The following is a 225,313-nucleotide window of genomic DNA, read 5'->3' on the forward strand; positions in this document are numbered from 1 at the left end:
GTACGGGCTCAGAGGTTACTCGTTCTGCCGTTATTACCGAGGCATCTACACATCGAAAAATGACGCTCAAACATAGTACATTAAGACCTGTCTTGGCGATTCTTGATCCTGAACTAACATTAAGTCTTCCGCCTTCTGTTACGGCTGCGACTGGCATTGATGCCCTCGTTCATGCGATTGAAGGTTATACCTGTAAAGTCACAAATCCTATTTCACAAGCGCTTGGGGCTCAAGCAATGAGAACGATTGTTTCGGCATTGCCTATCGTTTTCCGCGATGGTAAAAATGAAGCGGCTCGTCAAGATATGCTGGAAGGAAGTCTCTTAGCTGGCTTGTGTTTCGGATCTGCAGATGTTGCCTCGGTACACTGCTTAGCAGAAGCGCTTGGAGGGCTTTATGATACCCCCCATGGAGTTGCTAACGCAGTGTTTTTACCATACGTATTACGTTTTAATTCTATGGAGAATAAGCAGCTGCATGCTACATTAGCAAGGTATATGAATTTTGCCAAAGATTCAGATTCAGATGAAATAGCTGTTGAAAAATTAATTCAAGGAATTATAGAATTAACAGAATCATTAAATATTCCTAAATTAAAAAAGCTAGAGGGTGTAAAGAAAGAAGACTTTCCGAGCATTGTAAAGTTGGCTATGCAAAACAACTCAACGCCAAGTAACGTCCGCTTAATTACCGAGGCTGATTATATGCAAATTCTTGAACAAGCTTACTTTGACCGTGTAGATAAAAAACGGCATTCTGAAGTAGAGAGCTTGAATTAAAGAATGAAAATTAAAAACCGGCCTCAATTGTCAGACAGTGTCTAACGATTTGGGGCCAGTTTTTAAGTAGTATCTATTTTTAATAAGAAGATACGTAATACCAGTTCTTATGTACTTTTTCTATTTGTTTAAAATCTCCGTCAAAATCGCTTTTTGAAGGTTTATGATCATTTGGGTCATAAACAAATCCTGAGAAATTGTCTAGCATCCCGCGGTACGTAAAGAAAAGAATTGATGTCGACTCTCCTTTTGTTTCTACTTCAATGTCGCCTCCGCCTTTAGACAATTGAGTATACTCTTTTGGCAATTGAATAAGTGATGGACTATCGGGTACGTTAGGTTTAATCACGCCATTTTCTATTTTAGCCGCAACTTCTTCTCTTTTATTCTGATGGATTATAAAGTTCAAATCCAAGTTGACTTGAGTAAAGGGAAAGAAGAACCATAATATAATAGTAATGAACTGAATAACAACCGGCTGCCACTTTCTATTTTTAAAAAGATGAATCAATGCCCATACAGTTATGATGATAAAGAAGGCATAGACAAATAACCAAACAGGCAACATTAAAAATTCCGTTATTATATCAACGAGATCCCACTGGAATAACGATACTAGAATAACTAACAAACTACTAATTAACGATAAAACCAACAATCGACTACGTTTCACACATTTTCCTCTTTCTGAAATTATTCTTTTCTATAATATATATGAAAATCCTTCTGTATCATAATGTCCGTTTTCGTTAGAAGCAAAAGCAGACCTTAATTAAATTTTCTTTCTGTTAAAAACCTTATTTATAAGTAGCAAAGTATGATAAAAAGTATTAGATGCAAGAATACCCAGTGCAAAAAAATAAAATAACAATTGGTAATCTAACTGAATTCCTTCAAACAGAAAGTAAAATGCTAAAGCAGGAACTAATCCTGCTAACGAGTACATTAAGAGTTTAGACAAGTACATTTTTCTTGTCTGCCTGTTATGTGCTAGCATATCAATTAGATAGAAACAAATAAGTCCAACAACTATATAAACGGGTAAAGTATACATAAATGTAAATACGAATGTATCTGTAAAGCTGAAGTAATAAATATTAGGTTCTTTTTCACTTTCAGGTGTTAAGCTGATTATCCCATAGACAGCACTAAAAATAGCAGTAGATAAAAGGGATGTAACAACTAGTTTTATAAAGCGACTCAAGGCAGTTCTCCTTTAATAGTATATTCAGTTGAGTTTTTTATTTTTCGGGTCTTCTTGTTTCCTTAAATTGAACTATGTTATCAGCGACTAATCTTTTGGGTAAACCCATGTCTCTAAAAAGGATTATATGATCGTTCTAATGGAAAGGTTTCTTTATGAGTCCCTTTAGAATCCTTCCATTCTATTTGAACTTTATAAGTCTCATTCCTTTGTGGACGGTCACCTAAAGACATGAAGTCAAAGGGTTGCTGAAAAATTATATCGTTATGAGGAGAATAGTCCACTTTTTTACCGTTCTCTATAATATTAAACCTATGTAATGTAATATCATCTTCAGATAAGCACTTTAGAGTTCCTTCCCAATATGTATCAGAACGTGTATATTCGGCTTTCCACACTTTACTTGGTGATTGACCAGTAAGGTGTGGTTGACTACTGAAAAAATAGTAAAGATACATTGCAGCAAAGATAATTAAAGTGGTGATAATAGCCCAGCGGTATGGGTGTAATTTGCGTATCAAATAGTTCATACATACAATTCTCCTTTAATTAATAAACTGTACTGCGAACAGCAATAGGGTCAAAAATTTATTTTTCAAAAAGAAGTCACAAATAATAATATAGCACTACAAAAAAAGAAAATATACGAAAATTAGTAGATGTATAGTAACGTATGGTTTTAAGTAGCTATCCTAGTTAACGTATTAGGAATTCCTTTGAAATTGAAAGTATAAATACATTTATTTCTTATTATGGTAAAATCAAAGGGATAATGTATAGGAGGAATTGCATTGATTAAAAATTTGCCTTTGTTAATTTCCATATTAATAATTGGAGTTAATATGTCTACAGTAAGTATGAACGGACATTTACCTGCGTTTTTTGAATGGGCGTTACCAATTTTGAGTATTATTTTAAATGTTACTGCAGTTATAGGATTATCTTTACACGTCTTTGTATATAAACCTATGAAAAAAGCAGAAGATAATCTAAATGGAACTATTAAGTAAATGGAGATAAGTACTATTTTCAGAATGATTTTAGGAGCTGTAATAGGCTTGACGATTTTACTAACGTTGGGAGTATCTAAAGAGAACTATATATTCATAATCCCAATCTTCATAGCGTTGTCTTCAATACCTAAAAAGAAAGGCGAAAGAATACCATAATCAAAAAGGATCTTAGTTTACCAGATCCTTTTATTTGTTTATTCATTTAAAGTGTCTTTAGAAATGAAAGATAAAGGCCGATACAACCAAGTAAGCTAATGAGAATAAACTCAACAGAAAAACAAAAGATGCAAAAAGTAAAACCTTTGACTTTTTATTGATTGTTGTACCGTTTTTGAATAAGGTAGAGAACCCTAATAACAAACCTCCTAAAATCGATACTAACCCAAAAAATTGGTGAACCGTACTTGCCGTCCACATCCCTACAACAAGGACTATTAAAGCAAAAAATGGATTAAAAATCATATTTACAGCCATATGAATCTATCCCTTTCCAATAAGCTTTTCTTATCTTTTACAACTCAAATAACTCCTCTGGATTATTTCACAATAAAAACGATCCGAAAGTAAATTGCTAATGTCAAATAAATCGGTGGATTAGCTTTACCCAGCCCAAGTAGGAGATTCCTAAAATAAAAGCCCAAAGAAATGCTACACGAATATTTCTAGGTATAGAAATCCATAGCTTTAACATGTTCCAAAGTAAGTGATCTTTATTCGATTTTTTCATAGTTCGTCGATCCTTTCTTAACTAAGGCGTTCTAAACCATTCTTGCTTACGTAATAGACTAAGTTTCTTTTTAGCAGCCATTGTTTCCTTGGGAGGGAAAAACGGTAGTGTTCCTCCAATAAATCTTCTATCAACAAAATCACCTCTTATACAGTTAAAGGTAATTATATCATTAGTTACCATAAGTGGAGTTCTTTTTTTATTAACTATCATATGAATTCCTTAAAATGTAGTATGTACAGCAACGACATAATAAAATTCTTGTTTTTTCACACATTGTTTACGTATATACCTTACTAGAAGGGGATTCTTTCTATCTAAAATTGTATGACAACCTTTCAATTAATATGCTATAGTTATTTATAGACCTAATCTTTCTTAAACTTTTGCAATGCTTAAAATTCGAAAAAGCCATCTCACTTTTTAATATCAAAAGAATGAGGTGGCTTTTTATTTTATTTTATGATGTAGTTTATTCCTCTTCAGGAATCTTAATTAAAATAGTGATAGCAACTGTTGTCAGAAATATAACCCCTAAAATGATCAATAGATTTGTACTCATATGTCCCATCTGCCCTTCTGCTATAATCCCTATAATTTCATTGTAACAAAGGAAATGAGTTAATAGAATAAAAAAATGAAAGCGTTTTATTTTTTGTTTTTATCCATGATCTCTTTTGAAAAGATATATACTTTAGTTCCATATATTATTAATAGAAGAAACTCATCAAAAAGAAGCCCTTGCTACAATTAGCAAGGGCTTTCAAAATTACGAGAATCACATTTAATAAATATTTTTCCTTGTTCTAAGCAGTAAGCTTTGAATCATTATTATCTTTAGATGCTTGATTGTTGTTTCTTAAAAGAAATGCACCAAATAGAGTAAAGACAGTCACGATAACTCCCATGATTAAGTATGTGTGACGAAAGCCAATGGAATCGTATAGGTTTCCTACAATAGGGGAGAGTATAACCGCTCCTAGTTGCATTGCGAATTGGTATCCAACTAAATATAAGATGGAAGAGAATTTCGTATCAAAATGTGTAGCCAGATATTTAAATACAGAAACGATGATAATGGCAAACTCTGGTGCGTTAAGAAGCTTGATAAAGGAAATGCTGTATGGATCGGATACTAGCCCTGAACCTACTACGCGTAAAATCATAATGATTCCCGCTAAAATTAAACCGCCTTTAGGACCTACTTTGCGCACAATGAATGGAGCAACTAATAACATCCCGGATTCTAAAAAGACTTGACCTGCATTCAAGTAACCAAAGATTTGATTTCCTAATTGTTCTGTTGGGAACAGGGAGGCATAATATACAGGAAATTGCTGGTCAAAAACATTATAAATGCAGCCAGTCCCGAGCATAAAAATCATAAAAATCCAGAAGTCTTTTCGTTTAAATAAGCTACCTAAATCTTGAATAGAAAGGGACTTTGCTTTCTTTTCTTCAATAGTGGATACTTCTACTTTTGTAAGGAAAATAACAAGTAATAAGATAACGCCTGATCCCGATGCAATCCAAAAGTTGATATCAGGGTTAATATTAAGCATTCGTCCTCCAATAGCAGCAGCAACGGCAGCTCCTATTGATCCCCAAAGTCTTGCACGACCGAATTCAAACGCATACTTTCTGCCAACTTTTTCGATATATGACTCGATGACTGAGATTCCAGCTAAAAAGGTGATGGCAAGATAAGCTCCGCCTGTCAGAGCTCCTACCCAAAAATTCCAGTTTAAAAGAGGTTGATAGATGAAAATTAGAAACGGTCCAGATAAAATAACTAAAATTGAAATGAAGTATAATAAATTCTTTCGTAACCCCAATTTATCAGAGATATATCCATAAAGAGGTTGAAAAAGCATAGTAAAGACAGCGTTTACAGAAAAAACAATACCTGTTTGCGCTCCGGAAAGGTTAAGGCTTTGTCCCAACCAGATAGCAAAAAAAGTAAAAATAGAGGCAATAGATAAGAAGAATAAGAAAAAGAAACTGCTTAGTTTCCAATAAAGTTTATTGTTTTCCATATTTAAATCCCCTTTGCTGTTTATGTATCTAAATATTATTTAGAAAGCGTTTTCGATTGATTGTATTATATATGGTACCGATTTCATATGTCAACAAGAAAATAATTAACAAAAATACCTTCCAGAAAAGGTTTGTTTAAGTGTAATGTGTTTTTTTAATATGGTACTGGTTTCTTACATATAAAATAAGCAATTTGATATGTACTGATTTATTAATCATGAAACATTTTATATAAAAAGGGCTGTTTCAAAGACCTATAGGGATTCTACTGTATTCTTATTGAACAGATGGTATAGAGTTGCAAACGAATTCATTCATTGCATTTTGACTCTTTTTTAACGTAAAATAAGTATGAAACTGATTTCAGTTAGTGATGGAGTGATAAACACATGCCTACAATATACGACGTAGCCAAATTATCGGGGTTATCAAAAACAACGGTTTCCCGTGTTATAAACAATCATTCGTATGTTTCAGAAGAGAAAAAAAATCGTGTGCTAAAAGCAATGAAAGAGCTTAATTATACGCCAAATCCTTCGGCAAGAAAGTTAAGAGGACAGGTAACGACTACAATTGGTGTTATTGTACCAAAGATTATAAATCCATTTTTCTCTTATTTAGTCGATTCAATTGAACAAGTTGCTTATAAAAAGGGCTATCATGTATTAATCTTTCAAAGTAATGAAGATAAAGAGAAAGAATTAGCATTTTTAAATTTACTGAAAACAAAGCAAGTTGACGGAATTATTATGACGTCCATTGAAAATGACTGGAGTCTCATAGAGCCGTTTACTGAGTATGGTCCTATTTTGTTGTGCAACGAATATGTAAACAACGCAAATGTTCCAATCGTTCGATTAAATCAATATAAGGGTGCGTATATAGGCGTAAAGCATTTACTTGAAAAGGGACACCGGAAAATCGGGTACTGTACAGGTGGATTGTTCGCTGAGGAAGGTAAGGACAAGGACCGTAACCAAGGTTATCAAAAAGCACTTCAAGAGGCAGGAATTCAGCCGGATCCAAAATGGATTTTTGTTAATCAACATAGTATTGAAGACGGAAAACAAGTAGTTAAAAAAATCCTGTCAATGGAGGATCGCCCAACGGCTATATTTACAGGAAGTGATGAAATTGCTGGAGGAATGATGATCGAAGCCAAAGAGTCTGGTCTAAGTATACCTAATGATTTGGCGATTATTGGCTTTGATGACCAACCTCTTGCACAAATGTTAGATCCAAAGCTAACAACTATACGACAACCGATTGATCAAATGGGGATTAAAGCGATGGAAATCCTGATCGATATGCTGAATGATTCTGAATCGAAAGTAGAAACGTTTGAACTCCCAATCGAGCTAGTTGTTCGAAGCTCAACGTGATAGGAGATAACAGATGAAGGTGAGAGCTAAATCTATTAGTTCTCACCTTTTTTGAAAAATTTTCAGAAAAATAATTGAAACCGTTCCCATAATATAATACAATAAATTTACCTTAAAGCAGAAGACAGTTCCTCTACATTCAGCTATTTATCGCATACTAGAACAAAGAGTTTGAGGTAAGTATAGAAGCGTGAGGTAAAAAGGGTTATATCAGATTTTTTAATAACATAAATTTTTTTAACCACATATGGTATCGATACCATAAAAAACAAAAGAATATATACATCATTTTAATATAAATACATAGGAGCTGATAAGAAATGGTTCAACTAAGCGAAAGAAAGAATCCAGAAAGCGCTGTAACGATGAATAAACAGTGGTGGAAAGAAGCAGTTGTATATCAAATTTATCCGAAAAGTTTTTACGATTCGAATGGTGACGGAATTGGCGACTTAAAAGGAGTTATTCAAAAATTAGATTACTTAAAAGAGTTAGGTATCGACGTTATTTGGCTAAGTCCAGTTTATCAATCTCCAATGGATGATAACGGATATGACATCTCTGATTATCAAGCCATTGCAGAAGAATTTGGCTCTATGGAAGATATGGATCTACTGATTGATGAAGCCAAAAAAAGAAATATAAAGATTATTATGGACCTAGTCGTTAACCATACTTCGGATGAACATGAGTGGTTCCTAGCATCAAAAAGTGATGTAAATCATCGGAAAAGAGATTGGTATATTTGGAAAGATGGAAAAGATGACGGAAACCCTCCTAATAATTGGGAATCTATTTTTGGCGGTTCATGTTGGGAGTATGATGAACAAACAGAACAGTATTATCTTCATGCATTTTCTAAAAAGCAGCCTGATCTTAATTGGGAAAACCCTGATCTTCGAAATGCCGTCTATAAAATGGTCACATGGTGGTTAGAAAAAGGAATTAGCGGCTTTCGAGTAGATGCCATTACATTTATAAAAAAACGACAGGACTTTGCTAATTCGGATGGTGAAATGAATGTAATTGAAACAAATCAAGAAGGCATTCATGAATTTTTAAGTGAACTAAGTAAACAAGCTTTTGCTTCACATGATATCTTAACTGTGGCGGAAGCTCCGGGAGTATCACACAAAGAACTGCCTATTTACGCGGGAGAAGAAGGACATTTTAGTATGCTTTTTGAATTCGATCATGTCGATTTAGACGTAGGAAAAAAAGAAAATGGTATGAACCGCATAAGTGGAATCTGCTTGATTTTAAAAAAGCTATTTCTGATAGTCAAACATTCTATAACAATACGGGGTGGGGAGCGCTTTATTTAGAAAACCATGACCAGCCTCGTTCTTTAAATAAATTTATTAAACCAGAAGATATAGGACCTACGTCAGCAAAAATGTTAGCTACGGTCTATTTTTTACTAAAAGGCACACCATTCATCTATCAAGGACAAGAAATCGGAATGACAAATGTAGAGTATCCGTCGATTGAGCATTACAATGACTTAGCTTCAATTGATCAATATCACTCTGCGCTGAAAGAAGGATTCTCAAAAGAAGAAGCATTAGCAGCAATTTGGAGACGCAGCCGTGATAATTCCCGAACACCTATGCAGTGGAATCATTCTCAATATGCAGGGTTTAGCCAAGGCACACCGTGGCTAGAGATAAATGCTAATTACTCTTCTATTAACGTTGAGAATGCTTTAAAAGATGATAATTCTTTATTTTATTTCTATAAAAATTTAATTAAATTAAGAAAAAGCAGTCCATATTCAGAGGTTATTGCTTTTGGTAAATACGAAGATTTGTTTGAAGATAGTCTACAAATCATGGCTTACGCAAGGGAGTTTAATAATAAAAAAATAGCGGTAATCGCTAACTTTGGTCATAAAGAAGTAGCTTTAAACTTAGATTTTACTATGAAAGAAGTTATTTTATCGAACTACGATCATTTGGAATTACACCCAAATCAACTAAAATTGCGACCTTACGAATCCATTGTTTGTGAGATTGATTCATCGTTTTAATCTCTTTTTATCACACGTAACTCATTCACGTAGAGAAAGGCAGGGAGAAATCGGTTGAAAACATTAAAAAATCAACATCAAGAAAAAATCTCAAAGGCAATGAAGAGTGTGTTAAACGAGCAGGAGGCTGTTAATCAGAATTATTGGCGATTACAATACCATGTGTCTACACCGGCATATTGGATGAATGACCCAAACGGATTTTGCTTTTACAAAGGTGAGTATCATTTATTCTATCAGCATCATCCATACTCTCTCGAGTGGGGGCCAATGTTTTGGGGGCATATAAAAAGTAGAGATCTCACTCATTGGGAACATCTCCCTATTGCTCTTGCTCCGAGTGAAGAATATGACCAAGATGGATGCTTTTCAGGAAGTGCAGTTGAAAAAGATGGAAAGCTTTATGCCATGTATACAGGGAATGTGTGGACGGGAGCTAACTATGATACGGATTTACGACAAGTTCAGTGTCTTGCTGTAAGCGAAGACGGCGTTCATTTTAATAAAGCAGCTCAAAACCCAGTTATTGGTTCAGTGCCTGAAGGGAATATTCACCCTGATCATTTTAGAGATCCAAAAGTATGGAAGAAAGATGACTATTATTATTGTGTTCTTGGGTCACGCACGAAGGATCATGAGGGCCAAGTTCTTTTGTATCGTTCAAGAGATCTAATGGATTGGGAGTTTATAAATATAATGGCCAAAAGCCAAGGGAATCTTGGTTTTATGTGGGAATGTCCAGATCTTTTTAGTCTCGGCGGACAGGACGTGCTTGTCATGTCGCCTCAAGGAGTAAAACCAGAAGGGGATCTCTATCATAACTTACATCAAGCTGGATATGTAAAAGGGAAATTAGACTATCAAACGGGGCTGCTTCAACATGAAGATTTTCAACTTTTAGACTACGGGTTTGACTTTTATGCTCCTCAAACAACAGAAGATGAACACGGCAGACGAATTATGATAGCGTGGATGGCTATGTGGGAAAGCTGCATGCCTTAACAAAAATACAATTGGACAGGAGCAATGACTATTCCGCGTGAGCTTTCTATTAAACAAGGGAACATAATTAGTAAACCAATTCCAGAGCTTAAGCAGCTTCGTCAACATCACGTGCAGTATAAAAATATTATCGTTAGTGGAGAACAAGAACTTGCAGGTATTTCAGGTGATTGTTACGAACTTGAAGTGAAAATTAACGCAAAAGCCGCTTCAAAATTCGGAGTGAAATTGCGAACAGATAACGAAACTCACCAAGAAACGCTTTTAACCTATGATAGATTAGAAAGTTTGTTTATCTTTAATCGCGATAACTCAGGTGAAGGTGATGGAGGAGTAAGAAAAGCACCTGTTGGATTAAATGATAACCACCTGCATCTTCATCTCTTTGTCGATAAATCGTCCATTGAAGTTTTTATTAATGAAGGCGAGAAAGTGATGACGAGCAGAATCTATCCTGTAGAAAATGCAAAAGGTATTTGTTTCTTTGCTGATCAAGAAATTGAATTGATTACCTTAAGCAAATGGAACTTAAGTAAGGGCGTTTCCCCGCTGATGTTTAAAGGGTAATTAGATTCACTTGAAGAACAGGCTTCCTAGAGAGGTGCTGTTCTTTTTTATAGAGTCAAAACTCCCATTCGTTTTCAGAGTTTATTAAATGTTTATACTCATTAAGAACAGGTAAATCAGTAGTAAACGATGCTTTCAAGGAGGAACACTGTTATGCCTTACAATTCATTAAAAGAATTGCCTGATGGAGTAAAAGATAACCTTCCTCATCATGCTCAGGAAATTTATAAAGAAGCATTTAACTCAGCGAGTGACGAATACAAAGAAGAAGCTACGGCGCATAAAGTTGCGTGGAATGCAGTAAAAACAAAGTACAAAAAGGATAGTAATGACAACTGGGTGAAAAAATAGTGAGAGAAGAGCTTAAAAGTAGTTTAGTGGAAGGAAGATCCGAACGATAAACTGTTCGGATTTTTTTATTATGAGGGTGAATGTAGGTGCTTGTAGCCGTTAATTGGATAGCAAGGCGAAAGACTCCTGCGGGCTCACTTGCCGCCTGCGAAAAGCGAAGCCTTGCATGGAAATTAACAGCGGTGGAACAAGCAATTTCTACTCCGTTTATATCATTACTTATTCTTTTTCAGCTACGGTAAAGTATTGAACGCTGCTTTTAACGAGTACTAAGTCATTTGCTAAGTCCAATACTTTACTTTTATCTTCAAATCTATATTGTATGTAGTTCTTTGCACGAATAAGTGATTTAGTTTCAACTATATGACTGATTTCACCATTGATTAAATGAAACGTTACTTCAAACTTTTTCATAAGAAAACACCTCCATAATATCAATTTTTACTATTACCTCATTTCTAATACCATTTCTTTTGAACGTTTTTACAAAAGGTTTCACGCAATCCATCTCTAACAATGGAATGTTTTAACCCTACCCAATTTTTGATATTGACAGATTGGCAATACTTTGTAAGACTTAATATACATGATGTTCATTAGTTTACGTTGTGTATAAAATGTATGTTAACGATACAGGATAGTTTAAATAGTCCATCGTATGTCTTAATAAAAGTGATACAAGGAGATCAACTATGACTAAAAAAACAAAAGTAGATCCTAGGATAAAAAGAACAAATAAATATTTAAGAGACGCTTTAGTCGAACTTCTTAAGGAGAAAGATGTCACGTCCATTACGATTCAAGAAATTACGGAAAAAGCGGAGTTAACGCGAGGAACATTTTATTTACGCTATCAAGATAAGCAAGACTTTCTTGTTCAGATTATGAATGAAGTTCTAGAAGAGCTAATAGAGCAGGTAAAGCCTAAACAAAATAACGAGGCTTCCTCAGAAGTGGAAGAAAAAGATGAGTCTGTTTCTTTTTTAAAGCTTTTTGAATTCATCTACGAACACGCTGATTATTTTAAAGTCATGCTAAGTGACCGAGGGTTGCCTCAATTCAGAAGTCATATGACGGAAATTGTAAAGAAAAGAGTGTACGGAGAGCTAATCTCTTCAATTGGAGAAGCAGAGGATGGACTGGAAATTCCTAAAGATATCCTGATTAGCTATATCACATCAGCTCATATAGGTGTCATTTGTTCTTGGTTAGAAAGCGATATGAAATTTAGCCCTGCATTTATGGCTGATAAATTAACCCGTTTAACCCTTCTAGGGCCAATTCGAGTGGCAGGTTTAGAAAATAAAATAAAGCTTCCTTACTGAAGCTTTATTTTTTAGTTTGTTCAAATAAAGATATTTTACAATCATGAAAGGCAGAAAGGAATTGTAGTATGAAAATAGAAAAACACTGGAGGATTTCCTTACTGGCAGTTTTAGCTATTGGTCCTGGTTTAATGTTAAACACGTCATTAAATTCTATACGTGAAATTCTCCAACAAACGTTTAACAATCAATCTTATATTTCGATAACACCGGTTTTAATAGGGGTTATAAGCTTTGCATTTTGTATTCCGTTTGGACCTATCCTGCGACACAAGTTAGGGGAGAGAAGGAATTATGTTCTTTCAATGTGTTTGTTTCTTGTAGGAGCTATCGTAAGTATTGCTTCTAACAGCTTCTTAGGAATGGGAATTGGTCGTTTTTTACAAGGGACAGGAACGGGTTTAGCACTTATGATGATGATTCCAATGCTGGTTCTTTCTTTTCCGATTCAGAAACGGAACTTGGCATTACTGATTCTTATTGGCGGATTTTATGGCTCTAGCGTTGTGGGTATTTTTCTCGGAATGTTAGTGAAAAGCTACGGACACTGGAGATGGTTATTTTATATAGCGGCCGTACTTTCCTTACTGGGAATAGGTTTTAGCTACAAATTTTTAACAAATGATCATGCCAAGCAACAGCAAAAACATCATGAACCATTTGACATCATCGGTGTAGCGTTAATGTTTATGGTTACTGCATTTATTACGTTTACATTACTTAATCTCCAAAAATCAGGATGGGCATCTACTTATGTATGGATAGGCATAGTAGGAAGCATCATTTTTTTATGTTTTTTATTTATAGCAGAATGGCATATTAAAAATCCTTTAATTCCCTTTCGATTAGTGGCTTCTCGAAAACCAGCTCTCGCTATCTTAATCGCTGTTATAGGAAATATTAGTATGAGTCTCACTCTTTTATCTCTACAAGGATTGCTTAAAAGTGGATCTGGTTTTGATAAAGGAGAGATGTCACTGATCTATATCGGGCTTTTTGTGGGGATAGTAATTGCGGCCATATTAAGTGCCGTATTATATGATAAAGTCGGGCCGGGCGTATTAGGTATTATAGGAGCCGTCATTATTATGGGAGTAAACATACAGTGGATGTATGTGGACGGTCATGCTTCAGCTTTTCTCTTTGTTAGTAACTTCGCTGCTTTAATCGCAGGAGTAGGGTTCACGGTCGCTGCAGGTCTTATGGGTGCTGCTTTAGGCGGACCACTACCAAGTTTAGTCCCTCGAATGGTCACGGTTCAATTTATAAGAGTTACAGTATCTGCAGTCATTCCTGTAATCAGCAGTATTGTTTTTGCAAAGGTGTATAAAAATCACCTTGCGACGGTAAGCGCAGAGAGCCAGGTTGCTAGTAAAGAAAATTTCACTCAGTCTCTACATGTAAAATCTGAAATCATTACGTATCATACGTTTTCTACGTTTTCGTGTGTATTAAGCATTGTAGTATTCATTCTCTCGTTTTTGATGTTCCTAACAGGTAAGGGCCACAAGCTGGCTCATAAGCCGCATGATAAAGAAAAAAATAAAGAAAAGCTGAGTACAGAAGAGGTTCACAGTAAAAAAACTACTCCCGTTTTTGAGCGTTCGCCTAAAGAGATTGTTTCGAATGGAGTCATTGGTGACAGCGAGTATAGAGAAGCTTTGAAAAAGTTTGGTCAGCCTAAACTTTCTCCAGATAAAATGCTGCATATGAGAGATCAAGAATATAGAAAAGCTCTCAAAAGGATGAAGGATATAGGACAATAAGTTAAACTGAAGAAATTTGAATGAAGAAGAGAAAGAGCAAGCTCACATGTAAAAGAGTTTGCTCTTTTAATTTTTGCATATACTTCTTTTCTACTACCATATATATGTTATAATGGTAAAATTTAATAGGTTGAAAGGGAGGGAGTTTATTGCTATATCAACCGAAATGGAGCAAAGCAAAGAAACGTTTAATGAGTTTTATGTGCGAATCTTTACATTCAAGAGTAGATTTTCAAGTAATTAATTATCGAAAAGCACATGACCAGTTAGGTAGGGCTGTTATAACTGTTGATAAAGTAGAAATGTTAAATATGTGCACGATTACTGCTGAAAAAGAAGAATATTATAGAGAAAGAGATATTCGTATTCAGTTAGACGATTTTACTTATGATAATGTTTTTAATAATCGAGCAATCCAAGAACAAGCTCAAGAACAATTAAAAACGGAAGGCATTTATGCACAATATGATTTCTTTTCTGCTTTGGAGGAATATTTTAATTCACCAATTGAATTATCTTTAAAGTCGAATGATATGTTAATAAAAATATTGTGTATGCTTGACCGTCGTGTAGGAAAAAGAACTTTACGTAAAATGAAAGAATCCATTTTAGAAGAAAACACATTCGTTCAGGATTTTTATAAATTACGTTGTGAAGCAGAGAATATACATAGTAGCCAATGAACATAAACAGAACTTCTATTACATTCAAAAATGACTATATACGTCATTGCTAATGAAATAACAGAAACAAATTTTAATTGTCACAGGGCACTAAGTTAGGTATATAGATATCATTATTTAGTATATTTTAGATAGAAACAGTACTTATAGATGTGTTACAATATTCCTGGTATGCAAAGTGGAAATTCATTTTTCCTTTGTGCAGGGGAATGGTATAAATAAGTACCTTTCCTCTTTTCATTTTTTAGTTCTATCTTGCTTATTGAAAAAGCATATACATAAATGGGAAACAGTTTACATACGTAATTTAGAAATGAAATGGAGAGAGAGGTATCTGTGGAAAGAAACGAATTTAGAAGACAAAAAGCAATCCGGTCAAAAGAGAAGAGAAGGAAAAAGCTTAATCAGCACAATGTCTTAAACTTATTACTAATCTTTATATCGGTATGTATTGTTTGTCTGCTAATCAACTTATCATTGAGATAGAAAAAATTCACCAAAAAGAGTACGTAAAAGAGAGGAAGACAATTTAATATGAGTAATCAACAAACAGCAGCCGAAGGCTCTAACATCAAAGTGCTGCCGATTATTACGTCGTTTCTTATTGCCGGGTTTATCGGTTTATTTAGTGAAACAGCGCTAAATATGGCGTTAAAAGAGCTAATTTCAGGCTTTGGTATTCACGAAACAACGGCACAATGGCTAACAACAGGGTATCTATTAACGTTAGGAATTTTGGTACCTATTTCAGGTTTTATTCTTCAACGATTTACGACCAGACAGCTTTTTATAGCATCGCTAATTTGCTCCATCATTGGAACATTTATTGCAGCTATTGCACCAACGTTTGGGGTACTGATGATTGCCCGTGTCGTGCAAGCCGTGGGAACTGCTTTACTTTTACCGCTTATGTTTAACACAATTCTTGTTATTATTCCACCGCATAAGCGTGGAAAGTCAATGGGAATCATCGGCCTCGTTATTATGTTTGCGCCAGCTGTTGGACCAACTGTATCAGGCTTAATCTTAAAAACATTAACGTGGCACTGGATTTTCTGGATTTCACTTCCGTTATTAGTGGTTGCCTTGGTGTTTGGAGCTTTCTTTATGCAGAACGTTACGACACCAACAAAGCCAAAAATCGATATGATTTCTGTTGTTCTTTCAACAATAGGTTTTGGAGGAATTGTATTTGGATTTAGCAGCGCTGGAGAAGGCGGGGGCTGGGGAAGTCTACAGGTTATTCTAACTCTTGTCATTGGAACGATCGCGTTAGTTGCATTCTCTATTCGTCAAACGAAGATGAAAGAGCCAATGTTAGACCTTAAAGCCTTTAAGTATCCAATGTTTACAATTGGTCTTTTATTAATTCTAGTCTGCATGATGGTACTGCTGTCTGCGATGATGATTTTACCTCTGTACTTACAAACATCATTAGCTTTATCAACCTTTGCTGCTGGCCTAATGCTTCTGCCAGGAGGAGTGATTAACGGAATTCTTTCACCGGTTATGGGCGGATTATTTGACCGCTTTGGTCCAAAATGGCTAGTTATTCCTGGTCTTGTGATTGTAGCCGGCACCATGTATGGTTTTTCAACCGTAACGCTGGAAACGTCAACAGGGTTTATCGTTGGATTACACATTGCGCTTATGATCGCCATTTCGATGATTATGATGCCAGCTCAAACAAATGGATTAAACCAGCTTCCGCCTGAGCTGTACCCGCATGGAACAGCGATTATGAACACTTTACAACAGGTTTCTGGCGCAATCGGAACAGCTGTTGGAATCTCGATTCTGTCATCAGGTTCAAGAAGCTTCCTTGAGACGGTATCAGATAAAATGGATCCTTTAAACCAAGTTCTTGCCTTTACCAACGGTGTTCAACATGCGTTCGTATTTGCGATTATTGTTTCCATTGTTGGATTGGTTATCTCGTTCTTTATCAAGAGAGTTAATGTTGAACAAAAAGCACATTAATAAAAAAACACAGACCATTGTATGGTCTGTGTTTTTTTAGGTTTGGGGAAGGTTTTAAGTTAGAAAGATAAAAGCTATGGTAGAAACTCTTTTTTTATCGAGCAGTATCTTAGGTGATTTTATCTTTTTCTTTTAGATCGAAAACTTATGATAGAGGCTATTACTAAGAAAATAACAGCAGCAACAATAATTTTTATGTAAGAAATCTCTAAAGCCCAAGGACCATATTTATGGGAGTTCAAATGGTACATAGACCACCATTCTCCACCTTGGCCTTTAGAAAAAGAGAAGATGATCCATAGAAGGAACAAGAACAGGAACCATACAAAAAAGATAATAATATTAGCGATTTTTTTATTTATTGGTTAACCCTCCACCTTATAATTTATAGGTAATGTGCTTCTCTCTTATTATAGTAACAGTAATCAGAAAAACGTAAAAGTTTTTATTGAAAGAGGCTGAGTAATCCAATTGATGTTCGCTTTGTGTAGTACTAAAATTAAACGTAGTAAGTCAAAAACATATTTCTACATAGAAGTAAAAACATAGAAGGGAGGAGGAATAAATGAGTGATCTTGAGTTCTCTGAACGGACCTATACGATCTCTAACTTCAAACAAAATGGGTATGAAAAACTTGTTCTATCTAAACCACTTGATGAAAATGAAGCTGAAGTCCCAGTTACAAGGCGATGGTTTTGGAGTACGGATATAGGAGAATGGGAAGAAGTTGAAATTACGATAGAGGGAAATAGTGAAAAGCCATATGAGGAATTTGTTGAAATGGCGGATTGTATATTGAAACAATTACATATCTATCTTAAAAGGTCATTCGAGTATTTAAAGCAGTTCATTTCTGCACAAAAATTTAGTGTCTATTATCTGTCCGCTGTAAGTTTTGGGCAGCTTTTAAATTTTGACGGACATATTCTTGCAGGATGTTCTTTAGCTTTTGTTTACGGCGATTATCCCAATGTATTTCAATATAAAGTAAAGTTCAACAGAAGCGGATGGCCTATTGGTTTTGAAGGTGGACCGCTATAAAAAGATAAAAGCAGAGAATTAACATATCAGTTTGTGACTATATATTTAGGGCGAATTTTTCAACAGCAGTTAAAGAGGGGAATGTATATTAAATGAGTGAATTCAATGAAAAAAAGACATTTGAAAAAGGATTCTCAGAAGACGTAATTGACATAGCAGCGGTTACAGGTTCAGTAGGGATTGGTGCTGGAATGTCCAGTGAAGAGACGTTATGGACAGCATCAATTGATTTAATCGCATGGAAAAGTTTAGATGAAAATGAAGCTGTCAAAAAAGAAGAGATACAGCTTAGATGGCTAGTGGACGAGGAAGAAGTGGAAAAAGCAATGAATCTACTGCAAAGTAATACCGTTGTAAAGCTACAAGTACGTACGGGAACGGATTCAATGATGCTCGTTAACATTCTGGAACCAGAGTATGAAGACGGAGAGTTAGAAACGATAGTAAAAGAATCAGTAAAGCCGGTTTATTATCATGATGAGATATTTGGCAAGTTTACACTTGAAAAGGGTATTAAAGTTTTTGAAAGAAACATTGCTTGGGAGAATGAACAGTGCGAGCTGTATTTCGACTGGCATGAAGATGAAAGTATGATGAAATCTGCGCTGAAGACAGCACACACACTTTTTGGGGAGCAGGATAAATGGAGCCGGAAAATTAGAATGTATGCCGCAGCGGAACTGGTCGATTTAGCAAACGATTGGCTACAGGAAGAGGATGAAATAGAGGAAATTACAGAAGAAATGTTTATGGATTTTATGAGTTTAGACACTATATCCGTTTATCCAGAAGGTGATTTTGATTTTTATTTTTCTGATGGAGATATGTTTGCAGGACATAGTATCGTTGTAGAAGGAAATATAAATGGGACTTTTACTAGGGCTCAAATTGCAGGATAAATAGAGTGGTTGAATGATAGTTTAAAAACAATTATGTAGTGTAAGAGAAGGCTTTTATCCTTCTCTTTTTTATTTAATTTTGTGGATGAGTTAAAATGGATTATTAATATTATTGAAATTTACATTTAAATTTTTAATTTATTAGTTAAAATTATTTAATTTTATTGTTTTTAATATTAAATAATTGTTGTATAATCAAATTAACTAAAAGAAGGAGATTTGATTATGGCTTATAAAGTACTTACAAATTGTCCTGTCTGCAGTGAAACGTTAAAAATTACAAAGCTACAGTGCAGCCATTGTCACACGACGATTGAAAATGAGTTTGAATTATCTAAGCTGGCATCTTTATCGAGTGATCAGCTTCATTTTGTAGAAGTGTTTCTAACGTGCAGAGGAAATATCAAAGAAGTTGAGAAAGAACTGGGCGTTTCATATCCAACGGTTCGAGGCAAGCTGACTGACATCATTTCATCTCTTGGGTATGTAGAAAAGAAGAAAAACGAAGTAGACGAGAAAAAAGTTGTGTCTATGTTAGAAAATGGTGAAATTACAGCAGAAGAAGCCATCAAGCTCTTAAAAGAAGAATAGGGGGGATTTTTGTGAAAGAGGAAATTACAAAAGTGTTAACAATGGTTCAAGAAGGAAAAATTGATGCAGAAAAGGGATCAGAACTGATTCAAGTGTTAAAAGAAAAAGAAGAAACAAGCAATAAGCTTTTGAAGAAACCGAATACGTATTTAGATAAAACGTTAAAAGTTCGAGTTGTTTCAACTGAAAATGATAATGTGAGGGTTAATTTGCCAATAAAGCTTGTCAAGCTGGTATTAATGGCTGGACACAGCATCGCAGCAAGTATTCCTCAATCAGAAAAATATGTAAAAGATATAGATATAAACCTGATTGTTGAAGCAATTGAAAACGAGTTAGATGGCCAGATTGTTGATATTAAATCGGCGAACGGAGATACCGTTTCAGTCATCATTGAGTAACGGTGCGCTTATGATTCATGTAAAAGTGAAAACCAAAGAAGCTCGGTTTAGTATCCCAATTCCATATGCTCTTTTAAACGTTGCTATTAGTGTTGCTTTTTCGAAATTTATCCAGAAGCATATAGATAAATGGACAAAAGAACATTTTAAAAGAAAAGAGCTGAACTTTACTTTTCCGCTAATAGATAAAAGTGTGCTAAAGCCTATCGTCAAGGAACTAAAGAAACATAAGGGAATGGTACTAGTAGATGTTAAAGCTACTGATGGTACGGAAGTTAGAGTGAAACTATAATTTAGTGTAAAGTGCAGTTGGCTTTAAAGAACTAAAATAAAAATGGTTCCGAGTGTCTGAGCTTATTTAATAAAAGGTCTTAAATATTTGAAAGTAGAAAAACACTTCGGTTAGTTATACACACAAGTACTATCTAACAGTTGGGTATTCTCTATGTGTCCAAATAGAAGGAGCAAACTCTGGCGATACGGGATTGCTTCTTTTATTTATGTATACGCTTCTGTTTATAGGTCTTGAAATAAGTTTTGATACAAAAAAGGGCCTCAATTTAGCTCAGAATCATTAAGTATAGTTGCGTTTCAAAAACCACTTCACTTTTAGTAAGAACAACAAAGTTCAGCCGTTATATTTTCCACCCCCGTGCTCATATCCACATAAAATCATGAATATGTTTTTAATAAGTCGTTAAGCCTTTTAACTAGCCATAAAAAAATATAAAAATTTATATTGACAGTGGAACCATATGATTTTATAATTATCCTTAATTCAAGATATTTTAATTCGAGATTTTAAGATGATGAAAAAATAGGAGGAATAAAAAATGGTGAGTATTGGTTTGTTGTTAATACGTTTGGTCATTGGATTATCTTTTATGGCTCATGGAACTCAGAAGTTATTTGGATGGTTTGGCGGCCACGGCTTAAAAGGAACGGGCGGATGGTTTGAATCCATCGGAATGAAGCCAGGCGTTAGAATGGCGTTAATGGCTGGTTTATCTGAGCTAGTAGGCGGGGCTTTATTTGCTGCAGGACTTCTTACGCCGCTTGGAGCACTTTTGATTGCCGGAACAATGATCATGGCGATTGTGAAAGTACACGGTCCAAATGGATACTGGGCAACACAAAACGGATATGAATATAATCTTACGCTTTTAGTTGTAGCAATCGGTGTAGCTATTGCTGGACCAGGTTATTATGCACTCGATACGTTTATTTTCTAAAAGAGAAAATGGGTTGGAATAAGAGTGGTGCTTTTATTTTTTGACAAATATCTCGAATTCGAGATATTTGCGATAAATAGTTTTAATTTTAAAAGGGATAACGAAATATATGACGAAAAATGTATCGAAGGAGATGGTAGTAATGAGTAAAAAAACAGCGGGTATTCATCATATCACGGCGATTGTAGGTCATCCTCAGGAAAATGTTGATTTTTACGCGGGTGTATTAGGATTACGCTTGGTCAAACAAACGGTAAACTTTGATGATCCAGGAACGTATCACCTTTACTTTGGGAATGAAGGCGGAAAACCTGGAACGATTATCACATTCTTTCCGTGGGCAAATGCACGACAAGGAAAAATAGGTGACGGGCAAGTTGGGGTCACTTCGTATGTGGTTCCAAAAGGTGCGATGAGCTTTTGGGAACAGCGATTAGCTAAGTTTGGAGTTCCAGCTACAAAGATGGAGCGATTTGGAGAGCAGTATTTAGAGTTTGACGATCCTCATGGTTTGCATCTAGAGATTGTGGAAAGAGAAGAAGGTGAAAAGAATACGTGGCAAGCTGGTGAAATTAATTCAGATGTTGCTATTAAAGGATTCGGAGGCGCTACGTTATTATCGGTTCGACCTGATGAAACAGCTCAATTATTAGAAAACGTAATGGGTCTACAAAAAGTAGGGCAAGAAGGAGATTTTATACGTTTTCAATCATCAGCTGACATCGGCAATATCATCGATTTAAAATTAACAACCATTGGACGCGGGCAAATGGGCGTTGGAACGGTTCACCATATTGCATGGCGAGCAAAAGATGATGAAGATCAGTTAGAATGGCAGAAATACGTAGCCGATAGCGGATACGGAGTGACGGCTGTTCGAGATCGAAATTACTTTAATGCGATTTACTTTAAAGAACACGGAGAAATTCTATTTGAAATTGCAACAGACCCTCCAGGCTTTGCACATGATGAGTCACTTGAAACAATGGGAGAAAAGCTCATGCTGCCTGAACAGTACGAAACCCATCGAGATCAAATTGAAAGAGCTTTGATTCCTTTTGAAGTGAGAGAATTAGACTGAATTTTACTGAAATAATTCCTTTAGTAATGGTAAAACGCTAGTTTAACCCTAAATTAGGTACAAAGAAGGAATTAATTTATCTATATATAAAACTAATATCTATATTTGAAACACCGTGGTAATATGAAATTAATTCCAAGTGAGGAGGTGAATAGATGACAAAAACCATTGGTCTTATTTGTGGAAGTTTACGAAAGAATTCGTATAACCGAATGATTGCTGAGTCATTGACTACATTAGATGACTCAGCTCAATATCGCTGGATTGAAATAAGCAGCCTGCCTTTTTTTAATGAAGACTTAGAAGTTGACGGATCACCAGAATCTGTCGCATCCTTTAGAGCTGCGATTCAAGATGTTGACGGTGTTATCATTGTAAGTCCAGAGTACAATTCCGGAATTACAGGAGTATTAAAAAATGCTTTGGACTGGGCATCAAGGCCTCGGACTTCTTCTGTTTTAAACAGAAAACCAGTTGGTCTCATTGGCGCAACTCCAGGAGGCTTCGGTACGGCTTTTGCTCAAAAGCAAACCAGAGAAGTACTGGAAGCGATGCAAGTTCATGTTTTACCATTTCAAAAAATGCTGATTTCGCAAGTTCATGAAAAAGTTGATGCTCAACAAAAGGTCCTAACTGATGAGTCAACGAAACGCTATCTTCAGCGCTACTTACAGCAGTTCATTCATTGGATTGATCAAGCGCCTGTTCCTGTTCTAGATTAAGAAAGAGAACACACCTCACGAACCTTCACCTCAGAAATAACTTTTCTTTCTATACATGTTTTACTCAACAGATTATAAATGAAATCCAAAAAACCGTTCAAATGATAGACCGCTTGTAAGGAATGGAAAAGGTACGTGTCCTTACTTGCCTTAATTTAAGGAGGATGATAAAATGTCTGATCTTTACTCTCGCCTTTCAAAAGATGATGCTGCCGTGCTTTTAGTTGACCACCAAACGGGCCTTATTTCCGGCCTTGTACGTGATTATGGTGTTGATGAATTTAAAAACAACGTATTGGCTCTTGGTGATACGGCTAAATTCTTTGATTTACCGGTTATTTTAACAACTAGCTTTGAAAATGGACCCAACGGCCCGCTAATGGGGGAACTCGTGGATTTGTTTCCTGACGCCCCAAAAATAGCTCGTCCTGGACAAATTAACGCGTGGGACAATGAAGACTTTGTTAAAGCCATTAAAGCGACTGGGAAAAAACAGCTGATTATCGCGGGTGTAGTGACAGACGTCTGCGTCGCTTTTCCTGCGCTTTCTGCCATTAAAGCAGGCTACGAAGTGTTTGTTGTGACAGATGCTTCAGGGACTTTTAATAAGCAAGTAGCGGATGCAGCATTAACACGTATGGCTCATGGCGGCGCTCAGCTTATGAACTGGTTTAGCGTAGCGTGCGAGCTGCAGCGTGACTGGCGCAACGACGTTGAAGGTTTTGGCAATTTAATTTCTAGTCATCTTCCTGGTTATCAAAACTTGATGGGCAGCTATAGAGGAGCTCAGCGCGATTTCAGCAAGCAGAGTGTCTAACGTAGCGGAGCTTAAGTTTGGCATCGGTCGTTTTCTTTACATATAAAACACGAAAGTAGAATGGCATCTATGGATCATTTATGTGACGGAGAAAATGTAACAACATAAAAGTAATTGTTAGATAGGTGAGCCGACTGATGAACCGTTGGCTCACCTATCTTTTACTAAGCTGCCTTTCATGAAGTATGCGTCTCTTATATATAAAATAAAGTACATTCACGACAGCCTGGTAAATGATAGGAAGGGATGCGGAGTAGTGGAAGAAAAAAAAGTTACGTGGCTGGAGCTTTTTTATGATTTGTTATTTGTGGCAGCCGTTGCTACTGCTACGCATGTTTTGCTTCACGTTGAACAAGGGTATATTCATGGAGAGTATTTGTTAAAGTTTGTACTAATCTTTATTCCTATATGGTGGGCGTGGACCGGACAAACGATGTTTATCAATCGGTTTGGACAAGATTTTTTGCATCAGCGCATCTTTATGATTCTTCAAATGCTGTTTGTTCTTATTATGATCTCAAGCTTGTCCGTAGATTTTGATCAATATTACGTCTCTTTTTTGATTGGCTATATTGGGCTAAGAGCGTTAACCTCGATTCAATACCTTATTGTTCAAAAATTTGAACGAGATGAACGAAAAAAAGTTGCTGTATTTTTAGGTACATGCTTTGGAATTGGGATCTTTATCTCGCTTCTTTCGCTTCTTTTTGATTCATGGATTCGCTACGCCGTGTTGTATACAGGGATTGCAGTTGATATGATTTTACCTGTTTTAGGGCATAATAGACTGGCAAAATTACCGACCAACACCGCTCATTTATTAGAGCGTTTTGCTTTGTTAACATTAATCCTGTTCGGAGAATCCGTTGTCAGCATTCTTGCTGTGATACAGCCACAAGAAGGGGACTGGAATACCATTTTATTTTCGGTTATTTCATTTGTCCTGATTATTGCTATGTGGTGGCAGTACTTTGAGAATGTAGAAAAGAAAGTAAACAAGTCTATTCAAAGAGCCGGACAAACGATTATTTACGGACACTTACTTATCCTCATGTCTCTAAGCATGATTGCAGCATCGATTAAGCTCATGTTTTTACATGAAGTTCAGTACACATTCAGCTTATATTTTGTATTCGGATCCGTGCTGCTTTATTTCATGGCAACCACTCTTGTGTTTCACCAATATAGATTTGAACAACATCGTTTGAAAGTGTATCACTTGGGAATGTTTTTAGGGATTTTAGCGCTGTTTTTTATTATTAACTTAATACTGATTGTTCCCAGCACTGTTATTATAGGAGAATTAGCGATCTTTTTTATGATCTACGCTAGGTTTACGACCACTTAACCAAATAAAGAACGACTATATAATGGAGGTAGCGAAATGGCAAAAATTACGGTAGGAACAGAAAATGAAGCACCTATTGAACTATACTATGAGGATCACGGGACAGGAAAGCCGGTTGTCTTAATTCACGGCTGGCCACTAAGCGGACGTTCTTGGGAATATCAAGTTCCGGCTCTTATTGAGGCTGGACACAGAGTCATCACGTATGACCGCCGAGGATTCGGCAAGTCTTCTCAGCCATGGGACGGCTACGATTATGATACATTCGCTGCTGATTTACATCAGCTGCTAGAACATTTGGATTTAAAAAATGTGACACTTGTTGGATTTTCAATGGGTGGCGGAGAAGTAGCCCGTTATGTAGGAACGTACGGCACGGATAGAGTAGAAAAAGCCGTATTTGCAGGAGCCGTACCACCATTTCTTTACAAGTCAGAGGATCATCCTGAAGGAGCATTAGATGACGCAGGCATTCAAGAATTTGAAAACGGCGTAAAAAATGATCGTTTAGCTTTTCTTGATGATTTTACAAAAACATTTTTTGGAGCTGAAGACGGAAAGGGCTTAGTCAGCGAACCATTTCGACTGTACAACCGGGATATTGCAGCAGCTGCATCGCCCAAAGGAACATTAGACTGTATAGCTGCTTTCAGCAAAACGGATTTCAGAGACGATTTAGCTAAGTTTACAATACCGACTCTTATTATTCACGGTGATGCAGACGAGATCGTTCCATTTGAATATAGCGGAAAGCGAACGCATGAAGCCATTTCTGGTTCCAAATTAGCCTTAATAAAAGGCGGTCCACACGGCTTAAATGCAACGCATGCACATGAATTTAACGAAGCGCTGCTGTCGTTTTTAAGAGACTGAATGTAAGTGATGGTTTTGTAGGGTGACATATCTGATTCTTAATCATCAGATTACAAGTGACATCCATAAATAGCTATAATAACTTTTGCTTTATTCTTTTCTACTTACTATCACTAGAAAAATTGGTAAAAATAAAGAGGCTGGGGCAAAAGGATTTTAGCCCAAATGAAAAACGAACCATTGATCAACATGTTTGATTCTTGGTTCGTTTTTTTGTGATGGTGAATATAATTTCATCGGTTTCATTCCTTCTAGCAGTTGATTGAAGGGCAAGGCGAAGACTCCTGCGGGCTCAGCGGCCGCCCGCGGAAAGCGAAGTCTTGCATGGAAATCAACTGCGGTGTCACAGGCAGTCCAGCTCATGTATCCTAGTTGCTCACCTTTGAATTGAATTTGTTTCGTTATGTCTCAACCTCTTTATTTGATAAATTTTTTCTTATTTCTTTAACTAGAACAAAATTTATTCCTGATAAAAGCGTAATGCCAAATAGGATATAAAATCATTTTCTTGCTATACAGTATGTAAATTTAGTAAATTTAATGTATTAAGATAAAATAATTTACTATGGTATGGTGATGGAATGACGACAATAAAGGATATCGCACGTGAAGCACATGTATCTATTGCGACTGTATCGAGAATATTGAACAATGATCAAACATTGTCAGTAACTGAGGATACAAGGAAACGGGTAATAGAAGTAGCTAATTTATTAAATTATAAGCCACCAAGAAAAAGGGCTAACAAAAATGAAAAAAATAAAAGAGATGACGTATATAATATCGCACTAATCTCAACGGTTTCTAAAGAAGATGAAATAACGGATCCTTATTACTTATCTATGCGTTCGGGAGTGGAAATAGCTTGTGGACAGCTGCCTTTTCATATTGCGTCTGTTCTGAGAGTTAATAAAAATGACCCTCTTCCGGATTTAAATGGTCTAGGGGAGCTAGATGGAATAATAGTAATCGGAGCAGTTGATTCAAAAGAGTTAAAAGAGTTGTATCATGGGAACTCTTCCGTTGTTTTTGTTGATTATTTACCGGATGAAGGTGACTATGACGCTGTTTTACCTGATTTTAAGCTTGCTACTGAAAAGGTTCTACATTATCTTTTTGAACTGAACCATACTAATATTGGATACATTGGTGGTAGACATACGATCAAAAGGTTAAGTGAATTTGAATATACGGAAATTGATGATCAGCGAAAAGTTACATACGAGAAGGTAATGAAAGAAAAAGGTTTATATAGAAGTGAAAATGTATTAATTGGGGAATGGGGACCCAATGGAGGATATCAGTTAATGAAAAAGTTTATAGAGAAAGGTTCCTTGCCAAGTGCCATGTTGATTGCGAGTGATCCAATGGCCATAGGAGCAATGCGTGCACTAAACGAAGCTAACATAAAAGTACCACAAGACCTTTCTATTATAAGTTTTGATGATATTGAAGCAGCTGCATACTTGAATCCTCCACTTTCAACGGTGAAAATTCATACCGATGAGATGGGAAAAATGGCGGTGAAACTTTTATATGATCGGCTAAAAGGGCGAAGCATACCGATAAAAGCTGTACTAGCAGCAGATTTTATCTTAAGAGATAGTTGTCAGCCCAAGTAATAGTTGATAGTCTTTTTACAATAAACAGATGAAAAAGTCGGTTTCTTATTACAAATAAGAATCGGCTTTTTCATCTGTTTAGCTAGATAATGTATTTTTTGTAATATATTTTGTATTTTGCATTACTCAAATTCTTTTATTCTATATCTATTTCTAAATCTTTATAATAATATCTCATATCTCTATTATTAATTTCTCTTATAACTCTGCAAGGGTTTCCAACGGCTACTACATTAGCAGGTATACTTGTGGTAACCACGCTACCAGCACCTATAACAGTATTTTCTCCAATCCGTACACCTGGAAGTACCACAGATTGTGCTCCTATCCAGACATTATCTTCTATATAGATTGGAACATTATATTGGGCTTTTTTCCGCCTTAAGTTTGGATGTATAGGATGTGTTCCAGCAGAAATTGTAACATTGGGACCAAACATAACATTGTCACCAACGAAGATGTTACAGTCGTCAACAAGAGTCAAATTAAAATTCGCGTACACACTGTTACCAAAATGAACATTTTTCCCTCCCCAATTTGCATGAAGAGGAGGTTCTATATAACAATCTTCTCCTATTTCAGAAAACAACTGTTTTAATATATTGCTTCTTACAGCATGCTCACTTGGACGTGAGTGATTAAAAATATACAATAGCTCCAAATAGTTTATTTGCTCTGATATCAAGGAATCGTCGTTGCAATAATAAAGTTTTTGGTTATGGATTCTTTCTTTAATTTCTTTAGATTTCATATTCTGATCCTTTCCATATGCAAGTAGGATTTAATTATGCACTATCTTTTTGAACCTTTTGTAAAGAAGTTTCATGAACATTCAGTGATTTATGACCTGATAGAGTGAAGAAAGAAATGACTGTAAAAACAAGTGCAATCGTTCCTAATAAAAGGTAAGCGCTTTTAAATCCGACTGTATCATACATATTTCCTACAATAGTTGATAAGAATATAGCACCTACTTGTTTTGAAAATTGAAATCCAATTAAATAAATAGTAGCTGACATCCTCATGTCAAAATTAGCTGAGATATATTTAAAAATAGCTACTAATAAAATTGGAACTTCTAATGCATGCATTAACTTCAATAAACTTATGGCCACAGGTCCGTCAGCTAATCCTGAACCTATGATTCTTATAGACATAATACAACCAGCGTATAACAAAGCATTCTTTGCTCCGATTTTTTTAATAATAAAAGGTGCCAATAACATTACAATTGCTTCCATAAATATCTGTACAGTGTAAAGGTTTCCAAAAACCTCTGTTCCTTTTTCTGGTGTTGCAAAGAAATGAGTAAAGAATACAGAAAACTGTTGATCGTACACATCATAAATACATCCTACACCCATAACGTACAAGACAAGAAACCAAAACTTTTTATCTCGAAAGATAGATAATGTACTAACCTTGGGATTAGATGATGTAGAAACATTTCTAGTTGTATGAGAATCAGTTACATCCATTTTTACAAAATAGAACACAAGAGCTAAAAGAACAGCAGTTATTGAGCTAACCCAAAAAACAGCATTGGGATTTGAATTAAACAATTGTCCAGTCAAAAAGGTACCTGTGGCAGCTCCCAAACAACCAAACATTCTTACTCTACCATATTCAAATGAACTGCTATGGCTCACTTTTTCTATATATGCTTCAATGGCCCCAACGCCTCCATTAAATACAGCTCCTAAGTAAACGCCTCCAATTAATGAACCAACTATCACATTTGTCTGTAATAAAGGTTGATATACAAATATAAAAAACGGTGCAATGAACACTAATAGCACAATAAATATCCATATTAAGTTCTTTTTTAACCCCAATTTGTCTGAGACAATGCCGAAGAATGGCTGGTAACAAATAGCTGCAATTGACATAGCTGAAAAAACGATGCCAGTTTTTGTTGAATTTAATCCCACTACCTCGGTTAACCAAAGTGATAGAAAAGGTAAACAGGCTGCCCAAATAAAAAAGTATAAATAGAAAAATGATCCAAATACCCAAAAGTGCTTATTCAATTTTCTCATTTTAATTACCTCCATCATATTTCAGAAGAAAACTACTATTACTTCAATCTGTTAATTTCATTTTAGTATTCATTCAAAGCATCGTTGTTCCCGCTTTCATTAGATTTAATAGAAGATGGATTGCCTATAAGAATTAAGCAATCTGCTGATATTAAACGCTTGCCTCTAATTAAAAACCCATCTTTTTAGGAAAAATATCTTTTTGAATTGGATTAATTTCATCTGATCACCACTTTCTAGAAGTAAATCTACATTTGTTTATTTTTACTTAATTTTAGTAAAACTCGATAAATGAAATATATCAAAAAAAACGTTTACAATCAATAATATTTTTAAAATTTACATAACTCTATTTTAATCATAAAATTTAATGCTATATATAAGGTTTTAAATTCATAGAATCCCTGCCTCCATATATAGCAACTTATAGCTAACTATTTCTTAGGAGCCTAGGAGAATAAAAAAGATATGTTTTCCAGTTCTTATCTGCATTATAGGGCATGTTCTCCGCTTACAACATTCTCAAGTGAAACAATTTATAATATACAAAACTTGTTGCATGTAAGTGTTCTTCTTGATATATTACATATATAATTTTAGTAAAAAAGATAAAATTTAAGTTAAATTTTATCTTTTTTATAATTGATTTTCATAGTTAATACCAGCTCATACAACAATGGGAATGTTCTAAAATCTAGATATAAAATGCTTATTTAAAGAATTATCTGATGGGAGGAATAAAAATGGAGCTAGATTTACTTAAACAATTTACAAGAATTTTTAATACATCGATTGAACAAAATAGAATGTTTTTTGCACCGGGGCGTGTCAATTTAATTGGTGAGCATACAGATTATAATGGAGGACATGTCTTTCCTTGTGCTTTAAATATCGGGACCTATGCAATTGTACGAAAACGAGATGACAAAATGGTAAGAATGTATTCAATGAATTTTGAAGATCGTGGTGTGATTGAATTCTCATTAGAGAATCTTGAATATGAAGACTCTCATGAGTGGTCTAATTATCCTAAAGGAATTATTTATACGTTTAAAAAACACGGTTACAGAATAGAGAAGGGTTTTGATGTATTATTTTACGGAAATATCCCAAATGGAGCAGGTTTATCTTCTTCTGCTTCTATTGAATTAGTAACTTCTGTATTACTAAAAGGGTTGTTTAATCTAAACATTGATATGATCAACATGGTAAAAATGAGTCAACAAGCAGAAAATGAGTTTATTGGCGTAAACTGCGGTATTATGGATCAGTTTGCTATTGGTATGGGAAAGGATGACCATGCCATTTTATTAAACTGTCAAACATTAGACTATATGTACAGTCCACTTGAGCTCCAAGGGACCTCTTTAATTATTGCAAATACAAATAAACGTAGAGGCCTGGCAGACTCTAAATATAATGAGCGTCGTACAGAGTGTGAAAGAGCATTAAAACAATTGAAATTGAAGCTTTCCATTAAATCATTAGGAGATTTAACTCCAGAGCAATTTGAACAGCATAAATACCTTATCCAAGATGAAGGTGATCGTAAGCGAGCTAAACATGCTGTATATGAAAACTCTCGTACAAAAGAGGCAGTTATTAAATTGCAGCAGGGCGATATTAGTGGATTTGGTAAATTAATGAGAGAGTCTCATGAGTCCTTACAAAATGACTACGAAGTGACTGGAAAAGAATTAGATACATTGGTAAAAGCAGCGTGGTTGCAAGAAGGTGTAATTGGTTCGCGTATGACTGGGGCAGGCTTCGGAGGTTGTACAGTTAATATCGTAAAAAAGAATAAAGTTGATATATTTATTGAACAAGTAGGCCGTAATTATACAGCAGAAACAGGTCTAATAGCAGACTTTTATGTTGTACAAGTTGGTGGAGGAGCAAAAGAACTAGTTTGCGAAACAGTATAAAGTAGAGGGAGGAAAACGTCATGGCTATTTTAGTTTGTGGGGGAGCAGGATACATTGGAAGTCATACAGTTTCTGAACTTCTGGACAAAGGGGAAGAAGTAATTGTAGTTGACAATTTACAAACAGGGCATCCTCAAGCAGTGTTAGGAGGGGCAAAATTCTATGTTGGTGACTTGCGTGATAGCCCATTTTTAGATGATATCTTTACAATGCATAATATTGAAGCGGTTATTCATTTTGCTGCTGATTCACTTGTAAGTAAAAGTGTTGAGGATCCTTTGATGTATTATGATAACAACGTATATGGGGCTCTTTGTTTACTTCGTGTAATGATTAAACATGGTGTGAAAAAAATTGTGTTTTCTTCAACTGCTGCTACATATGGCGAAGCAAAAAGCTTTCCTATTTTAGAAGACGCTCCTACAGACCCAACAAATCCATATGGAGAAACTAAATTGGCAATTGAAAAAATGTTGAGATGGTCTGAACAAGCTTATGGCATGAGATATGTAGTGTTGCGTTATTTCAACGTAGCGGGTGCTCATATGGACAGGAAATTAGGAGAAGACCATACCCCTGAAACTCACCTTATTCCAATTGTTTTACAAGTTGCATTAGGGAAAAGAGAAAAAATTAGTATCTTTGGAGATGACTATCAAACCCATGATGGCACGTGTGTACGTGACTATATACACGTAACAGATTTAGCTGACGCTCATGTTTTAGCAATTAATAAATTACGTCGCGGTCATAGAAGTTCTACCTACAACTTAGGAAATGGCAACGGATTTACTGTAAAAGAAGTCATTGACGCTGCACGTAATGTAACGGGGAAATTAATTCCAGTAGAAGTGGCGCCAAGACGTGTAGGAGATCCTGCCAAACTCGTTGCTTCTTCAGAAAAAGCAATAAATGAGTTAGGATGGCAGCCTCGCTATACATCTCTTGAAGAGATAATTGAAAGTGCATGGAATTGGTTCCAAATGCATCCGAGTGGTTACAGTAAATGATACAGCGTGATGACTAGGTAAAAGCCAGTCAACATTCAATTTCTATTCTTTTTTAATAAAGGAGCAGTAAGTATGGCAATCAGTATTTTTGAGCAAATTGAACGATTGATCCAATATGGTTTAGATAAAAAACTAATAACTAGTTGGGATGTAGATGTAGTTCGCAACAAACTATTAGAGGTATTGCAACTTGATGATTGTGAAAGGCTAGAGATAGTAGAGGAAGTAGCTGATACTCCTACGGAAATATTAGAAAAAATAGTAGATTGGGCAGCAGAAAAAGGGCGCCTGAAAAATAATACGGTGACTTATCGAGAATTGTTAGATACAAGGCTAATGGCTAGCTTTGTACCACTTCCCTCCGAGATAAACCGCTGTTTCTTTGAACGCTATGAAAGAGAAGGAGCACAAGCGTCGACAAAAGCTTTCTATCAGTTTTCAAAGGATGTTAACTATATTCGGACAGATCGTATTGCAAAAAATGAACAGTGGTTGGTCTCTACAGAGTATGGAGACTTAGAGATAACTATTAATCTATCTAAACCTGAAAAAGATCCTGAAGCTATTATTGCTGCAAAGAACATCAGGCAAACTTCTTACCCAAAATGTTTGCTGTGCAAGGAAAATGCGGGATATTCAGGACGTGTAAATTACTCAGCAAGGCAAAACCATCGAATTATTCCAGTAGAGTTAAACAAAGAACAATGGTTTTTACAATTCTCACCTTATGTTTATTATCATCAGCACGCAATTGTTTTCTCAGGTGACCACCGTCCTATGAAAATATCAAGAAAAACAATTGAACGCCTTTTAGAGTTTGTTCATCAATTCCCGCATTATTTTCTTGGTTCGAATGCAGATTTACCAATTGTAGGGGGATCCATTTTAGCACATGATCATTTCCAAGGCGGTCATCATGATTTTCCTATGGCAAAGGCGGAAATCGAAAAAGAGTTTGTGTTTAGAGATTATCCAAACATAAGAGTAGGTATTGTTAAATGGCCTATGTCTGTTATTCGCTTGCAAGGAAAAGAGCAGGCCGAGCTTACAAATTTGGCAGATTATATTTTACGAACTTGGAAGATATATAGCGACGTTAACGTTGAGATTTTGGCATTTACAGATAAAGTTCCCCATAATACCATTACACCAATTGTAAGGAGAAGAGGAGAATTATTTGAAGTGGACCTTGTCCTCCGTAACAATCGAATAACTCATGAACATCCAATGGGTATTTTCCATCCTCATGAGGAAGTACATCATATCAAAAAAGAGAATATTGGTTTAATTGAAGTAATGGGTCTTGCTGTATTACCAGGCCGTTTAAAAGAGGAAATGAACTTATTAGCACAAAGCCTTTTATCAAGGGAATTTGAAAAAGAAATTATAAGACAAAAAAAGATTTCTAAGCATTTAGAATGGGCAAAAGAGATAAAAGAGAAATATGCAGAACTCTCAAGTGAAAATGTACATGAAATTTTAAGAAAAGAAATAGGCATTGTTTTTAAGGAAATTCTTGAACATGCGGGCGTATTTAAACGTGACAGCCAAGGTCAGCAAGCGTTTAAAGAGTTCATGAATCATCTTTCAAATAAAAGTATGATAGAGAAAATCTAGACTGAAAATAACTAAATCGATAAAGTATTAGTATAACTAGACTTTATCGATTTAGTTATTTTTAATGTGGAGTTGCGTATTAGAAGGTGTTTTCATAATAGGATTTTATAAGTATTTGGCGATAAAATTAATTTTTTTACTTAATTTAATTTAATTTTAGTAAAAAATATAATTAAATTAAATATCATAAAGTGAATTTGAACTTTATTTACTATATGAAATTTATAAAGCTGTTGGTATTAAAAGGCTTTTATTATTTGCTTTAAACTATAATAATGAGGAATATCATTCAAAATCATTTTTAACTAAAATTATCTTGATTGTAAGCGTTATTCTTGCTATATTATAAATATGATTTTAGTAATTTTAACTAAAATAAAAATATATTTTACTAAAAAGATAGGTGTGGAATTGAAATGACAAAGATAAAGGACGTTGCACGCGAAGCGAATGTATCTATTGCTACAGTCTCGCGAATATTAAGTAGTGACCATACTTTATCGGTTTCAGAAGATACAAGAAAACGGGTATGGCAAACTGCAGATTTCCTAAATTATAAGCCGCGAAAAAAGAAGAGTGCAAAAAAGCTTAAAACGAATCAGGATAATGCATACAGCATTGGTATTATTTCAGCTCTTGCTCAGGAAGATGAAGTGCATGATCCTTACTTTCTTTCAATTCGTCTCGGATTAGAAATTGCTTGTGAACAGATTCCTTTAAATATTAAAAATATATTCCGATTGGAAAAGGGGATATCGTTAGAGGAACTACATAATTTAGATGGTCTAATCGTTATTGGAGGAGTAGATTTAAAGTCATTAAGAGACATCTATTACGAAAATGAAAATGTGGTACTTGTAAATCATTTACCACGTGAAGGAAATTACGATGTAGTCGCCTCAGACTTGGAAAGAGCTATCGAAGTAGTACTCAATCATTTAACCAAACTAAATCATTATAATATTGGCTATCTAGGAGGCCTAGATAATATTAAAAGCGTAGATAGTGGGAGAGTTATTAAAGAAATAGAAGATGCGCGGAAGGTTTCCTATGAAAAGTTAATGAGACAAAAGGGCTTATATAATCCTGAAAATGTATTTATAGGAGAGTGGGGGCCAAGTAGTGGATATGAATTAATGAAGCAAGCTATAGAAAAAGGAAATTTACCAAGTGCCATGATTATTGCAAGTGACCCAATGGCTATAGGTGCGTTGAGAGCTCTCTATGAGGAAGGTATTAATGTTCCAGAAGATATCTCACTTATTAGTTTTGACGATATTGAAGCAGCAGAATTTCTAAACCCACCTCTTTCTACTGTGAAAATTCATGCAGAGGAAATGGGTAAAATGGCAGCTAAGCTTTTATGGGATCGATTAAATGGAAGAAATATATCTACTAGAGTAGTTCTTGATACAGAATTGATTATAAGAAAAAGCTGCCAAGCTAAGTAACAAAATAGCATGTATAAAGAAGGAGGTGATCAAGTATAGCGGTGAGTTAATAGAATTACATAGTCCTTTTAAAAATTACTACCAGAAATATTCAAAATATTAAGTGATAATTATTAGGTAAGCGTTTACTGAAATTATATAGAGAATTAAAAGAGAAAAAGAAATATGAAAAAAACCTTAGCGCTATTAATGACTAGTGCCTTAGCAGTTTCCGGACTTGCAGGATGTGGTAATGAAGGAGCAAGATGAATATGTAATGAAACAGAAAACCAATTGGCCCGTTACCATTTTAGTTGCCGTAGGATCATGATTTATCATTCTGCCATTATACATTGCCATCTCTATTGCGCTTAAAACACCAGAAGAGTTAGCGAAATCTGTTTTTTCTCTTCCAATAGGCTTTCATATTAAAAACTTTGCGAAAGCAATTGAAGCAACGAACTTTTTTGCTGCTCTTAAGAATAGTACTTTAATTACGGTTACCACGGTTGTATTTACAATCTTGACAAACTCATTGGTTGCATACGCTATTGCGCGAAACATGCATCGCAAATTTTTTAAAGTGCTATATTACTATTTTGTCAGTGCTATGTTTATCCCTTTTCCCATTATCATGCTTCCTCTTGTTAAACAGACATCGGCACTTGGAATGGATAATCCAGGCGGCTTGATCTTTTTATATATCGTATACGGAGCCGCGTTAAATATTTTTATTTACGTAGGATATATTCGTTCTATTCCAATGGAGCTTGAAGAAGCAGCTATTATGGATGGATGCAGCACGTGGGGAGTCTTTTGGAAAGTGATTTTTCCGTTATTAACACCCATTAACGCAACCGTTGGGATTTTGACTTGTTTATGGGCATGGAATGACTTTATGCTGCCGCTCATTATTTTAAATGATCCAGCAGATGCGACGCTGCCATTAGTACAATATATTTTCCAATCTGAGTTCGGAACAGACTTTAATTTAGCTTTCTCTTCTTACTTGTTTGCATTATCACCAATGATTATTGTCTACATCTTTGCACAAAGATGGATTATTGGCGGGGTAGTAAAAGGAGCCATTAAATAAGATATTTATACGCAGAAATATAATGAAGTAGGGGTTGAATACATTTATGGGAATTCAGTTTGATAAAGAGAATAGATTATTTCATTTACAGGGTAAAGATACAAGTTACGTGCTGCAAGTTATAGGAGATGGTTACCTATCCCACTTATATTGGGGGAGAAAAGTAAGAGAATATCATCATTCAAATCAACTGCAGTTTATGGATAGGGGATTTTCAGGTAATCCCTATCCTTCAACAGACCGAACATTTTCATTAGATACATTACCACAAGAGTATCCAGGCTATGGAACTACCGATTTCCGAACACCTGCTTATCAAATACAGCTGGATAATGGTACCACAGTAACCGATTTACGTTACAAGCATCATCGTATTTTGAAAGGGAAACAAGGTCTTGAAGGGCTGCCTTCTACGTATGTAGAAAGCGAAAATGAAGCAGAAACGTTAGAAATAACTTTAGAAGATTCGGTGTCTTACATAAAGGTAGTAGTAGCTTACACTGTTTATGAACAACGTAATGTTATTACACGAACGGCACGTATTGTTAATGAAGGCTCTAGTTCCATTAAGTTACTACGAGCATTAAGTGCAAATGTGGATTTTCGTGATGCGGATTTTGATTTTCTTCACTTATCCGGTGCTCACGTAAGAGAACGATATATAGATAGACATGCCCTTCGTACAGGTATGCAGTCTATTGAAAGTCGTAGGGGAGCAAGCAGTCATCAACAAAATCCCTTTATTGCTCTGTTAAGAAAAAATGCCACAGAAGATACAGGAGAAGTCTTTGCTTTTAATTTGGTCTATAGTGGGAATTTTGTAGCCCAGGCTGAAGTAGATCAATTCAAAAATACACGTGTGTCTTTAGGAATTAACCCTTTTGATTTTAGCTGGATGCTTGAAGCGGGTGAGGCTTTTCAATGTCCAGAAGTAGTGATGGTTTATTCCCATCAAGGCCTAGGAGATATGTCTAGAACTTTTCATGATCTGTATCGTACCCGCCTTTGCCGAGGTGAGTTCCGTGATAAAGAAAGACCTATTCTTGTGAATAACTGGGAAGCGACCTACTTTGACTTTGATGCAGAAAAAATTGAGGAAATTTCCACAGTCGGTAAAGAGTTAGGAATTGAACTTTTCGTGTTAGATGACGGATGGTTTGGAAAACGTGATGATGATAAAACATCGTTAGGAGACTGGTTCGTGGATCAAGCAAAACTTCCAAATGGCCTAGGGGATTTAGCAAATCGTATTCAAAAGATGGATATGCAGTTTGGGCTATGGTTCGAACCGGAGATGATTTCCGTTGATAGTGATCTTTACAGAAAACATCCAGACTGGTGTCTTCATGTACCAAATTACAGTCGATCAGAAAGTCGAAATCAATTAGTATTAGATTTCTCTAGAAAAGATGTTTGTGATGCCTTAATTAAAATGGTTTCAGATGTATTAGCGAGTGCACCGATTACGTATGTGAAATGGGATATGAATCGTCATATGACAGAAATTGGTTCTGCCTTGCTGCCGGCTGACCAGCAAAGGGAAACAGCACATCGCTATATGCTTGGTTTATATAGAGTAATGGATAAAATCACATCTTCTTTTCCACATATCTTATTCGAAAGTTGTTCAGGCGGTGGAGGTCGATTTGATCCAGGTATGCTTTATTACATGCCACAGACGTGGACAAGTGATAATACAGATGCAATCTCAAGATTGAAAATTCAGTATGGAACTAGTCTCGTCTACCCAATTAGTACGATGGGCGCACACGTATCCGATGTTCCAAATCATCAGGTTCATCGATATACTTCGCTTGATATGCGGGGGGATGTGGCTATGTCTGGAAACTTAGGATATGAGCTCGATTTAACAAAACTAACTGAGAAAGAGAAAGAAATTGTGAAACAACAAGTGAGTAAATATCAAGAGATTAGACAATTAATCCAATTTGGTGATTTCTATCGTTTACTCAGTCCATTTGAAGGAAACGAAACAGCATGGTCATTTGTGAATAAAGATAAAACTGAAGCAATGGTTTTTTATTTCCGCGTACTGGCAGAAGCAAATGCCCCGTTTGAAAGTTTTAAAGTAAAAGGACTGGATTCGTCCAAAAAGTATAGAGTGGTAGAAACAAACAGTGTATATGGTGGGGATGAACTTGAATATATTGGTTTGAGTATTCCTGCAGAGCTACAGGGAGATTTTCAAAGCGTGGCTTACCATCTAAAAGCACTTTAATTTACACTAGTAGTATGGATATATAGGGTAGTAACCCTTATTTTAATGACACCGATGACACTACATATTGCTATGTTTGTCATCGGTGCTTTTTGTAAAATTAATAATTTGTTCGTTTTATAGTATTTTAAGAAGAAAAGAGAAGGGATGTATTTAGAATGCATGTTGAAACTCAGTTTAGTATCCCGTTACTTTCTTAAGGGATAATCATTCTGATGGGGAAATGGGAAGGGAAAATAAAAGGGTATAGTCAATCAGGTCGTTATATAGGTACTTATCAAGCTACTATTGAAAAACAGAATCATTTTCTTTATAAAATGACATTATCTTTTGATGGCAATATTTATACAAAAAGTAATCAAGAAACAAAGCATTACTTAAAGGAAGAGCTGGTATATAGCTCTAGTTTAAAAGTTCTTAAAAGAAGATTTAGAGGTGCTATACTTCTAAAGATTAAATCAAAAGTCATATGGAAAAAGAAATTGATCAGTTAGTAAGGCTTTACAATCATTGATATTTAAAACCATACATAATAAAGATAAAGTTCAGGTTATTGCCTCATTTAATACATCCTTATTTTTGACGACTTTTTTCTATTTTGCCTATAATCATTCTTGTTTAAGATGATTATATTGCCGTAAACTACAATACAATTACTTTGTCAAACCCCAGCACCGGGTTTGATGTGGCCTTTTTACTATTAGAGAAATTAACTTCTTTAGAAAATGTTCAACAGGTAAAAAACTTAATGGGATTTAACTAATCAACAAATATTGTTTTTAGCGAAGAAACGAAAATGAATCGTTTTTAAACAGTAAAAGGAAATGAGTACTTTATTTTTTGATGTTGAAATAGAAAAAGAGTTAGACTTCTCGCTAAGAGTCTAACTCTTTTTATTTCCCTAAATTGTATAATAATATTTATCTTTTGTATAAGTTTACTTTACCTTTATCAAAGTTTGTTGTATTATATAGTTGTAGTCAAAAAAAGGAAGGTGATTACATTGAAAGAAAAAAATGGTGACTACGTTGAAAATAAAGTGTATGAACACCGAGTTTTAAACAGGATGTCTCAAAAAGAATTGGCTGACGCAGTTGGAGTATCTAAACAAACGATATATGTGATGGAGAAGAATAATTATTCGCCTTCTCTTGTTTTAGCTTTTCGAATAGCTGATTTCTTTAACGTAGATGTTAACGATATTTTTAGTTATGTGAAAGGAAGGGATTAAAATGATAACTGACAAAATAGAAAATGCCATTTTTACTCCTTTGAGAACCTGGACAGAACAATCAAATAGTAACTGGAATATGCTTATTTGCATTGGATTTATATCGCTTATAGTAGGAGCAGTTTTAATATATGTTTTTCAAAAGAAAATGGGCATGAGTGTGTCTGACGAAAGAACAAGTCAAATCGGTTTAAAAAGTGCCCTCGTTGTACTGTGTGGAGTTATTTTGTGCGACTTGATTTTTCCAAAAGAATATATGTGGCAAATTTTCTTCTTATTTAAATATTCCATTGCATTCATTGCTTCAGGTATATATCTTGCTGTTCGATATAAAAGGGATTTTTTAAACTAGAGAATGACGCAGATTTACCAGCAGTAAAAAAGCCATAGAAGGCTATACATTTCTTTGGCTTTAGTGTTTTAACTATAATTTTCTTACAACAACCTTATTAACTTCATGACAATCCTACTCTTACCTACTCTTATTTTTATGGTCGTCTTTAAACGAATAAGATTGATACATTCCTATAGACCAACCATTATTCATTTCCTTTCTTCAGTGCTCAACATTTCAGACATTCAATTATAGTAGACCATTGGTTACGTTTTATAAAATAAAATAGATGATGATCAATAACTAAATCATAGTTACAATTAAAATTATAGTTAACTATATTCTCTGCACAGACAATTGTGGCTTTATAGGAAAATATAGTTTTTATCGGAAAAATATACTATAATTCATAGTAAAACAAATTCTATATAAAATTTCTCGTAAAAGCTGCCTTATCTGACAAACCGAGGCGGCTTTTATGTTTTTTATTTAAAAGGAGTATGACTATGAGCAAGTATGATGAAATAGATTTTGAAAAGGTTGCGCTTCACATGCAGAAGCAAGTGGAAACAGACCCAAACAACGCACAGCTAAGAAATGAGCTAGCGATCGTTTTTATGGAAATAAATCAGTATGAAGAGGCTTTCTTTCAACTGCAAGCTGCTGCTGAACTAAAACCTTCTGTTCAAACTCTTTATAATTTAGGCTATTTTTATTTTGTGGAAGGAAAACCAATTGTAGAGGATATGGAATCAAGAAGTGTTGAAGAAGATGTGGAAGAAATGTCTTATACATGGGAAATCGCAGATAAAGAAGCATTTGATATCGTAGAAGATATATTGAAGTACAAACCAAGACATTCTTTTCCCTATAATGTAATGGGTGAAATGTACATTAAAAAAGAAAAGTATGAAGAAGCGATTGGTATATTAGAAGAAGCCATCACTTTAACTCCTTCACTAGAAAATCTAAATAATCTTGGGTTATGCTACTACAAAAAAGGAAGGTTATCTGAAGCAGCGGAATGTTTTCGTAAAGCGCACTTACTGCGATCTTCTAACAACGATAGTTTGTTTCCATTCCTTAGCTATGGAATTTGTCTAGCGCATTTAGGAAGGAAATCAGAAGCAAAAGAAGCGACAAAAGAACTGCTGACGCTGAGTAGAAAAGAAGGAGAAGATTTAGAAGCTGATATAGCAGAGATCTATTATATTCTGGAGGATTATGAAGAGGTTGTTAATATCTACTGCAAGTTAGATTGGGAATTTTATTCAGAAGAGTTCTTTCCGACTTATTTTCATTCGTTATGGAAGCTTTCAAAAACAAAACAAATTGAAGAACTTGCTTCTAAGACTATCCAAAGAAAAGAAAAAGAAATGCAAGAAGTTCTTCAAGATCCAGATGAGGAAGAAGAGTTTAAAGTAGAATACAAAGAAGTGACAAAAGAAGAGATTGCTTTCATTAAAAATACGGTTAAAGAAGTGTATTGGGGAAAAGCGCCTATTGTAAAGTATGAACCTACATTGGAAACTCGCTGTTATTTATATGGCTGCTTTAGACATACAGATGTGAATCCTAGCTATTTTTCTATATAAAATGCTACAACTCTTTTAAGATGAATACACAAAATTTGTTGCAAACTTTGTAGAATGTTAGATAATCGTTTCAAAAGGGAAATGAGTTTTTTAAAAAACGGGATAGTAAGATGAAGGATGGAAGGAGGAGGGGGTATAATGAAACAAAGCACTGTTACATCTATCATTTGTACGCTGTGCGTGCTAAGTACAGTTATTATATCTTTTATTACATACATGGGTATTGGTAATTCATTTTCATTTGGATTTATAGTAGTATACGTTATATTTATTATCATCATATTGTTTTATTGGACGATTCTGTTAATTAGGAACATCAAAAAAGTAAAATGGTTTGAACTAAGAAAGCGACTATTGAAGTTTGTTGGGCTGTTCATTTCCTTTAGTGCTGCTATCTATATCTTTACCTATATGTTTCGATCATCCCAAATCGATATGTATGATCTTAGTATACCTTTTGCTATGGCTCTTAGCTTAACTTTTTTTGATTTATTCTCCTTTAAAGAAAGCTGACAGATGGTTGTAAATGCTTCGTATCGGAAATCTAATAGTATTATGTTTATCTTTATCCTACTAATCAAGAACTTACTACTTCTTTTAGAGGACTAGATTAAACCCAGTATAGCAACAGAAAGGTTGGGGTGATGGAAATAAGAGCATAAAAAAAGCTATTTCAATCGTATTGGCATCGGAGTGAAATAGCTTTTTCTACTTTACATTCAAGAGTTTGTTAGTTCATGTGAACATCCTTACATGTGAAGTGCATCACAAACTATTTTTGTTGTGAAGATAGAAAAATTTGTATGACAAATTTTATTGCTTTGATAGAGAGTGAATAGGTTATTTAGGGTAAGTCGTAGGCAGAGACTGTTTTGAACCAGGTGAGCATCTGAATAAAAGATTCGCTTTTCATACAAGAACTACTCTTTAAGAAGGGACTAAAATATTGGTAGATCAACGATGTATAAACGAGAAAAATGGAAAGGTTGCGTATCAAAAGCTCGTTTTTTAATGTGTCTTAGAAAGAAACCTTATATAAACTCTGTATATCCTACACACAAAAAAGTAAATGTTTTGTAAAAGATGTTTGACATAATGAAAATTTTACCATATACTATAAATGTAAAATATTTTTTACATTTCAGAGGTAGGTTGATAAGTATGAATAATCGAATCAAAGAACTTAGGAAATCTAAAAAGCTTTCTCAAGAGGATTTGGCTAAAGCTTGTGAAGTATCCAGGCAGACAATTAATGCTATCGAGAATAACAAATATGATCCAAGTTTAGCTTTGGCTTTTCAACTGGCAGAAAATTTAGAAGTAAGTGTAGATGAATTATTTTTATATCAGAATAGGAGGAATTTATAATGAAAAATATGCAAAAAAATTATATCTTGGGTATTGTTGTTTTGCTAAGTTTCGCCTTTTTTCTAATTACAATGTATATTACAGATTTTAAAAATGGATATACCATAGGGGTAACCGGGGTTATAGGAATAGTTATAGTTTTAACTAGTGTGTTTCAATTTGCTACCTGGGGATTCGATAGAAAAGTTCAAAAAGATGAAATGGGTAAGAAAGTTGCCACTATAAGTGCGAAAACAAGTTATCATATCCTAACAATAGCTCTATTTATTCTTTGGATAGTAGATAGAATCATTTTTGTTAGAAAAAATGATTTCGGCAATATATCTTTATTCGCAGCTATATGTCTTTCATTAGTTATCTTTCCAATTGTTCAATTTTTTTCAGCAAGGCGATACAAATAAAGATTATCTAATATACGTTGCAAATAGTTCAAAAAAGCACTAACCATTGAAATTAGCTAGTGCTTTTTTATTGTTATATAAAGATTGGAATTGAAATTTCAGTAGAAATAACAGAAATTACCATATACAATAATTATTGTAATTACTTGTTAAAGAGTTATTTTTTAGATGATATGGGGTGCTAGCTATGATTAAGATGGTTAAACAAAGTGATGCTGAAATGTCGTATTGGGAAGTTTGGCAAGATGGCAAAATGCTTATTATTCATTACGGTGCCATTGGAAATACTGGTGAGACTGAGGAAAAGAAACTATCACTATCTCAAAAGGCAGAAAAGGTGATGAATGAATTAGCAGAAGAAAAAGCTGATCAAGGCTACGATTATTTAGATGAAGATGAGCTATTTGAACTTGTTATTCAGTATAGTTATGAAGAAGACCAAATGAAAGAAACTCTTAAAAAGCGACATCAGGTTGAGGATTTAATGAATGAATGTTTAGGCTGGACAGGCAATGGTTCTTGTGATGGTGGAGATATAGGCAGTGGTACAGCTAATATTCTCAACTACGTGATAGATGTCGAAAAGGCAACGAAAACAATTATAGAAGAACTAAAGGACAACAATTTGCTTGAAGGGGTAAAAATAGCTTATTTAAATCCTGAAGACGAGGAATATATTGCCTTGTATCCAGAAGGAGACTCTTTGGATCTAATGTAAAAGGGAGCACTGAGAATTCTCAATGCTCTCTTTTCTTTTATCCACTAATTGTAGTGCTAATCATAAGAGAATAGTGAATTGAATGAACAAAATTAAAAGTTACATTATAGAAAATCCTCCGTTATATCCGGGACTATCATTCTTTATGATATTTGGAGGTCAATTCATTATCGGGTACACAACATAGAACGTCTTCTATCTGTTTCACTTCACACTCAGAATTTTGGGCTTGCTCATGATAATTGTAATTCTATTGGTGAAAAAGAGAAAAAAAGTAAATAAAAAGAGCATCAGATAATCAGGTGCTCTTGTATAATATGTTTCTATAAGCCAAATCGTATAGTTTTAGGAAAGAATAGGAGTACAAAAATAGCATGAAATGGACAAAAGTAAAGAAGAATATGGAGAATTTAATCTGTGATAAGTTAAAGGAAAGATTAAGTATTCATTTGACTAAATATAACGTTTTTCTTGGAGAACAGACACGTATTTGGATTACTCTAGATAAGAAGGAGATTTTTAATGCTTCTTCAGCAGAATATTTAATGGAACATGATAAACTCTGGGAGGAAGTGAAGAGAAAAACAAGCAAACCCTTTCCAGAGTGTTTATATGAATGTTTCCCAGAATTCATTGGCAAGGTAGATGATATGGACTACACTGCAAGTATTCTAGAACATAGAGGCGTTTTTAACGCTGAACATGTTTATGACGCTTTTATCCAGTATCCTCAGCTGACCATTGATCGAGCATTAAATTCTGAGAATATTATTCTTCAAGCTCTTGCATTAGTAGATAGAAGGTTAGGCAAGAGGACATTGGAAGCTTTAACATATGATTCTAATGTGCACCCCTTAATCATCCAATTTTATGAACTAAGATGCGAGGTTGATAACATCGCGCCGTTCAAATATACGCCCAGTTAATAAAAAAGGAGGCTACACTGTGAAGCCCACCAATTTTTTCATTAAAGATATCCAAGACTTTCAATCCACGAATAAAAATTTAAAAAGTATCTTTAATACGAATAAGGAATTGCCTGACAAAGTATTTAACCAAAGGTGTGATTATTACTTATTTGAAGAGTTCTATTGGGTTATGTGTGATGATTTTTGGCCTACCGTACAATATTTAACAAAAATCTTTAATGAAAAAGAAGTTACAGTTGCGGTTTTAGATCCACATCCCACAGATTATTTTTATAAAGAGTTTGGCTATTTTAATTACTTGAAGCTTCCTACTTCTTTATCAAGTGAAGAGTATAGTAATGCCTTAGAAATTGGGCCGGAGGATTACCCTGCGGATGCTCCTTACTATAATTCAGAGAAAGTGGTATGGTTTTCTTCTTCTAAGCAGTGGGCGATATGGGGAGAGCGGAGCTTAGATATATGTGTCATAGGTTTTAATGAATCTGTTTTGTTAGACCATTTAATGACATCACCATCTAAATGGTCGTATTTAAATGAAGATGTTGAAGATTTAATTGGCTTAAATTTTAGAAATATGAAGCTTCCTCAAGACTTTAAAGACAGCTTATCAAAAAACTATGCTCATGATAGAGATAGTGGATGAGTATTATATTAATCTGTAAAAGGGACAAAGCTCTCTATAACTACAAAAAATCCTTTGCTTTGGAAGCAAAGGATTTTTTATGAATAAATTCATTACATTAAACGAGACATCTCTTGAAAACTGGTCATTTGGGCAAGGACTAGCACAAATGGTAAATCAAAAGGAGGGAAATAGCTATGAATAACCGTGTTAAATCCAAGCTACTGAACAAGATGAGAGATCTCGCTCCGGATTTTGTGAAATATGGAGAACATATCTTATTTGGAGAAGTGTGGAGAGATCCGACTTTGACATCAAAAGAAAGAAGTTTGAGCACACTTTCTGCTTTAATTAGTATTGGCAACACCGAACAAATGCCTTTTCATCTGCAGCTGGCAAAAAAGAATGGAATGACTGAAAAAGAAATTATTGCACTAATAACTCATATGGCTTTTTACGTGGGATGCCCAAAAGCAGCTGCAGTATTAAACATAGTAGCGAAGCAATAATAGAGGTAAAACAGATAAATATTATTGCTTTTTAGTTTATTTTTAATAGAAAAAGCTCCCTGTGGTGAGGGAGCTTTTAAATATGTTACTTCATCCATTGAAAATCTTTTAAAGGCCAATAAGCTAATTTTGCTTTTCCTACGATTTTGTCTACGGAGATTGTTCCTACTTGAGGTGATCTGCTATCTAAGCTATACATTCTATTATCTCCCATGACAAACAATTGACCTTCTGGAACTGTTTTTCTGCCTGTAAAATCCTCAAGTTTAAAATCCTCAGTTAACGGACCTGTTACTATTTCTTTTTTGTATTGATCCAAATAAGGCTCTTCATATTTTTTTCCGTTTATATATAGCGTGTCATTGCGATATTCTATATGATCACCCGGTAAACCAATTACTCTTTTAATATAGTCTTTTTCCTTTGTGGCATGAAAAACGATAATATCAAATCTTTTTATATTATCTGGGTTATTTTTACCCATTTCATTAAGAATAATATGTTCACTATCTTTTAAAGTCGGCATCATCGATTCACCGTCTACTACTATAGGAGTGAAGATGTACTCTCTCACCACAAAAGCCAGAATACAAGCAATAACTATGGATTTGATCCACGAAAAAATCTCTTTTTGTTTCAATTTAAAACTCCTCTACAACTACATGTTTAAGAGTATAACACAATATATAGAAATAAACCTTTAATTTAACAATTAAAGGTTTACTTAGATGATTTTTTAACAAGTTCAATAAACTTCATTGCATGATTTTGATCCTGCTTTATGATCTTTACTTTTTGGGGATCTAAAAGAATCTTTTTTATTTGGTTATCTTTCCAAATGATAGTGTTATAAGATGGAATCTTATATAAATCTCTAAACCACTCCTCGAAGGAAGAAAGACGTACAGCAAAGATGCTCGCAAAGGCTATTAAAGTTGTACTAGGGGAAACAGCTGATTAATAATTAATTAGATAAAAAGAAAGCCTTGTTTTATTTTGCAAAAGGCTTTCTTTTTGCAATACAAAGTCTTTTAATCTGCTAAATGCGTTTGCGCAGCAACAGATACAAAAGGGGACCGAACGAGCCAATTATTAGCGTGACTAGTGCCCATGGCCAAAAAGAACGGTTTGTCTTTTTGGCATCATGCCACATCCATACAAGCACTAGAATTAGTGCTATCAATAAATCAAAGAATATTTGCATAGAAGCATAGTTGTTAAATGCCTGAGAAAAAATACCAAGAAAGCCATAATGATATACGGCCAAACCTGTTAAAACAGAAAAAGATACTAATACTAAAATAAGTAATGCTTTTGGTATTCGATTATTTCTAGAAAATGTGTTACTGTCCATTGATTTGTCGTTTTTACTTACCAATTCAATCATCCTCCTTTCTTAAAATGTAGCACTCATTACATTTTTTATCAACAAAAAAATGAATGGGAATAATGCAAAGCAACTAAGTTTCCTTCATAATTGTATCTATACGACAGAAAAAGACAGTAAGGAGCTTTATATGAAAAAAGGTGAAAAGAAAAAACAAGAAATTATAGAAAAAACGGCTGACTATATTTTATCAAATGGTCTGCAGGCCTCCAGCTTGCGAAATCTTGCGAAAGCAGCAGAAACAAGCGATAGAATGTTACTTCATTATTTTAATGACAAAGAGGAATTATTTACGGTTGTGCTATCCTTTATTTCTCAGAAGCTTATTTACATGCTGCATAATACAGAAATGGAAAAACATTCATTTCAGACGCTAGTTCCCCATTTGTATAACATGATGAGAGATCCTGAAGTTCGTCCATACATTAAGCTGTGGCTTGAATTAGTTGCGGTTGCATCAAAAGAGGGGGATCCCTTTTATTCTGTAGCAAAGGAAATCTGTGACAGCTTTTATCAGTTTTACATGGATATCATTCAAGTGGGAGAAGGAGAGGATAAAGAACAAATAGCGGCACTGGCTCTTGTGACAATTGAAGGAATTGCTCTTTTAGATACAATAGGTGATGATGTTCGTATTACAAAAGCGATTGCGGCAATTAATAAGGGTTGATCTGCAATAAGCGGAAAATAGAACCCTCTCTATTTTTTGAGTGATAGGTTAGGAACATCAAACTCTAAAAGCAAGCGAGTAAGATAGATGTAACTACTTCTCCTAGAGAACTGTACAGAAGGCCATAGCAGTAGAAATGGTGGGGGTTCTCAAAATAAGAGCATAAAAAAAGCTATTTCAATCGTATTGGCATCGGAGTGAAATAGCTTTTTCTACTTTACATTCAAGAGTTTGTTAGTTCATGTGAACATCCTTACATGTGAAGTGTATCACAAACTATTTTTGTTGTGAAGATGAAAAACGAAATTTGTATGACAAATTTTATTGCGTTGAGAGATTTTGAATGGGTTATTTAGCGTGGCCCTTACGCAGAGGCTATTTTAGAACAGCTGAGCATCTTAATAAAAATTGACGTCACCTCTCAATACCTCAAAAAAACCTGCTTCTTTTAAAGGAACCTTTCAATTTCTATAGACAAACAAACACTAGTTTATCAGGTATATTGTTAAGAGAAGTTTTAAGTGGTAAGTTTGTGTTCACTATATTTGGTATAATAAACATTTTTGGATGGCTACTCATGTACAGGAAATATAGATAACAGTAGCTCTGCCGATAAACAACCTTTTTAAAGAAAGCCATCTTATCGATAAAAATGATAAAAAGGAGGGACTCCAATGAAATTTGACGTACCTGAATTAGTTGAAGCAAAACGTCAAATTGATTCAACTTTACATAAACTCAGACAGACAGTAAAAACGTTTGAAGCTAAAGAAAATGCCGATAGATATAAATCTCAAATAACCTTAGCTAAAAGAAGGATACAAGCATTCGAACTTTCAGTAGCTCTTATTGAAAGGGAGATAAACGAACTTTCTAAAAGCTAGATGCCAGCTTTTAGAATATGAATTACAAAACGTTGGAAAACGTTATATTGCAGTAAAAGCATTTTAATTTATCTTCAATTGTCGCTTAGAGTGGAATATCAGAAAGAAAGAAACCTTAAAAATACTAGGGTTTCTTTTTTTTGTAATTAGTACTCTGCGTAAGCCAGTATATCTTTTGGATTTTGGCTAAACCTGTTTCCAAAGCAGGCAGCCTTCGCACTTCTCAAAACGTATCTACGCTCTCTTTATTGCACTAAAAATAATTCATTCATTTAAAAATAAGGGTTGAAGGTGACGCGACGTAATCTAATATAGTTGAACTATGACATATCAAGAAGGAGAGTAACGAAAATAAACAATCCTTTTTAGAAATGTATTCGGAACGTTATTAGAATGAAAGTAAAGGATGGGGGCATGGGAAGTGGAGAATAAAAAACGAATTCGCTCTTTAGATATATTAAGAGGACTAGCGATTCTGGGAACATTAGGAACAAATATTTGGCTGTTTGCCTATCTGGGAGATATAAATTATATATTTACTTTTAACCATAATCAATGGTGGTTATCAGGAGATGACTTTTTAAGAATCCTTTTTCTGTCCTTAATTAACGGAAAATTACTTGGCCTCTTAGCCATTATGTTTGGTGTTGGTTTAGAACTGAAATATCAGCAATCAAAACGGTTAAATCGGACGTGGCCAGGAAGATACATATGGCTGTCTTTGATTTTATTAATGGAAGGGCTTTTGCACTTTATTTTTGTCTTAGAGTACGATATTTTAATGTCTTATGCAGTAACAGCAATTATTGTTTCATTTATCGTAAAAATGCGGAAGACGATGATACGAATAACAATGATTAGTGCAGCAGCGATTCATCTTTTCTTTATATTACTTGTGTTCTTAGGTGTGCTAACTAACTCAATAGGAGATGAGCTAGTTGCTGTGCCAAAAGAAGTGATGAACCTTTATCAACATGAATCATGGATGAATCAAATTCAGTATCGACTTTTTCATTTTTGGGAGCTGCGCACAGAAGCAATTTTCGTCATTCCATTTAATATATGTATGTTTTTAATTGGTGTTTTACTAGTGAGAATAGGGGCTTTTGACAATAATTCCAAGGGTATTAATATCAGAAAGAGGATGATGAAGGCAGGACTTTTAGTTGGGCTACCTCTAAACCTATTATTATTTGTTCCTGGAGGATACTTTGATTTTCCAGTAAGGTACGTATTTGCCCCTATTTTATCGATTGGATACATGGGAGCTATTAGTTTTCTAATTGAAAAATTTCAGACCTTTTCATTATGGAGCGTTTTAGAGAAAGTAGGTAAGATGTCTTTAAGTTGCTACGTGTTACAGAATGTTTTAAGCTCCATTTTATTTTATGGATGGGGCCTTGGATTGGGTGGACACCCTCGTTCATTCTTCGTCATTTTTGTTTGGGTATTAATCTGTTTGTTTCAAATGTTAGTTGCTGTTTTGTGGCTCCGTTATTTTAAAATGGGTCCTATGGAATCAGCGCGTAAACGCTTAGCCAGTTTAGCTATAAGAAAAAATATAAAGAAAGATCTTAAAATGTAAGTCAGCTTCTTTTTGATGAATATCAAACATGTTATAAGAAGCAAAACTTTCACATAGAATGTTATGTTAAAGTGATATTAGGTATTGGAAATTTTAACTAATTAATAATCCGTAGAGGAGAATTAAAGAAAATGGCTACCTTTTTCTTAATACTTATTGGCTTCTTTATTATCATTTCAAATGTCGTTGGATTTATCTCCTACAAAAAAAAGAAAAGTTTATACGCTGCTGCTTTTACAATATTGATACTGGCGGCTTTATTCGGGGCAGTAGGCGGTATATTAGCACTGTTGATCATTAGAGACGCTTTTTCCATATTTTATGGTTTACAAGTTGGATACTATTTACTTATAAATAGCGCAATTGTTCTGTTACTGGCAGTTATAGTCACAGTTATAAAACAATATAACGATAAATAAAAATTTGCCTAGTAAGACTCATACTTCGTAAGTTTGTATTTACCATAATCTCAGTTATCCGTACAAAAAAGCCTTTAGATTCATAAATCTAAAGGCTTCAAATATGATTAACACTTTATTAGTTATATCATATAAAACGCTAGTTTACATAAAGTTTCTTTCTAAAAGACAAGAAAAAAAGGAGCCCTTAATACCCAAGGGCTCCTTTGATTTTCCAATTTATCGTTTATACACCGCTGTTTTAGCAAACCTTTTAGCTTACTAAAAAGACAAACAAGTACATAAATAGGAAGCTATTTATATGTAAACTCTTTTTAGAACTATGTAACAAGAAAATTAAGAAAAACGTAAGATTTAAGTAAGAGAAAAGAAAATTTCATTTTATACAATAACCATATAAATTGAAAAGGAGAAGATAAATGACATACATATTGAAAACTACCCAACTTACAAAGGCGTTTAAAGGGAGACAGGTTGTTTCTGAAGTTAATATGCACGTGAAGAAAGGAGAAATTTATGGCTTCTTAGGTCCGAATGGTGCTGGTAAAACGACGATTATGAAAATGCTCACAAACTTAATCAAGCCAACGAGTGGTGAAATAGAGATTTTTGGAGAGAAATTAACGAACACATCATTTGAAGTATTAAAGCGGATGGGAACTATTATTGAATATCCAATTTTTTATGAGCAGCTCACTGCTAGAGAAAATTTATCTTTACATTGCGAGTATATGGGTTATTACGATAACAAAGCTATTGATCACGCTCTAGAGCTTGTTAAATTACATAATATTGAAGGCAAAAAAGTGAAGGATTTTTCATTGGGAATGAAACAAAGGTTAGGGATAGCTAGAGCTATTTCTACAAAGCCAGAGCTTCTGGTTTTAGATGAACCAATTAATGGACTCGATCCTATTGGTATAAAGGAATTGAGAGACCTTTTTAAAATACTCTGTAAAGATTATGGAATTACCTTATTAATATCTAGTCATATTTTAGCTGAAATGGAACAGATGTCAGATACAATCGGAATTATTCAAAATGGCAAATTAATAAAAGAAGTTTCTATGAAAAGTATCAACGGAAAACAAACTGAGTATATAGAAGTACAGGTTCAAAATACAAAAAAAGCTTTGTATATTTTGGAACAAAATTTAGGAATAAAAAACTTTAGAGTTATTGGTGAAGCGGCAATACGTATATATGAAACAACATTAACTCAGCAAGAGATTTCTAAAGCATTCGTTATGAATGATGTTGGTATAGAAAGTATCAACAAAAAGAACAGTTCACTAGAAGAGTACTTTTTAAGTTCAATGAATAGTGAAGAAATTCACATTTAATCACGTATATCATCTTAACTTCCAATTCCTTATCACATCATTTAAAGAGCACTAAATTGAAACGTCTTAAATTCCATTGGGGGGAGCTTTTGAAAATGTTAAAACTAATGAAATTAGAATACAAAAAACATCGATTATCAAGGTATATAAAAAATGTAGTCATTTGCATTTTAGCTATCTTTTTTATAGCTGCACTTATGGGGTGGGGATCAAGAAATGAAATTGAACCTATGTATCCAGATTATGCGGACTTTATGTCGTTAGCTAATATTTTTATTAGAATTGTATTTATTTGTTTCTCTAGTGTCATTTTGTCTCGGCTAATAATTGATGAATATAAAAATAAAACAATTCAGCTGTTATTCACTTATCCATTAAAAAGAAAAAAGTTAATGCAAGCGAAACTGCTTATTGTTTTCGTATTCTGCTTTGTCAGTATTATTATTGCTACTTTTATTATCGATTTATTAATTTTTTGGATCAACCCGCACGTATATCTGGTTGAAAAACCTGTAAAGGTGAATGACATTATTTCTACAGTACCTTCAACTCTTATTGGTGCGCTTATGATGGCTGGCGTGAGTTTCATTCCTTTATTTTTTGGTATGAGGAAGAAATCAGTTGCTACTACAATAACTTCGTCTCTAGTAATTGGATTCTTAATTAATGCAACAATTTCCACTGGAGGAGAGACGGTAAGTTTATATGAAATTGTGGCAATTCCTGGCGTACTTTGTCTTCTTGGACTTCTAATAGGTTACTTGGCAATAAGAAAGGTAGACAGTGTTGACATAGCATAATACATAATTTCTAAGAGTAAAAATAGGAGGAAAAGAGATGAACAGGATTGTATCAACTTCTGTAGCTTTAGTTTTAATTTGTGGGTTCACTTTCAAAGTCAATATTGCCGAAGCAAAAAGCTTTGAGAAAAATAAGTCTTACAATATCGAGAGTGTTAATGTTTTAAAAGTGGATAGTGAATCTTGGGATATAAGGTTGAAGAAAAGTCATTCAAATGAAGTGATTGTATCAGCTAAAGGGAAGAAGAAAGAAAAACAACGTGTCACTTTTAAGCAAGATGGAAAAACACTAATAATCAAGCAAAAGGATCAAAAGAAAAGTGGCTTTTTAGGAGGCTTTACTTTTGGAAAGAAAGGTACAGTTTCTATTGCAATTCCAAGTTCAAAAATAAACAAAATTGACTTAAATAATAAATATGGTGATATCCAATTGAGTGAAATTTCTACTAATAATCTTATAGTTCACAACAACTCTGGTGATAAAAAAATAAAAGGCCTTTCAGCTAATAAAGCAATGTTTGTATCCGAGGATGGAACGTTAAGTATGGAAGATAGTACTTTTGAAAATTTAAACATTTCCTCTACAAGTGGCGATAACTATATGGAAAATGTAAATGGTTCAAAGATTAAGGTTACTTCTAAAGATGGAGAGGTTTCAATTAAGGATATAAAAGAAGGAAAATCCTTAGCTGTAGAAAGTGACTCTGGCGACATCGGCGTTTCTTATAAAAAAGCGCCAACTTCTCTATCCGTGGCTGCTAAAAGTTATTCCTCCGATGTAAAACTTAAACTAGATAGACTTAAGAAAAACACAGATACTGAAAAGCTTCAAAGAGGAAAAATTGGACAGGGATCCAATAAGTTAAATTTATTAAGTAACAACGGTGTTATTAATGTAACAAATTAATCATTATAATATGTTTGATAAGAATACTTGAACTAAACTAATAATCAATTACTTATTGAAAATGCTATCTTCCTCGACATTAAGATAGCATTTTTTGATGAATATCTTAAAAAACTATAGGTAAAGAATTTATATCGTTTATTTACTACTAACTTTTTTTAACACTATATTAATTAGTTATAACATTTTGTATAAAAAGGATTATAATGTAATTAATTGTTATTTTTTATGATAATAGAATAGTAAGCATACTAAAAGGTTTTAGGAGTGGAAAGTATTGAGTCACAAGATACTAATTGTAGAAGACGATCCGTTTATAAGTGAGATGGTTAAAGAGGGGTTAGTAAAAGAAGGATATGAAGTCACCGCTGTTTTTGATGGCGAGGAAGCTTTAGAAATACTTAATGTACAAACATATGACGTTATTTTACTTGATCTTATGCTGCCCAAAGTGGATGGCATGGAATGTTTAAAAATAATTCGTTCTAAAAGTATGGTTCCTATTCTTATTATGTCTGCAAAAGATGAAGACGTAGACAAAGCACTTGGACTAGGTTTTGGTGCTGATGAATATATTGCTAAACCGTTCTCTATGATTGAATTATTAGCGAGAATTAAAGCGATTATAAGAAGAGAATTACATTATATGCACTCATCGCAGTTAAAAAAAGAAAGTCAAAGCAAGGTCATAAAAATAGGAGATATAAGTATTGATATGGACAGCTTTTCTGTGAAGAAACTAGATAAGGATATTAGCCTCACAGCAAAAGAATTTAACATCCTAAAAGTATTTATTTCCAACCCTACTCATGTATACACGAAGTCACAACTGTATAAAGCCGTATGGGAAGATGAATATCATGGAGATGAAAACGTAATTAATGTTCACATTAGAAGACTTCGAGAAAAAATTGAAGACAATCCCTCTCATCCAACGTACATAAAGACTTTATGGGGAATAGGTTATAAATTGGGGGATTTATAAAAATGGTTTACCTGGTCGTCATCTTATTGGCCTGTTCTATTTGTATAAACCTATTTCTGATTCATAGGCGATTAAAACATAAAGCAGAAGTGAGATACATAGAAAGCAAGCTCAAAGCTATTATTGATGAAGAAACAAGTGAAAGACTATTATTATATACAGACAATAATCAGATAAAGTCTTTATTGAAACAAATAAACCGTCTTTTAGAACACAATCAAAAGACAGTGGCAGATTACCATAACGTAGAACGTTCAATAAGAAAAATGCTATCAAATATTTCTCACGATTTAAAAACCCCTCTAACAGTTATTTTAGGTTATATTGAAATTATAAATAATGATAAAAGTCTAAGTACAGAAAAAATGATGAGTTTGTTAAAAACCGTTAATTTAAAAACCTTAGAGGTGCTAGAGTTAATAAATCGTTTTTTCGAACTTGTAAAGCTTGAATCCGGAGACAAAAAATTAAGCTTTTCGAGAATTGATATATGCGAAATTAGCCGGAAAATAATATTGGATTACTACGAAATTTTAATCAATAAAGAATTTGAAGTAGCTATTGAAATACCAGAAGAATCACTCTTTGTTAGAGGAGATGAAAGTGCAATTGAAAGGGTTCTTAATAATTTAATTTCTAATGCAATTCAGTATGGTTCTGATGGTAAAATGATAGGTTTAAAGCTTAGAACAGATAAAGATAATATCTATATAGAAATATCAGATAGAGGAAAAGGAATAGATGAAGTACATAAAGAACGAGTTTTTGAGCGAATGTATACGCTAGAAGACTCAAGGAACAGTCGCTATCAAGGAAGTGGATTAGGGTTAACTATTACGAAGAGATTGATTGAACAAATGGGTGGAAGCATCTCTTTAGAAAGTATTCCGTTTAAACATACTACTTTTACAGTATGTTTAAAACGTATTAATTTTTAAAATTAGTAATACGTTGTTTTAGGTATTGCAAGAAAAACACCTATTTTTCTACCTTTTACTAACAGTAGTCAAAGAATAATAAGTAGAAAAGAATTAGTAGAGAGTTGAAGGTGCATGTATGAAAAAGGTTTTAGCAACTTCTGCTGTATTATTGCTAGCATTAGCAGCTTGCAGTAGTAATTAAACTAAGTAAATAAGAGCGGACCTTCATTTACAGGGGCTCTTATTTTTGGGGCTGTCAAAGTCAACAATATAAGTAGGTTTTATTTATAGATGATTGTTATAATACGAATAGTGCAGGGGCGATTACAAGCCTAATACAGAGATAAAATCGGAGGTAGCAAAATGGGGAAAAGTGGAATGTTTAAAGATTTTAATTTTAAATTAGTGGTTATTGAAGCTTTATTAGATCAAGAGCCATTATTTCTAAAAGAATTAACCGATTTAAAAGATAAGTATACCAATAATTTTGAATGGTATTCTGGTGCTGGCCCAATTGTTGAAATCAAAGATTATTTAGAAGAGTTAACTCTGGAAAAGAGTGATTTGGAAAAGGTTGAATGCCTTTGCTTTGATGGAGGTAATGAAATTTATCATATCCTAAAGCCAGATTGGGATGGCGAAGACAGTTTGTTTGATGTATTATCTGTTGAAGGATTTCAGAACTTAACGAATTTAAAAACAGTGGACTATATTTCAATGTTTGATCCACAAGTATTAGAACCATTTAAGCAAGCTGGAATTGAGATTGAGGATTAATGAGAAGGATGTTATTGTGCTAAAGGAAGCAATCCGTCTTTATGAAGAATAACGTTTCCTCATTATTGCCATCTAGAAAAATCAATAAGCAATTCTCCTATACTCCGTTTACAAAAACAGAAAACCCAACCTTTAGAGCTCACAGGTTGGGTTTTCTATTTTTAGTTTGTATACGCCACATATGTTTAGTAAATATGGTACCTCTTTGCAATACAAACTAAAAAAACGTTATTGGCTTTGAATTTGAAGTTGAATTCTTGTAATTGAATTCTCTATTCCATCCGCCATTACCTCATCAATCACGTATTCCTCATATGCATACTCCCCTATTTTTAACCCTTTTTCTCTAACGAATTGAATAATTCGATCGTAAGCATGTTCGGTTTCGGCACCTTTTTGATACCCAACAACATATAGTCCCTGGGGACGTGTATGACAATGAATTTTTTCTATCTCTTCTGGGATTTTGATATACAAATGTTCGTAATTGTAAAACTCTTTTTTTTGGATTTGGTCTCTCGCAAGCATTGCTCCAATTGGATATCCTCGGTCTAATTTATGAAGTTGAGTATAATGAATGAGCTCCGGAATAACTGTAGTATATTTTTGTTCGGCTTCTTCTAAAATATTTTCACTAATCATAAAGGTTTCTTCATCTAAATATTGCAATGAAATAGAAGAAAAATCAGTTTTTAAAGCATGTTCTGCTAACTGTAAACGCGTTTGAATAATTGCTTGTAAATGATTAAGGCTCTTAATTTTTTCTTCAATTTCAAGAGATTTTTCCTTTAAAAGAGTAATCATATTTATTGGTTTTTTATCTTTTAAAAGAACTTTTATCTCTTTTAATGGAACACCGAATTCTTTAAATAAGGCAATCACTTGAAAGACTTCAAATTGTTCATACGAATAGTACCTATATCCATTCTCTCTTTTTATTTGAGGTGAAAGTAACCCTATCTCGTCATAATGAAATAGAGTTTGCTTTTTTACACGACAGAGATTCGCGAATTCACCAGTACTAAAGTACTTTTCCAACTCTTCACTCATAAAATCCTCCTTGACTATACGGTAACCATATACTTTATGATGTTCATTGTACTGGAAAGGGGATATAAACAGCAATGACGAGTCCTTTATTTCATTAAAGTAAGTGAAAAGGCAAATTGATGATGAATTTGAAGATAAAGCAATGAATAGAATTAAAGTTTGTCTAATTAGAGAAAAGAAAGAGTAGATAAGATGCAAATGATAAAAAAGAAAAAATCCTCCGTAGGTCAACTCCTTCAAGGTATATGGTCAAAAAATCGCAAAGGAATTAGCCTTACCTATATGCTCACTCTTGTTGAAAATGTTTGCGATCTTCTTTACGCTGCAACAATTGGTTTTGCAATCGATGGGTTGCTTAAAGGGAATCCGGCTAGCCTTATACCACTTGCTCTACTATGGATCCTTCACCTAGGGGTTGGCTTGTTCAGGCACGTTTACGATACCAAAGTATTCGTTGGAATTTATTCTAATGTTGCTGCAGAAATGGTGGAGCGCCAGCGTGCTGATGGAGTAAAAGGAACTCGAATTGTAGGACGTGTCTCATTGTCTCGAGAGGTAGTAGATTTCTTTCAGATGGAGCTGCCGGCAGTTGTAACAACGGTTATTCGATTTTTAGGCGCTATTATCATGTTATTTCTTTATGACCGGTTTATTGGGTTCTTAAGTTTATTGGCACTAATTCCAATACTAATCATAAACCATTGGTTCGGTCGACGTTCTTATCGTTTGAATCACGCACTTAACAACCGGATTGAAGAAGAGGCAGATATAGTCGTTCATCGTCCACTTACCATTGTTCAAAAACATTTTGCACGATTACGTTTGTGGCGTGTTGCTATTTCTAACGCTGAGGCTAAAACATGGGGGATGATGGAGATTGTCGTCATTCTCTTAACCCTAGCTACACTATTTAGACTTACAGGTGTTCAGGGTACTACGCCTGGTGCTATTTATGCAGTTCTAGCTTATATTTGGATGTTTCAAGAGGCAGTAGTTGGTCTTCCTGAAATTGTGCAAAATATTTCGCGTGTACTTGATATTGGTGAACGCGTTGCTGAAGACGTTAACAGCTAAAACCACAAAAGCTTAGCCAACCATTATTGTTATGTTATCCCTTAAATTATTGTTGTTGTCTTTTCAGAGAAATAAGCCCGTAAATATAGGTTAGGAGGATTTTTAATGAAAAAGATTGAAACTGATCGATTACTATTGAGAAACTTTTCTAAAGCAGACTCTCAAGCTCTTTTGGAATACTTGGCTAATCCAAGGGTAAACTGCTTTCTTGAAGACAAAGTTCACACAATAGAGGAAGCCGCTTTAAAAGCTCAAAAAAGAAAAAAAGATGACTCTTTTGTTGCAGTCTGCTTAAAAGGCAGTGATGATCTAATAGGAGAGATATTCTACTTAAAAGAAGATCCAGATACTTATTCCATTGGTTGGCACTTTAATGCTCAATATGAGGGAAAAGGGTACGCAAGCGAGAGTGTGAAGGAGTTCCTAAGGTATCTGTTTACTCAATTGGATGCAAGAAGAATCTATGCATACGTTGAGGAGGATAACTATAAATCACAAAAACTATGTGAAAAATTAGGAATGCGTAAAGAAGGACGTTTTGTTGAGTTTATTTCGTTTACTAAATACGAAGATGGAACACCTAAGTATGAAAATACTCTTCAGTATGCATTATTAAAAAAAGAATGGATAAAAAATATTTCTTTTAATGAACCTGAGGAAAAAGTATCTCCTTAATTGATCTAGATAAACAGAATCAGTATTAAATTTATTGATATTTAGTAATCTAAGATATAGGAAATTCGTGGGAAAGATATGTATTTGTCGTTATCTAATGTAAACATTAAAACCTTTATAATAAAAAACCCCAGATATTTTGATTATCTGGGGTTTTAAGGAGGGTAGACAAAAGCTGTTTTTAATCATCTTTTTTATCTATTTTTACGTATACAAAAATAAAAAAGAAAATTATTGTAATCCACCTTGTATATAATTAGGAACCTATATTGAGCTCATTAACTGAAAAAAGTATTCGGACTTCTGAGTTTTATTTAAGCTATACCATGAATCTAATGTATTTGATGCAAATACATCTAATTTTTTTAATACGTCCCTCGCGAATTCTAGAGGTGCTACTCCTGAAGCAGTAATCATGTTATTATCGGATACTACAGGTCCAACCTCATACAACTTCTCCCCTTTATAATTAGGACAGACCATTTTTGTATATTCTAAGTTATTAAGCGTATGCTTTCTAGAATCTAAGTATCCACTATTTGCAAGGGCATCAGTAGCACCACAAATTGCAGCTACAATAGTACCAAGCTCTAAAACTTCCCCAACTTTTTTCAATATAGGTTGATGAATCTCCTCACTCCATGTATTTCCTCCCGGTAGAATTAAAAGATCTTTATCCAAAAGAGTGCACTCATCAAGAGAAATATCTGGCTGTATACTCAGCCCCCCCATTGTTTTAATAATTTCTTTATTAACTCCTACCGTCATTACTTTTAAAGGGGCTAAACCTTGTCTGAAATATCTTCCTGAATTTAGTTCAGCAATTAAATATCCATACTCCCAATCTGACATTGTATTAAATACATAAATATAAACTTTTTTTGTTTGCATATTAAGCCTCCCGAACTGATGTTCTCTATATTATACCATTTTAAAGGTATATATCTATAAAAAATGTTAAAATATTCAGAAAAAACAAGGAGATTGAGAATCATTTGAAAGAAAACAAAATAGAAAAAGTCGTAATAGCGTAATAGTAGGATTAACAACTCCACATTATGTATCAAATTTTACTCGAGTGAGTGATAATTTAGGATTTGAAACGTATCTCGTATCAGATGCCACAGCTGCATTTGCAGTAAAAGGAGCAGATCATGCATATTATCCACCTGAACAAATACATACTGTGTCATTAGCAACTTTAGATAATGAGTTTGCCAAAGTTTTAACAACTGAAGAATTGATCAAAAAGTTAAATTTGACTGAAGCAATACAATCATATTAATAAAAAAGGTATTGTACTAACAGAAGTAACTCATTTTGATAAAAAATGATTTTTCTATAATAAACAGCACAAAAAATTTTGAAAATCTTTTTAAAAATAGTTGAAATGCCCGGTACTAAGTATTACAATCTACATATACTAAGTATTACTTAATAGCTTAATTTTAAAAGTTATTAAGTAAAAATTGGTTTGGTACTAAGTAATACAGAATATAAGTCAGACGATATAGAGGAGGTTCTGAAGATCGAAAATTTAACTGAAATGCTGAAGGGTTCGCTGGAAGGCTGTGTGTTAGAAATTATCAGCCGCCATGAAACCTATGGCTATGAGATTACACGCCGTCTGAACGAGCTTGGATTTATCGAGGTCGTAGAAGGGACGGTCTACACTATTCTCGTACGATTGGAAAAGAAAAAACTTGTGAATATAGAAAAAAAACCATCGGATATGGGCCCACCCCGCAAATTTTACTCGCTTAATGAGGCGGGCTACAAGGAGCTTGAGTTGTTTTGGAAAAGGTGGGATTTTGTATCATCAAAAATCAACGTCTTGAAGTCAAACTAGCTTCATAGGATAGTTTTAAAGCAGCTTATGAAGCTTTATAAAAAGGAGGAAAAATGACATGTTGGAAATATTCAAAAAAATGATTGGTGATAAAAAAGAGTATAAAATGATGATGGCACGGGTTGAAGCCTTGCCAGAAGACTATCAGTTTGTATTTAAAAAAATTCAAAACTACATGTGGAATTTCTCATCGGGCAACGGAATGGATATGCTACACATGCAGTATGAATTAATTGATTTATTCGAAGCAGGTGCTGCAGAAGGTAGACAGGTGCTCGAAATTACTGGAGACGATGTGGCTTCCTTTGCTGACGAATTAGTGGCAAATGCTAAAACTTATATGGTTAAGTATCGTGAAGATTTGAATCAGAGTATTAAGGAACGATTAGGAAAAAATAAATTTAATCAATAACATCGACTGAATAGCTAGTTGCTTTTGCTATTCAGTCATTTTTTAAACTCAGTACTAAGTGATACAGAATATCGGTCAGACTAAATAGTGAGATATCAAAAACCTAGCTCTACGAGATGCTCAGCTTAGTTATAGCATGACAGTTCTAGCAAGAAAGCTTGTGGAGCTTTTTAAAAGGAGGAAAAACGTATGAGAAATACAGCGATTTTTGTAAAAGAGTTAAAAAAGTCCTTTAAAGACAAAGAAGTTTTAAAAGGGGTGAATGTTGAGGTGCAGCGCGGTGAAATTTTTGCACTGCTGGGCTCAAATGGGGCAGGTAAGACGACGACAGTTAATATTCTTTCAACGTTGATGAAGGCTGATAGCGGCGAAGTGAGTATTTGCGGATTTGACGTCCAACGTCAACCGGCTGACGTCCGCCAAAACATCAGCCTAACGGGGCAGTTCGCAGCGTTAGACGGCATGCTTACTGGGAAGGAAAACCTGATAATGATCGCCAAATTGCGAGGGGTATCTAATCCTGATGAAGTAGCTGACAATCTTCTTGGAAGATTCAGCTTGACCGATGCAGCTAATCGCCGGGCGGATCAATATTCCGGTGGAATGAAGCGCCGACTTGATATAGCTATGAGTCTGATTGGGGGGCCAGCCGTTATTTTTCTCGACGAACCGACGACCGGACTTGATCCGGAAGCCCGGATTGAAGTCTGGAACACCATCAAAGAGCTTGCTGGCGGTGGTACAACCATCTTGCTCACGACTCAGTACCTAGAGGAAGCTGAACAACTGGCAGACCGTATAGCCATCCTACATGGCGGAAAAATCATCAAAACCGGTACCCTTACTGAACTTAAAGAGATGTTCCCCCCAGCAAAAGTGGAATACATTGAGAAACAGCCAACATTGGAGGGAATCTTCCTCGCAATCATCGGTAAAAAGGAGGAAATGTAAATGAAAAACAATACAGGTGTATTACTAGGACGTTTGATGCGCACTATTATGCGCAGCCCGGATACGATTATTACGGTGGCGATTACGCCGATTATGATGATGCTACTGTTTGTCTACGTATTTGGTGGCGCTATAAATACAGGAACAGCCAATTACGTCAATTATTTATTACCGGGAATCCTGCTGATGGCTATCGCATCCGGCGTCGCTTACACTTCCGTGCGGCTATTTAATGATGTAAAAAGTGGACTGATGGGCCGTTTCATCACCATGCCCATTAAACGTTCTTCGGTATTATGGGCTCACGTGTTGACATCTTTTGTTTCCAATGCGCTTACTATCGTGATAGTTATCTTCGTCGCGCTCTTGATGGGTTTCCGTTCCAGCGCTGATATCCTAGATTGGTTCGCGGTAGCCGGGATACTCGGGCTGTTTACGCTAGCCCTGACATGGTTGGCCATTATTCCAGGACTGACAGCGAAATCTATGGAAGGAGCCACAGGCTACTCGTACCCACTAATCTTCCTACCTTTTATTAGTTCCGCCTTTGTTCCCACTGAAACGATGCCTAAAGCTGTTCGTGCATTCGCCGAAAACCAGCCCGTGACTTCAATCGTGAATACGATTCGTGCACTCTTGTATGAAGGATCTGTTGGCAACGATATCTGGAGTGCCCTTGCCTGGTGCCTAGGTATCATGGTCATTGCTTATTTCTTCGCTAGTAAAGAATTTAAACGCAAATTAGGGTGAATTTTATAGACTGAGCAAGCTACCCAAGGTATATGGAATCATCGGAATTTTAATGTAAAGTATTGATAGCATAAAACAGGGATTACTTCTAGTTGTCGTAATGTGAATTATCGGTAGAAATAAAGAAGACCTGGAACAAGGTCTTCGTTTATTCATCATCTTCCCATTCATTTTGTTGTTTTTTCTTAACCGGTACACATAGTTCATGGGTATAAGACCACATACAAAAATAATGCCTCCAAATATGTAATTTTAATATGCTGCAAATTTAAAAAGGTAAGCCTTTCATCAACTATCTTTTTCATTCAAAATAACTCGTCCAATGTTTCTTCAATGACGTAGCAAATTTGCAAGCAAAGCTTTAACGACGGGTTATATTTGCCTTTTTCTATGAGGCTAACAGTCTGTCTTGTAATACCAACCTTATCTACAAGTTGCTGCTGAGTTAATCAGTTTCTGTCATAAGTATTTTTGTTTAATTTGTAAAAATATTTTGAATTAATGATCTGTCTATGATAGTATTTAAATCAGTAAATCATATATAAAATTCAAAATCACATATGTGATTTAGAGAGGGTTTCTTCATGTCAGTAAAATCAGCAGAACGTGTATTAAGGGTATTTGAATTGATTGCTCAACATCCCGAGGGGTTAACAGTAAAAGAAGTTAGCGATTTACTTTCGCTTCCGCAAAGCAGTACGTTTAATCTTGTGGGAACACTTCATAATGAAGGGTATTTGAATCAGGACTCATTAAAAAGGTATAAGCTAGGGCCAAAGCTAATTCAAATTGGAACAGCGGCTATGGAATCATTGGATATTTCTTCTGAGGGAAAACCATATTTAAAGAAGCTGATGGAGGATGTTCAGGAAACGGTGTTTATGGCTTTGTTGTCAGATGGAGAGTTGGTCTATGTTGTTAAGATTGATAATAATCGCTCTATTAGAACAACAGCTCAGCCTGGTAACCGAAAGCCGCTCTATTGTACCGGATTAGGAAAAACCTTTTTAGCTTTTCTTCCTAAAGATCAGCGAGAACAGCTGCTTGAACATACGGAGCTGCTGCCTATTACGGATTATACGATTACAAATAAAAAAGTTCTTAATGACAATCTAGACTCTTTTATTCAAATGGGCTATGCAATTGATGATGAAGAAAATGAAGAAGGCTTATTTTGCCTTGCTGCACCTGTATTTGGAGCAAAGGGAAGTATTCAAGCTGCTATTAGCGTAGCTGGACCTAAGGAAAGAATGCTGAAGCATAAGGACTTTATAGTAGAAAGGCTGCTTCAAACAGCGACTAATATATCTTTTATTGCTGGATATGAAGAGGCAAAGAGATAAGTGAAAAGAGGGGTAAAATGGATGTGATAAGCATGGGGGAAACAATGATTCTGTTTACCCCACACTCGAATGGAAAGATGCGATATGCTAAAGATTTTTCTTCGAAAATTGCAGGGGCAGAAAGCAATACGTTAATCGCCCTGTCAAAACTCGGTTATCAAACGGGATGGGTTAGCCGGTTAGGAAAAGATGAGCTAGGAGAGCGGATTCTTTCAAGTATTAAAGGAGAAGGAATAGATGTAAGACATGTGATATTTGATGATCATGCTCCTACGGGTCTTTTTTTAAAGCAAAAAACAAATGAAATGAACAGTAAAGTCTTTTATTACAGGAAAGAATCAGCAGCAAGCTTTATGAATCCGCATGATATGAATGAAGAGTACATCTCTTCTGCCAAATACTTATACGTGACAGGGATTACACCTGCGCTAAGCGATTCCTGCCACGAAGCTGTTTTTCAAGCGATGAAAGCAGCTAAAAAAAATGGTGTAAAAATAGTGTTTGATCCGAATTTACGCAAGACGCTTTGGGATGAAGAAACTGCGCGTCAAACACTCATTAAAATGGCTACATATGCAGATATTATTTTACCAGGAGTGAATGAAGGCCAGTTTTTATTTGAGAAGGATAATCCTGAAGACATTGCAGTAGCTTTTCATCAATTAGGTGCAGAGTTAGTCGTTATTAAGCTAGGTGAGGAAGGAGCTTATTATTCGACTGAAAATGAATCCGCTTACGTAGAAGGCTTTAAAGTTGCTAGAGTAATAGATCCAGTAGGAGCTGGCGATGGGTTCGCCGCTGGGATACTATCAGGATTAATAGATAAATCTTCTTTAAAAGAAACGGTTAGAAGAGGGTGTGCTATAGGAGCTATGGTTGTAACCGTAGAGGGTGATATTGAAGGCTTGCCTGATAAGAAAGAGCTTTACGAATTTATGAATGCGATTACAAAAGAAGACGTTATACGATAAAAGAAAGGGGCTTACCCATGACGGATAGTTTATCACATTTATTAGAGCATAAAATCGTTGCGATTATTAGAGGAGCCAAACCGAAGGACGTAGTGAAAATTGCCTCTGCGCTTAATGACGGCGGTGTAAAAAATATAGAAATTACTCTAAATTCGCCTGACGCACTTTCAGCCATTAAAGAGGTTTCTACAGAGCTGGGTGATCAAGTGCTAGTAGGAGCAGGTACAGTGCTTGATCCTGAAACAGCACGTTCAGCTATTTTAGCAGGAGCAAAGTTTATCCTTTCTCCAACTGTTAATATTGAAACTATTAAACTAACAAAAAGATACGGTGCGGTGAGTATTCCAGGTGCTTTTTCACCTACTGAAATTTTAACGGCATATGAAAATGGCGGAGATATTATAAAAGTATTTCCTGCTAGGCTGGGTGCTAGCTATATTAAAGATATTCGGGGGCCGCTTCCCCATATTCCACTTCTTCCAACAGGAGGAGTTAGCTTAGACAATATTCAAGAATTTGAAGAAGCAGGTGCTGTAGGGTTTGGTATTGGGAGTTCTTTAGTAGATACAAATCGTGAAATTACTCATGCATACCTGCAGGAATTAACACAAAAGGCTAAAGCATACGTAGCCGCAGTGAATGGTATAACGAAAGGGGAAAAAGTACATGAAAATTACTAATTATGAATTGTTCCAAGTGCCGCCACGCTGGTTATTTTTAAAAATAGAAACAGACGAAGGAATTGTTGGATGGGGAGAACCAGTTATTGAAGGAAGAGCCTCTACCGTTAAAGCTGCAGTAGATGAGCTGATGGAGTATCTTATTGGCAAAGATCCATTAAATATTGAAGATCATTGGAACGTTATGTACCGAGGCGGCTTCTATCGAGGCGGACCTATTTTAATGAGTGCCATATCAGGAATTGATCAAGCATTGTGGGACATAAAAGGAAAATATTATGATGCTCCTGTACATCAACTGTTAGGCGGAAAAGCAAGAGAATCTATTAAAGTATATTCTTGGATTGGAGGAGACCGCCCTTCAGATGTAGGCGAAGCAGCAAGAGAAGTTGTTTCAAAAGGGTTTACAGCAGTAAAAATGAATGGGACAGAAGAGCTTCAATACGTAGATTCATATGAAAAAATTGATCAAGTAGTGGAACGTATTGCTGCTGTTAGAGAAGCAGTGGGACCTTATGTAGGAATAGGTATTGATTTTCACGGACGAGTACATAAGCCAATGGCAAAAATTTTAGCTAAAGAACTAGAGGTCTATCGTCCAATGTTTATCGAGGAGCCGGTTTTGCCGGAAAACAATGAGGCATTAAGAGAAATTGCCAACCATGTATCCATTCCTATTGCGACGGGAGAAAGAATGTTTTCAAAATGGGAGTTTAAAAAGCTCTTAACGGACGGATACGTTGATATTATTCAGCCTGATTTATCACATGCAGGAGGAATTACAGAATGTAAGAAAATTATTTCAATGGCTGAAGCCTTTGATGTAGCAGCTGCGCCTCATTGCCCGTTAGGACCTATTGCATTAGCCGCTTGTCTTCAAGTAGATGCAACGTGCCACAACGCATTTATTCAAGAACAAAGCTTAGGCATTCACTATAACCAAGGCAGTGATTTACTAGATTATATTGTTGATAATCACGTATTTAAATATGAAGAAGGATTCGTAAAGATTCCAGATGGACCTGGCTTAGGTATTGAGATTAATGAAGACCATGTTAGAAAAATGGCTGATATTGGTCATAATTGGCGTAATCCAGTATGGCGTCATAAAGACGGTTCTGTAGCGGAATGGTAAAGGGGAAACCATTTTAGTACGGGAGATCTGATTGACAAATGACCGTCAGTCAGATCTTCTTTTTAAACTAGTCATATACAGGGGGATAAGGGAATGAAGGGGTATAGCGAAAAGCCGACTCGCGTTAGATTTCGTGTTTTAGCATTTATTTTCGTAAGCGTTGTCATCAACTATATGGATCGAAGTAATATTTCTGTAGCCGCCACGGCCATGTCCAAGGATTTAAAGCTATCATCAGTAGAACTGGGCCTTATATTTTCAGCCTTTGGATGGGCTTATGCTGCTTTGCAAATACCAGGAGGGGTAATGGCTGACCGTTTTGGTGCTCGTGTTACGTATGCCGTTAGCTTAATCACCTGGTCTATTGTTACATTATTACAAGGATTTACCAAGGGATTTGTGAGTCTTTTTGGTCTGCGTCTAGCGACAGGAGCGTTCGAAGCACCGGCTTTTCCGACCAATAATAAAGTAGTTACCAGCTGGTTTCCAAATCAGGAAAGAGCATCAGCAATTGCTTTTTATACTTCAGGACAGTTTGCAGGGCTAGCATTTTTAACACCTACATTGGTGACCATTCAGCACTTTTTAGGGTGGAGAGGTCTGTTTATTACTACAGGGGTTATCGGTATAGCATGGGGCATTATATGGTACATCTTTTATCGTGATCCTTCTCAGCATAGCAAAGTAAATAAAGCAGAGTTACAGCATATCGAAGAAGGTGGAGGCTTAGTTAAAGCTGCGGATACGAAAGGAGAAAGAGCAAAGTTCGAATGGGGAAATCTTAAAGAAGCCTTTTCTCACAGAAAGCTATGGGGCATCTACTTAGGACAGTTTGCCGTCAACTCTACTTTATGGTTCTTCCTTACCTGGTTTCCAACGTACCTTGTGGAATACAGAGGGTTAGATTTCTTAAAATCAGGATTCTTAGCATCAGCTCCGTTTTTAGCAGCGTTTGTAGGAGTATTACTATCTGGTTTTGTATCTGACGCCTTAGTGAAAAAAGGAGTATCACTAGGTATTGCAAGAAAAACACCTATTATCGTAGGACTGCTTTTATCAACTTCAATCATTGGAGCCAATTATGTAAATAGCACATCTCTCATTATCATGTTTATGGCTATTGCGTTTTTTGGAAATGGCCTGGCTTCTATTACATGGGTCTTTGTCTCAACGCTAGCGCCTAAACACTTAGTCGGTTTAACAGGCGGAGTTTTTAACTTTATCGGCGGTCTAGCTTCTATTATTGTTCCGATTGTTATTGGTTTCTTAGCTAAAGGAGGAAACTTTGCTCCAGCGCTAGTATTCATAGCGGCATTGGCCCTTTTAGGAGCACTTTCGTACATCTTCCTTGTAGGAAAAGTGGAAAGAATTAAAGTGGTTAAAGATGAAAAATTGAATCGAGATATTGTGTAAGGCCGTTTGTAGTTTTATAGGAATCATACATCTGAAATTATTTGTGACGAGATGAAAAGTGAATTCGTAAAAGGTTTATTAAAGAAAGAGCATAAATTTTGTTGGGGACCAACGGATTTATGCTCTTTTTTTACCTATAAAAGAGGATTTCAGACCGTACAAGAATAAGATTATTAGGTTAGGTAGTAGTGATGTTCATAAATACAAAAAGCGTGATAAAATACACAAAGTTTCTACCTTTTATTAACAGTAGTTACAGGTTGATAAGTAAGAAATGATTAGTAGAGAGTTGAAGGTGCATGTATGAAAAAGGTGTTAGCAACTTCTGCTGTATTATTGCTAGCATTAGTAGCTTGCAGTAGTAATTAAACTAAGTAAATAAGAGCAGAAACATAATATTTCCTGCTATAATTCTTAAGAATGCGTAGCTATTCCAACATTTGAGCAAACTATCCAAGACACCGCGAGGTATCTATCTAATATCCTAATCCGCGGGGCAAAAGAAACTATTAAGGATGAGATAGTTTCTTTTGTTTTTTTAATACATTATCAACTTAAATAGACCTTATTTAGTTAACATAAAACGGCTTATCGGAAATTACATGCAAAACAACCTTCCATAAGGGGTTTTTGTTATTTTCACTAATACTATTTTGAAGCTAAATTTTCTCTATCTACAGCCTCTGGTGGAATTTCCATCCATCCATTTTCCATCATAATATTTGATGCATCCTTAACAAAATTTGCTATATTCATTAAAGATCTCCCATAAAGTAACGCTAAATCATGTCTGCCATTTACAGCTAGTGAATTCCCAAATGCTCTTATTTTCATGGAAAACATATCGACCTTATGAAACAGCATTAGTTTATCCGAAAAAGGTGCGAAAGTTGAAGTTGTGACTAAATGGTCAATAAATTCTGGAGCAGGTAAGTTCTCACGATGAAGTTTTTCTATGTAATGTTCAACTGCTTTATGGGTAAGGTCTTTTCCTTTTACAAATATGTCTCTAACTTTTTGGCTTTTGGCAACTTGACTAAAAGCCATGATTAAAGCTTTGCTTGTTACGTTATTTTCAATATTATCGTATAAATGAGCAATTTCTAACGCGTGTAGAGGACGAACATCTCCAACAAAACCACTCAAATAATCAGTACTGGCAATTTTTACTTGTTCTGGAGCTGGAATAATGGGTGGGGCAATAATAAGGCTTTTATCCATTAAAATGGTTTTAATTTCTTCCATTAATTCCATGGTCGAGTTCATACAGTAAGTTAAGAAATTGCGTACATCTTCTCTATATATTAAAGGTATAGCGATACTATAAATGCTAAGTCCTGCTTTTCCTGCATACTTTAAATAATATACATAAAATTCATCTTCAAATAATCTTGGAGCACCTAGATTAACGTCTTCCTCTGTAAAGCCATGTGGAATAGGTATATTTTCTTTGATAAATATCTCTTTGACGCTACTTTGAAATTCTTCAGTTAGTCTTTTCGCATGTTCTACTAGCTTTTTTATGTCTTGATCTTCAACATGTTGTAGAAAATAATTTAAAATACAATTACACATGCTATTACCCATATAGGTTGCCCAGAGTTTTCCCATTTCTGGAGCCGTCAATTTTCTATCAGGATTTGATTTTTTTAAGCCTATCTTAATTGGTTTAATTGTTCCCATTTATAGTCTCCTTTTCTTAGGCTTGCTTTTTATATTGTTTTTATTCTTCATACCCTGTAAACATTACAAGTCCCTTCAGAACTTTTTTAAGATATATATGGATTGTCAGGAACAGTTTAGGTTGGTAATGTTAAACTGCTCCTATTTTATTTTTATAGAGTGGGCAAGTTCAATGCCGTATCGATATTATTTAAATCTAAAGTGATTTGTTCATTTGTATCCCAAACATGATACCATCCTTTTTCTACCATATATGCAGAAATTTGTTCATGCATATCAAGAGCTTCTACTAAATGGTGAGTGAGCATTTCTTTAATTTCAGGTGTTCCTGCCTCCGTAACTGCCATGGCGTAATTTCTAACTCCACTTTTAGCTGCAATCAATAAATCCATTGCAACCACTTGATCCGATAGGGCATTCATGCCAGTTAAATTTTCAATAATTGGATTCATGTGTATTCATCTCCTATTTTACTGCTTAGCGTTGGAAAGGATAGAAGCATATTCTTGTAATTGTCTCGTAGATACATCTATGTCTTGCTGCATAATATCTTTTAATTGCTGATCTGTAACTAATCCTCTCATCGTTTTGGACTTAGTCAAGCAATTGGTCTTAAATGCAGCCATTTCATGGACCTCAAGAACTTCATGTAAAGCGTAATTCATTTTTTCTACCTCCTTCCTCAAGGTTTTAACAAGACTTTTATACAATTATCCATTTTGGTGTCAAAAATCTCATAGCCACGCTTTGCTTCACTAAGTGGAAGTACATGACTCACGACATCTCCTGGATCAATTTTTCCGGTCGAAACTAATTCAAACATATATGGCATATAGTGGATTACAGGTGCTTGTCCAGAGCGAATATTGACGTTTCGGTTCATAATATCTCCCATTGGGAATCCATTATATTTGCCACCGTAAACGCCTGTAACTTGGATTGTCCCGCCTTTACGTACTACTTGTGAAGCCATGATAAACGCACTAAATGCTCCGCCCTGCAGTTTCATTCCACTCGCCAGGAACTCCATATCAGTCATTTTACCGTCCATACCAACTGCATCAATGACAACATCAGCGCCGCCCTTCGTCATTTCTTTCAAATGCATTCCTGCATTTTCAAAATGTGCGAAATTTACAATTTCAACTTTGTTGGTACGTTTGGCGTGTTGCAAGCGATAATCTACATAATCTACGGCAATGACACGCTTTGCTCCTTTTAGCCAACAGAATTTTTGAGCAAAAAGGCCAACCGGACCACAGCCAAGAACAATAACTGTGTCTCCACCCTTTACGCCTGCATTGTCAACACTCCAATAACCAGTAGTCATTGCATCGGCAATAACTGCTAACTTTTCATCTGGTTCTTCACAAGTCTCTGGAATTTTGAAATGAGTAAAGTTAGCAAACGGTACTCTTAAATATTCAGCTTGCCCACCTGGATAGCCACCCGTCGTACCAGAATATCCGAAATAGGCACCCATATCACCATTATCATTGGAATTATCACATTGGCTTTCCAAATGGTTTTTACAGTAAAGGCATTCACCGCATGCTATATTAAAAGGAATAATAACACGATCTCCCTTTTTTACTTTCGTCACATCTGGACCAACTTCTTCGACGATTCCCATTGGTTCATGGCCAATCACATAGTTTTCTTGCAGGTTAGGAATCATGCCATGAATTAAATGTAAATCAGACCCACATATAGCCGTACTGGTTACTTTAATAATCATGTCATCTCGTTTTTCAATCTTTGGATCTGGAACTTCTTTGACTACAACATTTTTAATACCTTGATACGTTACTGCCTTCATGATAGATATCCTCCAGTGTTAGTGTTCATCAGGTGTTCGGTCAAACAGACCTTTTCTATTGGTCTCAACAGGAAATAAATTCATTTTGCCAATCATCAATGTATTGTTGGCAGAAAGTTGGTCTAGTTGATATTGTTCACTTAATTCGTATGGATGGAACCATTTCTTACTAATCATTAGTTCTGTAATTTCTTGGTGCATGGCAATCCCTTGCATTAACTGTTCTCGTAAGAGGGTTCTAACATCAGGTGATGCGGACTCCGTTAATGCGACTGCGATATTGCGAACACCTTCCTTGGCACGAAGAAGAAAGTCCATCGCAAATGTGGTATCTGCGAGCTCTGGTACGTGTAGCGAGTTTATAGGATCTAAATAGTCATGATTCACTGAATTTACCTCCTTTTCAATTGATTATTGGTGTTGGCCGGTTTTGAGGAACAGGGGCTTCAAAAGGTGCACGTTGATAAACTGCCTGTAATTCTCCCAGCGCTTGTATCGATTGTTCAACATCTTTTTTCATTAATGCTCTCAAATCATCATCAAATACAAGTCCTTGCATTAGTTTTGATTTCGCTAAGCAAAGAGTTTTAAAATTAATAACTTCATGTAGATCCAATGACTCATGGTCGGCTAATTTTTGAATATCCATTTCTGATTACCCTCCTTTTTACGTAAATACAATGTTATTGTTCCGAATATAGGAGGAAACATTCTATAATGTTTTTATAGGTGAATTATATTAAGTAGTTATAATGTACATATAATCCGGAAAATTAATTGGCAATAGCTGGGGCTAAACGCTTTGGTGGTCTTTTTTTTGTTAGCTAACTGATAGGTTAGTCGAACAAGAACTCTTTTAATTACATCAAACTTTTTGATTTAAATATGGCATGAAAGAAGGTTAGGCTAAAAAGTATCAAGGGAAATAGTGGGAGGTAAAAAGTGCTGGACTTGAAGTTCATGCTTTAAATCCTAATGCCGTAAAAACAATGAAAGAAGTAGGAATCAATATCTCAAACCAAACATCTGATGTAATCAATCCTGAAATTCTTAATAATCTGTTTTAGTTGTGACACTATGCGGACACGCAGTAGAGCATTGATCTGTAACTTTTCTACATGTGAAACGAGTTTACTGGGGCTTTGGCGATCCGTCAAAAGCAGAAGGAACAGATGAAGAAAAATGCATTTATAATTGGAAGTCTTTATATAAAGCTCCATAGAAGGATTAACGACATAAATATCTTTCCCTTTAGTAATGTCAAAAAGACGACTCTCTGTTTTGATCTCTTCCTTCTTTAATAAAGGTGTGGCAGCCCCATGGGTAAGTATTGTTAGACTAATCAATATAGTGAAGCTTATAATAAGAAAAGTATAATTTGTAAAGCGATTACAATAATTATTACAAATGAATAATTGGTTTCAAATTAATCTTTAAGCACCGTAAAGAACATAAAGTAAGGGATTCATCATATAGAATCCATATTATATTTTTTTAACTAACTAGGGGCGAAACGAATGAAGGATTCCAGATATATTGCACAACCAGGCTTTACTGATACCGGGATGGTTTTTAAGTTTGTACAAAAAAGTAACGAGTTTATTCATACTTTTGCCGAGGGAGAATTACTGTATAGGTTGGGGGTTAATCGAGAGGATATCGTCGGAAAGGCGCTTCATGATTTGTATTGGGATGATATTGACACTGCCAATTTACTAAACAGTTATTACAAAAAAGCGTGGGCAGGACAGTACATTGAATATGAAGGTGAATTTAGAGGTACTTATTATGTAATTTATTTAAGACCTTTATTTCATAAGGATAAAGTAGCTGAAGTAGTCGGAACTTGTGTGGACATTACTAACAAAAAGATTATGGAAGAGGAAATTCTTCAAAAAGAACAAGAACAAAAATTAATGAATTCCTATGCATTCCAGCGTAGTTTGATTGATTGGTTAGATAGTGGGATTGCAGTAACAGATTGGAATAAAAAAATAAGGCTCTTAAATAGGAAATTTTACGAAATTTTCCAGTTGAAGGGTGAAATTGATTGCCATATTGGGATGCACGCTTCCGATTTACATTACCTTTTTGATAAAGAAATTAATAAAATTAAGCTGGAAAATAAAGAAAAACGAACGAGAACTACAAAAGAGATTAAAATAGATACAGGTATGACACTACGCTACAATTGTTTTCCTTTAAATGAGGAAAATGATTTTGTAGGCTACTTATGGGAGTTTGAGGATATCACAGAACAAAAAAAAATGGAAAGAGTTATTATTCAGGCAAAAGAAGAGGCTGAAAAAGTGAACATGGCCAAATCAAGTTTTTTGTCTAAGATGAGTCATGAACTGCGTACGCCGCTGAATGGAATTCTGGGTTTTGCTCAATTATTGGAGATGGATGAATTTTTAAATGAACAACAGCGTGATTTTGTACAGGAGATTTTAAGTGGAGGAAGCCATTTATTAAGTTTAATTAATGATATTTTAGACGTGTCAAGAATAGAAACAGGAAATTTAAAGATTTCTGTAGAGGAAGTTCATCTTCTAACTGTCATCAAGGAATGTATCAATATTGTACAACCATTGGCTAAGAAGAAGAATATCAGTATTTATAGCCAACTGGATCAATGGGAAGATATGATCGTTCTTGCTGATCCTCTACGTCTTAAACAAATATTGCTGAACCTACTCGATAATGCTATTAAATACAATCAAGAAAATGGAAAAGTCATCGTTTTCTGTCGTTTACAAGAGAATAAGCAGTACATTCATATCGTAGATACAGGTGTGGGTTTTTCTGCAGAGGAATATACTAAAGTGTTTGTTCCATTTTATCGAATTGAAAGTGCAAAAGAAGAAGGTACAGGCATTGGGTTATCTTTAGTTAAACAGCTGGTGCATCTAATGGGAGGGGAGATTAATGTAACAAGCAATAAAGGAACAGGAAGTGAGTTTTGTTTTAGCCTTCCTCTTCCAAATGATTCAAAGACTGTCATACAATGGGGTGAACAAACTGAATTTCCTCCACCAAATAATAGGAAGGAAGATAACTATCGTTTGCTATATATTGAAGATAACGAATCCAACTTGCACTTAGTAAGTAACATCATTAAATCGCAGCCTTCCTATACGCTCTTATCAGCTCGTACAGGAAAAGAAGGAATAGAAATTGTAGCAAACGAAAAAATAGATTTGGTTCTTCTTGATATTAACCTCCCAGATATTAATGGATATGAAGTATTTGAAATTTTAAAAGCAGGCAAAGAAACGAAAGATATTGCTGTCATCGCTGTAAGTGCAAATGCAGTGCCAAAGGATATTCAATATACATTGGATAAAGGATTTGATAACTATTTAACAAAGCCCATTCATGTACAAGAGTTTTTGACAATCCTAAGTGAAACGCTAAACAATACAATTAATCAAAATATTCCAGATCATAAAATTTTAAGTACAGGACCACATGGCGAGGAAGCTGCCTCAGCAAAAACACTGCGGTTATCTTTGAAAGAGCTAAAAAAAATTAAGAAAAAGAAATATAAGGCTGCTATTGCTATGCATTATACTGGAAGTGATTGGTCAAGGTCCCAATTGGAAGGAATGCAAACTACTTTTGAGAAAATGGGCATTGAGGTAGTAGCCGTGACAAATGCAGAATTTAAATGGAAAAAGCAAGTAGCCGACATTGAAAGCATTTTAGCCAAAAAACCGGATATCCTGGTGAGCATTCCAGTTGATCCAGAATTGACTGCAAGTGTATATCAAAAAGCAGCCCAAACTGGTGTAAAGCTGGTGTTTATGGACAATACACCGAATGGTTTGCAGCATGGGAAAGATTATGTAAGTATTGTTTCTGCTGACAATTATGGAAATGGCATTGAATCGGCTAATATCATGGCTGAGAAATTAGATAGAAAAGGTAAGGTCGGGATTATTTATCATGATGCTGATTTTTTTGCAACCAAACAAAGAACGGAAGCATTTGAAAAAACGATAAAGGAAAGGTACCCTGATATTCAAATTGTCGATCGTAGGGGAATTACTGATTCGAATGATGGAGAAAAAGTGGCATCCGGTATGATTGCTGAACATCAGGATTTAAATGGTATTTTTGTTGTATGGGATGTCCCGGCTGAAGGAGCTTTGAGGGCAACTCGTACTGCAAAAAAAAGCAATTTAGTCATTACGACAATGGATTTGGGTATGAACGTCGCCTTGGAAATTGCACAGGATGGACCTATTAAAGGACTAGGTGCCCAGCTACCATACCAGCAAGGAGTCGCCGAAGCGATTCTAGCAGGGTATGCCCTACTTGGAAAACAAGCGCCACCCTATGTAGCCGTTCCGTCTCTAAAAGTAATGAAAGAAAATGTAATTGATGCTTGGCAGCTCGTTTATAATGAAGATGCTCCAGATATTATTCAAAGTGTTGCGAAATCAAGAAACGCTAGGGAAAAGGGGGAACAACAAGATGAAAGTATTGATCGCAGACGATGATGTTACCTCAAGAAAATTGTTAAGGTACTTTATTGGGAGTTTATCCAAATATAAAATTGTTGGAGAGGCCGCCAACGGTGAAGAATTGATACACTATGTTACGAAAGAAAAACCGGATCTTGCTTTAGTCGATATCGGAATGCCCTTATTGAATGGGATGGAAGCAGTTAAAGCATGTAAAGAACTTTTCCCGGCTTTACAAGTTATTTTTATTACTGGTCATGATAATTATGCACTTGAGGCATTTAACGTAAAGGCAGTAGACTATATTTTAAAGCCAATTGATAGAAATCGTTTATATGGTGCTTTAGAGAGAGCCTCCCAAGTGTCTATTTCACTAGTCGATAAAGAACATTCATCTAAAAAGGATTTAATGATTAAACAGCAGAAAAATATAATTTTTATTCCATTAGAAGAAATTATCTTTATTGAAAGACTTGATCGGAAATCTGTCATTCATACTAAAAATGGTAAATTCGAGACAAATGAAGCTTTAACTAGCTTAGAAGGTGCCGTTGATTCTAGGTTTATGATATCTCATAGATCTTATATTATAAATGTGGAACTTTTAACAAGAATCGAAGCAACGGGTCAAATGTATAAAGCCTATTTTAAAGATTATAAGGAAACTGCAAGGATTTCCAAGCATAAAGTAGACAATCTGCAAAGGTACAAATTATTATAAAACAGGGAGCTCAGCAATAAGTGCTGAGTTTTTTTAATTTGTTGTTTTTTTGTTTATATGGATAAAAACGACGCTTAAAAGGATTTTTAAAGAGTTTGAACCTCAGAAAATGTTGTCTGAATCCAATTAGACAATATTTTTGTATGCGATTACAATTCTGTTATAGAGAAGAACAAGAAAAGAGAGTCGTAAAATGGTGCGAATAATAGATGTAGCAAAAAAAGCAAATGTTTCAACTGCTACAGTGTCAAGAGTGCTAAGTAAACCTAACACTGTAACGGGAGAAACGACTGAGAAAGTATTACAAGTAATTAAAGAATTAAACTATCAGCCAAATGCATTAGCTCGCCAGTTAAGAACATTAGAAACCAAAACCATTCTAGTCATTGTACCTGATATAACAAATCCTTTTTTTTCTAAGGTATTAAGAGGAATTGAGTCTGTAGCCGTCATAAAAGGATATCAAGTTCTGCTTGGGGATACGGGCAATGATTTGGAAAGAGAAAATGGGTATTTAAATATACTTCTCCAAAAAAAAGCTGATGGAATGGTTTTACTAACGGCGAGAATGGAATCGAAGAACATTGAGGAAATGGCTCTCAAATATCCTGTAGTTTTGGCATGTGAATATATAGAAGGTTCAGCCATCCCCACCGTTTCTATTAATAATATCAGCGGGGCTCAAAAAGCAACAGAATATTTGGTTAAGTTAGGACATAAAAGGATAGGATTTATATCAGGTCCCCTAGGTGGAGTGATAGGCCAGGATCGATTAAAAGGATTTTATCAGACAATGACACGATACAACCTGACAGTTGAGTCTATTTTAGTGCAGGAGGGTGATTTTTCTTATGAAAGCGGTTTTAATATAATGAATCAATTTTTGGGTCTTAATCATCCTCCAACAGCCGTGTTTGCAGCAAATGATGAGATGGCATTTGGAGCTATAAATGCTATTTCTTCAAAAGGATTAAGTGTTCCACATGATATTTCCGTAGTAGGATTTGATGATATAAAATTTTCATCTATTTTCAAACCGGCTCTTACAACCATCTCACAGCCAGCTTTTGAGATGGGCACGATGGCAATGAAATTACTTATAAAGTTGATGAATAAGGAAGAAATTGAAAGACATCAATATTTAATGGAAGATCAGCTTATCATACGTGATTCGTGCTCAACACATCTTTCATAAGGGAATAAGAGTTCTTTTGAAAATGTGTCTGATGATTTAAATCTTCTTGTTTTTTAAAATTAAGATGTAATCGATTACAAATGGTTGGAAAAAGAATTGCTTAATATCTGATTAAAAAGGGATTTTTAGTTTGGGTTTTTGATAAGTACAATCAATTACAAGTACAGGTAGTAAACACAGCTTCTTCTTATAATAAATTAAAAAATATAGTCTTTTTCTAGAATGCTTTGTAATCGATTACATGTATTTTGATTCAATTATTTCTTATCTAAATTAATTTAGGGAGGTGATGAAATCCCAGTATTAATACACCATGTACTCATAAGGAATCTTTAAAGATAGGAGAGAAACCATGAAACTAGGATATCAGACAAATACGTGGGGCGGGGTAGTAGGGCATCCTGCCGGAGTCACTTCGATAAAAGACCTTTATTACCTTGCAAATGGATCAACAGAAGAAGCTTTAAAGGATATTGCAGAAGTTGGATATAAAGGATTTGAAATGTTTGACGGAAATCTAATGGAATTTAAAGATAGAAAAGAAGAATTTAGAGCATTGCTGAACCGTTACTCTTTAGACTTTATTGGAGTTTACACTGGAGGGAATTTTATTTTTCCAGATATTTTGGAAGAAGAATTATTAAAAATTGAAGAGGTTGCAGCTCTTGCTTCTGAACTAGGAGCGAAGCATCTAGTAATTGGCGGAGGAGCTATCCGTGCGAATGGTATTTTAGAAAGCGATTACACTGATTTAGGCAATGCTCTTAATCGAGTAGTAGTAATTGCAGAGAAATATAATCTTATTCCAAGTTATCACCCGCATTTAGGAACAAACGTAGAGGCCCCAGACCAGCTGGACAAATTAATGGCACTAACAACGATTAATTTATGTCCGGATACAGCGCATATCGAAGCAGGTGGAGGGAATCCGGTAGAAGTAATTAAAAAATATGCAGATCGCATTAAATATATTCATTTCAAAGATTATTATAATGGAGAATTTCTTCCTTTAGGAGAAGGACATCAAAAGTTTGATCAAATGATCCAAGTTCTGGATGAAATTGGATATGATGAATGGCTTACAGTAGAATTAGATAGCTATAATGATCCGAAAAAAGGAGCAGAAATCAGTTTTAACTTCTTATTAAGTTTTGAAACGGCAAATAAGTCTTAAGGTCAAGAAGAAAGTAGCAGAGATAATATATTAGAAACTTGAAGTCTAATTTACCATAACGATATAGAAAATGTTATTTAAAAGATAGTAGATCAGAATAAATAGACTACTTTCATAGGAGGAGAATAAAAATGAAAAAGTTAAACGTAGGTATGATTGGCGGAGGATTTATGGGGAAGGCGCATGCACTCGCTTACGCAGGTATGCCAATGTTTTTTTGGCCGGCACCAGCAGTTCCTCAACGACACACAGTCGTTGATGTGACCGAAGAGTTAGCAAAAGATGCAGCGGAACGTTTAGGATTTGAAAACTATTCATCTGATTGGAGAAAGGTAGTAGAAGATCCTGAAATTGATATTATTGATATTGTAACACCAAATGACTCTCATGCAGAAATTGCCATTGCAGCTGCCAAAGCAGGTAAACATATCATTTCAGAAAAACCGTTAGCACGAACTGCAGCAGAAGCAAAAACAATGCTTGACGCAGTAAAAGAAGCAGGTGTTAAGCATATGGTCGCATTTAACTATCGCAGAACACCAGCCGTTGCTCTAGCAAAAAAATACATTGAGGAAGGAAAAATCGGAAAGATTTTAAACTTCCGAGGCACGTACCTGCAAGACTGGTCTGCGGATCCTAACTCGCCTTTATCATGGCGTTTCCAAAAAGAACGAGCTGGTTCAGGTGCATTAGGTGATATCGGAACACATGTGATTGACTATGCGAGATATCTTGTGGGTGACATTTCAGAGGTAATGGCTGTTGCAAAGACATGGATTGGTGAAAGACCGATTCAAAGTGGTGCTGTAGATAAACTAGGAACTGTAAAAGCAGAAGCTGATGTACCAAAAGGTAAAGTTGATGTAGACGATGAGTTTTCAACTTTAATTAAATTTGATAACGGCGCAGTAGGAAGCATTGAAGCGACCCGTAATGCCTGGGGTCGCAACAACTTCTTAACATTTGAAATTCACGGAGAGAAAGGTTCATTATACTTTAACTATGAACGCCGTGATGAGCTTCAAGTATGTTTCTCCGATGATCCAAGTGATAGCCGCGGATTCAGAACGGTTTATACAGGACCTGCACATCCATATGGAGAAGGTCTATGGCCAATCCCGGCATTAGGAATTGGGTACGGGGAAACAAAAATTATTGAAACATATGATTTCCTCAAATCAATCGCTGAAAATACAAGCGTATCACCAGATTTTGAAGACGGTTATCAAATCGCTGTTATTTCAGATGCTATCCTTGAATCAGCTGAAAAAGGTGTGTGGGTTAATCTTACAGAAAATTTAGTGAAAGCTTAAATAATAGTTTAGTAGAGGCTAGTCCTAGTAGACTAGCCTTTATTAGAAATAGAGTTGTTGATTTGTGATTCGGATCAATAGAGGCAAGTCAGCAAGCGGCTATAAAGGTTTTAATTCTCTTTTTAGCTACTACGTAAGTAAAAGAAATTATGGAAAATACAGTTTATTAAGGTGGAGAAAGAAATGGAAAAAATAAAAGTTGGAGTTATTGGGACAGGGTTTATTGGACCTACTCATATTGAGGCTATCAGAAGACTCGGTTTTGTAGAAGTAGTTGGATTAGCAGAACATGGGCAGGAAGTAGCAGAACAAAAAGCGGTTGAACTTGGAATTCCGAAAGCTTATGGGGATTATCGTGACATGTTAAAAGACAGCGAGATTCAAGTTGTTCATAACTGTACACCTAATCACCTTCACTTTCAAATTAATAAAGAAATTATTCAAGCAGGCAAACATGTGTTATCGGAGAAACCATTAGCTATGTCTAGTGAAGAATCAGCCGAGCTATTGAAATTAGCTAAAGAGCACCAGGTCGTACATGGCGTAAACTTTAACTATCGCCAATTTCCGATTGTAAAACAATTAGAAACGATGATCAGAAACGGTGAGTTAGGGAAAGTCAACTTAGTGCACGGAAGTTATTTACAAGACTGGTTATTGTTCGAAACAGACTTTAATTGGCGCTTAGCTCCTGAAGTCGGAGGGAAATCACGAGCGGTAGCGGATATCGGTTCTCATTGGTGTGATACAGTTCAATATGTAACAGGTAAAAAAATCGTCGAAGTTTTTGCTGATTTAGCAACTGTTATACCAGTAAGAAAAAAATCTACTTCTCAAGGATCTACTTTCGGGGGACAAAAAGGACAAGAAGAAGCATATGAAGATGTTCCGATTAACACAGAAGACTATGCATCTGTTCTTGTACGTTTTGAAGACGGGGTAAAAGGCTTATTTACTGTGTCTCAAGTAAGTGCAGGGCGAAAAAATAGGCTAAGCTTCGAAATCGCTTGCAGTCAAAATTCTGCTTTTTGGAATCAAGAAGAACCAGAAAAGCTGTGGATTGGCTATCGAGATCAACCAAATCAAACTCTTCTTGCAGATCCTACTTTATTTAATCCGGAAGCAAAATCGTCCATTCATCATCCTGGGGGCCATAATGAAGGCTGGCCAGATGCATTAAAAAATGGATTGTTGAATTTCTATACCTTTATTCGAGAAGGTAAAAATCCTTTAAGTGATAAAGCCACTTTCGCGACATTTGAAGATGGACATATGTCCATGTGCATTACCGACGCCATTTTAGCAAGTCATGAACAACAAAAATGGATGAAGGTGAAGGTAAAGCAGGAGGTCCGTGCATGAAATTAGGGGTGTTTACAGTTCTTTATCAAAACTTGCCTTTTGAAGAGATGCTGGACAAACTATGTGAAATGGGTGTAGAGGCCGTTGAATTGGGCACAGGCAATTATCCAGGAAACAGTCATTGTAATCCGGATGAATTACTAGAGAACTCAGAGAAATTAAAAACATTTCAAGCTGCCCTTACAAGTAGAGGACTTACAATAAGTGGTCTAAGTTGTCATGGCAATTTACTGCATCCAAATAAGATGGTTGCCAAAAAGGCTCATGACGTGTGGAGAAAAACAGTTTTATTAGCTGAACGTTTAGAAGTGCCGGTGATTAACGGATTTTCTGGGTGCCCAGGTGACCACCCAGGTGCCAAAAATCCGAACTGGGTAACCTGCTCTTGGCCGCCGGAATATACAGAAATCCTAGATTGGCAATGGAATGAAGTAGTCATTCCTTATTGGAAAGAGGAAGTGAAATTTGCAGAGTCACACGGTATCCATCAAATTGCACTTGAAATGCACCCGGGTTTTGTTGTGTATAACCCTGAAACTCTCTTGAAATTAAGAGAGCATGCTGGGCCAAGTATTGGAGCTAATTTTGATCCAAGCCATTTGATTTGGCAAGGAATTAATCCAGTAGAAGCCATTAAAAAACTTGGTCGAGAAGAGGCTATTTTTCATTTTCATGCAAAAGATACGTATTTGGATCAGGCAAATATTAGTGTTAATGGGGTATTAGATACAAAACATTACAGTGATACTTTGAATCGTTCGTGGACATTTAGATCCGTAGGATATGGGCAAAACGAAAAAGTATGGAAAAATATGGTGAGTGCGCTTCGTGCGGTAGGATATGACTATGTGATATCCATTGAACATGAAGATATACTAGCTTCGTTAGATGAAGGATTAAGTAAGGCCGTCTCTTTATTAAAAGGCGCACAATTTAAAGAACAATTAACTGAAATGTGGTGGGCGTAACAGTATATTTTCTATATAATTAATGATAAATACCCAGTTGGGTATTTATCATTAACCATTGAAGAGAACCATCTAATGAGTAAATGTGACTATCAGCATTGTTAAATATATAATTTTGAGGTGATTAAAATGAATGCGATTTCAAAAAGAGAGCAAAACACCAAAGGTCTTCCATCAGCTATGATTTGGGGCTATATCGCAACTCTAATTTTTATGGTAGGAGATGGTCTCGAACATGGTTGGCTTTCACCGTATCTTATTGAACATGGCTTAACCGTTCAACAATCTTCTACTCTCTTTGCAGCATACGGAGCTATATTAGCAATCGCCTCCTACTTTTCGGGTGTCCTTACAGAAGCATGGGGACCAAGAAAGGTTATGATAGCAGGCTTGGTTATCTGGTTAGTAGGTCAAATTCTTTTTATTGAATATGGTCTAAAACCCCATAATTATGCAGTTATGTTACCGACTTATGCTATTCGAGGATTTGGTTATCCTTTATTTTGCTATTCGTTTTTAGTTTGGGTTACGTATCGCAGTCCTGAACGTATTTTAGCTACGGCAATAGGGCTATTTTGGGCAGCATGGAGTGGCGGTCTTTATGTTGTTGGAAGTTATTTTCCAGCTTATATGATTCCGAAAATCGGATATATCGGATTAATGTGGAGTGCGGTCGTATGGGTGTTAATCGGTGGGTTAATTGGAGTTGTTGTTGTAAAAGGCCAAGTACATGAGCGTGAGGGTAACGGCAAGGAAAAATTGAAAAGTTTACTCAGTGGACTAACTATTTGTATTGAAAAGCCAAAAATCGCAATAGGCGGAGTTGTTCGTATAATAAACTCCACCGGCGTAGGTGCTCTTCCAATCTTTTTCCCTCTATACTTGTCCTCTGAATATGGATACAGTACAGAAGAATGGTTACAAGTATGGGGAACTATGTGGGTGGCCAATATCTCTTTTAACTTAGTCATTCCTTATATCAGTGACAAATGGTTAGGTTGGCGAAAGACAATTATGTGGATTGGCAGTGTCGGTTGCGGTGTAATGACTCTGGTTATGCTTTATACTCCTCAAATGTTCGGGCATAATTTCTGGGCATTAACTGTGGTAGGCATAATTTTTGGAATCGTTCTATGTGGTTATGTACCACTCTCTGCTCTAGTAAGTTCATTAGCACCCGAAAAGAAAGGCTCAGCTATGGCTATTGTAAGTTTTGGGGCTGGAATGTCTTACTTTATTGCACCTGCAATTGTAGGAACATTCATTGGTAGCATGGGTGTACACGGAGTCATGTGGATATTTGCTGGTTTGTATTTTGTTAGTGCTATTTTGATGATATTTATGAAATTACCAGGTGAAGAAAAACAAAACAAGAGCAGTTATTCACCTGAGAAACAAGTCGGTTGAAAGTAAGGACAATCAATATGGCATACAGGCTTTTATACTGTTTTAACCAAGTACTTAAGTGAGTAGATGTCATATAGCAAATATAATAAAAAAGTCCATGAAATTCAAATAATTTCATGGATTTTTTTATTTTCCTAATGGACAAGTTAACAGGTGAATTCTTTAGAGATGTTAGCAATGCATGAGTTATTTTATACTCCCATTTAAAGAATCTCTGCCTAAAGTGTATGAATCAAATGAGATAATTGCAGAAATAAAGTATCCATTGTATTAAGGTTGTTCATATGCAAAATTAATAAATAACTCTTCTTTCTTAGCGCTGCTGCTCTAATTCTTAGTCAGCGATCTCCTCCACATTTAATAAAGCAATTACCTATTTGCTCTTGTAGAGTAAAGCTCATTTTTTTGACGTGTTTCTTCTATTGATGATAAAGAAAGAATAAATAAACTCTAAGATTGTAGCTAAAGATAGAATAGGCACAGTAACCTTAATTATAATACCAAGACTACTTGCTGTATCAACTGATAAAAGAAACAATCGAATTGTAACTACATACAAAATTATCGAAGTGACTAAAGAAACGATTGATACCTTTAACGCATTAAAAAAAATTCTCCATACAACTGACCGTTTTTGTTTCTTATTAACAGAAAATCAGTAGGATATTTAAGTTAATGTAGAGAGGAAATTGCGAATAATTGAAACAAATAGGCAGATTTAATGATTCTTCAAATGTTCCTATATTTTTTTGCCTCTTGTTGCTGATTAACAAGCACTATCTAAGATAAATCGTACTCATTATTAAAAATACGTCTTATAACAGACATTGTAAATCTAACCAATAATAAGGAAAAGGAGAGAGAATAAAAAGTAGTTCTCCAATTCCATCCATTTTTATATTTAATAAGGCGTGTATTTTTTTCTAACCATAGCTCAGCAATAGTCATAGGTATACTGAAATACAGAACTTTTAAAAGGCACTGAATGATGCGGGAATCCTTAGTTAGTTGATTATAAAAGACACAAGTAATTGGGAAAAGGATGTAATCAAACAACACGCTTGTTTTAACTTGTCTTGGAAATCGGGTGGGATATTGAACATAGCCTCTTTTTACAATCAGATTATCGACCAATGATGCATAGTAACTTTTTATAAAGAAAACAAGGAGCCATTCCTTTGCAAGTGGTTTTTTTATTAAATATATAAAAGAACTAATACCAAAGAGATAAAGGAATTTTATAAGGTTTATTTCAAATTTTCGACCCAATGTTTAGCACCTCCACAAAGATAGTTTATCTTTAATGCAGAAGGTTATACTAAGGAAATTCCATAATTAGATTAGTAAACAGTGAATAAGCAAGGTTCTATTTTGATATAAAATTGTTTCCTGGTTATGAACATTTTCACTTAAACTAACGGGTAGCAAATGCTTAATATGTACAATCGCTTTCTCACTTATTTGAAATAGAAACGGTCACCGTGACTCTAGACAAGCTGGCGAGAAGGTTTGCTCTTTAGTCTTCTTGACGGATTGGCTGATACCCGTGCTGGAGCTGGACATTCTATAAAATATAAAAGAATAATCATAGGGACAGCTCTACTTTTTCAAAGAGGAAAGGATCCGCCCCTGTGATTAAAAACTTATTTTCTTTTAAGAAGCCAGTCTTGAAAATCGGTGGCAATTATTCTTTCACCTGTGATTCCCTCTGCAGCAGCTGAGGATCGACTAAAAAACGCGGGTTTACTGTCCTCATCCCAATTCCCGCATTATTGACGAGAACATCGAGTTTCCCCCATTCTCTTTTCACCCATTCGACCGCGTTATTGACGGATTGTTCTGATCGAACATCTAAAGGAATTCCAACAGCAGGATAACCCTCGCGCTTTAATTTCTCTACTGCTTGATCCAATTTAGTTCCACCTCTAGAAGCTAACGCCACCTTGAAGCAAAGCCTCCGCCATGGAAAATCCTAGGCCGCTTGAAGCACCTGTTACGAGTGCATGGATATTTCTTAACTCTTTTGTATTCATTGGCATTTTCCCTCCGAAATGTTATTAAACCACTGACTGATACAGTATTCTAGGTAATCATCACTTTATACGAAATTTCTTTAAAAAGTAAAGCTATGATAAAAGAGTAGGGGACTTAAATTGCTAAAGAGGCGGTTTAGCTTAAATACATTTCTTCATAAAGTTAAAAAAGAAAATTTTCCTAATTTCTTATTTATAACAGCTTACCGTTGATACGGGAACATTGAACTTCAGTAACTGCTAATTGAATTCTACTTCATCTGGAGACCTTTAAATTAAAATGTTTCCTTTCTTCTGAGAGACTTATTAAATTTCGAAAACAATCAATTCAATCTTCTTTTCGTATAGAAAACCTTATTAAGAAACATGCATTAGAAAAAATATAGATCATATATATGAGATATCCCGTTTGAATGTTTGAGGAGGGTATTATGAAACCTATGTTACCTAGTGAAAAATATTTCGGTAATTTAGAACTAGTTTATGCATTTTATGGGGCTATGCCTACAGGTGTTACTGTTTCAGAAACCGGTCGTATTTTCATTTGCTTTCCGAAATGGGGAGACGATGTTAAATTTACAGTGGCGGAAATTGTTCAAGATAAATTGCAGTCTTATCCCAATTTACAAACCAATTTGGTTAACTCCGAAAATATCACAATGACTTTCATCAGTGTCCAAAGTGTAGTCGCTGATGGAAGGGGAACGCTTTGGATATTAGATACAGCAGCACCCAATTTTTCTGAACCTATTAAAGGGGGAGCGAAATTAGTCGCTGTTGATTTAGAAACCAATACAATAAGAAAAGTATATACCTTTACAGAAGATGTTGTTCTACCTACAACTTATCTGAATGATGTCCGTTTTGATTTTCGTGTTGGAAAAGCAGGTTATGCCTATATAACAGATTCTTCTTCAAAAGGACCAGGAGCTATCATTGTCGTAGATTTATCAAATGGAAACGCGTTTAGACGGTTAAATGGAGCAAAATCAACTTCACCCGATCCCTATTTTTTACCGAAGGTAGAAGGTGAAATTTTGATGAATAGAAACATAGATGGCTCAACTTCCCCATTTAGATTGGCTTCTGATGGAATAGCGATTTCTCCCGATGGCAAAGTTTTATTTTTTTGTCCACTAACCAGTCGTCATCTTTTCTCGATCCCAACAGAAGTTCTAAGGGACCGAACTATACCAGATAAAGATTTAATTTATCATGCGGAGTATTGGGGAGAAAAAGGTGCGTCTGATGGAATGATCACCGATGCAAAGGGAACTGTTTATGCTGGAGATTACGAAAACAACAGTATTCGTAAGATATTTCCAAATGGCACAATGGAAACTATCGCACATGATCCGAGAATTTTGTGGCCGGATACTTTTTCAATCGGTCCGGATCAATATTTGTATGTCATTGTGAACCAACTACATCGACAGCCTAGATTTCATTATGGAAAAGACTTACGAGAGAAACCTTATAGTTTACTTCGTATCAAAATTGATGAATTTCCTGCTCCAACCTTTTCATCATAAAAATAGTCAATTAATTGTTTTTATTATATAGTGTAAAACAAACACGAGTAAGCAAGAAGTATTAGCTTTATTTACTTCTGCCAAATAACATCAAAATGGTTTAATAGAAACAGTTTATTTGGTTAGTGTTAAACTGTTCCAGGAAATGTTTTATAATATCGGTAAATTCAATGCAGTATTAATATTATTTAAATCCAAACGCATCTGTTCGTTTGGATCTCAAGCAGGGTAATCCTTATACGCTTATTTAATAACATGAATGTCGCATACATATCTAGTTAACATAATACCTCTTTAGTTAATGAAGTTGCTCGACTGAAGAATGCAAAATCCTTAAAGAGAAATTCTTTATGAAACAATTTACTAAAGTAGAATAAGAAGTCTTTGCTCCTGCTATTGATAGTCATTCCATTTCAGAAATACAAAGCCTTCTTCATAAAGAAGAAAGCACCATTAAAAATTAAAGAAAAAGTATCTTAAAGAAATTGAATACGGAATCTATGACAGACGCTGTTCACCAATTTCAAAATCTACATCAAGAACCTTCACAGAAGATAATACGCATTTCATAACCATATAAGTGCCTTTAAGCCTGCTTTTCTTTTTAGTCTAATAATTCCTTTTCCTTAAACACTTTTCTCAGAGCTTCATTCACTAATTCTGATTTATAACTTTTTGGGACTCGATCAATAATACTTAAAACATCATCATCAAAATAAAAACCTCGATACACTCGTTTTGAACGGTCTTTTGGACTTTGCAACAGCAAATCAATTGCATCTACTGTACTAGCTTTTTCAAAGCGGTCATTACTACTTTCACTTTCATTTAAAAAGCTAGCCACTAGCTGCTACTTCATTAGTGGCTAGCTTTTGTTTTGCTGGCATTTTATTGTTTTTAGAAATAAGCGTATTAAAATTAACATCCAAAGGTTCTGATTCTTCTCCAACGTAGCGATAAATACTTTCCTTACTGTCCCATTCATAGCCTAATTTCTTAATCTTTGATTGAATGGTACGAGTACTTACATCATACTGATCAGCTAATTCTTTAATGGGTAATAACAAATAATTTTTAGGGGAGACTATTTATGACGCTGTGAAGCTTCTGTTTGGAAATCCTCATTACTTGTTGAGTTAACAACATGCTTCGTTAAAAAGCTACTGACCCCTGTTCAGTAGCTTTTACTTTTTAATTAAAATAAAACAGCTTATAGGCAGTGATAAAAAAGAAGTCTCCATGGAGACTTCTTTTCAATATTTATTAATTTTTTATTTCCAGACTGATTTAAATGTTAGAATTAAATAAGATCCTCTATTTTTGCATTCTTTTTAAATTCTAAAATGGCTTCTACTGCCTTTTTGTACCCTCCGGAATCCCTTAAGGATTTTCCGATTTCTAAGCTCTTTTCCTTGAATGAAGAGTCCGATAGCACTTGTTCTGTTTTGTTTCGTAATGTAGTGGCGTCTAGTTCTTGACGATTAAGTTGTAGACCAGCTCCTAATTCTTCAATCCGATTAGCTACTATTAGTTGATCGCCCACAACAGGCATAACCACAAGTGGAACACCAAAATAAAGTCCTTCACTCGTACTATTCATTCCACCATGAGTAATAAAAACATCTGCTTGTTCTAGTATTTCTAACTGAGGTACATAATTACGTATAATGAAATTAGATGGAATATCTTTAAATTGGCTAATGTCCGTCTGTTTTCCTACCGATAATATAACTGTAGCTTGTATTTCTTGGAATGCTTCAAAACAGGTAGTATATAACTCAGGTTGCTGATTAAATATCGTTCCCATTGAAATAAAGATGAGCTTATTACCAGGAATACTTTTTAAAGAAAGAGTTTCTACATCTTTTCGCGGCGCAATAGAAGGACCAACAAAAATAAAAGAGTTGTCAAACTTTTCAGCACGAGGTTGGTATGATCTTGATGTATATACAAGAGTAATATCCCCAGGGCAAGACATCAGCTTTTGATTATCGTTAATTAGTATGTCGTATTGTTGTTTCCATTTTTTTAATATCTCTTCAAGTTCTTGATATGTTGGAGATTTCTTATCCATTTCTCCTCGACTTTTCATCACGTTCGAAAAGACCTCTTCATCAATAGCGAACGTTGTACAAGAAGATATTTTAGGTATCTTTAATATATCGGCAATCATCCATCCTGCGGCGAAATTATTATCATAAATAACATAATCATACTTTTCATCTCTTATGTCCTCTAGAACACTTTCTATGACTGTATCCGCAGACCGTACCATATATAATAGCATTTCAAGAGGGTCCATTCTTTTTGCCATTTTTTTTACTAGATCTGCATCGCGTGTGAAATTTTTATAGGGACGAAATGCAGCTCCTGTTTTCTCAATTTTATTTCTATATTCTTCTATACAGTAATAGACAACCTCTTCACCTTTTTTTAGTAGTTCTTCCACTAATGGAATGGTAGGATTGACGTGACCTTCTCCAGGATAATTAAGGAATAAAACTTTTCCCATCTTAATTCCTCCTTTTACAAGATAATTAAGCAACATGGTGGTAAACAACGTATGCCTATCAGAGAATATTACCCAGGAGAAAAACCATATAAAATGGTTTATGTAGAAGATCCATTTGGAAATATTTTTGAAATTTATACGCATAGCTATGAGTTAACTTATTCACAAGGCGCTTACTAATAAATAATCTCTTTCCACCAGCAAAATCTTTTGCTGGTGTTTTTTATTATATGGTAGCGCCATGTTACAAAACAATAAAAAAGAGAGTTTATTAATATTTCTAAATTTAATGATCCAATGGTTTTTGACACTGCGAAACAGAAGTAAAAAGAAAAGGCCGTAAAAGTATACTGACTCCAAACTTGATGATAATAGAAAGAAGAGTGCATAATGAAATATGCATGTTTTTTTCTAAACTATAAGCAGCCGTATGAAATATATTAAAAACTATATTCGTAAAAAAGAAGGGGACTGTTCTATGAAAGCTGTACAAGTAACAGGGTATGGAGACGTAAGTAAATTAAGCCTAGTAGAAATTCCTATACCTGAACCGAAAGAAAATGAAGTTCTTATAAAAGTGAAGGCCTGTGCTATTAACAATACAGAAATTTGGATGAGAGAGGGTGCTTACGGTACTGACTCAAAATCTGGATGGCGACCGGAAGGAGTCCAGTTTCCACGTACACCAGGATCTGATATCACGGGAAAAGTAGTAAAAGCAGGAAAGTTAGTAGAGGAGTCTATAGTGGGAAAAGACGTTGTGTTATTCCCTTTTATATCTAGCGGAGAAGAAGGGTACGAACATATTGCTGATGATATGTCCTTTATAGGTTCAGAATACGATGGTGGTTATGCTGAATATGTGGTTTGGCCTGCTGAACTTTGCTTTGACATGCCCCTATCAAGCTATTCAGAAAGTGCTGTTTTTTCGGTGAGTGGGTTAACTGCTTGGCACATGGTCAACCAAATTCAAGCTCAACCAGGTGAGACAGTGATAGTAACTGGAGCAAATGGTGGTGTGGGATCATTAAATGTACAGATTGCCTCTAAAGTCTTTGGTGCTAAAGTTATTGCAATCACGGGGGACTTAGAGAATCAAGAAAGAATTAAGGAATTGGGAGCCACACACGTATTATCATATAAATCTGATGCTCTTTCAGAAGACATTTTGGAACTGAACGGAGGTCCGGTCGATTCCGTTCTAGATGTTGTAGGAGATGCTTTGTTTTCCATATCTCTTCAAGTTTTAAAAAATGGAGGGAAATTTTGCATTTCAGGTTCTGCTGGTGGTCAGCATACAAATTTTGATTTTAGAACATTGTATCTAAAACATATTACAATGTATGGATCTGTGTTGGGAACGAGAGCAGAGTTTAAAGATATGCTTAAGGCCATTTCTGAGGGGGAAATTAAACCGGTTATCGATAAAATTTTCCCTTTAGACAAAGCAAAAGAAGCCCAAGTGTATTTTAAAAATAAAGGGAAGTTAGGGAAGATTTTATTACTTCCCGAAGAATAACCTTGTATCACAAAGGGTTCTTTCAACGAGCATGAAAGAACCCTTTTAACATTATTTTTGGTTTTTGTTTGCTTGAGCGTTTTGACGTTTAACGTGTTGTACGTCAGTCTCGCTAGCAAATTCCGTACCGTATTTGCCAGAAGATGCTTGAGCATTCTTTTGCTTCACGTGTTGTACATCTGTTCCTGAAGCTGTCTTGTTAGAGTATTTGTTTTCCATTACTATCACCTCCACAAGAATTAATATATCCAAGTGGAGAGACAGTATCCTTAGAAGTACCTGGTAAGAAAAAATTGAAAATTCCAGGAAGTATTGGGTATATCACTATGAGGCAACATGTACAAGAAAACATCGTCAATAGTTTGTTCAAATTTTTACCGATTATATATTATAATTCTTAGGCAGCATGCTCTTAAGATAATTCGTTGTGTAATTTTAGAATAGATGTACACCTTAAAATAGAGAGGTGTATAAAATCATGAAAAAGAATAGACTATTTTTAATACTGTTAGTTATCACTTGTTGGTCCAGCTTTTCATTTATGAAAGGCAAAGATTTTAAACGTTTTCTTCCAGCGTCCATTGCTATTTGTATGGTAACTAAATACCTTAATTCTTATGCTAAGAGAAAGAATTTTTGGTCTTTTAAACAAAGTATACATCCGAAAATTCCTGGTGAAGATGTGTGGACATGGGGGCCCTTTTTTACTGTATCCATGTGGGTGCTTAAATCCACATACCGTAAACTGCCTCTGTATATAGCTGTAAACTTTATGATTCATACTACATTTACATTTGTAGTTGTACCTAAATTAAAAAAGGGCAGCATCTTTAAGCTTAAGAAAATTAATCCTTTTCAGTATGTAACCATTTTGACTGTTAGACAACTCCTGTTATATGGTTTTCAACATATGAGTGAGTTTATAATGTCGAAGAAACTAGAGGTAAAGCCGGATAATGGGGAGCATTAATAGGAGCATTCCTTTATTAGGTTATTTGGTAAGTGATAAAAGTATCTGGCTACAAGACACGACAAACACCTTCTAAATAGCTGATTGTTTCTTCAGCTGTCTCTACTTGAAAGTAGAGACAGCTTTTTTAAACCTCTCATCGCTTTTTTCTCGGCTACGTATATGAAAGACGAAGAAGACATTGATTTTGTTCCCAAAGATGTTGAATTTTTAGGTGGAGAAGATTTAAGTGCAGTATTAGTCCACGGATATGCTAATGGTAAAGAGAAGAAAAAAGAGGTGTCTGTCACAGTAGATTACGGTGATGATTACCGAGTAACAGGGTACGGATACAATTAAAGAAAACCTATGCAGAGAACTCTGTACACCTTAATTGAAGACTTACATGCAAATAAACAAGTATACCTTAGATAGTATGTATAACAAAAACGAGATGCAAACGATTATGCATCCCGTCATGTGAAGAAGGAAAAATCAGCTTTTAATGCAGCATATGATCTTTAAGGAACACCTCATTTACGTAATTCCATTGCCTAATGAAACAGTCACTTGAAAAAGTATATTCTCTTTAACAAACACCTCATTTAAGCATTGAACTAAAAAAATATACAATGTGAACGAAATCGTTCTTGGTCTGGGACAAACACCTCATTTGTACAGTGATAAATGAATATTATTGTCTACCCATTATATATATTCTTACTACGTTCATGACTACCATCCCCTTATGAATCAAACATACATCGATTTACAATAAGGTTTTCTGAAATAGGCCTGCTGTAGACACCTCATCCCAAATGTAAGAAGCTTTGTAATGATTAGTTGTAATCAATAACTTGTTTTCCTTCTTCCCTAATTAGAATATCCCAATAGCCTCTTTATAATTCAGTAAAGTTAACAGGTGTTTTTTGGATTACATATATCCTTTATTTATAAGAAAGGTTAAATAGTGAATTATCATGAATAGCTATAATAAATGGAGATATATACATATTCAATATGCTCGAGCATTTATAAGCTATGCTACATATGCCTACCATAAGTCTTGGTAGGGGAAAGATGAATAGGTAGAACTTGTTGAAGGGGATATTTTTCTTGTTTGCTATCAATCCTACTATGTGTTACACTACAGATAACTTATTTTTGTTCGGTATATTGAGAAAAGAAAAAACCCTAAGTAGAAGTTTTTATCTTGAAATAGTATGTTTGGGCAAGATTAGTAATACATTTGTGGAGTATTCCACAGCAGGAGGCAACATTATGACACAAGGTACAGTAAAATGGTTTAATGCAGACAAAGGTTTCGGTTTCATCGAAGTTGAAGGCGGAGAAGATGTATTCGTTCATTTCAGTGCTATTCAAGGTGAAGGTTTCAAATCATTAGAAGAAGGTCAAAAAGTTACTTTTGATATCGAGCAAGGTCAACGCGGAGCACAAGCTGCTAACGTTCACAAAGCATAATTAAAAGTGATAAAAAAAGACTCCTATGAAGGGGTCTTTTTTTTATGGTGTCATAATTAGCATACTATTGGTTCAATAGAAAACCCAGGCTTTAAAAAAGCCTGGGTTTTAGACAAGACGATTGATACAAGGTTAACTAGTTATAGCATACAATAGAAATAGAAAGCAAAGATGAACCAAGCTTTTTTTATGGATAGATAGTGTTTAATCTTTTAGAAAGCATAGGTTTATATTATTTTTTATGCGGATTACGGGGGATTTTATCAATAAGCCGTTTTTTAGCTTCCATCTGACTTTTACACAAAGGACATTTCTGATGCCTATCGTAAGAGAAGTCTTTCCTCATCCAGCCTTTACACTCTTCTACTGTACATTCCCAAATTTCTGTTTCCTCTTGAATCGGAGGTTCTTGATTTCTTTTACTATAATGCATATTAATCACTACTCCTCTCCTTAGAAGTATACCTTATAAAGAGAGCATAAATACTTTACATCTTTTATTTCGTTCATATTTCACTGGCATCGATTTCATATTTGAAAATAAGAGTGAAGTGAGAAGAAGCAGGGAAAGTTCCCTGCTTCTTTTTTTATATTGTGAGTTAAAAATATTCCAATCGTAATATGATGTTGTTAAGAGGGGGAATGAATGTGAGTAATTTAGCACAGGAAGACAGAGAAAAAGAAAAAAAGAAAAAAAGAAAAGAAAAATGATGCTTATTGTTTTGACATTTGTGCTCATTATTGTAGCTAAAAAAGGCAGTCAAATAGAAGGCTGCCTTTTAAACAAAATTGAACAACTAGAATTACGTCTTATCATCACATATGATGAATTTCATTTGAAATATATCATATTCTGTAGTCCTTCAGTTTTTTAATTCCTCCCTTATAGATAACTTTAAAGACTCACATTGTAAAATCTACTTACTTAATTTTGTTTATTGCTAACAAGAGTGACATGCGGAGTTTTACCTTTTGATTTCCTAGATGAAAGATAAACGCCAGCAAAGATAATAAGTAGTCCAACGATTACGTTTGGAGTAATTGTTTCTCCAAGTAGTAAATAACCCCATACCATGGCCGAGGCAGGGATCAGGTAAGTAACCGTCGCTGCTAATTCAGGGCCACCATTTTTATTGATATAAAAATAGATTAACTGACCCAATCCTGAGCCAAAACAGCCAAGACCCACAATTGCCAGCAGCGGAAGTGGATGAATCAACAGATCTGATTTGAATGGTTCAGTAAACAACATTCCAATTAAACCGATGATAGCACCTGTTAGTAAGGTGAAGGTTGTTATAGTTAATACGCTCACCCCAGACAAAAACCGCTTTGTTAACTGCCCAGCAAGCCCATAGCAGATACAAGCAACAAGCATTGTTCCAATTCCAACAAACCCTTTCCCGAAAATCTGACCAAATTGAAAATCCATAAGGACGAGTATCCCCAAAAACCCGATAAGAATACCAATCCACTGACGTCCGGTAAGTCGATAAGAAAAAAGAATAAATCCGATAAGACCTGTCCAGATTGGAGTGGTCGCATTTAGAATAGAGGCGGTTGTACTGTTTATCTCAGTTTCGCTTAAGGAAATTAATCCCCACGCCAAACCACAGTTAAATATACCAACAACAATCAACGCCTTCCAGGGTAGTTTCTCTTTAACTTTTCTACGCTTCCACCATAGAAACGGGAGCAAGATGATTGCACCTGCTAGACAACGAAAAAATACAATTCCCCATATACCAGCTGAGGGAAGCAGCCACTTCATAAATACAAAGGATAAACCCCAAATGAAACTAAGCCCAATTAAGGCTCCATACAATCGAAACATAATACACCTCCTTACTTCACTTATTATGGCAAATTTTGTTGATTATTTCACTCCGAAATTTTGCTTTGTAGAACATTTTCTCATGTTTTTTTCGTTATCTCGATATCTTTCTCTAGGTATATAAAATATTTCTTTTTTTATAAAATAATAAATTTGACGTTATTCATAGGAATAATTCGGGAAAAGTTTAGAGTTTTTATTGAAAAGGGAACGTTTGTTCTTGTATAATATAGAGAACGAATGTTCTTTTTGATAGGTTCTTTGGATTGATTATGAGTAGCTACCAAACAGAGTCATTATATGTAACGATATTAAGGTATTCCGTGCTTTATTTTTTTCTATTAAATGCAAACGTTGAAGAAGAGGAGAAAATGAGATTGTTGGAGGATAGTGTAATCAGCGTAAAAGAAGCCCATGCGCTTGCCAAAACGATTAATTAAATTTGGCTTTCCCTTTAAGAACACCCCACTATACCATCACCTTAAAAGGAAAAAATAACCAATATATAAATTATATAAAATTAATTTTCTAAGGAGAAATAACATTGAACTCTACACTCAATAATTCAGAAGATATAAAAAGGGAAGAAGGACAAAAGCAGCTGCTTGAAAAAAGTCTTCAAGCTCATAGAAATAAAAAATGGATAATCAACTTTACTTGTACTATATCTTTTCTTTTAGCAGTATTATGTTTTTGCTTCCAAGTGCCAGACGCTATAATTATTACTGTTATCTTACTGCTCATCTGTGTAACTTTCCAAACTGCACATAAAATGTTAGATAGAAAAATAGAGCTGCGCTTGAAACGTATAAAACAGGATCATAGAAAGATCATATTCAAGATAAAATAAATCCTAACTTCCTGCCTATAATTCGCCTTACATTTGATTGGTACATTGCATACTCTGTTAGAAACGAAAGTTTTACTGTAATAGATGAATATGAAATGTATACAGGAAGCGCTTTTGCAGTTTATTTAAAGTCCAGATATCTAGATTTTATCGAAATTGGTACCATAGCTGACGATATACACCCTGGACCGTTTAAACACTATGGAATACATGCTTTAAACCATATAATTGATGTGGTTTCAACTGAACCTCCAAGTATTTCAGTAATACAAAGAGATCACGAACCAAAGTGAAAAAATGAGGTTAATATGTAGCACATTAACTATATTAAGAGGGTAGCAATGCTTAAGGGATCAAGAGGTGTTATAAGGCAAGAATAGCTTTGCTATAACATTTTGAAATATTTAAGATATTTAGACGCGATTTCGAGGGACGAAATACAAACCACGTATTATTAATTGAAGAGAGTTATAAACATAAGGGGTAAAAACAATGGAATTTTATGAGGCGTTAACCTATGTAAATGAGAACTTTTATAAACCCAATCACTTCGCTATAAAAGCTATTCGAGAAGAAGCTCAGAATTCAGATTATGGCGCTGGTATCTTTCAGTTAAATTCAAAATCTGTACGATTTAGGGTGGCGAAAACTACCCCTAACAAGGTAGGGCAGTTTGTATCCTTTTGGGAAAAAGATGCGACTCATAAAAACCAGGCCTTTTCGGATGAAAAAGCTACCGATCTATTAGTTATTAATACCTTTACTAGTACAAATAGATTTGGACAGTTCATTTTTTCAAAAGAAATTCTTTTAAAACAAAAAATCCTTAAAACGGCTACCACAAAAGGTAAGATGGCTATTAGAGTGTATCCGATATGGGATAAACCAACTAGCAAACAAGCGATGGAAACACAGAAATGGCAATTAGAATATTTTGTTGAGACAAATGATGCGAACAATTTCCCCCTTCAAAAATTATTAAAGCTATACTTCGAGAGTCGCAACGATTGAAGCTTTACATACAAATAAACAAGTCTAACTTACGTACTATAAGAGAGGCCAATACATAACAGAGACAGGATTCATTCAGTTTTTTGATTCCTTAGGTGAACCGTTTGTTTTTATTAATGACGCGTTTGGTTTAAAGAACAAAATGAGATTAAGTGAGCTAATTGATGTTTAATTCGTGTAAAGTTAAAGTATAAAGAATGATTGTAATGTAAGAAATGTTTTTTTGAAAGAGGGATTGTATGGAACAGATAGGTTATGTATCTTTATGGGTCGGTAAGTTTTCAACTAGCGAAGAGCTAGAAAAATATCTGTTGATTGCTTATACGGAAGATGGAGATGCTATACCCTCACAATTTGAAAAGGACTTTAAAGTTGATTACTTTGACGAAGATTTTAGCGAAGCTCATTATGCAAATCAGGACATGTGTAAGCTTTTGCACCTATTGGAAGGCTGTTCGTATGATGATGTAGTAATTCCTAACTTTGTTGAAAAATATGGAGAAGATTTGCCTGATGATTTCAACAGTATGATTTTAATTTATGATTTTCAGCACAATAAAAAGAGTGATAACGAAATTAATGGTGTTAAATATTTAGGAAGTATTAGGTATGAATAGTTATGATCAAGGCGGTATTCATGTCTATTTTGCTTTACATATAAAAACAGAAAGCTTTGATTCTGCCATTAAAGTATTAAATGATGCTAGTATCGATCATAAAGTTATAGAAGAGATTAATATTAATATGCAAAAAGAGAAGCGGTTGTATTTTAAGGATACTGAAGATAACGTTGTAGAATTCTACACGTTGGATATGAGGGAAGATTAATAAAGAGCGAATCAAACATTGATTTGCTCTTTATTATAAATGGCTGCTAAGAATACGCTTTATGTAAAGTGGAAAAATTCTTCACTGTACCTATATAAAAACAATGATAGCCAAGAAGTCACAAAAAAGGTTACAGGAAAAACTGTAACCTCAATATTAAATTTCTACTCTTCTAAAAGTGTCGCCAAGGAAGTTATTCAATTCAATAAACTGTTTTTCGATAGGTGTAAATTCATAATTTAGCCGGGAAATGAGATAAAAGTCAGTGTACCGATAAGGTGGTGGAACTTCTAAAAAATTATGGATGTTATAACGGTTTGCGATACGCTTAGAGACTAAGGAAATTCCCATGCCCATTAATGCAAATTGTACTAATGTTTCTGGATCGCCGACTTCGATCATGTCACCTTGTTCAATATGTAAGCTGGCATAAATAGTATGTAATATTGTCATGTACAAGCACTTATCTGAAAGTACCAGTATATTTTTTTGCCTTACATAGTCATCAAATGTCGTGTGTTGATCAATATCGCTACCAATGACAACCATTTCTTCTACGCCTACTTTTTTATATTTTATCTTTTGGTTGTTTAATGATCCAATTGTATAAGCTACATCAATTTGTCCAAGTAGAATTTGATTTTCGATATATTCGGTTGAACCCGTTTTTAATGTTACTGCTAGATCTGGATAGGTGTTGTAAAGTTTGTTTAAAGCGCCTGAGAATTGAGTGCCCCCAACTGATATCATGGTGCCAATACGGAGTTTTTCATCTTGTTTCTTCATCTTATTTTCAGTTTCTTCCCAAAGAAGCAATATTTTTTTAAATTGGTGATACAACTTTTCTCCTTGCTTGGTTAATTTAACGCCCTTCGAGTTTCTAATAAACAGTTCTTGATTATAATAGCTTTCTATTTTCTTTATTTTGGCGGTCATATTAGATTGAAGATGGTTCAGTTTTATTGCAGCCGCAGATATATTTCTTAATTCGGCCACTGAAACAAAAGCTTTCATATTTTCAATATCCATTCATATTCACCCTCCATCAAAAAAAGTGATATAGCCATCATATTTTAACATTTAAAATGATGATTCATTTTAATTATACTTGATTAAAAGGTAATATTTTCTACAAAATGATGGAGGAATGTCTAATGAAGGAGAAATTAATAAAAGTAGGAATTATAGGGGGATCTTTAAATAATCAATGGGCGAGCAAAACACATATTCCAGTACTTAAAGAAAGTCCTTTTTATCGAATAACCGCAATTGGAACATCAAAAGCAGAAACCGCCAAGGAAAGTGCGAGGGTACTTGATGCTCCCCATAGCTTTACAGACTATAAGAGATTAGCGCAATCCAAAGGTGTTGATTTAGTAGTAGTTAGTGTAAAAGTTCCCTTTCATTACGAAGCTTCAATTGCTGCTATAGAGGAAAAGAAACACATTTATTGCGAGTGGCCTTTAGGTGTAGATACTAAGCAAGCAATTAAACTGGCAAAGTTAGCGGATGAGGCAAACATTCACCATGCGATTGGGTTACAAGCAAGACAATCTCCCGAGGTGAATTATGTAAAGCAGGCTATTAACCAAGGGGAAATTGGAAGAATTATCTCCTGCACCATGCAGGTAGCGACACAAGGAAAGGGTGGAATAACAGATGAAGCAAACAGCTATATCTTAAAAAGAGAAAACGGAGCCAACCTTCTTACAATCAACGGTGGACACTCGCTTGATGTTCTGTGCTACATCTTAGGTGATTTTAAAGAGTTATCGTCGATAATGAATACGTATTATACAGAAGCTCTCATACAAGGAACAGAAGTTACGGTGCCAAAGGATGCAGCGGACCAAATCTTAATACAGGGAACACTCGACGGTGATATTTCGGCTTCTGTTCATATTCAAGGAGGAGTTTATCCTGCTTTTCAATTAGAGGTTAGAGGAGAAAAAGGTGTTTTTCGCTTAACCCAGAATTCTTCATCCGGTCACGTACAATTTGGTAATCTCAAATTAGAGAAGGTTAAGCATCCTACTTATTTATTAAGTACGGAAAGTGTGTATGTTGAAGAGCTAAACGTATCTTCAGCAAAAGATAATCATCCAAAAGATTACGTTGAAAAGGCTTATCAGGTGTTAGCAAAAGATATATTTGAACACAAAAGTCAAATTCCAAACTTCCATGATGCTGTTAAACTTCATCAACTATTAGATGCGGTTCGAACATCTGCAGAGACTGGTGAAAGGGAAACGTTTGATAAGTAAACGAAAGCCTATTCTTTATAAAGTTAAAATGTTTATAATTTTAATAACTATCAAGTCAATTGAAGAAGGGCATTTCCTACATTTGAAGAATAGTAACACCATTAAATGAATTGACGGCTGACTATATCATTGCTAGAGCCACAGATTAAAAAATTGAATAGGAGTGTTCCTTGATGACAAACAGTAAAATGAATCCTAAGGTTGATGAATTTTTAACTAAAGCTAAAAAGTGGAAAGAAGAATATGAGACGCTGAGAAAGATTGTTCTTGACTGTGAGTTGACCGAAGATTATAAATGGATGAACCCTTGTTACACGTTTGAGAAAAAAACATTGTTTTAATACATGGTTTTAAAGAATACTGTGCGTTGCTGTTTCCTAAAGGCTCTCTGTTACAAGATTCTCATGGTATTCTAATCCAACAAACGGAGAATGTACAAGGGGCGCGACAAATTCGGTTTACCAATGTGCAAGAAATAGTTGAAAAGGAAGCCATCTTAAAAGCTTATATTTATGAGGCCATCGAGGTGGAAAAAGCCGGATTAAAAGTCAAAGTTAAAAAGCCTGAAGAACTCATTATTCCTGAAGAGCTACAGCACAAATTTGATGAAATACCTGCTTTAGAAACTGCTTTTACTACATTGACTCCAGGACGGCAAAGAGCATATATTCTTCATTTTTCTGCGGCCAAACAATCTAAAACTCGAGAATCAAGGGTTGAAAAATGCATTCCAAACATTCTTAATGGGAAAGGATTAAATGATTAGTACATTTTATTTAAAACATGGCCAATTTTGAATCGAAAATTAAATAAGTTTAAGTGAACTGATTGATGTTCCACTTGTGTAAAAGCAGAGTAGATTTTTAAAAAATTTTACTTTAGGAGAAGATGCTATGGAAGTTTTTGCAGAATATTTAGCGCGTATAGATAGTCCTGACCACCGTGACCGAACAGAGGAAGTTTTGGCTTGGATTGCTAATACTTTTCCGAATTTGGAGCCACAAATCAAATGGAATACGCCAATGTTTACTGATCATGGAACATTCATCATCGGCTTTGCCTCAGCGAAACATCATTTGAGCGTTTCACCTGAAGAAAAAGGCATTGCGCACTTTAATCATGACATTGCTCAGGCTGGATATAGCGCTACCAAAGGTCTGTTTCGAATTCTATGGACTGAGCCAGTAAACTATGAATTACTTAAGAAAATAATTGAGTTTAATATCTTAGATAAGAAAGACTGTTCAACTTTTTGGCGTAAATAAAAAGCAGATTATGAACGGAGAAGAAGGAGGGTACAGAACGGTGGACTTTGAAATGGTTATGAAAGAACTTGAAGCGCTTGGCACAGAACGAATTAAAAAGACTTACATAAACAATGGTGCACACGATCCACTTTTTGGAGTGGCAACAGGAAAATTGAAGCCGATTGCAAAGAAAATCAAGAAAAATCAGGCTTTGGCTGAGCAGCTTTATGCGTCTGGAAATTACGATGCTATGTATTTTGCTGGTATCATTGCAGACCCAACAGAGATGACTGCGGAGGATTTTGAGCGTTGGATCGATAAAGCGTATTTTTACATGCTATCTGATTATGTAGTTGCAGTCACTTTGTCAGAAACCGATTTTGCGCAAGCTGTTGCTGATAAATGGGTGGCAAGCGATGAAGAATTGAAAATGTCGGCAGGTTGGAGTTGCTACTGCTGGCTTTTGGGTAATCGTCCTGACGATGAATTTAGCACAAGCAAGATTGCCGATATGCTTAATCAAGTGAAAAATACGATTCACGATTCTCCAGATCGAACGAAATCGGCTATGAATAATTTTATCTATACAGTCGGTGTTTCATATTTGCCACTTCATGAAAAGGCCCTTGAAACTGCAAAGACAGTAGGTCCAGTCGAAGTTAAGAAGGATAAGAAAAAAAGTAGTATTCTTCTTGCTTCCGAAAACATTCAAAAGGATATAGATAGAGGACGGATTGGTTTCAAACGCAAACATGTGAGGTGTTAGCATAATTTGTAATGGAACTGCACTATCTAAAACGAGACTGATAAGTATTTAATGATAATGAGTTTACTATACGTATGATGTTTTGTTCCTTCATAAACCATCCATTGAAGAAGTGGCAGGGGATAAAAGCTAAAAAAATTCTTGAGAAAAGGAGAGGTTAAAAATGAAAACCCAAAAAGGAAATCTAAGAATCTGTCATAAAGGACACAAATATTATAAAAGCAGTAGTTGTCCGACCTGCCCAACTTGTGAGCAAGAACGCAAACCTGAAGATGGATTTCTTTCCATGCTATCAGCACCAGCAAGACGAGCATTGGAAAACAACGGGATAACTTCTTTGCAGCAGCTATCAACATTTAGTGAAAAAGAGATATTACAATTTCATGGTATGGGTCCGGCTTCTTTACCTAAACTTAAAGCAGCTTTGCAGGCCAATGGGTTAGCCTTTAAAAATTAAATATTAAGGATAGTTAAAACAAGAAATAGATTGGGATAAAGTGTACAAATACGCTGAATTTCTGGATATGGAAGAATCTTAAGAGATAAATAGGGGGAAAAAGAAGGGTTGGAGATTTAGATAATGAATAACAAACTAGATAAAGCATTAGCGTTACGAAAGAATGGAAATCACAAAGAATCTAACGAATTGCTAAGTGAATTGGTTAAGGAATTTCCAGACAATGCTTTATATAACTATCAATGTGCTTGGAGCTTCGACCTATTAGGGGAAGAAGAAAAGGCAGTGCCCTTTTACGAAAATGCCATAAAGATAGGATTATCTTCTAAGGATATGGAAGGGGCAATAGTGGGATTGGGCAGCACGTATAGAGCCTTGGGGGAGTATGAAAAATCAAAAGAGACATTTTTAAAAGGAATGGAATCATTCCCAGATAATCATGTAATTAAAGTGTTTTATTCCATGACCTTATACAATTTAAAAGAACATAGCAAAGCGATGGAACTGATACTGAAATGCTTACTAAATACAACAAATGACAATGAAATACTAAGTTATAAAAAAGCCTTACATTTCTACTCAGATAAACTGGATCAGACTTGGAAGTAGCTTGTAAAATTCACTGCATATAAGTTCTTTTCCTGAAACGAGGAGAGGACTTTTTTGTAACAATATTGGCAGGCTTCCTATGATAAAATGACTTTTAAAATGATAGACTGTGAAGAAATACATTTAAACTATAGGAGGCTTTGTTGAACAAGAAAGCCCTTACATATTATATATGTCTAATATGTAAGGAGCCCTATACGAATTACATTTGAAATAGGAGATTCCTGCTTTGGATCTTGCGCTTCTTTCTTTGTTGAAGCACTTATGTTTGTACAACCCTATCCTTACTAAACTCTTCTTCAATTAGCTTATCCATGAGAAAATGATAAAAAACGTGATAATTTGTTTTAGTTAATTTGTCCAGTTCCTGGTGAGTGATGATATTATGTTGGATTAGTAAACCTATAGCAGCTGATATACAATTTACTTTTAAATCTTCTTCCCCTAACATATAAATCACCTTCCCTTATTTACTAAGTAACCCATTCTATATAATAGGCATACTTAAGACACGGACTGATATAAGCTCTTTTCTCAAATTATTGCTCTCGTGCTGATAGAAAATGATCATAAAATATTCTCAACACTTTTTGATGCATACTGTTATCTTTATATACTTTGCTTTTTTTTCCTGCAAAAAAAACAAAATGATTTCAAATTTCCCTTATTATGGAATGTTTTGTTTATTTTTGATAGTTAGGGAAGCTTCTGAACGCTCAGTATGTATCTCAATGTCAACACCAAGAGCTTATGAACGCCGTCCAAGGAAAGTGAATAATGGACTTTATTTTAATTGGTTCTTATTATTTATCTTATGTAAATGCGGTTTTCCTGTAAGTAAAAAAGGCAACTTTAACTATGTCATAAACTACCCTGTAGGTAATTATTAAATTATATAGGGAAATTTACAGCTCAATAAAATACTGTTATTACAAATTAGTGAGGTATAAATATGAAAGAAACCAATAGTAAAAATTTAAAATCGGAAATTATAAAAAAGCACGAGGTATTATTTGCAAAGAGATTGGAACTTGAGAGTGAAGCAAGCCGTTTGATGTTAGAAATTAATTTATTGGATGCACAGAATACTCTTGATAAAGTAAGTCAGTTAAACCAAAAAATAGATGATATAACCTCTGAAATGGAATATTTGAAACAAGCCCTTGAAGCCATTAATTAAGCTATATATCAGAGTGTAACTAATTCTATAAGTATAACCACGAGCAAATTTTAAAAACGTGATCAACATGGAAGAGAAAGAAGGTATTTCGATGAAATCTATCTTATTAATTGGACAATCAAATATGGCAGGCAGAGGGTTTATTGAGGATGTACCGCCGATTTATAATGAGCATATACATATGTTACGAAACGGTAGATGGCAAACGATGGCAGAACCACTTAATTTTGATCGTCACATATCTGGCGTTGGGCCGGCACCTTCTTTTGCTCAAGCTTGGACAGAGGATCATCCGGGCGAGTCCATTGGGTTAATACCATGTGCCGAGGGAGGAAGCTCAATTGATGAGTGGACAATTGACGGACTATTAACCAGACACGCGATTTCTGAAGCAAAATTCGCAATGGAAACAAGTGAGTTAGTGGGAATTCTATGGCATCAAGGAGAAAGCGACAGTTACGGAGAACGTTATAAGACGTATGGAGATAAATTGCTCTCATTATTTAAACACTTGAGAGAAGAATTGAATGCACCAGATATCCCGATTGTTATCGGTGAGTTGGGACATTACCTTGGAGAAGTCGGATTTGGAAAAAGCGCTGTAGAATATAAACAAATAAATCAGATATTATCTAAAGTTGCCCATGCTGAAAAAAATTGTTATTTTGTAACATCAAAAGGCTTAACAGCAAATCCAGATGGCATTCATATTGATGCCGTCTCTCAAAGAAAGTTTGGATTAAGATACTATGAGGCTTTTTCAAAACAAAAGCATGTTTTAGATGTTTTGGACGTTGAGAATGAATGGATTGAAAAGGACGCAAAGCGTGAACTAACTAAAAATGAACGTATATTTGTTGAAAGTATGAAGCTTGCCTTGGGACAAGTAAGTTTTGAGGAGTTTTCTATTAATATCTCTACTATTAATGAAAGTAAGTAAAGCAGAATTAAAAGGTTGAGACAGATTACAGAATAAATCCAACAGAAAGCTTGCAGTATTGCTAAAAAGGAGAAAAGCAATGAAAAAAGCTCTCATTTTTTGTGCAGCTCTTATACTCCTAGTCGTAGGCGCAGGAATGTACATGAACCATTCTAAAGAAAAACAAATGGGGCAAAAACAAAATGATCAAATGTTCCATAAGGCGGAGCAGGCAGCCGTTACATATTTTAAAGAAAAAAGACATAAAGACCTGGTGGTGGAAAAAGCAGATTTTGCGGACCATGGTTTTGATTATATAGAGGTAACGGGGAAGGTGTAAGAAGATAACTCTAAGCAATACGTAGTAAACGTCAGCTACAATGATAACTACCGCGTTACTTCTATTGTAGATATGGATTAAAAACAGATAGAAAATGCTAAAAAAGCACTCACCACAAGTGAGTGCTTTCTCATTAAATAAACAATCCAACCATAATACCTGTTAAAATCGATCCCATTGTTGCCACTAACAGCATCTTCAAGCCAAACTTCGCAACGCGTGAAGCTTGTTCGCCGTTGATTGCTTGGATCGTACCAAGAACGATACCAATTGAGCTGAAGTTTGCAAATGAGATTAAGTAAGCTGATACGATACCGACTGTTTTTTCAGAAAGGTGAGGCATCATTTTTTGGAAGTCAAGCATGGCAACGAATTCGTTTGCTACTACTTTTGTTCCCATTACGCCACCGGCTCTCATCAGTTCGTCTGCCGGGATACCCATGATAAAGGCAATTGGGTAGAAGATATAGCCTAAAATGTCTTGAACCGTTAATCCGATGACACCGTTTAATACGTAGTTCACTAATGCTAAAAGACCAACGTACGTTACAAGCATAGCTGCTACGATTAACGCAACGCGTCCGCCGTCTAGGGCTCCGTCACCGATTGCTTCAAACAGCGTGCCTTGTTTAGCAGGCGCTTTGATATCGACTTCGTTTTCATCTTCTACTTTTACAGGTGCAACGATAGAAGAAACGATTAAACCAGAGAATACGTTTAGCGGAAGGGCAATTAATACGTATTCCGCCGGAATCATCTGCATGTATGCGCCTAGAATCGAACAAGAAACGGATACTAAAGACGTTGTTGTAACGATAAATAAACGGTTTGGTGTTAAACCTCCGATGTGGTTTTTCACCGCAATTAGCGCCGTTGTATCACCAAAAATCATTGCGTTCACGGCTGTGAAGCTTTCAATTTGGGGAAGTCCGGTAATTTTTGAAACAAGTCCTCCGATATATTTGATCCCAAAGGGTAAAATACGAGAGTAGTTTAAAATACTTAATAATGCTGAAACGAATACAATCATAACTAACGTTTGGATAAAGAAAATGCCTTTTCCTGCAAGATCTCCAAACACGAACGAAATTCCGTCGTTACCAAATGATAAGATCTTTGTAAATACACTTGTGATAAAGTCAAGCACCTTGCGACCAATCGATGTATTCATCATAAAAGCAGAGATCGCAAGCTGGATGACAAGCATAACTGCGATGCCTTTATAGTTGATAAGTTTCCTGTCGTTTGACATGAGGAATGCAACTGCTAAGATAATTACAATCCCGATAATTCCCATTAAAATTGACATTTACTTTTCTCCTTACATGTATTCTATATTTATAAAAGAGGGACGTGCATAGAAATGACTATGTAAATCGGCCTCTATTTTATACAAAAACGGAACTTCTACGCCAATTTTGTTAAAAATGGGCAAAATTTTTTAGGCCATTATAAAAAATGACGTAATTGTAAAATAATATTTACTATGTGCTAATATGTAAAAAAACATGCAGAACTGACATAATAACTTATATTTCGACAGCCTCTACTATCTTAAATCATTTTGAACAAAAGAAAAAGGGGAAATGAAGATATTTTTAATATAATTGTGAAATATTTTTAAAAATTTATGATACTTCCGGTTCTTGGAATTACAGCATGAGAAGTAAAAAAGAGACAAAATCACTTATCATATGCTGTTTAAGAGAAATTTTTCCTTTTTAATGGTAGAATATTCATGAATAATGACAAAGTAAAAGTACAAAGGAGTTAACAATGAATAGTATTCAAACCTTTTTTTCAAAGCATCCAAAATGGTCGTACACTGGAAATTTTGTTGTAACACTAGCGTGCGTAGCGGTCTTTCCATCTTTATTTATGCCGACCGTTTCAGGAGTGCTGCTTGGATTTGTCGCAGCTACCGCTATTAATTATGCATTAGGACTTAAGTGGAAGCCGCTGAGAGAGCTAACAAGTAAATAAAATGCTCTATAAATGTGGTAAACTAGTAAAAATGATAAAAGAGGTGTAAACATAATGACAACACCCGAGAGAAAGCTGATTCATTTAGCAACCGGCATGCCTGAACAAATGGCATACGGCTCTGACAAAGAAATGCGGACAGGTATCTGCAAAAAGCAAGTAGACGAAACGTTTTTAGCAAAAGAAGGGTTTCAAGGCGACGGCGTAGCGGACTTAAGGTATCACGGCGGACCCGATCGTGCGGTGTGCGTGTATCCGTATGAGCACTACAAAAAATGGAACGAAGAGTTTGATACGGAGCTGCCAATGTCTGCGTTTGGAGAAAATCTTGTCTTAGCGGGCATGATTGAAAAAGACGTATGCATTGGAGACGTTTATCAAGTGGGAGACGCCGTTATTCAAGTGACGCAAGGGCGAAACCCATGTGATACGATTACAAAGAGAACGGGCGTTAAAGGGATTTTAAAACGAATGATTGAGACAAGCTATACCGGCTATCTTTGCCGCGTGCTGAAAGAAGGTAAGATTACGAAAGACGCGGAAGTGAAGTTAATTCAAGCTCATCCAGACCAAGTATCCGTGTGGTTTACGCTTGATTTATATTTCCATCATTCAAAAGATGTAGAAGGGATGCAGCGGGCTTTAGAAGTTTCTGAGCTTGCGGAAGACTGGAAAAATAAATTTCAAACGCGGATTGAAAAGGCGCTTTCTGTTGCTCAGCGATAAAAAGTAAATGCCCTCCAATCGTTAGAACGTATCTAACGATTGGAGGGCATTTTTTTCTTAGAAGCGTCCGTATCCTAAGAAATGATCTTGATAGTAAGAAACATCTAGGTCAGCTACAGCTACACCGTGTGAACCAGCATGAATCATTTGGCCGTTTCCGATGTAGATTCCCATGTGAGATGGGCCGCTTGTGTATGTGTTTTGGAAGAATACTAGATCGCCTGGTTGTGGAGACGAAATTTTTGTCGCCATGTTCCAGTAGTTAGCTACGCTTGTACGTGAAATGCTGTGACCGCTATGGTTGAACACGTATGCTATAAAGCCTGAGCAGTCAAATCCGCTTGGTGTGTTTCCTGCCCATTGGTAAGGTGATCCTACTAAACTACGTGCAACATTTACTGTGCTTCCAGAAGCCGTGCTTGTTGTTGGAGCAGGTGCTGGTGTGCTTGTTTCTTTTGCTGCAGATGTAGATGCAGATGCTGTAGAAGTAGAAGGAGTTGATGTGCTTACACCTTTTACTTGGCTTGTTGTACTTGGTTTACCTGATGCAATTGTTACATAGCTTGAGCTTTTTGAAATCCATTTGTTTGGTGCAATTTCAACTAAGCCGTTTGCTTCTTTTAAAATAGCAAACTCTTGACCTTGTGTTGCCGTTCCAACAACTGGAGATGAAAAGCTAGCTCCTTGACGAATATTTAACGCACTCACGTTTACGATGACTTTTTGATTAGTAGTAGTAGTTGCTTGTTGTTGAGGTACGCTTGGCGTTACCTTTTCTTGTACGGGTGCTGGTGCAGCGCCTCCGTCATTTGCACTTGCTGAAGTTGTGCTAAATGTTAGGGCAGCGGGAACAAGTAATGCTGCTAACCCCATATTCATAACTGTACGATTTGCTTTCTTTAGCATGTTCTTTCTCCCTTTCCATAACTTGTTTTATTCACAACTGTGAGTCTATCAATCCTGACAGGAAAAGTAAACATCTAATTCCAAATTACGACATTTTGTAACATAGTTTTAATATTAAAGGGCGATATAAGTAGAATTGTCACCTTCTCTGTAATAATTCTGACAATTTATCTAGGTAGAAATGTTTAGGAGATTCATAGATTTATTAGAAAATATGTAAGCTAAATGAAAAAGGGGAGCAGGAACCCAGCAGCTAAATGGCTTCAAGGCTTTTAGGATGTATAAAAGCTATAGGTAAAAAGTGATATCGCCATTAGCGATACACTTTATTTTTTTCTAAATGAGCACATAGAGAAGAAAGATACGCTGTCATAAAAGAAACTCAGTTACTATAACTGCTATACATAAATTACATCAAAAGCATCCAGTTGAAGCGAGTAAAAAAGAAGCGTAGTATACAAGGAGGAATGAACGCGTGAATCATTTACATTCATATATGTAGGAGTGGTTGTTGTATGAAACAGTCATCATCTTTTATTAATGGAATTTTTTTAGCTGCTCTTGTACTGATTTGGGGATTAACGTGGCCGATGTCGAAGCTGGCGCTTGGCTATTCATCGCCTATTTTGTTATCTGGACTGCGGTCATTAAGTGCGGGAATCATCTTATTAGCAGTCGCACTGCCAAGAGCTAAACAGCTTCACTGGAAGCAGAACTGGCGTAAATATATGGTGTCAGGTCTATTTAATTCAATCTTATTCTACGGTCTGCAAACGATTGGACTTATGTTTATGCCAGCAGGGGTCTTCAGCGTGATTGTCTACTTGCAGCCGGTGCTCATCGGCATCATTGCATGGATGTGGATTGGAGAAAGCATGAACGCTGTGAAGATAGGTGGCTTGCTTCTTGGTTTTGTAGGTGTAGCTACCATCAGCATGGGAGAACTATCTGCTAATGCTTCAGCCGTTGGAATTATTCTTGCTGTGCTTACGGCACTGAGCTGGGCGATTGGAACTGTCTATATCAAACGTATTAGCGACAGTGTAGATGGCATTTGGCTTATTACCATTCAAAGTCTTGTCGGCGGAGTGGTTATGACAGCGACCGGCAGCGGAGTGGAAGGGTGGTCTCATATGGTATGGAATTCATCATTTATGCTGCTGCTTTTATTTTTAGCACTGTTTTCTGTTGCCGTTGCGTGGCTCATTTATTTTTATTTGATCAGTAAAGGAGAGGCCAGCAAAGTAGCGTCCTTTAATTTTCTTGTTCCCATTATTTCAATTGTCATTGGCACGCTCTTTTTAGACGAACCGTTTACGTCGTCACTTCTTGTAGGGCTGGTGCTTATTATTATCAGTATTTATTTAGTGAATAAAAAAGCGAAGAATCAAAAGTTAAAGCCCTCTGATGGAGGAGACCAGGCAGCGTGAAGCTATCCATAAAAAAACCGTATTCGCAACTCGAATACGGTTTTTCTTCTATTCAGCAACTTCTGTTTCATTTGCTTTTAGCTTTTCATAAAATACGCCAAGCGAAGTCGTTACATACGGAACAAGCCATAATAACCCGATGCCAAGCGTAATCAAGCTTAAAATTCCCCAGCCGATAAAGCTTAAAACGAGTAAAAAGTAGGTCCACTTGTAGCCGTTCATTAACCGTCTGCTTTCAGTAATAGACTGGTTCACCGAATAATCTGGGTTATCGCGGAATACGTAGTAAGCCTGTGAATAGGCAAGACTTTTGATGATGCCAGGAATGATTAATAAAATACTCCATAGCACGGTATAAATAATCGTTAGCAAGTAAAGTCCGAGGGTTCTAAAGTATAATCCCGCAGATGAAAATGAATCAAACACGTTTCCTACACGTACACTTTCTCCTCGCACCAGACGCAATAGTACCCAGTAGTAAGAGAAAAAGAGCGGTACGAGCAGCAGGGATACAATATTAGCTAAGGTAGACTGTGAGTATTCGGTTTCAGACCCGCTTGGAAATCCGTTAACAAGAAAGTCAATAAGTCCTGGAATACCGGCAGCAATTAGATACGTAACGAACGTAAGCAGTACGGCGAATCCCCAGCGGTTTTTCAGCGCTGTGAGTGCACCTTGCTTCACTTCTTTTATTCTCATAACTTGATGTCCCCCTCTAGGTGAGTTTATACAGAGAATTCAACCTGTACATTAGTCAATATATTAGCGATTTTTAAATATATGAATGCTTGCACTAATAAGTTGGATAAAGTTTTTTAGAGACTTGAAATTTATGGAAAGTCCTTTAAAATGGAAGTATAAGGATATTTTAAGTCGGAAGGAGGGACGGAAATGGCGCTTGTGTATTTGCTGATTCTGGCAGTCGTTTATATCTTTCTGGATCTTGCCATGCGAAAGAAGCTGAATACAAAGATGAAAAAAAGCTATTGGAGAAGCTTTAAGGGAAGGCGTCCGCTGTTTATCACACTTGAAATGGTGATGCTTGCTGCGTTTTTAGTGCTGATCTTTGTTATACCTCCAGCCTATACCTCCGTTTTTATGTTTCTTTTCTTTTTTCTCCTGTACGTAATTCGAGGATTTGAAGAATGGAAGTTTGAAAGAAAACAAAAAGAGCACTATCACTCGTGGTTTGGTGCAACTTTTTTCCTGTTTGGGACGTTTATATTACTGATGACAGATATGTAAAACAAAATTGTGAAACGACGAAATGAACCGCGGTTGATTTCCGTGCAAGACTTCGCTTTCCGCGGGCGGCCGGTGAGCCTCCTCGTCGCGAACGCTCCTGCGGGGTCTCACTTGTTCCGTTTTTCCCGCAGGAGTCTTCGTCCTGCCCTCCAATCAACCATTAGAAGCACCTACATATATGAAACAAACCTACTTGCACCATATCCATAAAAAAATCCGAACGAATTGGATTCTCCATCAGGAATCAAGTTCGTTCGAATTTTTCTTCAATTAAATAAACTACTTATATACAAGCCTCTTTTTTTACGTAAAGTATTGAACAACTGTGCCCTTATCTCTCTCTACGTTAACACTCGCATACGCGCCGTTAATAAGCGTGAGCTGAGGAGGGAGGTGGCCGCAGTCGATGTCATAGACAACGGGAATATGTAAGTCGGAGGCAAGATCATGATACACATCTTCAGCAGTGTAGAAATCAACGGGCTCATTAGCGCTGCTTCTACCGAATAAAATGCCCGAGCAGTTATCAAACCAGCCCGCTAGCTTAAGCTGAAGAAGCGAACGGCGAAGGTCTACAGTCGTCAGTTCACAGTTGTCAAAATACCAAATGACCGGTTCTGAAGGAATATGTTTTTCTCGAAAAGCTTTGACGTCTCCAAAAGAAGTGCCGGCTAAGTGTCTGATTACGTCTATACATCCCCCGAGCAGGCGCCCTTCGATATGAACGTCGCTTGACTCTGTATGTTTCCAAGCCGTTTGTTCCGTTAAATGAAACACGCATGGTGACGGGTTATCGTGCTGCCATTCTGTTTGATAGGAATCAGAAGAAACTTGAGCTACGCTTTCGCCTTCTTTGGTCGTCAGCACCTGTTGCCACATCGCAGTCGTTGGATCCCAGTATTCTCCGCGTAAATCCACAAAGTTGGTTCCATGAGCCGTTGCAATCCCGGTATTAAGTGTAATAGCCAGCAAAAGAACGCTGGTGTCAGAATAGCCAAGCACCCATTTTGTTTTCCATTTTGTAAAGTCAAGATGTTCAAGTATTTCAATGAGTAGCTCGCCTCCCCAAGGCGGGATAAGGATATCAATGTTTTCATCAGTAATCATGGCTTGAAGCTCATTTGCACGTTTTTTAGGAGAAGCAGATTTTGCTTTGTGCTGCGTCCACACGGTTTCTCCGGGTATAACAGAAAAGCCTTTTTCTTTCATTCGTTCACACGATAAAGAAAACATGGAGTGAAGAGCTTGAGGTACACCAGAAGACGGTGCGGTTACGCCGATAGTTGGGTTGGATGTCAGAAAAGGATAGGTAATCATAGCGGCCTCCTTCAAAGGTTTTAGCTTATTTTACCAGCGAGAGAAATACTGAACAAGCTTATTTTTAATTTAATGTAGGAAGATTGATAGGTTTTGTAAAAAGAATCCGTATTAATAGATGTAAAAGCAAGGAGAAAGGAGCAATGTCATGGAAGATGACTGGATTGTTGTGTGTATAACACGGAAAAAAGAAAAAGGATTAGAGCTGTTAATCGATCAGTACGGAGGGTTAATTACGGCCATTGTACGTAAGCATCTAGGCACGCTGAAAGGTTATGAAGAAGAGTGTGTAAACGACGTATTGTTAGCCGTGTGGCATCATATTCACCGCTTTGATTCGGAAAAAAATACGTTTAAAAACTGGATTGCGGCTGTTGCTAAGTACAAAGCCATTGACTATCAGCGCAAATACATAAAAACGCAGCACGAAGCGCTTGGCGAAGCGGAGTTCGGTGAAACATCAGGAGTTCATAACGTTCAAAGGGACGACGTGGAAGAACTTTTAGGTCACTTAAGTGAAGGAGACCGCGAGCTGTTTAAAGCGTATTACTTACAGGAAATTGAGCTGAAGCAAATTGCGAAAAAACAAGAGACCACCATCAGCAATTTATACAACCGGCTGTCGCGCGGACGAAAAAAGTTAAAAGCTATTTTTAAATAAGAAATAAGGAGGGACAAAGATGAAAAATGAGTACGACTTTTTAAATGGATCTTCTATAGACTTTGATGAATATGAAGAAATCCAGCTAACGGCAAGCGAGAAAAAACGAATGAAAAAGCGCTTAAAACGTGAAATAAAGCCGGCGCGGAAAAAAGCGCGTCCGCTGATTGCCGCTGCGGTGCTGCTGCTTGCTGTAACGCCTGTGATGATGCAAAACGAAACGGTATGGGCATCGGCTGTGCGAATCAGTCAGCAGCTTGGTCAGCAAATCGAGCTGCTTATGAACAAGCCTGAAGGCAGTTTGAGCAGCTATAAAAAAGCGGTAAATGAAACGGCAACGGACCAAGGTATTGAAGTAAAAGTAAATGAACTAATGCTTGATGACGGACAGGTGCTGCTTGGGCTGACGATTAGCGCAGATGAATTTAGAAGAACCGCACTAGGACTTAACCGAGACGCGCCAATTCGACCGGGAGAGCTGCGCGTGAAAATTGGCAATATGTCGTTTTTTGATTCCGCTTCAAGCATTAGAGAGGAACCAATCAAAAACAAAGACGGAAGCTGGGACTATCTGTACGCTTTAAAACTAACGCAAGCGGACACGGACGGAGACGGGGAAATTGATGTTGAAGGCTACAGCGTGCTAGATCACATTGATCCAAGCAAAAACTATCAAATCAGCGCGCAGTTCACAAGCCTTGAATTTGAAAAGAATCCTGGTCAGACGAAAAGCGGGAACTACCGGGATTCGTACGGAGAAATTAAAGGGAATTGGACCATACACACTAGCGTAAATGGCTCGAAAATCATCGCTGATACTAAAGTGTATCCGTTAAACAAGGAAATTCCGATTAACGAAAAGGGAATAGAAGGCGTATTGTCTATTAAAGAAGTTCGCGTATCGCCTGTTTCGATTAAAATGCACTATACGTTTACATCATCAAACGGAAGCATCCGAGGCGGAACGGACATTGGTGTAAAAATAAAAGACCAAAATGGAAGAGATCTTTCTGAAAGCGGCAGTGGAGGAGGAACAGACACAGTGCTAGAGAGGGACGATGAGTACAGAAACGACAAAGGAGTGGTTATGCTTCGATTTGTTCCGTATGTAAGTGATTACGAAAACGACAGTTCAAAAGATTTAACCTCGGACGCCTTTAATTTGAAGGTAAACAACAACTAACCAAAATAAAAACCAGAGACCTGCTTAGCGGGCATCTGGTTTTTTATTAAATATCCATTTTATTTAACAAGCGAAGAAACGTTTGTAATTCTTCATCCGTAAAATGACTAAGCTTTTCACCGTATTCTTTAGTGAGCACTTTTTCCATTTCTTCTGCAAACGCTTTTCCTTTATCCGTAATCGATAAGTAGACAACGCGGCGGTCTTTTTGACTGCGTACGCGCGTGACAAATTCTCTTTCCATGAGACGGTCGCTGACGCACGTCATGCTGCTGTTTGAGATGTGCATATGCTCGGCAATCTCAGAAACGATATGATTGCCTTCTTTATACAGCAGGCGAAGCGCTAAAAATTCATTTAAAGGAATATATGATTTTAAAGTGGGGATAACCGATAGCTGCATTTTTTTCGTTTGGTTTCGCATCGTGGAAACCACATTTTGGATAAGTTGATCTCGTGTATTCATAGAGGTTGCATGCTCCTTTTTCCGTTCAAACAATTCTTTTTCTTTTCTATTGTACCATATTGTACATAAAGAGAAGCGGCAGGTTTTTTAGAGGGAAAAAGAGAAGTAGTAGGTATCTGTTGCGATAGAAAGGGGCTTGAGTGATGGGAAAGGTAATTGAATTTAAAACGACGCTGCTTCCTTTTGATGGAGCAAAAAAGCTTGTGAACGCAAATAATTCGGAAAGTGACTTACTATACAAAGAATATTATGACCTTGGAGACGGCAAGCAGCTGTGCACACTTGTGTTTGAACGCTATTTTTTCCGCACCGGCGGCAGAGGATCACTAACCATTATTCTAGAAAATGTGTCGGGTCCAAACAAAGTTAAGTGTATTCCTTCAGGAAGCGCAGAAGGAGTATTAAATATTGACTGGGGAGCAAGCAAAGATTTTGTACGATGGGTCGAAAACGCACTGTCTGCTTATACCCTAGAAGAACCGCAAAGATAAAGGTAAAGCTGGAGAAGGCAATACGCTTCTTCAGCTTTTTTGTGAAGGAAATGACGATTAGAGAAATGAAAAGATGTAAAAGCTACTGTAGAAATAAGAACTTTATGTGGACAATAAGCAATTTTTCTCTTTTTACCGGATAAATGAGTATAATATGAAATTGCAGGAAGACTTCACATTTACATAACAAAGGAGAACAACATAATGAAAAAACTCAGCATCGTATTATTCGTTTTAATGATAGCTATAGTAGGCTGTTCAAAGGCAAATGATTCACGTTCAAAAGAAGTAAAAGGAACGATTGAAGTACCGGAATCCATTCAAGCAAATGAACAAGTCAAGCTTAAAGTCCTTGTGACGCAAGGACATAAAAAAGTAGAAAACGCGGACGACGTACAGTTCCAAGTTGAAAAAGAAGGCTACATCAATCAAGAAATGACAAAAGCACCGCACGAAGGAAAAGGCGTCTACAGCACGGACTATACGTTTAAAGAAGACGGCGAATACATGATTACCGCTCATGTTACGGTAGACGGTGACATGAAAATGTTTACGAAAAAAGTAGAGATAGGTAAGTCTAAAGAGTAGTACCTTATATAGCCATTTAAAAAGAGAATGCCTTGTGCATTCTTTTTTTTTTCATAAGAACACTTTAATCTACGTAGTTCGACAGCTCAATCAAATTGTAATCAGGATCTCTTATGTAAACAGAAACAATAGGCCCTACAGCACCTGTACGTTTGACCGGCCCTTCTTCAATGTTTACATTATGTTTTTGTAAATGATGGATTATGCTTTCGATCTTTTCCTCCGTAATAAAACATAAATCAGCGGAGCCCGGAAGAGGGTGATTTGCTTTTGGTTCAAATTCATGGCCCGCTTGATGTAGGTTTATTTTTTGATCACCAAAACGAAGCGCTACTCTTCCTTCTCCGAATGTCTCTTTCTGCATGCCTAAGATAACCGTATAAAAGTGAATGGTTCTTTCAACGTCTTTTACCGTTAGTACAAAATGGTCTAGTTTTTTAATCATTTCGTTTCCTCCTAACAAGGTACACTTTTTTCCTCTGACGGTAGGGTAAGTACTGGGTGAGATCTGAGAGGTTTTTCTATAAATAAGTATATCATTTGTAAAGTGAAGAATAGTCAGAGACAACTTTATATTCATTTCCAGTTCAAAAGAGCGTTTTATAAATAGCCTGTTTTAAAATATTATGGTTTTACACAATTAAAGGTTTGTGGAATTTTATGTTAATATTGGATGAAGAGTAGCATTTATTTTAATAACTTATTCGGGAAAGTTTGTTGGTTAAATATGTTAAAAAATTTAAATACATATAAGGATGGAGATGCTCGTATGTCTATGGGGATACTTTCTTTAATCACTTTTGTGATTTGGTTCGTAGCCATTCAAGAGTTTTTAAAACCTGAAAAGAATCAGAGTAACCGAAAAATAATGATGTTAACATCTGCAGGCTCCTTGCTGACGTTAGTTTTGACCATTTCACTTTTTCAAACGCTATAAAAATACCTTAAAAAGCGGTTTTTCGTCTGCTACAAGAAGCGTAATACATGCGGCCCTGAGTTCTTCCGTGGTTGTATGATTTGGTTTTCGGAAAATGATGGGGAAGGGGAGAGTAGAGATTGTGAAGAGGAACTACACATTACTGTTTTATTTTCTGTTTGTATTGTCAATGATAGGCGGCCTAGCGTTAAGAGATACGTTTTCCTATTCAATGATGGTTGGAGGCGGAATAGGGCTCACCTTTCTTTTTTGCTCCGCTTATTCTGCAGAAAAAAAGAAAAAGAAGCATGTGAACTGATGGTTCGCATGCTTCTTTTTTTATGTTTTTTTGTACGACTATCTTATTTATAAATGGTGGACGGAATTTTAAACGTATGAATGCCGTTAGAATACGGGCCGTACTCATACTCACCAAATATAATAGCAATGCCGCTACTTGTATAGTAAAACTGATCGTCTTTTAAATTTACAGACTTAAATTCATTAACCCAGAACTGAGCACCTTTTTTATTACGCGCAATCATTTCATTCCGGATATAGTTATTAACCTTGTTTAACTTAGTGTTGGTGTTAATAATATCTTTTAAGCTAATTTGTCGAGCTTTTAACAAATCGTAATTGTAAGTATCAATCCAAGCGTTGCCGTGAACGCCGCCAGCGTACGCATCATTTACTCTTCGTGTGAGCTTTTTCCATTTCTCTTTGCTTCTCGTGCCACTTCTTATAACCGGTAAGGTGTTCATCCAGAAGTTGGTCATAGTGAAACCAAGTGTGTGATTCAACCTTTGATGTGAAGTCAGTTAAGTTTTCCCAGTTATTTATTAATTCAACGGCAGGTTCTACATATTTGTCATTTTTCGCTGCTATTTTTATTAAATTTGTACAAACATCCCTTGTCCAATTTTTTCTATCATATTTATCAGGAGATTCCTCATCAGGAATTCCCATTAAATCAAAAGCGTGATCAATCATCTCTAACATTTCATTATCAAACACTTCAATAGCTTTTGACATTACCGGTTCATTTAAGAAAATACGTATAAACGATTTTTGTTTTTTATAGTAATTTGACAGCGTTCTAATTATATTTTCAATATCCTCGTATGTTCCATAATGCACTCCCTTCCTGTTCTTTGTTTATTAACCGATAAAAGTCAGAGTCTGAAGGTTGCTTTTCTGTTTCTCCTCGCTCATAGGCAAATGTCGATTTGCAAAACTCTTTCTGCTCTTCTGATAATTTACGCCAAATATAATTTTCATAAATGTGGTGCATATATGTGCTATCTACACCTCTACCTGAAAGCAACGTATCGACTATTCTGTTACAAATATCTTGCTTAACTCTTGACGAGAAAAATTCCATACACAATCCCGCTTCCACTAAATTACGAATATTAGCACGCCCCTTTGAATGTGGATTAAATAGTTTACTTTCTTTTTGAGATTTGTTGATAGCGTCAGAAATTGTATTACACTCTTCATTACACTCAAGGTTATAATGTTGAATCCTTTGATAACCCTCTATATCGCCCCTGAACACCAATATTTCGTCATAACGTACTCCTAAAATCCTAGCGAGCACTATTAAATCTTTTTTATCAGGAAGTGACTTTCCACAGTAATAATTAGAAATAGTTTTCGCATCTCTTCCTAATATTTTTGCTAATTGTGATTGAGAAAGACCTTGGCTCTGTACCAAAAATTTTATTCTTCGACCAGTTTCCTCAACAACTATCTCATCAAGTTCTGAAAAATCTTTAACGTGTTCTGCTGACATTCTAAATCCCTCCAAAACGACTAAGTTACTTGTATTATAGGTTTATTAAGCGAATATATGAAGTGGAAAGATTCTTTCTATAATGACTATAAATCCCGCCTTTGCTATTAAAAAACACAGTATTTTACCCTAGACTAAAAAAGTTTCCTGTGGTAAACTTTCGGTATCATGACACGTACAAACTGAAAATTTCAAATAAATGATGCTGACATGTTCATTTTTCTGCACCAGCAGAATACCCTATTAAAAATCAACGAGCATATTTTTTTACTCTAAAAGTTGGTCTAACGAAAAAAATATAACCATAGGTAAAAAAAAAGAAGGGATGAAAAATAGATGGCTAGTGTAAATAATTATCCATTGTCTACATTTACGACAGGTGAAACAGTACAGTTAGAGCGAATTGAAATCGAAGGTGCCTTAAAGCGCCGCTTGTTAGATTTAGGATTTATTCCAGGAGCCATCATTAAAGTGCTTCAAAAAAGCCCGTTGGGAGATCCTGTTGCTTATCAAGTCAGTCATACAACGATTGGTCTGAGAAAAGAAGAAAGCTCAAAAATTTATGTGAAAAAAGTAGGTGACGACGTTGAGTGAGTATCGCATTGCATTAGCAGGAAATCCGAACACGGGAAAAAGTACGTTATTTAACGGGTTAACCGGTCTTAAGCAGCACACGGGAAACTGGACGGGAAAAACTGTAGCCAAAGCAGAAGGGACGTTTGAACATCACCAGCAGCTCTACACAATCGTCGATCTGCCTGGAACGTATTCACTTTATTCAAATTCGGCAGACGAAGAAGTAGCGCGCGATTATATTTTATTTGAAAGACCTGACGTGACGGTTGTTGTGGTCGATGCAACGGCGATGGAACGAAATCTTAATCTAGCTCTGCAGGTAATGGAAATGACGGAAAACGTCGTGATTTGCGTGAACTTAATGGATGAAGCAAAGAAAAAAGGAATTGTGATTAACGAAAAAAAGCTCGCTGAATCGTTAGGGGTACCGGTTGTGCCTATATCAGCTCGCAATAAAAAAGGCATTACGAATTTGCTGGATGCGATTGAAGGAGTCGTGCGCGGGGAAGTAAAGCTTACTCCTTACCAGGTGCAGTATACAAAAGAAATTGAAGCGTCACTAAAGGAGCTAGAACCTCAAGTTGCTTCTATTGTAGGAAATCAATTTCCTCTCCGCTGGATTGCTTTACGGGTTCTTGATGGAGACACGTCGTTTTTAGAAACGATTCAGCAGCATCAGCAGCAAGATATCAGCCACACAGAAAGGAGGAACAGCGCATATGGGAAATCCGTTAACTCCTGAAAACTCATTAGCGATGGAACAGCTAACGCGCTATGCGCAGCAGGCAAAAGAAAAAGATCATCGTTCAAATATGGTGGCAAGCATTTATCAGTCGTCACAGCAAATATGTAAAAAAGCCGTTGTATACGAAGACCGCTCAAAGCTTCAGCGCACGGAGAAATTGGATAAAGTCTTCACTTCGCCAATCTGGGGATTTCCGATTATGCTTGGTATTTTATCGGTGATTTTTTACATCACCATAGCAGGGGCAAACGTTCCTTCTGGATTAATTGCAGAAGGGTTCGGCTGGGCGGAAGGATATTTAACAGCTTTCTTTCAAGCGATGCATGCACCAGAATGGCTGCACGGAATTTTTGTATTAGGACTGTTTCGCGGTACGGGTTGGGTCATTAGCGTCATGCTGCCTCCAATGGCTATCTTTTTTCCGGTGTTTGCCCTTTTAGAAAACTACGGCTATTTGCCTCGCGTCGCGTTTAATATGGATCGTTTGTTCAAACGAGCAGGCGCACACGGCAAGCAGTCGCTGACGATGGCAATGGGATTTGGATGTAACGCCGCAGCGATTATGTCGACTCGTATTATTGAATCGCCGCGTGAACGTATGATGGCGATTTTAACGAATAACTTTGTTCCGTGTAACGGCAGATGGCCTACGCTGATTTTGTTAGCTTCTTTATTTATGGCAACAGGCTTTACAGGGAGTGCTAAAACTTTCGTAACGGCGCTTGTTGTAGTCGGAACGGTGTTATTTGGGATTGTTGTGACGCTGTTCGTATCATGGGCACTGTCTAAAACGGCGCTGCGTGGAGTACCAACACACTATACGCTAGAGCTCCCGCCTTACCGTAAGCCAAAATTTGTAGATACAATTGTGCGTGCGACGCTGGATAAATCGCTGTTTGTGTTAAAACGCGCGATTATTGTTGCAGCACCCGCAGCGGTATTAACGTGGGTATTGGCTAATATCTATATTGGCGATACGAGTATTTTAATGCACTTCGTTCAGTTTCTTGATCCGTTTGCCAAGACGCTAGGACTAGACGGGTATATATTAGCTGCTTTTATTATTGGCTTGCCGGCTAATGAAATTGTTGTACCAGTTTTACTGATGGCGTATTTATCAACGGGTTCATTAATTGAAATCGAAGATGCGACTCGACTCAAGCAAATTTTCCTTGATCACCACTGGACGTGGCTAACGGCTCTTAACATGATGCTGTTTTCGCTTCTGCATTTTCCGTGCGGAACAACGCTTGTGAACATTTATAAAGAAACCAAAAATGTTAAGTGGACGTTTCTTGCTTTTGCGATTCCAACAGTGATTGCGATTGGGGTTACGTTTGCGGTTGCTCAAGTGGTAAAAGCGTTTAACCTTATTTAAATATGAAATAAACGTGCAGGGCTTTGCGAAAAGTCCTGTATTTTTTATGAGTAGTCAATGAGATAAAGAGTATGATAGGGTGAACTTGATTGCTATTTGTTAGGTTAAATGGTAATTTGTATGATATAGATTTGCTTAATGCGCAAAAGAGATTAATAGAAAAAAGCGCCAATGAAATGCTAAAAGGAGGCTGACGGTGGGGATATTTTTTAATAAAATAGATTCAAACAAGAGGAGTAAGTATCAAACAAGGCTGTATTCTTGCTTCACTGTTCTCATCATAATCAATGTGATTAACAGCTGGTTTCTCGAGTGGCTGTGGCTTTATATCACCACAAGTAGCGTTCTTGTTATACTAGTGGTATTCCTGCTCAAAACACCTAAACGTGATTTAGAGAAAGAGTGGAAGCAGCTAGAAATAGAGAAAGACGAGGCTTTTGAAAACAGAGTCAATTTGATGATGATGAATGGCCGAAGTGACGTTCAGGCTATTAAATACATACGAAAAGAAAAAAATCTTGGTTTGCTTCATGCGAAGCAGTATCTTGACCGTATTAAAGAATCCAAGGAATAATAAAAACGACTTCTGGCAAGCAGAGGTCGTTTTTTAATAGGCAGTTTACTTTTTCTCGCCAACCGTTACTTTTTTCGTAAACATTTTCATGTCGCCTTTTATCGTCACATGAGCGGTAATCGTATATTCGCCGTCGTCTTTAAACGTATAGTCGGTGCTGTATGCGCCGTTATCCTGATGTTTTGCATCGATCATTTCTTGATTAATGTAGCCTTCTTTTTCAACTTGAATTTGTACGGCATCTGCATTTTTTATCTTTTTGTCTCCTTGTGTAACGAGCACGTTAATAGCTGTTTTTTCGTTTGCTTTAATGGTTTGAGGCACTTCAATTGTTCCTTTAACTTCCTGTGACTTTTGCTCATTTCCTTTCGAACAGCCGACCACGGCAATGACTAAAATGAGCAGCAGCATACTGAGCTTTTTCATAAATATCTCCTTTTTATCTTACTTTCTACTAGTAAATAAATTTCTCCATAAAACTTTATCACTTAAGTTATAAAATAAAATCATCCCAATGAGTGATTTTTATGAGTGTGACGGCAAGAAAATTGAACATTTTGTTACAAAAAATAGGTTACTATCGCAACGCGGCTTTACAGCATTGTGTCTTGACCTTAGGATTAAACATAATAAGCTAGTAAAAGGAGAGAAGGATATGCTTATACTTTATGATGAGCTGTACGGAAAATTTGAAATAGACGGCGTTCTTTTAGAACTCATTCAAAGTGATCCCGTACAGCGTTTAAAAGGAATTTACCAAGGCGGAGCGAGCCGGTTTGTAAATGAAAAATGGAATACTACTCGATATGATCATTCCGTTGGTGCGATGATGCTTGTACATAGGCTAGGAGGCTCTTTGGAAGAGCAAATAGCGGCTTTATTACATGACGTTTCCCATACGGCATTTTCTCATGTGATTGACTACGTTCTTGAACAAAAAGAAGAAAATTATCATGAAATGATTTACGAACAAATTGTGACCGGGTCGTCTATTCCTTCTATTTTAACGAGCGCCGGTTTAAACTGGCGAGATATCTTACTTGATGAAAGCCAGTGGACGTTGCTTGAACAGAACGCTCCGCGCTTATGCGCTGACCGCGTGGATTATACGCTGAGGGATTTGTACGTATGCGGCGAGATTACTTTACAAGAAGTGCATGTGTTTTTGGATCAGCTTGTCGGATTTAATGGACAAATGGCGTGCAGTAATTTATCAGCGGCAGAGTGGTTTGTGGATGCTTACTACAAAGAAGTCATTGGCTTTTTTATGCATCCGCTCAATATGTTTGGAAACTATCAGCTGACGGAAATTATCAAGCTTGCTTTGCAAAAAGATATAGTGTCTATGGAAGATTTTTTAAAGCAGGATGACGATGTGATTCGGTTGCTGAAAAACGCTGGAGATAGCAGCATTGAAGGGATGTTATCTGCTCTTTTTAACAGCAAAGCAGAAACAGGAACGGCGTCTTGTTATGATGTTTACCAAACGACAAAAATGCGCTGGGTTGATCCTCTTGTTATTGGTTCAGAGGGGGCGGCTCCTGTATCTCAGTTATCATTTACCGCTAAAAGAGCAATAGAGCAAGCGAAACAAAGGATAGAAAAAGGAGTATATATCATCGTTCAGGCTCCGTTATAAAATGAATCGTTACATAAAAAAGGGGATGCAATAATGTGCATCCCCTTATCTTATAAGAAGTTTTATAGACCTCTAAAGAAGCTTTCTCTTAACGAACTTCATCAGGCTTTGCAGTTAGTTCTTTAATCGTTTCTCCTTCAACTAACACCGGCTGATAGTAAGTTTCGTTTGGCAAATCTTTTTTGCCCTGCAGCTTTTTAATGATCCAATCAGCCGCGTCGTGTCCCATTTGTTCCTGCGGATGGGTTAACGTTGTTAAATTAATCGTTGCATTTTTAGCAATGTACGAATTATCTTGACCAATAATTGACAACTTGTCCGGAATGGAAATGCCAAGCTGTCTGCATACATTTACAACTTCTAATCCGACTTCATCGTTATAGCAGACAAGAGCGGTCATTTCGTCTTGATTTTCAGTGAGAAACTCTTTTAAATTAGCGTACAAATCGAGCTTTGTTTCGGTGTTAAAAGACAAAATATGCTCAGGCTGAAAGCGTAGTTTTGCATCACCGAGCGCTTTTATGTAGCCTTTCATTCGGTATTTTCCCTGCAGGTCATCCATTTTTGCAATAAGTCCAATTTGTGTATGTCCTTTTGAAATTAATTCATTTGTGGCAAGGTAGCTTGACTGAACGTCATCTAAACAAAAAAACGGAACCTCTAATTCTTCGTAGTAGGCGTTAATCATCGTAAATGGAACGTCTTGTTCTTTGAATGATAAATAATACGAGATGTTTGGATTGTACAAATTACTTTTTGTAGGCTCAACAATTAAGCCGTCTACTCCGTAGGAAAGCATCATTTCCAGCGCTTTTTTTTCTTGTTCTACATCATTATTCGTGCTCGCCAGCAGCAGCGAATAATTATCTTTATTTAACCTGCTTTCAATTCCACGAATAATAGAAGGGAAAATATAGTCGGAAATATACGTGGTAATAACGCCGATCGTTTTGTTGGCAGAAGCCCCGCTAGATTTTGATTGATACTGATTGCTTACATAGGTGCCAGATCCTTTTTCACTTCTTAAAAATCCTTCATTCGACAGCTCTAAAATGGCTTTTCGAACCGTATGTCTGCTGACACCGTACGTTTCTTGCATGACCGATTCAGTCGGGATTTGCTCTCCAATGCTGTAATCGCCTGAAAGAATTTTGCTTTTTATATCTTCAATAATCACCTGATATTTTGGCTTCATGTTTTCACTTCTTTCGTAGTTGTATACATTCAACTTTTTTTATGTGTAAAATTTGTATGGACATATTTTATCATGAACGTGAATAAATGAAAAGATTTCCGTAATTTTTAATCAAAAGGAAAATGATTTAAGGGTTGAATACCGATTTTTTAAAAGTTTAAGAAGAGAATAGTAGGGTGTTTTGAGCATTTGTGTGCATATATAATTTTATTATTGACAAATGTACGTACAAATAAATATACTTAAGTTGTTAACAAATTCAAACAGCGTTACATAAAACGGAAAGCGCTTCCTTACTGCTATAGGTATCTTTATAGCTATCAGAAAGGAGATTAAACGTGAAAACAACTCAAGAAAGCATAAAACAAGCAATTGCTAAAGGAAAAACGTCCCTTGGAATTGAACTTGGATCTACTCGTATTAAAGCGGTGCTGATCAATGAAAACTTTGAAACGATAGCATCAGGCAGTTATGAATGGGAAAATCTCTTAGAAGACGGTTTTTGGACGTACAACTTACTCGATATTATTACAGGTCTGCAAAGTGCTTACCGTGAAATGAAGCAAGAAGTGGAACGAAGCTACGGGATCACCATTCGAACAGTTGGCTCTATCGGTGTTTCAGCTATGATGCACGGATATATGGCGTTTGATAAAACGGGTGAGCTGCTTGTTCCGTTTCGAACGTGGCGTAATGCAACAACAAGCGAAGCAGCAAAAGAATTAACTGAACATTTTAACTTTAATATTCCTGAACGATGGAGCATTGCGCATCTGTATCAGGCAATCATCAATCAAGAAAAACACCTGCCGCGCATCCATTACATAACAACGTTAGCCGGCTATATTCACTGGCTGCTGACGGGCACTAAGGCGCTTGGCATTGGAGATGCTTCGGGGATGTTTCCAATTGATGAACGCACGCAAAATTACAGTGAAGATATGATGAAGAAGTTTAATGAGCTTATTTCTTACAAAGGATATCCGTGGCAACTATCAGATATTCTGCCTGCAGTTCATACTTCAGGCGAGCAAGCAGGCATGTTAACAGCGATAGGAGCTAGTATTTTAGATCAATCAAAAAATTTGCAGCCGGGCATTCCGTTTTGTCCTCCAGAAGGAGATGCAGGAACGGGAATGGTGGCGACAAACAGCGTAAGAAAACGTACGGGAAATGTTTCAGTAGGAACGTCCGTTTTTGCGATGATTGTACTAGATAAAAAGCTTTCAAAAGTCTATCCGGAAATTGATTTGGTTACCACGCCAAACGGCAGTCCAGTTGCCATGGTTCATGCGAATAACTGCTCAAGCGACTTAAACGCTTGGCTCGGATTGTTTCGTGAATTTTCGGAGGCGATGGGGCAAAAAGTAGAGTCGGATAAATTATTCCAAGTGATGTTAAATAAAGCGTTAGATGCTGATCCTGATGGAGGGGGCTTGCTTAGCTACGGCTATTTCTCAGGTGAAAATATTACCGGAGTAGAAAGTGGACGTCCGCTATTTGTCCGGTCAGCAAAAAGCAATTTTAATCTAGCAAACTTTATGCGAACGCATCTTTTTACAGCTTTTGGCGCTCTAAAAATAGGAATGGATCTTTTAGTCAAAGAAGAAAACGTAAAGATTCATAGTATTTTAGCGCACGGAGGATTATTTAAAACGCCGGTAGTGGGTCAAAAAATGATGGCAGCGGCAATTAATACCCCGGTTTCCGTCATGGACACAGCAGGAGAAGGCGGCGCGTGGGGCATGGCTATTCTTTCTTCTTATATGCTCAATAAAAGTGAGAATGAAAGTTTAGAAGATTTCTTGGATAATAAAGTCTTTAAAGAAGTGACCGCACAGGAAATCTACCCTGACGAACTCGATGTAAAAGGGTTTGAAGCATTTATTAAAAGATATAAAAAAGGGCTAGTAATTGAAAAAGCAGCTGCCGAGCATCACAGCGAAGAACGGGAGGAGTTACTGTGCTAGATAAATTAAAAGAAGAAGTATTTCAAGCAAACCTCGATTTGCCAAAACACGGACTGGTCAAGTACACGTGGGGAAATGTAAGTGCAGTTGACCGAGATAGCGGTTTGTTTGTGATTAAACCAAGCGGTGTTACGTATGAAAAAATGACGGCACAAGACATGGTAGTCGTCGATTTAGATGGCCGCGTGGTAGAAGGTGAGCTTAATCCGTCCTCTGATACGCTGACGCACGCCGTATTGTATAAGCACTACCCACAAATTGGCGGTATTGCTCATACGCATTCAACGTGGGCGACCATTTGGGCTCAAGCAGGGCTCGATGTGCAGGCAATGGGAACGACTCATGCCGATACCTTTTATGGTTCCGTACCGTGCGCGCGCTTTTTGACAGAAAAAGAAGTAAATGACGGATATGAAGTGGAAACGGGCAAGGTGATTATTGAAACGTTTGAAAAGCGCGGTTTAGATGTGCTAGCAGTTCCTGGAATTTTACTTCAAGGGCACGGGCCGTTTACGTGGGGAAAAGATGCCAAAACGGCGGTAATGAACAGCGTCGTATTAGACGAAGTATCCAAAATGAATTTCTTTACCCAAAAATTAAACGGGCTGGCTGAAGAGCTGCCTCAGCGTATATTAGACAAACATTATTTACGAAAACACGGACAAAACGCGTATTACGGGCAAGGGAATTAAAAGACTTACATATAGAAAAGGGGATTATCATGTTAAAAACAACTCAAAAAGAATTTTGGTTTATTGTTGGTTCACAGCATCTTTACGGAAAAGAAGCGCTAGCAGAAGTAAAAGCACACGCGCAAAGTATGACTGATACTTTAAATGAAAGCGGTATCTTACCTTATCCGCTTGTGCTGCAAGATTTAGCTGTGAGTGCTGATACGATTACAAGCATGATGAAAGAAGTGAATTACCGAGATGAAGTTGCCGGTGTAATCACGTGGATGCATACGTTCTCGCCTGCAAAAATGTGGATTCGCGGTACCAAGTTACTGCAAAAACCGCTGCTTCATTTGGCAACACAATTTAACGAAAGTATTCCTTGGGAAACAATTGATATGGATTTTATGAACTTGAATCAGTCCGCTCACGGTGATCGTGAATACGGCTTTATCAACGCGCGTTTGAACAAGCAAAATAAAATTGTAGTAGGCTACTGGGAGCGCCCCGACGTACAGCAGCAAATTGCACAGTGGATGGACGTAGCCGCTGCTTATAACGAAAGCTTCAACATTAAAGTCGCGCGTTTCGGTGACAATATGCGCAACGTCGGCGTAACGGAAGGAGACAAAATCGAAGCGCAAATTCAATTTGGATGGACGGTTGACTACTTTGGAATCGGTGACCTTGTTCAATATGTAGATGCCGTTACGGAAGAAGAAATCAATGATTTATTTGCTGAATATGCCGACGCGTATGAATTTGTTTACGGCGATTATTCTGCAGAAGACTGGGAATCTAGCGTAAAAGTACAGGCAAGCTATGAAATTGCGATTAAACGTTTTCTAGACGAAGGCGGCTACAGCGCTTTTACGACTAACTTTGAAGATCTATACGGCATGAAGCAGCTTCCTGGTCTAGCGGTACAGCGCTTGATGGCACAGGGATACGGCTTTGCTGGTGAAGGAGACTGGAAAACAGCGGCGCTTGACCGCTTGCTCAAAGTGATGAGCCATAATCAGTCAACGGGCTTTATGGAAGACTACACGTATGAATTGGCTCCCGGACGTGAGTCAGTGCTTCAATCACACATGCTTGAAGTAGACCCGACGCTAGCAGTAAACAAGCCAAAACTAATCGTTTCTCCGCTAGGTATCGGTAACCGCGAAGATCCGGCCCGCTTAGTGTTTGACGGTAAACAAGGAGAAGGCGTAGTCGTTTCTATGGCTGACTTCGGCACGCATTACAAGCTGTTAATTAACGAAGTATCGGCATTTGAGCCGGAAGTTCCAGCCCCAAACCTTCCGGTAGCACGCGTGCTTTGGAACATTAAGCCGAACTTTCAAGACGGCGTTAAAGCGTGGATTGAAAACGGAGGAGGCCATCATACGGTTCTTTCATTAAATTTAACTACGGATCAAATTGTGAGCTATGCAAAGCTTGTGAATTTAGAGTACGTCATTATTAAGTAAGCATCATTACTTCCAAGGGAGCGCTGCTTCCTTGGAAGTGAAAATATAGCGTCAGTAAAAGAACGCCGTGTTTAGAAATAAATGAAAGCGTTTTAAATAAGTGTGGCAGGAAGAAAAACTAAGACAATACAAAGGGGATATAATCATGAGTAAAGTATCAAGTAAGTTTATCTTCTTCTTCGGCTCATTTGCCGGTATTTTATTCGGTTATGATATTGGGATTATTGCTGGTGCAGAAGGTCATATCCGTGAAGCGTTTCATTTAAGTCCGCTGTGGCTGGGGATTGTGGTTTCATCGCTAATGGGCGGAGCCATTATCGGTTCTATTTTAAGCGGATTATTAGGTGATAAGTTTGGACGAAGAAAGTTAATTTTAATTTCCTCTATCATTTTTCTGTTAGGCTCCATCGGTTCAGCGATTGCACCAGAGGAAATTACGTTAACGATTGCGCGCGTCTTTTTAGGTACAGCAGTGGGAACGGCTTCTTCTTTAGTTCCTGCCTATATGTCAGAAATCGCACCTGCTCATATTCGCGGGAAGCTTTCAGGTTTAAATCAGCTAATGATTGTAATTGGGTTATTGTTAAGCTATATCGTAGCCTTTATTTTTGAGCCGGTTCCAAACAGCTGGCGATTAATGCTTGGAAGCGCCGGTATTTTTGCGATCGTTTTATGCATCGGTATGATCAAGCTTCCGGAGTCACCTCGCTACTTAATTAAAAACGGAATGGCAGATAAAGCGCGTGAAGTACTGCGCACGCTTCGTTCCTCAGCAGCTGAAGTCGAAGCTGAAGTATCTGAAATTCAAAGCGTAGCTGTGCATGAACAATCAGGCATTAAACAGCTGTTTCAGAAAAAGTTTCGTTTAGCTTTAATTATCGGTGTCGGAATGGCAACTTTTCAGCAGATTCAAGGCTCCAACTCAATTGTTTATTATGCAACAAGCATTGCCCGTCAAGTTGGTTTAGCGCCGCAGGTAGCTGCTGGTTTTACGGTTATTGTTGGGGTAATTTTTGTGGTGACAACACTTATTTTTCTACAGTTTGTTGATAAATTCAACCGCCGTACCATTCTTACGGTTGGCGGAGCGGGAATGGCTCTTTCCTTTTTTACACCGGCTATTCTTGGAGCAGTAGGCGTTAATGAATCCGTTGTTAACTGGGTTACGTTAATTGCACTTTGCTGCTTTATCCTGTGCTATGCGTTTTCTTGGGCGCCGCTTACGTGGATCATTGTAGGAGAAATTTTCCCGCTTTCTGTGCGCGGAATCGGTGCTGGTATTTCATCTGCCTTTAACTGGACAGGATCGCTTGCAGTAGGGCTTGTGTTTCCTATTTTAGCCGATCAGTTTAGCTTAGGCGTAATCTTTTCAACATTTGGGATCATTTGTGTTCTCGGATTATTCTTCATACGCTTTGTAGTTGTTGAAACAAAAGGACGTAGCCTAGAGCAAATTGAAACGGACATGGCAGCTCGCTCTGAAAGAAATTCTTTAAGTCCAGTTGAGCGTAATAAATACGTCTAATTGTTGTTTAAATGTAAGAGGCTGCGATAAAAGTATGTTAGCCGAAGTGAAAAACGAACCACTAATCAAACACTTTGATTAGTGGTTCGTTTTTTATGGTGAACGCAGGTTTCAGCTGTTTCATTTCTTCTAGCAGTTGATTGGAGAGCAAGGCGAAGACTCCTGCGGGAAAAGCGGAACAGGTGAGACCCCGCAGGCGCACAAGCGACGAGGAGGCTCATCGGCCGCCCGCGGAAAGCGAAGCCTTGCACGGAAATCAACTGCGGTGTCACAAGCGGTTCAGCTCATGTATTCCTTTGTTCATTTTTGGATTATGCTCCAGCTCGTATTAATAGATACTGAGATTCTAGCTTTTATGTTGTCCTATCCGTGCTTAACAAAATGAAAGAATAGATAGGCTATGAAAACTAATTTAAATGTGCGTTCTTCTTACAAGAAGATAGTGACCTTCATCAGCAAATTCTCATATAAATAAGTAAGCTTGTTTACTTTTAACTAAATTTATTTAGTAATAGGGGGATTAACTAGTTGATGAATTTGACGCTTCATGAACGTTCTGAAAAGTTATTAAAGCAAAGAATTAAACAATTAAATCCGAGAGATCCATTCAACTTTGTTTTTATGGGCGACAGCAGAGGTGACGGACCAAACGATAATTGTTACACGATGAGCGGTGAATTTGAGCTTGTGTTAAAAAAGGCGGTGGAATTGAATCCGCTGTTCATTATTCATGGGGGAGACACCGTGTATACAGGAGAAAAGAGGTATTTGGAGCACTTTGTTAAAGTTGTCGAAAAAATAGCACCAAACATTCCCGTGTTTGTATGCGTAGGGAATCATGATGAATTAAACCTTGAAGAAAGCAACCTCGAAAACTTCAGAGCCACTATCGGAAAAGTGCACTGGGTCATTGATATTCCTGTCTTTAACTTCCGGTGCATCGCATTAAATAATATCATCAGTCCCAAGAATAAAATATATGGATTTACAGATAGAGAGCTGAATTATTTAGAGCAGCAGCTAGAGGATGCTCCTCGTAATACCGTTGTAGCCATGCATGCGCAGCCAAATATTGGCCGGTGGTCAGACCTGGGAGGTTTTCCTGTAACGACTCCTCAGAGTCAAGAATTTTTTGATTTAATTCAAGAACATCGCGTGAAAAAAGTGTTAGTCAGCCACGTGCATGCGTATGACGAGCAGTTTATTAGAAAAAACAGAAACGGGTCGTTTACGCTTGGAAGAGGTACTGATTTTGTATTATCAGGAGGCGCGGGTGCTCCCCTTGATTTTGAACCGCCTTTAATTTTAAATAATTATAATTTTACGGAGTTTTTTGTTAGCCGGTACGACATTTTAGGACCTCTTCTTTGGAAGGATTTTGGACGACCTCGAAGAAGTTGTTTGTAAAAACAAGAAAGTAGAAAGCTAGGTTCAAAAAAAAGAGGCTGGGAAAAAAGGGTTTTAGGCGAAATGAAAAATGAACCACTAATCAAGCATCTTGATTAGTGGTTCATTTTTTTATTAGGGTAAACGTAGATTTCATGTGTATAGGTCTTTCTAGCAGGTGATTGGAGCACAAGACGAAGACTCCTGCGGGAAAAGCGGAACACGTGAGACCCCACAGGAGCTTATGCGACGAGGAGGCTCAGTGACCGCCCGCGGAAAGCGAAGTCTTGTACGGAAATCAACTGCGGTGTCACAAGCGATTCAGCTCATGTATCCCATTTGCCTTTAGATTGGATTCACTTGGTTATGTCTCAACCTCTTTTGGAAAACCGTACGAAACCTTGTAGCAGAAGGCCCAGTCAAGCGTTATAATAGATAGTGAATGATGATATATTCTCTATATTTGTCATATATTTGTATTACATATGTAATTGAAGAAAAATATTCACTTGATATACTGTTTAATGACTTAACTTTATCTTAACATTCACAGTGAAATGCGTGTTTATAGAGGCTTAAAACATACACAGCAAATGGAGGAGCTATCATGGCAAACGAAAAGATGCAAGAAGGACTCAATCGTTTTATTAAGGAAGATTTAAATGACCTTTTAGGTAGACTGTTCCCCCTAATGGACCGAGAATGTGCGGAAGAAAAGAGAATGCTTATCGAAACGGCGGTAGAGTACATCTATTCTTCAGGGTATCATCAAGGAGCAAAAGACTTGATCGAAACACATCGAAAAGATGATTACAAATTATTAAGGCAAAAATTAGCGTCAACGCCTCCTGAAAACTAATTTTTTTGAAATTTCTTTTGACAACATAAATGTAAGGTGTTAAGATGACTCTACATTCAAAATATTATAAACAATTAAAACTCTTATTGAGAGAGGCGGAGGGACTGGCCCTGTGAAGCCCGGCAACCATTTAACAATCTTGTTAAAAAGGTGCTACATCCTGCAAAGCGTACAGCTTTGAAAAATAAGAGAGGATTTCATAGATACTATGCCTCTCTATTCATGATAGAGAGGCTTTTTATTTTATGTGAATATGTTTTGAATGAACAATTTCATAGAAATGCATCAGGTGCTGTGTAACGAATGTACGCAGCTTAAAAGGGAAGACCGGTGAAAAGCCGGCGCGGTCCCGCCACTGTAATGGAGAGCAACTTATTAACCACTGTTTCATGTTGAAATGGGAAGGGATAGGAAGCGATGAACCTAAGTCAGGAGACCTGCCTGTTGTATGCACTTAAGCTCTACGGGATATAGAGAGGAGTGAGGAATACGTGTTGAGAAAAACAGGCTATCTCAACTTTAGTTAAGTATGCGTATCATCTCTCTTTTCATTTCGAAAAGGGAGATTTTTTAGTTTAGCGATAAAAAAATATATAGGGAGTGGAAAAAATGAGCAGTGTAAAAAGTTCAAATGTAGGTTATCCAAGAATTGGTGAAAAACGAGAATGGAAAAAAGCGCTTGAGCAGTTTTGGGCAGGAAAGCTAGAGAAAGATATCTTTCTTCAGGAAATTGAAGCTCTTCGTCTTGGGCATCTGAAAAAACAGCGTGACGCAGGAATTGAATTAATTCCAGTCGGCGATTTTAGCTTATACGATCACGTGTTAGATACAGCCGCTATGTTTGGTTTGGTGCCAAAGCGCTTTGAATATAGCGGAGGCCCGGTATCCCTTGAAACGTATTTTGACATCGCCCGAGGAACAAAAGGTGCGGTAGCCTCTACGATGACAAAATGGTTTAACACAAATTATCACTACATTGTACCCGAGCTTGAGGAATGTACGCCAGCACTTGTAGAAAATCGCCCGCTTCAATTTTACAAAGAAGCAAAACAAAAGCTGAATATCAAAGGCAAACCCGTTATTTTAGGTCCAGTAACATTTGTGAAGCTGTCAAAAGGATATAAAAAAAGTGAGTTTAAAAAAGTAGTTGAACAATTTGTTCCTCTTTATGCAACAATCTTAGCGGAGCTGCAGGCAGAAGGCGTGGAGTGGGTACAAATAGATGAGCCGGTTTTAGCTACAACGCTATCAAAAGAAGACCTGGCACTGTATAAAGAAGTCTATGAAGCTTTGAAAAAAGCGGCACCGAATGTAAAAGTCATTTTGCAGACGTATTTTGACAGCGTAGATTACTATAAAGAAGTAGTTGCTCTTCCTGTTCACGGAATTGGATTGGATTTTGTACATGACCGAGGCGAAAATCTCACGGCGCTTAATAAATATGGGTTTCCAACTGATAAAGTGCTGGCAGCAGGAGTGATTGACGGACGAAACATTTGGCGTGAAAACTTGGACGAACAGCTTTTAACAATCAGTGAAATTGAAGAAGCCGTATCAAAAGACCGTTTGATTCTGCAGCCTTCATCAAGTTTATTACATGTTCCTGTCACGGTGAAAAGCGAAAAAACCATTGAGCCAATTCTAAAAAACGCGCTGTCTTTTGCAGATGAAAAGCTAAAGGAAATCACGCTTTTAACAAAAGCGGTGCAGCAAGGAAAAGAAGCAATAGAAAAAGAAATAAGTGAAAGTAAACAGGCGATTCAAGCATTAAATGGATCATCTTTTCGAAACCATCAAGACGTGCAAAAAGAGCTGAAGCAGCTGCACAGCTATAAAGCACAGCGCCAAGCGTCGTTTGACGTACGTCAACGCGTTCAGCAAGAAGCGTTTCAACTGCCGCTTCTTCCAACGACAACAATTGGAAGCTTTCCGCAAACAAAAGAAGTGCGAAAAGAGCGTCTGAAGTGGCGTAAAGGAGAGTTAAGCGATGAAGCATATGAAGCGTACATTAACGCTGAAATCAAAAAATGGATTGAAATTCAAGAAGACATCGGCTTAGATGTCCTTGTGCACGGAGAGTTTGAGCGCACGGACATGGTTGAATACTTCGGTGAAAAATTAGGAGGTTTTCAGTTTACGAAGTTTGGCTGGGTGCAATCATACGGTTCTCGCTGCGTGAAGCCGCCGCTTATTTACGGAGATGTCTCGTACGAGCAGGCGATGACGATCAAAGAAACGGTCTACGCACAGTCTCTAACCAATAAGCCTGTTAAAGGAATGCTGACGGGGCCGATTACGATTTTAAACTGGTCATTTGTGCGTGATGATATCCCGCGCTACGACGTGGCAAATCAAATTGCGCTTGCTCTTAGAAAAGAAGTGGAAGCACTTGAAAGTCAGGGCATCTCAATGATTCAAGTAGATGAACCGGCGCTGCGTGAAGGACTGCCGTTAAAACGAGAAAACTGGGAAAGCTACTTGAACGCCGCGGTGTACGCGTTCAAATTAGCCACAGTATCGGTGCAAAACGAGACGCAAATTCACACGCATATGTGCTATTCGGAATTCGAAGAGATTATTGATGCGATCAAAGCGCTTGATGCCGACGTGATTTCCATTGAAACGTCCAAAAGCCATGGTGAATTAATTTATGCGTTTGAAAAACATACGTATAACCAGGGAATTGGACTTGGCGTATATGATATCCACAGCCCGCGCGTACCGAAGCTTGAAGAGCTGACACGAAACATTGACCGCGCTCTAAAAGTGCTTGATCCTGCATTGTTTTGGATTAATCCCGACTGCGGTCTTAAAACAAGAGGAATCAGCGAGACGGTGGAAGCTTTAAAAGTGATGGTTGAGTCTGCAAAACAAACAAGAAAAAATTTATTACAAAACGCTTAATAACAAGAAAGTAAAGGCCAAGCAGTGTAAACGCTACATTGCTTGGTCTTATGGGTTTTTTAAAGGCCAAAAATATCCATTGACACTTCCCTTAGATTTTTGTATCTTTTTAAAGGTGTTTTTAAAATCAGGGAGGTACAACATGAGTAACAACAGCACGCAGCACGTTAAAATTGTAACAGCTGATCCATCAGCGCTAGGCCTATTCGGACTTGCCATGGTGACACTTGTTGCATCGTTTCAAAAGCTTGGGGTAACCGATGGTGTTTCATTGGTATTGCCATGGGCGATTTTTTTAGGCGGAATAGGGCAGCTAATCGCGTCTATGCAAGATTTCAAACATAATAATACCTTCGGCGCAACGGCTTTTGGTGCCTTCGGTTTATTTTGGCTAGGTGTAGCTATGACATGGCTTATTCAGCTTGGAGCATTTGGAGAAGCGCTCGCAAAAGAAGCGGATCCGAAGCAGCTAGCATTTGCTTTTGTCGGCTACTTAATTTTCAGCGTTTTTATGACGATTGGAGCAATGGGCACTCATAAAGTATTATTTATTATTTTTGTGTTAATTGATTTTTTATTTATTGGATTATCGCTAAGTACATTTGGTGTGGCATATGAATACACGCACTTACTAGCAGCAGTCTCAGAGCTATTAATTGCTCTGTTTTCATTCTATGGATCTGCAGCGGCTGTATTAAATACTCACTACGGTCGAGTTGTGCTTCCAGTGGGCAAGCCATTTGGTGCATTTATTAAATAATCAAGACGTTCATTAAACAGCGAAGTAGGGTTGAATTCTGTATGATGCAGAGGTCAATCCTTTTTTGTTTGTGCGTTTTTATATATAGTAGAAAGAGAGAAAGAGAATAGTAGCTTTTAATGAAAGGAAACGTTTCAATGATTATAAGACAAGTGGATGAAAAAGATTTAAACCAATTAATTACGTTAGAAAACAAAGGGTTTACACCTGATGAAGCTGCCTCAAAAGATGCATTTATCACGCGGATCAAAACCATTACTGATACGTTTATCATCGCTGAAGAAAATGACGAAATAATTGGATATGTGAACGGACCCGTCATTTCAGCTCCGTTTATTACGGATGATTTGTTTGAAAAAACGATTTCGAACCCTGAAACAGGTGGTCATCAAAGTATTTTAGGTATCGTTGTAAACCCCAAGCATCATCATAAAGGAATTGCCAGTATGCTGCTAAAAGAGTTTGAAAAACAAGCGCGGAACAAACAGCGCGTAACGGTGACTTTAACATGTAAAGAAGAATTGATTCCGTTTTATGAAAAAAACGGATATGTGAATCAAGGAGTTGCGCAGTCCCAGCATGCAGGCGTGCAGTGGTTTAATATGAGTAAGGAGCTTTAATTTTTACGAAAAATAAAATGATATAAAAAAAGCACAAGTTCTCTTTTAATGAATTTGTGCTTTTTTTACTCTTTATTATGTATAATTATTGTAAATATGTAAAAGTGAGGGTGTTTACATGAATAAGTACGGCGTGCTTTCTTTTATACTAGTAATCATCAGCTTTTCATTTTTTATGGTAAGAAGAGGTCCCGGTGTGAATATGTATGTCGATATTGCAGTGCTGGGGATTCTTTCGCTGGTGGGCATTGTTTTTGCGTCTGTGTCGAAAAAATGGTATTCAATTATTGGCGGAGTTGTTTTAAACTTTTGGATGCTTTCATTAGCAGTGTTTTTGTTCGTTGTAGGCATTATAGAAAAGTAAGAAGTGAGGGGTTTTTAACTAATTTTAATAAATGTATAACAATAAGGGGAAAATGGACAGGACAAAAGTATTTTAGTTGAAGGAAGATCCGAACGATGAATTGAGATTCTTAATGAAGAATCAAATTTGTTCGGGTTTTTTTATTGTGATGGTGAACATGTGCTTAATCTATTTCGTTGCTTCTAGCGGTTGATTGGAGGGCAAGGCGAAGACTCCTGCGGGAAAAGCGGACTAGGTGAGACCCCGCAGGAGCGTAAGCGACGAGGAGGCTCAGCAGCCGCCTGCGGAAAGCAACCGCGGGATTCATCCTCAATCATTTATCCCGTTTGCTCGTCTTTAGATTGAATTAATTTTGTTATATCTCAATCTCTTTTTTAGGTAGGTAAGAGACATTAATTTGTCAAACATATTTGACAGTAACAAGGAAGATAATATAAGATATGGATGTAAAAAGTTTTTTACATTTTAGAGATGAGTGATGAATGGTGGAAAACCGAATTAAAGAACTGCGTAAAGTTAAGCGGATGTCTCAAGATGAACTGGCGAAAGTATGCGGCGTATCTAGACAAACGATTAATGCAATTGAAAACAATAAGTATGATCCAAGCTTAGCGCTGGCTTTCCAGCTGGCCCAAGAACTGGGAGCAACAGTAGATGAGCTGTTTTTATTTCATAAATCATAAGTTAGTAAAAAAAGGTAATGTGAAGCAACGATCTTCCTAGTAGGCGTGTTGACGATTCTGACCTATAAGCGAACAATACATAAGTAGGTAGAAGATTAATACTATTTCTATTGCTTCATATAAAAAATTCACCAAGAGATGGCGGTGAAATGAATGAAAAATCGAGCTGCACGAGTAGCTCTTACAAGTACGGGCATGTTACTGTTGATGATAACGTTAATACTTCCTGTTCCGGGATTAATCTATAGTTTACTTGTAGGAAGCAGCATTGTACTAAAAGGATGCGGAACAGGAGGAATAAAAAGGTGTATCACCTGAATGCAGAGTGATGCGGAAAAGGAGGTTCCTTTTGAAAAAAAGAACGATTATTATAGCTGCACTTTTATTTATCATCGTATTTTATTTTACATATACCGGGAAAGCCTATCAGTTAAAAGACGTCATAAAAGTAGATGAAGCAAACGTTACGCGTATTGAAATAGATACGGACGAAGGAAAACGTGTAGTAGATGATAAAAAAGAGATAAAGCAAATCGTACATTCTTTGGCAAAAATAGAAGTGAAAAAAAGCAAGGAGCTGGACCCAAAGTTTGACCAGGCGTACTGGGTAAAAATCGTCGAAAGCGGAAAAGATGCGTACGGCTTAACGATTTACGATAATGACTACATAAAAGCGTTTAACTTTGAAGATAAAAAACAAGCGACGTATACGATTGTTAAAGATCAAAAAGTAGATGTCAAAAAGCTGTTTTCAACTAAATAAAAAACCTACTAAAAAAGACAGCCTGCGCTGTCTTTTTTTATAAAAATAATAGATTGAAAATTTTGACTATTTTAAGTGGAATTAATCCTTGCCTATATAATTAATAAATGATTGAATTAGGTCAATATCAGGGTTAACTAACAGTGCTGGAAGAAGGCCAAATGTTAATAATACAAGGACGTTTGATCCAATAAAGATGCGAAGTGCTTTTTTGATTTTCATGATATTTCCTCCCTTTTTTATATTTTCGTATAAAAAGAGAAAAAAATCAATAGAAATGTGACGAAATTGTGAACTTTTTGTCTGATAGTCCCTGATAGATTATAAAAATTCCCTCTCTATACTAGATAAAGAGGGGATATAGTAGACCATAAAATATGTAGAAACATTAAAAGTACATGCGCAGATTCCCGATAAATTGGTAGAGAAAATAGCATGAAAAGCCAATTAAGATACATCCAGCTGCAATAGAAACCCATTTGATATAAAGCTGATTCAGCACTTTTCTAGTTCCAGAGACAATTGTCATTAAGCCCAGATCATGAATTAAAATTCCCGTTAATATTCCGGCAGCAATCACTAGGAAATGAAACGAGTGAGAGGCTTGAAGCGAATTTGTCAGCACCGTCCCAAACACGCTCAGCCAAAAAATGAGATTGCTCGGAGAAATCGCAACAAAGATTCCGTTCACATAAGAAGAGGCAAACGACTTTTTTACGTGTTCTCCAGGAGCCGTTATATCATGATCCGCGTGTCTAATGCTGTCATAGCCAATATAAAGTAAAAAAAGTGCCCCTACAAGCCACATAACAAGCTGGATAAAAGGAGCAGACAAAAAAGAAGCCAGTCCAGAGTAAAGAAGCACAATTAGCAACAAATCAACCGTCATGCCTCCAAGTCCCACAACCCAGCCGTGAAGAAAACCATTTTTTAAACCTTGCTTCGTCATTTCAATCGTTACCGTACCAACGGGAAGGGCAATCGAAAGACCGAGCAGCACATTTGTTAAAAATAACGTCACCAAAAACAAAACCTCTTTCAATCTCGTATCTACTATCGTTTTCCGTTTAAGTGGTCTTTCATTATATAAAAATATGTAATAAAATTCAATATTATGAATAAAAAAACATACAGTGAAGATAAGAGGAGGAAAAAAGTAAATGAAGTTAATTTGTGAATCGTTAAAAAAAGAAGACTACACGCAAGAACTTCCTGAAGTGAATTTTACACATTCTTTGATTCAACAAAAGGTACGTGAACTCAAAAGCGGTTCGCCTTATTCTCCAATAGCGTACATAAAAAAAGCGTATGAGTTTGTGAGAGATGAAGTTTCTCATTCATGGGATATTCAAAGCAGAATCATCACGAAAACGGCTTCAGAGGCTTTAAAAGAAAAGGAAGGAATTTGTTACAGCAAATCTAATCTACTAGCCGCTTTGCTGCGTGCAGAAGGGATTCCGACAGGCTTTTGTTATCAAAGATTAATCCTTGGGGATACGATAGACACAGGCTACTGTATTCATGCGTTAAATGCTGTCTACATCAAAAGTGAAGAGAAATGGATTCGATTAGACGCGAGAGGAAATAAAGAAGGAGTGCAAGCCGACTTTTCGCTAAAAAAAGAAAAACTGGCTTTTCCAGTAAATCCTACACAGGGTGAAGTAGACTATGCGACTATTTATACAAAACCTCGCAAAGAAACAATGGACGTGTTGTCTCAGCACGAAGACTGCTTGGATATGTATTTGCACTACTTGCCTACCGAGCTATAAAAAGCGGCTGGGATAAACGTATTTTAGTTGAAGGAAGATCCGAACGACGAATGGAGAACCTTAATAGAGAATGAAATTCGTTCGGATTTTTTATTGATAGTTTCATGTATGTGGCTGCTTCTAGCTGGTGATTGGAGGGCAAGACGAAGACTCCTGCGGGGAAAGCGGAACAGGTGAGACCCCACAGGAGCGTAAGCTACGAGGAGGCTCACCGGCCGCCCGCGGAAAGCGAAGTCTTGCACGGAAATCAACAGCGGTGTAACAAGCGGTTCAGCTCATCTCTCCATTTTATTCGTCTTTAACTGAAAAATTAGTATGCCATCTCTTCACCATTTTAAACGCTTTCCTGCATAGTGGCTGACGGTCTTTTAAACGCAGCAACAAACCACACAATATTTGTAATCAGTAAGCCTAAGCAAGAAATCATGACTCCTATGATGGAAGCTAAGTTTCCTGAGAAATCTTCCAGTCCAAATAAAAACAGAGCCGGCATTAGTAATAGAGTACTAGCAGCGATTAAAAGTCCAATGCTGCAAAAAGCAGCCATCACAAATTTTAAGAAATGCATTCCTAGCAGATAAAATGCTAAAGGCAATAGATATAAAAATAGAATCATGCCAAGAGATAACCACATCCCAACTGAGCCGAACGTATTAACGTTGGGGCCTGAATCTGCTAAAGGAGAAAGCGAAGCAAGAACTATGATAGAGCAGAAAAATAGGGCGGAAAGCAAAGTGGTGATCGCCACACTATTTTTTGCTGTAGAATTACGCACTGTTTGTTAACCTCCTTTCCAAATTAAAAGTATATGGATTAATTTTACAATATAAAAGTCTGGAAATCACCAATTTTTTACAAAAATGTTCGATAAGCTGGATAATAATGAAGAGAAGATGGGCTGAGATAATACACGTGAACATATTTTTTGTGTAGGCCTGGATAGTGTGTTTCGTGCCAGTATTGCGTCAGTATTGTTTGAATAGGGTGCGAATGAGGGGCCTCTCCGTAATGTCCGTAGTAGATACCGCTGCCTGAATAAGGAGAATACATAAAATCACCTGCCTGCTTAAATGAATGTGTTACACGGTATGTTTTTACGTTGGTTAACGTTCTTCTACAATGCAAAAAGGGCACAATTAGGTCATTGGCTATATGAATGCTCCATTACAGTAAAAAAGACCTCTAAAGGCACGAGGTCATAAGCTAAGCATCTGTATGTTCTTCACTGAGATTTCTTTGAAAATCCAAAAAACGAGTTCCTTGAAACGTCAGTATTCCTTCGTCTCCTTCTGCAAGCTTGCCGTACTGGCTGCCTGAAACAGTAAATTCAGAGCGGTCGGTGCTTTCAAATTGAAAGGTTACGTTAGTAAGTTGTAGACGTATGAGAGTGGTGATGTTCGTGAGCGTGACTGTTGTGGTGCTGGACGTTTGTCCGTTTGCCCGTAATTTTTGCTTTTACAGATAGACGGGGAGACTGCTCATTTTTGCTCCACGTGCTGATTCCTTTAAAAATAGAAAATAAGAAAATACCAATAACAATAAAAAAAAATAGCATAACAAACGTAGGCATTCCGTTAAATAACGCATCGTCTGGAAAAAAAGCGCCTCCGCTTAGGTCAGCATCACCTTCAAAAACAATGTCATCTCCGGACGGGTCATCTTCAAATATCATTTCATCTTCAAACATTCGTATTCCCCCTTACTATAAATACGGTTCCTGAATGGAAAAAGTTTCATCTTTATAGTAGTCTTATGATAGGATAGCTAGTTACTATTCATACATATGAGTGAACAAGGAAAAGGAGAGATCAACATGGGGAAATACAAAGTTGTTATGTCTGGAAAGACGTGGCCAAACGCTTACGAAAAGCTAGCGGAACACTGCGATATTCAAATGTGGGAAGGAGAAGGGAAGATTCCACAAGAAACGCTGCGCGACTGGCTTCGTGATGCTGACGGCTTTTTTAATATCGGCCACATTACAGTGGATGAAGAGCTGTTAGAAGCAGCACCGAATCTGCGCGTTATTTCTCAATCAGGCGTCGGGTATGACAGTGTAGATGTCGAAGCGTGTACCAAAAAAGGGGTGCCGTTTAGCAATACGCCAGGAGTGCTAGTAGAAGCAACGGCAGACTTAACGTTTGGTCTCTTATTGTCAGCAGCTCGCCGCATTCATGAAGGCTATGAAAAAGTGAAACAAGGAAACTGGGAAACGGTATTTGGCGTTGATTTATTTGGAAAAACGCTTGGTATTGTTGGAATGGGCGATATCGGAAGCGCTGTTGCCAGACGAGCAAAGGCATCGGGGATGAACATCGTTTACCACAACCGAAGCCGCAAGCATGAAGCAGAAAAAGAGCTTGATGCCGTATATCTTTCGTTTGAAGAACTGCTTCACACAGCTGACTGTATCGTATGCTTAGTACCGCTTTCAGATCAAAGCAAAGGCATGTTTGGAGAAGCGGAATTTAAAGCAATGAAAAGCAGCGCGTATTTTGTGAACGCAGCGCGCGGGGGATTAGTGGATACGGAAGCACTGTACGAAGCGCTGAAACATGAAGAAATTGCGTATGCCGCACTGGACGTAACAGATCCAGAGCCGCTTCCGGCAGATCACAAGCTGCTGCAGCTTTCAAATGTGCTAGTAACGCCGCATATTGGAAGCGCTACGTACGAAACGCGCAATCGAATGGCAGATCTAGCCGTACAGAACCTGCTTTTAGGCCTTGAGAAAAAGCCTTTAGTGACGTGTGTAAACGAAGAAGTGAATTACAAGTAAGAAGAGATTTTTTGTTAAAAGCATTACAGCTTATTTTTTCAATTATTACCGTTGGACTGGCTCTTTATATGATGCTCACCCACAATGACCAGTTCCTTTCGCTTTTAAATATACTTCTAGGCTTAACGATGCTAGTTTTAGGAGCAATTGAGTGGCAAAAAAGAAAGAAAACCAGCGCGTGGCTGCTGTTTTTCGTTGCGCTATTCAGCTGGTTTGTCGGTCTTTATCGCATGACCATTTAAAAACGCTTGGCATACGCCAAGCGTTTTTTTAATGTGCTTTTAGCTGCGTTTCTAACACGTTTTCAATAACGGAAGCTACTCCGTTTTCATCGTTTGTTAATGTAACGTCATCAGCTAGTGCTTTAATTTCTGCATGCGCATTTGCCATAGCGATTCCTTTTCCAGCTCTTTGCAGCATCGATACGTCGTTAAAGCTGTCTCCAATGGCAATGGTATCGTGAAGAGAAGCGCCAACCTCTTTTACAACGTAGTTTAATGCGTTTCCTTTTGAGGCGTCTTTGTGTTCAAGTTCAAAGTTATGATCAGCGGAAGAGACAAGGGTCATGTCGTGCTGCTTGCTAAAGTGATCCCAGCCTTTTTTTCGTTTTTCATCATCAAATGAAAAAGCCAATACGTTATAAAGCTCAGCGTTTGTATTTAAAATATCTTCATACGATGCAACAAAGGCAAATCCCGTTTGGCTGTACTGCTTAGCCGCCGCGTGATGAAGTCTTTCTTCGTCCACGTTTTTATTGGCGCTTTTTACTCGGTCAATTTCAATGGCCAGCAGCTCACGGCCTGAGTTTGGCGTATAAATGGCATGTTCAGCAAACACTTCATAATAAAATTCGTTTGCATCCAGCCACTGAAGCGCTTCTTTTACGTGATGGGCATCAATTGGAACAGAATGTCTGAGCTGTCCGTCCGGGTCATGAATAGTCGCTCCGTTTGCGGCAATCACCCAAAGGTTGGAAAGCTCAGCTTTTTTTAAAATTTCCTGCACGTCGAAATAAGCGCGCCCCGTAGCAACCACGACTTCAACTCCGTGTTTTTGCGCTTTTTTAATTGCTTCTGCATTAATTGTGCTAATTTCACTGCTGCTATTTAAAAGAGTTCCATCTAAGTCTGTAAAAATCATCTTCATAAACTATCTCTCCCTTTGACTATTATTACTTGTTTTTGCGTGTTTTATCTTGTTTATCCTACAATAAACGAAAAAACACTGATAATCAAGCGTTTTTACATTGTTTTTACAAAAGAAACAAGTATAATAAAGTAAAAAGCAGAAAGAAAACAGGTGAACAAGCAATGTTAAAACAAGAAAGACGCAAACAAATTATGAATTTGCTTGAAAAAGAAGGGCGCATTGTAGCTACGACGCTTAGCCAAACGCTGAACGTTTCAGAAGATACAATCCGCAGAGACCTGCGGGAAATGGATGCGCTCGGTTTGCTGCAGCGCGTACACGGAGGAGCGCTTCCGCGTTCCACGTCTGCGGTTGATTACAAAGAGCGTAAACGTGAATTGATGGATGTTAAGCATTCACTTGCCGTTGCGGCGCTTCCGTTAATTAAAGACGGGCAGGTGCTCTTGATGGACGGAAGTACAACAAATATTCAGCTTGTCAAAGCTTTTCCAAAGAATTTAAACGTTACGGTTATTACAAACAGTCCGTTAATTACCGTTGCACTAGCGGAACATGACTTTGTAGAAGTTGTTTCTCTTGGAGGAACGTTTCGAAAAGAATCGATGGTCACGGTAGGACAAAGCGTGGTTGATACGCTTAAGCAAATTCGAGCGGATCTTTGTTTTTTAGGCGTATACGCAATCGATCCTAAAATCGGTATGAGCATTCCTTTGCTTGAAGAAATGCACATCAAAAGTCAAATGATAAAAAGCGCGAGTGAAGTAGCGGCTATTGTAACAGCTAAAAAACTCAATACGTCTTCAACGTACACGTTCAGCTCAGCCAACTCACTAGATTGGCTCATTACAGAAGAACATGTGAACGAAACCGTGTTAAATGCTTATCGCGAAATCGGCATTGAAGTGATCACAAATAAATAGTAGTTTTGGTAAGGAAGTATATGGTAATGTAGAGTGAAAAGGAGCTTGAGCGATGAGCGAACAAATAGATGTTACGCAGGAATTAGCGAAGCTTCAGCAAAGAGTCGAACACCTAGAGAAAAGAGTGAAAGAAGCAGAGTCTAATCAAGGCCCTTTATGGTTTCTATGGGAAGCTATACGATCGATTTTAATTGGACTATTTATTGTAGGACCTGTGGTCGCCATTATTTTTGGCGTGTTAGCGGCACTATCCGGAAAATAAAAGACCCGTTTCTTTATCGAAACGGGTCTTTTATTATTATTTTTCTGAATCAGAGCGAAACTTTGTGCTGACAAAAATGATAATGGCTAATAGAATCACAATTGGCAGCCAAATAATTTCAAATTTATAAGCAGGCTCTGCAAGTGCGGCGATAACAGCGCCAAAGCAGTAAAGCACAAGAGACAGCGCGCGAAGAATCGCATCGGTGTTAAACGTTTTGCGGTAGCGAGAGCTGCGAAAACGTGCCGTTACGTCTTCAAAGAAGTTAGCAAGCGTCCCTGTTAATACAGTTGTAGAAATTCCGGCTACGCCAAGCTTTCGAGCAGCCGTTGTTTGAAGACCCATTGCTGAGCTTAATAAGAAAATAAATAAGTAAGTTAAGTGTAAAGAAGAAGAAAACGAAGATAAAAGTGCAAAAACAAGTAAAATCAATCCTTCTATTCCAAGGGCAATCGTTACGGCTTTAGGCCAAAACGTTTTTTCTTTGTTTCCAACTAGGATTGCAGCTCCTACAACTCCTACAATAAAACCTCCTAAAGCTGTGAGGGAATGAAAAACAGTTGTTTCAAGCGAGTTTCCGATTGCTAACCCAAGCAGCACGATGTTTCCCGTCATATTTGCAGTAAAGATATGGCCAAGGCTTAAGTAGCCAATTACATCGACGATACCTGCTGTTACGCAAAGAACGAGCAAAATAATGTTTCGATAAGTAGAATTCGTCACGGTAAGTCATCCTTTCTTTTTATACCAACTAAACAGTTTACCGTGAAGAAAAAAATCTGTCCAGAGAGTTGTCCTACAAATTTTCAAGCGTGTCCCACCCAAAAGCCACTTCAGATAGAGATGTACCATCAATGATAACGTCGGCGCGATCGATTCTTTTTCCGCCAAGCGCTTCATAAAATTGACAGGCGCTGTTTTGTTCAAAAGCCCATGTGAGCATCGTATGTATATCACGGTCTACAAGCTCTTGCGCTATTTTATGCATAAGCGCTTTGCCAATTCCTTTTCGCTGATGCTCTGTGAGTAAATACATGGCATACAGTTCTCCGGTATAGGAAGGATGCTTGTTGGTTCTTTCTTTACCATAAGAAGCAAAGCCTACGATTTGACCGTTTTCTTCTGCAACGAAAACAGAATTTGATTCCAGCTGCTTTTTCCAGATGGCTTTTCGTTTTTCAGCGTTCAACGAATGTAAAAAAGAATCCGGAACAAGTCCTTTATAAGTCGATTTCCAGCTTTCTACGTGTACGTGGGCAATGCCCGCTTCATCACCAATTCTCCCTTGACGTATCATCTGCTCACCTCGTTTTTTTCTATATTTTAACATAAATTTAAAGGTGATATCCCCGTTTTTCCGTTTTCTTTGTATATATATAGTAGCTATTTTACATAACAAAGGAGATGACGTAATGAGTAAATTATTATTAAAAGACCAGCCGTTACTTGTACTGCCGGCGCTTGCAGTCAAAGTAGGAGTGAACGGAGCGCTGTTTCTTCAGCAGCTTCACTACTGGCTTGAAAAAAGCGTAAACGTCCAGGACGGATATACGTGGGTATACAATACCAATCAGCAGTGGCTGCAGCAGTTTCCATTTTGGTCGCTTTCAACGATTCAACGCATCATTTCAAAGCTTGAAAAAGAAGGGTTAATTATAAAAGGAAAATACAACCGCTCTAAATTTAATAATACGGTTTGGTATAGAATTGATTATGAGCAATTAGAAAAGCTTATGCCAAGCGATGAATTTGAAGAGCTCGAAGATGTCAATTTGACAGAAAGGGCTAGTCAAATTGAAGCAGCGGAGCCAGTCACAGTGACGGCGTCATTAACAGAGACTACAGCAGAAAATACAAATCAAATAAAAAGAGAAGAAGATGCGGATGACGCTTACGTCCAAAGGTTGGAAGCTGCTTTTATCGCTAGAAGAAACCGAGGGATGTATCCTTCAGCCAGTGATTTAAAGCATATGTACGAAGTCGCAAAAAGCGAAATACCACTAGAAACGGCGCTATCAGGACTGCATGAAGCATTCGATCACTACGTGCCTAAATACAGTGGTGATACGATTCGAGCGTTTGCCTATATCAAACAGCATCTTTTTCATAAGCATTATGTAACATCACAGCGTACGCTAGCGAGTCAACAGACTGAAAAGCCGATTTCCTACGTCAATAAAAAGCGTGTCGTTCGCAGAGAATTGACGCCGGATTGGCTAAGAGAAAATGAAGAGGCAGCGCCTTTAGCTTCAGCTTTTAAAGACGATGCTCACTTTGAAAAAGAAAAGAAAAAGCTGGCAGAAAGTCTTCGCGAGCTGGAGCAAGAATTAAAAAATAATTGAAAATACCACTGGACTTTTATAAGATAAAAGATAGTAAACCTTTTGAATGCGAAAGGTTTACTTGGTAAAAGAAAAGCGGCTTTTAAAGAAGGTGCGCCATAAACGTGATAAAATTTTTGTTTTTGCTGTTCATGCCTACAATCTTTGTTTTTTTCGGTTTGTGGCTTATCCAAAATGTGTTGGTAACATTTGTTTGCTTTTACGGCTGGATGTTTATGATTTTATATGCGAATAATAAAATTAACTTTAAGGTAGCGCTTACAAAGAAATCTCTGTATGTGGGAACACTCAGCGGAATTCTATGTGCCGCTGCGATAATTGGAAGCAGCCTGCTTTTTTCTGGTAAAATCTTTCATGTGAAAGATATGCAAGCGGTTTTGCAAATATGGGGATTTAGCGGGTGGAAAGTTATCGTTTTATCCGTCGTTTTAATTTTTATTAATCCTGTTTTAGAAGAAATGTATTGGCGGGTGTATATACAAAATAAAGTGAAAAAGCATGTTTCTGTACTTGCTTCAAGCGCTGTTACATCAAGCTTTTATACGCTTTATCACGTATTGATTATCCTTCCTGTTTTCGTATTTCCGTTTAATATGATCTCGGTAATAGGCGTCTTTTCAGCAGGTATGATGTGGGCGTATATAAGAGAGCGATATGGTATCAAAGGGGCCATCATCAGTCATGCGCTAGCGGATGCGGCGATTATGATTGTATACGGATTATATGTAAGATAGTGGTATTATATCAAAAAACCATGAATCGTTATTCATTTATAACTTGTTTTCATGGTATAATAACAATAATAGTAAAATTTTATCAACACATTTGAATTGAAATAATGTATACTTGTAATACAAAGATTGAAGCGTTTACATAAATCGGAATACACATAGTTAATCTGGGTCCGATGAACACTAAAAAAAGAGAGAGAGATAATTACTTGGAGGAGGAATAGAAGTATGTTTGTACCTATTGAGCGTAAAAAAGTATCTAGTCAAGTGCTTGATCAATTAAAGAAGATGATTAAAGAGAAAACGTTCCCGCCAGAGTCTCGTTTACCGTCGGAACATGAACTGTCAAAAATGTTTGGAGTGAGCCGCGCACCGATTCGTGAAGCGCTAAGCGTTCTTTCTGCCAGTGGATTGATTGAATCAAGACAAGGCGGAGGAAGCTACGTAAAGCGTGTAAACTTAGTGGGCATGCTTGATCCAATGACGTTTGAAATGGTTGAAGCAGATCAGGTTCTTGAATTAATTGAAATGCGTATTATCATTGAGTCGCAGGCAGCAAGCTTAGCCGCGATGCGCCGCACAGATGAAGAACTGATTGAAATTAAAGAATCGTTAGAAGCATTTAAAAAGACGGTTCATAACAGTGAAGAAATTGGACATGAAGCAGACTATCGTTTTCACCATGATATCGTGAAAGCAGCTCATAATTCATTCCTTCTTCATGCCGTAGAAGATTTAGGGCATTTATATCGAAAAGCGCTTGCTTATTCGTTAAATAAAAGCCAAAAAGAAAATCGCAAGCAAACGGATGCTGACCATGAACGCATTTTTGAAGCGATTAAAAATGGAGAGCCAGAAGAAGCAGCAGAAGCGGTTCGTGATCATTTAGAGCACGTTCGCCAAAAAGTAATGGTATCTCAATAATAAAAAAACGACAGCCCGAGTGGCTGTCGTTTTTTATTAATCAGACCATTCATGTGAGGAAATAGCACACGATGAAAACGAAAATTTATGCTTAAGCCGGTGCAAATGTGCCGGCTTTTTTGTGTGTGAAAGGAGAAAATATCTAATTATACTCTTTAATAATCAGAAAATACAGTATTGTTAATAATTTTACGACGTGGTATTTTATTAACAAATGTTACTTTTATTTACATATTAATGTTAGTAAATCTAACATTTATAGAAAGAGGAGGGATAAGATGCTTTCATCAAGCGTCGGGTATTTGATTTTACTGATTTTTGGAGGAGGATTTACAGCCGTCACAATCATGATGCAGCGCCGTCAAGGAAAGGAAATGACGGCTGAGCAGTTTAGTACAGCCGGAAGAAATGTAGGCGTTGGGCTGGCGAGTGCATCCATTATCGCCGCGTGGACATGGGCCGCTACGTTAATGATGTCTTCATCCACAGGCTATCAGTACGGAATTAGCGGACCGTATTGGTACGCAGCGGGAGCAAGCATTCAAATTTTGCTGTTTGCCATTGTAGCGATTAACCTGAAGAAAAAAGCACCGAACGCTCATACGTTTTTAGAATTTATTGCACAGCGTTTCGACGTGAAAAATCATCGTTTAATGCTTGGCTTTGCTCTTATGACAAATATTATTGTGACCGCCATGGTTATTTTAGGAGGAGCCATTGCTTTAAACTCTCTTACTGGGATGAATATTTTTGTTGCCGCTTTTTTAATTCCTCTTACGTTTACCATCTACACCATGATTGGCGGTTTAAAAGCCTCATTTGTTGCTGATTATTTTAACACTGTTTTTATTTTCATTATTTTATTTATTTTTGCTGCTGCCGTCTATTATAAGTTCGGCGTAACAAGCGTGTACGAAGGGCTGAAAAATCTGCCTTCGTCACAGCATATGCTTACGATGGCATCGGTGCCGGGCCTTTTGTTTGGGATGATTAATATTATCGGGAACTTCGGTACGGTCTTTGTGGATCAAGCTTACTGGCAGCGTGCCATCGCAAGTAAAAACAGCGCTGCTTCAAAAGCGTATATTTACGGCGGAATTGCCTGGTTTTCGATTCCCTTTGCCGTTGCCACTTTCCTTGGCGTAAGTGCCGCTGGTCTTGGAATTGCGGTTGATTCACCAGATTCCATTGCACCCGTTATGGCGTCATACGTGCTTGGAAATCTAGGTTCTATTTTGTTTTTAACGATGCTGTTTATGGCAGTAATGTCGACAGGAGCGGCTGAATTAACGGCGATCACGAATATTATCGTAACGGACATTTACCTGCGTTCTATCAACCCGAAAGCAAGCAGTAAAAAAATCTTAAGCACGTCGCGAAAAGTGACGCTTGGCTTTGGGCTGGCGATGGGCGTGTTTTCCATTTTACTGTTTTACTTAGGAATTAGCCTTGGGTTTGTGTATATGGCCATGGGTATTTTCGTCAGCGGAGCCGTTATTCCCGTCACGCTTGGACTGATGTGGAAAAAAGCGACGAACACAGGTGCATTTTACGGCGCGCTGTTAGGAATGATCGGAGGCGTTATCGCATGGAACACATCTGCTTACGTGATTAATGGTCACATTAATGTGGAAGCCCTTGGCGGACTGTATCCAATGCTTATTGGAAATTCTACCGTTTTTATCATCAGTGGGGTCATATCAATTGGACACGGCTTGCTTGCTAAAAAAGAATTTGACTTTGATGAACTAAAAGACAAATTCAAAAGCTTTGATGAACATGGAGATGAACCATTAAGGGAGGAAGTGGCGTATGGATCCACAACAACAGTTAAATAAAGACGCAAAGCTATGTACGCGCTGGGCGCTGGGACTTACATTCTTATTTGTCCTCTTGTTTCCAGGCGTGATGTTTTTAACGGGCTATCAATATACGCTTTCCTTTTTTAAAGGTTGGACGTATCTGGCGTTTGGCTGGCTGATTATCGCAGGGATTTGTATTATTGTCGGGCCTGTGGTGGAGTTCGTGAGGGAGAAGAAGGATAGTGCTTTAAAATAATAGATTTCATCAAAGAACAGCTTTTCTTTTGCAGAAAAGCTGTTCTTTCATTGATTGCTTATATTGGTCTAGAATTCCTCTCCAACTTACACACCCACCGGTAATACTGCACCACCATCCAAAACAGCAGCGGATTTAGCAGAAGCGAATACCACCACGTCCACCATCCGTAGTGAAAATAACCCCAAGGAGCAGGGAGAAGAGCCACTACTTCATAAAGTAAAACAGCAACCGACCAAAATAAAATATAGGCGGCTTTTTTTGTGAGTTTCCCAGCAAGGGGATAGTAGGTAAGAAAAAGCATGTTTACAGGCGGAATGAGAACGGTATAAGCAAAAATACCTTGCCAGTCCGTCTCTTGTGTAAAATACCAGTAGCCGTGAAATTTGAAATTAATAAAGACGTCAAAGATGTGCTGAGCAGCAATGGTGAACATCCAAATGTGTACAATTTGATTTGCTGTGAAGCGCTTGTTTGTTTTAAAAGCAAGAACGTTAAATACTAAAATAGAAAGAATTAATCCAATCATATTGGTTCTCCTTTTGGCTTCTTGACTATATTGTATAATTTTAGGAGATTAAATCCAATAGAGAAATGGACATATTACGAATTTTCTGCGGTCTTTTTCACAGTGACGGACTGTACTTTTTTTCGATTTCTCAAAAATGCGATCACTAGTAAAAAAGCAGGAATGACAATTTGAAACGGAAGGTGTAAAGTGAACGGAATGATGTTTAACCCTTCATATATATGTTCGAAATAGTTTTGAGCAAGAGACAATGAATAAAACAAAATGACCAAGCCGATTGGAAATACAAGCGGTGACGGGTTTTTAAGCTCAAACACGTGAGAAAGACCTAGCACGGTGGCGTAGAAAAACAGACCGATTTTAAAGAAGCCGCCAGTAATTAAAGCCACCATGAAAAATACATCAAGCCGCTCTAAAAACCCTGCAAATTGAATGCTTTGAACGGTGCTTAAAAGTGGAAAAGCAGACCTCGACGTTAAGGTAACGCCCAGCACACCTATATTCACAATCATTGTGATCATAAGATTAATACCGTTTAACGTGATTGCGCTGAATACAATCAGAGCGGTTTTTTTCACATTTTTTGTATACGGGAAAATCATGGAAAATACAATCACTTCACCAAAAGGAAAATAAAGCGTTTGGCTGTAGGCAACTTTCAGTACCGGCACAATGCCGTTTTCAAGCATGGGCTTTAGGTTTGAAAAATCAAGAAGGCCAGAAACAAAGATAAGAATAAAGCCAGCGACGGCGAGTATATAAATGAAGAAAAACAGCAGTTCTGCCGAACGTGCCATTACTTCAATTCCTTTATGAATCGTATAGGTAATTCCGAGCATCAGTAAAGCATTCACCATAAAAAGCGGCGTATCGGGATAGACGAAAGTGAGAAGCATCGCACCGAAATCGCGCAGCACCCGCGCGGCTCCATTCGCAAAATATAATACATAAAGAAAAGCAAGTATGCGTCCCGGCACTTTTCCAATAATTTTTTCGATATACTCCGTCAGCGCTAAATGCGGATAATAGCGGTACAAGCGATAATACATAAAAATGAGTGCGTAGCTGCTGATCATACCAACTAAAATAGCAATCCAAGCATCTTGCTTAGCGTCCATAGCTAAGCCGACTAAAAAGGCACTGCCAATCTCAAAGAGCGTAATTAACACAAACAGCTGCCATCCGCTGATTCGAGCTTTTTCCACTATCCATCCGCCTCCTTTTCTACAGCTAGTATGCGCTTTTTAACGTGGAGCATATGCATCATGTAAGTAAAGAGTTGGAAAGAAAATAGGGATATTTTGTTAAAAAATAAGTATGCTAGCCGAAGATATAAGAGAAAAGTGCGTAAAAGGAGAGAGCGTATTGGATTTATTTGAAGTTATACTCAGTATCCATATTGGACTCGGAATGATTTGTTTGCTTTCAGGAGCGGTGTCCATGCTAGCGGCTAAGAAAAAAGGAGGGCATACCAAATGGGGAGAAGTGTACCACGGTGTTTACGCAGCCCTAGCCGCTACAGCTATCATGTTAGCGATTTGGAAATGGAATGAAATTGCCTATTTATTTTATATTGCGGTGTTTTCATACGGATTAGCGGTATACGGGTACTTAGCACGCAAGCAAAAATGGAAGAGCTGGCTTCAGCATCATATTCGCGGGATGCTGGGGTCTTATATCGGAGCGGTTACCGCGCTGCTTGTGAATATTGGAGACAGTATTCCGCTGTTAAATATGCTTCCGCCTCTTTTTTATTGGTTTTTGCCGACGATTATTGGCAGTCCGCTTATTTACTTAGTCGGAAGACGCTATCGAAAAAATCCTTCCGTTTCTAAAAAAATATCATACTAACGAAAAAAGCCTTTTCTCTATAAAAGGCTTTTTTCTATGGCGAACATTTGTGCTATGATAGAGAAGCAAGGAGGATACAGCATGAAAGAAAATCATCAGTTTACCATACATACAGATAAAGAAAAGCTTGATATAGATGTCATCTACTCGTACCTTCATCATGAATCGTACTGGGCAAAAGGAATTCCGCTTCACCTTGTTCAAACGTCTATTGAACACTCCGTTTGTTTTGGCGTCTATGATGAGTGCGATAAACAAGTAGGGTTTGGACGGATTATTTCAGATTTTGCGACGTTTGCTTACTTGGCGGATGTGTTTATTCTTCCGCACGCGCGAGGCAACGGCCTTGGAAAAGCATTGGTACAAGAAATGATTCGCTATCAGCCGATTCAACACGTACGAAAAATTTTACTAGCGACAAAAGATGCTCACGGTTTGTACAGTCAGTACGGATTCAAAGAAGTCAAAAACAAACAGCTGTTTATGCAAATTTTTAAAAAAGGCATGTACGAGCGGGCGCTTTATTCAAAAGAAAATAAAATACTGCCTGGAAAAGAGGGATAGGTATGGCTGAAGAGTTACGTAAAAGCGTATTTAATGAAGAGTTGATTACGCACTTAAGCGATACTTTTTCACGTGAAATGAGCTCATTTGATCAAAAAGCGTTTCATGAGCTGGTTTTTCAACAGGACTGGGAAAACTTAGCGCTGAAAGAGCGCATGAGAAGAATTACGCTTTCCATGCATGAAGTGCTGCCGGCGGATTATGAAGAAGCACTTCATATTTTATATAAAGCGGCTCCAACGGTAGGAGGGCTTCAAGGCACGGTTTTTCCAGATTACGTTGAACTTTACGGATTAAACGATTGGGAAGCTTCCATAAAAGCACTCGCGTTTTTTACGCCGTTTTCCACATCAGAATTTGCGGTGCGTCCATTTTTAATTCAAGATCAAAAACGAATGCTCCAGCAAATGATTGAGTGGGCAGGAGATGAAAACCATCATATTCGCAGATTAGCAAGCGAAGGGAGCCGACCTAGACTTCCGTGGGGACAATCAGTACCTGCGTTAAAGCAGGATCCAAAACAAACGCTGCCGATTTTAGAGCAGTTAAAACGCGATGAATCGCTCTATGTCCGCAAAAGCGTAGCCAATCATTTAAACGATATTTCGTACATAGAAAAAGATTGGATGCTTGATGTGATGAAAAGCTGGTACGGAAAAGACGCTAAAACCGACTGGATTGTTAAACACGCGTGCCGTTCACTGCTGAAAAAAGGCGATTCTGAAGCTCTGTCTCTTTTTGGCTATGGAGATGACCCAGGCGTAATTGTCACAGGTCTTGGCTTACATCCACATACGATTACAATCGGTGATAGCATTGACTTTTCATTTGAGCTATCCGTGGAAAAACCCATGCCGCTTCGCATAGAGTATGGAATTCATTACGTAAAAGCAAAAGGAAACCGCACTCAAAAAGTGTTTATGCTAAAAAATGTTCAAGCAAAAGCAGGCCAAACGCTTACCGTCACAAAAAAGCATGGATTTAAAGATTTAAGTACAAGAAAACATTACAGCGGTACGCATACGCTTTCTGTTATTGTAAACGGAGTGGTAAAAGCAGAAGCGGACTTTGTGATAGAGTAACTCTTTCCTGATGGAGAGAGTTTTTATTGAAGAGTTTAACTATATGAAAAAAGGAAAGGTCGATGTGCACTACGATCTGGGTGCGACTGTTAAAAACAAAGAAATGCCTCTCGCTCCTTCCGATCAGAAATTAAAAAACCTCCAAAAAGTTGCGAGGCATGGAAAGCTCGTCATTACAAGAAATAACAAAGAAATTGGTCGATATGATTTAGAGACGTTAGAATCTGTAAAGAAATGATCAATAGCTGCATGGAGTATGTGCAGCTAAATTACGGACAGTGGGGGCTCAATGAAGGGCTAAAGTTTATAGCAGTTCATACATAAAAGAGAGGCTGGACCAAATGTATTTTAGCCGAAGGGAAAAATGAACCATTGATCAACATGTTTGATTAGGGGTTCGTTGTTTTGTTAGGGTGAACGTATATTTCATGTGTTTCATTCTTTCTAGCAGTTGATTGGAGGGTAAGGTGAAGACTCCTGCGGGAAAAGCGGGACAGGTGAGACCCCGCAGGAGCGCAAGCGACGAGGAGGCTCATCGGCCGCCCGCGGAAAGCGAAGCCTTGCACGGAAATCAACTGCAGTTGAACAAGAAGTCCGAATTGTTAATCCAGATTATTTGTCTTCAGATTGAATTGATTCTGCTATGTCTCAATCCTTTTTTATATAAATGCACTCATTTGATACATTAAAAATAGTCAAAAAGGTTCAGCTCCCTTATCTTGAAGTTATTTCCTTAAACGGTATAATTATTTATGTAACATTTTAAATATTTTAAAAATTTAAAATGTCTAATCAAGGGGATGGGGAGGAGTAAATGAATGAAAAAAACTGTAAAACGAACGGCCGTGCCGGCGATTTTGTCAATTGGATTATTGCTGTCGCCGCTTGCGGTACAAGCTGAGGTGCCTTATTACGGAAAAGACTACAGTCAGCCGGAAAAAATTAGAGCGCTTTATCCGGAAATAAAGGTGAATGAAGAAACGCCGGCATTTCTGAAAGGGCAAGACGCATTTACGACTCAAGAAGAAATGATGAGCTATGTTCAAACGCTTGCTCATAAAAGTCCGTACGTAAAGCTGAAGATTATCGGTAAATCACAGCAAGGGCGAGACATTCCAGCTCTATATTTTTCAAAGGAAAAGAAGTTTGCTGATGGAAAGACATCTAAAAAGCCAACGATTTGGCTTCAAAGTCAAATTCATGGTAATGAACCGGCAAGCGGTGAATCCGTACTCGCCGTTGCAACGCGTTTGACACAAGACTTTGGAAAAGATGTGTTAAATAAAGTCAACATTGTCATTGTGCCGCGCATTAATCCTGACGGATCTTATGCATTTAAACGTCAGCTAGCAAATAATTTAGACGGAAACCGCGACTACATAAAGCTTGAAAGCCCAGAAGTACAGAGCGTACGAGCTGAATTTAACCGTTTTTCACCAGAAGTCGTCATCGACGCTCATGAATATACGCCTTACAGCAGCGGATTTAAAAATATCGGTAAAGAAGGCGTGTGGAAGTATCACGACATTTTACTGCAGTCCGGTCGAAACTTAAATATTCCGCAGAACATTCGCGACGTGTCGGATGAGCTGTTTGTGAACAGTACGCTTACAGCCATTGAAAACCAAGGCTATTCAGGAGAAGTATACTATACGTCTCAAGTGAATAAACAAGGGCAGCTGGAAGTAGAAGAAGGCTCAGTTGAACCGCGAATCGGCCGAAACTCACTAGGCTTGTATCCATCGTTTTCATTTTTAGTCGAAAGCAGAGGAATCGGCATTGGTCGAGAAGATTTTCCGCGGCGAGTGAGTGCGCAAATTGCTACACAAGAAAAGCTGATTACACAAACAGCCAATCACGCCAAACAAATTAAAGCGCTGATTGCCAAAGAAAAAGCGGCGCTTGTCAAAAAAGGAAAAAATGCAAATGATCATGATCCAATTGTGGTGAACAGTGAAAATAAAAAAATACCAAACTCTACGTTAGAAATGGTCGATGTAGAAAGCGCGTCTGTTAAAGAAATTCCTGTGACGTACTACAGTGCAAAGAAAGCAACACCGACGCTTGTCCGCGAACGTCCGACTGCTTACCTTTTAAAACCGGGACATGAAGAGTTAGCAGAAAAACTGAAGGGACAAGGCGTAAAAGGCTTCAAGTTAACGAAAGAAACGGCTCTTTCAGTAGAAGCGTATAATGTCAGCAGCCGCATTGAAAATGAAGTCTACGAAAATAAACCAAATGTGGACGTGCAAACAATCGTCAAGTCAAAAACGGTGACGTTCCCAAAAGAAAGCTACGTCTTTTTAACGTCTCAGCCGCAAAACAATTTATTGTCTCTATCGCTTGAGCCAGAATCTGTGGACAGCTTCACAACGTTTGGTTATTTGCCTTCAGAAGTAGGACAAGAACTTGATGTTTACCGGTTTACGCGTTCCATTGAAAAATCGCCTTTGCAAAAAGAATCCCGTAAATAATGAAAAAGCGTGGAGCTTGGCTTCACGCTTTTTCATTATGATCACGTGACTGCTGTCGTTTTTTTCTTCTTCTAGAAAAGAAATAAATAAAAAAGCCGGCTAATACAAGAAGTGTAATAAGAAGAATACTAGTAGGAAAGTAAAGAGAGCCTATCTGAATGCCCAAGTAGTTTAACATTATCATAACTTCCTTTCTTGATAAAAAATGGTTTATTTTACTAAATACCCTTATAAGCTAATAGAAAACGTTTCAGCTGTTTTAGTAGGGAATGAATTGACTCTGTGCGCCAACAACCACGACATGACCTTGTCTCATCTCTTCTATATACCGGTTTGCCTCCCTGTTAGATAAGCCGAGTGAAGCCATCTTTGAAAGAAGCTCATCTTCTCTTGAAAGAAGCATATTGACCGCCGTTTCAAAAATACCTTGCTCTGCCATTCTGTACTTTTTTGTATGTGTTGCCTCCGTTAAATGCTGAGCCCATTCTTTATCGTAGGCCAGCAGATAAATCTCTTTGCTTGTAAATCCTTTCTTTAAAAAAGAACGGATGACGCAGACTGCCTCCTCTTGGTTTTCTGCTACTTGAATGTGTTTCATACACGAACCAAACCTCCTGATAAAAGATATTTCCGAAATACATCTTCTACTCATCATGTAGCCTTTGTTTCCAACTTTAAACTTGTTTTCTATGAATTTTCTCAGATAGTAAAAGAGAATAGAAACATCATAAATTTTCAAAAAAAGATGTTTGAACTTCAAAACAGAAGGCTAAACCTAGACTATACTAAAAAGTTCCATCAAAAATAGGAGGAGATTAAAATGAATTTACAAGATCAACAAACACAAGGCCAGCCCGAGCAAACGCAAGACCGCCAGCCGGGTATCGAAAGTGAGATGAATCCTCTCCCTATTTATGAGGATGACAATTACATTGGTACAGGAAAATTAAAAGGAAAAGTAGCGCTGGTTACCGGAGGAGACAGCGGAATTGGACGAGCTGTATCCATTGCTTATGCGAAAGAAGGAGCGGACGTAGCGATCGTTTACTTAAACGAACATAGCGACGCCGAGGAAACAAAAGCCCGCATTGAAGAAGAAGGTGTAAGATGCTTGCTGATTGCAGGAGACGTAGGAGACGAATCATTCTGTAACGAAGCGGTAGAAAAAACGGTGAGTGAGCTTGGAAAGCTTGATATCCTTGTGAACAATGCAGGAGAGCAGCATCCAAAAGAAAGCATTAAAGAAATTACGAGTGAACAGCTTGAACGAACGTTCAAAACGAACTTTTATTCATACTTTTATTTTACGAAAAAAGCGCTTGATTATTTAGGAAAAGGCAGTGCCATCATTAATACAACGTCCATTAATCCTTACCGCGGGAATCCTCAGCTGATCGATTATACGGCGACAAAAGGTGCAATCAACGGCTTTACGCGCAGTATGGCGCAAGCGCTTGTCAAAGATGGTATTCGCGTGAACGGCGTAGCGCCGGGACCAATCTGGACACCGCTTATTCCGTCTACTTTCTCAGGCGATAAAGTAGGAGAATTCGGTACAGATACACCAATGGGCAGACCTGGACATCCTGTGGAGCACGTGGGCTGTTATGTGCTGCTAGCTTCAAATGATTCATCTTATATGACGGGTCAAACGCTTCATGTCAACGGCGGAGATTTCATGAACACATAATTGCTTCACCTATTATAAAGGAGGAGAAAACGATGGGAGAGCGCCAGAAAAGATCTATTTCAAATACACCAAAAAAACGAGATGAAACGGAGCAGCGTGTAACAGATCAAGACGAAACGTTGTTTGAACGTTTTAAAGAAGAAGAAACAGTGGATCCTATGCCAATGGAAGATATAAGACTTGAACAAAAAGAAGAGAAAAATAAAACGAAAACAAAAGATGAATCGGGTTCTGAAAACATTCATCATCGAAAATAAAAAACAGCCTTCTCGGGCTGTTTTTTTATCTGTGTTTCTATATTAATGAGCATTAGAAGCAATGACAATTTTTGAATCATCTTCTAATGCCTGAGCAAGATTCGATTTAATTCGTATATGGTCAAAACTTAAACCAAGCTGCATCGCAGTAGTAGCTAATTCAGGACGAATGCCCGATAAAATCGATTTAACGCCAATTAAATCAAGCGCATTTATCAGCTGAAACAGCTCGTGCGCGACCATTGTATCAATCATCACCACGCCTGACAAATCAATATACAAATGAGAGATTTGCTTCTCGGCACACTGTTTTAACGTGCTTTCTAGGATCATTTTGGCTCTTGCCGTATCAATATCGCCGACTAATGGTAAAAGAGCCACGTCTTTTTTAATCACAATAACAGGTGAACTTAATTCATGAATCATTTCCTGCTGAGAGCGAAGGCGGTTTGAGGCATATTCCTGCGCTTCTGTGATGAATTTCAAAATAATAATATCAAATACCCGTACTACTTTTTCATTCCACATATCGATATGCTGCTGAGTGATGTCATCATGAAGTTCTGCAAATCGGCGAATATACTCGCAGTATTGTTTGCGGACGTTCATAAATTCTTTAATAATACTTTGAATGGGGGTTCTGAGATGCTGTTGGTCTTTGGCAACTTTATTTAGCCACGTGTTAAAAGATTCAAAAAAGCTTTTTTCATCTTCTATAAAGACGTTGCTAATATATAAATGAAATTCATAGTTTTGCGCTTTTAAGCGTTGAATGACGTCAGGGTCATTAGAGGTATATACGCCTTCAGAAGATGTTTTATCCAAAGATTCATACCATTCTTCCGTCATAGTTGGTGCGCTTTCTAGCAGATAAGAACGTAAAGCGATATCTTTCTTCACTGTTATTCTCCTCTCAAACTGATAAAACATGCGCAGGTGCGCAACGTATTTATTATAGCATCTTTTTTATAAAGATGGATATGAAATGTATGTTTATTTTGCGTGTGAGGTTTTAAGTGATTGTATATAGGGAAAAATTTTAATAAAAGGGGAAAGAGGGAAAGTATGAATACCGTGACGAGCGATCAGTGGAAATGGTATCAGTTTGATTTAGAAGAAGCCGATGGAATAGCTGATATAATCAAAGACTATCAGTATCCAAGAGATGAATGGTTTTGCCATCAGCTTCAAAAGAAAAACTCTAATCATATTCAAGTAGATGTAATAGGAGAAAGTGAGCTCATTTATGGTTCACTCATTTATCATAAGAAGTCATTTGATCAAAGGGATTACGATTCGTTTCATTTTTATATTACCGAGGAGTTTATTATAACCGCGGGACTGGATTTGAAAATCCTCGAACAAACCAACCATGAACGAATGATTGAACGCATGAAGCAGTCTGCTAATACGGCGGAAAGTTTTTTTATTCTTTTAGGTGAAATTATGAAAAAGCACTTAAATGGGTTTGATCAGTTTGAAAGTCATTTCAGAGAGCTTCTGTGGGAAGTGCGCCATAATAATAACATCGACGTGTTAGATGACATTCATAAAGCGCGCTATGACCTGCTTATATGGACAAATTTAATCAGTTCTGTTCGAGAAGTTACCATGGGAATCGAAGAAGCGTTTCATAAAAAAATTAACCAAACGATTCAATATCAGCGGATGTGTAAAAAAATAGAAATTGGCCTCACGCTAATTGAACAATATCAAAAAGAATTTGACGCGTTAATTAAATTAGAAGAAGTTGTGTCTACTCACAGAGGAAATGAGATTATGAAAGCTTTAACGCTGCTGACAGCCATCAGTACGCCTTTAACGGCTTTTGGAGCCCTTTGGGGAATGAACTTTAAAGGGATGCCGGAGCTTGATTTGAAGTTTGGCTATATCTATGCACTCATTTTAATTGTGCTTTCGACCATTGCCATTTATCTCTATTTACGAATGAAAGGGTGGACGGGCGATCTCTTAAAAGGAAGAAAAAAGAACTCATTTTTTAAATAAGCTTTAATAAAAGAGGTTGAGACATAACTAAATGAATCCAACCTAAAGACGAACAAATGAGATACATGAGCTGGACTGCTAGAAGGAACAAAACAGATCAAACTATATTCACCATCACAAAAAAACGAACCACTCATCAAATATATTAATGAGTGGTTCGTTTTTCACTTGGGCTAAATCTCAGCCTCTTTGTTGTTTGTTATCCTCGCCTCCACGTCGTAGGCTCACCTGAACGAAGGCATCTTGGGAATAAATCGTTTTCTTTTAGCTTTACTTGATTGCCATTTTCGTCGGTATAGCGCCCAGTTTGCGGAACCACTTCTCCGGTTGAAAAGGCGTCATCTACGGGCTTCCACGTCGTTGATTCACGTGTGTGCGGGCAAGGTGTAAAAAGATCATCTTTTTGAAAGAGTTTAATTTCACCTTCCGCACAAATGTAAGCGCCCGATTCTGGTACAGCTTCACTCGTTCGATAAATGTTCTGTACGGTCTTCACACGCATCCAACCTTTCTTTTTGATTAGTTGTATTTTAATGTTCCTGTCGTGGCGTCCATGTACGTGCGGTCTTCTATAATATCCGAGTCGTCTAGCTTTCTAAAAGGAGCGCAGTAGCAGACAACACCCGTCTCGATTTCAATTTCTTGAAATCCGTATGCACGGCAAAGGTATTCGCCGACCTCGCTTGGAGCTGGATGCGTATCAAGCTCATCTAACGCTTCATTAAACATCTCTAAAAATTCTTTTTTTGAAAATTTTTTCTCATGATGCAGTGTTACTGGATCTCCAGAATCTGTTCCTTGTGCTAACGCGTAAAAATACATCGCCCTCACTCCTTACATATATATAGTCGTGCTTTTGCTGAAATGTAGAAACATTGATTGTTAGTAAGTAAATTCCCTTAAATAAACAAAATAAACGCATCTGGAAGAAAACGGTTTCTTTATGATTATAATCTTAGAGAGAATTCAGTGCTATCAGCGTTTGATAGCAAGCAGCCACAGGGTGATAATCGGCTTTAGGAGCCGGGCTTTTTTTCGAGTTATAGCGTTCGTTTTGTTGATTTAACAGCTGATACCAGCCTCCATATGTGTGATCGATAAAGTGTTTCTGACAGTAAGAGAACAGGGCGTCGTATGCTTTCCAATATCCGCTGTCTCCGGTTTTTACCCCGAGCAGTGAAGCCGCAGAAATGGCTTCGGCCATCACCCAGTAGTTTTTATCGGGGTCAATGACCTCTTCTTGAGGAGACAGCGCAAAGTAAAGACCTCCGTACTTAGCATCCCAGCCTCTGTTCCATCCCTTATCAAACAAATACTTTGCACGTTCTGTCATCCAGTTTTCCGAACGGTGCCGATCAAGCCATAAAAGCAGCTTGCTCCATTCAAACTGATGTCCTGGTATAAAGCCGTACGGACGAAATTCATCTTTTGTATTGTTTTTATTGTAGTCCCAATCCGGCTGCCAGTCTGTATTATAATGCTCCCAAATCATGCCGCCAGATCGTTCAGCAAGCTGCTGAGTAACGCCTTTTGCAAGCGCGTATGCCCGGTCTACGTATTTTTTATCTCTTGTTGCTTCAAAGGCAGAAAGCATCGCTTCACACATATGCATGTTTGCATTTTGGCCGCGATATAAAGAAGAAGCTGACCACGATGCGTCCCATTCGTCTCGGTAAAAGCCGTGCGCATCTTCCCAAAAGTACTTTTCCATCACGTCATAGACCTGTTCAATTGTTTCTTTTGCTTCTAAAATGCCGGCTTGGTACGCGATGGAAGAAGCTAAAAGAGCAAAAGCGTGGCCATATGCTTGTTTAGAATCATCTTTGACTTCTCCGTCATCGGCTATTTCAAAAAAATACCCGCCGTTCTCTCTATCATAATGGTTGTTTTGTAGAAAACGAATGCCGTGCTGAGCTGCTTCTTTGCACCAATCCGGTCCGTCTAAAAGAGCCCCTACACTGAAGATATAAATAAAGCGCGCCGTACTTACTAAGTGCTTTGAATGCGTGTTGTTGACGGTGCCGTCGTCGTAGTATTCATGGATATACCCGCCGTTTTTTTGGTCAATACAAGCGGGGTAGTAGAAATGAAGCGTATCAAAAATATGCTGTTTTAATGTGTGAGGTTTTCGAAACGCAGTTGAGGAAAAATCCGTTGCCGGGTTCATTTTATCACCATCTCAATCTTTGTTTTTAATTGTTTTTTACCCTAAGCCATTGGTAGTAAACGTAAGGGTTTTTTTGCTGTTTTTGCTCTATTATTCTATTTTTGTTGAAAATGTATCAGTTTGGAAACAAGTTTGAAATATTTTGATATACTTTTGACACGATTATCCGGTATTCTAAAAGTACGTGCTAGCTGGAACGAACAAATGTACAGAGCCTCTAGACGTCAAATGATTTTATTTAGTGTGGCTAGTTTAAGATTGAGCTTAAACATCGGATCCTGTTTTCACTTAATCTATTAAACTGGCAACATGTATTTCTATTATATTTTGCAAATGAGGTATAAAAAATGACAGAAGTGAACAAACAAAGATTTTACAAAAAATTAGCGGTAACAGGTCTTGCTTTTACACTTGTAGGAGCTGGAACTCTAGGTCTTCATTCCTTACATTTTACGGGTGAGCCAACTGTCGCAAGCGCAGCAGCGGAAACCTATACAACCACGGCGAATTTAAATATTCGAAGCGGTCCATCGACTTCCAACGCGATTATTGCGACAGTTAAACAAGGCACACAGCTAACGGTAGTTGGACAAGCAGCAAGCGGCTGGCTGAAAGTAAGCTATCAAGGCAAAACGGGCTACGTAAGCAGTGAGTATGTTAAAAAGTCAGGGAGTTCAACGACTAAAACTTATGTAACAACGGCAAATTTAAATATTCGAAGCGCTCCATCGACGTCAAGCACGATTGTTGTAATGGTCAAACAAGGCACGCAGCTAACGTCGACAGCACAAGCAGCGAACGGCTGGCTAAAAGTAAGCTATCAAGGCAAAACGGGTTACGTGAGCACGCAGTACGTAAAAGAATCAACGGGTTCTTCTGAACCAGCTCCAGCTCCAGCTCCGGAGGCTTCTGTCTATGTGGCAACGGCGAATTTAAATGTTCGAACAGCTGCTTCAACTTCTGGTGCGGTTATGGCAACACTGAAAGCCGGCACACAGCTCGACGTAACGGCTAAAGCAGCAAACGGCTGGCTAAAAATTACGTATCAAGGGAAGGTTGGCTATGTAAGCGGTCAATACGTACGAGCATTAGCTGGGATGAAAGTGGTTTCGAACCCTGAAAGTATACAAGTTGTTGTGAATAAACAAAACAAGCTTCCGGAAAACTACGTTCCGAAAGATTTAGTATATACAACGATTCCGTTTACATTCAAAGAACAAACGGAAAAGAAAAAAATGCGCAGTGAAGCAGCCGCTGCTATTGCACAGTTATTTGCGGGTGCGAAAAAACAAGGCGTTACGCTTCTTGGCGTATCAGCTTACCGTTCACATGCAACGCAAAGCGCGCTTTTTAGTTCGTATGTTCAACGAGACGGTTATGATAAAGCGGCAACTTATAGCGCACTGCCAGGCACGAGTGAACATGAAACAGGTCTTGGAATTGATGTAACAAAAGGAGACGGCACATGTGCTGCTCAAGACTGCTTTGGCGGAACAAAAGAAGCAGGTTGGCTCGATGCCCACGCAGCAGAATACGGATTTATTATTCGCTATCCAAAAGGGAAAGACGCGGTAACGGGCTATAAATATGAGCCGTGGCATTTGCGCTATGTAGGCAAACCAGTGGCGCAGGCGATTAAGAGTAAAGGCATTACTCTTGAAGAATATTACGGAATTAAATAGGTTTAAAAAAGAGGCTGGAATAAAAGTAGCTTAGTTGACGGAAGATCCGAACGCGTTTGATTTAGAATCAAACGCGTTCGGATCTTTTTATTGTTGTGGTAAAGATAGCTTTCATGTATGTAGGTGCTTCTAGTGGTTTGTTATGCCTCAATTTCTTTTATTTTTGTTCATCATGTTTACCCTTCTTGTGAAGGAGGGTAGGTAATGATACAAAAGAACTACTGTTTGTACATTTAAAGTTGAGTTTGTGTGTGAAAAGATCTAGTGTGTATTTCATACAGAAGTGTAAAGTACAGGGGGCGTTCATCTGTGAAAAAACGAAGGAGATGCATCCTATCATGTTGAAAGATCATATGTTTGAATTTTATTTTGATCAAATGAATGAGCTGGTTTTTTTGGCGGAAGTAAAGAACCAACATCTTTATTATAAAAAAATGAATAAAGCGGCTGCTAAGCTTGTACGGTACCAAGGAGAAGTGGGCATGCGGCTAGAAAGCGTACTCTCTGAGCGGGCGTATCACTCTCTTTACCCTTACTATATAAAAGCGGTGGAAACAAAAAAGCCAGTTACCTACCATGACATAAATACCTTCTCAGATGAAGCTGAAGCGTTTGAAACAACGCTTACCCCCATTTTTAATGATACCGACAATAGTACGCACCTATTAGTGATGAGTAAAAATATCCAAAAGTTAAAAAAAGATTTAGCCCAAAGTATGGAGCGGTATAAGTCGCTTTTTATGAACCATGAAAACGCCATATGTATGATGGATCTAAGCGGTAAAATTGTTCAAGCAAATCCTGCCTGTGAGCAAATGTTCGGCTACGATACGCAAGAGATCATCAATAGTTCTTACATGCAGCTTCTAGAAGAGCTGAAGATTGATGTTCATGCTTTGCCTCTGCATCACATCATATACGACCAAAGCTACAGCGAAGAAATCCAAGCGTGGCACAAAGAAAAAGGAATGATTTATTTATATGTTACAAACGTGCCCATAATTGTGGAAAATGAATGGATGGGTATTTACTTGATTGCTCAGGACGTTACAAAGGAAAAGACAGCTGAAATAAAGCTGGAAAACACGGTGAAAGATTTAGCAAACATGAAGTATGCCCTTGATGAGTCCGCAATCGTAAGCGTCCTGGATCCATATGGAACGATTAGGTATGTCAACGATATGTTCTGTACGATATTTGGCTATGAAAAAGAAGAGCTAATCGGACAATCATACAAGTTATTTGATGTAAGCTATGATCTTCGGGTTCTTGAAAGTATTGGCCAAGGAAAGGTTTGGAGAGGGCAAGTCAAAAGCATAACAAAAGAAGGCGTCATCGTGTGGAGCCATAAGACCATTGTTCCGCTGACCGATATTCATCACCGAATCTCAAGCTACGTGCTGATTCAAACTGATATTACTGCGCAAAAAAAACTAGAAAATCAGCTGAAGTTTAAGGCGTTTCATGACAGTTTGACGGGGGTGCCGAATCGAATGATGCTGCAAAAACAAGTGCAGGCTGCGATCGAGCAAAAGGAAAGATTTGGCCTGCTGTTTTTAGACTGTGATAATTTTAAAGAAGTGAACGATCAATTTGGTCATGATATTGGCGATGCATTTTTAATCCAGTACGCACATCGCTTAACGTCTTGCATTCGCACATGTGACGAAGTGTATCGCCTCGGAGGGGATGAATTTGTTATTTTGCTTCGGCACATTGAAAGGAGCGAGGAAATCCAGCAGATCATGGAACGAATTCACCGAGAGCTTCAAAAAGAATGGAGTATTGAATCCTGCATCTTTACAGCTACATCGACCATTGGAGCCGCTTATTATCCAGAAAACGGAGAATCGTTTCAAGAGCTGTTAAAACAGGCGGATCAAGCGCTGTACGAAGGAAAACGACAGGGGAAAAATAACGTAAATTTCTATAAAAAAAACCAATCTGTAGCCGATTCTATAGATAAAGAAAGTACTGTCTAATATAGAAAGGGATAAATATGAATAAACATAAGTTAATGGTTGTTTTATCAAGCGGAGCAGTGATACTTTCTCTGCTCATACATATCATTCATCGTATTTGGCCGATGGAGATGTCCGGCATGTCGATGGAACATAATTCAGCGCCAGGCGAAGTGTCATTGATCTTTTTGATGCTTCCTATTGTTTTTCTTGGTGTGCTGCTTGTACTGTATGTTAAAAAGCATGAGCTAGTACCTGCGTTTGTGACGCTAACGCTCACGTTTTCAAGCATCAGCACGGTTATAGGCGGAGGAGGAATGGTTGAGTATCACTTTTCAATTTTTATGGTGATAGCCATTCTTTCCTACTATGAAAATGTAAAGCTATTATTGTTAATGACGGGTATTTTTGTCGTCGAGCATCTAGTGGGATTTTTCGTGCCATTTTTTACACCGATTATTTTCGGAACGTCTTCTTATTCCTTTTCGATGCTTTGCCTTCACGCCGCTTATCTGATTTTTACATCAGGGGCAACCGCTTGGCAAATTACTTCAAAGAAAAAATACACAGAACAGCTTCAGCAGCAAAATAAACAAAAGCAGCATATTATTTATGACATGATGAAAAAGCTGCATGAAACGAATGGTCAGGTAAGACAAACGGTTGCTGACTTAAAGGAAAGCTTAGAAGAATCGCAAGCAGCGAGTCATCATACGACGGCTTCAATGCAAGAACTAGCCGCAGGAGCGGACCAGCAGGTAATAATGGCTCAAAAAAGCAGTGAGTTTCTAGAAGAGATGACGCAAGGCGTAACCAAAATAGCCGAGGCTTCAGCGGCAGTCAGCGAAGCTTCTGATCAAACAGCAAATGAAGCCGTGCAGGGAAAAGAAAAAATTCAAGAAGCCATTCAACAAATTCATACAATCGATTCTTCTGTTCAGCATGCAGCTAGCGTTATTCATCAGTTAAAAGAACGTTCTGCAGAAATCAACGATATTATGAGTGTGATTTCAGGCATTGCTGCACAAACAAATCTACTGGCGCTAAATGCTGCAATTGAAGCAGCGCGCGCAGGCGAAAATGGTAAAGGTTTTGCGGTCGTAGCAGCGGAAGTTCGCAAACTTGCAGAACAATCCAATCAGTCAGCCGAACAAGTAGCAAGACTCATTCAGCATATTCAGCAAGAAACGTCTCAAGCCGTAGCATTTATTCAATCAGGAACTGCTGATGTAAAAAACGGTATTTTACTAGCCAACGAAGCGGAAAATGTTTTTAATCGAATCGCCGACGCATCTACGTATGTTCATGAACAAATTCAGCAAACGGCTGCTTCCGCACAGCAAATAGCAGCGGGATCTACGCAGGTGCTCCATGCCGTCAGCGAGATGACCTCTTTTGCGAACCAATCAGCCGCAAGCAGCAGCAGTATTTCTTCCGCTTCCGTGCGTCAGCTGCAATCACTGCAGACTATCGACCAAACGGCGGAATTTTTAAGTGAGTTAGTTGAAGAGCTTGGCAGCGTAACGGAAAAGTTAGCGAAGCAAGCGTGAGTGAGGTAGATACCGCTTATATAAATTTATGTAAACAACATAAAAAACACCTCTTTCGCACAAAAGTCGAAGAGGTGTTTTTGTATTCGAAGAGTATTCCATTGGACAGTCTACCCATAACCTGTATGTAATTGTCACTTTATCAGTCAACTGGATGTACTTTTATAGCGCTGGGTCCTTTAGCTCCTTCTTGGATTTCAAACTCTACTTTTTGTCCTTCTGACAGGTTTTTATATTCCTCACGGTCGATCGCATTGGAGTGAACGAACACTTCTTTTGATCCGTCCTCGGTTGTGATAAATCCAGATCTTTTTGATTCGTTGAACGATTTAACGGTTCCTTTATGTTTGCTCATTGATAAATCCCCCTTATAAGTATAGAAATAATTTCTTAATAGGTTTTTACCCAAACGCTGAAATCTCAATCATTTTTATGGTCGTTATACCGATTAGAAGAGTAGGGAAGAGCAAATAGGGAGGGCTTAACAATTTTTTCATTTCGGTTATATTTTTATATTGTCTGTGACATAACTATTGTTATAAAATGTAATCGTTAATTCTGCTAACTAAAGGAGATAAAGAAAAAAATGAGGGATGAGTTGTTATATATTGGGAAGAAAATTATCGATAATAAACAGGAATTAGCGATACAATTTTCTGATCTGATGGACTCTGAATATAAGCGGAAGCTTGTTTACCATGAAGAAAGCGAAGTTTTAAAATGGAGAGCAGAACTCATTGAGTATTTAGGCGAGTCGTTATTCGAAGAGCACTCGGTCGTTTTAAAGAAAATCATTCAGTGGGGTACAGATATAGGAAAAGTGGCTGTGGAAAACGGACTTTCGTTGAGTCAAACGTTAAAATCACTCGCGCTGTTTCGAACAGTGATATGGGGTGTTTTTACAGAAGAGCTGCAGCAGAAGCAGTTTGCTCCTATTACGATGCTTGATGTAAGTAAAAAAATTGATCCGATGCTTGATCAGCTTAATCATATATTTGTCGAAATTTACGAAGAACATAATACCGAAACCATAAAACGCGCTTATGCAGCGCTAGAAGAATTATCAGTTCCCATCGTTCCTCTTTCTGAAGGAATCGCTGTGATGCCAATCGTTGGACAAATTGATACGCATCGTTCGCAGCTTATTATGGAAACAGCCTTAGAAAAAAGTGCTCAGCTGCAGCTGAGTTATTTAATATTTGATATTTCAGGTGTTCTGATCGTCGATACGATGGTAGCGGACAATATTTTTCAAATTGTAAAAGCTTTACAGCTTATCGGCACTAAAACGATGATTACCGGAATACGTCCGGAAATTGCGCAAACCGTTGTTGATTTAGGCGTCGATTTTGGAACAATCAAAACAAGAGCGACGTTGGAAAAAGGTCTTGAAGAAATAGGCTTCAGTAAACTGCCAGAAAATCCGCAAAGAAAACCAAACAAATGGCTTTTTCAATAAATAAAAAAAGTAAGAGGCTTAGACAAAGTATGTTAGTTGAAGTCAAACCCGAACCATTAATTTAATTGATGGTTCGGGTTTTTTTGTTGTTATGGTTGTTGTTATGGTGAACGTAGGTTTCATGTATGTAACTGCTTCTAGCTGGTGATTGGAGAGCAAGACGAAGACTCCTGCGGGAAAAGCGGAACAGGTGAGACCCCGCAGGAGCATAAGCGACGAGGAGGCTCACCGGCCGCCCGCGGAAAGCGAAGTCCTGCACGGAAATCATCAGCGGTGTAAAAAGCAGTCCAACTCATTTATCTCATTTGTTCGTCTTTCGATTGGGTTGATTCAGTTATGTTTCCATCTCTTCGTTTTCTCTTGTCTCTAAAAAATAAAAGAAAGGCTTATATTACGAAAAATTTAAGAGGAAGTCACGGCGTCACATGTTACATTCTTTGTAAAAAGGGGTACTGGTAAAAAGAAGCATTTCAAGCGCTTTTCAATTACATTAGCCGTTTAAAATTAATTAATTGTCAATTTCGAATAACATAAATTATTTAAATACTTAGACAAACAAATGAGGAAAATATATACTTATTAGTGTTGTCACGAAAAGATAAAGGGGAGAAACAAGGATGGATATCAAACGTCAAAACGTTGATTTTGGTAACTCAATTTTTCAAACGCTAGTGGATGGTTATTACTATGAAATTCCTACAAACGTAGTAGAAATCACAAAAGATCAGGCAGAGGGGCATTTTCCTTCAAGTGTAAATGAACCGGAATTACTTCTTCAAAATTTACTGATTTCTACCACAATTGAAGGGGTTGAAAAGTATTATTTAGTAGGAGACGCCGCAGAGAAACACGTGCTAGGCAATATCCATATTAATAAGTTACATAATAAAACTGAATCTGATATTCCTTATGTGATGTTTTTAGCTTCAGTTGCTTATTACAACATACTTAAAGGAAAAGACAAAGAGGATAATCATGTGATGATTAATTTTTTCTCGACTATGCTTCCGATTTGGCTGCTTAAGAAAACAAATAAATTCAGTGAAATGCAGCAGAAGATGGCCGAACGTTTTCAAGGAGAGCATACAGTAACGGTATTGACTCCTGGGTTAGAAAAAACGGTCACTGTGAACATTGAAACGAGCAAATGCCGTATTGAAAGCGAAGTGGCTCGCTGGGCGATCAAAAAAGATTTTGAATTACAAGATAGAGAAGAAGCAAATGCATTCAAACATTTTGAAACACTAATTGTAGATTTGGGCGGAGGTACGGTTGACCTGGCACTGCTTCCTGCAGGCCTTCAAGCTCCTAAAAGCAGAAATTCGTTGAAGTGTCTTACGGATATTTCATATTTGAAGCATATTGAAAAGCTAAGAAATGAAAAGCTGCTTGAGTATTTTGATGATGTTCGTTCATTAGAAGAATTTATTATTGCCAATATCCATAAAGCAAAAATGGAGCAAAGAGACGGCAACAGCGGGAAAAAAGTCGATCTCACGGAGCCTATTCACGCTTCGCTTAGAGAATACACGCAAATTTTATTAACAAAAGTTGAAAATCTATTTCCATCGCCAAAAGATAAAGTCTATAAATATATTTATATTGGAGGACTGGCTCCTATCCTTCAACAGTTTATTGCAGAGCAGATTGATAACATGTATGGGGAAGAAATCAGAGAAGAAAACCATCTTTTCTTGCCGGAGACACGAAAGTTAAATTTATACGGTCTTGAAATTTTAAGCAGACATGAAACAAACGCAGCGGTTCACGCTTAAAAAGGGGGAGCCATACATGAGTCATCAACACACTCGCCTTAAGGAAGCACTAGACGATTGGTACGGTCAGCTAAGCTCCCAGGTGGCTGCACCATTTTACTTATTATCAAATGCGTTTCTAACAGCTGGGAATCTATCAGCAGATATGATGGGAGCAAGGGGAAAGACCGTAAGTAATAGAGATGAACATGCAAGTTTTACAATTGAAACTGCTGACATTCCGTCAGAAGTGTCTTCATTTCTAAAAGAAAAACAGCAGGCAAACGAGCTGCAGGACTATATAGTGAGACTCATACAGCAAGACTTGCAAAAAACGAATAAAAAAGATGAAGTCGAGTCGCTCATTCATTCACTTCGAAAAGAGCTGTTGGGCGAAATTGACTTGCTAAAACAAGAAATGAATTCACGTTTTGCTGCAAATCGTGAGGAATATGAGTCCTCGCAGGCAAATGAACTTCAGGATTATGTAGCGAAGCTTGTGGAACAAAACGGGCAGAAAGACAGCCGCGAAGAAGATTTTCAATCGTTAGTTCATTCATTGAGAAGCGAGCTGTTAGGAGAAATTCACTTGCTTAAAAAAGAGCTTGGCTCTGCGTCAGTTCCTTCTTATAAGCAGCTGAAGCCCGTTACAGATGAGGAAGAAACGTTTAAAGAAGGTCAATTAATTAAAAGTGAAAAAGTGACCGGAACCATTCAAGAAGATATCGATGTAGATTTTTAAACAGAAAGTAGAGGCGTGATATGCCTCTACTTTTATTATTTTTCTATTAAAAATGGAGCTGGGGCAAAAGTATTTTTGCTAAAGGAAGATCCGAACGAGTTTGATTCTTGATTGTGAATCCAACTTGTACGGAAATTAACAGCGGTCCGATGTAAAAGCTTTAGCGTATACATCATAAATCTTTTTGGTTTCTTTTTAGCTTTTTTTGAAAATATAAGCAAATATCAAATGTAACGATGGTACAAATACTGCATTTTATCATAAACCAAAATAGAGCTTCGTTTATGCCAAATCCGCCAATCGAAGCTTTTAGTTCATTTAGCTGCCTGAGAATTAAATTTATGTCGTTTTCATAGGCCACAGTAAAAGATTTAATCACAAGCATGGTCATAATGACTGCTTCTACCGATATATATAGAACTTTTCTTGCTAGTTTAAGGGAAGGATTTACGTTTGATTTAGGAATTTTATAAAATAATTTCATCGCCCGTTTGCCTTTCAGTTATTTTAAGCTGTTTAAAAAGGTTCGTTTATTCTATAATTCTTTCTTTGGCTATAAAATCCTTTATGTATAGCAAGTTAAAAAAAGCTCGCTAGAAAAGGTAGTACACCGATTTTCTAGCGAGCTTATGTTAGTTAATGTTCTTCAGCTAAGGCATTTGCTTTTGTCACATGAACTGTGCCAAACGGATGGTTTGGAGGAGCGTAGATGGAGTAAAGCTTTAGCGGAGTGGTACCCGTATTAGTGAGATCATGCCACGTTCCGGCAGGGATAAATATCGCATCATCATCGTAGACTTTTCGTTTAAAGGTTAGGTTGTTTTTACTTTTGCCCATTTGAACAACGCCTTGCCCTTGTTCAATGCGCAGGAATTGATCAACGTTAGGGTGGATTTCTAAGCCGATATCTTCACCGGGCTTGAGACTCATTAGCGTCACTTGTAAATGTGTTCCCGTCCATAAAGCAGTGCGGTACGTATTGTTTTGCTTTGACGCTTCATTAATGTTAATAACAAATGGCCTTGGTCCGTAGTCCTTTAATTTACCGTTTCTTTGTTGAAACTGTTCGCTGGTGTGATAGTGATTCGGCACATAATAACTATATGGCTGCCAGCCATAGTACACTGGGGTCTGCCACTGATGATAATAAGGTGCATAGTGCATACTCATTCTCCTTTTCTCGTTTCATTTTTCTTTTCATCCTATGCTTTTGTCAAAACGGTTGATACCATTTGCCTTTTTGTCCGCGGTCTTTATCCACTTATTTTTTGCCCAAATCATGTAATTAATGATTTCTCTGAGCTCTTTGATTGTTTTTCGGTGGTTAAAAAATACTTTCATCACTTTAATACGATAATTCAGTAAAAAATATATCGTATGAAAACGTTTTATTTGATATAATTTTAGAAGATGAAAATTATTTTAAAGGGTGACGTTCATTGAAAGAAAAAAAACTTCAAGAATTAACTGAACATCTTAATAATTTATTCAACAATTTAATTCATGGATCTATCACAGAAGGTGAATTTAATGAGCTGTCCGAAGAGCTTTACAGGAAGCAAACGAGGCTGCGCTATGAGATAGAGTGTGAGAAAGGTTCGTATTACCGAGAATATTTTAAAGGCTAAGGCTTTGTATTAGACTGCTTTATAAGAAATAAGAAAAGACCTCCATTTAGGGGGCCTTTTCTTCACTTCTAGTAGTAAGTGGAGTGATACTTTCTATTTCAATAAGTATATTAGTATATTTACTTCATAAAAAATATAGCTGTTGAAGGTCTAAAACTCGCTATTCATCCCCAAAAACCTGTATGATAGGTTTAAGATTGCCGCATATGAGATATATGTATAGTAAAAAGGGGTGATGAGCTGTGAAGTGGTATAAAGGAGTTGTCATGCAAGTCTTAATGACAGAAATCGAAACAGCAAGAGAGCACATGGTTATGTTGGGACTTACAGAAGGTCTTACAAGTCGTAATACAGTTCGAATCAGTCAAACCCTTGATTATTTATTAAATGAACTAAGTAAAGTGATGGCCGCAGATTAATCGTATTTTATATATAAATGAAAAGAGCTGCTGACTTCACGGCAGCTCTTTATAAGTTGCCTTAACGCTTTTATGATACTATTTATACAGTTATCTCATAGCAAAGAAAATAGCGGATTTGATTATATATATCGTATAGTAGAAACCTAGAAGATGAGTTAAAAGCGCCCGTGAAAAGGGAAGCTTAGATACATAAAGCAAACGCCGTACTAAGAATGGCGATGGAGGGTATAGTGGAATGGAATATCATATTAAAGAGGCCGCTGCAAAGGTAGGGCTGCCTACGCATACGCTTCGATACTACGAGCAGCAAGGGCTTTTGCCTTTTATAAAAAGAGACGAAAACGGAAATCGTATTTTTAGCGAGTCGGATATCGAGTGGCTGGAATTTATTATTTGCTTACGAAAAACAGACATCTCTCTTTTAGAGTTACGTAAAATTGTTGAATTAACACAAGAAGGTGATGATACAATCGGTTTGCGCAAGCAGATATTTGAAAAGCATAGAGAGAAAATGATGGAAAAACAAAGAGAGCTGGACGCAGCTTTTAGAAAAGTGGAAACGAAAATTGACTACTATGATAAATTAGAGCAAAAGTACCGGGAAGAGCTTTCATCTAAAGCCTAATTTACCGTTTGTTTTTTATTTTATAAAGAAATAAAAAGCGGGCAGCTAATCCAATTAGCTGCCCGCTTTTTTAAAACTTACAGTGTAGAAATGTCAATAACAAATCGATAGCGAACGTCGCTGCGAAGAACGCGCTCATACGCTTCGTCTACTTGATTTGCATCGATAACTTCGATCATAGGAGCAACGCCGTGTTCAGCCGCAAAATCAAGCATTTCTTGTGTTTCACGAATGCCGCCTACAAGTGAACCCGCAATGCTGCGACGTCCCATGATAAGGGAGAATACGCTGTATTGATCTGGGTTAGCAGGTGCGCCCACGTTAACAAGCGTTCCATCTACGCGAAGTAAAGATAAATATTGATCCACGTTTAAGTTAGCAGATACCGTGTTTAAGATAAGATCAAAACGACCAGCTAATTCAGTAAATGTCGCTTCATCACTTGTTGCAAAATAATGATCTGCACCAAAGCTTAGTGCTTCTTCTTTTTTATTGTTAGAACGGCTCAATACCGTCACTTCAGCACCCATTGCATGTGCAAATTGAATCGCTACATGTCCAAGGCCTCCCATTCCCACGATCGCCACTTTTTTGCCAGGGCCAGCATTCCAGTGCTTTAATGGAGAAAATGTTGTAATCCCTGCGCATAGAAGCGGACTTGCTGCATCCATACTTAAGTTATCAGGAATACGAACAACGAATCCTTCTTTTACGACGATTTTTTGGCTGTAGCCGCCGTATGTACGGTTTCCGTCGTAATCCAATGAATTGTACGTTTGAACAACGCCTTTTGTACAGTATTGCTCGTCACCGTTCACACAGTACTCGCACTCTCCGCAAGAGTCAACGAAACATCCAACGCCTACGCGATCGCCAACCTTGTATTTTGTTACGTTTTCGCCAACTGCTTCAACTACTCCTGCGATTTCGTGACCAGGAACCATCGGGAACATCCCGCCGCCCCACTCATCAAATGCACTATGAATATCAGAGTGACAGATACCGCTAAACTTAATATCAATTAAAACGTCGTCTGCTCGCAGTTCTCTGCGTTCAATTGTCGTATTTTCAAATTTTGCCTTTGCGTGCGGCGCACTTAAAACACGTGATGTTGTTGTATGTTGATGATTATTACACATAAGTAAAAACACAATCCTTTCGTATTAAACATAACCAGTTGCTACTAAACGTGCATTCACTGACTACGCTTGATGTATTTAAAAACTACAATACTAGCTTAAACGTTAAAGTCGACTTTAAAGCAAGAGTTTTTTGAAAAAAATTTCGTTCTATGACTTTATGAAAAAAGGAAAGGAAGGAATAGCATGGCAGCTTTCTATCTATGTTTAGTTAAAAGAAATTCTTCAAGGGTGCGAGCGGCAGCTTGTTCATCAACTCCATTTGTCAGCAGTGTTATTTCATCTCCTTTCTTAACAGCCAAAGCCATTACCTTCATGATGCTTTTTCCACTTACACATTTTCCATCTTTCGCAAGAAAAATATCACTTTGAAACGAACACGCTTCGCGTACAAACAAAGCTGTATGTCTAGCTAGAAGTCCACCGGAAAGTTGCACCGTTATTCTTTTAATTAGCATAGTGTTTCCCCTTTTTTGTATTTTAAAAACTATAAAACTAGCTTAAACGTTAAAGTTAACTTTAAGGCAAGGGGGAATTTGGATAAAAGAGTCATTTAAATGACGGTAACTAAAAGTAAATACAGTAGACATGTTCAGAAAGGTTAAATAAGAACTTATTGTTAAAGGAATTTCCACGTTCTAACCAGAAAAACAATATATATCATTTTCTGGAGGAATACGATGAAAGAGCTAAAAAGGTTAGAACCGCTGCAAGCAGCTACACAATTTATTTCTAAGCATTATCCTAATTGTCAAGGCGCATTACTCGCCGGAAGCGTAGTAAGAGGAGAGGCTACACACACGTCTGACCTTGATCTTGTTATTTTTGATGATGATTTTCCTTCTTCTTTTAGAGAGTCACTCATTGAATTTAGATGGGCCATTGAAGTTTTTGCTCATAATTTGACTTCATACCAAGCCTTTTTTAAAAGCGACTGTAAGAGGGCTAGACCTTCACTGCCAAGAATGATTTCCGAGGGAATTATTTTAGTGGATAAAGGAGTAATCCAGTCTATAAAAAAAGAAGCGAAACAATTACTAGAAAAAGGACCGGAAAAATGGTCGGAAGAGACGATTGAACTAAAAAGATATTTTGTAAGCGATGCGTTGGATGATTTAATCGGTTCTTCAAATACAGGTGAAGCACTTTTTATTGCCAACACGCTCGCTTATATAACGCATGAATTTGTGTTAAGAACAAACGGTCATTGGATCGGGGATTCTAAATGGATTGTCCGGTCTTTGAATCACTATAATGAACGCTTTAGTAAAGAGTTTGTAGAGGCATTTGATACCTTTTATAAAACAGGGAATAAAGATAAAGTGATTCAACTGGTTGATAAAGTGTTAGAACCATATGGAGGCCGGCTGTTTGAAGGATTTTCACTGGGGAAAGAGAGAGCCAATCAGTAGCATAGTGCTTATTATAACCCCACTACTATTTCTTTCTAGTAGTGGGGTTTATTTTTTGGAATATTTTCATATGCTTAAAGAGTTTGTCCGTTATCAATCGTAAACACTTGGCCCGTCACGGACTCTTGTTTTAACTGAAAAAGAATAGCATCTGCGATATCTTCAGGAGAAGAAATGCGCTGAAGAGGCAGATTTCCTGCAAGCTGATACATTTTATCTTCGTTGCCAGACCACCACCTTGTGTCGACTGCACCAGGAGAGATGCAGTTGACTCGAATATGGGGTGCCAGTGCAATCGCTAACGACTTCGTCATCGTATGAATCGCTGCTTTTGTTGCTGCATAAGGAATAGACGAGCCAATTCCAGTTGTGCCGGCAACACTTCCTACATTAACAATCGCTCCTGACTTTTGTTTTTTCATATGTGGAACGGCTGCTTTTACACAGTGAAACATGCCTTTTACGTTTATATCATATAAAGAGTCCCATACGTCATCCGTTGCAGACTCTAAGTCATGCATCGGGATTTGAGCAGTAATACTAGCGTTATTCACTAATCCATCTAACCGTCCGAATTGTGCAATCGTTTGATGAATCATTTCATTCACTTCATTCTCGTTGGCTACATTCGCTTTAAAAGCAAAAGCCATACTTCCTTTTTCTAAAATTTCTTCCACAGCTTTTTTAGCTTCCTTTTCTGAGTTGCTGTAGTTTATCACAAGTTTTGCGCCTTTATCGGCTAGCTTTAAAGCCGTTGCTTTGCCTACACCAGTGCCTCCGCCTGTGATAATAAATACTTTGTTTTTAAAATCGTTCATTTCTCTTAACCTTCCTTTCTCTCAATATCTTTTATTATATCTTCGATAAAAAAAAGGATATAATAGGTAATACTAAGAGAGGTATCATTTAAAATGATATCAGCGGAGGAATGGAAATTGGAAAGCCAAGACTTACGAATTTTTAAATGTGTGGCAGAAACAAAATCACTATCAAAAGCCGCCGAGGTATTAGGATATGTTCAACCGCATATCAGTCAGCGCATAAAAAAATTAGAGGAAGAGTTAGATACTAAATTACTGACACGCACAAATAGAGGAGTCACGTTAACGGATGAAGGGGAAGCTTTGTTTAACTATGCACAGCGTATTTTACTGTTAATGGAGGAAGCTAAAGCAGAAGTTAATCCGAATAAGTTTAGAACATCTTTAATCATTGGTGCGTCGCAGACGGTTTCTGCTAGTAAAGTTCCAGCTTTATTTTCGTCTTTTTTGAAAGAACATCGGGATATTGAAGTTAAAATCAAAACAGATAGAAAACAAGTCTTGCAAGAAATGCTTTCGTACGGGGAAATTGATGGACTTTTTCTTAGCGGTACCTATAACGGGGCTCAGTTTGAAAGAGTTTATCACTACGCAGAAAAGGTGGTACTCATCTCACCTACGTCTGAAGATATAGAAGAAAAAACCCCACCAATGCTGCTCATCAATAGTGATGTAAACTGCATCTATAGAAACAGACTAGTAGCGTTTTCAAAAGAACATCATACACATAAAGCCAACATGATGGAATTTGATTCATTAGAAGCGATTTTACAAGGTGTCCGCGATGGACTGGGGATGAGTGTAGTCCCGGCTAGCGTAGTAAATTCTCGTGGTGATATGAAAAGAATTGAATACGAAGAGCTTGCAGAAGACGTTCAAATTGATTTTATAGTAAAGAAAGGGAAGCAGCGCTCGCAAAGTCTTAAAAAGTTTATTCGTTTTTTAGAAAGCCTATAGATTCTCTCTTGCCTTATCACTAAAAAGAACCCTTAATGCCTGAAATGCGCTTCAAGGGTTCTAGCTTTCTTATATTCCAAAGATTATGCAGCTAATTTTCTACATTCATCCGCGCATTTCAAGCAAGCCTCTGCACATTTTTGACAGTGGTCATGATCGTGTTTCTTACACTCGTTACCGCATTTTTCGCAAATTTCAGCGCAAACTCCCGCTAGTTCAGCAACGAAAGGCGTTCCTCTTTCTAAAGCTTGTTCCAAATATCCGCACATATCTGCACATTCTCGGTCAAAACGGATACAGTCCACCATCATCCCTACATTTTCTTCCTTTAGGCAAGCATCAAAACATTGGTTGCAGGCACTCATACAGTCATGCAGCGTTTGAATAACAGTTTGATAATTTTCGTTAGACATTGTAAAATTCCTCCTTATTTTTCTTCTCTTTATTACATTAGACTATCGTTTAGTTTATTAAACCTAATAAAAGATAACAGCATTGTAAAAGTTATTAAGTAATGAGCAGTTTCTCTTTTTTACGTTTAGATATAGGGGTAGAGGGTATGTGATTGATACATAAATCTTAAAGGAGTGTAGCACATGAGCTGGCTAGAAATACTTTCTTATATCGCTATTACAATCGGAATTATTCAATTTTTAGTTATTACAATCGACGTGATCAGGCATCCGCAGATGATGTTTGTGATGAATATTGTGTGGCCTATTACGGGCCTATATTTTCCTGTGGCCGGGATATGGTTTTACTTTAAATTAGGCCGTAAAGATCGAAAGAAACACGATCACGCTCATGATTCCTCTGAACATATGCATCATAGCCATGAAGATCATCATGAACACCATCATAGTAAGAAGCCTTTTTGGCAAAGTGTTTTTGTATCTACGACCCACTGCAGCAGCGGGTGCTCGGTCGGAGATTTAATTGGCGCACCAATCGTATTTTTAACGGGATGGACGATTGCCGGAAGCGTACTTTTTGCAGATTACGTAGTGGAATTTATTCTTGCTTATATAGCGGGAATTGCTTTTCAATACTATGGTATGAGTATGAAAGATAACGGCTCAAAAGATGAGCTGAAAAATGCAGTAAAAGCAGATACGTGGTCGCTTATTGCGTTTGAAATAGGGATGTTCGGCTGGATGGCTTTATCACATTATGTCTTTTTTGCACAGGCACCCAAACCAGACAGCGTGGTCTTTTGGTTTATGATGCAAATCGCCATGATCATTGGCTTTTGTACAAGCTATCCAGCGAACTGGGTACTTGTTAAAAAAGGGGTAAAGCATGCGATGTAGATTTTATTTGGAGCTGCTGCTGCTGATATTCTATAGATTTAAACTTTAAGGATGGGGCAGAATAACATGAACTTCAAGTTTCGTAGAAGAAAGGAATTCATTCTAACTTAACAGGAGGAGATTGGATGTTTGATTACACGGTAAAAACCTCGAAAAGCCTAGAAGAAGCGATTAGTTCTCTAGAAGAAAACTTAAAAAGCGAAGGGTTCGGTGTTTTGTGGAATTTCGATTTAACTGCAAAGCTACAGGAAAAAGGGCAGGACTTTCATACACCGTTTACAGTATTAGAAGTGTGTAATCCGAAAGAAGCTCAGCGTGTTCTTTCGCAAAATCTTTTAGTAGGATATTTTCTCCCTTGTAAAATGGTTGTATATCAAGATGAAAGTGAAACAAAGATTGGCATGCCTAGGCCTACGGCTATGATTAATATGCTTCATAATGAAGAGCTCCAAACACTAGCAGAAGACATCGAAACAAGATTAATACGCTGCATTGATCAATCTGTATAAGTCCTGTGATTTCGAGAAAGAAAATAACAAAACAAAAAGATACCTTTACGTAAGGTATCTTTTTGTTTTCTAACTTTATTAGGGTATGAGGAGTGGAAACGAAATTTTTGATACATGAATAATTTGCTTTCAGATGCCTAATCTAAAAGCAGACTGTAATAAAAAGGATGATATTATGAATTTTATCTGGCAATCTGTAATCTTGATTTTAACGGGAATCTTATTGTTGAGAATAGCGGGAAGAAAATCGATTGCTCAAATGACGCTCGCTCAAACGGTCGTTATGATTTCCTTAGGTACCATCATTGTACAACCTATTGTTGAGAAAAGTATGCTAAAAGCCATTGGCGGGGCAGCAATTTTTGTTCTTGCTATTTTAGTTTTAGAGTACTTACAATTAAGGTTTAATGGATTTGAAAAATTTCTGACAGGTAAATCTAAAATCGTTATAAATAACGGTCAATTAGATACTAAGCAGCTTAAAAAATTACGTTTAACCGCCGATCAATTAGAAATGAGATTACGAAATGCAGGTATATCAAACATAAAAGATGTTAAAATCGCCACAATCGAACCAAATGGACAGTTAGGATACGAACTTCGAGAAGATGCAAAACCTTTGACTGTAGGGGACTTTAAACAGTTGATGGAATTATATATGTCATCTTTTTCTCAAACCAGCGTGCCTGCGCAAGATTTACATAACAAAGTGTCGTCTAAACCTTCTTCAAATATATTTGAAGAAATTAATCACCATTCTAAACCGAATCCTAAATACCTTCAGTGATATAGTCACTAAAAAAAGACGGCCTTTTTACCGAATAAAAGGACGTCTTTTTTACATGTGCTTTAGTTATCTAAGTAACGGTACAAAGTCGTCTTGCTTATACCTGTAGCTTCTGTAATTTGAGCAATCGTATAGTTTTTACTCCAGTACATGTCAAGTGCTCGGTGGACGTTATAGTCAGGTTTTTTTGGCCGGCCGCCGCTTTTTCCTTTTGATTTTGCTTCTTGAAGACCGGCTTTTGTGCGTTCACTGATCACGTCATGTTGAAATTCACCAATACGTTTAATGGTACTGAAAAAGGTTTTTCCTTGTTCGGTGGATGTATCAACGTCATCCAAAATCGATACAAAGTGAACATGATTATCTGAAAGATATTCAATTAATTCAATAAGGTGCCGAGTAGAGTCTGCAATGCAGTAAAATTTATACACAACGACTGTATCGCCTGGCTGAAGTGAAGCTACCATCTCATCGAATTCTACTCTTTTTTTTATGGAATTTGTTTTTTCATGATAAATTTTATCGCAATTAAAAGGCTGCAACGCCTGTAACTGTTTGTCCAAGTTTTCATCTTCGCTATATGGACGGGTATAACCAATAATCACTACACCATCTCCTGCATGGATTGTTTATTTATATTTACCTATTGTACCAAATTCCTTCCACTCATAACATTTCTTTTCAGTATAGAAAGAAGTATAGTTCCAAAAAAGATCGTTTTTGGAACAAAAAGTGATAGACATTTTGGTTTAGGTCTGCTAGAGTTTTAGTTGTTAACAACGTCTCGGCTTCTATGAGAGTTGGAAGCCACTTATAAAAGAAAAGCGAGGTGTAATATGGATAAAGAGATCATTAAACAGATTCGAAAAAGCTACAATTTGAATCAGCGGAATTTCGCTGAAAGAGTAAACTGCAGCTTTTCACTCATTGCATTAGTGGAAGTTGGAAAAAGAAGAGTCACACAGGACTTGGAGAATAAAGTGAAAAAAGCGTTTGGGTTAAATGAGGAAAAAATAAAGGAGCTGATTGCTTCAATTTAATAAGAGCGTAGTTAAAAAATGTAACGAAACGTTTCATGTACGTGAATATAATTCTTGAGGAAGATAGGATATGTTAAGCTGTTTTCACTCATTTTTTTATGCATTGAAAGTACCATAAACGTTCCATTTAGGTTCTATTTATTTTCTATTTTACTACTTTTATAGTTCAAAATCTAGACGAGCGTACAGTAAACGTTTATGACTATAGAGAGAAAGGTGTTTTTAGTTATCATGTTCAATAAATTAAAAATGGAGTGGTTTGGCAACGTGAAAGGAGATATTTTTTCAGGTATTGTCGTAGCGCTTGCGCTCATCCCTGAAGCTATTGCTTTTTCCATTATTGCCGGAGTAGATCCGATGGTGGGCTTACACGCATCTTTTTGTATCGCCGTTGTGATGGCCTTTGTAGGAGGGCGTCCTGCGATGATTTCTGCAACTACCGGCGCGATGGCCCTGCTGATGGTGACACTCGTAAAAGAGCATGGAATGGAGTATTTATGGGCAACGACTATTTTAACAGGTGTGATTCAACTTCTGTTTGGCATCTTTAAGATTGCTCGCTTTATGAAATTTATTCCGAGGTCCGTAATGGTAGGATTTGTGAATGCATTAGCGATTTTAATTTTTATGGCACAAGTTCCGCATTTTGTAGGAATCTCAACGATGACGTATGTGTTTGTTGCGTTAACTCTTGTTATTATTTACGTTTTACCGCGCTTTACAAAAGCAGTGCCTTCGCCATTAGTAGCGATTGTCGTCATGACAATTGTAGCTATTTTTGGAGGATTTAATTTGCGTACAGTAGGAGACTTAGGAGAAATTACAAAATCACTGCCGGTGTTTTCTATTCCTAACGTTCCTTGGAATATGGAAACACTGTCTATCATTTTTCCAACAGCGCTAGGATTATCTATTGTCGGATTAACGGAATCGCTGCTAACGGCATCGATTGTGGATGATATGACAGATACGTCTAGTAATAAAAACCAAGAAAGCAGAGGGCAAGGAATTGCGAACATGGTCGTTGGTTTCTTTGGCGGCATGGCTGGCTGTGCGATGATCGGTCAAACCGTTATTAATGTAAAATCAGGCGGACGCGGCCGGTTATCAACGTTTGTAGCAGGCATATTTCTCATGTTTCTCATCTTGGTGCTAGGGGACTGGGTTGTTAAAATCCCAATGGCTGCACTAGCCGGGGTCATGATTATGGTATCCATCGGAACATTCGACTGGTCTTCGCTTCGTACGCTCACAAAAGTTCCTTTAACAGATACCGTTGTGATGCTTGTTACGGTGATTACGGTTGTAGCAACGCATGATTTATCAAAAGGAGTTATTGCGGGTGTTATTTTAAGTGCAGTGTTCTTTGCGGCTAAAATTTCAAAGCTAGACGTATCAGCAAAAGAATCCGAACATCGAACAGTTTACGAAGTAAAAGGTCAGCTGTTCTTTGCCTCTGTAGAAGACTTTGTTAACTCGTTTTCGTTTACAGAAAAACAAGATTTAATTTTAATTGATTTTTCAGAAGCGCATATTTGGGATGACTCAGCCGTAGCGGCCATTGATAAAGTCGTATTAAAGTTAAAAGAACAAACGTCTGCTGAAGTGAAGCTGACAGGTTTAAATGATGTAAGTGAGGAGCTGCTTCAAAGGTTAGCGACTTACAACAAGTCAAATGCAAGAGCATCAGCTCATTGATAGGGGGACAATGAATGTATCAAAAAATCTTGTTAGCTGTAGATGGATCAGAACATTCAAAAAGAGCCGCGGAGCATGCGATACAAGTTGCTTCTTTCATACCGCAATCAAAAGTAGAAATTATTTCGGTTATTGACTTATCAAAGGCGAAAACCGAAATTTTACACGGAGAGCTGAAACAAAAAAGACAGCAAGCGCTCGAAGAAATAAAGAGCTGCTTTGAAAAGAAGCAGATAGCGCATCAGCTTAAAATAGAACGCGGCGACCCGGGGCCAACCATTGTAGCCTACGCCAATAAAAACAACTTTGATCTGGTGGTAATAGGAAGCCGAGGCTTAAATTCTCTTCAAGAAATGGTGCTAGGCAGCGTCAGTCATAAAGTAGCTAAACGAGTACACTGTCCGGTTATGATTATTAAGTAAACGAACGTAGTTATTGTAGGTGCAAATCGCAGATGATTTGTACCTTTTTTGCGGTTAAATATAGAAGTTAACGTTTATAAATCATCACTGACATGTATGATGCTTTTTATCGTATACACATACTCGTAATAATCTACCAAGGACTTTTGTTTTTGAAAAAAGAAATAGTTTATAAAAAATAAAAGGAGTAGATTCTATGAAAATTTCCTTTTCACATTCTATAGAAAACGTTGAGTGGTCGAGAATGAAAGAAATTTATCACTCGGTAGGATGGACGAACCATAATGAAGAAAAAATTAAAAAAGTATTTCAATCAAGCAACGTAGTAGCTATTGCTTATGATGAAGATAACATAGCAGGGTTTGGCAGAGCTCTTTCAGACGGGGTGTTTAATGCTGCGATTTATGATGTTGTGATTGATGAGCACTATCAGAACAAAGGAATTGGCCAGCAAATTATAGAAAACCTGCTTGCTCAGCTTAATGATATTTCCTGCATTCACCTTGTTTCCACAGCGGGTAATGAAGAGTTTTATAAAAAAGCAGGATTTCGTAAAATGAAAACCGGCATGGCTCGTTATTTAAATCCTTCTTTAGCGGAAGAATATTTAGAATAAGCTATGGCTAAGACTGCTGTTTATATAAATTAAGTCTATATGTCATTACAATAGAATCTCTTATTTTTATCTAAAACGACTATTATTTATCAAAAAAAATATAAAATTTATTGTTTTTCGATAAATAATCATTGATTTCCTTATATATACATGGTAAATTAATCCTAACAACAGTTATGGAGGATGTTTACATGAAACGAACAAATGGTTATCGAATTCTTTTTTATCTGGTCAACACTTTATTTTGGTTTAATATTTTTGTAGCAGGTATTATGGGAATAATGGTTATTTACCTTCAGTTTGACGACTCGATCTTACAGAACTCATCTTTTAATTTATCATTAGGAAAAGGATTGTTTGATGTTAAGCTGAACGAAATTCCGGATACAAAATTAGTCCAAATTTGGATTGTAGCCTTATTGATTTCTTGTTTTTTATCGATTGCAATGCTTTGGAATTTTAAAGTATTATTTAAAAATGCAGCTAAGGGAATTATCTTTGTTTCAAGCAACACAAAAGCTATTTTTGCAACAGGTATTATCTTTTTAATAGGATCGTTTGCGGCTGGAATTCCCAAGTTTTTTATTGCTGCTAAATTAGCTCCTTTATTAAATCTTAAACATGGAACTATTACTATTTCGTACTCAATAGATGGTATTCTGTTTATAGCAGCCGTTTTTATCCTTCTTTTAGGGGCATTCTTTAAAAAAGCAGTTGCAATTGCCCAGGAAAGTGAACTTACTATATAGGAGGTCAGAGATGATTAGAGTCAATTTAGACGTCATGATGGCCAAAAGGAAAATATCTTTAAATGAGCTAGCAGATCGAGTTGGGATTACCAAAAGCAATCTCTCTATCTTAAAAACTGAAAAAGCGAAGGCCATACGCTTCACTACGCTGGAAGCCATTTGTGAAGTGCTAGACTGTCAGCCAGGGGACATTTTAGAATATGTACCAGATGAATAAAAAAAGAGGACGTAGATAAAATCTATGTCCTCTTTTTCTTTCTGGTGTTGAGAATTTATAATTTGTATATTTCAATTTAGTACTATATGGTATTATTTTCTTTAGTTAGGAGGGTATTTGAAATGAGTGTTTCCAAAGAAAATAAGCCGATTTTATTAACCGTTATTTTGCTGGCAGCTGCGTTTGTAGTGTTTTTTGCGAATCGGATATTCCCATCAAATTCAATTTTTCCAAGTAGAAGCGGTGATTTGACTATTCCGCTGTGGCTGTTTTTTGCCATAGACGTTGGTTTTATTGTGGCGTTAGTTTTAGGAGTTCGAACGAAAAAGCAGAGGGTTGTGTGGTTTAGCATTATCGCAAACAGCATCTTTTTTGTGTTGCTTTCTGCTTTGATGTTTTTATTAGCGATTGCAAATGGAATTTCTGAGCCGTAAGTTTATTATTTTTATTATAGGTGAATGATTAGGATTTAGAGAGGTTGATAGATATGATGATAGGCGGTCCTTTACTGATTGCCCTGCTGCCAGGTGTACTTATACTCATGTTAACTTGGCTATTCAGAAAAATGAAATGGAACAAGGTCATTAGAATGATTCCTTCCATGCTAACCGTTATTGCTGCCGCTGTTCTTCTTTATATTGGCTATGTAGAGGTAAGAGGCTTTGAAGGCGCTAGCTATTTGTTTTTATCTGTATTTTTGCTTTTATTCGCAGTGGTATCCTATATCTTAGCTAAAAAACCTGTACAATAATTTTTATAAACTTTATAAATTCTTTATAAATCCCTCCTATACTACGTGTAGGGGGGATTTAAGATGAAAAATATTATTTTAGAGGTAAGAAGCGTTTCAAAAAAAGTGAGACGTCGTCACTTAGTAAAAGAAGTATCGTTTCAAATTGAGGAAGGAGAAATATGCGGACTGCTAGGGCCAAACGGAGCTGGTAAAACAACGTTAATTCGTTTATTGACGGGGTTGATTAAACCAACTGGGGGAGAAGTTTTTATTACTAATAAACCTATTGTTTCACAAAGGAAAGAAGCACTGCAAAGCGTTGGTGCGATTGTAGAGTCACCCATCTTTTTTCCTTATATGACGGGAAAAGAAAACCTGACAAATTTAGCTCGCCTGCATCCATTTTCAACAAAGCAAGAAAGGCAGAAAAGAGTAAAAGAAGTGCTTGATATTGTGGGATTAACCGGCAGAGAAAACGATAAAGTTCGAACGTATTCTCTGGGAATGAAGCAAAGGCTCGGCATTGCTCAAGCGCTCCTAGGCGACCCGGACCTGTTGATACTAGATGAGCCAGCCAACGGCTTAGATCCAATGGGCGTACGTGAACTGCGCGAGCTGCTTTTTACCTTAAAACGTGACTATAACAAAACGATTTTAATCTCTAGTCATTTACTGGATGAATTACAGCGAGTATGTGATCAAATTGTGGTGATGAGAGAAGGAGAGCTAATGTGGGACGGCGCTTTAGATCAGTTAGCATCCGGTAAAAATCTTGAAGATGCGTTTGTAGAGCTGGTGTCGCAATGAAGGAGCTGCTAGTAGCGGAGTGGGAGAGACTTTGGAAACGAAAAGTGGCGTGGCTGACTTTTTTATTAGTACCAGTTGTGCTGTTAGTTGCTTCTTCTTATCTCCAAAAACAAAATGGAGCACTCACAGTCGATTTACCGCAGTATACGTTTGCGGGAAACTTTCCTGTACTGAGCTTAGCCGAAATGTTATTTACCGTTTTTAATGCCATGTTCTTAGTTTTTATTACACTCGTTGTTACTGAAGAGTACCGATCAGGACAGCTGAGAATGGTCATGATACGATCGTATTCGTTTAAAGAAATTATCCTCGCAAAAGCCGCAGTGATTTTGCTGTTTAATTTACTGTTTTTTATCACGTATTTTTGTATGAGCTATGTGATAGGCTTTCTAATGTTTGAACATCCGCAAAGCTACTTTGTATTTTATCACAGCCATGTCTTCAACATAAAAGAAGCGCTAGTATATAATCTTGCATTCTATGGGTATGCCTATTTAACGACGATTGCGATATGCTGTGTGCTGTTTTTTATCTCTGTTATTAGTAAAACGACTACTACGGCTGTTGGAATTGGGGTTGCTTTTATACTAATCTCGTTTTCGTACCCGACTTTATTAACAGGATTTAAGCAGTGGATGAGTGAAGAGCTCTTTGGACAGCTTTTCTTTACTTCTGTACCGATGATTCAATGGCAGGGGATCACAGTCATGATGGCAGAAAACCCGCAGTTTGTAGGCTGGAATTTCGGCGTTTTAGGTTTTTATATTTTATTTTTTGGCGGTTTAACATATGTAGCTATTCGAAAAAAAGAATCGTTTCTATAAAAGGAGAGAAGACATGATGACAGGACTTTTTATCAGTGAATTAGAGCGAACGTTTAAACGGAAAAAGACAGCAGTGGTACTAGGTGTGTACATAGGATTACTTGCTTTTATTTGGTTCTTTTTCTTTCAAAGGGGAGGCATTTCATTTTTTGATGCGGCTCATGACGTAAAAATTGATTCTTTAAATTCAGCACCACTGCTTCTTCGAGACCTATCGTTTGTGATTACGTTTATTGTTATTCCTATGTTTGTGGCAGATAGTTTTAACGGCGAGTACACGTCCGGAGCGCTACGTATGGTATTAATTCGGCCGCATCATCGTTTGAAGCTGTTTTTTGTAAAGTGGGCAGTTCAATGTTTACTAGTTTTTATTATTCTTTGTATTACGTGGGTAGTGGGGACATGTCTTGGAAGAATGGTTATGCCTCATGTAAATGAAACCACATTTTTAGGCGGACATACGCTAGGGACTTTAGGGGCGTTACTATATTCGTTGAAATTTTACGGCATTTGTTTTTGCATCTTTATAGCGGTTATTAGTATCGGGAGTATCCTGAGTGTTCTTATGCCTAATTCCATTTTATCTTACGTTGCAACCATTGGTGCTTTAATTGGAAGTGTGTATGTGTCAGATAAACTAAGCTTCTTTTTCTCCGTAACCGATTCTGTTTTTCATGAATTAAGCAGGCCAAACTCTGAATTTTTAGTGAACCTATTATTTCCAATTTTGCTTATTAGCCTTATAATAAACCTATTCGTATGGAAAAAGAAGGAATGGGTAGGGTGAGATGGAGATGAAGCAAACAATTTTACTAGTGGACGACGAAAAAGACATTATTTCATTTATGAAAGATGCGCTCCAAGATGAAGGATATGAGGTGGTGTTTGCTTACGAAGGGCAAGAAGCGTTAACAAAGTTAAAAATAAATCCAGACTTAATTGTGCTGGATGTGATGATGCCAGGCATGGACGGCTTTGCACTTTGTGAAATGATCCGAAAAAGCATATCATGCCCCATTATCTTTCTAAGCGCTAAACAAACGGAGCAGGACCGAGTAAAAGGACTATTAGTGGGTGGAGATGATTACTTAGTTAAGCCTTTTAGCATGAAAGAACTAAAAGCCCGCATTTACGCCCATCTGCGCCGAGAGCAGAGAATTAACAGTAACTCCTATAACAGGCTTCACTTTGGAGAGTTAACCATTGATTTAAATGGCTATCAAATTTTACATAGCAATGAAGTAATTCCGTTTACTTCAAGAGAATTTGAGATCATTCATTTCCTCGCTCTTCATCCAGGTCAGGTTTTTACACGCGAGCAGCTGTATGAAAAGGTGTGGGGCTATGACGCGGAAGGAGATTCGTCTACGATTACGGAACACGTAAAGAAAATTAGAGCAAAACTATTAAAATATGACGAAACGCCTTACATCTCAACCGTTTGGGGCATTGGCTACAAATGGGTAAAATAAAAAAATGGATGAACCGAGCAACATTAAAAGCGCAGTTTGTGTTATCGTTTCATTTAATCTTACTGTACAGCCTGCTTGCGACGCTTTTAACGTGGGGCATTGTGATTGCAGTAAACTGGTTTCTTATGCCTGGAGCACTGAATCCCGCAAATTACTATGAAAAACAAATTCCTGATATTCTTCAGTTCGTCAAAGAAAAAGAAGATGCGCTCCTTTCAAGAGATGCTAAAAACCAAGTAGAAGCGGTGATTCCGCTAGAAGGAATGGATTATCAAATTATAAATAAAAAAGGGCAAATTGTGTATGGGTCCATGTCCACTTCATACATAAAAAATAAACGGGATTTTTACTCTCAGGTCAATACCAATATCCGCTCAGGTAAATATATTATAAAAGTTTATCCGCTTTTTAATTCAAAAGACGAAGTAAACGGGGCGATTGCGCTAAGATATCAATTAAATATGGCTTCTGCTAATCCGAATATTAAATGGATCGTTGCGCTTGTCACATTTGTATCGCTAGCCAGCCCGTTTCTTTACTTTTATTTGTTTGCTTATTTGTTTGGAAGACGATTTAGCAAAAAAATTGAACGGCCTTTTAATGAGCTGATGACCGCAGCTAAAAATATTCAGCATAATAATTTAGATTTTTCGCTGTCCGTCACTCAAGACGCCAAAGAATTAAGTCAGCTGCTTCATGCCTTTGAAGAAATGCGAAAAGAATTAAAGCAATCGTTAGCTAAACAGTGGCAGCTAGAAGAAGACCGCAAAGATATGACGGCTGCGATTGCGCATGATTTACGAACGCCTCTTACGATTATTCATGGACATACGGAAATTTTAGTAGAAGGAAGCAAAAGAGACCCGGAGAGGCTTAATCGATATTTACATACGATCTACACAAATACACAGCGTTCGATTCAGCTATTAAATCAGCTGCAAGAAGTATCTGTGATCGAAAATCCGGGCTTTACCGTAAAGAGAGAGCCAATCGATATAATCTCATTTGTTCATGAGAAAGCAGACGAGTTTCAGCTTTTATGTCAAAAAAAAGAGATTGCCTTTTTACCTTCGGTTAGTGAAGCAGAAGCATCAAGTCAATTTTACGGAGATCCTCAGCGTATTTCTCAAGTATTAGATAATATTATTACAAACTGTATTCGCTACACGCCTGAACGAGGGGAAATAGGGTGGAATACCGTCATTCATCACGGCGAAGTGATTTTTGAAATACATGATACGGGTCCCGGCTTTGCGTTATCGAACAAAGAGCAGGTGTTTAAAAAGTTTTACAGAGAAGATGCATCAAGAACAAGCGGCCACGGAAACTTAGGGTTAGGTCTTTATATTGCTCATTCCATTGTGAAAAACCACGGAGGAAGCATCACGGTCGATAATAAAGAGACGGGAGGGGCATTATTTAAGATTGTTCTTCCGATAAGGAAAGAGTAAATGCGTAAAAAAAGAACCCTCAAAAAAGAGAGTTCCAAAAAGGGTAAGTAAGAAAGAAATGTACATGTTCCTTTGGGGGGACTGCATCTGTACAGTAAAATTTATACCCGGTATACACTTGTTAAAACGTTGAAAAATAAACCAATCATGTAAAAAATAGATGAAATTAGCTTTTAGCATTTAAAAAAAGACTGCAAAACGGCGGTATACCGTATTCTGCAGTCTTTCTCTCGTTTATTTGCTTAAAAACTCTCTCATAAATTCATTCACCTTTTCTGGCTGCTCATGTTGAGGAGCATGTCCTACACCATCTAAGCGGTGAATCGTTACGTTTGGAACGTACTCTTCAATTCCATCTAAATTACTATTTTCAAACGCTTCGTCCGCATTTCCCCATACAATTAAAGTTGGAGATTCGAATACTTTATGCGGCAGTGCTACAGGTTTATGAACGCGCTCTTCAAACGGATAAAGGGAAGACGCACGGTAGTAGTTAAGCATGGATTTCATTGCATTCGGCTGGTTCCACGCCTCTACGTATTTAGCTTCTTCTTCTTTTGTTAAATAGCCTTTTTTGATGCCAGGCTCCGTCAGCATGTTTCTTAATTTTTCACTATGATTCGCGAGTAGCTCATCCTGAGAGTTTGGCTTTTGGAAAAAGCTCATATAGCTGCTTGCTTCTCGTTGAGCAGGATTTTCAGCAAGCTCTCTTATAAATGTGTAAGGGTGCGGTGCATCAAACATCACTAACTTTTTGACATACTGCGGATATGTATAAGCAAATGCCCATGCTACAGCGCCGCCCCAATCATGCGCCACTAGCACACACTCTTTTTCACCAAATGCTTCAATTAGTTGCTTTACATCTTCCATTAGAAGGGGCATGCTGTAAGAAGAAATTTCTTCTGGCTTATCTGATAAGTTATAGCCTCGCATATCTACAGCTACCACGCGATAATCTTTCGAAAACTCTTCTAACTGATGGTGCCACGTGTACCAAAAGTAAGGGAATCCGTGTAAAAACAGCATAAGCTCGCCTTCACCTTTTGTTACATAATGAAGATTTACATCATTTACTTTTACATAACCGTCTTTAAACATCTTACTCATCCTTTCGCTTTTAACCTTTATTATAGAAAAACTTTACTCTTTATTAGTTGATGTATCAAACAATAAGGTTTCCTTACGCGATAAATGAGCTATAAAGCTCTCTTAAAACCCTTATTTTGGTTATTATTTGTGAAATATAACCTCGATATTCCTAGGATGTACGCGATGCTTTATCTGGCTCATGAGAAGAAAATATTTATAGAACGCTAGAAATAAAGCAATCGCGTTTGTAATGAATACAGCAAAAAGGCTCTCTAAAAGTACTTTATAGAGAGCCTTTTTTTAAAAATCACCGGCCTTGGCAATTCCTAAATTAGATTCAAAGTCAGTAATGTACACACAGGCATTTGTATATTTATCATAGGAATCATAGCGAAAGTTTCTGCTTATATTATAATCTCCACTTATAGGTTTATAGGATTGAATTGATTTAATTTGATCGTTAAGAGACAAATCAAAATTATGAGTGGCTTTTTTTAATTGTTCGAGCTGGAGCTTTGTATAACTGTCGCGATGCTTTTGGATTTCGTCTTGCATGAGCTCTATTTTATATTTAGATGCGGTGTTGATATGATTAATCGCAGGCCCCATATCTTTTTTTATTTGTGCTTCGGAAGAATGAAAGTGTTGATCATCAAATGAGTCTAACACGTTACTGCTTTCTTCCGAAGTTTTTGTTGCATCTATAACGTCATGCATATTGTTCATGAGCGTAACTTCATAGATCGTCTTGCTTGAATTGAATTTTTTATAGGATGTTACATACTCTTTTTCTGTTAAAGTATCTACGTCTTTTGCTAAGTGGGCTATGCTTTTTTTTAGCTCGCTATCACTTTGTGTTTCTACTTTTGACGTACTATTAATAGACGCAGACAGCAGGTTAAAATCATTTTTGTAGCTTTGAAACGTTTTATCTTCTATCTTTCCGTCATTATTAATTAAGCGTTCGGACTCGTTTTGCAGAAATTTCAGCTCTATGGCCAGCTCTTTTTTTGCCTCGCTTCCATCTATGCTCTCATTGTTTGAAGTTGTGTGACTGCACCCCATTAATCCAAGCGCCAAAGCTATTGTAATGGTACCTGTTGTTATCTTGCTTATGTTCCTCATGTGGAAACTCCATTTCTATTTGTTTATTACTTACTTACTTATAAAGACTATATCATATAAATGGAATATTTATCTTTATATACTATTAAATGTTACATTTTGTATAGGTAAACTTAAAAAAGTATGAGAGCGTAAAATATCTTGTGTAAATGAATAAATACAAAAAGGAAGACCTTTTCTTGTAGAATTAAGTCACCACAACCAATTCAAAGAAAGAAGGTCTTCCTATGAATCAGTTTACAACAGATCTTGTTCAAGCTCTAGTCCAAAAAGAAGATGTAACGAAAATTTTCCGTTCTCACTTAGAAAATGCCGTTAATACGCTCTTAGCGAGCGAATTGACAGCTTTCTTAGACTATGAAAAATATGATCGTATTGGATTTAATACAGGGAATTCACGAAATGGTTCGTACGAACGGACGCTACACACAGAGTTTGGAGAGCTTCATCTCGTTATTCCTCGTGATCGGAATGGCGATTTTAAGCAACAGACGGTGGCTCCTTATAAAAGAGCCAATGATACGCTTGAAGCGTTTGTCATCCATATGTTTCAAAAGGGTGTAACGACAGCTGAAATTGCCCATTTAATGGAGCGCATGTATGGTCATCACTACACGCCTCAAACCATTTCAAATATGACAAAGGTGATGTCTGAACAGGTAGAAGCCTTCCGTGATCGAACCTTGTGCGCACGTTATGCGTGCGTTTATTTAGATGCTACGTACATTGCCTTGAAACGAGATACGGTGTCAAAAGAAGCTGTCTATATTGCCGTTGGCATTCGCGAAGACGGTTCAAAAGAAGTACTTGGCTATACAATCGCTCCTAACGAATCCGCCTTTGTATGGAAAGAACTTTTAGAAGACATCAAATCTCGTGGCGTAGAGGAGATTCTGTTGTTTATTTCCGACGGGTTAAAAGGCATCTCGGACAGTGTTTTTTCTGTCTATCCAGCCTCTTCTTATCAAACATGCTGCGTCCATCTTTCGCGTACGATTGCTCATAAAGTTCGTGTATCCGATCGAGCTGAAATCTGTGAAGACTTTAAATCTGTGTACCGCGCAGAAAGCCTTGAAATGGGCCAACAGGCCCTGCATTCGTTTATTGAAAAGTGGAAGTCAAAGTATCCAAAAGTGACAAAGCCATTGCTGAATAACTCTTATTTGTTCACGTTTTATAGCTTTCCTAAGTCTATTTGGCGTAGTATTTATTCTACTAATCTCATTGAGTCGTTTAATAAACAAATCAAGAAATATAGTAAACGTAAGGAACAATTCCCTAATGAAGAGTCACTTGAACGCTTCCTCGTTTCTCAGTTTGACCAGTATAATCAGCGCTTTGCGACACGATGTCATATTGGTTTCGATCAAGCTCGCGCAGAACTACAAATGATGTTTAAAGCAAACTAGTGGGTAACGTTCATAAGAAAAGGAAACTCCCATTTACACAAAATTATTGACGGTCCCAAAAGTATTGTAATGGAATTTATAAAAATAGTGCTAAAAGAAGATAAAGGTAATAGAAAAACTAATTATGTACTTATACTTTTTTACTATTAATATGATGTCTAAAGGAGGAAATCAATATGAGTGGAATTGCTAAAACCCCCGAACCGCCTTATTATGCCGTTATTTTTGCTTCTGAAAGAACGGAAGGCGAGAAGGGTTATGGAATAATGGCAGATAAAATGGTGGAGCTTGCATCTAAACAAAAAGGCTTTTTAGGAATAGAAAGTGCCAGAGATCAAGATTTAGGCATTACCGTTTCATACTGGGATTCCTTAGAATCAATCAAAATATGGAAAGAACATTCAGCTCACCGCGCAGCCCAGCACAAAGGAAAAACAGAATGGTATCAAACGTTTTCGCTTAGAGTGTGTAAAGTGGAAAGACATAGCTTTTTTGAGATGTAGGACGTATATGGCTGATTATTTTGCAACAAGGGAGAAGCCGTTATGTTTTATGGCGTTATAGGATTTATAGCCGTTTTTATTACTTTGTGTTCATTAGAAGCAAAGCTAAAAACAATCGTTAAGCAAAATGATAGAATCATTGATTTACTTGAGAAACAGAATAGAGAGTGAGAAAACGCTAATGAACTCACCGTTTATAATATCATCTCCTGAGTTTAGTTAAGGGAGATGTTTTATTTTAAGAGTGCATAAAAAAAACCTCAGTAGGAGGTCTAGTTATTACTTTTTAATAAAAGTACTTATAACAAGCTCATTTACTGTCCGATGTCATCTAGAGGCTAATTATAAAGTGAGGTTATATTTATCGTTTCACCAGAAAATATGAGTTCAATTTCTTTATTTCTTACTTGTGAGCTTTCATTTAATCACCGTATTTTTTTCTGTAGGTAAGAAACGTTATCAAATATATAACTGAAATCATTGTTAGAAATATTAATGGCGAAATGCCAATGCCATCATAAGAACTTTTCCCTTGAAAAGTCCGGTAAATGGACTCTATAACTTCTAAAATCAGCATACCTATAACTACCACAAATGCGTATGATTGAGCCTTCGTACTGATAAACTTCTTTCTTTCATCACCTTTTCGAGAAGATGATGAAACAAAAATCAAAATTCCGCAAACTAACAGGATGAATGAATACACAATTTTAACCCAATCCATTCTTACTCCTCCTTATAATAAATGTAAAAAGTATTTTACATTTATTATTGTAGCATCAGTTCCATAAATGTCAAACTCTTTTTACATTGTAAATTATTTGTATGAAGTTATAATTAAAAATAGACATCTTATAGAAAGCATTTCTTATTAAAAAAATTGATCTGTTTATGAGAAGAAATATGAATGAGTAACTATTAGCTAGCTTCATCCCGCTTTCAAATAAGTGTAGAAAGGAGGAAGAAACATGGTAATAGATTTCTTGTCTAACCACCCTGCCTATATTGAAGAAGTCGCCTCTATGATTTATAAAGAGTTTGTGGAAAACACAAGTAGCGAAATGACTTTTGAAGAAACTCTCATCTTCTTTTCGCAGACGAAAAAAGATGGTTTTCCTCTTACACTTATTGCGTTAGAAGGAGAGGAGTGCTTAGGGACCGTATCAATTTTTGAAAACGACTTAAAAACACAAGATGTATACAAACCTTGGCTTGCTTCCTTGTACATAAAGCCCCAATATCGCAGTAGGGGCGTAGGTCAAAGTCTAATAATAGAAGTATTAAAAGTAGCTAAGAACTTAGGTTATCAAGAGCTTTATTTAAAAACCGAAACCGCATCTGACTACTACCAAAGCAGAGGATGGAATCTTGTTCGAAAAGGTTTAGATAATAACGATAAAAAAGTTGATATCTTTAAAATGATTTTATAACACAATGTCACGCTACAAAGTGACTTAAATCAACTCCATTGGTAAAATGGAAGTAACAGGAATTTCTGTGTTTCACCAACTAAAAGTGAGGTGGGTTGTTTGGTTCTTCATAAAAAAACAGTGTCCTTTGTTGCTCTTTTCTTGTTGTTATTAGTGATAAGCTCGAATTATGTGTTATATCATTCTTCTTTTGGACTTCAGTCGTTGCCTGCTGATTTCAACGGAGTAGTAGCAGGTTCTATTTTAGACTTAAGCCTTGTGGCTCCGCTCTTATTTCTAGCTTGGCAGCGTAAGTTCAGTCTAAAATACTTTATTGTATTAATGGCTACAGGCCTTATTGCTGCGCGTTTTATCATTCCAAGTGAATACTTGGCTTCTTTTCAGTCGGTTATGTGGCTAGGAGCTGGCATAGAAGGAGTACTCATTTTATTTGAACTTTCACTGCTATTTATGCTAGTCAAAAACGTACCGCCTATCTTAAGAAGGATCAAATCAAGCTCTTTACCGCTGTTATTTTCCTTTTCACGGGCTGTAAACGAAAAGTTCTCCAAACAACCGTTTATACACGTACTGTGTTCAGAAATGCTGATGTTTTACTATGCGTTTGGAACGTGGAAGAAGCAGCCGAGTACTGAAGAGAATACGTTTACTCTGTATAAACGCTCAAGTTTTATCACGTTTCAAATTATGATTATTCATGCAATTGTCATTGAAACATTAGGACTTCACTGGCTGCTGCACAACACGTCTATGACTCTTTCAATCGTTTTACTAATCCTTAATATTTATAGCATTATTTTCTTTATAGGAGATATTCAAGCATTAAGGCTTAACCCTTTACGAGTGGAAGAGGATCGTATATACGTTTCGTTTGGCATAGCTAAGCGTATGGAAATCTCTTTTAAAGATATTGAAGAAATAATAGAAGACACTCACACCCTCGAACAAAAAATACCTAACACCACGATTGAATTTATCGCACGTGATTTTGAAACCGTGCACCCTGATCTCTTACTAACATTAAAGTTTCCAGTAGAGGCGACGCTTTTTATGGGAATTAAAAAGAAATACCAGCAGGTAGCTATTCGCGTAGATGATCCTCATGCGTTTAAGAAAATAATTAAAGAACGTTTGGAGAAAGCTCAGAAGGGCTTAATCTAGGATTCTAGAAAGCTAGGACCTTATAGATATATAAGGTCTTTTTGCTAGTGATCAGCTACTGGACATAAATAGTGAAGTGTTAGCTGTATTTTAGTAAAATGGAAGTAATAGGTAATGTGATAAAGGGGGATAGTGTATGGGAATTTTTTTTAGAGGAAAAGAGAAGTATTTAAACTCTATAGAATGGCTATCTGAAAACTCAATCCATTTAAGCAAACCAACTGAATGTACGCTGCAAGAGTTTGAATTTCTCCGTCATATCGTAAAAGATAAGAGAATTGTGTGGTTAGGGGAAAACGGTCATAACATAAGAGAACATAATATGATGAAGTCAAAAATAATAGAATTTCTACATAAAGAAATGAATTTTACCGTAGTGGCATTTGAAAGCGGCTTGGCGGAATGCCATAGTGCTAATGAGTTAAAGGAAGAGTTTACAGATGAAGACTTTTTAAAAAACGCGATTTATTCTTTATGGGCAACAAAAGAAAATCTGTCTTTGTTTCAGCTGATGAAAAAATCAGATTTAAGTTTAATAGGAATCGATATTAATCCTTCTTCTAATCCTGATCTTTTCGTAAAATTTGTTCAGCAGCTGAGTCCCGTAGTGTCTAAAGACGTGATAGAAAAGATCGAATACATTGAGGCAGGCGTATATAAATGGTACTACCAGCTAGGGCAATATAAAGCGAGAAGAAAAAAAGTCCCAGCAGAAATGCTACGTGAGTTTGAAGAGTTTAAAGAAAAAGTAAGCGCGGTGATAGGAGATTTAGAAGCCTATCTACATGAAGAATACGTTTTGTATCTTGAAAATCAAGAGCTTGTATGTAAGGTTAAAATGATTATTCGATGCCTGCAAAATCGCTTGTATTTTATTAACCATATTCACCATAACCACCGAACGTATAAAAAAGTAAGAGAAAAAAGGATGAAAGAAAATCTAGAGTGGGTTTGTCAAGATCTGTATCCTGACGAGAAAATTATTATTTGGGCCCATAACCTTCATATCTTTAAACAATACAAAACGTTTACGGGATTTGAACCTCTAGGAGCAATTGTCTCTAATGAAATAAAAAAACAGTCTTATTACTTAGGCTTATTTATGTATGAAGGTGAAATACATACGGATACAGGGCAGGCATACAAAATAGAGAAGCCGCCGAAAAAAAGTCTAGAGGACTATATGCATCAAGTGCAGTCACCGGCCTTATTTACTGATTTCTCACAGCTTGAAAAAAACTCAGACAACAAATGGATATTTACTAAAACGATCTTTTTAGAAAGTGGTACTATGCCAACTTTATTTGTACCGCGTGACCAGCTAGACGGTGCTTTATTTGTTGAGTCTGTTTCTCCGCCCGAGTATCTTAAACGGAGTAAAAATAAATAAAAAATCGTAATGAACAAAGAAGAGGTGCACATTGAAAATCTATACATGCAGTAAAGAACAGGGCAAAAAAATAGAAAAATATCAGTCGCATTTAGCTACTTATGTAAAAATAACACAAACAAATAAAGCAGCTACGATCGGTTATATGTATATAGAAGGAGAAGGAACGGTAGGATATCACGAAGCGCCTATACCTCAGCTGTTTATCGTAGTCCAAGGTGAAGGATGGGTAACAGGAGAGGACCAAAAGCGAATTTCGATTAAACGTGGAGAAGCGGCGCTGTGGGAAAAAGGAGAATGGCATATGTCGGGAAGTGAAGAAGGTATGACTGCCATTGTCATTCAATCGGAGGAGCTACATCCTGAAGCATTTATGGAGATAAAAAAACAGCACGCTTAGATGACTTATCCAAGCGTGCTGCTTTTCTATAAGACTTTGAATTTTTTTAGAGCAAATTCAATACCGTCTTCACCCGATTTCTTCGTTACAAAATCAGCGGCGTTTTTTAACTTATCAGATCCGTTGCCCATCGCAATTCCAAGGCCGGCTAATTCTATCATATCAATATCATTTTCTCCGTCTCCAAATGCGATGGCCTCAGATTGATGGATGTTAAAATAGTCTAAGACCTTCAGGATAGCTACCGATTTTGTGATTTCTTCTTGAAGCACACTTACGACAAAAGGGTGCCATCTTTTAAATAGTAAATGAGGAAATCGTTGTGCATAGTGCTCGGCGGTTTCCTCATTGGCATACAAGCACATTAAATAAATATCTTCGTCATAAATACGCTCATTAATTTGAGGATAATCACTGAGCGATAGCGTTTCCTTCAGGGCTTTTAAAATATTATCATCTTTGATTCCGTTCATGCTGAGCTCTTTTGTGTAAAATGAAAGGCCGTGATTTTGGGAGGCTGCGTATTCAAAGACTTCACGCGCAACGTCCTTATCCATGGACAGCTTATGAATAACTTTTTCATCGTGTACAGTAAACGCTCCGTTCGCGGTAATGAGCGTATCTATACCTAATTCTCTAATTTCTTCACAGAGAGATAAAGGCCTTCCTGTAGCGGCTACGATTTTTAATCCTTTGTGCTTTAAACTTTTTACAATCTCTCGAGTTTTGGTGGAAATAGTCCCGTTTTCGTGATGAGTAAGAGTTCCGTCCACGTCAAAGAATACAATTTTATAGCTCATAGTAATCTCCTTATTTAAACAGCTCGATCTTTTTTTACATTTACAAGCAGTAGCGCACAAATTAAAATAGCAGCTACATATAAAAACGCAGAAACAACCGGTTTATGTAAAAAAGCAGTATGATTGTATGAAGAGTCATACAAATAAAGAGCCGCTAGAAATAGAAAAGGCAGTAGTTTTTTCATGTTGTCATCTCCTGGTTTTATTATACATATTTTCCTTGTATTTGTATGTGTTCTTAATAAGAGTGATAGAATAATAGTATTTTACATAAGCAAAGAGAAAGAGAAGTGACGAATATGACTGTACATCACTATATAGGATCTCCTTATGAATTGCCTACAGGAAGTTTTGACACAAAAGAAACGCTGGTGCCTTTATCCGAAGTTTCTTCCTTTAATCGAAATTCAAAGAAAGAAAAGATAATTACAATCTATGAAAAAGAAGAAGATGCGTACGGTATTAGTATTAATCGTTTAACCGACGGGTATAGCGACATCAAGCACGGATTCACCTTGCCATATATCTACGAATTATCTTGTGATACACATCCTAAATCAATAAGAGAGCTGTTTACTTATATTGAAGAACAGCTGATAGAGGGCTGTCACATGGAATTATATTCATGCTTAGACGGTGATGAAGCGGATGAAAAAGATTTAAGTCTAGATATGAGTATTAACTTAAAAACGCTGTATTTTGGAAAGTATTATAAATTAGACAAAAAGAAGTATATCTATGAATTAGGGGAAATGTTCAAATTTGAAGACAAACAATTTGTAGTGGTCGTGAAATGAGGGGATTAGCCTGTAACCTTTAAATAAGAGTTATAGGCTAACCAGTTTAGGCAGACTAATATTTATAAAAAAGGCTTAATATACGGTAGGCTCAAACCAAAATAAATAACAAACGACATAAGCAAGTAACAGCCAATAACACTTCTTCTAACAGGTGTAGAAGCTTTCTTTAGCCAGCCCCAGTGCTTATCGTCATAGTCAAAAATAAAGTAATCTAAAATGATGGATAGCGTGATAATAACCGCAATTAGTAACAGGCCCATATGTATCCTCGCTTTCGGTTTATGAAATTATTACCATTTATAACAATATACCTTATTATTCCATTCATTACAAAGTAATTTTCTATAAACGGTTTATCGACACTACCGGATTATGGTAAAATTTACAGAGTATAGTAGGATCATTTTCTAAAGAAAGATGTGAAGAAGTTGGACGTAGTAAAAGAAGTAAAGCTATTAAAATATCAAATGAGTCTTATGAAGCCTATGGTCAATGCAGAGGAACATCCTTTTTTTATGTTTGCGATTGATCATGAATTTGAAGAAAATCAAGTCAAGGCATTTTTAAACATACTAGGTGTGTTTAGCTGCCGAATCAAAGGTGAAGACATTTCCGTCTTTTATCAAAATGAGCAGCTGTTCTCTCAATTTGCCCTTTCGTTAGATAACGTATATGCGCCGACACCACCTACGCTAGAAGAATTAAAAATGTATGTGACTAAAATTTTTTATCAGGAATTTGAATTAGAATATTTATTGTGCAGTTTAAAGAAGCAGTGTATTCAAATGGAAGTGTGTGACTTTTTCTTGCAGCGTTTAAAAATAGATTTGAAATAAATAATCTAAGAGTGTGTTTAAACGTAGAAATTTTAAAAGTAGAGGAGGGTAGGTGAGATGGCGCGAATTATTAATTTCTGGTCATTTATCTTTACGCTACTGTGCGTTGGTTTCTTTTTCATCGCTTTTTATTATCCAGCGTTATTGAATATCAATCTTTGTTTAGCAATTATTCTATTTTGTATTGGTATCGCAGGGTTCTTTGGAATAATCAATTGGGTATCGGCTCTGAGAAGTATTTTGACAGTAATAATTAGCGGTGGATTAATCCTAGTAACAGGATTAATTATCTTCATCGGCAATCTTTTTTCATAGCACATACATAAGAGGTACAACAAAAGGTTCTCGTGTAGAGAATCTTTTTTTATGTACATGCAATTATCTAGAAAATAAAAATGAAAATATAAAAACCTTTTTATAAAACGCTTCGTCTAAGAACAAGAAAGGAGAGGCAGAAGTGAAAGAACTAACCGTAGAATGGATACACGTACAAGACAAAGAACTAGTGATAGATGAAATTATGGATCGATATGGACAGGAAATCTTGCAGCTGGCTTACTCATATGTAAACAGCGTAGCGGTTGCGGAGGATTTGACGCAGGAGATTTTTATTAAATGCTACAAAAATCTTTACAAGTACAGCGGTAGATCCAAGTTTCGGACGTGGTTATGGCAAATCGCAATTAACCACTGTAAAGACTTTTTAAAAAGCTGGTACAACAAAAACATCATACCGGCGACAGACTATTTTCCAAATCATATCAGTGAAAAAGAAAACATAGAGGAAGCTGTTATTCAACACGAAGAAGATCACGAGCTGATGTCAGCCGTTATGAAGCTGCCTACCAAATATAAAGAAGTGATTTACCTCTTTTACTATGAAGAATTGTTAATTAAAGACATTGCGCTCTTAACCAAAACCGGAACGAATACAGTAAAAACGAGACTGAGGCGTGCAAAATCACTTTTAAAAGAAATGCTGGAGGAATGAGTCATGGATAAACGTCTTAAAAATCTTAGAAAAACAATGAATCGTGAAGTATTTGCTCAGCTAACATTTACACAAAAACATAAGAAAAGTATTCGAGAAAAAATAAAGCAAGAGACTCATAGCGAAGAAGAAATTCTGCTTGCTATGATGCAGCTGCTTGTGCAGGAGAAAACGGGCTATGAGTTAGTCAGCTTACTGCAAAGCCGAGGAATTTTAAATTTTAAAGAAAACGAAGGGTCTTTATATATCATCCTGCATCGACTAGAGCTAAAAGGTGTATTGACGAGCAGCTGGCAAGAAGACGGAGCAAAGTTTTATCAATTAAATCAAAAGGGGCGCAAACTGCTCAAAAAAGTGGAAGAGCAGCCGTTATCTAACCACATAAGTTTTAAAGAAATACTAGAGGGGTGAAGGAGTATATGGGCGAACAAAGAAAGTCATTTTTAGAACAAGTGCAATCGCAAATTAAATCAAAAGAAGCCAAGGCATTTGTTTCGGCAGAATTACATCATCATTTAAACGAAGTAAAAAACTATTGGCTGCAAAAAGGGATAAGCGACGATCAAGCAGAAGAAAAGGCCGTTACTCAAATGGGCAATCCCATCAGCATTGGTCAAAACCTTAACCGTATTCATCGACCGAAAGTAGACTGGATGACCTTAATTTTATTTGTAGCTGCTCTTCTTTTAGGGTTTCTGCCACTGCTGTCCCAAGGGTATATGAATCATAATCATTTTTCTATGTATAAGGCTATCTTTGTAGTTTTAGGTGGGGTTTTAGCTCTTGGCATGATGTTTATAGACTATAGAAAGATGGCCAATAAAGGATGGTTGTTCTATTTATTAGGTACTGCACTCTTATTGTTCCTCACAAGGCATTTTAACACCGTCGTAGACGGTCAAGCTGTTTTTAAATTAGGGCCTTTAAAAATGGAAGGTTTAATGGCCATTCCTTTTTTTCTTATGGCATGGGCAGGGTTCTTTCAAAGCGATCGCTTTAAAATGTGGAAATTTATTCTTTTGTTTATTCTGTCATCTTATTTCTTTCTACAATTCAGCCTTACAATGCTCTTTATATATGTAGCCATGACCTTTACGATGATCTGGTGGAGTAAGCTAAATAAAAAGAAAATAGCCATTGTCCTAGGAACTAGCTTTGCGTTAGTCGCTGCTTGGGGCATAATTGGATGGATGACCGTTGCCTATTATCAGAAGTATAGGGTTCTTTCATTTTTAAATCCCTATAATGCTGAATATTTAACATCCAAATTTGGACTCTTAGAAATACATCATCTATTTGTGGGTGCAGGGTGGTTTGGCAAGCATTCATTTGCGGATCAATTTATCCCTGAGGCTCATACTAACTTCGTCTTCTTAAGTTTTACGTATTATTACGGATGGTTATTTGCAGCAATTCTTATTGTGGTTCTTTGTTTAGTTGCTCTGAGAATTATATTTATTGCCCGAAATCTAAACGATACGTACAGCAAGCTTTTACTAGCAGGAGTTGTAATGGTCTATACTGTACAGCTAGTTGGGAACGTAGGAATGATTGTCGGATTCTTTCCTATGACAAACATGTCACTGCCCTTTATTAGCTACGGATTGATGCCGATCTTGTTAAATGCTTTCTTAATTGGAATTGTGTTGAGTATTTATAGACGTAAGGATTTAATGGTTACAAACACCTTACATGGTAATCAGCAATAGAGTATAGATCGTGAGACTTTAAGATCTGTTGCTTTTATGAGCAAATAATTCACTTCATAAAAACAAGTAAAACAAACGCTGACATCCAATTGTCAGCGTTTGTTTTATATCTAGAGCGGTTATAGGTTCTTTAATTCTTTGAGGTAGTTTCTCGGTTTTCATATATTTTCTCGATAATTTTATACGTAACACCAGTTAAAACAGACAGAATTAGCACCTTTCCTATAAGGTTAAGACCATAGTTATATTTTAGATAGTCTAATAGTACGGCATATACGGATACGCAGATGCCTAATATGACATGTTTCATAAAGAACTCCTTTATTGTTGACTGAATACGTCTATACTTTAACGTATAGAAGAGGGCTAAATCGTTAGCCCTCTTCTAGGTAAGCTTGTTAAGTGACCAGCTGTTTTTTAACTAAATTATTTACATTCAAAAGAATAATCATTGGTAATTGGATTATGTATTTCTACTATCGCATCTCCGCCGTTATCATAACATTTTGAAGTGAACGTTTTTATCTCTGTACTATTAAAATAGCTAGAACAGTTAATCAACACAGAGATGACTAGCAGTAAAGTAAGTAGAACAATTATGATTTCTTTTATTCTGGATTCAACGATAGATTTAATTTTGTATTCTCCTTTGCAATTTCGCGTAAGTGTAGTAACGATGATTAAATAAGTAACGTTTACATTTTAGGAGCTTGATTTTCAACTGTTTGAAAATCAAGCTTTTATTGTTTTACATAGAAATGTGAATAATTCTATATAAACTACGTTTTTATTCCATTGTCGTTCCTGCAAATACAAACGTAATAATTCCTAATACGAAGAACAGCTGAGAAATCACGCCTACTATACTGCAGATCAGCCCGGCAATCGCGAGTCCTTTACCGCTTTGATTGGAAGCAGCTATTTGATTTGATGCTTTTTTGTAGAGGATAATGCCGATAATACCTGTAATAAACCCGAGGATTGGAATAAAAATGGACAGGATACCTAGAGTTAGAGAAACAATAGAGTTGGTGTTTACTTGAGGTTTTGTATTAGTTTCCAATAGTTTCACTCCCTATGAATTATATTTTTTGATTATACCATAAAAAGGAATAATATCCTTTTTGCTAATAAAAGTAGAAATTTTTAGAATTATATGTGTCCCAGTATATTGTCTATACGTCATTTCATCAAAATGTATAATGACATGTACAAAAAGAAACTTATTTTTTGACTCCTATAAGGAAATCGGTTTTGTGGGCTACATTAGATTAAATCTGCTTCATAAAAATATTTAACCTAAAATAAGGAAAATATGATACAATAATCCATAAGCATGTGAATAAATGGAATTATTTATACCGGATGCTTTAGTGTATTTATCATTTGCGATCATGACAGCATTCTTTGTACATGCTGCTATTAAACTAGCTACATTTCAAACAATACATAAGCACGTTTGCCTGCAGCAAAAAGACATGTATCTCATACAAAACGTAAATCTTTTACGTGCTCAGGATCTTATATGCTGCGTGTATCATAAATTTAAATTTATACATTCTGTTCAGAGACAAGAAGCAATAGGTGAACAAGACGATGAAGGTCCTTATTCGCCAGTATTTTTTTCGTTTAACTAAAAAAATACTGGAGGAATATAAATGTTAAAACATAAAAAGAAGCTTTTCTTTATTGTTGTTTCCATTTTTCTACTTGCCGGATGTGATTCAGCAAACGTGATTCAAAGTTCGCACACTCACTTTTTTGATCACTATTTTATTTATCCTTTTTCACTGCTCATTTTGTTTATAGGAAATACGTGGCTTCATCAAAGCGTTGGCTTTTCAATTATGCTTGTGACGGTGGGCGTACGTATGCTGCTGGCGCCTTTAAACATTCTTCAATATAAAAATCAGCTGAGCAATAAACGTATACAGCCTCAGCTTCAACAGCTAAAAGAGAAGTACAAAGATAAGGATCCTGAGAGTCAGCAGCAATATCAGCGTGAAATGATGGAACTGCTTAAAGAAAATGGAGCTAACCCGCTGATGGGATGCATTCCTTTACTAGTTCAGCTTCCAGTCTTTTCAATTGTGTACTATGCGATTAGACGAATAGATGAGATTAGCGCATCGTCCTTTTTGTGGCTAGATTTAGGGCACTCGGATCCCTATTTTATTCTTCCGATCGTTGCAGCGGTTGCTACGTACTTACAGGGAAGAGTTATGCAAACAGGCGTAGATGGAATGAATTCATCCCACGCACTGCTAGCCCAAATTCTTTCGCCTGTCATGGTCCTTTCTTTTGGGATATTTTCACCGTCAGGTCTCGTCTTGTATTGGATGACGGGCAGTTTGTTTATGATCTTTCAATCTCTTGTATTAAAAAAGGTTTTTCGAGAAAAGGCAGTGCTTGAAGCAAAATAAAGAAATTAAAAGGTTGCTTTGCTTGGAGCAGCCTTTTAATGAAAGGAGGGGTACAGTGAAGAAATACATCATTTCATTCGGCGTAACAATTGGCACCATAGCACTTTTATTTTTTATTGGCAATACCTTTCATATTTCGTTGCTTTCCGTTCAGTGGCTTTATGTAAATGAACCGGAACATTTTCAAATGGAAGCAAAAGGCGGTTTAATACCGGTAGCCGTTGGACTTATTCTTGGTTTTATAACAGACTACGTATTAAGTGAAAAAGAAAAAAAGCAGGGTCATCAATTATAGTGAAGAAAAAAGGATCTTTTATAGGAGATCCTTTTTTTATTTGCGCTTTTGATAAGTGGATAGGATAAGAATAGTACAGGCAGATGTTGTCATACATATTACGATTATAAAAAACAAACGAAGGAGTAATAAAGCTTTAGGTTGTCATCGACTTTTTGTAGTTTACTAGCTATAATTGGTAGTGAATATTCATTTTTGTAAAAAAAAGGTGATATTACGAATCATCATAGCGATTAGATTACACTAACTACTAATAGAGAAAGTGAAGTGAGCAAATGACAAATCTTTTAGAAGTTAGAAACATGGCAAAATCGTTTGGCCAAAATGAGGTTTTAAAAGATGTTTCATTTCATGTACCTCCTGGATCGATTGTAGGATTTATTGGTGATAACGGAGCAGGGAAATCGACGACGTTTAAGGCGGTACTAGGACTGATTTCAAGAGATAGCGGTACGGTCGAAATATTTGGTGAAGACAATTTAAATAAAGATGCGACGATTAAAGAAGACATTGGAGTCGTGTTTGATGCGATTAATCTGCCGGTTTCTTTAACGATAAAACAGTTAAACAACGTTTTTAAGAAACTATTTAAATCTTGGGAAGAAGCTGATTTTCACCGGTTGATTCATTCTTTTTCATTGCCAGAAGATAAAAAAATACATACGTTTTCACGCGGCATGTCGATGAAATTATCTCTAGCGGTAGCGCTGTCTCACGGTGCTAAACTATTGCTGTTAGATGAAGCGACAGGAGGATTGGATCCTTCGTCTAGAGAGCAGATATTAGATGAATTAAAAGCTTTTGTCAGCGATGGGAACAGCGGAATACTGCTTTCATCTCACATTATGAGCGACGTCGAAAAAATCGCGAGCCATCTTGTTGTGATTAAAAACGGTGAAATTTTATTAAATGAAGAAAAAGAGAAAGTGTTTGAGGAGTACGCAATTGCCGTTATGAAGGAAGAACAGCTGAATGTACTTCCTAAAGATGTAGTAGTGGCAAAAAGAACGTATGATACGTCTGCCCGTGTACTCGTATCAGATAAGCATCAGCTGCCAGAAGGAACTGTAACTGAACCGATGTCGATGGAAGAACTAAGCGTGCTTTTAACAAGGAGTGAAACGTAAATGAAAGGTCTATTGTTAACGAATTACTACCTCATTCACCGAAGCTTTTTGACGTACACAGCGCTTGCCATAGTTATTTCTGCGGTCATCTTTTATTTTGCGGATCCTTCATTTTACCGTATTATAGCGATGTTAATTATTTTATTAATGGCAATGCCCGCGCTTGAAGTGATCAAATTAGAAAGTAAGACCGGCTATGACAAATACGTGCTCACTCTTCCAATTAGCCGAAAAAATGTGGTGCAAAGCCACTATGTTTTTTACTTTTTAATTGTCGTCATCGGAACCATCCTGTCCTATGGTGTTTTCTCAATGTATTCGCTTATTTCTAAGAGTGCAGTAGAGAATATAGTAAATATCGTTTCATTTGGTACATTTATCGTCCTTTTTGCCGGTGCACTTGCTTATCCGCTTCTTTATGTATTCGGAGCAGAGAAATCTGACGGAATAGTACTTGGAGGGGGAATGGGAGGTCTTTTCGTTGCGATTGCTTTACAAGGAGTTGTTGGGTATATAGTTGAAATATTAGCAGCATCCAGCTTACCGATCGCTTCTTCTTTGCATGTTCCTATCTTATATACTCTCTTTGGAGTGGGGATGTATATTGCTTCTTACTTTATTGCGCTGTCTATCTACCAAAAGAGAGAATTTTAGTGTGAATTGATTTTGAAGTAAAGATTACAAAGCGTTCTTTAAGACTATTTATCAACAAATAATTCAAACAAAAAAACAGCTAGAACATTTGATAAACTAAGCAAACAAGATCTCAAAAATATAGCTGATATTATTGTTGATCAAGCTTAACTTATTAAGGTTTTCACAAAAGTTAATTGTGTCCTCTAGACACATGTATTATAGTAAAAGATGCAGTTTTAAAATGTGAAAGGAGACTATATGGGGAATTTGTTTAAACGGGCTTCAAACGTATCAAAAACCGCTTTTATTGCTACACTGATTTTGTACATAATTATTGTAGCGTGTTTTATTCCGTCAATTGTATTTGCAGGAGCTTTCTTTGCTATAGTAATTAAAATAGCAGCAGCACTTTTAATCTTAGTAACAATCCTAGGAATGATTTATTCGTGCTTCATTAAAGGCGGCCAAAAATTTCTTTTTTTACTGTTACATGCCGCTTCTTTATTGATTGTTTTGTTTAGTATCTCTGCTTTTATGCTCGCTAAAAGCGCTGAGTTGACATAGTAAAGAGGAATTACATATGCAAAAAGGCAGGAGAAATCCTGTCTTTTTTATTTTTGTATGATTTCAAGGTGGGTTGTATTTTATCGAGAGGTGCCGCTGACTATTTGGCTAAACTTGTTTAACAAGAAGAAAAGAAGGAAAAGGAAGAAAAAGGAGATGTGATAATTTGGAAATGGTCATAGCTGTGACAGCGGGTATGGGTTTTCTTTTATCTTTTTACCTTTTTTATTTTTACCCTGTTATGAGTGAAAGAAAGGGGAAACCTTTGAGTGAAAGCCAAACCTATATGATAAGAGAGCTAGCCGTAATCGTTCTTTTAGCCAGCGCTATAGCGGGAAGTCATTTTACCTAAACAGGATTGTGCTATTAATCGGTGCATCTCTTAATTGCTGACAAATAAATCGTATGCTGCGACTATCAAGCTAGGCGGGGTGAAAAAGAGGGGAGGCTAATACAATGAAATGGTACAAGCACGCGCTCATTCCTTTAGCTATAGGCCTTTTAAGCTTTGTGTGTTTTATCATTTATAGTAAGGCAGCGGCAAATCCGAGTCTTCAGCTGAACCAGTCGCTGTTTATTTCGATTGGTATAGGTATTGGAGCAGTTCCAGTATCCTTTTTTGTAGAGTATCAAAAGAACAAAGAAAATAAAAAGTTTCATAGCTAAGTTGTTTGCCGAATGTCTCTTAGATCTTTAGTTTGTTGAAACGGATGTGATAATCTGTTTATTCTTGTGAAGATTGGTTTGTTTGTCTTCGTTATTTTACTTCACATTTCCTTTCGAAAACTGGTTTTGTATGCCCATAAAAAACAAAAGAAATCCCCAAAAGAAGGGCGAAGGATATTAATAGAAGGAGTTTTGGTTATTTTGATTATCCTGTTATCCATCTTAAACTTTTTAAAGTATTACTACGGTGGTTAAAAAGGGCGGGCATATGTATTTTATATATGTCTGGTCCTCGTCGATTAACCCATTGGTACCTCAACACTAGACTAGGAAAGTTTTTTAGGGGATCAATTCCGTAATGCATGGGATTCATGTAACCAAGCGTCCCACGGATTCAAATGTAATTAAATTAATGGGCATCGTTATGTAGTTGACTCGTTCATTCTTCTAAACTGTCAAATTGTGTTGGTGAAATTTTACACATCTCTCGGCTGGACCCGATTAAAGAAATAAAAAGCCACTAATTACGATCAGTGGCTTAGAGAAATCTTCATTGTTGATGATTGTTATTGCTGTTCCGATTTAACCAGAATTTTAACTTGGTTTTTTTCTTTAATCAGGCTTTCAAACCCTTCTTCAATTACATCGTCTAGAGCTATCTTTTTCGTTACTAACTTTTCGGCTGAGAAGTAGCCTTTTTGCATAAGAGACAATACTGCTGGGAACACGTTACGATAGCCAATGATTCCTTTAACAGTTCGTTCTTTAATTACAATATCATTCGGTAGAATTTCTGCTCCTTTTTCCCATATGCTAACGATAATCGTTTCTCCGCCAATTCCCGTAGATTGGATGGCTTGACGTAATACAATAGGTACGCCTGTTACTTCAAATGATACATCTACGCCACCGTCAGTTAATCTAGCAATTTCGGCTACCGTATCTTCAACTTCAGCAGGATTAATGATGATAGCTCCTAATTCTTCTGCTTTCGCTTGTCTTTCTGGAGATAATTCAACTGCATAAATATCGGTTGCACCTGCTGCTTTCAACGCTTCAATGACAAGAAGTCCAATTGGTCCACATCCAAATACAGCAACTTTGTCTCCGGCTTTCACTTTACTTGAACGTACTGCATAAAGAGCTACTGCCGCTGGTTCTACTAGAGCACCTTGTTCATAAGATAAATCATCTGGAAGTTTGAATAAAAGTTCTTCGTCTACTGCGACATATTCACTAAGACCGCCACCGCCTCCGGCTAAACCTAAGAATCCCATTTGTTCATCTAGATTATAAGCACCTTGGTGTCCATGTGTAGAAAAGATTGGCTCAACAACCACACGATCACCAACTTTATAATGGGTTACACCTTCTCCAACCTCTACTACTTCACCTGAGAATTCATGTCCAAGCGTCACTGGAGCAACCTCATTAGTGAGAGGGTGCGGTTTATCAACTGGAATAAAGATGGGACCACCTAAGTATTCATGCAAATCACTACCGCAAATTCCACACCATTTAACTTTCATTTTTACCTGACCAGCCTGTACAACTGGTTCATTTATTTCTTCAAGACGAATATCTTTTTGATTATGCCATCTTAGCGCCTTCATATACTCCATCTCCTTGTGTCATTTCTTTTACTATATCTATCAGTATACAACCAGATATACTTATGGTAAATTTAGTTAATATTAACGATTGTTAAGTAATACTTAACTAAAAGAAAAAGAGGGCATTATGAATATTGAACAATTGAAACATATAGTGGAAATAGATAAAACGGGTTCACTAAAAGAAGCAGCTGGTAACCTGCATATTACGTTACCTGCATTAAGCCAATCTATAAAAAATTTAGAGAAAGAACTAAATATAATGATTTTTCATCGTTCCAGAAGAGGATCTATTCCAACTGAAGAAGGTCATAGGTTAATTGAAAAGGCCAGCGCTGCTTTATTGAAAATTCAAGAATTTATGGATGAAGCAGAAGCGTATACAAATACAATGAATGGTGAAATAAAGATTGCAACCTACCCAGGACCAATGGAGATTCTCGTTCGCTTAATAACAGAAATTAAAAGAGAATATCCGAACATAAAGGCTTCTGTCTATGAAAATAGCACCGAGTATATTATAGATAAAGTTCTAGATGGGGAAGTAGATGTAGGTTTCATTACTTATACAGAAAAAGAAGAAAAAAAGTATCGGAACTTGGTATTTAAAAAGTTATTGGATGGTCATATGGTAGCTGCAGTAAATAAGAAGTCGCCATTAGCCAAACAAACACTCATTACTGAAGAGATGTTAATTAACCAGCCAATTGTTTTATATAACGACAAGTATATTCAGGAATTTATGAAAGGTTTTAGTTCACTGCCATGTGATATCTTGTTTACTACCAATAATGTAGATACAATTCGTCATACATTGGAAAATAATACGGCAATAAATATAGGATTTGACTACGCATTTAAAACAGATGCTGGTTTATCTAGAAGTGATCAATATGTAGTCGTTAACTTTGCTCCTCCGCACTATAAAACTTATTCTTTTGGGTATTTTTATAACGCCAATAATGGGCTTTCTAGAATAATAAGAGAATTCTTAAAGCGGATTCACAGAACTATAGTAAATAATGAATGATAAAGAGTGAAGGTTAAAAAGAATTATTTCAGAGAGAGGGAAATATGTGAAACGTCATTTAACTTTGCTTTTATCGTTATGTAGCAGTTTGTTCATTTTTTTATTGTCCCTGTTTCAATGGGATTTAGATGATCGTATAGGGAAATACGTAAGTCCATATATATGGTTATTCTTTGTCCTTCCTTTCTTTTTATTACTAACGCTGTGGACATTGATTTATCTCTTTAGTAGTAGAAAGTGGCTACCACTGGTTATTCAAGTGATAACCGTTGTGCTGTGGTTCTTCATTCCGTCTGAGCAGCTTAATTTAGACATAAACTTTAAACTCCATCAGCAGAAGAGAAAAGAAGTGGCAGCTAACATACAAAGTGGCGTCTTGAAAGCCGATGGAGTCGACTACCCATCGCTCATTCCTTTCTCCAATGAACCCGACAACTCATCGCTGATTGATCTACCGAAAGAGTATGCGAGTGTGTCCAGAGGTCGAGATGATGTTGCAGTAGAAACCAAAGGAAAGGCAATCTCCGTACTTTTCTTTACAAGCAGTGGACTATTCGGCCATTTCTCGGGTTTTGTGTATGACCCAAAAAACCGTAAACCTTCATCGGGCGATTTTGGTCTGAAGTTTGATGAAATAGAAAAGATACAAAAGAATTGGTATTATATATCTTATTAGTAAAAACAGGGGCTTTGAATTATGATTCAAAGCCTCTGTCTTTTAGTGTTCACGTTTGTAATTAATTGGCCTTATGTAACCGAGCTTCCTATGAATTCGAATATAGTTAAACGAATGGAGGTAGGCGTGTCGTCTACTTAAACTTAAAGATTTTTAAACACAGCCTGTCCACATCCATTCATTCTATCGTTACTATAGGGTCTAGTTATCTTGCTTTATTTACAACAAAGAACCGCATTTTATCTAAAAAATAACTAAAAGAATAAAAAGTAAGAATTTTTAAGAAAATTTTAATAACTGTCTAAGAAACTTCTAATTTCCTCTTTATTTTTTTGTAAGTTGTCTCCTTTAAGATAGAAGTAATCGAGTAGCCCACCTTATTTTGAGAAAGCTCAATAAGGTTGTATGACCAAAATACGAATGGGTAACCTCACTACTTAAAATGGAGGCTGATGTACACTTATGAATCTAGAGGTTTTTCGAAATTACTCCTTGCAGCATTTGAAGAAAGATATACTATCGGGTATTGTTGTTGGCATTATAGCTATACCTTTAGGGTTAGGATTTGCGATAGCTTCTGGAATATCGCCTGTTACAGGACTTTATACGACGATTGTAGCGGGATTGTTAATTGCTATTTTAGGTGGATGTAGGTTTCAAATCGCTGGACCTACGGGTGCGTTTGTTCCTGTTTTATTAGGAATTGTGTTGCAATATGGCTATGAAAACTTATTAATTGCCGGCTTTATGTCAGGGATTCTCCTCATTATCTTTGCGCTATGCAAAGTAGGAGCTTTAATCAAGTATTTTCCGTCATCTATTATTGTAGGATTTCAGTCAGGAATTGCGCTGATTATCTTTAGCGGGCAGATACCAAACTTCCTTGGACTGCACGCGATTGACAAATTTCAGTTTTTTCATTTGAATATAAAAGAGATTTTTGGTAATTTACACTTCATTAACATCTATAGTATCGCTACAGCAGGATTGTGCTTAGCTACGATTTTAATAGTTCTTTACTTTTCACCAAAGTCGCTGGGAATGTCCTATTTACTTGGAATTATTGTATCAACGGGCTTGGCATCTTTTTTCTTTTCCAATCAGTTTGAAACCATTGGTTCCATTTATGGAGAGATACCTCGTCATTTCCCGGCGCCAGCGTTTCCGGATATAACAGTGGAGAGGGTGGTCACTCTTTTACCTTCTGCGTTTGTGATTGCTGTACTTGTAGGGTTACAGTCTTTGCTGACAGCTCGCGTTGCGGATGAAATGACAAAGTCAAAGCACAGCAGCAAAAAAGAACTGATCGGTCAGGGAATCGTAAACATGGTAACGCCGATGTTTTCAGGTATTCCTGCAGCAGGAGAGATTGCAAGAACTGTTACCAATATTAAAAACGGCGCTTCATCTCCAATTGCAGGAATGACGCATGCTATCTTTGTGTTAATCGTGCTGTTAGTGCTAGCGCCGTATGCTTCATACGTTGCGCTTGCCAGTCTTGCGCCAGTTTTAATGGTCGTAGCATGGAATATCAGTAAAAAAGAACAGTTTGCAAAGGTGATAAAAGAAAAATCATTTCATTCACTGGTTTTACTTACGACATTTTCGTTAACAGTGTTTACAAACTTGACAATTGGAATAGCCGTCGGGTTGTGCTTATGTGGTATACACTTTATGGTGAAAAAGAGCCGCGAAAAACAAAAGCTATTAAGAAAAACAGGTTAACGTAAGGTAGAATAATACGCGAAAAACCCCCACTGTAAGCTTGCACAGTGGGGGTTTTTATAGTAACAAAAAGAATATCTCAATTATTTTCCTTCAAACCAGCAGCGGGCGTTATCAAAAAGCATATGCTGAATCTGCTGTTCCGTTAAGCCTTTTCTTTTTAACTCAGGCACGACTTCTTCTAATACAAAGCTCATCGACCATTTTGGAAAACGTTCTTCAATCACGCCTTCTGGAAACCAGTCCATTGTACAGCAGTAGTCTTGTGAGAGAAACATGCGGTTTGAATAGCCTTGTTTAGCTAACTGGATGACCGTATTATTTCTGTTTTCAGTTGAACATTCTCTAGTCAAGCCATAGCGGTCCATACCGATAAAAGCACCTTGCTTTAATATGTTTGAAATATACTCAAGGTTATCTGTATCTCCTGTATGTCCAATCAGAATTTGATTTGGATTAGCACCTTCTTCAAGTAAGATATCAAGCTGTTTTAAGCCTGTGCCGCTTGCCGGATGTGAATGGGTCATAATCGGCACGCCCGTTTTTTTATGAGCTCGTGCGACAGCGCGCATTACTTTTTCTACATCAGCCGTTACGCCAGGTGCATCCGTAGCGCATTTTAGAAAGCTTGCTTTAATCGACGTGTTTTGAATGCCGACTTCGATATCTCGAACAAACAGGTCTGCCATATAGTCAATGCTACGAGTTTGAAAGTGAGTAGGGATGTAGTTATACGTATAAATTCCTGTGGCTGCAATGATTTGAGTGTCCGTTTCGCGGGCAATTTTTTCAATAAAACGAATATCGCGCCCTTGTTCCATCACCGTTGGATCACAGATCGTGTTGACTCCGAGCTTCTTTGCACGATTTACTTGTTCGACTGCTTTTGCAACTTCTTGTTTCTCATCATATAAATGAGGAAACTGTGCGTGAACAGATTCAGAACGAACGCGCATATGTTCGTGGATTAACGTTAGCCCTAGTTCTGACGAATCGACTGGGCCTGTTACAGAATTGATAAATGTCATAGTATGATTCCTTTCATTATATACCTGTAAATCAAACAGCTGGTGATTAGGTACAGTTTTCCTATAATCTGTTTTTATAGATAGACTTCTGTTATAAAAAACACATATTGCATTATACAATATATAGGTTGTCTTACACAACACGCGAGACTTTTACTCACTATGACAAAAAATCCTTCTTTCCAAACAGGAAGAAGGATTAGTTATATTGATGATTACCCAGCATTTACACTGTAATTATCACCATTTAATTTACGGAATTTTAAATAGCTGCCAACTCTCCAAATGACAATATATATAAAAGCTAGTGTCATCGTCAAGACCGCGAAGTCTATGGAATCTAAGCCTTTGAAGTACTGGCTCAAAGCCATTCTTATAAAGATAATGGCGATAATTACATATTTAAAATTCTTGTTTGGCTTTGAATAAATAAAGCCATCTTCTCTTACTTCATAGTCTGTTTGGCTAAGCATAATAAGTCCAAACACAATACCTAATACACCAGCAATCAGCATTTCCCAGTAGGGTGGTAAGTGAAAGGGCTGGCCCGGTATGTGCATCAGTTGACTTAGACTAAGAGAAAATGCAATTAATATGAAAAAAATAGGTGCTAATATACCAAGTCCATTCTTTTTAATGGGCTTATTTTTCTTTTTCATCTTTCTCCAAATAATGAATCCAATAAGAGCGATAACAAATAGATAAATCAGTAGCATTTCCATCGTCAGTTTGCCTCCTTTTTTATTTCTACGTTCTTACAATCCACTATTTAGTATAAACAATAAAAGGATGAAGATAAAAGTGCATTCTTTCATTTTTTACACATGAGAATTCTCACTATTTTTTAGGGGTATCGTTTTATGGTTTATACGTCTCATTACTGTTTCTTTCTTTTTTACCACAATATGTTAGAATTGTAGAAAACGAGAAAACGTAGTGCAAACAAATTTTGTTTACAAGCTGCCACAGTTATAGAGGTGAATGAGTTGAGGCTAGGAAATCAATTAAAAAAATTAAGAGAAGAACAAAAAATGTCAGAAGAAGAGGTTGCTGAACAGCTGAGTGTATCGGTACAGCACATACATAAATGGGAAGGTAATCAGAGCTACCCTGATATCCAACAACTTTTAAACTTAAGCGACATCTATGGAACAACTATTAATGAGTTTATTAAAAATGATGCTGCGTTACAAAACAGAATAAACATTCAGGAAGAAGAAAAAGAAGACGACGATAAGCTGCTTCACCCAGGCTTTTATATCGGAATTGGCCTCATGTTTTTTGGGAATTTTCTGAGTCTCATCATCGGCAATCTTATGATTATGATGGTGACAAACATCGCTGGAATGTTAATTATCTGTTTTTATAAAGAAATCTTAAAGCTTTTGAAAGGTGTCAAAAAAGATTTTTATGAACAGAAATAAAAAGCAATGTTATGTAATAACACAAAAACGATGAGGTGTACAAGGTGAAAGAGTTAAATTTAAATTTTATGACCATCTCTTTTTTATGTTTAATCAGCTATTACTTATTTCGAGTGGGTGCATACGCTTTAGCGAGAAAATATGTAGATAAAACGTCTGAGGGAAGTGTTTTGAATTGGGCTGTAAATGTACTCGTGAGAGGCGATAAAAAAATGGAGTTCAGTGATTACGTCACATGGGCAGGGTTTTGTGCATTTTTGTATCTTGTGTAATCACAGTAAAAAAGGAGGAACGATCTTCTTATTTTAAAAGGAAAAAGCGTTGCCTCACATGGTCTTTGAGCTTGAATGATAAAAAGGTGAAAACATATAAAATCCTTAAAACGAATATAGGTTATCAATGAAGCCTAAAGTAGAAAGGTAGTGTAGTGATGATCAAGTCAAAGCTTTTATGGAAAGTTATTGGCCTAGAAATCTTAGTTATCTTTTGGTTTGTGGTAAACGGTGCATACGTGAGCATGACGCATCCTACTGCACATTATCTTCAGTTTTTAGGAGTTGTCCCTTTAGCAATAGGAATAGCTTTTTATCTAACAAAAACAAAAAAGTGGCAGCATTTTTTCTCCTTTCAACAAAACATGTCCTTTAGAACAAGAATCCTCGTTCTTTCTCCGCTTCTTTTGTATTTGCTTATTATCCTCATCGGGAACAAAGGTGTACACGGAAGTTCTACTGCAGATATTGTTCTTATTTTGCTTACCCAAACTCTAGTCATAGCATTTGTAGAGGAGATGGTATTTAGAGGATTTATGCTGAATTTGCTGTTATCAAAAAGCTATAAAGTGGCGGTTCTTCTATCATCGTTCCTATTTGCCTTTACGCACAGTTTGAATATGCTAAGCGGTCAATCGGTAGCAAATACAATTTTTCAAATTTTATTTGCATTTGTTATTGGGTTGGTCTTGGCTTTACTGATCGTTAACGGTCAATCGATTGGAGTGACGATTGTATTTCATGGCTTAAATAATTTTCTCCAGTTTACAAGCCCTGTCAACGCAAATGATTCTTTATTTGTTAATTACGCGCTGCTTTTATTTTTAGGCGGATATGCCTTTTATTTATGGAATCGAAAATCTACTTTATCTGTTTCTCAACATCAAGTTAGTGGCTAATGCTAATTAAAAGAGGTTGTGACAAAAGTAGTGTAGTTGAAGGTGAATCCGAACAAGGAATGGAGATTCTTGATGGAGAATCAAACTCGTTCGGATTTTTTGTTATTGGGATGAACGTAGATTTCGTTTATGTGGGTACGTGCGTCTAGCAGTTGATTGGAGGGCAAGGCGAAGACTCCTGCGGGAAAAGCGGAATAGGTGAGACCCCGCAGGAGCGTAAGCGACGAGGAGGATCAGCGGCCGCCCGCGGAAAGCGAAGCCTTGCACGGAAATCAACAGCGGTGTAGCGAGTGACCCAAACTAGCTCATGTATCCGATTTGCTCGCCTTTAGATTGAATTGCTTTAGTTGTGTCTCACTCTCTTTTTAGTGTTTCGAAGCAGGTATTAATCTACCCAAAGCTGAATAACTTCTATGGCTAATGTTACTAAATTTAATTTTTTGGGATCTTATTGAACACAAAAGGGGAGAACTATATGTTTGAAGAAAAAGTAGGGATTATTACGGGTGGAACGTCGGGGATTGGCTTAGCAACAGCGGAATTACTCGCAAAAGAGGGCATGCATGTTGTGATTGCTTCTAGAAATAGTGAAAAAGGAGAAGAAGCTCTTTCTGTATTAAGAAAATGGTCTCCTCACTCTCTTTTTATTAAAACGGATGTAACGAATAGTCAAGATGTCAAAAACCTTGTGAGCCACACATACTCTACTTTTGGAAAAATTGATGTGGGCTTTAATAATGCGGCTAACACGGAGGCAGCTTCTAATGCTACCCATGAATTCAAAGAAGAAGACTTTGACCATTTAATAAACGTTACGTTAAAAAGCGTATGGCTTTGTATGAAATATCAGCTGCAGGTAATGACCAAACAAAACAGCGGTGTCATCGTGAATACGTCGTCAATGGACGCTATTTTATGTTCAGCAGGGACAGGCGTATATGCGGCCGGAAAAAGCGGTGTGATTGCTTTAACAAAGTCAGTTGCTCAAGAATATGGCCATCAAAACATAAGAATTAACTCTCTGTGTCCAGGTGCATTTCGGACGTCTATGCTAGAAGAAAAGTTTTTAGCTCTATCTTCAGAGGAAAAAGAAAAGCTCAATGAATCCTATCAAAAATTAAACGCGCTAGGCAGAATTGGTGATCCGTTTGAAGCCGCAAAAGCAGTAAAATGGCTCCTTTCGGATGA

At 36.9% G+C, this 225,313-nt stretch carries 266 protein-coding genes, 8 pseudogenes and 2 riboswitches (2 of these 276 only partly in view); of the genes and pseudogenes, 198 read left to right on the top strand and 76 right to left on the bottom strand.

The features are described 5' to 3' along the window. A protein-coding gene (locus tag ACWATA_RS06010; protein WP_033580042.1) for an iron-containing alcohol dehydrogenase crosses the window boundary here: on the top strand, positions 1-779 show its 3' portion. Its footprint begins 424 nt before the window's first position; 779 of the gene's 1,203 nt are visible here — the last part of the coding sequence; the start codon falls outside the window, past its left edge; its stop codon occupies positions 777-779. Between the two features lie 79 nt (positions 780-858). On the opposite strand, the gene ACWATA_RS06015 is transcribed toward ACWATA_RS06010, so the two are convergent. The 3 genes from ACWATA_RS06015 to ACWATA_RS06025 all read right to left on the bottom strand — a co-directional run bounded on the left by ACWATA_RS06015 (position 859) and on the right by ACWATA_RS06025 (position 2,513). Then, the gene (locus tag ACWATA_RS06015; RefSeq protein ID WP_154992239.1) at positions 859-1,452 is read right to left on the bottom strand and encodes a hypothetical protein; all 594 of its coding nucleotides are present in this window, start codon (positions 1,450-1,452) and stop codon (positions 859-861) included. Positions 1,453-1,551: 99 nt separating this feature from the next. Continuing rightward, positions 1,552-1,983 (bottom strand): hypothetical protein, encoded by a 432-nt coding sequence (locus ACWATA_RS06020; RefSeq protein ID WP_154992237.1) that lies wholly within the window; start codon positions 1,981-1,983, stop codon positions 1,552-1,554. 113 nt (positions 1,984-2,096) lie between these two features. Continuing rightward, positions 2,097-2,513 carry a hypothetical protein gene (locus tag ACWATA_RS06025; RefSeq protein WP_154992236.1) on the bottom strand — a complete coding sequence of 139 codons (417 nt, stop codon included), beginning with the start codon at positions 2,511-2,513 and terminating at the stop codon, positions 2,097-2,099. A 261-nt stretch (positions 2,514-2,774) separates the two neighbouring features. Between ACWATA_RS06025 and ACWATA_RS06030 the strand changes: the two genes are divergently transcribed. Next, positions 2,775-2,993, top strand: a complete 219-nt coding sequence (locus ACWATA_RS06030; RefSeq protein WP_098626274.1) for a hypothetical protein — start codon at positions 2,775-2,777, stop codon at positions 2,991-2,993. Positions 2,994-3,209: 216 nt separating this feature from the next. Here ACWATA_RS06030 and ACWATA_RS06035 read toward each other — a convergent pair whose 3' ends face one another. Both ACWATA_RS06035 and ACWATA_RS06040 read right to left on the bottom strand, forming a co-directional pair. Beyond that, positions 3,210-3,470: a hypothetical protein gene (locus ACWATA_RS06035; RefSeq protein ID WP_115654627.1), complete on the bottom strand. Its 261-nt coding sequence runs from the start codon at positions 3,468-3,470 to the stop codon at positions 3,210-3,212. A 1,059-nt stretch (positions 3,471-4,529) separates the two neighbouring features. Then, positions 4,530-5,759, bottom strand: a complete 1,230-nt coding sequence (locus ACWATA_RS06040) for an MFS transporter (RefSeq protein WP_034328168.1) — start codon at positions 5,757-5,759, stop codon at positions 4,530-4,532. 390 nt (positions 5,760-6,149) lie between these two features. On the opposite strand from ACWATA_RS06040, the gene ACWATA_RS06045 reads away from it, so the two are divergent. From ACWATA_RS06045 to ACWATA_RS06065, 5 genes and pseudogenes are all read left to right on the top strand, one after another. Continuing rightward, a complete protein-coding gene (locus ACWATA_RS06045) occupies positions 6,150-7,142 on the top strand; it encodes a LacI family DNA-binding transcriptional regulator (RefSeq protein ID WP_311264881.1) in 993 nt (330 codons plus the stop codon). A gap of 320 nt (positions 7,143-7,462) precedes the next feature. Continuing rightward, positions 7,463-9,171, top strand: a pseudogene (locus ACWATA_RS06050) (glycoside hydrolase family 13 protein). A 54-nt stretch (positions 9,172-9,225) separates the two neighbouring features. Continuing rightward, entirely contained in the window at positions 9,226-10,173 is a 948-nt protein-coding gene (locus ACWATA_RS06055) for a glycoside hydrolase family 32 protein (RefSeq protein ID WP_473049640.1), read from the top strand. A 24-nt stretch (positions 10,174-10,197) separates the two neighbouring features. After that, positions 10,198-10,740, top strand: a complete 543-nt coding sequence (locus ACWATA_RS06060) for a GH32 C-terminal domain-containing protein (RefSeq protein ID WP_255219755.1) — start codon at positions 10,198-10,200, stop codon at positions 10,738-10,740. Positions 10,741-10,893: 153 nt separating this feature from the next. Beyond that, the gene (locus tag ACWATA_RS06065; RefSeq protein ID WP_033580050.1) at positions 10,894-11,091 is read left to right on the top strand and encodes a ChaB family protein; all 198 of its coding nucleotides are present in this window, start codon (positions 10,894-10,896) and stop codon (positions 11,089-11,091) included. Positions 11,092-11,310: 219 nt separating this feature from the next. Here the strand turns inward: ACWATA_RS06065 and ACWATA_RS06070 are convergent, their stop codons facing one another. Beyond that, positions 11,311-11,505, bottom strand: a complete 195-nt coding sequence (locus ACWATA_RS06070; RefSeq protein ID WP_028414863.1) for a hypothetical protein — start codon at positions 11,503-11,505, stop codon at positions 11,311-11,313. A 278-nt stretch (positions 11,506-11,783) separates the two neighbouring features. On the opposite strand from ACWATA_RS06070, the gene ACWATA_RS06075 reads away from it, so the two are divergent. The 16 genes from ACWATA_RS06075 to ACWATA_RS06150 all read left to right on the top strand — a co-directional run bounded on the left by ACWATA_RS06075 (position 11,784) and on the right by ACWATA_RS06150 (position 27,473). Continuing rightward, complete coding sequence (locus ACWATA_RS06075) at positions 11,784-12,416, top strand: TetR/AcrR family transcriptional regulator (RefSeq protein ID WP_430093588.1); 633 nt, start codon at positions 11,784-11,786, stop codon at positions 12,414-12,416. A gap of 68 nt (positions 12,417-12,484) precedes the next feature. Beyond that, positions 12,485-14,182, top strand: a complete 1,698-nt coding sequence (locus ACWATA_RS06080) for an MFS transporter (protein WP_473049641.1) — start codon at positions 12,485-12,487, stop codon at positions 14,180-14,182. 149 nt (positions 14,183-14,331) lie between these two features. Then, a complete protein-coding gene (locus ACWATA_RS06085; RefSeq protein WP_328173250.1) occupies positions 14,332-14,865 on the top strand; it encodes an SF0329 family protein in 534 nt (177 codons plus the stop codon). Positions 14,866-15,399: 534 nt separating this feature from the next. After that, entirely contained in the window at positions 15,400-16,845 is a 1,446-nt protein-coding gene (locus tag ACWATA_RS06090; protein WP_430093593.1) for a DHA2 family efflux MFS transporter permease subunit, read from the top strand. 565 nt (positions 16,846-17,410) lie between these two features. After that, entirely contained in the window at positions 17,411-17,887 is a 477-nt protein-coding gene (locus ACWATA_RS06095; RefSeq protein WP_176343578.1) for a hypothetical protein, read from the top strand. Positions 17,888-17,979: 92 nt separating this feature from the next. Next, entirely contained in the window at positions 17,980-18,786 is an 807-nt protein-coding gene (locus tag ACWATA_RS06100; protein ID WP_328132802.1) for a DUF2262 domain-containing protein, read from the top strand. Between the two features lie 225 nt (positions 18,787-19,011). After that, positions 19,012-19,377 (top strand): DUF2089 domain-containing protein, encoded by a 366-nt coding sequence (locus tag ACWATA_RS06105; protein ID WP_028409887.1) that lies wholly within the window; start codon positions 19,012-19,014, stop codon positions 19,375-19,377. Positions 19,378-19,388: 11 nt separating this feature from the next. Continuing rightward, on the top strand, positions 19,389-19,778 hold the full coding sequence (locus ACWATA_RS06110; RefSeq protein ID WP_165636226.1) for an SHOCT-like domain-containing protein: 390 nt from the start codon (positions 19,389-19,391) through the stop codon (positions 19,776-19,778). 10 nt (positions 19,779-19,788) lie between these two features. Further along, positions 19,789-20,070, top strand: a complete 282-nt coding sequence (locus ACWATA_RS06115; RefSeq protein ID WP_028409889.1) for a hypothetical protein — start codon at positions 19,789-19,791, stop codon at positions 20,068-20,070. A 541-nt stretch (positions 20,071-20,611) separates the two neighbouring features. After that, entirely contained in the window at positions 20,612-21,010 is a 399-nt protein-coding gene (locus ACWATA_RS06120) for a DoxX family protein (RefSeq protein ID WP_028414851.1), read from the top strand. A 142-nt stretch (positions 21,011-21,152) separates the two neighbouring features. Further along, positions 21,153-22,091 (top strand): ring-cleaving dioxygenase, encoded by a 939-nt coding sequence (locus ACWATA_RS06125; RefSeq protein ID WP_033580060.1) that lies wholly within the window; start codon positions 21,153-21,155, stop codon positions 22,089-22,091. Positions 22,092-22,246: 155 nt separating this feature from the next. Next, positions 22,247-22,813 (top strand): NADPH-dependent FMN reductase, encoded by a 567-nt coding sequence (locus ACWATA_RS06130; RefSeq protein ID WP_154992224.1) that lies wholly within the window; start codon positions 22,247-22,249, stop codon positions 22,811-22,813. 172 nt (positions 22,814-22,985) lie between these two features. Next, positions 22,986-23,630 (top strand): isochorismate family cysteine hydrolase YcaC, encoded by a 645-nt coding sequence (gene ycaC / locus ACWATA_RS06135; protein ID WP_098999684.1) that lies wholly within the window; start codon positions 22,986-22,988, stop codon positions 23,628-23,630. Positions 23,631-23,886: 256 nt separating this feature from the next. Then, positions 23,887-24,978, top strand: a complete 1,092-nt coding sequence (locus tag ACWATA_RS06140) for a low temperature requirement protein A (RefSeq protein WP_154992222.1) — start codon at positions 23,887-23,889, stop codon at positions 24,976-24,978. Positions 24,979-25,014: 36 nt separating this feature from the next. Further along, the gene (locus tag ACWATA_RS06145; protein WP_154992221.1) at positions 25,015-25,851 is read left to right on the top strand and encodes an alpha/beta fold hydrolase; all 837 of its coding nucleotides are present in this window, start codon (positions 25,015-25,017) and stop codon (positions 25,849-25,851) included. 581 nt (positions 25,852-26,432) lie between these two features. Continuing rightward, the gene (locus tag ACWATA_RS06150) at positions 26,433-27,473 is read left to right on the top strand and encodes a LacI family DNA-binding transcriptional regulator (protein ID WP_154992220.1); all 1,041 of its coding nucleotides are present in this window, start codon (positions 26,433-26,435) and stop codon (positions 27,471-27,473) included. Positions 27,474-27,609: 136 nt separating this feature from the next. On the opposite strand, the gene ACWATA_RS06155 is transcribed toward ACWATA_RS06150, so the two are convergent. Then, on the bottom strand, positions 27,610-28,224 hold the full coding sequence (locus ACWATA_RS06155; RefSeq protein ID WP_154992219.1) for a sugar O-acetyltransferase: 615 nt from the start codon (positions 28,222-28,224) through the stop codon (positions 27,610-27,612). A 34-nt stretch (positions 28,225-28,258) separates the two neighbouring features. Next, entirely contained in the window at positions 28,259-29,512 is a 1,254-nt protein-coding gene (locus ACWATA_RS06160; protein ID WP_430093601.1) for an MFS transporter, read from the bottom strand. A gap of 743 nt (positions 29,513-30,255) precedes the next feature. On the opposite strand from ACWATA_RS06160, the gene ACWATA_RS06165 reads away from it, so the two are divergent. The 19 genes and pseudogenes from ACWATA_RS06165 to ACWATA_RS06255 all read left to right on the top strand — a co-directional run bounded on the left by ACWATA_RS06165 (position 30,256) and on the right by ACWATA_RS06255 (position 46,536). Next, a complete protein-coding gene (locus ACWATA_RS06165) occupies positions 30,256-31,437 on the top strand; it encodes a galactokinase (protein ID WP_430093604.1) in 1,182 nt (393 codons plus the stop codon). Between the two features lie 20 nt (positions 31,438-31,457). Next, positions 31,458-32,447 carry a UDP-glucose 4-epimerase GalE gene (galE, locus tag ACWATA_RS06170; RefSeq protein WP_154992216.1) on the top strand — a complete coding sequence of 330 codons (990 nt, stop codon included), beginning with the start codon at positions 31,458-31,460 and terminating at the stop codon, positions 32,445-32,447. Between the two features lie 78 nt (positions 32,448-32,525). Next, positions 32,526-34,064: a UDP-glucose--hexose-1-phosphate uridylyltransferase gene (gene galT / locus ACWATA_RS06175; protein ID WP_261764029.1), complete on the top strand. Its 1,539-nt coding sequence runs from the start codon at positions 32,526-32,528 to the stop codon at positions 34,062-34,064. Positions 34,065-34,480: 416 nt separating this feature from the next. Then, positions 34,481-35,515 (top strand): LacI family DNA-binding transcriptional regulator, encoded by a 1,035-nt coding sequence (locus ACWATA_RS06180; protein WP_154992214.1) that lies wholly within the window; start codon positions 34,481-34,483, stop codon positions 35,513-35,515. Positions 35,516-35,828: 313 nt separating this feature from the next. Then, positions 35,829-36,590: a carbohydrate ABC transporter permease gene (locus ACWATA_RS06185; protein ID WP_261764028.1), complete on the top strand. Its 762-nt coding sequence runs from the start codon at positions 35,829-35,831 to the stop codon at positions 36,588-36,590. Between the two features lie 46 nt (positions 36,591-36,636). Then, positions 36,637-38,829, top strand: coding sequence for an alpha-galactosidase (locus ACWATA_RS06190; protein WP_154992213.1), 2,193 nt, complete (start codon positions 36,637-36,639; stop codon positions 38,827-38,829). Between the two features lie 215 nt (positions 38,830-39,044). Next, on the top strand, positions 39,045-39,323 hold the full coding sequence (locus ACWATA_RS06195; RefSeq protein WP_154992212.1) for a hypothetical protein: 279 nt from the start codon (positions 39,045-39,047) through the stop codon (positions 39,321-39,323). 152 nt (positions 39,324-39,475) lie between these two features. Beyond that, positions 39,476-39,592 (top strand): annotated as a pseudogene (locus tag ACWATA_RS06200) (DJ-1/PfpI family protein); the annotation flags it as partial. Between the two features lie 240 nt (positions 39,593-39,832). Then, a complete protein-coding gene (locus ACWATA_RS06205; protein WP_028414839.1) occupies positions 39,833-40,060 on the top strand; it encodes a helix-turn-helix transcriptional regulator in 228 nt (75 codons plus the stop codon). A 1-nt stretch (position 40,061) separates the two neighbouring features. Continuing rightward, positions 40,062-40,412, top strand: a complete 351-nt coding sequence (locus ACWATA_RS06210; protein WP_154992211.1) for a DUF2178 domain-containing protein — start codon at positions 40,062-40,064, stop codon at positions 40,410-40,412. 488 nt (positions 40,413-40,900) lie between these two features. Beyond that, positions 40,901-41,989 (top strand): tetratricopeptide repeat protein, encoded by a 1,089-nt coding sequence (locus tag ACWATA_RS06215; protein WP_186807958.1) that lies wholly within the window; start codon positions 40,901-40,903, stop codon positions 41,987-41,989. A gap of 138 nt (positions 41,990-42,127) precedes the next feature. Next, positions 42,128-42,502 carry a hypothetical protein gene (locus ACWATA_RS06220; protein ID WP_154992208.1) on the top strand — a complete coding sequence of 125 codons (375 nt, stop codon included), beginning with the start codon at positions 42,128-42,130 and terminating at the stop codon, positions 42,500-42,502. A gap of 648 nt (positions 42,503-43,150) precedes the next feature. Further along, positions 43,151-43,357, top strand: a complete 207-nt coding sequence (locus ACWATA_RS06225; RefSeq protein WP_154992207.1) for a helix-turn-helix transcriptional regulator — start codon at positions 43,151-43,153, stop codon at positions 43,355-43,357. Next, positions 43,357-43,758: a hypothetical protein gene (locus ACWATA_RS06230; protein ID WP_154992206.1), complete on the top strand. Its 402-nt coding sequence runs from the start codon at positions 43,357-43,359 to the stop codon at positions 43,756-43,758. Before ACWATA_RS06225 ends, ACWATA_RS06230 begins: the two co-directional genes overlap by 1 nt. A gap of 187 nt (positions 43,759-43,945) precedes the next feature. Further along, a complete protein-coding gene (locus ACWATA_RS06235; RefSeq protein ID WP_154992204.1) occupies positions 43,946-44,476 on the top strand; it encodes a WGR domain-containing protein in 531 nt (176 codons plus the stop codon). Between the two features lie 374 nt (positions 44,477-44,850). Then, entirely contained in the window at positions 44,851-45,402 is a 552-nt protein-coding gene (locus tag ACWATA_RS06240; protein ID WP_154992203.1) for an SF0329 family protein, read from the top strand. A 19-nt stretch (positions 45,403-45,421) separates the two neighbouring features. Continuing rightward, positions 45,422-46,048, top strand: a complete 627-nt coding sequence (locus ACWATA_RS06245) for a hypothetical protein (protein WP_154992202.1) — start codon at positions 45,422-45,424, stop codon at positions 46,046-46,048. Between the two features lie 88 nt (positions 46,049-46,136). Continuing rightward, a pseudogene (locus tag ACWATA_RS06250) lies at positions 46,137-46,232 on the top strand (tautomerase family protein); the annotation flags it as partial. Further along, complete coding sequence (locus ACWATA_RS06255; RefSeq protein ID WP_154992200.1) at positions 46,225-46,536, top strand: carboxymuconolactone decarboxylase family protein; 312 nt, start codon at positions 46,225-46,227, stop codon at positions 46,534-46,536. The pseudogene ACWATA_RS06250 and the gene ACWATA_RS06255, both read left to right, overlap by 8 nt. An 85-nt stretch (positions 46,537-46,621) precedes the next feature. Here ACWATA_RS06255 and lepB read toward each other — a convergent pair whose 3' ends face one another. After that, positions 46,622-47,176, bottom strand: coding sequence for a signal peptidase I (gene lepB, locus ACWATA_RS06260; protein ID WP_154992199.1), 555 nt, complete (start codon positions 47,174-47,176; stop codon positions 46,622-46,624). A gap of 399 nt (positions 47,177-47,575) precedes the next feature. Continuing rightward, positions 47,576-47,914, bottom strand: coding sequence for a DUF2834 domain-containing protein (locus tag ACWATA_RS06265; protein WP_473049642.1), 339 nt, complete (start codon positions 47,912-47,914; stop codon positions 47,576-47,578). Between the two features lie 139 nt (positions 47,915-48,053). On the opposite strand from ACWATA_RS06265, the gene ACWATA_RS06270 reads away from it, so the two are divergent. The 10 genes from ACWATA_RS06270 to ACWATA_RS06315 all read left to right on the top strand — a co-directional run bounded on the left by ACWATA_RS06270 (position 48,054) and on the right by ACWATA_RS06315 (position 57,213). Continuing rightward, positions 48,054-48,593 carry a TetR/AcrR family transcriptional regulator gene (locus ACWATA_RS06270; RefSeq protein WP_049165934.1) on the top strand — a complete coding sequence of 180 codons (540 nt, stop codon included), beginning with the start codon at positions 48,054-48,056 and terminating at the stop codon, positions 48,591-48,593. A gap of 674 nt (positions 48,594-49,267) precedes the next feature. Continuing rightward, entirely contained in the window at positions 49,268-49,477 is a 210-nt protein-coding gene (locus tag ACWATA_RS06275) for a hypothetical protein (RefSeq protein ID WP_028414832.1), read from the top strand. A 406-nt stretch (positions 49,478-49,883) separates the two neighbouring features. Next, entirely contained in the window at positions 49,884-51,062 is a 1,179-nt protein-coding gene (locus tag ACWATA_RS06280; protein WP_473049643.1) for a DUF418 domain-containing protein, read from the top strand. A 131-nt stretch (positions 51,063-51,193) separates the two neighbouring features. After that, positions 51,194-51,481 (top strand): 3-isopropylmalate dehydrogenase, encoded by a 288-nt coding sequence (locus tag ACWATA_RS06285; protein ID WP_165636255.1) that lies wholly within the window; start codon positions 51,194-51,196, stop codon positions 51,479-51,481. A 419-nt stretch (positions 51,482-51,900) separates the two neighbouring features. Next, positions 51,901-52,824, top strand: a complete 924-nt coding sequence (locus tag ACWATA_RS06290) for an ABC transporter ATP-binding protein (protein ID WP_473049644.1) — start codon at positions 51,901-51,903, stop codon at positions 52,822-52,824. A gap of 95 nt (positions 52,825-52,919) precedes the next feature. Further along, positions 52,920-53,624, top strand: a complete 705-nt coding sequence (locus tag ACWATA_RS06295; protein ID WP_473049645.1) for an ABC transporter permease — start codon at positions 52,920-52,922, stop codon at positions 53,622-53,624. A gap of 37 nt (positions 53,625-53,661) precedes the next feature. Further along, positions 53,662-54,531, top strand: a complete 870-nt coding sequence (locus tag ACWATA_RS06300; protein WP_473049646.1) for a DUF4097 family beta strand repeat-containing protein — start codon at positions 53,662-53,664, stop codon at positions 54,529-54,531. A 277-nt stretch (positions 54,532-54,808) separates the two neighbouring features. Further along, a complete protein-coding gene (locus tag ACWATA_RS06305; RefSeq protein ID WP_473049647.1) occupies positions 54,809-55,516 on the top strand; it encodes a response regulator transcription factor in 708 nt (235 codons plus the stop codon). 2 nt (positions 55,517-55,518) lie between these two features. Next, positions 55,519-56,454, top strand: coding sequence for a sensor histidine kinase (locus tag ACWATA_RS06310; protein WP_430053490.1), 936 nt, complete (start codon positions 55,519-55,521; stop codon positions 56,452-56,454). A gap of 345 nt (positions 56,455-56,799) precedes the next feature. Continuing rightward, complete coding sequence (locus tag ACWATA_RS06315; RefSeq protein ID WP_473049649.1) at positions 56,800-57,213, top strand: DUF6892 domain-containing protein; 414 nt, start codon at positions 56,800-56,802, stop codon at positions 57,211-57,213. A gap of 228 nt (positions 57,214-57,441) precedes the next feature. On the opposite strand, the gene ACWATA_RS06320 is transcribed toward ACWATA_RS06315, so the two are convergent. Then, positions 57,442-58,263: a MerR family transcriptional regulator gene (locus ACWATA_RS06320; protein WP_473049650.1), complete on the bottom strand. Its 822-nt coding sequence runs from the start codon at positions 58,261-58,263 to the stop codon at positions 57,442-57,444. A gap of 192 nt (positions 58,264-58,455) precedes the next feature. On the opposite strand from ACWATA_RS06320, the gene ACWATA_RS06325 reads away from it, so the two are divergent. After that, the gene (locus tag ACWATA_RS06325) at positions 58,456-59,337 is read left to right on the top strand and encodes an ABC transporter six-transmembrane domain-containing protein (protein ID WP_308012701.1); all 882 of its coding nucleotides are present in this window, start codon (positions 58,456-58,458) and stop codon (positions 59,335-59,337) included. Positions 59,338-59,442: 105 nt separating this feature from the next. Then, complete coding sequence (locus ACWATA_RS06330) at positions 59,443-60,012, top strand: GNAT family N-acetyltransferase (protein WP_165636261.1); 570 nt, start codon at positions 59,443-59,445, stop codon at positions 60,010-60,012. A gap of 264 nt (positions 60,013-60,276) precedes the next feature. Here the strand turns inward: ACWATA_RS06330 and ACWATA_RS06335 are convergent, their stop codons facing one another. Beyond that, positions 60,277-60,903: a type 1 glutamine amidotransferase family protein gene (locus ACWATA_RS06335; RefSeq protein WP_116740105.1), complete on the bottom strand. Its 627-nt coding sequence runs from the start codon at positions 60,901-60,903 to the stop codon at positions 60,277-60,279. A gap of 142 nt (positions 60,904-61,045) precedes the next feature. Here ACWATA_RS06335 and ACWATA_RS06340 point away from each other — a divergent pair, with 142 nt between their 5' ends. From ACWATA_RS06340 to ACWATA_RS06360, 5 genes are all read left to right on the top strand, one after another. After that, a complete protein-coding gene (locus ACWATA_RS06340) occupies positions 61,046-61,297 on the top strand; it encodes a cysteine hydrolase family protein (RefSeq protein ID WP_473050209.1) in 252 nt (83 codons plus the stop codon). A 243-nt stretch (positions 61,298-61,540) separates the two neighbouring features. Continuing rightward, positions 61,541-61,861, top strand: coding sequence for a PadR family transcriptional regulator (locus tag ACWATA_RS06345; protein ID WP_028414817.1), 321 nt, complete (start codon positions 61,541-61,543; stop codon positions 61,859-61,861). A 58-nt stretch (positions 61,862-61,919) separates the two neighbouring features. Next, positions 61,920-62,273 (top strand): DUF1048 domain-containing protein, encoded by a 354-nt coding sequence (locus tag ACWATA_RS06350; RefSeq protein WP_013058327.1) that lies wholly within the window; start codon positions 61,920-61,922, stop codon positions 62,271-62,273. Positions 62,274-62,462: 189 nt separating this feature from the next. Next, entirely contained in the window at positions 62,463-63,224 is a 762-nt protein-coding gene (locus ACWATA_RS06355) for an ABC transporter ATP-binding protein (protein WP_473049651.1), read from the top strand. After that, positions 63,225-63,974, top strand: coding sequence for an ABC transporter permease (locus ACWATA_RS06360; RefSeq protein WP_165636264.1), 750 nt, complete (start codon positions 63,225-63,227; stop codon positions 63,972-63,974). 305 nt (positions 63,975-64,279) lie between these two features. On the opposite strand, the pseudogene ACWATA_RS06365 reads toward ACWATA_RS06360, so the two are convergent. Then, positions 64,280-64,423: pseudogene (locus ACWATA_RS06365) on the bottom strand (helix-turn-helix transcriptional regulator); the annotation flags it as partial. Positions 64,424-64,558: 135 nt separating this feature from the next. Between ACWATA_RS06365 and ACWATA_RS06370 the strand changes: the two are divergent. The 5 genes from ACWATA_RS06370 (at position 64,559) to ACWATA_RS06390 (ending at position 69,516) form a co-directional block, all read left to right on the top strand. Further along, entirely contained in the window at positions 64,559-65,317 is a 759-nt protein-coding gene (locus ACWATA_RS06370) for an IclR family transcriptional regulator domain-containing protein (protein WP_165636265.1), read from the top strand. A 17-nt stretch (positions 65,318-65,334) separates the two neighbouring features. Continuing rightward, positions 65,335-66,288, top strand: coding sequence for a sugar kinase (locus ACWATA_RS06375; RefSeq protein ID WP_432235716.1), 954 nt, complete (start codon positions 65,335-65,337; stop codon positions 66,286-66,288). Positions 66,289-66,305: 17 nt separating this feature from the next. Next, positions 66,306-66,968 carry a bifunctional 4-hydroxy-2-oxoglutarate aldolase/2-dehydro-3-deoxy-phosphogluconate aldolase gene (locus ACWATA_RS06380; RefSeq protein WP_432235717.1) on the top strand — a complete coding sequence of 221 codons (663 nt, stop codon included), beginning with the start codon at positions 66,306-66,308 and terminating at the stop codon, positions 66,966-66,968. Next, entirely contained in the window at positions 66,955-68,103 is a 1,149-nt protein-coding gene (gene dgoD / locus ACWATA_RS06385; protein WP_013058319.1) for a galactonate dehydratase, read from the top strand. The genes ACWATA_RS06380 and dgoD overlap by 14 nt, the downstream gene beginning before the upstream one ends. Positions 68,104-68,196: 93 nt before the next feature. Next, positions 68,197-69,516: an MFS transporter gene (locus ACWATA_RS06390; protein WP_048019369.1), complete on the top strand. Its 1,320-nt coding sequence runs from the start codon at positions 68,197-68,199 to the stop codon at positions 69,514-69,516. A 648-nt stretch (positions 69,517-70,164) separates the two neighbouring features. Here ACWATA_RS06390 and ACWATA_RS06395 read toward each other — a convergent pair. The 6 genes from ACWATA_RS06395 to ACWATA_RS06420 all read right to left on the bottom strand — a co-directional run bounded on the left by ACWATA_RS06395 (position 70,165) and on the right by ACWATA_RS06420 (position 73,667). Continuing rightward, the gene (locus tag ACWATA_RS06395) at positions 70,165-71,199 is read right to left on the bottom strand and encodes a DUF3231 family protein (RefSeq protein WP_165636268.1); all 1,035 of its coding nucleotides are present in this window, start codon (positions 71,197-71,199) and stop codon (positions 70,165-70,167) included. Between the two features lie 152 nt (positions 71,200-71,351). Further along, a complete protein-coding gene (locus ACWATA_RS06400) occupies positions 71,352-71,651 on the bottom strand; it encodes a spore coat protein (RefSeq protein WP_165636269.1) in 300 nt (99 codons plus the stop codon). Between the two features lie 18 nt (positions 71,652-71,669). Continuing rightward, a complete protein-coding gene (locus tag ACWATA_RS06405; RefSeq protein WP_048019372.1) occupies positions 71,670-71,864 on the bottom strand; it encodes a hypothetical protein in 195 nt (64 codons plus the stop codon). Positions 71,865-71,881: 17 nt separating this feature from the next. Beyond that, entirely contained in the window at positions 71,882-73,018 is a 1,137-nt protein-coding gene (locus ACWATA_RS06410; protein ID WP_165636270.1) for a zinc-dependent alcohol dehydrogenase, read from the bottom strand. Positions 73,019-73,036: 18 nt separating this feature from the next. Then, complete coding sequence (locus tag ACWATA_RS06415; protein ID WP_016766279.1) at positions 73,037-73,405, bottom strand: spore coat protein; 369 nt, start codon at positions 73,403-73,405, stop codon at positions 73,037-73,039. Between the two features lie 16 nt (positions 73,406-73,421). Beyond that, positions 73,422-73,667, bottom strand: a complete 246-nt coding sequence (locus ACWATA_RS06420) for a hypothetical protein (RefSeq protein WP_034649925.1) — start codon at positions 73,665-73,667, stop codon at positions 73,422-73,424. Between the two features lie 280 nt (positions 73,668-73,947). Between ACWATA_RS06420 and ACWATA_RS06425 the strand changes: the two are divergent. From ACWATA_RS06425 to ACWATA_RS06465, 9 genes and pseudogenes are all read left to right on the top strand, one after another. Next, positions 73,948-74,240 (top strand): annotated as a pseudogene (locus ACWATA_RS06425) (arsenate reductase/protein-tyrosine-phosphatase family protein); the annotation flags it as partial. Positions 74,241-74,535: 295 nt separating this feature from the next. Next, on the top strand, positions 74,536-77,523 hold the full coding sequence (locus ACWATA_RS06430) for a substrate-binding domain-containing protein (RefSeq protein WP_473049652.1): 2,988 nt from the start codon (positions 74,536-74,538) through the stop codon (positions 77,521-77,523). Continuing rightward, entirely contained in the window at positions 77,498-78,208 is a 711-nt protein-coding gene (locus tag ACWATA_RS06435) for a LytR/AlgR family response regulator transcription factor (RefSeq protein ID WP_165636272.1), read from the top strand. Before ACWATA_RS06430 ends, ACWATA_RS06435 begins: the two co-directional genes overlap by 26 nt. Before the next feature lie 193 nt (positions 78,209-78,401). Beyond that, positions 78,402-79,403 carry a LacI family DNA-binding transcriptional regulator gene (locus tag ACWATA_RS06440; protein ID WP_473049653.1) on the top strand — a complete coding sequence of 334 codons (1,002 nt, stop codon included), beginning with the start codon at positions 78,402-78,404 and terminating at the stop codon, positions 79,401-79,403. Positions 79,404-79,755: 352 nt separating this feature from the next. Continuing rightward, the gene (locus tag ACWATA_RS06445; protein WP_034649933.1) at positions 79,756-80,577 is read left to right on the top strand and encodes a sugar phosphate isomerase/epimerase family protein; all 822 of its coding nucleotides are present in this window, start codon (positions 79,756-79,758) and stop codon (positions 80,575-80,577) included. A 131-nt stretch (positions 80,578-80,708) separates the two neighbouring features. Further along, the gene (locus ACWATA_RS06450; protein ID WP_165636274.1) at positions 80,709-81,890 is read left to right on the top strand and encodes a levoglucosan dehydrogenase; all 1,182 of its coding nucleotides are present in this window, start codon (positions 80,709-80,711) and stop codon (positions 81,888-81,890) included. A gap of 183 nt (positions 81,891-82,073) precedes the next feature. Then, positions 82,074-83,252, top strand: a complete 1,179-nt coding sequence (locus ACWATA_RS06455; protein ID WP_016766272.1) for a Gfo/Idh/MocA family protein — start codon at positions 82,074-82,076, stop codon at positions 83,250-83,252. Beyond that, entirely contained in the window at positions 83,249-84,220 is a 972-nt protein-coding gene (locus ACWATA_RS06460) for a sugar phosphate isomerase/epimerase family protein (protein ID WP_473049654.1), read from the top strand. The genes ACWATA_RS06455 and ACWATA_RS06460 overlap by 4 nt, the downstream gene beginning before the upstream one ends. A 129-nt stretch (positions 84,221-84,349) precedes the next feature. Next, entirely contained in the window at positions 84,350-85,627 is a 1,278-nt protein-coding gene (locus ACWATA_RS06465; protein ID WP_047933503.1) for an MFS transporter, read from the top strand. Between the two features lie 780 nt (positions 85,628-86,407). Here the strand turns inward: ACWATA_RS06465 and ACWATA_RS06470 are convergent. Both ACWATA_RS06470 and ACWATA_RS06475 read right to left on the bottom strand, forming a co-directional pair. Next, positions 86,408-86,896, bottom strand: a complete 489-nt coding sequence (locus ACWATA_RS06470) for a CBO0543 family protein (protein WP_255219759.1) — start codon at positions 86,894-86,896, stop codon at positions 86,408-86,410. A gap of 415 nt (positions 86,897-87,311) precedes the next feature. Beyond that, positions 87,312-87,569, bottom strand: a complete 258-nt coding sequence (locus ACWATA_RS06475; protein WP_473049656.1) for an SDR family NAD(P)-dependent oxidoreductase — start codon at positions 87,567-87,569, stop codon at positions 87,312-87,314. A gap of 522 nt (positions 87,570-88,091) precedes the next feature. Here ACWATA_RS06475 and ACWATA_RS06480 point away from each other — a divergent pair. Further along, complete coding sequence (locus tag ACWATA_RS06480; protein ID WP_221816496.1) at positions 88,092-89,192, top strand: L-dopachrome tautomerase-related protein; 1,101 nt, start codon at positions 88,092-88,094, stop codon at positions 89,190-89,192. A gap of 604 nt (positions 89,193-89,796) precedes the next feature. Here the strand turns inward: ACWATA_RS06480 and ACWATA_RS06485 are convergent. From ACWATA_RS06485 to ACWATA_RS06495, 3 genes are all read right to left on the bottom strand, one after another. Then, on the bottom strand, positions 89,797-90,036 hold the full coding sequence (locus ACWATA_RS06485; protein WP_321201996.1) for a hypothetical protein: 240 nt from the start codon (positions 90,034-90,036) through the stop codon (positions 89,797-89,799). After that, entirely contained in the window at positions 90,029-90,259 is a 231-nt protein-coding gene (locus ACWATA_RS06490; RefSeq protein WP_321201997.1) for an HTH domain-containing protein, read from the bottom strand. Before ACWATA_RS06490 ends, ACWATA_RS06485 begins: the two co-directional genes overlap by 8 nt. A 233-nt stretch (positions 90,260-90,492) precedes the next feature. Next, positions 90,493-91,704 (bottom strand): macrolide family glycosyltransferase, encoded by a 1,212-nt coding sequence (locus ACWATA_RS06495; RefSeq protein WP_165636277.1) that lies wholly within the window; start codon positions 91,702-91,704, stop codon positions 90,493-90,495. 24 nt (positions 91,705-91,728) lie between these two features. Here ACWATA_RS06495 and ACWATA_RS06500 point away from each other — a divergent pair. Together ACWATA_RS06500 and ACWATA_RS06505 are read left to right on the top strand one after the other, a co-directional pair. Next, positions 91,729-91,884 (top strand): annotated as a pseudogene (locus ACWATA_RS06500) (glyoxalase); the annotation flags it as partial. A 298-nt stretch (positions 91,885-92,182) separates the two neighbouring features. Continuing rightward, complete coding sequence (locus tag ACWATA_RS06505; protein WP_165636278.1) at positions 92,183-93,223, top strand: zinc-binding dehydrogenase; 1,041 nt, start codon at positions 92,183-92,185, stop codon at positions 93,221-93,223. A 51-nt stretch (positions 93,224-93,274) separates the two neighbouring features. Here the strand turns inward: ACWATA_RS06505 and ACWATA_RS06510 are convergent, their stop codons facing one another. Further along, a complete protein-coding gene (locus ACWATA_RS06510; RefSeq protein WP_033580113.1) occupies positions 93,275-93,442 on the bottom strand; it encodes a gamma-type small acid-soluble spore protein in 168 nt (55 codons plus the stop codon). 259 nt (positions 93,443-93,701) lie between these two features. Here ACWATA_RS06510 and ACWATA_RS06515 point away from each other — a divergent pair, with 259 nt between their 5' ends. From ACWATA_RS06515 to ACWATA_RS06525, 3 genes are all read left to right on the top strand, one after another. Next, positions 93,702-94,193, top strand: coding sequence for a hypothetical protein (locus ACWATA_RS06515; RefSeq protein WP_154973988.1), 492 nt, complete (start codon positions 93,702-93,704; stop codon positions 94,191-94,193). 162 nt (positions 94,194-94,355) lie between these two features. Further along, entirely contained in the window at positions 94,356-94,532 is a 177-nt protein-coding gene (locus ACWATA_RS06520) for a hypothetical protein (protein ID WP_473049657.1), read from the top strand. Between the two features lie 921 nt (positions 94,533-95,453). After that, a complete protein-coding gene (locus tag ACWATA_RS06525; RefSeq protein WP_033580115.1) occupies positions 95,454-95,654 on the top strand; it encodes a cold-shock protein in 201 nt (66 codons plus the stop codon). Positions 95,655-95,886: 232 nt separating this feature from the next. Here ACWATA_RS06525 and ACWATA_RS06530 read toward each other — a convergent pair whose 3' ends face one another. Further along, complete coding sequence (locus ACWATA_RS06530) at positions 95,887-96,087, bottom strand: cold-inducible protein YdjO-related protein (protein ID WP_155010758.1); 201 nt, start codon at positions 96,085-96,087, stop codon at positions 95,887-95,889. 492 nt (positions 96,088-96,579) lie between these two features. After that, complete coding sequence (locus ACWATA_RS06535) at positions 96,580-97,488, bottom strand: DMT family transporter (RefSeq protein WP_473049658.1); 909 nt, start codon at positions 97,486-97,488, stop codon at positions 96,580-96,582. A 272-nt stretch (positions 97,489-97,760) separates the two neighbouring features. On the opposite strand from ACWATA_RS06535, the gene ACWATA_RS06540 reads away from it, so the two are divergent. From ACWATA_RS06540 to ACWATA_RS06560, 5 genes are all read left to right on the top strand, one after another. Then, positions 97,761-97,928 (top strand): hypothetical protein, encoded by a 168-nt coding sequence (locus tag ACWATA_RS06540; RefSeq protein WP_473049659.1) that lies wholly within the window; start codon positions 97,761-97,763, stop codon positions 97,926-97,928. Positions 97,929-98,032: 104 nt separating this feature from the next. After that, on the top strand, positions 98,033-98,338 hold the full coding sequence (locus tag ACWATA_RS06545; protein WP_473049660.1) for a hypothetical protein: 306 nt from the start codon (positions 98,033-98,035) through the stop codon (positions 98,336-98,338). A 492-nt stretch (positions 98,339-98,830) separates the two neighbouring features. Then, entirely contained in the window at positions 98,831-99,349 is a 519-nt protein-coding gene (locus ACWATA_RS06550) for a MepB family protein (RefSeq protein ID WP_473049662.1), read from the top strand. A gap of 239 nt (positions 99,350-99,588) precedes the next feature. Next, positions 99,589-99,966 (top strand): immunity 22 family protein, encoded by a 378-nt coding sequence (locus ACWATA_RS06555; RefSeq protein ID WP_473049663.1) that lies wholly within the window; start codon positions 99,589-99,591, stop codon positions 99,964-99,966. Beyond that, the gene (locus ACWATA_RS06560; RefSeq protein WP_340843577.1) at positions 99,959-100,177 is read left to right on the top strand and encodes a hypothetical protein; all 219 of its coding nucleotides are present in this window, start codon (positions 99,959-99,961) and stop codon (positions 100,175-100,177) included. The genes ACWATA_RS06555 and ACWATA_RS06560 overlap by 8 nt, the downstream gene beginning before the upstream one ends. 156 nt (positions 100,178-100,333) lie before the next feature. Here ACWATA_RS06560 and ACWATA_RS06565 read toward each other — a convergent pair whose 3' ends face one another. Beyond that, complete coding sequence (locus tag ACWATA_RS06565; protein WP_473049664.1) at positions 100,334-101,206, bottom strand: LysR family transcriptional regulator; 873 nt, start codon at positions 101,204-101,206, stop codon at positions 100,334-100,336. A 125-nt stretch (positions 101,207-101,331) separates the two neighbouring features. Here ACWATA_RS06565 and ACWATA_RS06570 point away from each other — a divergent pair, with 125 nt between their 5' ends. The 6 genes and pseudogenes from ACWATA_RS06570 to ACWATA_RS06595 all read left to right on the top strand — a co-directional run bounded on the left by ACWATA_RS06570 (position 101,332) and on the right by ACWATA_RS06595 (position 105,520). Continuing rightward, positions 101,332-102,441, top strand: a complete 1,110-nt coding sequence (locus ACWATA_RS06570) for a Gfo/Idh/MocA family protein (RefSeq protein ID WP_340843575.1) — start codon at positions 101,332-101,334, stop codon at positions 102,439-102,441. A 173-nt stretch (positions 102,442-102,614) separates the two neighbouring features. Beyond that, positions 102,615-103,207, top strand: a pseudogene (locus ACWATA_RS06575) (YdeI/OmpD-associated family protein). 127 nt (positions 103,208-103,334) lie between these two features. Beyond that, a complete protein-coding gene (locus tag ACWATA_RS06580) occupies positions 103,335-103,706 on the top strand; it encodes an iron chaperone (protein WP_473049665.1) in 372 nt (123 codons plus the stop codon). 40 nt (positions 103,707-103,746) lie between these two features. Next, positions 103,747-104,454, top strand: coding sequence for a DNA alkylation repair protein (locus ACWATA_RS06585; protein WP_473049666.1), 708 nt, complete (start codon positions 103,747-103,749; stop codon positions 104,452-104,454). A gap of 163 nt (positions 104,455-104,617) precedes the next feature. Then, on the top strand, positions 104,618-104,911 hold the full coding sequence (locus ACWATA_RS06590) for an RNA polymerase alpha subunit C-terminal domain-containing protein (RefSeq protein ID WP_176343634.1): 294 nt from the start codon (positions 104,618-104,620) through the stop codon (positions 104,909-104,911). Between the two features lie 123 nt (positions 104,912-105,034). Further along, positions 105,035-105,520: a tetratricopeptide repeat protein gene (locus ACWATA_RS06595; RefSeq protein ID WP_473049667.1), complete on the top strand. Its 486-nt coding sequence runs from the start codon at positions 105,035-105,037 to the stop codon at positions 105,518-105,520. Between the two features lie 262 nt (positions 105,521-105,782). On the opposite strand, the gene ACWATA_RS06600 is transcribed toward ACWATA_RS06595, so the two are convergent. Further along, the gene (locus ACWATA_RS06600) at positions 105,783-105,971 is read right to left on the bottom strand and encodes a hypothetical protein (protein ID WP_014458940.1); all 189 of its coding nucleotides are present in this window, start codon (positions 105,969-105,971) and stop codon (positions 105,783-105,785) included. Positions 105,972-106,472: 501 nt separating this feature from the next. Between ACWATA_RS06600 and ACWATA_RS06605 the strand changes: the two genes are divergently transcribed. The 3 genes from ACWATA_RS06605 to ACWATA_RS06615 all read left to right on the top strand — a co-directional run bounded on the left by ACWATA_RS06605 (position 106,473) and on the right by ACWATA_RS06615 (position 107,959). Further along, positions 106,473-106,700, top strand: a complete 228-nt coding sequence (locus tag ACWATA_RS06605) for a hypothetical protein (RefSeq protein ID WP_473049668.1) — start codon at positions 106,473-106,475, stop codon at positions 106,698-106,700. A gap of 91 nt (positions 106,701-106,791) precedes the next feature. After that, positions 106,792-107,640 carry a sialate O-acetylesterase gene (locus tag ACWATA_RS06610; protein WP_165636323.1) on the top strand — a complete coding sequence of 283 codons (849 nt, stop codon included), beginning with the start codon at positions 106,792-106,794 and terminating at the stop codon, positions 107,638-107,640. A 79-nt stretch (positions 107,641-107,719) separates the two neighbouring features. Then, a complete protein-coding gene (locus ACWATA_RS06615) occupies positions 107,720-107,959 on the top strand; it encodes a hypothetical protein (RefSeq protein WP_473049669.1) in 240 nt (79 codons plus the stop codon). Between the two features lie 133 nt (positions 107,960-108,092). Here ACWATA_RS06615 and ACWATA_RS06620 read toward each other — a convergent pair whose 3' ends face one another. Continuing rightward, on the bottom strand, positions 108,093-109,268 hold the full coding sequence (locus tag ACWATA_RS06620; RefSeq protein WP_025750788.1) for a NupC/NupG family nucleoside CNT transporter: 1,176 nt from the start codon (positions 109,266-109,268) through the stop codon (positions 108,093-108,095). Positions 109,269-109,735: 467 nt separating this feature from the next. On the opposite strand from ACWATA_RS06620, the gene ACWATA_RS06625 reads away from it, so the two are divergent. Further along, complete coding sequence (locus ACWATA_RS06625; RefSeq protein WP_165636325.1) at positions 109,736-109,942, top strand: hypothetical protein; 207 nt, start codon at positions 109,736-109,738, stop codon at positions 109,940-109,942. A 54-nt stretch (positions 109,943-109,996) separates the two neighbouring features. Further along, positions 109,997-110,668: an MOSC domain-containing protein gene (locus ACWATA_RS06630; protein ID WP_049165854.1), complete on the top strand. Its 672-nt coding sequence runs from the start codon at positions 109,997-109,999 to the stop codon at positions 110,666-110,668. Between the two features lie 57 nt (positions 110,669-110,725). On the opposite strand, the gene ACWATA_RS06635 is transcribed toward ACWATA_RS06630, so the two are convergent. Beyond that, a complete protein-coding gene (locus ACWATA_RS06635) occupies positions 110,726-111,574 on the bottom strand; it encodes a C40 family peptidase (RefSeq protein ID WP_048019390.1) in 849 nt (282 codons plus the stop codon). A gap of 515 nt (positions 111,575-112,089) precedes the next feature. Here ACWATA_RS06635 and ACWATA_RS06640 point away from each other — a divergent pair. Next, positions 112,090-113,004 (top strand): DMT family transporter, encoded by a 915-nt coding sequence (locus ACWATA_RS06640; protein WP_325078125.1) that lies wholly within the window; start codon positions 112,090-112,092, stop codon positions 113,002-113,004. A gap of 48 nt (positions 113,005-113,052) precedes the next feature. On the opposite strand, the gene ACWATA_RS06645 is transcribed toward ACWATA_RS06640, so the two are convergent. Continuing rightward, entirely contained in the window at positions 113,053-113,703 is a 651-nt protein-coding gene (locus tag ACWATA_RS06645; protein WP_034267099.1) for a DUF975 family protein, read from the bottom strand. A 192-nt stretch (positions 113,704-113,895) separates the two neighbouring features. Here ACWATA_RS06645 and ACWATA_RS06650 point away from each other — a divergent pair, with 192 nt between their 5' ends. Then, on the top strand, positions 113,896-114,249 hold the full coding sequence (locus tag ACWATA_RS06650; RefSeq protein ID WP_473049670.1) for a DUF4181 domain-containing protein: 354 nt from the start codon (positions 113,896-113,898) through the stop codon (positions 114,247-114,249). Here ACWATA_RS06650 and ACWATA_RS06655 read toward each other — a convergent pair. Together ACWATA_RS06655 and ACWATA_RS06660 are read right to left on the bottom strand one after the other, a co-directional pair. After that, on the bottom strand, positions 114,224-114,406 hold the full coding sequence (locus ACWATA_RS06655) for a hypothetical protein (protein ID WP_108674812.1): 183 nt from the start codon (positions 114,404-114,406) through the stop codon (positions 114,224-114,226). The two genes, ACWATA_RS06650 and ACWATA_RS06655, sit on opposite strands and share 26 nt — an antisense overlap. A gap of 146 nt (positions 114,407-114,552) precedes the next feature. Beyond that, positions 114,553-115,566, bottom strand: coding sequence for a S66 family peptidase (locus ACWATA_RS06660; protein ID WP_473049671.1), 1,014 nt, complete (start codon positions 115,564-115,566; stop codon positions 114,553-114,555). A 148-nt stretch (positions 115,567-115,714) separates the two neighbouring features. Between ACWATA_RS06660 and ACWATA_RS06665 the strand changes: the two genes are divergently transcribed. Next, positions 115,715-116,227 (top strand): sigma-70 family RNA polymerase sigma factor, encoded by a 513-nt coding sequence (locus tag ACWATA_RS06665; protein ID WP_367076953.1) that lies wholly within the window; start codon positions 115,715-115,717, stop codon positions 116,225-116,227. 19 nt (positions 116,228-116,246) lie between these two features. Next, a complete protein-coding gene (locus ACWATA_RS06670) occupies positions 116,247-117,410 on the top strand; it encodes a DUF4179 domain-containing protein (protein WP_473049672.1) in 1,164 nt (387 codons plus the stop codon). 46 nt (positions 117,411-117,456) lie between these two features. On the opposite strand, the gene ACWATA_RS06675 is transcribed toward ACWATA_RS06670, so the two are convergent. Continuing rightward, positions 117,457-117,876 carry a MarR family winged helix-turn-helix transcriptional regulator gene (locus ACWATA_RS06675; RefSeq protein ID WP_016765035.1) on the bottom strand — a complete coding sequence of 140 codons (420 nt, stop codon included), beginning with the start codon at positions 117,874-117,876 and terminating at the stop codon, positions 117,457-117,459. Between the two features lie 143 nt (positions 117,877-118,019). Here ACWATA_RS06675 and ACWATA_RS06680 point away from each other — a divergent pair, with 143 nt between their 5' ends. Next, positions 118,020-118,367, top strand: a complete 348-nt coding sequence (locus tag ACWATA_RS06680) for a DUF6054 family protein (protein WP_028414741.1) — start codon at positions 118,020-118,022, stop codon at positions 118,365-118,367. 204 nt (positions 118,368-118,571) lie between these two features. Beyond that, positions 118,572-118,955 (top strand): FixH family protein, encoded by a 384-nt coding sequence (locus tag ACWATA_RS06685; RefSeq protein ID WP_430077948.1) that lies wholly within the window; start codon positions 118,572-118,574, stop codon positions 118,953-118,955. 64 nt (positions 118,956-119,019) lie between these two features. Here the strand turns inward: ACWATA_RS06685 and ACWATA_RS06690 are convergent, their stop codons facing one another. Beyond that, the gene (locus tag ACWATA_RS06690; RefSeq protein WP_473049673.1) at positions 119,020-119,400 is read right to left on the bottom strand and encodes a VOC family protein; all 381 of its coding nucleotides are present in this window, start codon (positions 119,398-119,400) and stop codon (positions 119,020-119,022) included. Positions 119,401-119,724: 324 nt separating this feature from the next. Here ACWATA_RS06690 and ACWATA_RS06695 point away from each other — a divergent pair, with 324 nt between their 5' ends. Further along, entirely contained in the window at positions 119,725-119,892 is a 168-nt protein-coding gene (locus ACWATA_RS06695; RefSeq protein WP_013058248.1) for a hypothetical protein, read from the top strand. Positions 119,893-120,233: 341 nt separating this feature from the next. Here ACWATA_RS06695 and ACWATA_RS06700 read toward each other — a convergent pair whose 3' ends face one another. From ACWATA_RS06700 to ACWATA_RS06710, 3 genes are all read right to left on the bottom strand, one after another. Then, positions 120,234-120,635 carry an RsiV family protein gene (locus ACWATA_RS06700; protein ID WP_473049674.1) on the bottom strand — a complete coding sequence of 134 codons (402 nt, stop codon included), beginning with the start codon at positions 120,633-120,635 and terminating at the stop codon, positions 120,234-120,236. Further along, positions 120,559-120,906, bottom strand: a complete 348-nt coding sequence (locus ACWATA_RS06705) for a hypothetical protein (RefSeq protein WP_432231826.1) — start codon at positions 120,904-120,906, stop codon at positions 120,559-120,561. The genes ACWATA_RS06700 and ACWATA_RS06705 overlap by 77 nt, the downstream gene beginning before the upstream one ends. Before the next feature lie 76 nt (positions 120,907-120,982). Then, the gene (locus ACWATA_RS06710) at positions 120,983-121,669 is read right to left on the bottom strand and encodes a helix-turn-helix domain-containing protein (protein WP_208757084.1); all 687 of its coding nucleotides are present in this window, start codon (positions 121,667-121,669) and stop codon (positions 120,983-120,985) included. A gap of 336 nt (positions 121,670-122,005) precedes the next feature. Between ACWATA_RS06710 and ACWATA_RS06715 the strand changes: the two genes are divergently transcribed. The 4 genes from ACWATA_RS06715 (at position 122,006) to ACWATA_RS06730 (ending at position 124,942) form a co-directional block, all read left to right on the top strand. Then, positions 122,006-122,263 carry a FeoA family protein gene (locus ACWATA_RS06715; RefSeq protein WP_473049675.1) on the top strand — a complete coding sequence of 86 codons (258 nt, stop codon included), beginning with the start codon at positions 122,006-122,008 and terminating at the stop codon, positions 122,261-122,263. Further along, on the top strand, positions 122,256-122,987 hold the full coding sequence (locus tag ACWATA_RS06720) for a FeoB small GTPase domain-containing protein (RefSeq protein ID WP_028414734.1): 732 nt from the start codon (positions 122,256-122,258) through the stop codon (positions 122,985-122,987). Before ACWATA_RS06715 ends, ACWATA_RS06720 begins: the two co-directional genes overlap by 8 nt. A 13-nt stretch (positions 122,988-123,000) precedes the next feature. Then, positions 123,001-124,368 carry a nucleoside recognition domain-containing protein gene (locus ACWATA_RS06725; protein WP_473050210.1) on the top strand — a complete coding sequence of 456 codons (1,368 nt, stop codon included), beginning with the start codon at positions 123,001-123,003 and terminating at the stop codon, positions 124,366-124,368. A gap of 196 nt (positions 124,369-124,564) precedes the next feature. Further along, positions 124,565-124,942, top strand: a complete 378-nt coding sequence (locus ACWATA_RS06730; protein ID WP_048019402.1) for a hypothetical protein — start codon at positions 124,565-124,567, stop codon at positions 124,940-124,942. A 45-nt stretch (positions 124,943-124,987) separates the two neighbouring features. Here ACWATA_RS06730 and ACWATA_RS06735 read toward each other — a convergent pair whose 3' ends face one another. Then, positions 124,988-125,368: a FixH family protein gene (locus ACWATA_RS06735; RefSeq protein WP_033580149.1), complete on the bottom strand. Its 381-nt coding sequence runs from the start codon at positions 125,366-125,368 to the stop codon at positions 124,988-124,990. Between the two features lie 229 nt (positions 125,369-125,597). On the opposite strand from ACWATA_RS06735, the gene ACWATA_RS06740 reads away from it, so the two are divergent. Next, a complete protein-coding gene (locus ACWATA_RS06740) occupies positions 125,598-126,581 on the top strand; it encodes an HD domain-containing protein (protein ID WP_430077941.1) in 984 nt (327 codons plus the stop codon). 88 nt (positions 126,582-126,669) lie between these two features. Here ACWATA_RS06740 and ACWATA_RS06745 read toward each other — a convergent pair whose 3' ends face one another. Next, on the bottom strand, positions 126,670-127,776 hold the full coding sequence (locus tag ACWATA_RS06745; protein ID WP_473049676.1) for a GntR family transcriptional regulator: 1,107 nt from the start codon (positions 127,774-127,776) through the stop codon (positions 126,670-126,672). 338 nt (positions 127,777-128,114) lie between these two features. On the opposite strand from ACWATA_RS06745, the gene ACWATA_RS06750 reads away from it, so the two are divergent. The 16 genes from ACWATA_RS06750 to ACWATA_RS06825 all read left to right on the top strand — a co-directional run bounded on the left by ACWATA_RS06750 (position 128,115) and on the right by ACWATA_RS06825 (position 141,756). Continuing rightward, positions 128,115-129,746: a xylulokinase gene (locus tag ACWATA_RS06750; RefSeq protein WP_473049677.1), complete on the top strand. Its 1,632-nt coding sequence runs from the start codon at positions 128,115-128,117 to the stop codon at positions 129,744-129,746. Then, entirely contained in the window at positions 129,740-130,438 is a 699-nt protein-coding gene (locus ACWATA_RS06755; protein ID WP_473049678.1) for an L-ribulose-5-phosphate 4-epimerase, read from the top strand. The genes ACWATA_RS06750 and ACWATA_RS06755 overlap by 7 nt, the downstream gene beginning before the upstream one ends. A 29-nt stretch (positions 130,439-130,467) precedes the next feature. Further along, positions 130,468-131,892: an L-arabinose isomerase gene (araA, locus tag ACWATA_RS06760; protein ID WP_098999160.1), complete on the top strand. Its 1,425-nt coding sequence runs from the start codon at positions 130,468-130,470 to the stop codon at positions 131,890-131,892. 145 nt (positions 131,893-132,037) lie between these two features. Further along, on the top strand, positions 132,038-133,417 hold the full coding sequence (locus tag ACWATA_RS06765) for a sugar porter family MFS transporter (protein WP_033580154.1): 1,380 nt from the start codon (positions 132,038-132,040) through the stop codon (positions 133,415-133,417). Positions 133,418-133,553: 136 nt separating this feature from the next. Further along, complete coding sequence (locus ACWATA_RS06770) at positions 133,554-133,802, top strand: hypothetical protein (protein ID WP_473049679.1); 249 nt, start codon at positions 133,554-133,556, stop codon at positions 133,800-133,802. 146 nt (positions 133,803-133,948) lie between these two features. After that, positions 133,949-134,824: a metallophosphoesterase family protein gene (locus ACWATA_RS06775; RefSeq protein ID WP_223546690.1), complete on the top strand. Its 876-nt coding sequence runs from the start codon at positions 133,949-133,951 to the stop codon at positions 134,822-134,824. Positions 134,825-134,981: 157 nt separating this feature from the next. Next, positions 134,982-135,152, top strand: coding sequence for a hypothetical protein (locus ACWATA_RS06780; RefSeq protein WP_367076960.1), 171 nt, complete (start codon positions 134,982-134,984; stop codon positions 135,150-135,152). A 258-nt stretch (positions 135,153-135,410) separates the two neighbouring features. Next, positions 135,411-135,662 carry a hypothetical protein gene (locus ACWATA_RS06785; protein ID WP_028414722.1) on the top strand — a complete coding sequence of 84 codons (252 nt, stop codon included), beginning with the start codon at positions 135,411-135,413 and terminating at the stop codon, positions 135,660-135,662. Positions 135,663-135,742: 80 nt separating this feature from the next. Beyond that, positions 135,743-135,853: riboswitch (SAM riboswitch) on the top strand. Between the two features lie 79 nt (positions 135,854-135,932). After that, a riboswitch (cobalamin riboswitch) is annotated at positions 135,933-136,121 on the top strand. A gap of 150 nt (positions 136,122-136,271) precedes the next feature. Further along, positions 136,272-138,566: a 5-methyltetrahydropteroyltriglutamate--homocysteine S-methyltransferase gene (metE, locus tag ACWATA_RS06790; RefSeq protein ID WP_165636347.1), complete on the top strand. Its 2,295-nt coding sequence runs from the start codon at positions 136,272-136,274 to the stop codon at positions 138,564-138,566. 142 nt (positions 138,567-138,708) lie between these two features. Continuing rightward, a complete protein-coding gene (locus ACWATA_RS06795; protein WP_048019411.1) occupies positions 138,709-139,326 on the top strand; it encodes an acetate uptake transporter in 618 nt (205 codons plus the stop codon). A 119-nt stretch (positions 139,327-139,445) separates the two neighbouring features. Then, positions 139,446-139,946: a GNAT family N-acetyltransferase gene (locus ACWATA_RS06800; RefSeq protein WP_165636348.1), complete on the top strand. Its 501-nt coding sequence runs from the start codon at positions 139,446-139,448 to the stop codon at positions 139,944-139,946. A gap of 118 nt (positions 139,947-140,064) precedes the next feature. Further along, complete coding sequence (locus tag ACWATA_RS06805; protein WP_028414718.1) at positions 140,065-140,310, top strand: hypothetical protein; 246 nt, start codon at positions 140,065-140,067, stop codon at positions 140,308-140,310. A gap of 189 nt (positions 140,311-140,499) precedes the next feature. Continuing rightward, complete coding sequence (locus tag ACWATA_RS06810) at positions 140,500-140,655, top strand: hypothetical protein (protein ID WP_165636349.1); 156 nt, start codon at positions 140,500-140,502, stop codon at positions 140,653-140,655. Positions 140,656-140,792: 137 nt separating this feature from the next. Beyond that, the gene (locus ACWATA_RS06815) at positions 140,793-140,993 is read left to right on the top strand and encodes a helix-turn-helix transcriptional regulator (RefSeq protein ID WP_063247495.1); all 201 of its coding nucleotides are present in this window, start codon (positions 140,793-140,795) and stop codon (positions 140,991-140,993) included. Between the two features lie 153 nt (positions 140,994-141,146). Beyond that, the gene (locus tag ACWATA_RS06820) at positions 141,147-141,311 is read left to right on the top strand and encodes a hypothetical protein (RefSeq protein WP_165573570.1); all 165 of its coding nucleotides are present in this window, start codon (positions 141,147-141,149) and stop codon (positions 141,309-141,311) included. A gap of 31 nt (positions 141,312-141,342) precedes the next feature. Next, on the top strand, positions 141,343-141,756 hold the full coding sequence (locus ACWATA_RS06825; RefSeq protein WP_034264365.1) for a DUF5301 domain-containing protein: 414 nt from the start codon (positions 141,343-141,345) through the stop codon (positions 141,754-141,756). A gap of 81 nt (positions 141,757-141,837) precedes the next feature. Here ACWATA_RS06825 and ACWATA_RS06830 read toward each other — a convergent pair whose 3' ends face one another. Further along, on the bottom strand, positions 141,838-141,978 hold the full coding sequence (locus ACWATA_RS06830; protein WP_013058226.1) for a hypothetical protein: 141 nt from the start codon (positions 141,976-141,978) through the stop codon (positions 141,838-141,840). Between the two features lie 166 nt (positions 141,979-142,144). Further along, entirely contained in the window at positions 142,145-142,777 is a 633-nt protein-coding gene (locus tag ACWATA_RS06835) for a LysE family translocator (protein WP_321202032.1), read from the bottom strand. 139 nt (positions 142,778-142,916) lie between these two features. On the opposite strand from ACWATA_RS06835, the gene ACWATA_RS06840 reads away from it, so the two are divergent. Together ACWATA_RS06840 and ACWATA_RS06845 are read left to right on the top strand one after the other, a co-directional pair. Beyond that, positions 142,917-143,528, top strand: coding sequence for a transglutaminase-like domain-containing protein (locus tag ACWATA_RS06840; RefSeq protein WP_165636351.1), 612 nt, complete (start codon positions 142,917-142,919; stop codon positions 143,526-143,528). Positions 143,529-143,655: 127 nt separating this feature from the next. Next, the gene (locus tag ACWATA_RS06845) at positions 143,656-143,790 is read left to right on the top strand and encodes a hypothetical protein (RefSeq protein WP_255293408.1); all 135 of its coding nucleotides are present in this window, start codon (positions 143,656-143,658) and stop codon (positions 143,788-143,790) included. 72 nt (positions 143,791-143,862) lie between these two features. Here ACWATA_RS06845 and ACWATA_RS06850 read toward each other — a convergent pair whose 3' ends face one another. The 3 genes and pseudogenes from ACWATA_RS06850 to ACWATA_RS06860 all read right to left on the bottom strand — a co-directional run bounded on the left by ACWATA_RS06850 (position 143,863) and on the right by ACWATA_RS06860 (position 145,215). After that, on the bottom strand, positions 143,863-144,303 hold the full coding sequence (locus ACWATA_RS06850; protein ID WP_430077922.1) for a DUF5391 family protein: 441 nt from the start codon (positions 144,301-144,303) through the stop codon (positions 143,863-143,865). Between the two features lie 77 nt (positions 144,304-144,380). Next, positions 144,381-144,578 carry a hypothetical protein gene (locus ACWATA_RS06855; RefSeq protein ID WP_473049681.1) on the bottom strand — a complete coding sequence of 66 codons (198 nt, stop codon included), beginning with the start codon at positions 144,576-144,578 and terminating at the stop codon, positions 144,381-144,383. A gap of 153 nt (positions 144,579-144,731) precedes the next feature. Beyond that, positions 144,732-145,215, bottom strand: a pseudogene (locus ACWATA_RS06860) (DUF2500 domain-containing protein). 126 nt (positions 145,216-145,341) lie between these two features. On the opposite strand from ACWATA_RS06860, the gene ACWATA_RS06865 reads away from it, so the two are divergent. Continuing rightward, the gene (locus ACWATA_RS06865; RefSeq protein ID WP_047750302.1) at positions 145,342-146,307 is read left to right on the top strand and encodes a 2-hydroxyacid dehydrogenase; all 966 of its coding nucleotides are present in this window, start codon (positions 145,342-145,344) and stop codon (positions 146,305-146,307) included. 11 nt (positions 146,308-146,318) lie between these two features. Continuing rightward, on the top strand, positions 146,319-146,549 hold the full coding sequence (locus ACWATA_RS06870; protein WP_049165787.1) for a DUF3953 domain-containing protein: 231 nt from the start codon (positions 146,319-146,321) through the stop codon (positions 146,547-146,549). 28 nt (positions 146,550-146,577) lie between these two features. Here the strand turns inward: ACWATA_RS06870 and ACWATA_RS06875 are convergent, their stop codons facing one another. Continuing rightward, positions 146,578-147,453, bottom strand: a complete 876-nt coding sequence (locus ACWATA_RS06875; RefSeq protein WP_028414709.1) for a Cof-type HAD-IIB family hydrolase — start codon at positions 147,451-147,453, stop codon at positions 146,578-146,580. Positions 147,454-147,617: 164 nt separating this feature from the next. Between ACWATA_RS06875 and ACWATA_RS06880 the strand changes: the two genes are divergently transcribed. Together ACWATA_RS06880 and ACWATA_RS06885 are read left to right on the top strand one after the other, a co-directional pair. Continuing rightward, positions 147,618-148,376, top strand: coding sequence for a DeoR/GlpR family DNA-binding transcription regulator (locus ACWATA_RS06880; protein WP_014458988.1), 759 nt, complete (start codon positions 147,618-147,620; stop codon positions 148,374-148,376). Positions 148,377-148,428: 52 nt separating this feature from the next. Further along, the gene (locus ACWATA_RS06885) at positions 148,429-148,638 is read left to right on the top strand and encodes a hypothetical protein (RefSeq protein ID WP_473049682.1); all 210 of its coding nucleotides are present in this window, start codon (positions 148,429-148,431) and stop codon (positions 148,636-148,638) included. Between the two features lie 36 nt (positions 148,639-148,674). On the opposite strand, the gene ACWATA_RS06890 is transcribed toward ACWATA_RS06885, so the two are convergent. Continuing rightward, a complete protein-coding gene (locus ACWATA_RS06890; protein WP_473049683.1) occupies positions 148,675-149,361 on the bottom strand; it encodes a YoaK family protein in 687 nt (228 codons plus the stop codon). Between the two features lie 73 nt (positions 149,362-149,434). Then, positions 149,435-149,935, bottom strand: a complete 501-nt coding sequence (locus ACWATA_RS06895; RefSeq protein ID WP_473049684.1) for a GNAT family N-acetyltransferase — start codon at positions 149,933-149,935, stop codon at positions 149,435-149,437. Positions 149,936-150,050: 115 nt separating this feature from the next. Between ACWATA_RS06895 and ACWATA_RS06900 the strand changes: the two genes are divergently transcribed. The 5 genes from ACWATA_RS06900 (at position 150,051) to ACWATA_RS06920 (ending at position 154,693) form a co-directional block, all read left to right on the top strand. Further along, positions 150,051-150,980, top strand: a complete 930-nt coding sequence (locus tag ACWATA_RS06900; protein ID WP_473049685.1) for a hypothetical protein — start codon at positions 150,051-150,053, stop codon at positions 150,978-150,980. 104 nt (positions 150,981-151,084) lie between these two features. Continuing rightward, positions 151,085-151,714 (top strand): CPBP family intramembrane glutamic endopeptidase, encoded by a 630-nt coding sequence (locus ACWATA_RS06905; protein ID WP_473049686.1) that lies wholly within the window; start codon positions 151,085-151,087, stop codon positions 151,712-151,714. Between the two features lie 225 nt (positions 151,715-151,939). Beyond that, positions 151,940-152,635, top strand: coding sequence for a FadR/GntR family transcriptional regulator (locus ACWATA_RS06910; RefSeq protein WP_473049687.1), 696 nt, complete (start codon positions 151,940-151,942; stop codon positions 152,633-152,635). 278 nt (positions 152,636-152,913) lie between these two features. Further along, a complete protein-coding gene (locus tag ACWATA_RS06915) occupies positions 152,914-154,473 on the top strand; it encodes a sodium:solute symporter family protein (protein WP_473049688.1) in 1,560 nt (519 codons plus the stop codon). Beyond that, a complete protein-coding gene (locus tag ACWATA_RS06920) occupies positions 154,448-154,693 on the top strand; it encodes a hypothetical protein (RefSeq protein WP_050690391.1) in 246 nt (81 codons plus the stop codon). The genes ACWATA_RS06915 and ACWATA_RS06920 overlap by 26 nt, the downstream gene beginning before the upstream one ends. A gap of 58 nt (positions 154,694-154,751) precedes the next feature. Here the strand turns inward: ACWATA_RS06920 and ACWATA_RS06925 are convergent, their stop codons facing one another. Together ACWATA_RS06925 and ACWATA_RS06930 are read right to left on the bottom strand one after the other, a co-directional pair. Next, entirely contained in the window at positions 154,752-155,222 is a 471-nt protein-coding gene (locus tag ACWATA_RS06925; protein WP_165636364.1) for a hypothetical protein, read from the bottom strand. A 74-nt stretch (positions 155,223-155,296) separates the two neighbouring features. After that, a complete protein-coding gene (locus ACWATA_RS06930) occupies positions 155,297-156,427 on the bottom strand; it encodes a GerAB/ArcD/ProY family transporter (protein ID WP_473049689.1) in 1,131 nt (376 codons plus the stop codon). Between the two features lie 160 nt (positions 156,428-156,587). Here ACWATA_RS06930 and ACWATA_RS06935 point away from each other — a divergent pair, with 160 nt between their 5' ends. The 5 genes from ACWATA_RS06935 (at position 156,588) to ACWATA_RS06955 (ending at position 161,193) form a co-directional block, all read left to right on the top strand. Continuing rightward, positions 156,588-157,073, top strand: coding sequence for a hypothetical protein (locus ACWATA_RS06935; RefSeq protein ID WP_047750315.1), 486 nt, complete (start codon positions 156,588-156,590; stop codon positions 157,071-157,073). 81 nt (positions 157,074-157,154) lie between these two features. Further along, positions 157,155-157,637 carry a GNAT family N-acetyltransferase gene (locus ACWATA_RS06940; protein WP_098113644.1) on the top strand — a complete coding sequence of 161 codons (483 nt, stop codon included), beginning with the start codon at positions 157,155-157,157 and terminating at the stop codon, positions 157,635-157,637. 2 nt (positions 157,638-157,639) lie between these two features. After that, on the top strand, positions 157,640-158,719 hold the full coding sequence (locus tag ACWATA_RS06945) for a DNA alkylation repair protein (RefSeq protein ID WP_325077070.1): 1,080 nt from the start codon (positions 157,640-157,642) through the stop codon (positions 158,717-158,719). A gap of 43 nt (positions 158,720-158,762) precedes the next feature. Then, positions 158,763-158,957 (top strand): hypothetical protein, encoded by a 195-nt coding sequence (locus ACWATA_RS06950; protein ID WP_028414698.1) that lies wholly within the window; start codon positions 158,763-158,765, stop codon positions 158,955-158,957. A 580-nt stretch (positions 158,958-159,537) separates the two neighbouring features. After that, positions 159,538-161,193 (top strand): M14 family metallopeptidase, encoded by a 1,656-nt coding sequence (locus ACWATA_RS06955; RefSeq protein ID WP_473049691.1) that lies wholly within the window; start codon positions 159,538-159,540, stop codon positions 161,191-161,193. 22 nt (positions 161,194-161,215) lie between these two features. On the opposite strand, the gene ACWATA_RS06960 is transcribed toward ACWATA_RS06955, so the two are convergent. Continuing rightward, positions 161,216-161,371 carry a hypothetical protein gene (locus ACWATA_RS06960; RefSeq protein WP_168761077.1) on the bottom strand — a complete coding sequence of 52 codons (156 nt, stop codon included), beginning with the start codon at positions 161,369-161,371 and terminating at the stop codon, positions 161,216-161,218. Between the two features lie 81 nt (positions 161,372-161,452). Beyond that, complete coding sequence (locus ACWATA_RS06965; protein WP_063247478.1) at positions 161,453-161,791, bottom strand: YflT domain-containing protein; 339 nt, start codon at positions 161,789-161,791, stop codon at positions 161,453-161,455. Between the two features lie 222 nt (positions 161,792-162,013). On the opposite strand from ACWATA_RS06965, the gene ACWATA_RS06970 reads away from it, so the two are divergent. Together ACWATA_RS06970 and ACWATA_RS06975 are read left to right on the top strand one after the other, a co-directional pair. Next, the gene (locus ACWATA_RS06970) at positions 162,014-162,883 is read left to right on the top strand and encodes an SDR family oxidoreductase (RefSeq protein ID WP_047750323.1); all 870 of its coding nucleotides are present in this window, start codon (positions 162,014-162,016) and stop codon (positions 162,881-162,883) included. A 32-nt stretch (positions 162,884-162,915) separates the two neighbouring features. Continuing rightward, positions 162,916-163,140: a YczO family protein gene (locus ACWATA_RS06975; RefSeq protein ID WP_028414694.1), complete on the top strand. Its 225-nt coding sequence runs from the start codon at positions 162,916-162,918 to the stop codon at positions 163,138-163,140. A gap of 42 nt (positions 163,141-163,182) precedes the next feature. Here the strand turns inward: ACWATA_RS06975 and ACWATA_RS06980 are convergent, their stop codons facing one another. Further along, positions 163,183-164,040 (bottom strand): STAS domain-containing protein, encoded by an 858-nt coding sequence (locus tag ACWATA_RS06980; RefSeq protein ID WP_048019433.1) that lies wholly within the window; start codon positions 164,038-164,040, stop codon positions 163,183-163,185. 165 nt (positions 164,041-164,205) lie between these two features. Between ACWATA_RS06980 and ACWATA_RS06985 the strand changes: the two genes are divergently transcribed. Beyond that, positions 164,206-165,147, top strand: coding sequence for a magnesium transporter CorA family protein (locus ACWATA_RS06985; protein WP_048019434.1), 942 nt, complete (start codon positions 164,206-164,208; stop codon positions 165,145-165,147). A 199-nt stretch (positions 165,148-165,346) separates the two neighbouring features. Here the strand turns inward: ACWATA_RS06985 and ACWATA_RS06990 are convergent, their stop codons facing one another. The 3 genes from ACWATA_RS06990 to ACWATA_RS07000 all read right to left on the bottom strand — a co-directional run bounded on the left by ACWATA_RS06990 (position 165,347) and on the right by ACWATA_RS07000 (position 167,314). Beyond that, complete coding sequence (locus tag ACWATA_RS06990; protein ID WP_205689803.1) at positions 165,347-165,649, bottom strand: hypothetical protein; 303 nt, start codon at positions 165,647-165,649, stop codon at positions 165,347-165,349. A 17-nt stretch (positions 165,650-165,666) separates the two neighbouring features. Further along, a complete protein-coding gene (locus tag ACWATA_RS06995; protein WP_048019436.1) occupies positions 165,667-165,969 on the bottom strand; it encodes a hypothetical protein in 303 nt (100 codons plus the stop codon). Between the two features lie 133 nt (positions 165,970-166,102). Next, the gene (locus ACWATA_RS07000) at positions 166,103-167,314 is read right to left on the bottom strand and encodes an AGE family epimerase/isomerase (protein WP_221832360.1); all 1,212 of its coding nucleotides are present in this window, start codon (positions 167,312-167,314) and stop codon (positions 166,103-166,105) included. Positions 167,315-167,661: 347 nt separating this feature from the next. On the opposite strand from ACWATA_RS07000, the gene ACWATA_RS07005 reads away from it, so the two are divergent. The 3 genes from ACWATA_RS07005 to ACWATA_RS07015 all read left to right on the top strand — a co-directional run bounded on the left by ACWATA_RS07005 (position 167,662) and on the right by ACWATA_RS07015 (position 172,507). Next, on the top strand, positions 167,662-168,996 hold the full coding sequence (locus tag ACWATA_RS07005) for an SH3 domain-containing protein (protein ID WP_168761075.1): 1,335 nt from the start codon (positions 167,662-167,664) through the stop codon (positions 168,994-168,996). A 338-nt stretch (positions 168,997-169,334) separates the two neighbouring features. Continuing rightward, on the top strand, positions 169,335-170,978 hold the full coding sequence (locus tag ACWATA_RS07010; RefSeq protein ID WP_473049692.1) for a diguanylate cyclase domain-containing protein: 1,644 nt from the start codon (positions 169,335-169,337) through the stop codon (positions 170,976-170,978). Positions 170,979-170,995: 17 nt separating this feature from the next. Continuing rightward, a complete protein-coding gene (locus tag ACWATA_RS07015) occupies positions 170,996-172,507 on the top strand; it encodes a methyl-accepting chemotaxis protein (protein ID WP_053074044.1) in 1,512 nt (503 codons plus the stop codon). Positions 172,508-172,649: 142 nt separating this feature from the next. Here ACWATA_RS07015 and ACWATA_RS07020 read toward each other — a convergent pair whose 3' ends face one another. Continuing rightward, a complete protein-coding gene (locus ACWATA_RS07020) occupies positions 172,650-172,862 on the bottom strand; it encodes a cold-shock protein (protein ID WP_048019439.1) in 213 nt (70 codons plus the stop codon). 231 nt (positions 172,863-173,093) lie between these two features. Here ACWATA_RS07020 and ACWATA_RS07025 point away from each other — a divergent pair, with 231 nt between their 5' ends. The 4 genes from ACWATA_RS07025 to ACWATA_RS07040 all read left to right on the top strand — a co-directional run bounded on the left by ACWATA_RS07025 (position 173,094) and on the right by ACWATA_RS07040 (position 176,462). After that, complete coding sequence (locus ACWATA_RS07025; protein ID WP_063247475.1) at positions 173,094-173,966, top strand: STAS domain-containing protein; 873 nt, start codon at positions 173,094-173,096, stop codon at positions 173,964-173,966. Between the two features lie 144 nt (positions 173,967-174,110). Further along, on the top strand, positions 174,111-174,245 hold the full coding sequence (locus ACWATA_RS07030) for a hypothetical protein (RefSeq protein ID WP_255906673.1): 135 nt from the start codon (positions 174,111-174,113) through the stop codon (positions 174,243-174,245). Positions 174,246-174,583: 338 nt separating this feature from the next. Continuing rightward, entirely contained in the window at positions 174,584-175,741 is a 1,158-nt protein-coding gene (locus tag ACWATA_RS07035; protein ID WP_098113655.1) for a ParM/StbA family protein, read from the top strand. Positions 175,742-175,757: 16 nt separating this feature from the next. Then, entirely contained in the window at positions 175,758-176,462 is a 705-nt protein-coding gene (locus tag ACWATA_RS07040; protein ID WP_473049693.1) for a hypothetical protein, read from the top strand. A 172-nt stretch (positions 176,463-176,634) separates the two neighbouring features. Here ACWATA_RS07040 and ACWATA_RS07045 read toward each other — a convergent pair whose 3' ends face one another. After that, positions 176,635-176,946: a hypothetical protein gene (locus ACWATA_RS07045; protein WP_028414682.1), complete on the bottom strand. Its 312-nt coding sequence runs from the start codon at positions 176,944-176,946 to the stop codon at positions 176,635-176,637. Between the two features lie 152 nt (positions 176,947-177,098). Continuing rightward, the gene (locus ACWATA_RS07050) at positions 177,099-177,626 is read right to left on the bottom strand and encodes a cupin domain-containing protein (RefSeq protein WP_049165744.1); all 528 of its coding nucleotides are present in this window, start codon (positions 177,624-177,626) and stop codon (positions 177,099-177,101) included. 275 nt (positions 177,627-177,901) lie between these two features. Between ACWATA_RS07050 and ACWATA_RS07055 the strand changes: the two genes are divergently transcribed. The 3 genes from ACWATA_RS07055 (at position 177,902) to ACWATA_RS07065 (ending at position 179,137) form a co-directional block, all read left to right on the top strand. Continuing rightward, a complete protein-coding gene (locus tag ACWATA_RS07055; protein ID WP_028414680.1) occupies positions 177,902-178,090 on the top strand; it encodes a hypothetical protein in 189 nt (62 codons plus the stop codon). 242 nt (positions 178,091-178,332) lie between these two features. After that, positions 178,333-178,509 carry an aspartyl-phosphate phosphatase Spo0E family protein gene (locus ACWATA_RS07060; protein ID WP_223260221.1) on the top strand — a complete coding sequence of 59 codons (177 nt, stop codon included), beginning with the start codon at positions 178,333-178,335 and terminating at the stop codon, positions 178,507-178,509. 238 nt (positions 178,510-178,747) lie between these two features. Beyond that, positions 178,748-179,137 carry a MerR family transcriptional regulator gene (locus tag ACWATA_RS07065; protein WP_028414679.1) on the top strand — a complete coding sequence of 130 codons (390 nt, stop codon included), beginning with the start codon at positions 178,748-178,750 and terminating at the stop codon, positions 179,135-179,137. 77 nt (positions 179,138-179,214) lie between these two features. On the opposite strand, the gene ACWATA_RS07070 is transcribed toward ACWATA_RS07065, so the two are convergent. Continuing rightward, the gene (locus ACWATA_RS07070; RefSeq protein WP_028414678.1) at positions 179,215-180,276 is read right to left on the bottom strand and encodes an NAD(P)-dependent alcohol dehydrogenase; all 1,062 of its coding nucleotides are present in this window, start codon (positions 180,274-180,276) and stop codon (positions 179,215-179,217) included. A 197-nt stretch (positions 180,277-180,473) separates the two neighbouring features. Further along, entirely contained in the window at positions 180,474-180,734 is a 261-nt protein-coding gene (locus tag ACWATA_RS07075) for an HPr family phosphocarrier protein (RefSeq protein WP_028414677.1), read from the bottom strand. Positions 180,735-180,956: 222 nt separating this feature from the next. Between ACWATA_RS07075 and ACWATA_RS07080 the strand changes: the two genes are divergently transcribed. After that, complete coding sequence (locus tag ACWATA_RS07080; RefSeq protein ID WP_098113658.1) at positions 180,957-181,688, top strand: nucleotidyltransferase domain-containing protein; 732 nt, start codon at positions 180,957-180,959, stop codon at positions 181,686-181,688. Between the two features lie 74 nt (positions 181,689-181,762). Here the strand turns inward: ACWATA_RS07080 and ACWATA_RS07085 are convergent, their stop codons facing one another. Continuing rightward, positions 181,763-182,506, bottom strand: coding sequence for an SDR family NAD(P)-dependent oxidoreductase (locus ACWATA_RS07085; protein ID WP_028414675.1), 744 nt, complete (start codon positions 182,504-182,506; stop codon positions 181,763-181,765). A gap of 117 nt (positions 182,507-182,623) precedes the next feature. Here ACWATA_RS07085 and ACWATA_RS07090 point away from each other — a divergent pair, with 117 nt between their 5' ends. Further along, positions 182,624-183,466, top strand: a complete 843-nt coding sequence (locus ACWATA_RS07090; protein ID WP_098113659.1) for a LysR family transcriptional regulator — start codon at positions 182,624-182,626, stop codon at positions 183,464-183,466. 83 nt (positions 183,467-183,549) lie between these two features. Here ACWATA_RS07090 and ACWATA_RS07095 read toward each other — a convergent pair whose 3' ends face one another. Then, on the bottom strand, positions 183,550-183,879 hold the full coding sequence (locus ACWATA_RS07095) for a four-helix bundle copper-binding protein (RefSeq protein ID WP_098113660.1): 330 nt from the start codon (positions 183,877-183,879) through the stop codon (positions 183,550-183,552). Positions 183,880-184,062: 183 nt separating this feature from the next. Here ACWATA_RS07095 and ACWATA_RS07100 point away from each other — a divergent pair, with 183 nt between their 5' ends. From ACWATA_RS07100 to ACWATA_RS07110, 3 genes are all read left to right on the top strand, one after another. Next, positions 184,063-184,776, top strand: coding sequence for a DUF4396 domain-containing protein (locus ACWATA_RS07100; RefSeq protein WP_098113661.1), 714 nt, complete (start codon positions 184,063-184,065; stop codon positions 184,774-184,776). A 125-nt stretch (positions 184,777-184,901) separates the two neighbouring features. Further along, the gene (locus ACWATA_RS07105; protein ID WP_028414671.1) at positions 184,902-185,285 is read left to right on the top strand and encodes a DUF302 domain-containing protein; all 384 of its coding nucleotides are present in this window, start codon (positions 184,902-184,904) and stop codon (positions 185,283-185,285) included. Between the two features lie 175 nt (positions 185,286-185,460). Beyond that, positions 185,461-186,072 carry a DUF421 domain-containing protein gene (locus tag ACWATA_RS07110; protein WP_473049694.1) on the top strand — a complete coding sequence of 204 codons (612 nt, stop codon included), beginning with the start codon at positions 185,461-185,463 and terminating at the stop codon, positions 186,070-186,072. 62 nt (positions 186,073-186,134) lie between these two features. On the opposite strand, the gene ACWATA_RS07115 is transcribed toward ACWATA_RS07110, so the two are convergent. Continuing rightward, positions 186,135-186,677, bottom strand: coding sequence for a recombinase family protein (locus ACWATA_RS07115; RefSeq protein WP_098113662.1), 543 nt, complete (start codon positions 186,675-186,677; stop codon positions 186,135-186,137). A gap of 231 nt (positions 186,678-186,908) precedes the next feature. Between ACWATA_RS07115 and ACWATA_RS07120 the strand changes: the two genes are divergently transcribed. The 13 genes from ACWATA_RS07120 to ACWATA_RS07180 all read left to right on the top strand — a co-directional run bounded on the left by ACWATA_RS07120 (position 186,909) and on the right by ACWATA_RS07180 (position 196,101). Beyond that, the gene (locus ACWATA_RS07120; RefSeq protein ID WP_473049695.1) at positions 186,909-187,112 is read left to right on the top strand and encodes a helix-turn-helix domain-containing protein; all 204 of its coding nucleotides are present in this window, start codon (positions 186,909-186,911) and stop codon (positions 187,110-187,112) included. Between the two features lie 231 nt (positions 187,113-187,343). After that, complete coding sequence (locus ACWATA_RS07125; protein WP_473049697.1) at positions 187,344-188,810, top strand: SulP family inorganic anion transporter; 1,467 nt, start codon at positions 187,344-187,346, stop codon at positions 188,808-188,810. Positions 188,811-188,824: 14 nt separating this feature from the next. Next, entirely contained in the window at positions 188,825-189,232 is a 408-nt protein-coding gene (locus ACWATA_RS07130) for a universal stress protein (RefSeq protein WP_028409472.1), read from the top strand. Positions 189,233-189,428: 196 nt separating this feature from the next. Then, positions 189,429-189,848 carry a GNAT family N-acetyltransferase gene (locus ACWATA_RS07135; RefSeq protein ID WP_325077050.1) on the top strand — a complete coding sequence of 140 codons (420 nt, stop codon included), beginning with the start codon at positions 189,429-189,431 and terminating at the stop codon, positions 189,846-189,848. 191 nt (positions 189,849-190,039) lie between these two features. Further along, positions 190,040-190,597 (top strand): DUF2975 domain-containing protein, encoded by a 558-nt coding sequence (locus ACWATA_RS07140; RefSeq protein ID WP_301862259.1) that lies wholly within the window; start codon positions 190,040-190,042, stop codon positions 190,595-190,597. Positions 190,598-190,607: 10 nt separating this feature from the next. Then, positions 190,608-190,814, top strand: coding sequence for a helix-turn-helix domain-containing protein (locus ACWATA_RS07145; protein ID WP_045290861.1), 207 nt, complete (start codon positions 190,608-190,610; stop codon positions 190,812-190,814). 122 nt (positions 190,815-190,936) lie between these two features. Continuing rightward, entirely contained in the window at positions 190,937-191,248 is a 312-nt protein-coding gene (locus ACWATA_RS07150) for a hypothetical protein (RefSeq protein WP_301862261.1), read from the top strand. A 53-nt stretch (positions 191,249-191,301) separates the two neighbouring features. Beyond that, positions 191,302-191,565 carry a YesK family protein gene (locus ACWATA_RS07155; protein ID WP_154991944.1) on the top strand — a complete coding sequence of 88 codons (264 nt, stop codon included), beginning with the start codon at positions 191,302-191,304 and terminating at the stop codon, positions 191,563-191,565. Positions 191,566-191,628: 63 nt separating this feature from the next. After that, positions 191,629-192,354 (top strand): ABC transporter ATP-binding protein, encoded by a 726-nt coding sequence (locus tag ACWATA_RS07160; RefSeq protein WP_473049699.1) that lies wholly within the window; start codon positions 191,629-191,631, stop codon positions 192,352-192,354. Beyond that, positions 192,351-193,178, top strand: a complete 828-nt coding sequence (locus ACWATA_RS07165) for a DUF2705 family protein (RefSeq protein ID WP_325078091.1) — start codon at positions 192,351-192,353, stop codon at positions 193,176-193,178. Before ACWATA_RS07160 ends, ACWATA_RS07165 begins: the two co-directional genes overlap by 4 nt. 13 nt (positions 193,179-193,191) lie before the next feature. Continuing rightward, a complete protein-coding gene (locus ACWATA_RS07170; RefSeq protein WP_048019469.1) occupies positions 193,192-193,965 on the top strand; it encodes an ABC transporter permease in 774 nt (257 codons plus the stop codon). Positions 193,966-193,972: 7 nt separating this feature from the next. Beyond that, positions 193,973-194,650 (top strand): response regulator transcription factor, encoded by a 678-nt coding sequence (locus tag ACWATA_RS07175; RefSeq protein ID WP_033580353.1) that lies wholly within the window; start codon positions 193,973-193,975, stop codon positions 194,648-194,650. Continuing rightward, the gene (locus ACWATA_RS07180) at positions 194,638-196,101 is read left to right on the top strand and encodes a sensor histidine kinase (protein WP_473049701.1); all 1,464 of its coding nucleotides are present in this window, start codon (positions 194,638-194,640) and stop codon (positions 196,099-196,101) included. The genes ACWATA_RS07175 and ACWATA_RS07180 overlap by 13 nt, the downstream gene beginning before the upstream one ends. Positions 196,102-196,335: 234 nt before the next feature. On the opposite strand, the gene ACWATA_RS07185 is transcribed toward ACWATA_RS07180, so the two are convergent. Next, complete coding sequence (locus tag ACWATA_RS07185; RefSeq protein ID WP_430077869.1) at positions 196,336-197,202, bottom strand: alpha/beta fold hydrolase; 867 nt, start codon at positions 197,200-197,202, stop codon at positions 196,336-196,338. A 291-nt stretch (positions 197,203-197,493) separates the two neighbouring features. Then, positions 197,494-198,318, bottom strand: a complete 825-nt coding sequence (locus ACWATA_RS07190) for a hypothetical protein (RefSeq protein WP_473049703.1) — start codon at positions 198,316-198,318, stop codon at positions 197,494-197,496. Between the two features lie 227 nt (positions 198,319-198,545). Between ACWATA_RS07190 and ACWATA_RS07195 the strand changes: the two genes are divergently transcribed. The 3 genes from ACWATA_RS07195 to ACWATA_RS07205 all read left to right on the top strand — a co-directional run bounded on the left by ACWATA_RS07195 (position 198,546) and on the right by ACWATA_RS07205 (position 200,401). Continuing rightward, positions 198,546-199,727, top strand: coding sequence for an IS256-like element ISBame1 family transposase (locus tag ACWATA_RS07195; RefSeq protein WP_048019288.1), 1,182 nt, complete (start codon positions 198,546-198,548; stop codon positions 199,725-199,727). A 176-nt stretch (positions 199,728-199,903) separates the two neighbouring features. Continuing rightward, positions 199,904-200,230, top strand: coding sequence for an antibiotic biosynthesis monooxygenase family protein (locus ACWATA_RS07200; protein ID WP_034268400.1), 327 nt, complete (start codon positions 199,904-199,906; stop codon positions 200,228-200,230). A 42-nt stretch (positions 200,231-200,272) separates the two neighbouring features. Beyond that, entirely contained in the window at positions 200,273-200,401 is a 129-nt protein-coding gene (locus tag ACWATA_RS07205; protein WP_255256928.1) for a hypothetical protein, read from the top strand. A gap of 250 nt (positions 200,402-200,651) precedes the next feature. On the opposite strand, the gene ACWATA_RS07210 is transcribed toward ACWATA_RS07205, so the two are convergent. Further along, positions 200,652-200,954 carry a hypothetical protein gene (locus ACWATA_RS07210; RefSeq protein ID WP_028414656.1) on the bottom strand — a complete coding sequence of 101 codons (303 nt, stop codon included), beginning with the start codon at positions 200,952-200,954 and terminating at the stop codon, positions 200,652-200,654. A gap of 244 nt (positions 200,955-201,198) precedes the next feature. Between ACWATA_RS07210 and ACWATA_RS07215 the strand changes: the two genes are divergently transcribed. The 4 genes from ACWATA_RS07215 to ACWATA_RS07230 all read left to right on the top strand — a co-directional run bounded on the left by ACWATA_RS07215 (position 201,199) and on the right by ACWATA_RS07230 (position 204,611). Next, positions 201,199-201,660 (top strand): GNAT family N-acetyltransferase, encoded by a 462-nt coding sequence (locus ACWATA_RS07215; protein WP_473049705.1) that lies wholly within the window; start codon positions 201,199-201,201, stop codon positions 201,658-201,660. Positions 201,661-201,759: 99 nt separating this feature from the next. Then, entirely contained in the window at positions 201,760-202,821 is a 1,062-nt protein-coding gene (locus ACWATA_RS07220) for a beta-carotene 15,15'-monooxygenase (protein WP_473049707.1), read from the top strand. A 136-nt stretch (positions 202,822-202,957) separates the two neighbouring features. Continuing rightward, positions 202,958-204,211 carry an erythromycin esterase family protein gene (locus ACWATA_RS07225; protein ID WP_473049708.1) on the top strand — a complete coding sequence of 418 codons (1,254 nt, stop codon included), beginning with the start codon at positions 202,958-202,960 and terminating at the stop codon, positions 204,209-204,211. 31 nt (positions 204,212-204,242) lie between these two features. Further along, entirely contained in the window at positions 204,243-204,611 is a 369-nt protein-coding gene (locus ACWATA_RS07230; RefSeq protein WP_473049709.1) for a cupin domain-containing protein, read from the top strand. 26 nt (positions 204,612-204,637) lie between these two features. On the opposite strand, the gene ACWATA_RS07235 is transcribed toward ACWATA_RS07230, so the two are convergent. Together ACWATA_RS07235 and ACWATA_RS07240 are read right to left on the bottom strand one after the other, a co-directional pair. Next, positions 204,638-205,411, bottom strand: coding sequence for a Cof-type HAD-IIB family hydrolase (locus ACWATA_RS07235; protein ID WP_473049710.1), 774 nt, complete (start codon positions 205,409-205,411; stop codon positions 204,638-204,640). 14 nt (positions 205,412-205,425) lie between these two features. Continuing rightward, positions 205,426-205,596 (bottom strand): hypothetical protein, encoded by a 171-nt coding sequence (locus ACWATA_RS07240; protein WP_221788152.1) that lies wholly within the window; start codon positions 205,594-205,596, stop codon positions 205,426-205,428. A gap of 114 nt (positions 205,597-205,710) precedes the next feature. Between ACWATA_RS07240 and ACWATA_RS07245 the strand changes: the two genes are divergently transcribed. Further along, positions 205,711-206,208 carry a hypothetical protein gene (locus tag ACWATA_RS07245; RefSeq protein WP_473050211.1) on the top strand — a complete coding sequence of 166 codons (498 nt, stop codon included), beginning with the start codon at positions 205,711-205,713 and terminating at the stop codon, positions 206,206-206,208. A gap of 62 nt (positions 206,209-206,270) precedes the next feature. Here ACWATA_RS07245 and ACWATA_RS07250 read toward each other — a convergent pair whose 3' ends face one another. Next, positions 206,271-206,471: a hypothetical protein gene (locus tag ACWATA_RS07250; RefSeq protein WP_048019479.1), complete on the bottom strand. Its 201-nt coding sequence runs from the start codon at positions 206,469-206,471 to the stop codon at positions 206,271-206,273. Positions 206,472-206,639: 168 nt separating this feature from the next. Between ACWATA_RS07250 and ACWATA_RS07255 the strand changes: the two genes are divergently transcribed. The 5 genes from ACWATA_RS07255 (at position 206,640) to ACWATA_RS07275 (ending at position 209,747) form a co-directional block, all read left to right on the top strand. After that, the gene (locus ACWATA_RS07255) at positions 206,640-207,047 is read left to right on the top strand and encodes a DUF1878 family protein (RefSeq protein WP_217027237.1); all 408 of its coding nucleotides are present in this window, start codon (positions 206,640-206,642) and stop codon (positions 207,045-207,047) included. Between the two features lie 57 nt (positions 207,048-207,104). Continuing rightward, positions 207,105-207,362 (top strand): hypothetical protein, encoded by a 258-nt coding sequence (locus ACWATA_RS07260; protein WP_473049712.1) that lies wholly within the window; start codon positions 207,105-207,107, stop codon positions 207,360-207,362. A gap of 142 nt (positions 207,363-207,504) precedes the next feature. Continuing rightward, on the top strand, positions 207,505-208,038 hold the full coding sequence (locus tag ACWATA_RS07265) for a sigma-70 family RNA polymerase sigma factor (RefSeq protein WP_048019482.1): 534 nt from the start codon (positions 207,505-207,507) through the stop codon (positions 208,036-208,038). Between the two features lie 3 nt (positions 208,039-208,041). Next, on the top strand, positions 208,042-208,449 hold the full coding sequence (locus ACWATA_RS07270; RefSeq protein ID WP_473049713.1) for a PadR family transcriptional regulator: 408 nt from the start codon (positions 208,042-208,044) through the stop codon (positions 208,447-208,449). 8 nt (positions 208,450-208,457) lie between these two features. Then, positions 208,458-209,747: an FtsW/RodA/SpoVE family cell cycle protein gene (locus ACWATA_RS07275; protein ID WP_473049714.1), complete on the top strand. Its 1,290-nt coding sequence runs from the start codon at positions 208,458-208,460 to the stop codon at positions 209,745-209,747. 130 nt (positions 209,748-209,877) lie between these two features. On the opposite strand, the gene ACWATA_RS07280 is transcribed toward ACWATA_RS07275, so the two are convergent. Both ACWATA_RS07280 and ACWATA_RS07285 read right to left on the bottom strand, forming a co-directional pair. After that, a complete protein-coding gene (locus ACWATA_RS07280) occupies positions 209,878-210,057 on the bottom strand; it encodes a hypothetical protein (RefSeq protein ID WP_028414645.1) in 180 nt (59 codons plus the stop codon). A gap of 477 nt (positions 210,058-210,534) precedes the next feature. Then, positions 210,535-210,810: a DUF4190 domain-containing protein gene (locus ACWATA_RS07285; protein ID WP_028414644.1), complete on the bottom strand. Its 276-nt coding sequence runs from the start codon at positions 210,808-210,810 to the stop codon at positions 210,535-210,537. Between the two features lie 283 nt (positions 210,811-211,093). Here ACWATA_RS07285 and ACWATA_RS07290 point away from each other — a divergent pair, with 283 nt between their 5' ends. From ACWATA_RS07290 to ACWATA_RS07320, 7 genes are all read left to right on the top strand, one after another. Continuing rightward, a complete protein-coding gene (locus ACWATA_RS07290; protein ID WP_014459067.1) occupies positions 211,094-211,384 on the top strand; it encodes a hypothetical protein in 291 nt (96 codons plus the stop codon). A 21-nt stretch (positions 211,385-211,405) separates the two neighbouring features. Then, positions 211,406-212,170, top strand: coding sequence for a membrane protein insertase YidC (yidC, locus tag ACWATA_RS07295; RefSeq protein ID WP_028414643.1), 765 nt, complete (start codon positions 211,406-211,408; stop codon positions 212,168-212,170). Between the two features lie 55 nt (positions 212,171-212,225). Next, a complete protein-coding gene (locus tag ACWATA_RS07300) occupies positions 212,226-212,465 on the top strand; it encodes a hypothetical protein (protein WP_473049715.1) in 240 nt (79 codons plus the stop codon). A gap of 275 nt (positions 212,466-212,740) precedes the next feature. Continuing rightward, on the top strand, positions 212,741-213,592 hold the full coding sequence (locus ACWATA_RS07305; protein ID WP_473049716.1) for an ABC transporter ATP-binding protein: 852 nt from the start codon (positions 212,741-212,743) through the stop codon (positions 213,590-213,592). Then, positions 213,593-214,246, top strand: a complete 654-nt coding sequence (locus tag ACWATA_RS07310) for an ABC-2 transporter permease (RefSeq protein WP_154990109.1) — start codon at positions 213,593-213,595, stop codon at positions 214,244-214,246. 240 nt (positions 214,247-214,486) lie between these two features. Continuing rightward, complete coding sequence (locus tag ACWATA_RS07315; protein WP_033580213.1) at positions 214,487-214,792, top strand: hypothetical protein; 306 nt, start codon at positions 214,487-214,489, stop codon at positions 214,790-214,792. 456 nt (positions 214,793-215,248) lie between these two features. Beyond that, entirely contained in the window at positions 215,249-215,458 is a 210-nt protein-coding gene (locus ACWATA_RS07320) for a hypothetical protein (protein WP_098627614.1), read from the top strand. Positions 215,459-216,024: 566 nt separating this feature from the next. On the opposite strand, the gene ACWATA_RS07325 is transcribed toward ACWATA_RS07320, so the two are convergent. Beyond that, positions 216,025-217,071: a 2,3-butanediol dehydrogenase gene (locus ACWATA_RS07325; protein ID WP_155009947.1), complete on the bottom strand. Its 1,047-nt coding sequence runs from the start codon at positions 217,069-217,071 to the stop codon at positions 216,025-216,027. A gap of 127 nt (positions 217,072-217,198) precedes the next feature. On the opposite strand from ACWATA_RS07325, the gene ACWATA_RS07330 reads away from it, so the two are divergent. From ACWATA_RS07330 to ACWATA_RS07340, 3 genes are all read left to right on the top strand, one after another. Next, positions 217,199-218,101 (top strand): LysR family transcriptional regulator, encoded by a 903-nt coding sequence (locus ACWATA_RS07330; RefSeq protein ID WP_028414635.1) that lies wholly within the window; start codon positions 217,199-217,201, stop codon positions 218,099-218,101. 46 nt (positions 218,102-218,147) lie between these two features. Further along, positions 218,148-218,777 (top strand): hypothetical protein, encoded by a 630-nt coding sequence (locus ACWATA_RS07335; protein ID WP_098113686.1) that lies wholly within the window; start codon positions 218,148-218,150, stop codon positions 218,775-218,777. A 462-nt stretch (positions 218,778-219,239) separates the two neighbouring features. Further along, positions 219,240-220,502 (top strand): SulP family inorganic anion transporter, encoded by a 1,263-nt coding sequence (locus ACWATA_RS07340; RefSeq protein ID WP_473049717.1) that lies wholly within the window; start codon positions 219,240-219,242, stop codon positions 220,500-220,502. Between the two features lie 83 nt (positions 220,503-220,585). Here ACWATA_RS07340 and ACWATA_RS07345 read toward each other — a convergent pair whose 3' ends face one another. Together ACWATA_RS07345 and ACWATA_RS07350 are read right to left on the bottom strand one after the other, a co-directional pair. Further along, the gene (locus ACWATA_RS07345) at positions 220,586-221,530 is read right to left on the bottom strand and encodes a phosphotriesterase family protein (RefSeq protein WP_473049718.1); all 945 of its coding nucleotides are present in this window, start codon (positions 221,528-221,530) and stop codon (positions 220,586-220,588) included. Positions 221,531-221,745: 215 nt separating this feature from the next. Then, positions 221,746-222,252: a CcdC protein domain-containing protein gene (locus ACWATA_RS07350; RefSeq protein ID WP_176551712.1), complete on the bottom strand. Its 507-nt coding sequence runs from the start codon at positions 222,250-222,252 to the stop codon at positions 221,746-221,748. Between the two features lie 255 nt (positions 222,253-222,507). Here ACWATA_RS07350 and ACWATA_RS07355 point away from each other — a divergent pair, with 255 nt between their 5' ends. The 5 genes from ACWATA_RS07355 to ACWATA_RS07375 form a co-directional block, all read left to right on the top strand. Next, entirely contained in the window at positions 222,508-222,954 is a 447-nt protein-coding gene (locus ACWATA_RS07355) for a helix-turn-helix domain-containing protein (RefSeq protein ID WP_224980337.1), read from the top strand. Positions 222,955-222,998: 44 nt separating this feature from the next. Further along, complete coding sequence (locus ACWATA_RS07360) at positions 222,999-223,226, top strand: hypothetical protein (RefSeq protein ID WP_098113691.1); 228 nt, start codon at positions 222,999-223,001, stop codon at positions 223,224-223,226. 158 nt (positions 223,227-223,384) lie between these two features. Next, complete coding sequence (locus tag ACWATA_RS07365) at positions 223,385-224,125, top strand: CPBP family intramembrane glutamic endopeptidase (RefSeq protein WP_098113692.1); 741 nt, start codon at positions 223,385-223,387, stop codon at positions 224,123-224,125. Positions 224,126-224,277: 152 nt separating this feature from the next. Continuing rightward, positions 224,278-224,412 (top strand): hypothetical protein, encoded by a 135-nt coding sequence (locus tag ACWATA_RS07370; RefSeq protein WP_261763710.1) that lies wholly within the window; start codon positions 224,278-224,280, stop codon positions 224,410-224,412. 188 nt (positions 224,413-224,600) lie between these two features. After that, on the top strand, positions 224,601-225,313 hold the 5' portion of the coding sequence (locus ACWATA_RS07375) for an SDR family NAD(P)-dependent oxidoreductase (RefSeq protein WP_098113521.1). The gene runs 64 nt beyond the window's last position; only the first 713 of its 777 coding nucleotides appear in the window; the start codon lies at positions 224,601-224,603; the stop codon falls past the right edge of the window.

The sequence above is a fragment of the Priestia sp. USM5 genome (genome assembly GCF_058323215.1).

Excerpts from the sequence above, each read along its gene's own strand:
- ACWATA_RS06025 (WP_154992236.1), bottom strand. The coding sequence starts at position 2,513 with ATGAACTATTTGATACGCAAATTACACCCATACCGCTGGGCTATTATC.
- ACWATA_RS06035 (WP_115654627.1), bottom strand. The coding sequence starts at position 3,470 with ATGGCTGTAAATATGATTTTTAATCCATTTTTTGCTTTAATAGTCCTT.
- ACWATA_RS06040 (WP_034328168.1), bottom strand. The coding sequence starts at position 5,759 with ATGGAAAACAATAAACTTTATTGGAAACTAAGCAGTTTCTTTTTCTTA.
- ACWATA_RS06045 (WP_311264881.1), top strand. The coding sequence starts at position 6,150 with ATGCCTACAATATACGACGTAGCCAAATTATCGGGGTTATCAAAAACA.
- ACWATA_RS06060 (WP_255219755.1), top strand. The coding sequence starts at position 10,198 with ATGACTATTCCGCGTGAGCTTTCTATTAAACAAGGGAACATAATTAGT.
- ACWATA_RS06065 (WP_033580050.1), top strand. The coding sequence starts at position 10,894 with ATGCCTTACAATTCATTAAAAGAATTGCCTGATGGAGTAAAAGATAAC.
- ACWATA_RS06070 (WP_028414863.1), bottom strand. The coding sequence starts at position 11,505 with ATGAAAAAGTTTGAAGTAACGTTTCATTTAATCAATGGTGAAATCAGT.
- ACWATA_RS06075 (WP_430093588.1), top strand. The coding sequence starts at position 11,784 with ATGACTAAAAAAACAAAAGTAGATCCTAGGATAAAAAGAACAAATAAA.
- ACWATA_RS06080 (WP_473049641.1), top strand. The coding sequence starts at position 12,485 with ATGAAAATAGAAAAACACTGGAGGATTTCCTTACTGGCAGTTTTAGCT.
- ACWATA_RS06090 (WP_430093593.1), top strand. The coding sequence starts at position 15,400 with ATGAGTAATCAACAAACAGCAGCCGAAGGCTCTAACATCAAAGTGCTG.
- ACWATA_RS06095 (WP_176343578.1), top strand. The coding sequence starts at position 17,411 with ATGAGTGATCTTGAGTTCTCTGAACGGACCTATACGATCTCTAACTTC.
- ACWATA_RS06100 (WP_328132802.1), top strand. The coding sequence starts at position 17,980 with ATGAGTGAATTCAATGAAAAAAAGACATTTGAAAAAGGATTCTCAGAA.
- ACWATA_RS06105 (WP_028409887.1), top strand. The coding sequence starts at position 19,012 with ATGGCTTATAAAGTACTTACAAATTGTCCTGTCTGCAGTGAAACGTTA.
- ACWATA_RS06115 (WP_028409889.1), top strand. The coding sequence starts at position 19,789 with ATGATTCATGTAAAAGTGAAAACCAAAGAAGCTCGGTTTAGTATCCCA.
- ACWATA_RS06120 (WP_028414851.1), top strand. The coding sequence starts at position 20,612 with ATGGTGAGTATTGGTTTGTTGTTAATACGTTTGGTCATTGGATTATCT.
- ACWATA_RS06125 (WP_033580060.1), top strand. The coding sequence starts at position 21,153 with ATGAGTAAAAAAACAGCGGGTATTCATCATATCACGGCGATTGTAGGT.
- ACWATA_RS06130 (WP_154992224.1), top strand. The coding sequence starts at position 22,247 with ATGACAAAAACCATTGGTCTTATTTGTGGAAGTTTACGAAAGAATTCG.
- ycaC (WP_098999684.1), top strand. The coding sequence starts at position 22,986 with ATGTCTGATCTTTACTCTCGCCTTTCAAAAGATGATGCTGCCGTGCTT.
- ACWATA_RS06145 (WP_154992221.1), top strand. The coding sequence starts at position 25,015 with ATGGCAAAAATTACGGTAGGAACAGAAAATGAAGCACCTATTGAACTA.
- ACWATA_RS06150 (WP_154992220.1), top strand. The coding sequence starts at position 26,433 with ATGACGACAATAAAGGATATCGCACGTGAAGCACATGTATCTATTGCG.
- ACWATA_RS06155 (WP_154992219.1), bottom strand. The coding sequence starts at position 28,224 with ATGAAATCTAAAGAAATTAAAGAAAGAATCCATAACCAAAAACTTTAT.
- ACWATA_RS06160 (WP_430093601.1), bottom strand. The coding sequence starts at position 29,512 with ATGAGAAAATTGAATAAGCACTTTTGGGTATTTGGATCATTTTTCTAT.
- ACWATA_RS06165 (WP_430093604.1), top strand. The coding sequence starts at position 30,256 with ATGGAGCTAGATTTACTTAAACAATTTACAAGAATTTTTAATACATCG.
- galE (WP_154992216.1), top strand. The coding sequence starts at position 31,458 with ATGGCTATTTTAGTTTGTGGGGGAGCAGGATACATTGGAAGTCATACA.
- ACWATA_RS06180 (WP_154992214.1), top strand. The coding sequence starts at position 34,481 with ATGACAAAGATAAAGGACGTTGCACGCGAAGCGAATGTATCTATTGCT.
- ACWATA_RS06190 (WP_154992213.1), top strand. The coding sequence starts at position 36,637 with ATGGGAATTCAGTTTGATAAAGAGAATAGATTATTTCATTTACAGGGT.
- ACWATA_RS06195 (WP_154992212.1), top strand. The coding sequence starts at position 39,045 with ATGGGGAAATGGGAAGGGAAAATAAAAGGGTATAGTCAATCAGGTCGT.
- ACWATA_RS06210 (WP_154992211.1), top strand. The coding sequence starts at position 40,062 with ATGATAACTGACAAAATAGAAAATGCCATTTTTACTCCTTTGAGAACC.
- ACWATA_RS06215 (WP_186807958.1), top strand. The coding sequence starts at position 40,901 with ATGAGCAAGTATGATGAAATAGATTTTGAAAAGGTTGCGCTTCACATG.
- ACWATA_RS06220 (WP_154992208.1), top strand. The coding sequence starts at position 42,128 with ATGAAACAAAGCACTGTTACATCTATCATTTGTACGCTGTGCGTGCTA.
- ACWATA_RS06225 (WP_154992207.1), top strand. The coding sequence starts at position 43,151 with ATGAATAATCGAATCAAAGAACTTAGGAAATCTAAAAAGCTTTCTCAA.
- ACWATA_RS06230 (WP_154992206.1), top strand. The coding sequence starts at position 43,357 with ATGAAAAATATGCAAAAAAATTATATCTTGGGTATTGTTGTTTTGCTA.
- ACWATA_RS06235 (WP_154992204.1), top strand. The coding sequence starts at position 43,946 with ATGATTAAGATGGTTAAACAAAGTGATGCTGAAATGTCGTATTGGGAA.
- ACWATA_RS06240 (WP_154992203.1), top strand. The coding sequence starts at position 44,851 with ATGAAATGGACAAAAGTAAAGAAGAATATGGAGAATTTAATCTGTGAT.
- ACWATA_RS06255 (WP_154992200.1), top strand. The coding sequence starts at position 46,225 with ATGAATAACCGTGTTAAATCCAAGCTACTGAACAAGATGAGAGATCTC.
- ACWATA_RS06270 (WP_049165934.1), top strand. The coding sequence starts at position 48,054 with ATGAAAAAAGGTGAAAAGAAAAAACAAGAAATTATAGAAAAAACGGCT.
- ACWATA_RS06275 (WP_028414832.1), top strand. The coding sequence starts at position 49,268 with ATGAAATTTGACGTACCTGAATTAGTTGAAGCAAAACGTCAAATTGAT.
- ACWATA_RS06280 (WP_473049643.1), top strand. The coding sequence starts at position 49,884 with ATGGGGGCATGGGAAGTGGAGAATAAAAAACGAATTCGCTCTTTAGAT.
- ACWATA_RS06285 (WP_165636255.1), top strand. The coding sequence starts at position 51,194 with ATGGCTACCTTTTTCTTAATACTTATTGGCTTCTTTATTATCATTTCA.
- ACWATA_RS06290 (WP_473049644.1), top strand. The coding sequence starts at position 51,901 with ATGACATACATATTGAAAACTACCCAACTTACAAAGGCGTTTAAAGGG.
- ACWATA_RS06295 (WP_473049645.1), top strand. The coding sequence starts at position 52,920 with ATGTTAAAACTAATGAAATTAGAATACAAAAAACATCGATTATCAAGG.
- ACWATA_RS06300 (WP_473049646.1), top strand. The coding sequence starts at position 53,662 with ATGAACAGGATTGTATCAACTTCTGTAGCTTTAGTTTTAATTTGTGGG.
- ACWATA_RS06310 (WP_430053490.1), top strand. The coding sequence starts at position 55,519 with ATGGTTTACCTGGTCGTCATCTTATTGGCCTGTTCTATTTGTATAAAC.
- ACWATA_RS06315 (WP_473049649.1), top strand. The coding sequence starts at position 56,800 with ATGGGGAAAAGTGGAATGTTTAAAGATTTTAATTTTAAATTAGTGGTT.
- ACWATA_RS06320 (WP_473049650.1), bottom strand. The coding sequence starts at position 58,263 with ATGAGTGAAGAGTTGGAAAAGTACTTTAGTACTGGTGAATTCGCGAAT.
- ACWATA_RS06325 (WP_308012701.1), top strand. The coding sequence starts at position 58,456 with ATGCAAATGATAAAAAAGAAAAAATCCTCCGTAGGTCAACTCCTTCAA.
- ACWATA_RS06330 (WP_165636261.1), top strand. The coding sequence starts at position 59,443 with ATGAAAAAGATTGAAACTGATCGATTACTATTGAGAAACTTTTCTAAA.
- ACWATA_RS06335 (WP_116740105.1), bottom strand. The coding sequence starts at position 60,903 with ATGCAAACAAAAAAAGTTTATATTTATGTATTTAATACAATGTCAGAT.
- ACWATA_RS06350 (WP_013058327.1), top strand. The coding sequence starts at position 61,920 with ATGTTGGAAATATTCAAAAAAATGATTGGTGATAAAAAAGAGTATAAA.
- ACWATA_RS06355 (WP_473049651.1), top strand. The coding sequence starts at position 62,463 with ATGAGAAATACAGCGATTTTTGTAAAAGAGTTAAAAAAGTCCTTTAAA.
- ACWATA_RS06360 (WP_165636264.1), top strand. The coding sequence starts at position 63,225 with ATGAAAAACAATACAGGTGTATTACTAGGACGTTTGATGCGCACTATT.
- ACWATA_RS06370 (WP_165636265.1), top strand. The coding sequence starts at position 64,559 with ATGTCAGTAAAATCAGCAGAACGTGTATTAAGGGTATTTGAATTGATT.
- ACWATA_RS06375 (WP_432235716.1), top strand. The coding sequence starts at position 65,335 with ATGGATGTGATAAGCATGGGGGAAACAATGATTCTGTTTACCCCACAC.
- ACWATA_RS06380 (WP_432235717.1), top strand. The coding sequence starts at position 66,306 with ATGACGGATAGTTTATCACATTTATTAGAGCATAAAATCGTTGCGATT.
- dgoD (WP_013058319.1), top strand. The coding sequence starts at position 66,955 with ATGAAAATTACTAATTATGAATTGTTCCAAGTGCCGCCACGCTGGTTA.
- ACWATA_RS06390 (WP_048019369.1), top strand. The coding sequence starts at position 68,197 with ATGAAGGGGTATAGCGAAAAGCCGACTCGCGTTAGATTTCGTGTTTTA.
- ACWATA_RS06395 (WP_165636268.1), bottom strand. The coding sequence starts at position 71,199 with ATGGGAACAATTAAACCAATTAAGATAGGCTTAAAAAAATCAAATCCT.
- ACWATA_RS06400 (WP_165636269.1), bottom strand. The coding sequence starts at position 71,651 with ATGAATCCAATTATTGAAAATTTAACTGGCATGAATGCCCTATCGGAT.
- ACWATA_RS06405 (WP_048019372.1), bottom strand. The coding sequence starts at position 71,864 with ATGAATTACGCTTTACATGAAGTTCTTGAGGTCCATGAAATGGCTGCA.
- ACWATA_RS06410 (WP_165636270.1), bottom strand. The coding sequence starts at position 73,018 with ATGAAGGCAGTAACGTATCAAGGTATTAAAAATGTTGTAGTCAAAGAA.
- ACWATA_RS06420 (WP_034649925.1), bottom strand. The coding sequence starts at position 73,667 with ATGGATATTCAAAAATTAGCCGACCATGAGTCATTGGATCTACATGAA.
- ACWATA_RS06430 (WP_473049652.1), top strand. The coding sequence starts at position 74,536 with ATGAAGGATTCCAGATATATTGCACAACCAGGCTTTACTGATACCGGG.
- ACWATA_RS06435 (WP_165636272.1), top strand. The coding sequence starts at position 77,498 with ATGAAAGTATTGATCGCAGACGATGATGTTACCTCAAGAAAATTGTTA.
- ACWATA_RS06440 (WP_473049653.1), top strand. The coding sequence starts at position 78,402 with ATGGTGCGAATAATAGATGTAGCAAAAAAAGCAAATGTTTCAACTGCT.
- ACWATA_RS06445 (WP_034649933.1), top strand. The coding sequence starts at position 79,756 with ATGAAACTAGGATATCAGACAAATACGTGGGGCGGGGTAGTAGGGCAT.
- ACWATA_RS06450 (WP_165636274.1), top strand. The coding sequence starts at position 80,709 with ATGAAAAAGTTAAACGTAGGTATGATTGGCGGAGGATTTATGGGGAAG.
- ACWATA_RS06455 (WP_016766272.1), top strand. The coding sequence starts at position 82,074 with ATGGAAAAAATAAAAGTTGGAGTTATTGGGACAGGGTTTATTGGACCT.
- ACWATA_RS06460 (WP_473049654.1), top strand. The coding sequence starts at position 83,249 with ATGAAATTAGGGGTGTTTACAGTTCTTTATCAAAACTTGCCTTTTGAA.
- ACWATA_RS06465 (WP_047933503.1), top strand. The coding sequence starts at position 84,350 with ATGAATGCGATTTCAAAAAGAGAGCAAAACACCAAAGGTCTTCCATCA.
- ACWATA_RS06480 (WP_221816496.1), top strand. The coding sequence starts at position 88,092 with ATGAAACCTATGTTACCTAGTGAAAAATATTTCGGTAATTTAGAACTA.
- ACWATA_RS06495 (WP_165636277.1), bottom strand. The coding sequence starts at position 91,704 with ATGGGAAAAGTTTTATTCCTTAATTATCCTGGAGAAGGTCACGTCAAT.
- ACWATA_RS06505 (WP_165636278.1), top strand. The coding sequence starts at position 92,183 with ATGAAAGCTGTACAAGTAACAGGGTATGGAGACGTAAGTAAATTAAGC.
- ACWATA_RS06510 (WP_033580113.1), bottom strand. The coding sequence starts at position 93,442 with ATGGAAAACAAATACTCTAACAAGACAGCTTCAGGAACAGATGTACAA.
- ACWATA_RS06515 (WP_154973988.1), top strand. The coding sequence starts at position 93,702 with ATGAAAAAGAATAGACTATTTTTAATACTGTTAGTTATCACTTGTTGG.
- ACWATA_RS06520 (WP_473049657.1), top strand. The coding sequence starts at position 94,356 with ATGAAAGACGAAGAAGACATTGATTTTGTTCCCAAAGATGTTGAATTT.
- ACWATA_RS06525 (WP_033580115.1), top strand. The coding sequence starts at position 95,454 with ATGACACAAGGTACAGTAAAATGGTTTAATGCAGACAAAGGTTTCGGT.
- ACWATA_RS06530 (WP_155010758.1), bottom strand. The coding sequence starts at position 96,087 with ATGCATTATAGTAAAAGAAATCAAGAACCTCCGATTCAAGAGGAAACA.
- ACWATA_RS06535 (WP_473049658.1), bottom strand. The coding sequence starts at position 97,488 with ATGTTTCGATTGTATGGAGCCTTAATTGGGCTTAGTTTCATTTGGGGT.
- ACWATA_RS06540 (WP_473049659.1), top strand. The coding sequence starts at position 97,761 with ATGAGTAGCTACCAAACAGAGTCATTATATGTAACGATATTAAGGTAT.
- ACWATA_RS06550 (WP_473049662.1), top strand. The coding sequence starts at position 98,831 with ATGGAATTTTATGAGGCGTTAACCTATGTAAATGAGAACTTTTATAAA.
- ACWATA_RS06555 (WP_473049663.1), top strand. The coding sequence starts at position 99,589 with ATGGAACAGATAGGTTATGTATCTTTATGGGTCGGTAAGTTTTCAACT.
- ACWATA_RS06560 (WP_340843577.1), top strand. The coding sequence starts at position 99,959 with ATGAATAGTTATGATCAAGGCGGTATTCATGTCTATTTTGCTTTACAT.
- ACWATA_RS06565 (WP_473049664.1), bottom strand. The coding sequence starts at position 101,206 with ATGGATATTGAAAATATGAAAGCTTTTGTTTCAGTGGCCGAATTAAGA.
- ACWATA_RS06570 (WP_340843575.1), top strand. The coding sequence starts at position 101,332 with ATGAAGGAGAAATTAATAAAAGTAGGAATTATAGGGGGATCTTTAAAT.
- ACWATA_RS06580 (WP_473049665.1), top strand. The coding sequence starts at position 103,335 with ATGGAAGTTTTTGCAGAATATTTAGCGCGTATAGATAGTCCTGACCAC.
- ACWATA_RS06590 (WP_176343634.1), top strand. The coding sequence starts at position 104,618 with ATGAAAACCCAAAAAGGAAATCTAAGAATCTGTCATAAAGGACACAAA.
- ACWATA_RS06595 (WP_473049667.1), top strand. The coding sequence starts at position 105,035 with ATGAATAACAAACTAGATAAAGCATTAGCGTTACGAAAGAATGGAAAT.
- ACWATA_RS06600 (WP_014458940.1), bottom strand. The coding sequence starts at position 105,971 with ATGTTAGGGGAAGAAGATTTAAAAGTAAATTGTATATCAGCTGCTATA.
- ACWATA_RS06605 (WP_473049668.1), top strand. The coding sequence starts at position 106,473 with ATGAAAGAAACCAATAGTAAAAATTTAAAATCGGAAATTATAAAAAAG.
- ACWATA_RS06610 (WP_165636323.1), top strand. The coding sequence starts at position 106,792 with ATGAAATCTATCTTATTAATTGGACAATCAAATATGGCAGGCAGAGGG.
- ACWATA_RS06615 (WP_473049669.1), top strand. The coding sequence starts at position 107,720 with ATGAAAAAAGCTCTCATTTTTTGTGCAGCTCTTATACTCCTAGTCGTA.
- ACWATA_RS06620 (WP_025750788.1), bottom strand. The coding sequence starts at position 109,268 with ATGTCAATTTTAATGGGAATTATCGGGATTGTAATTATCTTAGCAGTT.
- ACWATA_RS06625 (WP_165636325.1), top strand. The coding sequence starts at position 109,736 with ATGAATAGTATTCAAACCTTTTTTTCAAAGCATCCAAAATGGTCGTAC.
- ACWATA_RS06630 (WP_049165854.1), top strand. The coding sequence starts at position 109,997 with ATGACAACACCCGAGAGAAAGCTGATTCATTTAGCAACCGGCATGCCT.
- ACWATA_RS06635 (WP_048019390.1), bottom strand. The coding sequence starts at position 111,574 with ATGCTAAAGAAAGCAAATCGTACAGTTATGAATATGGGGTTAGCAGCA.
- ACWATA_RS06640 (WP_325078125.1), top strand. The coding sequence starts at position 112,090 with ATGAAACAGTCATCATCTTTTATTAATGGAATTTTTTTAGCTGCTCTT.
- ACWATA_RS06645 (WP_034267099.1), bottom strand. The coding sequence starts at position 113,703 with ATGAGAATAAAAGAAGTGAAGCAAGGTGCACTCACAGCGCTGAAAAAC.
- ACWATA_RS06650 (WP_473049670.1), top strand. The coding sequence starts at position 113,896 with ATGGCGCTTGTGTATTTGCTGATTCTGGCAGTCGTTTATATCTTTCTG.
- ACWATA_RS06660 (WP_473049671.1), bottom strand. The coding sequence starts at position 115,566 with ATGATTACCTATCCTTTTCTGACATCCAACCCAACTATCGGCGTAACC.
- ACWATA_RS06665 (WP_367076953.1), top strand. The coding sequence starts at position 115,715 with ATGGAAGATGACTGGATTGTTGTGTGTATAACACGGAAAAAAGAAAAA.
- ACWATA_RS06670 (WP_473049672.1), top strand. The coding sequence starts at position 116,247 with ATGAAAAATGAGTACGACTTTTTAAATGGATCTTCTATAGACTTTGAT.
- ACWATA_RS06675 (WP_016765035.1), bottom strand. The coding sequence starts at position 117,876 with ATGAATACACGAGATCAACTTATCCAAAATGTGGTTTCCACGATGCGA.
- ACWATA_RS06680 (WP_028414741.1), top strand. The coding sequence starts at position 118,020 with ATGGGAAAGGTAATTGAATTTAAAACGACGCTGCTTCCTTTTGATGGA.
- ACWATA_RS06685 (WP_430077948.1), top strand. The coding sequence starts at position 118,572 with ATGAAAAAACTCAGCATCGTATTATTCGTTTTAATGATAGCTATAGTA.
- ACWATA_RS06690 (WP_473049673.1), bottom strand. The coding sequence starts at position 119,400 with ATGATTAAAAAACTAGACCATTTTGTACTAACGGTAAAAGACGTTGAA.
- ACWATA_RS06695 (WP_013058248.1), top strand. The coding sequence starts at position 119,725 with ATGTCTATGGGGATACTTTCTTTAATCACTTTTGTGATTTGGTTCGTA.
- ACWATA_RS06700 (WP_473049674.1), bottom strand. The coding sequence starts at position 120,635 with ATGAACACCTTACCGGTTATAAGAAGTGGCACGAGAAGCAAAGAGAAA.
- ACWATA_RS06705 (WP_432231826.1), bottom strand. The coding sequence starts at position 120,906 with ATGTCAAAAGCTATTGAAGTGTTTGATAATGAAATGTTAGAGATGATT.
- ACWATA_RS06710 (WP_208757084.1), bottom strand. The coding sequence starts at position 121,669 with ATGTCAGCAGAACACGTTAAAGATTTTTCAGAACTTGATGAGATAGTT.
- ACWATA_RS06715 (WP_473049675.1), top strand. The coding sequence starts at position 122,006 with ATGGCTAGTGTAAATAATTATCCATTGTCTACATTTACGACAGGTGAA.
- ACWATA_RS06725 (WP_473050210.1), top strand. The coding sequence starts at position 123,001 with ATGGAACAGCTAACGCGCTATGCGCAGCAGGCAAAAGAAAAAGATCAT.
- ACWATA_RS06735 (WP_033580149.1), bottom strand. The coding sequence starts at position 125,368 with ATGAAAAAGCTCAGTATGCTGCTGCTCATTTTAGTCATTGCCGTGGTC.
- ACWATA_RS06740 (WP_430077941.1), top strand. The coding sequence starts at position 125,598 with ATGCTTATACTTTATGATGAGCTGTACGGAAAATTTGAAATAGACGGC.
- ACWATA_RS06745 (WP_473049676.1), bottom strand. The coding sequence starts at position 127,776 with ATGAAGCCAAAATATCAGGTGATTATTGAAGATATAAAAAGCAAAATT.
- araA (WP_098999160.1), top strand. The coding sequence starts at position 130,468 with ATGTTAAAAACAACTCAAAAAGAATTTTGGTTTATTGTTGGTTCACAG.
- ACWATA_RS06765 (WP_033580154.1), top strand. The coding sequence starts at position 132,038 with ATGAGTAAAGTATCAAGTAAGTTTATCTTCTTCTTCGGCTCATTTGCC.
- ACWATA_RS06775 (WP_223546690.1), top strand. The coding sequence starts at position 133,949 with ATGAATTTGACGCTTCATGAACGTTCTGAAAAGTTATTAAAGCAAAGA.
- ACWATA_RS06785 (WP_028414722.1), top strand. The coding sequence starts at position 135,411 with ATGGCAAACGAAAAGATGCAAGAAGGACTCAATCGTTTTATTAAGGAA.
- metE (WP_165636347.1), top strand. The coding sequence starts at position 136,272 with ATGAGCAGTGTAAAAAGTTCAAATGTAGGTTATCCAAGAATTGGTGAA.
- ACWATA_RS06795 (WP_048019411.1), top strand. The coding sequence starts at position 138,709 with ATGAGTAACAACAGCACGCAGCACGTTAAAATTGTAACAGCTGATCCA.
- ACWATA_RS06800 (WP_165636348.1), top strand. The coding sequence starts at position 139,446 with ATGAAAGGAAACGTTTCAATGATTATAAGACAAGTGGATGAAAAAGAT.
- ACWATA_RS06805 (WP_028414718.1), top strand. The coding sequence starts at position 140,065 with ATGAATAAGTACGGCGTGCTTTCTTTTATACTAGTAATCATCAGCTTT.
- ACWATA_RS06815 (WP_063247495.1), top strand. The coding sequence starts at position 140,793 with ATGGTGGAAAACCGAATTAAAGAACTGCGTAAAGTTAAGCGGATGTCT.
- ACWATA_RS06820 (WP_165573570.1), top strand. The coding sequence starts at position 141,147 with ATGAAAAATCGAGCTGCACGAGTAGCTCTTACAAGTACGGGCATGTTA.
- ACWATA_RS06830 (WP_013058226.1), bottom strand. The coding sequence starts at position 141,978 with ATGAAAATCAAAAAAGCACTTCGCATCTTTATTGGATCAAACGTCCTT.
- ACWATA_RS06840 (WP_165636351.1), top strand. The coding sequence starts at position 142,917 with ATGAAGTTAATTTGTGAATCGTTAAAAAAAGAAGACTACACGCAAGAA.
- ACWATA_RS06855 (WP_473049681.1), bottom strand. The coding sequence starts at position 144,578 with ATGTATTCTCCTTATTCAGGCAGCGGTATCTACTACGGACATTACGGA.
- ACWATA_RS06865 (WP_047750302.1), top strand. The coding sequence starts at position 145,342 with ATGGGGAAATACAAAGTTGTTATGTCTGGAAAGACGTGGCCAAACGCT.
- ACWATA_RS06875 (WP_028414709.1), bottom strand. The coding sequence starts at position 147,453 with ATGAAGATGATTTTTACAGACTTAGATGGAACTCTTTTAAATAGCAGC.
- ACWATA_RS06880 (WP_014458988.1), top strand. The coding sequence starts at position 147,618 with ATGTTAAAACAAGAAAGACGCAAACAAATTATGAATTTGCTTGAAAAA.
- ACWATA_RS06885 (WP_473049682.1), top strand. The coding sequence starts at position 148,429 with ATGAGCGAACAAATAGATGTTACGCAGGAATTAGCGAAGCTTCAGCAA.
- ACWATA_RS06895 (WP_473049684.1), bottom strand. The coding sequence starts at position 149,935 with ATGATACGTCAAGGGAGAATTGGTGATGAAGCGGGCATTGCCCACGTA.
- ACWATA_RS06900 (WP_473049685.1), top strand. The coding sequence starts at position 150,051 with ATGAGTAAATTATTATTAAAAGACCAGCCGTTACTTGTACTGCCGGCG.
- ACWATA_RS06910 (WP_473049687.1), top strand. The coding sequence starts at position 151,940 with ATGTTTGTACCTATTGAGCGTAAAAAAGTATCTAGTCAAGTGCTTGAT.
- ACWATA_RS06915 (WP_473049688.1), top strand. The coding sequence starts at position 152,914 with ATGCTTTCATCAAGCGTCGGGTATTTGATTTTACTGATTTTTGGAGGA.
- ACWATA_RS06920 (WP_050690391.1), top strand. The coding sequence starts at position 154,448 with ATGGATCCACAACAACAGTTAAATAAAGACGCAAAGCTATGTACGCGC.
- ACWATA_RS06925 (WP_165636364.1), bottom strand. The coding sequence starts at position 155,222 with ATGATTGGATTAATTCTTTCTATTTTAGTATTTAACGTTCTTGCTTTT.
- ACWATA_RS06940 (WP_098113644.1), top strand. The coding sequence starts at position 157,155 with ATGAAAGAAAATCATCAGTTTACCATACATACAGATAAAGAAAAGCTT.
- ACWATA_RS06945 (WP_325077070.1), top strand. The coding sequence starts at position 157,640 with ATGGCTGAAGAGTTACGTAAAAGCGTATTTAATGAAGAGTTGATTACG.
- ACWATA_RS06950 (WP_028414698.1), top strand. The coding sequence starts at position 158,763 with ATGAAAAAAGGAAAGGTCGATGTGCACTACGATCTGGGTGCGACTGTT.
- ACWATA_RS06955 (WP_473049691.1), top strand. The coding sequence starts at position 159,538 with ATGAAAAAAACTGTAAAACGAACGGCCGTGCCGGCGATTTTGTCAATT.
- ACWATA_RS06960 (WP_168761077.1), bottom strand. The coding sequence starts at position 161,371 with ATGTTAAACTACTTGGGCATTCAGATAGGCTCTCTTTACTTTCCTACT.
- ACWATA_RS06965 (WP_063247478.1), bottom strand. The coding sequence starts at position 161,791 with ATGAAACACATTCAAGTAGCAGAAAACCAAGAGGAGGCAGTCTGCGTC.
- ACWATA_RS06970 (WP_047750323.1), top strand. The coding sequence starts at position 162,014 with ATGAATTTACAAGATCAACAAACACAAGGCCAGCCCGAGCAAACGCAA.
- ACWATA_RS06975 (WP_028414694.1), top strand. The coding sequence starts at position 162,916 with ATGGGAGAGCGCCAGAAAAGATCTATTTCAAATACACCAAAAAAACGA.
- ACWATA_RS06985 (WP_048019434.1), top strand. The coding sequence starts at position 164,206 with ATGAATACCGTGACGAGCGATCAGTGGAAATGGTATCAGTTTGATTTA.
- ACWATA_RS06990 (WP_205689803.1), bottom strand. The coding sequence starts at position 165,649 with ATGCGTGTGAAGACCGTACAGAACATTTATCGAACGAGTGAAGCTGTA.
- ACWATA_RS06995 (WP_048019436.1), bottom strand. The coding sequence starts at position 165,969 with ATGTATTTTTACGCGTTAGCACAAGGAACAGATTCTGGAGATCCAGTA.
- ACWATA_RS07000 (WP_221832360.1), bottom strand. The coding sequence starts at position 167,314 with ATGAACCCGGCAACGGATTTTTCCTCAACTGCGTTTCGAAAACCTCAC.
- ACWATA_RS07005 (WP_168761075.1), top strand. The coding sequence starts at position 167,662 with ATGACAGAAGTGAACAAACAAAGATTTTACAAAAAATTAGCGGTAACA.
- ACWATA_RS07010 (WP_473049692.1), top strand. The coding sequence starts at position 169,335 with ATGTTGAAAGATCATATGTTTGAATTTTATTTTGATCAAATGAATGAG.
- ACWATA_RS07015 (WP_053074044.1), top strand. The coding sequence starts at position 170,996 with ATGAATAAACATAAGTTAATGGTTGTTTTATCAAGCGGAGCAGTGATA.
- ACWATA_RS07020 (WP_048019439.1), bottom strand. The coding sequence starts at position 172,862 with ATGAGCAAACATAAAGGAACCGTTAAATCGTTCAACGAATCAAAAAGA.
- ACWATA_RS07025 (WP_063247475.1), top strand. The coding sequence starts at position 173,094 with ATGAGGGATGAGTTGTTATATATTGGGAAGAAAATTATCGATAATAAA.
- ACWATA_RS07035 (WP_098113655.1), top strand. The coding sequence starts at position 174,584 with ATGGATATCAAACGTCAAAACGTTGATTTTGGTAACTCAATTTTTCAA.
- ACWATA_RS07040 (WP_473049693.1), top strand. The coding sequence starts at position 175,758 with ATGAGTCATCAACACACTCGCCTTAAGGAAGCACTAGACGATTGGTAC.
- ACWATA_RS07045 (WP_028414682.1), bottom strand. The coding sequence starts at position 176,946 with ATGAAATTATTTTATAAAATTCCTAAATCAAACGTAAATCCTTCCCTT.
- ACWATA_RS07050 (WP_049165744.1), bottom strand. The coding sequence starts at position 177,626 with ATGCACTATGCACCTTATTATCATCAGTGGCAGACCCCAGTGTACTAT.
- ACWATA_RS07065 (WP_028414679.1), top strand. The coding sequence starts at position 178,748 with ATGGAATATCATATTAAAGAGGCCGCTGCAAAGGTAGGGCTGCCTACG.
- ACWATA_RS07070 (WP_028414678.1), bottom strand. The coding sequence starts at position 180,276 with ATGTGTAATAATCATCAACATACAACAACATCACGTGTTTTAAGTGCG.
- ACWATA_RS07075 (WP_028414677.1), bottom strand. The coding sequence starts at position 180,734 with ATGCTAATTAAAAGAATAACGGTGCAACTTTCCGGTGGACTTCTAGCT.
- ACWATA_RS07080 (WP_098113658.1), top strand. The coding sequence starts at position 180,957 with ATGAAAGAGCTAAAAAGGTTAGAACCGCTGCAAGCAGCTACACAATTT.
- ACWATA_RS07085 (WP_028414675.1), bottom strand. The coding sequence starts at position 182,506 with ATGAACGATTTTAAAAACAAAGTATTTATTATCACAGGCGGAGGCACT.
- ACWATA_RS07095 (WP_098113660.1), bottom strand. The coding sequence starts at position 183,879 with ATGTCTAACGAAAATTATCAAACTGTTATTCAAACGCTGCATGACTGT.
- ACWATA_RS07100 (WP_098113661.1), top strand. The coding sequence starts at position 184,063 with ATGAGCTGGCTAGAAATACTTTCTTATATCGCTATTACAATCGGAATT.
- ACWATA_RS07105 (WP_028414671.1), top strand. The coding sequence starts at position 184,902 with ATGTTTGATTACACGGTAAAAACCTCGAAAAGCCTAGAAGAAGCGATT.
- ACWATA_RS07110 (WP_473049694.1), top strand. The coding sequence starts at position 185,461 with ATGAATTTTATCTGGCAATCTGTAATCTTGATTTTAACGGGAATCTTA.
- ACWATA_RS07120 (WP_473049695.1), top strand. The coding sequence starts at position 186,909 with ATGGATAAAGAGATCATTAAACAGATTCGAAAAAGCTACAATTTGAAT.
- ACWATA_RS07125 (WP_473049697.1), top strand. The coding sequence starts at position 187,344 with ATGTTCAATAAATTAAAAATGGAGTGGTTTGGCAACGTGAAAGGAGAT.
- ACWATA_RS07130 (WP_028409472.1), top strand. The coding sequence starts at position 188,825 with ATGTATCAAAAAATCTTGTTAGCTGTAGATGGATCAGAACATTCAAAA.
- ACWATA_RS07135 (WP_325077050.1), top strand. The coding sequence starts at position 189,429 with ATGAAAATTTCCTTTTCACATTCTATAGAAAACGTTGAGTGGTCGAGA.
- ACWATA_RS07140 (WP_301862259.1), top strand. The coding sequence starts at position 190,040 with ATGAAACGAACAAATGGTTATCGAATTCTTTTTTATCTGGTCAACACT.
- ACWATA_RS07145 (WP_045290861.1), top strand. The coding sequence starts at position 190,608 with ATGATTAGAGTCAATTTAGACGTCATGATGGCCAAAAGGAAAATATCT.
- ACWATA_RS07150 (WP_301862261.1), top strand. The coding sequence starts at position 190,937 with ATGAGTGTTTCCAAAGAAAATAAGCCGATTTTATTAACCGTTATTTTG.
- ACWATA_RS07155 (WP_154991944.1), top strand. The coding sequence starts at position 191,302 with ATGATGATAGGCGGTCCTTTACTGATTGCCCTGCTGCCAGGTGTACTT.
- ACWATA_RS07160 (WP_473049699.1), top strand. The coding sequence starts at position 191,629 with ATGAAAAATATTATTTTAGAGGTAAGAAGCGTTTCAAAAAAAGTGAGA.
- ACWATA_RS07165 (WP_325078091.1), top strand. The coding sequence starts at position 192,351 with ATGAAGGAGCTGCTAGTAGCGGAGTGGGAGAGACTTTGGAAACGAAAA.
- ACWATA_RS07170 (WP_048019469.1), top strand. The coding sequence starts at position 193,192 with ATGATGACAGGACTTTTTATCAGTGAATTAGAGCGAACGTTTAAACGG.
- ACWATA_RS07175 (WP_033580353.1), top strand. The coding sequence starts at position 193,973 with ATGAAGCAAACAATTTTACTAGTGGACGACGAAAAAGACATTATTTCA.
- ACWATA_RS07180 (WP_473049701.1), top strand. The coding sequence starts at position 194,638 with ATGGGTAAAATAAAAAAATGGATGAACCGAGCAACATTAAAAGCGCAG.
- ACWATA_RS07185 (WP_430077869.1), bottom strand. The coding sequence starts at position 197,202 with ATGTTTAAAGACGGTTATGTAAAAGTAAATGATGTAAATCTTCATTAT.
- ACWATA_RS07190 (WP_473049703.1), bottom strand. The coding sequence starts at position 198,318 with ATGAGGAACATAAGCAAGATAACAACAGGTACCATTACAATAGCTTTG.
- ACWATA_RS07195 (WP_048019288.1), top strand. The coding sequence starts at position 198,546 with ATGAATCAGTTTACAACAGATCTTGTTCAAGCTCTAGTCCAAAAAGAA.
- ACWATA_RS07200 (WP_034268400.1), top strand. The coding sequence starts at position 199,904 with ATGAGTGGAATTGCTAAAACCCCCGAACCGCCTTATTATGCCGTTATT.
- ACWATA_RS07205 (WP_255256928.1), top strand. The coding sequence starts at position 200,273 with ATGTTTTATGGCGTTATAGGATTTATAGCCGTTTTTATTACTTTGTGT.
- ACWATA_RS07210 (WP_028414656.1), bottom strand. The coding sequence starts at position 200,954 with ATGGATTGGGTTAAAATTGTGTATTCATTCATCCTGTTAGTTTGCGGA.
- ACWATA_RS07215 (WP_473049705.1), top strand. The coding sequence starts at position 201,199 with ATGGTAATAGATTTCTTGTCTAACCACCCTGCCTATATTGAAGAAGTC.
- ACWATA_RS07225 (WP_473049708.1), top strand. The coding sequence starts at position 202,958 with ATGGGAATTTTTTTTAGAGGAAAAGAGAAGTATTTAAACTCTATAGAA.
- ACWATA_RS07235 (WP_473049710.1), bottom strand. The coding sequence starts at position 205,411 with ATGAGCTATAAAATTGTATTCTTTGACGTGGACGGAACTCTTACTCAT.
- ACWATA_RS07240 (WP_221788152.1), bottom strand. The coding sequence starts at position 205,596 with ATGAAAAAACTACTGCCTTTTCTATTTCTAGCGGCTCTTTATTTGTAT.
- ACWATA_RS07245 (WP_473050211.1), top strand. The coding sequence starts at position 205,711 with ATGACTGTACATCACTATATAGGATCTCCTTATGAATTGCCTACAGGA.
- ACWATA_RS07250 (WP_048019479.1), bottom strand. The coding sequence starts at position 206,471 with ATGGGCCTGTTACTAATTGCGGTTATTATCACGCTATCCATCATTTTA.
- ACWATA_RS07260 (WP_473049712.1), top strand. The coding sequence starts at position 207,105 with ATGGCGCGAATTATTAATTTCTGGTCATTTATCTTTACGCTACTGTGC.
- ACWATA_RS07270 (WP_473049713.1), top strand. The coding sequence starts at position 208,042 with ATGGATAAACGTCTTAAAAATCTTAGAAAAACAATGAATCGTGAAGTA.
- ACWATA_RS07275 (WP_473049714.1), top strand. The coding sequence starts at position 208,458 with ATGGGCGAACAAAGAAAGTCATTTTTAGAACAAGTGCAATCGCAAATT.
- ACWATA_RS07280 (WP_028414645.1), bottom strand. The coding sequence starts at position 210,057 with ATGAAACATGTCATATTAGGCATCTGCGTATCCGTATATGCCGTACTA.
- ACWATA_RS07290 (WP_014459067.1), top strand. The coding sequence starts at position 211,094 with ATGGAATTATTTATACCGGATGCTTTAGTGTATTTATCATTTGCGATC.
- yidC (WP_028414643.1), top strand. The coding sequence starts at position 211,406 with ATGTTAAAACATAAAAAGAAGCTTTTCTTTATTGTTGTTTCCATTTTT.
- ACWATA_RS07305 (WP_473049716.1), top strand. The coding sequence starts at position 212,741 with ATGACAAATCTTTTAGAAGTTAGAAACATGGCAAAATCGTTTGGCCAA.
- ACWATA_RS07310 (WP_154990109.1), top strand. The coding sequence starts at position 213,593 with ATGAAAGGTCTATTGTTAACGAATTACTACCTCATTCACCGAAGCTTT.
- ACWATA_RS07315 (WP_033580213.1), top strand. The coding sequence starts at position 214,487 with ATGGGGAATTTGTTTAAACGGGCTTCAAACGTATCAAAAACCGCTTTT.
- ACWATA_RS07320 (WP_098627614.1), top strand. The coding sequence starts at position 215,249 with ATGAAATGGTACAAGCACGCGCTCATTCCTTTAGCTATAGGCCTTTTA.
- ACWATA_RS07325 (WP_155009947.1), bottom strand. The coding sequence starts at position 217,071 with ATGAAGGCGCTAAGATGGCATAATCAAAAAGATATTCGTCTTGAAGAA.
- ACWATA_RS07330 (WP_028414635.1), top strand. The coding sequence starts at position 217,199 with ATGAATATTGAACAATTGAAACATATAGTGGAAATAGATAAAACGGGT.
- ACWATA_RS07340 (WP_473049717.1), top strand. The coding sequence starts at position 219,240 with ATGAATCTAGAGGTTTTTCGAAATTACTCCTTGCAGCATTTGAAGAAA.
- ACWATA_RS07345 (WP_473049718.1), bottom strand. The coding sequence starts at position 221,530 with ATGACATTTATCAATTCTGTAACAGGCCCAGTCGATTCGTCAGAACTA.
- ACWATA_RS07350 (WP_176551712.1), bottom strand. The coding sequence starts at position 222,252 with ATGGAAATGCTACTGATTTATCTATTTGTTATCGCTCTTATTGGATTC.
- ACWATA_RS07365 (WP_098113692.1), top strand. The coding sequence starts at position 223,385 with ATGATCAAGTCAAAGCTTTTATGGAAAGTTATTGGCCTAGAAATCTTA.